The 230686-nt window shown below is 60.3% G+C and carries 218 protein-coding genes, 3 tRNA genes and 1 pseudogene (2 of these 222 running past the window's edge); 95 read left to right on the plus strand and 127 right to left on the minus strand.

Going from position 1 to position 230686, the window contains the following annotated elements; all coding sequences use genetic code 11:
• Positions 1-1599, minus strand: partial view of an oleate hydratase gene (locus GbCGDNIH6_RS09220; RefSeq protein WP_072563665.1) — the 5' portion only. The gene continues 378 nt to the left of window position 1, outside the view; only the first 1599 of its 1977 coding nucleotides appear in the window; the start codon lies at positions 1597-1599; the stop codon falls past the left edge of the window.
• Between the two features lie 274 nt (positions 1600-1873).
• On the opposite strand from GbCGDNIH6_RS09220, the gene moaB reads away from it, so the two are divergent.
• Positions 1874-2404 carry a molybdenum cofactor biosynthesis protein B gene (gene moaB / locus GbCGDNIH6_RS09225; RefSeq protein ID WP_072563666.1) on the plus strand — a complete coding sequence of 177 codons (531 nt, stop codon included), beginning with the start codon at positions 1874-1876 and terminating at the stop codon, positions 2402-2404.
• A 4-nt stretch (positions 2405-2408) separates the two neighbouring features.
• Here the strand turns inward: moaB and GbCGDNIH6_RS09230 are convergent, their stop codons facing one another.
• Positions 2409-3095: a DJ-1/PfpI family protein gene (locus GbCGDNIH6_RS09230; RefSeq protein ID WP_025287198.1), complete on the minus strand. Its 687-nt coding sequence runs from the start codon at positions 3093-3095 to the stop codon at positions 2409-2411.
• A complete protein-coding gene (locus tag GbCGDNIH6_RS09235; RefSeq protein ID WP_072563667.1) occupies positions 3092-4531 on the minus strand; it encodes a chloride channel protein in 1440 nt (479 codons plus the stop codon). Before GbCGDNIH6_RS09235 ends, GbCGDNIH6_RS09230 begins: the two co-directional genes overlap by 4 nt.
• A 111-nt stretch (positions 4532-4642) precedes the next feature.
• Between GbCGDNIH6_RS09235 and GbCGDNIH6_RS09240 the strand changes: the two genes are divergently transcribed.
• From GbCGDNIH6_RS09240 to GbCGDNIH6_RS09265, 7 genes and pseudogenes are all read left to right on the plus strand, one after another.
• Entirely contained in the window at positions 4643-5827 is a 1185-nt protein-coding gene (locus tag GbCGDNIH6_RS09240; RefSeq protein ID WP_025287200.1) for a PA0069 family radical SAM protein, read from the plus strand.
• A gap of 122 nt (positions 5828-5949) precedes the next feature.
• Positions 5950-6156 (plus strand): DUF1697 domain-containing protein, encoded by a 207-nt coding sequence (locus GbCGDNIH6_RS12595; protein WP_198355743.1) that lies wholly within the window; start codon positions 5950-5952, stop codon positions 6154-6156.
• A 12-nt stretch (positions 6157-6168) separates the two neighbouring features.
• Positions 6169-6468: a hypothetical protein gene (locus GbCGDNIH6_RS12600; protein ID WP_198355744.1), complete on the plus strand. Its 300-nt coding sequence runs from the start codon at positions 6169-6171 to the stop codon at positions 6466-6468.
• A 195-nt stretch (positions 6469-6663) separates the two neighbouring features.
• Positions 6664-7293: a ribonuclease HII gene (locus tag GbCGDNIH6_RS09250; RefSeq protein WP_025287201.1), complete on the plus strand. Its 630-nt coding sequence runs from the start codon at positions 6664-6666 to the stop codon at positions 7291-7293.
• A 70-nt stretch (positions 7294-7363) separates the two neighbouring features.
• Entirely contained in the window at positions 7364-8503 is a 1140-nt protein-coding gene (locus GbCGDNIH6_RS09255; RefSeq protein WP_025287202.1) for a site-specific DNA-methyltransferase, read from the plus strand.
• A 103-nt stretch (positions 8504-8606) separates the two neighbouring features.
• A complete protein-coding gene (locus tag GbCGDNIH6_RS09260; protein ID WP_025287203.1) occupies positions 8607-8990 on the plus strand; it encodes a hypothetical protein in 384 nt (127 codons plus the stop codon).
• Between the two features lie 175 nt (positions 8991-9165).
• Positions 9166-10485, plus strand: a pseudogene (locus GbCGDNIH6_RS09265) (peptide MFS transporter); the annotation flags it as partial.
• On the opposite strand, the gene GbCGDNIH6_RS09270 reads toward GbCGDNIH6_RS09265, so the two are convergent.
• Positions 10463-11617 carry an A/G-specific adenine glycosylase gene (locus tag GbCGDNIH6_RS09270; protein WP_408874866.1) on the minus strand — a complete coding sequence of 385 codons (1155 nt, stop codon included), beginning with the start codon at positions 11615-11617 and terminating at the stop codon, positions 10463-10465. The pseudogene GbCGDNIH6_RS09265 and the gene GbCGDNIH6_RS09270 sit on opposite strands and share 23 nt — an antisense overlap.
• Here GbCGDNIH6_RS09270 and GbCGDNIH6_RS09275 point away from each other — a divergent pair.
• From GbCGDNIH6_RS09275 to GbCGDNIH6_RS09285, 3 genes are all read left to right on the plus strand, one after another.
• Positions 11616-12167, plus strand: coding sequence for a DUF721 domain-containing protein (locus tag GbCGDNIH6_RS09275; RefSeq protein WP_081370177.1), 552 nt, complete (start codon positions 11616-11618; stop codon positions 12165-12167). The two genes, GbCGDNIH6_RS09270 and GbCGDNIH6_RS09275, sit on opposite strands and share 2 nt — an antisense overlap.
• Before the next feature lie 109 nt (positions 12168-12276).
• Positions 12277-12903, plus strand: coding sequence for a DsbA family protein (locus GbCGDNIH6_RS09280; RefSeq protein WP_072563670.1), 627 nt, complete (start codon positions 12277-12279; stop codon positions 12901-12903).
• Between the two features lie 12 nt (positions 12904-12915).
• On the plus strand, positions 12916-17487 hold the full coding sequence (locus GbCGDNIH6_RS09285; RefSeq protein ID WP_072563671.1) for an AAA family ATPase: 4572 nt from the start codon (positions 12916-12918) through the stop codon (positions 17485-17487).
• Between the two features lie 52 nt (positions 17488-17539).
• Here the strand turns inward: GbCGDNIH6_RS09285 and GbCGDNIH6_RS09290 are convergent, their stop codons facing one another.
• Entirely contained in the window at positions 17540-18100 is a 561-nt protein-coding gene (locus GbCGDNIH6_RS09290) for an ankyrin repeat domain-containing protein (RefSeq protein WP_232449783.1), read from the minus strand.
• A 267-nt stretch (positions 18101-18367) separates the two neighbouring features.
• Between GbCGDNIH6_RS09290 and GbCGDNIH6_RS12655 the strand changes: the two genes are divergently transcribed.
• The 6 genes from GbCGDNIH6_RS12655 (at position 18368) to GbCGDNIH6_RS09320 (ending at position 21600) form a co-directional block, all read left to right on the plus strand.
• Complete coding sequence (locus GbCGDNIH6_RS12655) at positions 18368-18691, plus strand: AtpZ/AtpI family protein (protein ID WP_408874867.1); 324 nt, start codon at positions 18368-18370, stop codon at positions 18689-18691.
• A gap of 16 nt (positions 18692-18707) precedes the next feature.
• Positions 18708-19463, plus strand: coding sequence for a F0F1 ATP synthase subunit A (locus GbCGDNIH6_RS09300; protein WP_011632567.1), 756 nt, complete (start codon positions 18708-18710; stop codon positions 19461-19463).
• Positions 19464-19516: 53 nt separating this feature from the next.
• Positions 19517-19741, plus strand: a complete 225-nt coding sequence (locus GbCGDNIH6_RS09305) for an ATP synthase subunit C family protein (protein ID WP_011632568.1) — start codon at positions 19517-19519, stop codon at positions 19739-19741.
• A 7-nt stretch (positions 19742-19748) separates the two neighbouring features.
• Positions 19749-20405, plus strand: coding sequence for a F0F1 ATP synthase subunit B family protein (locus GbCGDNIH6_RS09310; protein WP_072563672.1), 657 nt, complete (start codon positions 19749-19751; stop codon positions 20403-20405).
• Positions 20406-20420: 15 nt separating this feature from the next.
• Positions 20421-20936, plus strand: coding sequence for a F0F1 ATP synthase subunit B family protein (locus tag GbCGDNIH6_RS09315; RefSeq protein WP_072563673.1), 516 nt, complete (start codon positions 20421-20423; stop codon positions 20934-20936).
• Positions 20937-21075: 139 nt separating this feature from the next.
• Positions 21076-21600 (plus strand): hypothetical protein, encoded by a 525-nt coding sequence (locus GbCGDNIH6_RS09320; protein WP_072563674.1) that lies wholly within the window; start codon positions 21076-21078, stop codon positions 21598-21600.
• On the opposite strand, the gene GbCGDNIH6_RS09325 is transcribed toward GbCGDNIH6_RS09320, so the two are convergent.
• From GbCGDNIH6_RS09325 to GbCGDNIH6_RS09335, 3 genes are all read right to left on the minus strand, one after another.
• Entirely contained in the window at positions 21508-22353 is an 846-nt protein-coding gene (locus tag GbCGDNIH6_RS09325; RefSeq protein WP_072563675.1) for a DUF1194 domain-containing protein, read from the minus strand. The genes GbCGDNIH6_RS09320 and GbCGDNIH6_RS09325 overlap by 93 nt on opposite strands.
• Entirely contained in the window at positions 22350-23186 is an 837-nt protein-coding gene (locus GbCGDNIH6_RS09330) for a pentapeptide repeat-containing protein (protein WP_198355745.1), read from the minus strand. The genes GbCGDNIH6_RS09325 and GbCGDNIH6_RS09330 overlap by 4 nt, the downstream gene beginning before the upstream one ends.
• Positions 23187-23309: 123 nt before the next feature.
• Positions 23310-23621 (minus strand): hypothetical protein, encoded by a 312-nt coding sequence (locus GbCGDNIH6_RS09335; protein ID WP_125911037.1) that lies wholly within the window; start codon positions 23619-23621, stop codon positions 23310-23312.
• Positions 23622-24036: 415 nt separating this feature from the next.
• Between GbCGDNIH6_RS09335 and ispH the strand changes: the two genes are divergently transcribed.
• From ispH to rnhA, 3 genes are all read left to right on the plus strand, one after another.
• Positions 24037-25002 carry a 4-hydroxy-3-methylbut-2-enyl diphosphate reductase gene (gene ispH / locus GbCGDNIH6_RS09340; RefSeq protein ID WP_072563676.1) on the plus strand — a complete coding sequence of 322 codons (966 nt, stop codon included), beginning with the start codon at positions 24037-24039 and terminating at the stop codon, positions 25000-25002.
• Between the two features lie 103 nt (positions 25003-25105).
• The gene (locus GbCGDNIH6_RS09345) at positions 25106-26065 is read left to right on the plus strand and encodes a homoserine kinase (RefSeq protein WP_072563677.1); all 960 of its coding nucleotides are present in this window, start codon (positions 25106-25108) and stop codon (positions 26063-26065) included.
• Complete coding sequence (rnhA, locus tag GbCGDNIH6_RS09350; RefSeq protein WP_072563678.1) at positions 26055-26528, plus strand: ribonuclease HI; 474 nt, start codon at positions 26055-26057, stop codon at positions 26526-26528. Before GbCGDNIH6_RS09345 ends, rnhA begins: the two co-directional genes overlap by 11 nt.
• A gap of 9 nt (positions 26529-26537) precedes the next feature.
• Here the strand turns inward: rnhA and GbCGDNIH6_RS09355 are convergent, their stop codons facing one another.
• Positions 26538-27020, minus strand: a complete 483-nt coding sequence (locus GbCGDNIH6_RS09355) for a peroxiredoxin (RefSeq protein WP_072564500.1) — start codon at positions 27018-27020, stop codon at positions 26538-26540.
• Between the two features lie 226 nt (positions 27021-27246).
• Between GbCGDNIH6_RS09355 and GbCGDNIH6_RS09360 the strand changes: the two genes are divergently transcribed.
• Complete coding sequence (locus tag GbCGDNIH6_RS09360; RefSeq protein WP_095413409.1) at positions 27247-27861, plus strand: YqgE/AlgH family protein; 615 nt, start codon at positions 27247-27249, stop codon at positions 27859-27861.
• A gap of 47 nt (positions 27862-27908) precedes the next feature.
• Here GbCGDNIH6_RS09360 and GbCGDNIH6_RS09365 read toward each other — a convergent pair whose 3' ends face one another.
• A complete protein-coding gene (locus GbCGDNIH6_RS09365) occupies positions 27909-28775 on the minus strand; it encodes a TIGR01459 family HAD-type hydrolase (RefSeq protein WP_072563679.1) in 867 nt (288 codons plus the stop codon).
• The gene (locus tag GbCGDNIH6_RS09370) at positions 28772-29848 is read right to left on the minus strand and encodes a quinone-dependent dihydroorotate dehydrogenase (RefSeq protein ID WP_072563680.1); all 1077 of its coding nucleotides are present in this window, start codon (positions 29846-29848) and stop codon (positions 28772-28774) included. Before GbCGDNIH6_RS09370 ends, GbCGDNIH6_RS09365 begins: the two co-directional genes overlap by 4 nt.
• Before the next feature lie 155 nt (positions 29849-30003).
• Here GbCGDNIH6_RS09370 and GbCGDNIH6_RS09375 point away from each other — a divergent pair, with 155 nt between their 5' ends.
• The 11 genes from GbCGDNIH6_RS09375 (at position 30004) to eat (ending at position 40923) form a co-directional block, all read left to right on the plus strand.
• Complete coding sequence (locus tag GbCGDNIH6_RS09375; RefSeq protein WP_072563681.1) at positions 30004-30240, plus strand: hypothetical protein; 237 nt, start codon at positions 30004-30006, stop codon at positions 30238-30240.
• A gap of 99 nt (positions 30241-30339) precedes the next feature.
• Complete coding sequence (locus tag GbCGDNIH6_RS09380) at positions 30340-31005, plus strand: S24 family peptidase (RefSeq protein ID WP_072563682.1); 666 nt, start codon at positions 30340-30342, stop codon at positions 31003-31005.
• Positions 31006-31063: 58 nt separating this feature from the next.
• Entirely contained in the window at positions 31064-32032 is a 969-nt protein-coding gene (locus GbCGDNIH6_RS09385; RefSeq protein WP_072563683.1) for a glutathione S-transferase family protein, read from the plus strand.
• Positions 32029-33315, plus strand: coding sequence for a class I SAM-dependent methyltransferase (locus tag GbCGDNIH6_RS09390; protein ID WP_072563684.1), 1287 nt, complete (start codon positions 32029-32031; stop codon positions 33313-33315). The genes GbCGDNIH6_RS09385 and GbCGDNIH6_RS09390 overlap by 4 nt, the downstream gene beginning before the upstream one ends.
• Before the next feature lie 3 nt (positions 33316-33318).
• Positions 33319-34116 carry a mutator mutT family protein gene (locus GbCGDNIH6_RS09395; RefSeq protein WP_072563685.1) on the plus strand — a complete coding sequence of 266 codons (798 nt, stop codon included), beginning with the start codon at positions 33319-33321 and terminating at the stop codon, positions 34114-34116.
• 484 nt (positions 34117-34600) lie between these two features.
• Positions 34601-35209, plus strand: coding sequence for a septal ring lytic transglycosylase RlpA family protein (locus GbCGDNIH6_RS09400; RefSeq protein ID WP_198355746.1), 609 nt, complete (start codon positions 34601-34603; stop codon positions 35207-35209).
• Between the two features lie 69 nt (positions 35210-35278).
• Positions 35279-35707 carry a hypothetical protein gene (locus GbCGDNIH6_RS09405; RefSeq protein ID WP_157692407.1) on the plus strand — a complete coding sequence of 143 codons (429 nt, stop codon included), beginning with the start codon at positions 35279-35281 and terminating at the stop codon, positions 35705-35707.
• Positions 35708-36089: 382 nt separating this feature from the next.
• Positions 36090-37070, plus strand: a complete 981-nt coding sequence (panS, locus tag GbCGDNIH6_RS09410; protein ID WP_072563687.1) for a ketopantoate/pantoate/pantothenate transporter PanS — start codon at positions 36090-36092, stop codon at positions 37068-37070.
• A 138-nt stretch (positions 37071-37208) separates the two neighbouring features.
• On the plus strand, positions 37209-38609 hold the full coding sequence (locus GbCGDNIH6_RS09415; protein WP_072563688.1) for an ethanolamine ammonia-lyase subunit EutB: 1401 nt from the start codon (positions 37209-37211) through the stop codon (positions 38607-38609).
• The gene (gene eutC / locus GbCGDNIH6_RS09420; protein WP_072563689.1) at positions 38602-39402 is read left to right on the plus strand and encodes an ethanolamine ammonia-lyase subunit EutC; all 801 of its coding nucleotides are present in this window, start codon (positions 38602-38604) and stop codon (positions 39400-39402) included. The genes GbCGDNIH6_RS09415 and eutC overlap by 8 nt, the downstream gene beginning before the upstream one ends.
• Positions 39403-39543: 141 nt before the next feature.
• Complete coding sequence (gene eat, locus GbCGDNIH6_RS09425; RefSeq protein WP_072563690.1) at positions 39544-40923, plus strand: ethanolamine permease; 1380 nt, start codon at positions 39544-39546, stop codon at positions 40921-40923.
• A gap of 81 nt (positions 40924-41004) precedes the next feature.
• On the opposite strand, the gene GbCGDNIH6_RS09430 is transcribed toward eat, so the two are convergent.
• Positions 41005-41748, minus strand: a complete 744-nt coding sequence (locus GbCGDNIH6_RS09430) for a hypothetical protein (protein ID WP_157692408.1) — start codon at positions 41746-41748, stop codon at positions 41005-41007.
• A gap of 348 nt (positions 41749-42096) precedes the next feature.
• Here GbCGDNIH6_RS09430 and GbCGDNIH6_RS09435 point away from each other — a divergent pair, with 348 nt between their 5' ends.
• From GbCGDNIH6_RS09435 to GbCGDNIH6_RS09470, 8 genes are all read left to right on the plus strand, one after another.
• Positions 42097-43122, plus strand: a complete 1026-nt coding sequence (locus GbCGDNIH6_RS09435) for a sulfate ABC transporter substrate-binding protein (RefSeq protein ID WP_072563692.1) — start codon at positions 42097-42099, stop codon at positions 43120-43122.
• Between the two features lie 9 nt (positions 43123-43131).
• Positions 43132-44058 carry a sulfate ABC transporter permease subunit CysT gene (gene cysT / locus GbCGDNIH6_RS09440; RefSeq protein WP_072563693.1) on the plus strand — a complete coding sequence of 309 codons (927 nt, stop codon included), beginning with the start codon at positions 43132-43134 and terminating at the stop codon, positions 44056-44058.
• Positions 44055-44864: a sulfate ABC transporter permease gene (locus tag GbCGDNIH6_RS09445; protein ID WP_072563694.1), complete on the plus strand. Its 810-nt coding sequence runs from the start codon at positions 44055-44057 to the stop codon at positions 44862-44864. The genes cysT and GbCGDNIH6_RS09445 overlap by 4 nt, the downstream gene beginning before the upstream one ends.
• A 49-nt stretch (positions 44865-44913) precedes the next feature.
• Positions 44914-46011 (plus strand): sulfate/molybdate ABC transporter ATP-binding protein, encoded by a 1098-nt coding sequence (locus GbCGDNIH6_RS09450; RefSeq protein WP_072563695.1) that lies wholly within the window; start codon positions 44914-44916, stop codon positions 46009-46011.
• Between the two features lie 80 nt (positions 46012-46091).
• Positions 46092-46847 carry a response regulator transcription factor gene (locus tag GbCGDNIH6_RS09455; RefSeq protein WP_072563696.1) on the plus strand — a complete coding sequence of 252 codons (756 nt, stop codon included), beginning with the start codon at positions 46092-46094 and terminating at the stop codon, positions 46845-46847.
• A complete protein-coding gene (locus tag GbCGDNIH6_RS09460) occupies positions 46844-48277 on the plus strand; it encodes an ATP-binding protein (RefSeq protein WP_072563697.1) in 1434 nt (477 codons plus the stop codon). The genes GbCGDNIH6_RS09455 and GbCGDNIH6_RS09460 overlap by 4 nt, the downstream gene beginning before the upstream one ends.
• Positions 48278-48424: 147 nt before the next feature.
• Positions 48425-49126 carry a carbonic anhydrase gene (locus tag GbCGDNIH6_RS09465; RefSeq protein ID WP_072563698.1) on the plus strand — a complete coding sequence of 234 codons (702 nt, stop codon included), beginning with the start codon at positions 48425-48427 and terminating at the stop codon, positions 49124-49126.
• A gap of 283 nt (positions 49127-49409) precedes the next feature.
• Positions 49410-49919 carry a hypothetical protein gene (locus GbCGDNIH6_RS09470; protein WP_157692409.1) on the plus strand — a complete coding sequence of 170 codons (510 nt, stop codon included), beginning with the start codon at positions 49410-49412 and terminating at the stop codon, positions 49917-49919.
• Between the two features lie 161 nt (positions 49920-50080).
• Here the strand turns inward: GbCGDNIH6_RS09470 and GbCGDNIH6_RS09475 are convergent, their stop codons facing one another.
• A complete protein-coding gene (locus GbCGDNIH6_RS09475; RefSeq protein WP_072564503.1) occupies positions 50081-50611 on the minus strand; it encodes a hypothetical protein in 531 nt (176 codons plus the stop codon).
• A 365-nt stretch (positions 50612-50976) separates the two neighbouring features.
• Here GbCGDNIH6_RS09475 and GbCGDNIH6_RS09480 point away from each other — a divergent pair, with 365 nt between their 5' ends.
• Entirely contained in the window at positions 50977-51933 is a 957-nt protein-coding gene (locus tag GbCGDNIH6_RS09480) for a S1C family serine protease (protein WP_157692410.1), read from the plus strand.
• Positions 51934-51951: 18 nt separating this feature from the next.
• On the opposite strand, the gene GbCGDNIH6_RS09485 is transcribed toward GbCGDNIH6_RS09480, so the two are convergent.
• Both GbCGDNIH6_RS09485 and GbCGDNIH6_RS09490 read right to left on the minus strand, forming a co-directional pair.
• Complete coding sequence (locus GbCGDNIH6_RS09485) at positions 51952-52656, minus strand: response regulator transcription factor (protein WP_081370070.1); 705 nt, start codon at positions 52654-52656, stop codon at positions 51952-51954.
• 94 nt (positions 52657-52750) lie between these two features.
• Positions 52751-54328: a HAMP domain-containing protein gene (locus GbCGDNIH6_RS09490; RefSeq protein ID WP_072563702.1), complete on the minus strand. Its 1578-nt coding sequence runs from the start codon at positions 54326-54328 to the stop codon at positions 52751-52753.
• A 183-nt stretch (positions 54329-54511) separates the two neighbouring features.
• On the opposite strand from GbCGDNIH6_RS09490, the gene GbCGDNIH6_RS09495 reads away from it, so the two are divergent.
• Complete coding sequence (locus GbCGDNIH6_RS09495; RefSeq protein WP_072563703.1) at positions 54512-56917, plus strand: TonB-dependent receptor; 2406 nt, start codon at positions 54512-54514, stop codon at positions 56915-56917.
• Between the two features lie 71 nt (positions 56918-56988).
• Here the strand turns inward: GbCGDNIH6_RS09495 and GbCGDNIH6_RS09500 are convergent, their stop codons facing one another.
• Positions 56989-57426 carry a hypothetical protein gene (locus tag GbCGDNIH6_RS09500; protein ID WP_198355747.1) on the minus strand — a complete coding sequence of 146 codons (438 nt, stop codon included), beginning with the start codon at positions 57424-57426 and terminating at the stop codon, positions 56989-56991.
• Between the two features lie 195 nt (positions 57427-57621).
• On the opposite strand from GbCGDNIH6_RS09500, the gene GbCGDNIH6_RS09505 reads away from it, so the two are divergent.
• Positions 57622-57999 carry a c-type cytochrome gene (locus GbCGDNIH6_RS09505; protein ID WP_072564505.1) on the plus strand — a complete coding sequence of 126 codons (378 nt, stop codon included), beginning with the start codon at positions 57622-57624 and terminating at the stop codon, positions 57997-57999.
• On the opposite strand, the gene GbCGDNIH6_RS09510 is transcribed toward GbCGDNIH6_RS09505, so the two are convergent.
• From GbCGDNIH6_RS09510 to GbCGDNIH6_RS09520, 3 genes are all read right to left on the minus strand, one after another.
• Positions 57992-58795, minus strand: a complete 804-nt coding sequence (locus GbCGDNIH6_RS09510) for an ABC transporter ATP-binding protein (RefSeq protein ID WP_081370072.1) — start codon at positions 58793-58795, stop codon at positions 57992-57994. The two genes, GbCGDNIH6_RS09505 and GbCGDNIH6_RS09510, sit on opposite strands and share 8 nt — an antisense overlap.
• The gene (locus GbCGDNIH6_RS09515; RefSeq protein ID WP_072563705.1) at positions 58747-59454 is read right to left on the minus strand and encodes an ABC transporter permease; all 708 of its coding nucleotides are present in this window, start codon (positions 59452-59454) and stop codon (positions 58747-58749) included. Before GbCGDNIH6_RS09515 ends, GbCGDNIH6_RS09510 begins: the two co-directional genes overlap by 49 nt.
• Before the next feature lie 68 nt (positions 59455-59522).
• Entirely contained in the window at positions 59523-60554 is a 1032-nt protein-coding gene (locus GbCGDNIH6_RS09520; protein WP_157692411.1) for an ABC transporter substrate-binding protein, read from the minus strand.
• Between the two features lie 223 nt (positions 60555-60777).
• On the opposite strand from GbCGDNIH6_RS09520, the gene GbCGDNIH6_RS09525 reads away from it, so the two are divergent.
• The 5 genes from GbCGDNIH6_RS09525 to GbCGDNIH6_RS09545 are packed head-to-tail and all read left to right on the plus strand — an operon-like array spanning position 60778 to position 65252.
• A complete protein-coding gene (locus GbCGDNIH6_RS09525; RefSeq protein WP_232449787.1) occupies positions 60778-62025 on the plus strand; it encodes an ABC transporter substrate-binding protein in 1248 nt (415 codons plus the stop codon).
• Positions 62010-63002 carry a YVTN family beta-propeller repeat protein gene (locus GbCGDNIH6_RS09530; RefSeq protein ID WP_198355748.1) on the plus strand — a complete coding sequence of 331 codons (993 nt, stop codon included), beginning with the start codon at positions 62010-62012 and terminating at the stop codon, positions 63000-63002. The genes GbCGDNIH6_RS09525 and GbCGDNIH6_RS09530 overlap by 16 nt, the downstream gene beginning before the upstream one ends.
• The gene (locus GbCGDNIH6_RS09535) at positions 62978-63778 is read left to right on the plus strand and encodes an ABC transporter ATP-binding protein (RefSeq protein ID WP_072563708.1); all 801 of its coding nucleotides are present in this window, start codon (positions 62978-62980) and stop codon (positions 63776-63778) included. Before GbCGDNIH6_RS09530 ends, GbCGDNIH6_RS09535 begins: the two co-directional genes overlap by 25 nt.
• A complete protein-coding gene (locus GbCGDNIH6_RS09540) occupies positions 63775-64596 on the plus strand; it encodes an ABC transporter permease (RefSeq protein ID WP_072563709.1) in 822 nt (273 codons plus the stop codon). Before GbCGDNIH6_RS09535 ends, GbCGDNIH6_RS09540 begins: the two co-directional genes overlap by 4 nt.
• Before the next feature lie 14 nt (positions 64597-64610).
• Positions 64611-65252, plus strand: a complete 642-nt coding sequence (locus GbCGDNIH6_RS09545) for a hypothetical protein (RefSeq protein WP_072563710.1) — start codon at positions 64611-64613, stop codon at positions 65250-65252.
• Between the two features lie 17 nt (positions 65253-65269).
• On the opposite strand, the gene GbCGDNIH6_RS09550 is transcribed toward GbCGDNIH6_RS09545, so the two are convergent.
• The 4 genes from GbCGDNIH6_RS09550 to GbCGDNIH6_RS09565 all read right to left on the minus strand — a co-directional run bounded on the left by GbCGDNIH6_RS09550 (position 65270) and on the right by GbCGDNIH6_RS09565 (position 69221).
• The gene (locus tag GbCGDNIH6_RS09550) at positions 65270-65812 is read right to left on the minus strand and encodes a PQQ-dependent catabolism-associated CXXCW motif protein (RefSeq protein ID WP_198355749.1); all 543 of its coding nucleotides are present in this window, start codon (positions 65810-65812) and stop codon (positions 65270-65272) included.
• Between the two features lie 42 nt (positions 65813-65854).
• Positions 65855-66718, minus strand: coding sequence for a substrate-binding domain-containing protein (locus tag GbCGDNIH6_RS09555; protein ID WP_198355750.1), 864 nt, complete (start codon positions 66716-66718; stop codon positions 65855-65857).
• A 63-nt stretch (positions 66719-66781) separates the two neighbouring features.
• A complete protein-coding gene (locus GbCGDNIH6_RS09560) occupies positions 66782-67213 on the minus strand; it encodes a c-type cytochrome (protein ID WP_011632621.1) in 432 nt (143 codons plus the stop codon).
• A 205-nt stretch (positions 67214-67418) separates the two neighbouring features.
• Positions 67419-69221, minus strand: coding sequence for a methanol/ethanol family PQQ-dependent dehydrogenase (locus GbCGDNIH6_RS09565; protein WP_072563711.1), 1803 nt, complete (start codon positions 69219-69221; stop codon positions 67419-67421).
• A gap of 415 nt (positions 69222-69636) precedes the next feature.
• Here GbCGDNIH6_RS09565 and GbCGDNIH6_RS09570 point away from each other — a divergent pair, with 415 nt between their 5' ends.
• Positions 69637-70311 (plus strand): hypothetical protein, encoded by a 675-nt coding sequence (locus GbCGDNIH6_RS09570; protein WP_072563712.1) that lies wholly within the window; start codon positions 69637-69639, stop codon positions 70309-70311.
• A gap of 1 nt (position 70312) precedes the next feature.
• Complete coding sequence (locus GbCGDNIH6_RS09575) at positions 70313-70729, plus strand: hypothetical protein (protein ID WP_198355751.1); 417 nt, start codon at positions 70313-70315, stop codon at positions 70727-70729.
• 66 nt (positions 70730-70795) lie between these two features.
• On the opposite strand, the gene pqqE is transcribed toward GbCGDNIH6_RS09575, so the two are convergent.
• From pqqE to pqqA, 5 genes are all read right to left on the minus strand, one after another.
• Complete coding sequence (gene pqqE / locus GbCGDNIH6_RS09580) at positions 70796-71920, minus strand: pyrroloquinoline quinone biosynthesis protein PqqE (RefSeq protein WP_072563713.1); 1125 nt, start codon at positions 71918-71920, stop codon at positions 70796-70798.
• Positions 71917-72222 carry a pyrroloquinoline quinone biosynthesis peptide chaperone PqqD gene (gene pqqD / locus GbCGDNIH6_RS09585; RefSeq protein ID WP_072563714.1) on the minus strand — a complete coding sequence of 102 codons (306 nt, stop codon included), beginning with the start codon at positions 72220-72222 and terminating at the stop codon, positions 71917-71919. Before pqqD ends, pqqE begins: the two co-directional genes overlap by 4 nt.
• Positions 72223-72227: 5 nt before the next feature.
• Positions 72228-72995 (minus strand): pyrroloquinoline-quinone synthase PqqC, encoded by a 768-nt coding sequence (gene pqqC / locus GbCGDNIH6_RS09590; protein ID WP_072563715.1) that lies wholly within the window; start codon positions 72993-72995, stop codon positions 72228-72230.
• Complete coding sequence (gene pqqB / locus GbCGDNIH6_RS09595) at positions 72992-73924, minus strand: pyrroloquinoline quinone biosynthesis protein PqqB (protein ID WP_072563716.1); 933 nt, start codon at positions 73922-73924, stop codon at positions 72992-72994. Before pqqB ends, pqqC begins: the two co-directional genes overlap by 4 nt.
• A 125-nt stretch (positions 73925-74049) precedes the next feature.
• Entirely contained in the window at positions 74050-74235 is a 186-nt protein-coding gene (gene pqqA, locus GbCGDNIH6_RS12605) for a pyrroloquinoline quinone precursor peptide PqqA (protein WP_038515607.1), read from the minus strand.
• 50 nt (positions 74236-74285) lie between these two features.
• On the opposite strand from pqqA, the gene GbCGDNIH6_RS09605 reads away from it, so the two are divergent.
• Positions 74286-75203, plus strand: coding sequence for a LysR family transcriptional regulator (locus GbCGDNIH6_RS09605; RefSeq protein ID WP_025287262.1), 918 nt, complete (start codon positions 74286-74288; stop codon positions 75201-75203).
• A 63-nt stretch (positions 75204-75266) separates the two neighbouring features.
• On the opposite strand, the gene GbCGDNIH6_RS09610 is transcribed toward GbCGDNIH6_RS09605, so the two are convergent.
• The gene (locus GbCGDNIH6_RS09610) at positions 75267-75914 is read right to left on the minus strand and encodes a methyltransferase (protein WP_038515609.1); all 648 of its coding nucleotides are present in this window, start codon (positions 75912-75914) and stop codon (positions 75267-75269) included.
• Positions 75915-76211: 297 nt separating this feature from the next.
• Between GbCGDNIH6_RS09610 and GbCGDNIH6_RS09615 the strand changes: the two genes are divergently transcribed.
• From GbCGDNIH6_RS09615 to GbCGDNIH6_RS09640, 6 genes are read left to right on the plus strand one after another with little or no spacing between them, the layout of a single operon-like run.
• Positions 76212-76679, plus strand: coding sequence for a formate dehydrogenase subunit gamma (locus tag GbCGDNIH6_RS09615; RefSeq protein ID WP_072563717.1), 468 nt, complete (start codon positions 76212-76214; stop codon positions 76677-76679).
• Entirely contained in the window at positions 76676-78232 is a 1557-nt protein-coding gene (locus GbCGDNIH6_RS09620) for a formate dehydrogenase beta subunit (protein WP_072563718.1), read from the plus strand. The genes GbCGDNIH6_RS09615 and GbCGDNIH6_RS09620 overlap by 4 nt, the downstream gene beginning before the upstream one ends.
• A gap of 18 nt (positions 78233-78250) precedes the next feature.
• Positions 78251-81094 carry a formate dehydrogenase subunit alpha gene (gene fdhF / locus GbCGDNIH6_RS09625; protein WP_072563719.1) on the plus strand — a complete coding sequence of 948 codons (2844 nt, stop codon included), beginning with the start codon at positions 78251-78253 and terminating at the stop codon, positions 81092-81094.
• Between the two features lie 57 nt (positions 81095-81151).
• The gene (fdhD, locus tag GbCGDNIH6_RS09630; protein ID WP_072563720.1) at positions 81152-82021 is read left to right on the plus strand and encodes a formate dehydrogenase accessory sulfurtransferase FdhD; all 870 of its coding nucleotides are present in this window, start codon (positions 81152-81154) and stop codon (positions 82019-82021) included.
• A gap of 55 nt (positions 82022-82076) precedes the next feature.
• Positions 82077-82436, plus strand: coding sequence for a formate dehydrogenase subunit delta (locus tag GbCGDNIH6_RS09635; protein ID WP_072563721.1), 360 nt, complete (start codon positions 82077-82079; stop codon positions 82434-82436).
• Positions 82402-84054, plus strand: a complete 1653-nt coding sequence (locus GbCGDNIH6_RS09640; protein WP_072563722.1) for an OFA family MFS transporter — start codon at positions 82402-82404, stop codon at positions 84052-84054. The genes GbCGDNIH6_RS09635 and GbCGDNIH6_RS09640 overlap by 35 nt, the downstream gene beginning before the upstream one ends.
• A gap of 88 nt (positions 84055-84142) precedes the next feature.
• Here GbCGDNIH6_RS09640 and ilvD read toward each other — a convergent pair whose 3' ends face one another.
• Complete coding sequence (gene ilvD / locus GbCGDNIH6_RS09645) at positions 84143-85999, minus strand: dihydroxy-acid dehydratase (RefSeq protein ID WP_072563723.1); 1857 nt, start codon at positions 85997-85999, stop codon at positions 84143-84145.
• 98 nt (positions 86000-86097) lie between these two features.
• Between ilvD and GbCGDNIH6_RS09650 the strand changes: the two genes are divergently transcribed.
• Positions 86098-86997, plus strand: a complete 900-nt coding sequence (locus tag GbCGDNIH6_RS09650) for a LysR family transcriptional regulator (protein WP_072563724.1) — start codon at positions 86098-86100, stop codon at positions 86995-86997.
• On the opposite strand, the gene GbCGDNIH6_RS09655 is transcribed toward GbCGDNIH6_RS09650, so the two are convergent.
• The 6 genes from GbCGDNIH6_RS09655 to GbCGDNIH6_RS09680 all read right to left on the minus strand — a co-directional run bounded on the left by GbCGDNIH6_RS09655 (position 86975) and on the right by GbCGDNIH6_RS09680 (position 93291).
• On the minus strand, positions 86975-89113 hold the full coding sequence (locus tag GbCGDNIH6_RS09655; RefSeq protein ID WP_072563725.1) for a TonB-dependent siderophore receptor: 2139 nt from the start codon (positions 89111-89113) through the stop codon (positions 86975-86977). The genes GbCGDNIH6_RS09650 and GbCGDNIH6_RS09655 overlap by 23 nt on opposite strands.
• A gap of 256 nt (positions 89114-89369) precedes the next feature.
• Positions 89370-89444, minus strand: a tRNA-Met gene (locus GbCGDNIH6_RS09660).
• Entirely contained in the window at positions 89435-90577 is a 1143-nt protein-coding gene (gene mnmA, locus GbCGDNIH6_RS09665) for a tRNA 2-thiouridine(34) synthase MnmA (protein ID WP_072563726.1), read from the minus strand. Before mnmA ends, GbCGDNIH6_RS09660 begins: the two co-directional genes overlap by 10 nt.
• Positions 90578-90583: 6 nt before the next feature.
• Positions 90584-90913, minus strand: a complete 330-nt coding sequence (locus GbCGDNIH6_RS09670) for a ferredoxin family 2Fe-2S iron-sulfur cluster binding protein (protein WP_025318566.1) — start codon at positions 90911-90913, stop codon at positions 90584-90586.
• Positions 90914-90967: 54 nt separating this feature from the next.
• Positions 90968-92179 carry a cysteine desulfurase family protein gene (locus tag GbCGDNIH6_RS09675; RefSeq protein WP_072563727.1) on the minus strand — a complete coding sequence of 404 codons (1212 nt, stop codon included), beginning with the start codon at positions 92177-92179 and terminating at the stop codon, positions 90968-90970.
• Entirely contained in the window at positions 92179-93291 is a 1113-nt protein-coding gene (locus GbCGDNIH6_RS09680; protein ID WP_232450067.1) for a cysteine desulfurase family protein, read from the minus strand. The genes GbCGDNIH6_RS09675 and GbCGDNIH6_RS09680 overlap by 1 nt, the downstream gene beginning before the upstream one ends.
• Positions 93292-93817: 526 nt before the next feature.
• Here GbCGDNIH6_RS09680 and GbCGDNIH6_RS09685 point away from each other — a divergent pair.
• Positions 93818-94483: an alpha/beta hydrolase gene (locus tag GbCGDNIH6_RS09685; RefSeq protein ID WP_072563729.1), complete on the plus strand. Its 666-nt coding sequence runs from the start codon at positions 93818-93820 to the stop codon at positions 94481-94483.
• A gap of 34 nt (positions 94484-94517) precedes the next feature.
• Here GbCGDNIH6_RS09685 and GbCGDNIH6_RS09690 read toward each other — a convergent pair whose 3' ends face one another.
• Positions 94518-95672: an anhydro-N-acetylmuramic acid kinase gene (locus tag GbCGDNIH6_RS09690; RefSeq protein ID WP_081370075.1), complete on the minus strand. Its 1155-nt coding sequence runs from the start codon at positions 95670-95672 to the stop codon at positions 94518-94520.
• A 35-nt stretch (positions 95673-95707) separates the two neighbouring features.
• Between GbCGDNIH6_RS09690 and tyrS the strand changes: the two genes are divergently transcribed.
• Complete coding sequence (tyrS, locus tag GbCGDNIH6_RS09695; RefSeq protein WP_072563730.1) at positions 95708-96952, plus strand: tyrosine--tRNA ligase; 1245 nt, start codon at positions 95708-95710, stop codon at positions 96950-96952.
• A 49-nt stretch (positions 96953-97001) separates the two neighbouring features.
• Here tyrS and rocD read toward each other — a convergent pair whose 3' ends face one another.
• From rocD to GbCGDNIH6_RS09710, 3 genes are all read right to left on the minus strand, one after another.
• Positions 97002-98237 (minus strand): ornithine--oxo-acid transaminase, encoded by a 1236-nt coding sequence (gene rocD / locus GbCGDNIH6_RS09700; RefSeq protein ID WP_072563731.1) that lies wholly within the window; start codon positions 98235-98237, stop codon positions 97002-97004.
• A 110-nt stretch (positions 98238-98347) separates the two neighbouring features.
• Positions 98348-98899 (minus strand): nucleoside 2-deoxyribosyltransferase, encoded by a 552-nt coding sequence (locus GbCGDNIH6_RS09705; RefSeq protein WP_232449788.1) that lies wholly within the window; start codon positions 98897-98899, stop codon positions 98348-98350.
• Positions 98900-98951: 52 nt separating this feature from the next.
• The gene (locus GbCGDNIH6_RS09710) at positions 98952-102248 is read right to left on the minus strand and encodes a YhdP family protein (protein WP_198355752.1); all 3297 of its coding nucleotides are present in this window, start codon (positions 102246-102248) and stop codon (positions 98952-98954) included.
• Between the two features lie 44 nt (positions 102249-102292).
• On the opposite strand from GbCGDNIH6_RS09710, the gene GbCGDNIH6_RS09715 reads away from it, so the two are divergent.
• Both GbCGDNIH6_RS09715 and bcp read left to right on the plus strand, forming a co-directional pair.
• Positions 102293-105340, plus strand: a complete 3048-nt coding sequence (locus GbCGDNIH6_RS09715) for a bifunctional [glutamine synthetase] adenylyltransferase/[glutamine synthetase]-adenylyl-L-tyrosine phosphorylase (protein WP_232449792.1) — start codon at positions 102293-102295, stop codon at positions 105338-105340.
• A gap of 85 nt (positions 105341-105425) precedes the next feature.
• Positions 105426-105893, plus strand: coding sequence for a thioredoxin-dependent thiol peroxidase (gene bcp, locus GbCGDNIH6_RS09720; protein WP_072563734.1), 468 nt, complete (start codon positions 105426-105428; stop codon positions 105891-105893).
• On the opposite strand, the gene GbCGDNIH6_RS09725 is transcribed toward bcp, so the two are convergent.
• From GbCGDNIH6_RS09725 to aroQ, 8 genes are all read right to left on the minus strand, one after another.
• A complete protein-coding gene (locus GbCGDNIH6_RS09725; RefSeq protein WP_072563735.1) occupies positions 105859-107313 on the minus strand; it encodes an APC family permease in 1455 nt (484 codons plus the stop codon). The genes bcp and GbCGDNIH6_RS09725 overlap by 35 nt on opposite strands.
• Positions 107306-108202, minus strand: coding sequence for a protein-methionine-sulfoxide reductase heme-binding subunit MsrQ (locus tag GbCGDNIH6_RS09730; RefSeq protein WP_081370077.1), 897 nt, complete (start codon positions 108200-108202; stop codon positions 107306-107308). The genes GbCGDNIH6_RS09725 and GbCGDNIH6_RS09730 overlap by 8 nt, the downstream gene beginning before the upstream one ends.
• Entirely contained in the window at positions 108202-108834 is a 633-nt protein-coding gene (locus GbCGDNIH6_RS09735) for a hypothetical protein (RefSeq protein ID WP_072563736.1), read from the minus strand. Before GbCGDNIH6_RS09735 ends, GbCGDNIH6_RS09730 begins: the two co-directional genes overlap by 1 nt.
• Complete coding sequence (locus tag GbCGDNIH6_RS09740; RefSeq protein WP_157692412.1) at positions 108831-109541, minus strand: hypothetical protein; 711 nt, start codon at positions 109539-109541, stop codon at positions 108831-108833. Before GbCGDNIH6_RS09740 ends, GbCGDNIH6_RS09735 begins: the two co-directional genes overlap by 4 nt.
• Positions 109531-110211, minus strand: a complete 681-nt coding sequence (gene aat, locus GbCGDNIH6_RS09745; RefSeq protein WP_072563738.1) for a leucyl/phenylalanyl-tRNA--protein transferase — start codon at positions 110209-110211, stop codon at positions 109531-109533. Before aat ends, GbCGDNIH6_RS09740 begins: the two co-directional genes overlap by 11 nt.
• A 90-nt stretch (positions 110212-110301) precedes the next feature.
• A complete protein-coding gene (gene accC / locus GbCGDNIH6_RS09750; RefSeq protein ID WP_025318552.1) occupies positions 110302-111654 on the minus strand; it encodes an acetyl-CoA carboxylase biotin carboxylase subunit in 1353 nt (450 codons plus the stop codon).
• Between the two features lie 10 nt (positions 111655-111664).
• Positions 111665-112150, minus strand: a complete 486-nt coding sequence (gene accB / locus GbCGDNIH6_RS09755; protein WP_072563739.1) for an acetyl-CoA carboxylase biotin carboxyl carrier protein — start codon at positions 112148-112150, stop codon at positions 111665-111667.
• Positions 112147-112662, minus strand: a complete 516-nt coding sequence (gene aroQ, locus GbCGDNIH6_RS09760; RefSeq protein ID WP_072564513.1) for a type II 3-dehydroquinate dehydratase — start codon at positions 112660-112662, stop codon at positions 112147-112149. The genes accB and aroQ overlap by 4 nt, the downstream gene beginning before the upstream one ends.
• Positions 112663-112819: 157 nt before the next feature.
• Between aroQ and thiS the strand changes: the two genes are divergently transcribed.
• Together thiS and GbCGDNIH6_RS09770 are read left to right on the plus strand one after the other, a co-directional pair.
• The gene (gene thiS / locus GbCGDNIH6_RS09765) at positions 112820-113032 is read left to right on the plus strand and encodes a sulfur carrier protein ThiS (protein ID WP_025320088.1); all 213 of its coding nucleotides are present in this window, start codon (positions 112820-112822) and stop codon (positions 113030-113032) included.
• Positions 113033-113099: 67 nt separating this feature from the next.
• The gene (locus tag GbCGDNIH6_RS09770) at positions 113100-113933 is read left to right on the plus strand and encodes a thiazole synthase (protein ID WP_072563740.1); all 834 of its coding nucleotides are present in this window, start codon (positions 113100-113102) and stop codon (positions 113931-113933) included.
• Positions 113934-113970: 37 nt separating this feature from the next.
• On the opposite strand, the gene GbCGDNIH6_RS09775 is transcribed toward GbCGDNIH6_RS09770, so the two are convergent.
• The 4 genes from GbCGDNIH6_RS09775 to GbCGDNIH6_RS09790 form a co-directional block, all read right to left on the minus strand.
• Positions 113971-114225, minus strand: coding sequence for a DUF3297 family protein (locus GbCGDNIH6_RS09775; protein ID WP_072564514.1), 255 nt, complete (start codon positions 114223-114225; stop codon positions 113971-113973).
• Between the two features lie 110 nt (positions 114226-114335).
• Positions 114336-114629 carry a hypothetical protein gene (locus GbCGDNIH6_RS09780; protein WP_072563741.1) on the minus strand — a complete coding sequence of 98 codons (294 nt, stop codon included), beginning with the start codon at positions 114627-114629 and terminating at the stop codon, positions 114336-114338.
• A 140-nt stretch (positions 114630-114769) separates the two neighbouring features.
• Positions 114770-114846: transfer RNA gene (locus tag GbCGDNIH6_RS09785), tRNA-Arg, on the minus strand.
• Between the two features lie 76 nt (positions 114847-114922).
• Positions 114923-115909 carry an alpha/beta fold hydrolase gene (locus GbCGDNIH6_RS09790; RefSeq protein ID WP_157692413.1) on the minus strand — a complete coding sequence of 329 codons (987 nt, stop codon included), beginning with the start codon at positions 115907-115909 and terminating at the stop codon, positions 114923-114925.
• A 285-nt stretch (positions 115910-116194) separates the two neighbouring features.
• On the opposite strand from GbCGDNIH6_RS09790, the gene GbCGDNIH6_RS09800 reads away from it, so the two are divergent.
• The gene (locus GbCGDNIH6_RS09800) at positions 116195-116452 is read left to right on the plus strand and encodes a zinc-finger domain-containing protein (RefSeq protein ID WP_081370079.1); all 258 of its coding nucleotides are present in this window, start codon (positions 116195-116197) and stop codon (positions 116450-116452) included.
• A gap of 22 nt (positions 116453-116474) precedes the next feature.
• Positions 116475-119276: a DNA polymerase I gene (gene polA / locus GbCGDNIH6_RS09805; protein WP_072563744.1), complete on the plus strand. Its 2802-nt coding sequence runs from the start codon at positions 116475-116477 to the stop codon at positions 119274-119276.
• A 69-nt stretch (positions 119277-119345) separates the two neighbouring features.
• Here the strand turns inward: polA and GbCGDNIH6_RS09810 are convergent, their stop codons facing one another.
• The 3 genes from GbCGDNIH6_RS09810 to GbCGDNIH6_RS09820 all read right to left on the minus strand — a co-directional run bounded on the left by GbCGDNIH6_RS09810 (position 119346) and on the right by GbCGDNIH6_RS09820 (position 121858).
• Positions 119346-120041 carry a pirin family protein gene (locus GbCGDNIH6_RS09810; protein ID WP_072563745.1) on the minus strand — a complete coding sequence of 232 codons (696 nt, stop codon included), beginning with the start codon at positions 120039-120041 and terminating at the stop codon, positions 119346-119348.
• 183 nt (positions 120042-120224) lie between these two features.
• The gene (locus GbCGDNIH6_RS09815) at positions 120225-120812 is read right to left on the minus strand and encodes a DUF4412 domain-containing protein (protein WP_157692414.1); all 588 of its coding nucleotides are present in this window, start codon (positions 120810-120812) and stop codon (positions 120225-120227) included.
• Between the two features lie 92 nt (positions 120813-120904).
• A complete protein-coding gene (locus tag GbCGDNIH6_RS09820; RefSeq protein WP_095413411.1) occupies positions 120905-121858 on the minus strand; it encodes a LysR substrate-binding domain-containing protein in 954 nt (317 codons plus the stop codon).
• Between the two features lie 96 nt (positions 121859-121954).
• Here GbCGDNIH6_RS09820 and GbCGDNIH6_RS09825 point away from each other — a divergent pair, with 96 nt between their 5' ends.
• A complete protein-coding gene (locus GbCGDNIH6_RS09825; RefSeq protein ID WP_072564516.1) occupies positions 121955-123475 on the plus strand; it encodes a catalase in 1521 nt (506 codons plus the stop codon).
• A gap of 86 nt (positions 123476-123561) precedes the next feature.
• Here the strand turns inward: GbCGDNIH6_RS09825 and GbCGDNIH6_RS09830 are convergent, their stop codons facing one another.
• On the minus strand, positions 123562-124284 hold the full coding sequence (locus GbCGDNIH6_RS09830; protein WP_072563748.1) for a HugZ family pyridoxamine 5'-phosphate oxidase: 723 nt from the start codon (positions 124282-124284) through the stop codon (positions 123562-123564).
• 98 nt (positions 124285-124382) lie between these two features.
• Between GbCGDNIH6_RS09830 and GbCGDNIH6_RS09835 the strand changes: the two genes are divergently transcribed.
• A complete protein-coding gene (locus GbCGDNIH6_RS09835; protein WP_072564517.1) occupies positions 124383-125084 on the plus strand; it encodes a response regulator transcription factor in 702 nt (233 codons plus the stop codon).
• A gap of 83 nt (positions 125085-125167) precedes the next feature.
• The gene (locus GbCGDNIH6_RS09840) at positions 125168-126841 is read left to right on the plus strand and encodes a stimulus-sensing domain-containing protein (RefSeq protein ID WP_072564518.1); all 1674 of its coding nucleotides are present in this window, start codon (positions 125168-125170) and stop codon (positions 126839-126841) included.
• 20 nt (positions 126842-126861) lie between these two features.
• Here GbCGDNIH6_RS09840 and GbCGDNIH6_RS09845 read toward each other — a convergent pair whose 3' ends face one another.
• Entirely contained in the window at positions 126862-128133 is a 1272-nt protein-coding gene (locus GbCGDNIH6_RS09845) for an OpgC domain-containing protein (RefSeq protein WP_072563749.1), read from the minus strand.
• Positions 128134-128459: 326 nt separating this feature from the next.
• On the opposite strand from GbCGDNIH6_RS09845, the gene GbCGDNIH6_RS09850 reads away from it, so the two are divergent.
• Positions 128460-131066, plus strand: a complete 2607-nt coding sequence (locus GbCGDNIH6_RS09850; protein ID WP_232449793.1) for an MMPL family transporter — start codon at positions 128460-128462, stop codon at positions 131064-131066.
• Here GbCGDNIH6_RS09850 and mmuM read toward each other — a convergent pair.
• On the minus strand, positions 131057-131995 hold the full coding sequence (mmuM, locus tag GbCGDNIH6_RS09855) for a homocysteine S-methyltransferase (RefSeq protein WP_072563750.1): 939 nt from the start codon (positions 131993-131995) through the stop codon (positions 131057-131059). The two genes, GbCGDNIH6_RS09850 and mmuM, sit on opposite strands and share 10 nt — an antisense overlap.
• Before the next feature lie 33 nt (positions 131996-132028).
• Positions 132029-132979 carry a lysylphosphatidylglycerol synthase domain-containing protein gene (locus GbCGDNIH6_RS09860; RefSeq protein ID WP_269765625.1) on the minus strand — a complete coding sequence of 317 codons (951 nt, stop codon included), beginning with the start codon at positions 132977-132979 and terminating at the stop codon, positions 132029-132031.
• A 244-nt stretch (positions 132980-133223) separates the two neighbouring features.
• Between GbCGDNIH6_RS09860 and hpnA the strand changes: the two genes are divergently transcribed.
• Genes hpnA through hpnD form a run of 4 tightly spaced genes read left to right on the plus strand, consistent with a single transcriptional unit; the run spans position 133224 to position 137072 of the window.
• Positions 133224-134258: a hopanoid-associated sugar epimerase gene (hpnA, locus tag GbCGDNIH6_RS09865; RefSeq protein ID WP_072563751.1), complete on the plus strand. Its 1035-nt coding sequence runs from the start codon at positions 133224-133226 to the stop codon at positions 134256-134258.
• Positions 134255-135388 (plus strand): glycosyltransferase, encoded by a 1134-nt coding sequence (locus tag GbCGDNIH6_RS09870; protein ID WP_072563752.1) that lies wholly within the window; start codon positions 134255-134257, stop codon positions 135386-135388. Before hpnA ends, GbCGDNIH6_RS09870 begins: the two co-directional genes overlap by 4 nt.
• Complete coding sequence (gene hpnC, locus GbCGDNIH6_RS09875) at positions 135385-136227, plus strand: squalene synthase HpnC (protein WP_072563753.1); 843 nt, start codon at positions 135385-135387, stop codon at positions 136225-136227. Before GbCGDNIH6_RS09870 ends, hpnC begins: the two co-directional genes overlap by 4 nt.
• Complete coding sequence (gene hpnD, locus GbCGDNIH6_RS09880; RefSeq protein WP_072563754.1) at positions 136224-137072, plus strand: presqualene diphosphate synthase HpnD; 849 nt, start codon at positions 136224-136226, stop codon at positions 137070-137072. Before hpnC ends, hpnD begins: the two co-directional genes overlap by 4 nt.
• Here the strand turns inward: hpnD and GbCGDNIH6_RS09885 are convergent.
• Genes GbCGDNIH6_RS09885 through GbCGDNIH6_RS09900 form a run of 4 tightly spaced genes read right to left on the minus strand, consistent with a single transcriptional unit; the run spans position 137069 to position 141128 of the window.
• Positions 137069-137323: a hypothetical protein gene (locus GbCGDNIH6_RS09885; protein WP_011632682.1), complete on the minus strand. Its 255-nt coding sequence runs from the start codon at positions 137321-137323 to the stop codon at positions 137069-137071. The genes hpnD and GbCGDNIH6_RS09885 overlap by 4 nt on opposite strands.
• Before the next feature lie 57 nt (positions 137324-137380).
• A complete protein-coding gene (asnB, locus tag GbCGDNIH6_RS09890; RefSeq protein ID WP_072563755.1) occupies positions 137381-139138 on the minus strand; it encodes an asparagine synthase (glutamine-hydrolyzing) in 1758 nt (585 codons plus the stop codon).
• Positions 139138-140181 (minus strand): glycosyltransferase, encoded by a 1044-nt coding sequence (locus tag GbCGDNIH6_RS09895; protein WP_072564520.1) that lies wholly within the window; start codon positions 140179-140181, stop codon positions 139138-139140. The genes asnB and GbCGDNIH6_RS09895 overlap by 1 nt, the downstream gene beginning before the upstream one ends.
• Positions 140181-141128 carry a glycosyltransferase family 9 protein gene (locus GbCGDNIH6_RS09900; protein WP_081370083.1) on the minus strand — a complete coding sequence of 316 codons (948 nt, stop codon included), beginning with the start codon at positions 141126-141128 and terminating at the stop codon, positions 140181-140183. The genes GbCGDNIH6_RS09895 and GbCGDNIH6_RS09900 overlap by 1 nt, the downstream gene beginning before the upstream one ends.
• 94 nt (positions 141129-141222) lie before the next feature.
• Here GbCGDNIH6_RS09900 and ygfZ point away from each other — a divergent pair, with 94 nt between their 5' ends.
• Positions 141223-142053 (plus strand): CAF17-like 4Fe-4S cluster assembly/insertion protein YgfZ, encoded by an 831-nt coding sequence (gene ygfZ / locus GbCGDNIH6_RS09905; protein WP_072563756.1) that lies wholly within the window; start codon positions 141223-141225, stop codon positions 142051-142053.
• Here the strand turns inward: ygfZ and GbCGDNIH6_RS09910 are convergent.
• The 6 genes from GbCGDNIH6_RS09910 to GbCGDNIH6_RS09935 are packed head-to-tail and all read right to left on the minus strand — an operon-like array spanning position 142041 to position 149045.
• Positions 142041-143654: an ABC transporter ATP-binding protein gene (locus tag GbCGDNIH6_RS09910; RefSeq protein WP_025287313.1), complete on the minus strand. Its 1614-nt coding sequence runs from the start codon at positions 143652-143654 to the stop codon at positions 142041-142043. The two genes, ygfZ and GbCGDNIH6_RS09910, sit on opposite strands and share 13 nt — an antisense overlap.
• Complete coding sequence (locus GbCGDNIH6_RS09915; protein ID WP_232449795.1) at positions 143651-144736, minus strand: ABC transporter permease; 1086 nt, start codon at positions 144734-144736, stop codon at positions 143651-143653. Before GbCGDNIH6_RS09915 ends, GbCGDNIH6_RS09910 begins: the two co-directional genes overlap by 4 nt.
• A gap of 20 nt (positions 144737-144756) precedes the next feature.
• Positions 144757-145842, minus strand: coding sequence for a microcin C ABC transporter permease YejB (locus tag GbCGDNIH6_RS09920; protein WP_025287315.1), 1086 nt, complete (start codon positions 145840-145842; stop codon positions 144757-144759).
• 7 nt (positions 145843-145849) lie between these two features.
• The gene (locus tag GbCGDNIH6_RS09925) at positions 145850-147709 is read right to left on the minus strand and encodes an extracellular solute-binding protein (RefSeq protein WP_072563758.1); all 1860 of its coding nucleotides are present in this window, start codon (positions 147707-147709) and stop codon (positions 145850-145852) included.
• Positions 147710-147721: 12 nt separating this feature from the next.
• A complete protein-coding gene (locus GbCGDNIH6_RS09930) occupies positions 147722-148564 on the minus strand; it encodes an inositol monophosphatase family protein (protein ID WP_072563759.1) in 843 nt (280 codons plus the stop codon).
• Between the two features lie 7 nt (positions 148565-148571).
• Positions 148572-149045 (minus strand): c-type cytochrome, encoded by a 474-nt coding sequence (locus tag GbCGDNIH6_RS09935; RefSeq protein WP_157692416.1) that lies wholly within the window; start codon positions 149043-149045, stop codon positions 148572-148574.
• Positions 149046-149212: 167 nt separating this feature from the next.
• Here GbCGDNIH6_RS09935 and GbCGDNIH6_RS09940 point away from each other — a divergent pair, with 167 nt between their 5' ends.
• Complete coding sequence (locus GbCGDNIH6_RS09940) at positions 149213-149977, plus strand: 3-deoxy-manno-octulosonate cytidylyltransferase (RefSeq protein WP_072563761.1); 765 nt, start codon at positions 149213-149215, stop codon at positions 149975-149977.
• The gene (locus tag GbCGDNIH6_RS09945; protein WP_072563762.1) at positions 149974-150861 is read left to right on the plus strand and encodes a prephenate dehydratase; all 888 of its coding nucleotides are present in this window, start codon (positions 149974-149976) and stop codon (positions 150859-150861) included. Before GbCGDNIH6_RS09940 ends, GbCGDNIH6_RS09945 begins: the two co-directional genes overlap by 4 nt.
• An 8-nt stretch (positions 150862-150869) precedes the next feature.
• Here GbCGDNIH6_RS09945 and GbCGDNIH6_RS09950 read toward each other — a convergent pair whose 3' ends face one another.
• Together GbCGDNIH6_RS09950 and GbCGDNIH6_RS12660 are read right to left on the minus strand one after the other, a co-directional pair.
• Entirely contained in the window at positions 150870-151958 is a 1089-nt protein-coding gene (locus GbCGDNIH6_RS09950; protein WP_232449796.1) for an alpha/beta fold hydrolase, read from the minus strand.
• Entirely contained in the window at positions 151915-152454 is a 540-nt protein-coding gene (locus GbCGDNIH6_RS12660) for a hypothetical protein (protein ID WP_232449798.1), read from the minus strand. The genes GbCGDNIH6_RS09950 and GbCGDNIH6_RS12660 overlap by 44 nt, the downstream gene beginning before the upstream one ends.
• 207 nt (positions 152455-152661) lie before the next feature.
• Between GbCGDNIH6_RS12660 and phaR the strand changes: the two genes are divergently transcribed.
• Both phaR and GbCGDNIH6_RS09960 read left to right on the plus strand, forming a co-directional pair.
• Entirely contained in the window at positions 152662-153384 is a 723-nt protein-coding gene (gene phaR / locus GbCGDNIH6_RS09955) for a polyhydroxyalkanoate synthesis repressor PhaR (RefSeq protein WP_198355753.1), read from the plus strand.
• A gap of 201 nt (positions 153385-153585) precedes the next feature.
• The gene (locus GbCGDNIH6_RS09960; protein WP_081370085.1) at positions 153586-154140 is read left to right on the plus strand and encodes a helix-turn-helix domain-containing protein; all 555 of its coding nucleotides are present in this window, start codon (positions 153586-153588) and stop codon (positions 154138-154140) included.
• 133 nt (positions 154141-154273) lie between these two features.
• Here GbCGDNIH6_RS09960 and GbCGDNIH6_RS09965 read toward each other — a convergent pair whose 3' ends face one another.
• The gene (locus tag GbCGDNIH6_RS09965) at positions 154274-154768 is read right to left on the minus strand and encodes a L,D-transpeptidase family protein (protein WP_072564524.1); all 495 of its coding nucleotides are present in this window, start codon (positions 154766-154768) and stop codon (positions 154274-154276) included.
• 308 nt (positions 154769-155076) lie between these two features.
• Here GbCGDNIH6_RS09965 and GbCGDNIH6_RS09970 point away from each other — a divergent pair, with 308 nt between their 5' ends.
• A complete protein-coding gene (locus GbCGDNIH6_RS09970) occupies positions 155077-155769 on the plus strand; it encodes a response regulator transcription factor (protein ID WP_072563763.1) in 693 nt (230 codons plus the stop codon).
• Between the two features lie 55 nt (positions 155770-155824).
• On the opposite strand, the gene GbCGDNIH6_RS09975 is transcribed toward GbCGDNIH6_RS09970, so the two are convergent.
• The 4 genes from GbCGDNIH6_RS09975 to GbCGDNIH6_RS09990 form a co-directional block, all read right to left on the minus strand.
• Complete coding sequence (locus GbCGDNIH6_RS09975) at positions 155825-156652, minus strand: exodeoxyribonuclease III (RefSeq protein WP_072563764.1); 828 nt, start codon at positions 156650-156652, stop codon at positions 155825-155827.
• A 4-nt stretch (positions 156653-156656) separates the two neighbouring features.
• A complete protein-coding gene (locus GbCGDNIH6_RS09980) occupies positions 156657-157349 on the minus strand; it encodes a fumarylacetoacetate hydrolase family protein (RefSeq protein ID WP_072563765.1) in 693 nt (230 codons plus the stop codon).
• 70 nt (positions 157350-157419) lie between these two features.
• A complete protein-coding gene (locus tag GbCGDNIH6_RS09985; RefSeq protein ID WP_072563766.1) occupies positions 157420-158220 on the minus strand; it encodes a gamma-glutamyl-gamma-aminobutyrate hydrolase family protein in 801 nt (266 codons plus the stop codon).
• A 59-nt stretch (positions 158221-158279) separates the two neighbouring features.
• Complete coding sequence (locus GbCGDNIH6_RS09990) at positions 158280-159332, minus strand: NAD(P)/FAD-dependent oxidoreductase (protein ID WP_072564525.1); 1053 nt, start codon at positions 159330-159332, stop codon at positions 158280-158282.
• A gap of 144 nt (positions 159333-159476) precedes the next feature.
• Here GbCGDNIH6_RS09990 and tsaE point away from each other — a divergent pair, with 144 nt between their 5' ends.
• From tsaE to trxA, 6 genes are all read left to right on the plus strand, one after another.
• Positions 159477-159947: a tRNA (adenosine(37)-N6)-threonylcarbamoyltransferase complex ATPase subunit type 1 TsaE gene (gene tsaE / locus GbCGDNIH6_RS09995; protein ID WP_072563767.1), complete on the plus strand. Its 471-nt coding sequence runs from the start codon at positions 159477-159479 to the stop codon at positions 159945-159947.
• A complete protein-coding gene (locus GbCGDNIH6_RS10000) occupies positions 159944-161002 on the plus strand; it encodes an aminoglycoside phosphotransferase family protein (protein WP_081370087.1) in 1059 nt (352 codons plus the stop codon). Before tsaE ends, GbCGDNIH6_RS10000 begins: the two co-directional genes overlap by 4 nt.
• An 11-nt stretch (positions 161003-161013) precedes the next feature.
• Positions 161014-161760, plus strand: coding sequence for a nucleotidyltransferase family protein (locus tag GbCGDNIH6_RS10005; protein ID WP_072563768.1), 747 nt, complete (start codon positions 161014-161016; stop codon positions 161758-161760).
• A gap of 8 nt (positions 161761-161768) precedes the next feature.
• Positions 161769-164696 carry a double-strand break repair protein AddB gene (addB, locus tag GbCGDNIH6_RS10010; RefSeq protein WP_072563769.1) on the plus strand — a complete coding sequence of 976 codons (2928 nt, stop codon included), beginning with the start codon at positions 161769-161771 and terminating at the stop codon, positions 164694-164696.
• Positions 164693-168172, plus strand: a complete 3480-nt coding sequence (addA, locus tag GbCGDNIH6_RS10015; protein WP_072563770.1) for a double-strand break repair helicase AddA — start codon at positions 164693-164695, stop codon at positions 168170-168172. The genes addB and addA overlap by 4 nt, the downstream gene beginning before the upstream one ends.
• 104 nt (positions 168173-168276) lie before the next feature.
• Positions 168277-168603: a thioredoxin TrxA gene (trxA, locus tag GbCGDNIH6_RS10020; protein WP_072564527.1), complete on the plus strand. Its 327-nt coding sequence runs from the start codon at positions 168277-168279 to the stop codon at positions 168601-168603.
• A gap of 59 nt (positions 168604-168662) precedes the next feature.
• Here the strand turns inward: trxA and GbCGDNIH6_RS10025 are convergent, their stop codons facing one another.
• From GbCGDNIH6_RS10025 to aroA, 13 genes are all read right to left on the minus strand, one after another.
• The gene (locus GbCGDNIH6_RS10025) at positions 168663-169955 is read right to left on the minus strand and encodes a bifunctional folylpolyglutamate synthase/dihydrofolate synthase (RefSeq protein ID WP_072563771.1); all 1293 of its coding nucleotides are present in this window, start codon (positions 169953-169955) and stop codon (positions 168663-168665) included.
• 45 nt (positions 169956-170000) lie between these two features.
• The gene (accD, locus tag GbCGDNIH6_RS10030) at positions 170001-170918 is read right to left on the minus strand and encodes an acetyl-CoA carboxylase, carboxyltransferase subunit beta (protein WP_072563772.1); all 918 of its coding nucleotides are present in this window, start codon (positions 170916-170918) and stop codon (positions 170001-170003) included.
• Position 170919: 1 nt separating this feature from the next.
• Positions 170920-171756, minus strand: coding sequence for a tryptophan synthase subunit alpha (gene trpA / locus GbCGDNIH6_RS10035; protein ID WP_072563773.1), 837 nt, complete (start codon positions 171754-171756; stop codon positions 170920-170922).
• Positions 171753-172976 (minus strand): tryptophan synthase subunit beta, encoded by a 1224-nt coding sequence (gene trpB, locus GbCGDNIH6_RS10040; protein ID WP_011632715.1) that lies wholly within the window; start codon positions 172974-172976, stop codon positions 171753-171755. The genes trpA and trpB overlap by 4 nt, the downstream gene beginning before the upstream one ends.
• A 151-nt stretch (positions 172977-173127) precedes the next feature.
• The gene (locus GbCGDNIH6_RS10045) at positions 173128-174849 is read right to left on the minus strand and encodes an NAD-dependent malic enzyme (protein ID WP_072563774.1); all 1722 of its coding nucleotides are present in this window, start codon (positions 174847-174849) and stop codon (positions 173128-173130) included.
• A 44-nt stretch (positions 174850-174893) separates the two neighbouring features.
• The gene (locus GbCGDNIH6_RS10050; RefSeq protein WP_072563775.1) at positions 174894-175523 is read right to left on the minus strand and encodes a phosphoribosylanthranilate isomerase; all 630 of its coding nucleotides are present in this window, start codon (positions 175521-175523) and stop codon (positions 174894-174896) included.
• Positions 175524-175529: 6 nt separating this feature from the next.
• On the minus strand, positions 175530-176252 hold the full coding sequence (pyrF, locus tag GbCGDNIH6_RS10055) for an orotidine-5'-phosphate decarboxylase (protein ID WP_072563776.1): 723 nt from the start codon (positions 176250-176252) through the stop codon (positions 175530-175532).
• 56 nt (positions 176253-176308) lie between these two features.
• The gene (locus GbCGDNIH6_RS10060) at positions 176309-176644 is read right to left on the minus strand and encodes a LapA family protein (RefSeq protein ID WP_072563777.1); all 336 of its coding nucleotides are present in this window, start codon (positions 176642-176644) and stop codon (positions 176309-176311) included.
• A gap of 53 nt (positions 176645-176697) precedes the next feature.
• On the minus strand, positions 176698-177021 hold the full coding sequence (locus GbCGDNIH6_RS10065; protein ID WP_025287343.1) for an integration host factor subunit beta: 324 nt from the start codon (positions 177019-177021) through the stop codon (positions 176698-176700).
• A 65-nt stretch (positions 177022-177086) separates the two neighbouring features.
• The gene (gene sppA / locus GbCGDNIH6_RS10070) at positions 177087-178037 is read right to left on the minus strand and encodes a signal peptide peptidase SppA (RefSeq protein ID WP_072563778.1); all 951 of its coding nucleotides are present in this window, start codon (positions 178035-178037) and stop codon (positions 177087-177089) included.
• Positions 178038-178187: 150 nt separating this feature from the next.
• Positions 178188-179903, minus strand: coding sequence for a 30S ribosomal protein S1 (rpsA, locus tag GbCGDNIH6_RS10075; protein WP_025287345.1), 1716 nt, complete (start codon positions 179901-179903; stop codon positions 178188-178190).
• A 255-nt stretch (positions 179904-180158) separates the two neighbouring features.
• Positions 180159-180788 carry a (d)CMP kinase gene (gene cmk / locus GbCGDNIH6_RS10080; protein ID WP_072563779.1) on the minus strand — a complete coding sequence of 210 codons (630 nt, stop codon included), beginning with the start codon at positions 180786-180788 and terminating at the stop codon, positions 180159-180161.
• Positions 180779-182143 (minus strand): 3-phosphoshikimate 1-carboxyvinyltransferase, encoded by a 1365-nt coding sequence (gene aroA / locus GbCGDNIH6_RS10085; protein WP_072563780.1) that lies wholly within the window; start codon positions 182141-182143, stop codon positions 180779-180781. The genes cmk and aroA overlap by 10 nt, the downstream gene beginning before the upstream one ends.
• A gap of 122 nt (positions 182144-182265) precedes the next feature.
• Between aroA and GbCGDNIH6_RS10090 the strand changes: the two genes are divergently transcribed.
• Entirely contained in the window at positions 182266-182586 is a 321-nt protein-coding gene (locus tag GbCGDNIH6_RS10090; RefSeq protein ID WP_025287348.1) for a TIGR02300 family protein, read from the plus strand.
• Between the two features lie 80 nt (positions 182587-182666).
• Here the strand turns inward: GbCGDNIH6_RS10090 and GbCGDNIH6_RS10095 are convergent, their stop codons facing one another.
• Complete coding sequence (locus GbCGDNIH6_RS10095) at positions 182667-183185, minus strand: SRPBCC family protein (protein ID WP_072563781.1); 519 nt, start codon at positions 183183-183185, stop codon at positions 182667-182669.
• A 218-nt stretch (positions 183186-183403) separates the two neighbouring features.
• Here GbCGDNIH6_RS10095 and GbCGDNIH6_RS10100 point away from each other — a divergent pair, with 218 nt between their 5' ends.
• Positions 183404-183886, plus strand: coding sequence for a glycine zipper domain-containing protein (locus tag GbCGDNIH6_RS10100; RefSeq protein ID WP_072563782.1), 483 nt, complete (start codon positions 183404-183406; stop codon positions 183884-183886).
• Between the two features lie 50 nt (positions 183887-183936).
• On the opposite strand, the gene GbCGDNIH6_RS10105 is transcribed toward GbCGDNIH6_RS10100, so the two are convergent.
• The 8 genes from GbCGDNIH6_RS10105 to GbCGDNIH6_RS10140 all read right to left on the minus strand — a co-directional run bounded on the left by GbCGDNIH6_RS10105 (position 183937) and on the right by GbCGDNIH6_RS10140 (position 193329).
• Complete coding sequence (locus GbCGDNIH6_RS10105; protein WP_081370089.1) at positions 183937-184719, minus strand: copper resistance protein B; 783 nt, start codon at positions 184717-184719, stop codon at positions 183937-183939.
• On the minus strand, positions 184716-186746 hold the full coding sequence (locus tag GbCGDNIH6_RS10110; RefSeq protein ID WP_072563783.1) for a copper resistance system multicopper oxidase: 2031 nt from the start codon (positions 186744-186746) through the stop codon (positions 184716-184718). Before GbCGDNIH6_RS10110 ends, GbCGDNIH6_RS10105 begins: the two co-directional genes overlap by 4 nt.
• A 133-nt stretch (positions 186747-186879) precedes the next feature.
• A complete protein-coding gene (locus tag GbCGDNIH6_RS10115) occupies positions 186880-187251 on the minus strand; it encodes a hypothetical protein (protein ID WP_072563784.1) in 372 nt (123 codons plus the stop codon).
• Positions 187252-187337: 86 nt separating this feature from the next.
• Positions 187338-188042, minus strand: a complete 705-nt coding sequence (locus GbCGDNIH6_RS10120; protein ID WP_072563785.1) for a TetR/AcrR family transcriptional regulator — start codon at positions 188040-188042, stop codon at positions 187338-187340.
• Positions 188043-188310: 268 nt separating this feature from the next.
• Entirely contained in the window at positions 188311-190593 is a 2283-nt protein-coding gene (locus GbCGDNIH6_RS10125) for an RNA degradosome polyphosphate kinase (protein WP_072563786.1), read from the minus strand.
• Between the two features lie 10 nt (positions 190594-190603).
• Entirely contained in the window at positions 190604-191344 is a 741-nt protein-coding gene (locus GbCGDNIH6_RS10130; RefSeq protein ID WP_072563787.1) for a P-loop NTPase family protein, read from the minus strand.
• 46 nt (positions 191345-191390) lie between these two features.
• Positions 191391-192587, minus strand: coding sequence for an AI-2E family transporter (locus GbCGDNIH6_RS10135; RefSeq protein ID WP_232449800.1), 1197 nt, complete (start codon positions 192585-192587; stop codon positions 191391-191393).
• 127 nt (positions 192588-192714) lie between these two features.
• On the minus strand, positions 192715-193329 hold the full coding sequence (locus GbCGDNIH6_RS10140; RefSeq protein ID WP_081370090.1) for a CDP-alcohol phosphatidyltransferase family protein: 615 nt from the start codon (positions 193327-193329) through the stop codon (positions 192715-192717).
• Between the two features lie 169 nt (positions 193330-193498).
• On the opposite strand from GbCGDNIH6_RS10140, the gene purM reads away from it, so the two are divergent.
• From purM to GbCGDNIH6_RS12500, 3 genes are all read left to right on the plus strand, one after another.
• Complete coding sequence (gene purM / locus GbCGDNIH6_RS10145) at positions 193499-194542, plus strand: phosphoribosylformylglycinamidine cyclo-ligase (protein ID WP_072563788.1); 1044 nt, start codon at positions 193499-193501, stop codon at positions 194540-194542.
• Positions 194539-195162, plus strand: coding sequence for a phosphoribosylglycinamide formyltransferase (gene purN / locus GbCGDNIH6_RS10150; protein WP_072563789.1), 624 nt, complete (start codon positions 194539-194541; stop codon positions 195160-195162). The genes purM and purN overlap by 4 nt, the downstream gene beginning before the upstream one ends.
• A 117-nt stretch (positions 195163-195279) precedes the next feature.
• The gene (locus tag GbCGDNIH6_RS12500) at positions 195280-195441 is read left to right on the plus strand and encodes an aa3-type cytochrome c oxidase subunit IV (RefSeq protein ID WP_157692417.1); all 162 of its coding nucleotides are present in this window, start codon (positions 195280-195282) and stop codon (positions 195439-195441) included.
• Between the two features lie 129 nt (positions 195442-195570).
• Here the strand turns inward: GbCGDNIH6_RS12500 and ndk are convergent, their stop codons facing one another.
• Complete coding sequence (gene ndk, locus GbCGDNIH6_RS10155; protein ID WP_072564531.1) at positions 195571-195993, minus strand: nucleoside-diphosphate kinase; 423 nt, start codon at positions 195991-195993, stop codon at positions 195571-195573.
• Between the two features lie 194 nt (positions 195994-196187).
• Here ndk and GbCGDNIH6_RS10160 point away from each other — a divergent pair, with 194 nt between their 5' ends.
• Complete coding sequence (locus GbCGDNIH6_RS10160; protein ID WP_072563790.1) at positions 196188-198053, plus strand: ABC-F family ATP-binding cassette domain-containing protein; 1866 nt, start codon at positions 196188-196190, stop codon at positions 198051-198053.
• Positions 198054-198133: 80 nt separating this feature from the next.
• Here GbCGDNIH6_RS10160 and nusG read toward each other — a convergent pair whose 3' ends face one another.
• The 8 genes from nusG to GbCGDNIH6_RS10200 form a co-directional block, all read right to left on the minus strand.
• Positions 198134-198664: a transcription termination/antitermination protein NusG gene (gene nusG / locus GbCGDNIH6_RS10165; RefSeq protein WP_072563791.1), complete on the minus strand. Its 531-nt coding sequence runs from the start codon at positions 198662-198664 to the stop codon at positions 198134-198136.
• 10 nt (positions 198665-198674) lie between these two features.
• Positions 198675-198869: a preprotein translocase subunit SecE gene (gene secE, locus GbCGDNIH6_RS10170; RefSeq protein WP_072563792.1), complete on the minus strand. Its 195-nt coding sequence runs from the start codon at positions 198867-198869 to the stop codon at positions 198675-198677.
• A gap of 56 nt (positions 198870-198925) precedes the next feature.
• Positions 198926-199002 (minus strand) — tRNA-Trp (locus GbCGDNIH6_RS10175).
• A gap of 201 nt (positions 199003-199203) precedes the next feature.
• On the minus strand, positions 199204-201033 hold the full coding sequence (edd, locus tag GbCGDNIH6_RS10180; protein WP_072563793.1) for a phosphogluconate dehydratase: 1830 nt from the start codon (positions 201031-201033) through the stop codon (positions 199204-199206).
• A 3-nt stretch (positions 201034-201036) separates the two neighbouring features.
• A complete protein-coding gene (gene eda, locus GbCGDNIH6_RS10185; protein ID WP_072563794.1) occupies positions 201037-201696 on the minus strand; it encodes a bifunctional 4-hydroxy-2-oxoglutarate aldolase/2-dehydro-3-deoxy-phosphogluconate aldolase in 660 nt (219 codons plus the stop codon).
• A gap of 149 nt (positions 201697-201845) precedes the next feature.
• The gene (locus GbCGDNIH6_RS10190; RefSeq protein ID WP_081370091.1) at positions 201846-202622 is read right to left on the minus strand and encodes a M48 family metallopeptidase; all 777 of its coding nucleotides are present in this window, start codon (positions 202620-202622) and stop codon (positions 201846-201848) included.
• Entirely contained in the window at positions 202619-203119 is a 501-nt protein-coding gene (locus GbCGDNIH6_RS10195; RefSeq protein WP_072563795.1) for a YcgN family cysteine cluster protein, read from the minus strand. The genes GbCGDNIH6_RS10190 and GbCGDNIH6_RS10195 overlap by 4 nt, the downstream gene beginning before the upstream one ends.
• Positions 203120-203214: 95 nt before the next feature.
• Positions 203215-204030 (minus strand): YSC84-related protein, encoded by an 816-nt coding sequence (locus tag GbCGDNIH6_RS10200; protein WP_072563796.1) that lies wholly within the window; start codon positions 204028-204030, stop codon positions 203215-203217.
• A 275-nt stretch (positions 204031-204305) separates the two neighbouring features.
• On the opposite strand from GbCGDNIH6_RS10200, the gene GbCGDNIH6_RS10205 reads away from it, so the two are divergent.
• Entirely contained in the window at positions 204306-205376 is a 1071-nt protein-coding gene (locus GbCGDNIH6_RS10205; protein WP_157692418.1) for a bifunctional heptose 7-phosphate kinase/heptose 1-phosphate adenyltransferase, read from the plus strand.
• A gap of 12 nt (positions 205377-205388) precedes the next feature.
• Here the strand turns inward: GbCGDNIH6_RS10205 and GbCGDNIH6_RS10210 are convergent, their stop codons facing one another.
• The 11 genes from GbCGDNIH6_RS10210 to GbCGDNIH6_RS10255 all read right to left on the minus strand — a co-directional run bounded on the left by GbCGDNIH6_RS10210 (position 205389) and on the right by GbCGDNIH6_RS10255 (position 217264).
• Complete coding sequence (locus tag GbCGDNIH6_RS10210) at positions 205389-205862, minus strand: MmcB family DNA repair protein (protein ID WP_072563798.1); 474 nt, start codon at positions 205860-205862, stop codon at positions 205389-205391.
• A gap of 74 nt (positions 205863-205936) precedes the next feature.
• Positions 205937-206965, minus strand: coding sequence for an isocitrate/isopropylmalate dehydrogenase family protein (locus GbCGDNIH6_RS10215; protein WP_072563799.1), 1029 nt, complete (start codon positions 206963-206965; stop codon positions 205937-205939).
• Positions 206966-207040: 75 nt separating this feature from the next.
• On the minus strand, positions 207041-208546 hold the full coding sequence (mctP, locus tag GbCGDNIH6_RS10220) for a monocarboxylate uptake permease MctP (RefSeq protein ID WP_072563800.1): 1506 nt from the start codon (positions 208544-208546) through the stop codon (positions 207041-207043).
• A gap of 15 nt (positions 208547-208561) precedes the next feature.
• Entirely contained in the window at positions 208562-208810 is a 249-nt protein-coding gene (locus tag GbCGDNIH6_RS10225) for a DUF3311 domain-containing protein (RefSeq protein ID WP_232449802.1), read from the minus strand.
• Positions 208811-208813: 3 nt separating this feature from the next.
• A complete protein-coding gene (locus tag GbCGDNIH6_RS10230) occupies positions 208814-209677 on the minus strand; it encodes a rubrerythrin family protein (RefSeq protein WP_072563801.1) in 864 nt (287 codons plus the stop codon).
• A gap of 232 nt (positions 209678-209909) precedes the next feature.
• Complete coding sequence (gene atpC, locus GbCGDNIH6_RS10235) at positions 209910-210317, minus strand: ATP synthase F1 subunit epsilon (protein WP_072563802.1); 408 nt, start codon at positions 210315-210317, stop codon at positions 209910-209912.
• 4 nt (positions 210318-210321) lie between these two features.
• Positions 210322-211752: a F0F1 ATP synthase subunit beta gene (atpD, locus tag GbCGDNIH6_RS12275; protein ID WP_011632756.1), complete on the minus strand. Its 1431-nt coding sequence runs from the start codon at positions 211750-211752 to the stop codon at positions 210322-210324.
• A gap of 27 nt (positions 211753-211779) precedes the next feature.
• A complete protein-coding gene (locus GbCGDNIH6_RS12280) occupies positions 211780-212676 on the minus strand; it encodes a F0F1 ATP synthase subunit gamma (RefSeq protein WP_095413413.1) in 897 nt (298 codons plus the stop codon).
• A 19-nt stretch (positions 212677-212695) separates the two neighbouring features.
• On the minus strand, positions 212696-214231 hold the full coding sequence (atpA, locus tag GbCGDNIH6_RS10245) for a F0F1 ATP synthase subunit alpha (protein ID WP_072563803.1): 1536 nt from the start codon (positions 214229-214231) through the stop codon (positions 212696-212698).
• Positions 214231-214854: a F0F1 ATP synthase subunit delta gene (locus tag GbCGDNIH6_RS10250; protein ID WP_408606550.1), complete on the minus strand. Its 624-nt coding sequence runs from the start codon at positions 214852-214854 to the stop codon at positions 214231-214233. Before GbCGDNIH6_RS10250 ends, atpA begins: the two co-directional genes overlap by 1 nt.
• A gap of 214 nt (positions 214855-215068) precedes the next feature.
• Positions 215069-217264, minus strand: coding sequence for a primosomal protein N' (locus GbCGDNIH6_RS10255; protein WP_072563804.1), 2196 nt, complete (start codon positions 217262-217264; stop codon positions 215069-215071).
• A gap of 130 nt (positions 217265-217394) precedes the next feature.
• Here GbCGDNIH6_RS10255 and GbCGDNIH6_RS10260 point away from each other — a divergent pair, with 130 nt between their 5' ends.
• A complete protein-coding gene (locus GbCGDNIH6_RS10260) occupies positions 217395-218078 on the plus strand; it encodes a hypothetical protein (protein WP_025287377.1) in 684 nt (227 codons plus the stop codon).
• Positions 218075-218977, plus strand: coding sequence for a tyrosine recombinase XerC (locus tag GbCGDNIH6_RS10265; protein WP_025287378.1), 903 nt, complete (start codon positions 218075-218077; stop codon positions 218975-218977). Before GbCGDNIH6_RS10260 ends, GbCGDNIH6_RS10265 begins: the two co-directional genes overlap by 4 nt.
• Positions 218978-219009: 32 nt before the next feature.
• Here the strand turns inward: GbCGDNIH6_RS10265 and GbCGDNIH6_RS10270 are convergent, their stop codons facing one another.
• The 9 genes from GbCGDNIH6_RS10270 to mdh form a co-directional block, all read right to left on the minus strand.
• Complete coding sequence (locus tag GbCGDNIH6_RS10270; protein WP_072563805.1) at positions 219010-219801, minus strand: SIMPL domain-containing protein; 792 nt, start codon at positions 219799-219801, stop codon at positions 219010-219012.
• A gap of 54 nt (positions 219802-219855) precedes the next feature.
• Positions 219856-220602, minus strand: a complete 747-nt coding sequence (locus GbCGDNIH6_RS10275) for a pyridoxine 5'-phosphate synthase (RefSeq protein WP_072563806.1) — start codon at positions 220600-220602, stop codon at positions 219856-219858.
• A 55-nt stretch (positions 220603-220657) separates the two neighbouring features.
• Positions 220658-221617: a 4-hydroxythreonine-4-phosphate dehydrogenase PdxA gene (gene pdxA / locus GbCGDNIH6_RS10280; RefSeq protein WP_072563807.1), complete on the minus strand. Its 960-nt coding sequence runs from the start codon at positions 221615-221617 to the stop codon at positions 220658-220660.
• A 32-nt stretch (positions 221618-221649) separates the two neighbouring features.
• On the minus strand, positions 221650-223041 hold the full coding sequence (gene lpdA / locus GbCGDNIH6_RS10285) for a dihydrolipoyl dehydrogenase (protein WP_072563808.1): 1392 nt from the start codon (positions 223039-223041) through the stop codon (positions 221650-221652).
• A gap of 12 nt (positions 223042-223053) precedes the next feature.
• On the minus strand, positions 223054-224400 hold the full coding sequence (gene odhB / locus GbCGDNIH6_RS10290; RefSeq protein WP_072563809.1) for a 2-oxoglutarate dehydrogenase complex dihydrolipoyllysine-residue succinyltransferase: 1347 nt from the start codon (positions 224398-224400) through the stop codon (positions 223054-223056).
• Between the two features lie 176 nt (positions 224401-224576).
• On the minus strand, positions 224577-227468 hold the full coding sequence (locus tag GbCGDNIH6_RS10295; RefSeq protein WP_072563810.1) for a 2-oxoglutarate dehydrogenase E1 component: 2892 nt from the start codon (positions 227466-227468) through the stop codon (positions 224577-224579).
• Between the two features lie 163 nt (positions 227469-227631).
• Positions 227632-228507, minus strand: coding sequence for a succinate--CoA ligase subunit alpha (gene sucD / locus GbCGDNIH6_RS10300; RefSeq protein WP_072563811.1), 876 nt, complete (start codon positions 228505-228507; stop codon positions 227632-227634).
• A complete protein-coding gene (gene sucC, locus GbCGDNIH6_RS10305; RefSeq protein ID WP_072563812.1) occupies positions 228507-229703 on the minus strand; it encodes an ADP-forming succinate--CoA ligase subunit beta in 1197 nt (398 codons plus the stop codon). The genes sucD and sucC overlap by 1 nt, the downstream gene beginning before the upstream one ends.
• 137 nt (positions 229704-229840) lie before the next feature.
• Positions 229841-230686 carry the 3' portion of a malate dehydrogenase gene (mdh, locus tag GbCGDNIH6_RS10310; RefSeq protein WP_072563813.1) on the minus strand. The gene runs 108 nt beyond the window's last position, so only the last 846 of its 954 coding nucleotides appear in the window; the start codon falls outside the window, past its right edge; the stop codon is at positions 229841-229843.

Here is a 230686-nt window from a genome sequence, read left to right on the forward strand (position 1 = left end):
CACGAACTGACCCATCAGACCAAGATTGGTGCACCCTTTCGGCACCACACGCGGTCTGTCACCAGCGGCACGTGGCATGAACATGGATGTGATATAAGGCATCAGCGCCAGCCTGACCCTGGAATTGGCCGCGACAGCCTCGAACTGCTCATCACTGATGCCGAGATGATAGCACAGCTCCTGCAGAATTTCCCGACCGGTGCAGGCAGGCATCGGCTTTGCAACACGATTGCCATTTTTATCCATCAACAGCGCATAAGCCCACAAAACCAGTACATCGCCCGGCTGATCCGGAAAATGCGGCTGCCGATTACAAGTGAAGCTCAGTATCCAGTTCGAATCCGTAAAGGTGATAACACCACCCGTCACAGTCCTGCCGGAATAAGGGTCGTTGATTGATAATTCTTTCAGTCTATCAATCAGTGGTGATGGTTTGCAGGTAATCGTAGCCGATTCCCAGATGGATTTTCCGACATCACCGTAAAATTTCTCAGGCTTTCCAAAAACTGCGGACCGACGCGCCAGATTTTTCCACACCGCCCAGTCGCTTTCCTCACCAGGATCATTGGTGTCGCGTTCCAGCACCGGCGCATGATCCATGTCGCCGTACGTCGTGCCTTCTGTCATTGATCCGGTCAACGCAAACACGACATCTTTGGCACCGACAGGAAGAATGCCTTCCTTGCCATCGATTTTAGCCTTGATCGCAGTCACGGTGCGAGTGTCACCTTCCTCCGTCATCTCAAGATCATAGACGCGCGTCCTGAACTGCATTTTCACACCCCGCTTCGCGAGATGAGCAACCAGAGGACGAACAAAAGTATCGTATTGATTGTATTTCGGAAAAACGAGCGCCGACATATCACGCAACCCGTCGATCGCATCAAGGAAGCGGTGCATGTAAAGCTTCATTTCCAGCAGGCTATGCCAGTTTTGAAAAGCAAACATGGATCGCCAGAAAAACCAGAAATTAGTTTGCAGAAATGCCTCACTGAAATATTGCTCGATGGTCATGTCATCGAGATCCTCTTTCCGCTTCAACAGCAGACGAATGAGTTCCCATTGCTGCGATCTGGAGAGGCCGAACGTCGAGAAATCGCGGATCTGCCCTTGTTTGTGCATAAGCCGGGCCTTGGAATAATTCGGGTCGTTATCGTTGACGAGCCGATATTCATCCAGAACACTGTAGCCTTCAGGCAGCTCGAGCGCCTGCACGTCCTGAAACAGATCCCATACATTATCGTAGTTCCAGACCATCTCTCGGCCACCACGGATGATGTAGCCATCCTCTGCATTGCCCGCGCCATCCAGCGACCCACCCTCGATATCGAGCGCGTCGAGAATAGTGATGTCCTCCCCTTGCATTCCACCATCACGGATCAGGTAATAAGCCGCCGCAAGCCCGGCGATCCCATTGCCGATGATCCATGCCTTGCGCCCTTCCACCTGCTGCGCAGGGAAGGGCCGGTTGCGCATGTAAGCGCCCATCATGTCCGGCGGTGGAAGTGTATTTTCAGGGCGATTGTTCCAGTACCCCGCTGTCGCGTCATTCTCGACCGTGAAGGGAGAAGAATTGCTGTCCGTAGTGTCTTCAGTCATCAATCGTCTCCCAACAATAATCGGCACGTCACAACCGGTTGCGCGTCTACGGGATCGCACCGCGAAGCAAGACCGCCAGGCTTATCCGTCATCAAATGATTTTGGTACGCTATCGCACGCTCCTGTAACGGAGTGATGCACTTCGGGTTTCTGCGGAAAACTTACCTGACCACCTTATCAACCCGGCCTGTGCAGATATTGAATGCTGTCTTTCACAGCGACGGCAGACTGCTCTAAGAAAGCATCCTTCAGATGGATCAGGGGAGCTTGCGGCATGTCGCGCATTGATGAGACCAGAGCCTTCGTACCGGTCAACATCGCCATCCTGACGGTTTCCGATACCCGTACGCTGGCCAACGATACGTCCGGCGATGCGCTTGCCACGATGATCGGGGAAGCAGGCCACGCTGTGTTGATGCGGGAAATCATCAAGGATGATGCGGATGCGCTGGAGGCTGCTTTCCGCGGCTGGATCGCCACCCCCGCAATCGACGTAATCATTTCCTCCGGCGGCACCGGCGTCACCGGGCGCGATGTCACACCGGAAGCGCTCGACCGCGTGCTGGAAAAAAAGATCGAAGGGTTCGGCGAGTTATTCCGTATGCTGAGTTACCAGAAAATCGGCACCTCGACGATCCAGTCACGCGCGTTGGCGGGGGTTGCCAACGGGACCTATATCTTTGCGCTGCCCGGCAGCACCGGCGCGGTGAAAGATGCCTGGCAGGACATTCTGCGCTGGCAGCTGGATATCCGTCATCGACCCTGCAATTTCGTGGAATTGATGCCACGGCTGAAAGAACGCTGAGCCATCACTCTGTCAGTTTTTGTGCCGTGATACGGTCAATGATCTGCCGTCTTGCGGCACGTCCCTTTGTCAGCATCTCCTCCACCTCGGCGCGGATGGCAGGAGGCGCCTGTTCCGGACGCCCGGACTGGAATGGCGGTGCCGGCGCATATTCCATCTGAAGCTGAACGGACTGAGCCAATGCCTCCCCGCTCATGGCGGCGATGACACTGAGCGCAAGATCCAGCCCGGCTGTCACGCCACCGCCGGTCAGCAGCTTTCCATCCTGCACCACGCGCGCCTGCACCGGCTCCGCCCCGAAGGCGGTCAGAAAATCATGCGCCGCCCAGTAGGTGGTCGCTTTCTTCCCGCGCAGCAATCCTGCCGCCCCCAGCACCAGCGCACCCGTGCAGACAGAACAGATGAAGCGCGCCGTTTCCGCCTGTTTGACGAGCCAGGTCAGCACCTCCTGATCTTCCAGCAGGGCGTCGATCCCCCTGCCGCCCGGAATACAGATCACATCCAGTCGGGGCGCTTCGGAAAGCTTCGTGTCGGCCTCGATACGCATACCGCCTTCTGCCATGACCGGGCCGGTTTCTTTCCACAGCAGATGCACCTGCGCATCGGGGACATGCCGGAAGGCCTCCCACGGAGCCGTCAGGTCGAGCTGCGTGATCGCCGGAAACAACAACAACCCAATATGAATTGTCATTTACCTTCCTCCTGCACAGTCTCCCTGACCGGAGACGGGACAGGGATCGTCATGGCGAAGCGCCGCGCCAGCGCACCATACAGAGCGCGACGGCATACCAAGCGCGACACCGCAAACGCCATCATCGAAGTGGCCATCAGCGGTATCAGCATCGACTGATTATCCGCCATCTCCATCACGATGACCGCCGCCGTAATCGGGGCCTGCACCACCCCGGAAAAATACGCCACCATCCCCAGCAGCACCACCGATCCGGCGGCCAGCCCTGGTACCAGCCACGCTACCCATTCCCCAAGCCCGGCCCCAATGGCGAGGGAGGGCGCGAAAATCCCGCCCGGAATCCCGCTGAGATAGGATGCGGCCGAGGCCACCAGTTTCAACAGCGCGAATTTCAACCCTTCGGTATCGCCCGGAATGCCGGTCACCATATCACGCGCCTGCTCATATCCTGTACCGTATGTCTCGCCATGGGATAGCAGGCCGGTGATAGCCACGATCAGGCCGCACAATGCCGCAAACAGCACCGGATACTGCTTCACCAACCTCCCGAGCGCACCAGGAAAGCCCTTGGCGGCACGGATCAGTAAGGCGCTGAAAGAACCACCCAGCAGTCCTCCCAGTAACGCACAGATCACCATGGCCATCACTTCCGATGGTCCGAATTTCATTGTCGCATCGATATGGCCGAAATAACTGTAATTTCCGACCAGAGCGATCGTCACAACACCTGAAATCACCACGGCCGCCAGCGTATTGCCGGAGGTTCTGGCCTCATAGGAATGGCTCAATTCCTCGATTGCGAACACGATCCCGGCAAGCGGGGTGTTGAAAGCAGCGGCGATCCCGGCAGCGCCCCCTGCCAGCACGACGCTGCGTCGTAATTCCGGCGTCGGCAGATGCAGCAAGCGACCCAGCGCATGCATCACGGAGGCACCCACCTGCACGGTCGGCCCTTCCCTGCCGATCGAGGCACCACTGGCAAGCCCCAACAGGGTCAGCAGAATTTTACCGACAGCGATGCGCAGCGATAAAATCCTGTCGACCTGCCGCACATCCGCCAGATCGAGCGAGGCAATCACCTGCGGAATCCCGCTTCCCTGTGAACCGGGAAAGACATGCCGCGCCAGCAGAAACGAAACAACCAGCCCGGCTGGCGCCAGAATCAGAATGATCCAGGCACCATGGGCGATCACCACGCTGAAAACATCCTGCGCCCGGTCTGCCAATTTTGCGAACGCGATGGCGGTCAGCGAAACTGCCACGGCACCGCCCCAGAACACCATCCGCCGCACCCAAAGCCGTGTGGATATCATCGGCGACCGCCTGAGCCGCCGCGCCCGGGCCGAGCGTGTCATGCGGCGCACTGAATCAGACAGCGATGAAACACTGTCATGCTCCGTTCCATTCGAGCGCGGCGTATCCGATTGTTCATTCATTGTTCTGGACTCCCTGCTCGGACCGCATTAAGCTGCAAAAGAACATAAAGGGAACAAACGATGGGCCGCCAATCGTCATCCCCCCATTCAGACCATACCTGTGACGCCGCCATGCCATGTCCCTCTCATGCCCCGATGGAACTGCCGGAGGCAATGCCGTCTCTGGCCAGAAAAGGGCGTGGAGCCGTGTCAGAACCCGGTATCCGCTATGACCGTTACCAACCCGTTCCATGGGATGATGGCTGGGGCAGTCTGGAAGATGCCCCGGCCGCCCTGCCGACAACCCTGATCCGCGACAGCAGCCGCACCGCCATCAGTTGGAATGACAGTCCGGATATCGGTTTTGATCGTGCCATCAACCCGTATCGCGGCTGTGAACATGGCTGTATCTACTGCTTCGCGCGCCCCACCCATGCCTATCTCGGCTACTCGCCGGGGCTGGATTTCGAAACCAAGCTTCTGTTCAAGCCGGAGGTCGCCTCCCTGCTGAGCAAGGCGCTCAGTCGCCCTTCCTACGTGCCACGCCCCATCGCACTGGGCAGCAATACCGATCCTTATCAGCCGGTAGAACGCAGCCTGCGCCTGACCCGCTCGATCCTCGACGTACTAGAGCGGTTCGAACACCCCGTCACCATCGTTACCAAATCAGCCGGCGTGCTGCGAGATCGCGATATTCTGGCACGGCTGGCGGAGCGAAAACTGGTCAGGGTCTATCTCTCCGTGACGACACTGGACCCAACCCTGTCCCGCCTGATGGAACCTCGGGCGGCCAGCCCGTCCAGACGTATTCAGACCCTTGAAGCCTTGCAACAGGCGGGCATTCCGACCGGTGTGCTGGCAGCCCCCATGATTCCCGGCCTGAACGATGCAGAACTGGAAGCCATTCTGGAGCAAGCCGCCAAAGCCGGGGCCAGACAGGCAGGTTATATTCTGCTTCGCCTGCCGCAGGAGGTCGCCCCCATGTTCCGGGACTGGCTGGAGCATCACTTCCCTGCCAAAGCCCGTAAAGTCCTGAACCTGATCCGGGGCATGCGCGGCGGAAAGCTGAACAATGCGGAATTTCACAGCCGTTTCCGCGGAGATGGTCCCTATGCCGCTATACTGCGCAGCCGTTTTCAGCATGCGGTAAAGGCTTACAGGCTTAATACAGCCATGGAGCCGCTGGACGTGACCCGGTTCTCACATGCCGCACAAAGCCCCTCCGGAACGGATGAAGCAGTCTCTGATCCATCCCAGGTTATCAGGCAAAACACGAAACAAACCGACAGACAGGCGCGGCAACTTTCTTTATTCTAAAAGCAGCAAAAGGCTGTTGGACAATATCTGGCAGCCCGGGGATTCGGCTGTTTTGGAAAACATGCCTTTTTCAGAAAATCCAGCTGCGTCGCGGTTATGTCGGCAGTCATGAAACGCGGAGTGTGCAGTTGACCGGATATCTAGCCTTGCTTCACGCCGTGAATGTCGGCGGCACCGGCACACTGCCGATGAAGGCGCTGACGCAGATGTGCGAGACGATTGGATTCAAAAAAGTCAAAACCTATATCCCCAGCGGCAATGTCGTCTTTCAAAGCGAGAAGACAGAGCAGCAGGTGCGATCCCCCCTTGAAGATCAGCTCTCTGTTTAGGCTGACAAAAGCGTGGGGGTGATCGTACGGACCGCTGCCGAGATCGCCGACACACTGGCCCGCAACCCTTTTACAAATTCGCCTGGCAATCCTGTCATGGCGCTATTCGTCGATGGGGTGCTCCCAACCGTTCCACTCGATCACGTCACCGGGCTCAAGAATGAGCAGATGCAATTGGGAAAACGAGAGCTTTTCGTCCTCTACCCGGATGGGATGGCGCACACGCGCCTTCGCATATCCCACGCAAAATCGGGAACAGCGCGAAATATGAACACGGTTGCGAAGCTTGCGGAGATAGCGGCAGTCATGTGATCCGGCCGCATCCTCTCACCCCATCTTTTTCAACAGCACCGCATGTTTTTATGACGTCCGGGATTCCACGACGCGGAATCCGTCTGGTAAGGCAAAGATGCGACTCGGCGGTTCAACAGGATTTGAAGGCTCCGCCAGAGGCTTTGCATCTCCTGCCGCTGCCGCGTGCAGGGGGCTGACAGGGGGCGGATGCAGATGCCGGATGACAGGCTGGAAAGAGAAGCAGGCGGGCTTGTCGCAGGTGTCGATGAAGTCGGGCGCGGGCCTCTGGCCGGGCCGGTGGTCGCTGCCGCCGTGCTGCTGCCTGCCTCCGGTTTCCCGGCGCATCTGGCCGGGATCATCGATGATTCCAAGAAACTCGATGCTGCCGCACGGGATCGGGCTTTTGCGGCCCTGCTGGCTGAACCGGGAATCACGATCGGGATCGGCGCAGCCTCCGTCACTGAAATCGGCCGTTTGAATATTCTGCATGCCAGCATGCTGGCCATGCGGCGCGCCGTCGAACGTCTGCCGACGATCCCTGATGTGGCGCTGGTCGATGGCAACCGCGCACCAGCTCTGCCCTGCGCCGCCCACTGCGTGGTCGGAGGAGATGCAAAATGCCTCTCCATCGCCGCGGCCTCCATCATCGCGAAGGTAGTGCGGGACCGTGCCATGGCGCGGCTTGCCCTTCGCTATCCCGTCTATGGCTGGGAACGCAATGCGGGTTATCCAACCCCGGCCCATCGTGCCGGGCTGACAGAATTCGGCCCTACCCCGCATCATCGCACTGCATTCGGACTGGTTCGCCAGTTGCTCGCCATGCGGATGGAGGCCGTCGCATGACATTACATTTCATACCATCAGCATTGACGCCCTGCCGGGCGCGTCGGCACGATTGAGCGGGGTTTCTGGAATGCGACGTTTGAACACCGTCAGCGAACTGCCGATCGATCAGGTGCTGCTGGGCGACTGCGTGCAGGTGATGCAGATGCTGCCCACCGGCTCAGTGGACTGCATTTTTGCCGATCCGCCCTACAACCTGCAATTGCGGGGAGAATTACGGCGTCCTGATGAAAGCATCGTCGATGGTGTCGATGATGACTGGGACCGCTTTACCGATTACGCGGCCTATGATGCGTTCAGCCGGGCCTGGCTGACCGAATGCCGCCGCCTTCTGCGCAAGGATGGCACGATCTGGGTGATCGGCGCGTATCACAATATTTTCCGCCTCGGCACCATTCTGCAGGATCTCGGCTTCTGGATTCTGAACGATGTGGTGTGGAGAAAGGCCAACCCCATGCCGAATTTTCGGGGTCGCCGCTTCACCAATGCGCATGAGACCCTGATCTGGGCCGCGCGCGGGCAGGATAGCCGCCATCGCTTCAACTATCAGGCCATGAAAACCCTGAACGATGATGTCCAGATGCGCAGCGACTGGTTTCTGCCGCTCTGCACCGGCTCCGAGCGGATGCGTAACGATCACGGGCTGAAACTGCATCCGACCCAGAAACCGGAAAGCCTGTTGTATCGCGTGCTGCTGTCCAGCACGGCGCCCGGGGATGTCGTGCTGGACCCGTTCCTCGGAACCGGCACCTCTGCCGCCGTTGCGAAACGTCTGCAACGCAGCTTCATCGGCATTGAGCGCCACCCGGCCTATGCCGAGGCCGCCATCGGGCGCCTTCGCTCTGTCGAGCCGGCACCGCTGGATAATCTGAACATCATGCCCTCCCGCCGGGAGCAGAAACGGGTTCCGTTTGGCAGTCTGGTAGAGCAGGGATTGCTACCGATGGGCAGCATCCTGATGGACCGCCTGCGTCGGGTCTCGGCGCTTGTACAGGCGGATGGCTCCATCGCCAGCGGGGCGCATCGAGGCTCGATCCATCAGGTCGGAGCCGCCGTGCAGAATGCGCCGAGTTGCAATGGCTGGACCTTCTGGTTTTTCGAGCGCAGCGGAGAATGGGTGCCGATTGATGTGCTGCGTGATACCCAGCCGCCCCCTCCGGTCGAGGAGCAGGAGGATGCTCAGCCACAGGCGGCGCAGGAGCGCTCCTGACAGACCTTTGATCCGGCGGTCATGAAATCGTACGGATTCTGCCACAAAGATGTTACAATCCGGGCGTTCCCTGATCAGGCGTTAGTCTGAAAGGACGCTCGATATGAAAACCATGGTGCGGGCTTTTACCGCTCTTGCGGTGGCTGCCGCTCTCACAGGGCCGCTGCTGACACCTGCCACCGCCCATGCATGGTGGCGCGGCGGTCCGGGCTGGGGTCCTCCGGGACCGGGCTGGGGTGGGCCAGGCTGGGGTGGACCGGGTTGGTATGGCCCTCGCCATCACTGGCACGGCCCCGGCTGGGGTGGCGTCGCCGCCGGTGCGGTCGCCGGGCTTGCGTTGGGGGCCGTCATTGGCGGGATGGAGCGTCCGTACTATGCACCGCCTCCACCGGTCGTCTATGCGCCCCCTCCACCACCGGTGATCTATGCGCCGCCGCCGGTCATTTATGCACCTGCCCCGGTCTATCCGTTTTTTCCGGGCTATTAAGGCACGCGCAGACGGCTGACGAAGCAAGGCGCTGCTGGCAGTATGATTGTCTTGCCATGCCACAGACTGTCGTAGCGCCATCGTGAACACCCATCCGACACAGCCGGACAACCGGACCCGCGCCTTTATTGTCGTTCTGTCCATCGAGTTGTGGGAACGCTTTGGCTACTACGCCATGCAGGCGCTCCTGCTGCTGTTTCTGATACAGAAGCTCCATTTTTCCAGCCATGATGCGGTGCTTCTGGCCGGAGCTTTCGCCGCCAGCGTCTATGCGACACCGGTGCTGGGGGGATGGCTGGGGGATCGGGTCTTGGGGGCACGACGCTGCACTCTGAGTGGCGCCGTGATCCTGGCCGCGGGGTACAGCCTGCTGGGTCTGCCCACCGCATGGTCCGACCCTGTTCTTGACGAAACATCGCTGGTTTTTGCCGCATTGGGGATGATTTCCGTTGGCAATGGTCTGTTCAAGCCCAATGCCGCGGCGTTGGTGCGGGTCATTCACGAGGGTCAAGACCAGCGTCTGGATGCCGCTTTCACGCTGTACTACATGGCGGTGAATGTCGGCTCCTCTGTTTCAATGCTGCTGACGCCATGGGTGCAGCAACAGGCAGGCTGGCACAGCGCTTTTGCAGTCTCGTTTTTCGGCCTTGCTCTGGGAATCACCGGTTATGGCATGATGCGGTCATGGCTGGGCCGGACAGGAACCGGGAAGGACCACCATCCGGTTCCGTGCCTGCATCTCATGGCGGTGAGCGCTGGCTGTGCATCCCTGATCATCGGCATCGCGCTGCTCCTGCGTTCCGCATCGCTCGCGATGTGGTGCAACATGGCGGCCGCCCTTGGCGTGCTGATGCTCTGGAGCGTCTGCTATGGCCGCGCTGCACCACGGGAGCGACCGGGGCTGGCGATCATGTATGCGCTGGCCGGGCAATCATTGATGTTCTTCATATTCTATCAGCAGATGTCGACATCCCTGACGCTGTTTACCGTGCATGGCGTCTCTCCGGCGCTGCGCCTCGGCGGTTACACGCTGATGACATGGACACCGGCGCAGTTTCAGGCGCTCGACCCGATCTGGATCATGCTGCTTGGGCCGGTTCTGGCCAGTTTATACACGGCTCTGGCGCGGCGAGGCCGCGATGTCAGAATCGCAGCCAAATTCACGGCCGGTTTCATGAGCGTTGGCGCGGCATTTCTGATCTGGTGGGGTGCGGCCCGTATCGCCGTACCGGACGGGCTGGTCTCGCCATGGATCATGGTGGCCGGATATGGAGCACTGGCATTGGGGGAATTACTGATCGGCGGTCTCGGTCTGGCCATGGTCGCGCGCTATGTGCCGCAGCGGCTGAACAGCCTGATGATGGGCAGCTATCTGCTAACCATGGGTCTGTCGATGTATGCGGGCAGCGGAATCGCCAGCATCGCTACATCCTCTCTGTCGAGCCAGCCCGCACGGAACCCCTCCGTATTCATCAGCCTGTTTGGGGGTCTGTCCGTCGCGGCCTTCCTCGCCGCTTTGGTGTGCCTGGCGATGTCGCCATGGCTGCGGAGGCTGGACCGGAAACACCGGGCATTTGCCCTCCCCGACCCAGCGCCACACATTTCATCATGACGGAGGGCAGCGCCTCCTCATCCAGCAAGGCAACGGAGGCACTTTTCTCCTGCCGCGCCGGATCGGCACACAGATGCCTGACCTCCGCCGCATAGACGGTGAGATGGAGCGCGAAATGCGTGAACACATGCGTGGCCACACCGAGCTTGCTCCAAACGGTTTCCGCTTTGGGGGCATGGAATAAGGCATCCTCTTCCTGCCATACGGTGTCCTGCCAAGGTGTTCCCGGCAGTTCCATCATGCCGCCCAACAGGCCCCGCTCCGCCCGACGTCGCAACAACACATTGCCCTGCTCATCCGTCAGCCAGAAATGCACCCCGTATCGCTGCGGCCTGAGTTTTTTTGGGGCCTTGCGAGGAAGGGAGGCGGCAATGCCCTGCTTCCGTCCCTCGCAATACCGCATCCATGGGCAAAGCGCGCAGGCGGGATCGAGCGGCGTACAGATCGTCGCTCCTAGATCGAACAAAGCCTGTGCGAAATCGGAAGGCTGTTCCATCGCTGCCGGATCGGTCCCCAGCTGCGCCGCCTGCGCTGCAATCAACTGTCTGGATTGAGGCAGGGGCGCCTCAATGGCAAACAGACGGCTGGTGACACGCTCCACATTGCCATCGACCGGCACGGCGGGAATACCGAACGCGATCGCAGCCACCGCCGCTGAGGTATACACACCAATCCCCGGCAGGCTCCGCAGAGCCTCGATATCTTTCGGAAAAGCCCCCATCCCGGCAACCCTGCGCGCACAGGCCAGCAGATTGCGGGCCCGCGCGTAATAACCAAGCCCGGCCCAGGCGGCCATCACCGCCTCATCCGGGGCTACAGCCAGCGCCTGTACCGTAGGGAAGCGGGTGATGAAACGCTCGAAATAGGGTATGACGGCTGCAACGGTGGTTTGCTGGAGCATCACCTCACTGAGCCAGACGCGGTAAGGATCGGGGGTTTCCCCCGGCAGCGCACGCCATGGCAAGGAACGGCGATGCCGGGCATACCACTCCAGAAGCGCAGAGGCAGGCGGAATGGGCGATCGTTCCAAGGAAAAATCCGGGATCAAGGACGGTACGGATGCCGATATGCGGCAAGCTGATCCCTTGCGCCAGCCCCGCAGCGGCATGGCGCAGCCTTATTTTCAACGCGGCCCGCGTGCCGTCTCGGCCCTGCTGCCCGCCATTACCCGACCCGTGTTTCGTAAAAGCGCTCCGGGCCTCGCCACACTTCTATCCGAATGGACAACCATTGCCGGACCGGTTTTGTCCTCCACCGCGACCCCACGCAAGCTGGCCAATGGCACGCTGGTGCTGGGCTGCACCGGCCCGGCCGCGATGGAATTGCAACACAGTACGCCGCAACTGATCCAACGCATCAATTTCTTTCTGGGCAACAAGGTGGTCGAGCGCATCCGTCTGACACAGGAAGCCCCGCCAGCGGCGCCCGCAATTCGGAAAAAGCCGGCCCGGGCCGAAACACCTGCTATACGTGCCGCTGTGGAGCGTCGTCTCGCTGGTCTGCCGGAAGGTGGATTACGCGATGCGCTTGCGGCCCTGGGCACCGCCATGCTGAGCAAACGCTGACCCAGATAATGTCACGACTCGTCCCTCAACATCTCATGGGGTGACGGCGAGGCGCATTGGCGGCAAAACCCCCATTACTGGGTAAAAGAAGATATTGACGAGGAACATCATGTCCATCACCCGCCGCTCTTTCTGCACGGCCGCTCTGTTCTCCCTCCCGCTTATTCAGGCCGCCCGCGCCGAAGCCCCCGCCGCCAGTGGCGGAGATCTTTCGAGTTTCCTTTTAGAGCGCTCTATCGGCAAAGCCGATGCCAAGGTAACGGTGATGGAGTTCTTCTCCCTGACCTGCACCCACTGCGCGGCTTTCTCCCAGAACACCTTGCCGGAACTGATCAAGAAGCAGATCGATACCGGGCATCTTCGCATCGTGTTCCACGATTTCCCGCTGGATCAGGTTGCCCTCAGCGCTGCTATGGTCGCCCGCGCCCTGCCGCCGGAGCGTTATGAGCCGTTCATCTCTGCGCTGTTCGCCAGCCAGGATCGCTGGGCCTTCAACCGCGATGGCAATGTCACGGAGTCTCTGGCGCAGATGGCGCTGTTGGCTGGGTTGTCCCGCGCCAAATTCGATGCCGTCATCAATAATGAGGCTCTGAAACGCGCCATGCTGGAACGGCAGCAGCAGGACTCCATCAAATACAACATCAACAGCACACCGACCTTTGCCCTGACCAACGGGAAAACACAGTCCGGCGCGCTGTCCTACAGCGATTTCGTGTCCTTCGCCGGCCTGTCCTGAGTTTCAGCCCCCATGCCTGTCAGCTTCTCCCGCCTCCGCATTGCCGGTTTCAAAAGCTTCGCCGACCCGCAATCCATTGAGATCCTGCCGGGTCTGACAGGTGTTGTGGGTCCGAACGGATGCGGGAAATCCAATGTCGTGGAAGCACTGCGCTGGGCCATGGGGGAGAACTCGGCCCGTGCCCTGCGCGGCGGGGAGATGGACGATGTCATCTTTGCCGGGACCGCCCATCGCTCCAGCCGTAATCTGGCAGAGGTGGTGCTGTCGCTGGAAGATGTCGCCGGTCAGGCTCCGCCCCCTTTTGGGGAGGTGCCGGAACTGGAAATCAGCCGCCGGATCGAACGTGGCGGCGGCAGCACCTATCGCATCAACGGTCGCGAGGTCCGGGCCAGAGATGTACAGACCCTGTTTGCCGATCTGGCCAGCGGCGCCCGCTCCTCCGCGATGGTCAGTCAGGGGCGGGTCGGCAGCATCGTCAACGCCAAGCCGGAAGAGCGCAGAGCCATTCTGGAAGAAGCCGCCGGCATCACCGGCCTTCATGCCAGACGGCATGAGGCGGAGCTGAAGCTCCGGCAGGCCGAGACCAATCTGGAACGCGCCGAGGAACTACGCGGTCAGTTGCAGGACCAGCTCGGCGGTCTGCAAAAACAGGCACGACAGGCCAGCCGGTATCGCAATATCTCCGGCCTCGTCAGGCAGGCGGAGCTGGAATGGCTGGGCCTGCTGCAAGCGCGGGCCATGGCGGCGCTGGATCAGGCCTCCACGGCGCGTGATGAAGCCCGCGCTGCGCTCCGGCAAGCCGAAGAACAAGCAGAAGCCGCCACGATCGCAGCTTTCGAGGCGGATAAGGCACTCCCCGCTCTGCGCGAGGCCGAAGCCGTGGCCCGTACGGCCCTCGAGCGCCGCCGCATCGCCATGGAAGGGCAGATGCAGGCCGAAGAACAGGCTCGCAACGCACTCGATCAGGCGCAGGCGCGTCTGCATCAGGCGGAACAGGATCTGCATCACGGCGACACCAGCCTGAACGATGCGACTGTGGCACTCGAACGACTGGCCGCAGAAGAACAGGTGCTGCGTGATACTCTGATCGCTCTGCCTGCCCGACAGGAAGAGGCAGAGCGGGACGTCACCGCTCTGGAGGAAGAAGCAGGCCGGCTGGCGCAGGCTGCCGATCTCGCCACCGCCCGGGCCGCAGAGGGCATGGCCCAGGCCAGAAGCGCCGAGGCTGATCGCGCCGCCGCCGAACACCGTCTGCAGGTGGTGAATGCAGAGCATGCCCGTCTCTCCGCCGCGCTGACGGAGGCGCGTGCCAATCTGGTGAAAGAATCCGTCCTCACCACCGCGCAGGAGAGCGCCGCCGCGGCAAGGCTGGCTGTAGAAGAGGCTCGCCACGCTCTGCAGCAGGTGGAAGCCGCCCGTCCACCGCTGGCGGAACGCTACGAAGCCGCACGCCGCATACTGGCCGATGCACAGGCCCTGCGCAGCCAGGCGGATATGGCTCTGAAAGATGCAGGCAGCCGGGCCGAAAACATCGCCGCCCAGACCGAGGCTCTGGAACGCGATCACGCCACTGCTCAGAACCAACGGATTGAAGATAGCGCGCTGCAGGACGCCAGACAGACAGCCGAAGCTGCAGCCGCCGCGCTTGAAACGGCACGGATCAGACAGGAAGAAGCAGAAACTGCACTGACACAGGCGTCGGCACGCCATGCCGAAGCACAGCGTGCCATGGAAACCGCAAGCAGCGACCGGGAACGTGCCACCCTCGCCGCCGGACAGAGCACCCGCCGCGCTGCACAGATCGAAGAAGAACGTCAATCCGTTATGGAGGAACAGGCCAGAGCAGAAGCCTCCCTCCCGCCCATGGAGCACCGTATCGCGGCAGAAACAGCGCTGGCACAGGCTGAGCAGGCTCTGGCCATCAGCGAGCAGGCCCTGGCATCCGCCGAAACCTCCCGGATCGCTGCCCGCGCCGCACATGAGCAAGCGCGTGAGACCCATGCCACCGCCCAGGCCGATCTCGGGCGGTGGCAAGCAGAGGTTGATGGGCTTGCCGCCTTGCTGCGTCACGATGACACGGCCAAAGGGGGTTTTCAGCCCGTATCCGATCTTTTGCCTGTGCCGGAGGGGCTGGAACGCGCTGTCGGTGCCGCGCTGGGGGATGCGCTGGACAGCGCACTGGATGAAGCCGCCGATCGTTTCTGGCGCAGCCTGCCGGCAGCACCGGACCGGATGCAGCCTTTACCGGCCGGCACAGTGCCATTGTCCTCATTGATGGACCCGCCCGCCGCGCTACGCCTTGCCTGTGACTATATCGGTATCATCACCGATCCGGCGACGGGACCGTCGCTGCAATCCAGACTGCATCCCGGTCAATGCCTCGTTTCCCGCGACGGCGCGCTCTGGCGCTGGGACGGGCATTGCATGGCCGCCGGGGCACCCGGTGCCGCCGCCCTGCGTCTGACCCAGCGCAATCGCCTGCTGACAGCTCAGGATGCTCTGGCGCAGGCCAAACAGGCGGCTGAGGCAGCGTCCCAAGCCTATGCGCTTGCACAGCAGCAGGAAGCAGCCTCCATCAGCGCCGAACAGGCTGCCCGCAGCAACCGCCAGCAGACCGAGAAACAGGCTGCCGAAGCCCGTGCTGCCCATTCCACCATGGCGGCTGCCAGCGAGCATGTCGAAAGCCATCTGACCGCCCTCGCCAGCCGTCGCGCCCGTCTGGAAACAGAGTATCAGGAAGCGACACAGGCCGAGCAGGAAGCAGCCGCTTTGCTGGCTTCCCTTCCGCCGCTGGAACAGATGCGACAGCAGGCTCAGGCAGCGGCCGCGACCCTTCAACAGGCCCGGGAAGCACTGGACAATGCCGCGGCAAGGCGGCGCGATGCCGATCGCACCGTGCAGACTACACGGGAAGAAGCCGCCCGCCTGTCCGCACGGGCCATGGAGGCAGAAAGTCGTCTGGGTGCGCTGTCTCCCCAACTGGACCGGCTGCGCGCTGAGCGGGAGGCCGCTCAGGCTGCCTTGCAGGATGCCCGTCTTGCTGTTGAGTCCGGTCCGGACATTGCAACCCTGACGGCGGCAAGGGATGCTGCAAAGGCCGCGCTGGATCAGACACTGGCCGAAGAAAACCGTCTGCGTACTGCAAGGCAGGAAGCCGAAAGCGCCAGCGACCGCGCCACAGCCGCCCTCGCCGCACTGGAAGCGCGCGCCGCAGATACCAAAGCCAGCCTGGCTGCCATCCAGCCGCAGGCCGAACGGGCCGAAACGGACCGGCAGGAAGCCGAGGCCGCCCTGATCCTGCACCGCCAGCGGCGTGATGCTATGGACGATCCTGCCAGCCTTCAGGAAGCCGCGGAAGCCGCACGGCAGGCTTCAGCCACGGCTCAGAGCAGCCTTGCTGCCGCCCGCGTCAGGCTGGATATGGCAAGGAACGAGGCGGACAGGATTACGTCCCGTCAGGAAACGCTCCTCCGGGAACGTGCGGACTGGCAGATGCGGGCCGATACTGCCGCCCGCCATGTCGAGGAACTCCGTACGCGGCATCAGGCCCTGCTGACGGAAGCCAATACGCTGGCAGACCGTCCCGAACAGGCTGCACGGTTGATGCAAGATACGCGCAGCGCGCTGGAAGAAGCGGAAACAACCCACCAACAGGCCGCCGACAGGCTGCGTCAGGCAGAGAACGCACACAGGGAAGCAGGCGAGGCCAGACGGCAGGCCGATGCGGATTTCGCCACGGCGCGGGAGGCGATTCTGCGTCTGGACGGGCAATGCGCACAGGCTGAGACCGCCCACCACGCGGTGCAGGAGCGGATCGAGGAGCGGCTCGGCGTGGGAGCATCGCTGCCGTCAGACATAGCCATCCCCCCCGAACTGTCCGACATGGCGGAGGACAAGGCCCGCCGCAAGCTGGAACGGCTTTCGCGAGAACGGGAGGAGATGGGGCCGGTCAACCTGCGCGCCGAGATCGAGGCCCAAGATGTAGAAACCCGCATCGGCGGAATCGATCGGGAAAAAGAAGAACTCGGCACCGCCATCGCCAAGCTGCGCGGTTCGATCGGGCATCTGAACCGGGAGGGACGGGAACGCCTGAACGCCACCTTCACCAAAGTGAACACGCATTTTCAGGCCCTGTTCAACCGCATGTTCGAGGGCGGCAAGGCCTATCTCGCCATGGTCGGCGATGATGATCCCCTGAAAGCCGGGCTGGAGATTTATGCCCAGCCGCCGGGCAAGAAACTGGCCACACTGTCACTGCTGTCCGGCGGAGAGCAGGCACTGACAGCTCTGTCGCTGATTTTCGCAGTGTTCCGCTGCAACCCCGCCCCTGTCTGCGTGCTGGACGAGGTGGATGCGCCACTGGACGACGCCAATGTGGAGCGGTTCTGTATGCTGCTGGCCGATATGGTGCAGGAAACCGGCACGCGCTTTCTGGTCGTCACGCACCACCATCTGACCATGGCGCGGATGGACCGGCTGTATGGCGTCACAATGCAGGAGAGAGGTATCTCCCGCCTGCTGAGCGTCGATCTGCATCGCGCCGCCGCCATGGTCGAGGGAGAAGAAGCGGCAGCCGCAGAATAATCTCCGCAGCCTCCCCTTCTTCACTCATCTCACATCAGGAATGCCGGTCACATCAGGAATCCCGCCGTTCCAGTGCGGCAAGCATAGCCTGACCGCCCTGCGCCTTGGCGATACCACGCGCCGAAGTGCCTTCCGTATCTGTCAGATCAGGATCAGCGCCATGCGCCATCAGCAGGCGCACCATCATTTCACGCCCGAACATCACCGCGAACATCAGCGGGGTACGGCCGGCAGCATTGCGATGATCGACCGTGGCGCCTGCCTCCAGCAGCATGCGCGCCGCACCTTCGTCACCCTTGAACGCCACACCGGACAGGGCCGTATCGCCATTGGCATCCGCGGCATTCACTGCCGCACCACGCCGTAACAGCAAGGCTCCTGCCTCAATCTGCCCGTTGTAGGTGGCCAGAATCAGAGGCGGGAAACCTCGTGCATCCGGACGGTTGGGGTCCATACCGGAATCGAGAAATGCCTCGATCATATCGACACGGCCTTCCCGCACTGCGCCATAGAACAATGCTTCCAGCTGCTCCTGGGAAAGAGATGTATCCGTGTCCTTTTGATCAGGAATACGAATAGATGAAACGGGAAAGGGCGGCCGCAGCTGGGTCATGAAATACGGGTCCGAATTACGATCGTGAATGCTTATAAGGCACATTGAGAAAGAAAAGTGGATAAAAAGACCGTTCTGGTGATGCAATCGTCATCTAAACAGCCCATGCTTCTTGACACTCCCCCTACCCACCGGTAGCTAGCCGTCGCCTTCCGACAAGGCGACTTGTCGAGGATGGATATGAACGAGAACAGGCAGCCTGAGTCGCAGCCAGGTCAGGAAACGACTTCCGGGGGATCATCCCGGGGAACTTCCTTTCCGCAGCGACTGAATGCGGCACGAAACAGACAGGGCCTTGGGACAGACGGGCAGAACCCGACTTCCGTGCTTCAAGCCCCTGATGGCAGCCCTGGCCCTTCTGCCATGGGTATTGGCTTGCGAATCGGTGCTGACCTCGTGTCCGCACTGATTGTCGGGGTCGCCATCGGATATGCTCTGGATCGCTGGCTGGGTACGATGCCCCTGTTTCTGATTTTGTTCATCCTGATGGGAGGCGCGGCCGGTATTCTCAACGTATGGCGCACCCTGCGCCGTATGCCAGCCGGTCAAGGCCAAAGCGAAGCAGGTGACGCCACCCACGGGCGGCGGTAGGTGATGGAGCATTAAGGTGGCGGCAGAACCCACGATCGACGCGCTCGGCCAGTTCAGGCTGCATCACGGCCTTGGCCCGATTGGCGGGCTGGTGAATTTTACCCAATCCAATGAAATCATGGTTTTGGGCACCGCTATCGTCCTGGGAATCATCGCACTGGGCATGCGCCAGCGTGCCGTAGTGCCTGGGCGCCTGCAATCCCTGGTCGAAATATCCTATAATTTCATCATGGGCCTGTGCATCGAGCAGATCGGACATGAAGGGAAAAAGTTCTTTCCCTTCATCTTCACACTGTTCTTCTTCGTGCTGATGGGCAATCTGCTCGGCCTGTTCCCCTATTTCTTCACCTATACCAGCCATGTTGCCGTGACCGGCGGTCTGGCAGTTCTGGTGATCGTGCTGGTGACGGCGGTGGCCCTGCGCTATCACGGCCTGCACTTCTTCTCCTACTTCTTTCCTCCGGGCGCGCCGAAGGCGCTGGCACCCATCATCGTGCCGATTGAAATCATTTCCTATCTGTCTCGTCCGGTCAGCCTGTCCATCCGTCTGTTCGCCAACATGGTGGCCGGACATGTGATGTTCGAGGTGTTTGCCACGTTCATGTTTCTGTTGATCGGCGCTCTGGGTACGTTCGGCTATTTCGCCGCACTCCTGCCGATGACACTGAACGTGACCCTCGTTGGCTTCGAATTGCTGGTGGCGTTCCTTCAGGCTTATGTGTTCGCCATCCTCACCTGTATCTATCTGCACGACGCAGTGCATCTGCACTAAGAAGACGCGCAGATTGATCTCCGCCCCTTCATATCAAGCAAGGAACTGAACCCATGGACGTCGCAGCCGCCAAGGCCCTCGGTGCCGGTATCTCTGTTATCGCCCTCGCCGGCGTCGGCCTCGGCATCGGCAACATCTTCGCCTCTCTGATCGCCAGCGTCGCACGCAACCCGTCTTCCCGCGACCAGGTCTTCAGCATCGGCATTCTCGGCTTCGCCCTGACGGAAGCCGTGGCGCTGTTCGCGCTGCTGATCGCCTTCCTGATCCTGTTCGCCTGATCCAGTGATGACCCGGGGCGGGATCGTGACGACCGCGCGCGACGGCGCCCTTCGCGCCTGCCGCGCCGGGTACCGTCAAGTGTTGCTCGGGACTGTCGTAACAGTTCTGAGCACGCTGCCGGCTATCGCTTATGCAATGGACCCTGACAGTCCCGAGCATGAGGGGATGCCTCAGCTGAATTTTGCCAATCCGCTGACCACTAGTCAGGTGGTGTGGATGGCCCTTATCCTGCTTGCGTTCTATCTGCTGCTGTCCAAATGGGCCCTGCCCCAGGTCAGCCAGGTGGTGGACGACCGTAATGCCTCCATCATGGGCGATCTCGACTCCGCCCATCTGGCAAAGGCAGAAGCCAACGCCGCCGTGGAAGAGATGAACGACGCCATCCGGCGTGCCAATCTTGAAGGCCAGGCTGAAATCGAAAAAGCAGTCTCGGCCGCCAAGGCCAAGGCACAGCAGGAAGCCGCCGAGGCGCATGCGCGTCTGGAACGGCAGCTTGCCGATGCGGAAGCCCGCATTGCTTCCTCCCGCGATACCGCCATGGGCGCGTTGCGTGATGTTGCAACCGACACGACACAGGCCCTGATTGCCCGGCTGACCGGCCAGTTTCCCGCCCAGGATGCGGTGGAACAGGCTGTTGGTCAGGCGCTGGCCGCCCGCAGCTAATATCGGAGGATCGCCATGCAGGCTCATGAACTCAGCGGCGCTCCCTGGCACCATCCGGTTTTCTGGGTGGCCGTTGCCTTTGTTCTGTTCTTCGTGCTGTTCGGCCGGAAAATCTGGGGGGTCCTGACCTCCAAGCTTGACAGCTACGCTGACGAAGTGCGTCAGAACCTCGACGAAGCACGCAAGCTCCGTCGTGAGGCCGAGGCCATGCTGGAAGATGCCCGCCGCCGCAAGGAACAGGCTCTGGCCGAAGCAAAACGTTTGCTGGAATCCGCTCATGCGGAAGCAGCCCGGGCTGCCAAGGCGCTCAGTGACGATGCGGAAGCGAGCATCCGTCGCCGTGAGAAAATGGCCAATGACCGCATTGCCGCCGCCGAAAAGGCTGCCGTCGATGAAGTCCGCTTTGCCGCCGCCGACATTGCCAGCCGTGCCGCTAAGGACATTCTGGCACGTGAATTCGGCCCTTACGCCGATGCAGCGCTGATCGACTCCGCCATCAGCAAACTGCCGCAGGCTCTGCGCGCAGCCTGATTGCAGCGCGTTCTGAACAATATTGATGCTGGAAAAGGCCACCCTCATCGGTGGCTTTTTTCATGTCCGCAGGATAACCCCTAAACTCTGTTAAGCTCGGTTACTCGACAATGAACGCTGGCTGTGAACGATAGCCTACATGAAATGCACCAGAGTTCTTATCGCCCTGCTCCTGACAGTTTGCTGCGCGGGATGCGATACACTCAACCCTTTCGAAGGCCCCTATCATCCGCCGGGTGCGCCGCTCGCGGCTGAAGGTCCGGCCGATATAGCGATGCTACCTCCCATCAGCGGTGCCACACCCTCACAGGCTGCCACGGTGGCAGAAGCCGCCCTGCAGGCACTGGCGGCGCGTAATCTGTTGTCCGAAGCCAAGCCCGACTCGGCACGGCTGGTCATGCGGCTTACCGTGCTGCAATGGGATGTCACATCATCCGGTGGGCGGATCGCACTGGGCGTGTCTCTGTTCGACCGCGCAACCGGGAAAAAGCTTTATGAAGGACGTAGTACAGCCACCAACCTGGATGGTCCTGTTCTGCTCAATCCCGCCACACTGGCCGCCAATGAGGGCTTACTGGTGCAGGATGCGATGGGAAAACTGCTCAGCCAGCAGGCTTTCATGAAAGCCTGCGCCGAACCCCCGCACCATTTTCTGTTTTTCTAAAGCCGTCAGAGCCAATGATTCAGGCACAGGCAAAGCGCTGACTTCGCGGGTAAATTTCCGGCGGAAGGCATCGCCGAACTCCCGGAAACTTTCTGCAGGCACCAGAAAGCCTCCCGGCCCTCCGACGACATGGCTGGCATACCAGCCTTTCAGGGTCGTGGCCTCATCTCCCTCCAGAATAGGCAGACCGTTGATGGTCACGCCATCGCCAGCCAACATGTCCCGCATGGTGGGAACATCAGGGCTGCTGTTGCAATTGTCATGGCCATCGCCGGAAACATCAATCACGACGCGCTCCACCTGCGCCGGCATGGAGGGTAGGGTCTTGTCAGAAATCATCCGCAGGGCCTGCGCCATACAGGTGAAATCGCCTGGAACACGGGGCAGGATACGAATCCGGGCAGCCACTGCATTGGCATCCGCCTGACCGGTGATCAATGTCCATGGCACGGACAGAACGGGCCTGTCCGCCCATTCGACAACCGCCAGCAGCATAGAACGATGCCGCCCCGACAGCATCGCGGTCACAACGGCGGGGTCTTCCAGAGCGCGGGCGATGCCCTCCATTTGCAGGACGTAGCGGCTGGTATCCATTGAGCCGGAGACATCCACCGCCAGCACCAGAGCCAGGTCGGCCTTGGGTGTTGCAGCATCCACAGACGGGGAGTGAGATGAGGACAACAGAGCCATGACCGCCAACACCGCACACGTCATCACCGGCCGCAGCAGGCCGGGAGATAAAAATCGTCTCATGGATACGCTACAGTCCGGAATTGCGCTGGCAGTCCCTTTGCTGAATCAAGACCACGCGCACCATCAAAATGCGCCCCCTCCAGATGAGCGCCGGAAAAATCCGCGCCTGTCACATCCGCACCCGAAAAATCGGCCCCGGCCAGATGGGCATGGCGCAGGGAAGTATGAATCAGTCGGGCCCCCTGGAAATGGGTAAATTCCAGAATCACGCCGTCGAGATTGGCACGGCTCAGATCGGCCCCATCCATCCGACAGCCTGAAAGATCGGTTGGAAAAGCTCCGATCATACGATTATCGAGTTGAAACTGCGCTCCGACGAGCTTCGCCCCGCGCCAATCCCCTCGATTCAGCCGCCCGATCAGCCGCGCTCCTGACAGATCAGCCCCATCAAATCGGGGGCTTTCCGATGCCAGCGGATCCAGGGTGGAGAATGCGGCCAGCATAAACAGGCTGGCCCCGCGTAAATCGGCATGGCTGAAGCGGGTGCGGGTGATGACGCTGTGATCCAGCACGGCCCCACGCAGATCGGCACCGCTGAGATTGGAATCCGTCAGGTTCACACCATACAGATTGCTACCGGACAATTGGGCATGATGGAAATCCAGCCCTGACAGATCCAGCTCGAAAAGCACCCGGTTGTTCAGCTGTGCCGGATGGGCATCCGTGGCGCGCAGCAGCGCACGCACTATCTGCCGGACGGTTATGTCAGCCTGCAACGGGTCTCTGGAATTTTCAGGCAGGGAAGCGGCATGACAGGGCGGAGCAGACAGGAGCATCACACCCAGCGCCAGGCAGACATTCAGGCCATATCTTGATAATCGACTTCTGCCCATTGCCATTGTTCCGGTGGAAAGACGGCCAAGTCCGTCACCGACCCCAAAACCGGCGGGCCTGCCAATAGAAAAACCCGGCAGGAACAGCCTACCGGGTTTTTCGTGTTCTGATCCAGCGGCGTCTTACTTTGTAACGCCCGTGCTGGTGCCGGTGTCCGGAACGCCGGCAGCGGCCGGAGGCGTTGTACCAGCCGGAACATCGGCGACGCCCTTCTGGGCGGCCTGCAGGCTCTGCTGGTTCAGGCGATCAACTTCCGTTTCCTTGGCAGTGCCATACGTGCCGGCATGCTTGAAATCCTTGTGCGCATGGTGGGCGGCTGCCTTGGTATCACCATGCTTTGCAGCATCATGGGCTTGTGCAGGCAGACCCAGCATCGCCACACCGGCAGTCATGCCACCAGCAAAAATGAAAGCTTTCGTCAGACGATTCAGCATGGAAACCATCTCCTTGTAAGCAACCGGTCAGAGAATCCGACAGGAAGAGAACCCGATCCTACAGGCCGGGAACATTTTCAGCCCATCCATTCCCAAGGTGCAATTGGCTACATTGAGCGGGACAGGAACGATCGTATCGCATAACGCAACGATCCCCCTTCTGTTGCAAGAGAATCACTGAAAGATTACGAAAGCCATTCCTGATATGCTTGCGCCCGGATGATGCACCCAAAGCACATCCCCAAAGGGACGGATCTGGTGGCGCGACTGCAACGGTGACAAGATAAGTCGGTACGCAGACAAGGGATGTTCTCCACCCCGGTCAGGCGGAGTTGCGATGCAACGGCAGCTTCTCTATCTCTCGGTCTGCGGTCCGTGATGGGCTTGCGGCTTTTCCTTGGACTCATGCCGGTGAATGCTCATGACCGATAAACCCTCTCTGCGCATCCTGCTGGCTGGCCCGCGCGGCTTCTGCGCCGGTGTCGATCGCGCCATCCGCGTGGTGGAGGAAGCCCTGAAGCGCTATGGTGCGCCGGTTTATGTCCGTCATGAAATCGTCCATAACCGCTATGTGGTCGAAAGCCTTGAAAAGAAAGGCGCCATCTTCGTCGAGGAGCTGGAGGAAGTGCCGCCACATGCCCATGTGGTTTTCTCCGCCCATGGCGTCCCGAAATCCGTGCCCGCCGATGCCGAGGCGCGCGACCTGTCCTATCTTGATGCCACCTGCCCGCTGGTCAGCAAAGTGCATCGGGAAGCAGAGCGCCACTATGCCGGGGGCGGTCCCGATTCCCTGCATATCCTGATGATCGGCCATGCCGGACATCCGGAAGTGGTCGGCACCATGGGCCAGCTTCCCCCCGGCGCCATGACGCTGGTGCAGAATGCGGAAGAGGCTGAAGCTGTTCAGCCGCAGGATCCGCACAAGCTGGCCTTTATCACCCAGACGACCCTGTCCGTGGATGATACGGCCGAGATCGTCGCCGTGCTGCGCCGCCGCTTCCCGGATATCGAGGGGCCGAAGCGCGAGGATATCTGCTACGCCACCACCAACCGACAGGCTGCCGTCAAGGCAATTGCCGAGGATTCCGATCTGGTGCTGGTCATCGGCAGCCCCAACTCCTCCAACAGCCAGCGCCTGCGGGAGGTGGCGGAACGCGCCGGTGCGCCGCGCGCTATTCTGCTGCCCAATGCCAGCGCGCTGGACTGGACCGTATTGAACGACGTCAACTGCGTCGGGATCAGCGCCGGGGCCTCCGCTCCTGAACTGCTGGTTGACGAGCTACTGGACCGGCTGAGCGAACGCTATCATCTGGATATTGAGGAACGCCGCGTAACCCGTGAGGATGTGGTGTTCAAGCTGCCCGCGCCACTGTGCGACTGAACGACGCCTATTCCAGCCAACATTAAATTCTTCTCCTGAGGGTATGGCATGCCATACCCTGTACCCTTCTTATTTCTCTCCTGTTACAGGCCGCACCGCACCCATGGCCGTCTATACTGAAGTCACCGATGAGGCGCTGGCCGCGTTTCTGGCTGAATACGATATCGGCACTGCCGTGGCCTTTCGCGGAATCGCGGAAGGGGTAGAGAACAGCAATTACGTGCTGCGTACCACAGGCGGCGACTACATCCTGACGCTGTACGAAAAGCGGGTGGATCCGAACGATCTGCCATGGTTCCTGGGGCTGATGGAGCATCTTGCCGCACGCGGCATCACGTGCCCGCAGCCGGTGCGGGGCCGAGATGGGCAGGCTCTGCGCATGCTCTGTGGCCGTCACGCCGCCATAACCGGCTTCCTGCCTGGCGTTTGGCCGCGCAAGGTGCAGGGAGCACATTGTCATCCGGTCGGAGAGGTATTGGCGAAACTGCATGAAGCCGGAGCCGATTATACGCCGACTCGTCCCAATGCGCTGGGGCCTGAAGGCTGGCCTCCCCTTCTGGCCATCTGCCGCAGCCGTGCCGATGAAATCTCCCCCGGTCTGGGCGAGGAACTACAGAAGGCGCTGGACCGCGTGCTGGCGGCATGGCCGTCTGATCTGCTGACCGGTCATATCCATGCCGATCTGTTTCCCGACAATGTGTTTTTTCTGGATGACAGGCTTTCGGGCGTGATCGACTTTTATTTTGCCGCCACGGATGCTCTGGCATACGACATAGCCATTGCCCTGAACGCCTGGTGCTTCGAAAGCGATCATACCTACAATATCACCAAAGGCAGCGCCCTGCTACGTGGCTATAATGCCATCCGTACGCTGACGGAGGCAGAAAAAGCGGCTTTACCGGTGCTTTGTCAGGGAGCCGCGCTGCGTTTCGCACTGACGCGTCTGTTCGACTGGCTGAACACACCTCCGGGTGCCATGGTGACGCGCAAAGACCCGATGGATTACGTATATCGCCTGCGTTTCCATCTCTCTGCTCCCAATGCAGGTGCTTATGGCCTCTGACCAAACCACCATGGATACAATGCAGGGCGAGAGTAACATCGTCGAAATATGGACGGATGGGGGTTGCAAGCCCAATCCCGGTCCCGGTGGTTGGGCGGCGATCCTGCTCTATCGTGGCACCGAGAAGGAACTCTCCGGTTTCGACCCCGAGACCACTAATAACCGGATGGAGTTAACCGCCGCTGCCGCCGCGCTGGAGGCCCTGACCCGGCCCTGCAAGGTGGTGCTGAACACCGACAGCGAATATGTGCGCAACGGCATTACCCGCTGGAAAGATGGCTGGGTGCGTCGTAACTGGCGCAATGCATCGGGGGATCCCGTCGCCAACATGGATCTGTGGCGACGCCTGCTGGATGCCGCGGCCCGCCATGAGATCGACTGGCGCTGGGTCCGGGGGCATGCCGGCAACCCGATGAACGAACGTGCCGATCAACTGGCTACCAGGGCCCGTATGGAAGGCTGATCGCAGCGGCTACAGCATCGCCAGAATTTGCTCGGCCCGGCTGACATCGAAGCCACCCGGTGGTTCAATGGCCAGATGGGTGACAACCCCCTTCTCCACCACCATCGCAAAACGCTGGCTGCGCACGCCGAATCCCCGTGCCGTCAGGTCCAGCTCCAGCCCCAGCGCCCGGGTCAGCACGGCACTGCCATCGGCAAGCATCAGGATACGCTCCTCAACGCCCTGCTCTCTGGCCCATGCGCCCATCACGAACGGATCATTGACGGACAGGCAGGCAATGATATCGACGCCCTTCTGCTGAAAGGCTTCAAGGGCATTGAGATAACCGGGCAAGTGTTTCGCGCTGCATGTCGGCGTAAAAGCACCCGGCACGGCGAACAGAACCACTTTCTTATCCGCAAGCAGCGTTCCAGTCTCCACTTCCTTGGGACCGTCCGGCGTCGAGGCCATGACTTTGATGGCCGGAAAGACATCACCCGTTTTGATCGTCATGCCTGCTTTCAATCCCATGGTCATTGATCGATGCGACAAGAAATCCCGACGGCCCTTGGCCTGCCGAATCCCTGTTTTACGTCCGGTCTACAGAAGCGCAGAAGCAGCCTGTCTGCCAGCAAAATCGGCTCCAGCCCAGTTCGGGCAGACAGTCTGGGCTGATTGATGAATAGCATATCTTAACCTGTCGCTTGCAGGATCGGCCAAGATTGACAATCTATAGGGCATGAAAGACGAACAGCCCTCCCCTGATGACAACACCGCGCCATCCGTCGCGACAGCGGATACGCTTTCTTTGGCCGGACAGCTTCTGATCGCCATGCCCGGCATGGAGGATGAGCGCTTTACGCGGAGTGTGATCTATCTCTGCGCCCATTCCGGTGAGGGGGCGATGGGCATCATTATCAACCGCCCGGTCGATAAGCCGCGTTTTGATGATCTGCTCAGTCAGCTGGATACGCCACCTTCGCCGCCAATCCGCCGGATTGAGGTCATGGAAGGCGGTCCCATGGAAAGCGGACGTGGTTTTGTACTTCATACTGCTGATTGGTCGGGCGAAGGAACGTTGCCCGTTCAGAACGGCCTGTCGCTGACCGCCAGTCTGGATGTACTGAAAGCCATCGCCACAGGCGACGGGCCGAGTCATGGTTTTCTGGCACTGGGCTATGCCAGTTGGACCGCAGGACAGCTTGAGCGTGAATTGCAACAGAATGCATGGCTGTCCGCGCCAGCCAACCAGACGCTGATTTTCGAGACCGGTCCGGGGGACAGATGGAAAGGAGCCATGGCCCAGCTGAAAATTGATCCGAACCTGCTCTCTACCGAGGCCGGGCACGCCTGAAGTGCCGGGCGCGCCTGAAGTGATCATGGCGCAAAGCCAAAGCTCTTTTACCAGATGAAACGCGCCGTCATATAACGCGGGGCGTGCTCAGTCTGATTGAGGATTGAAACGGCACCCTCCTCCGGGCCATCGCTATGGGCGGCAACCTCCTGCCAATGGATGCCGCCCAGCACCCAGCACGCATCCAGCCCGACGGCACGGGCGCCTGCCATATCCGTGGCCAGCGAGTCCCCGATGGCCACGGCCTTTCCCCTCTCACAGTCAAGTGCAGCCATGACCGGCTCATAGACAGTCGCATCCGGCTTGCCGACGGAGCGCACGATTCCGCCAATCTCCGTATAGCGCCTGGCCAACGCACCGGCGCAGAGAATGGCGACGCCACCTTTGATGACTTTCATATCCGGATTGGCGCAGACCATCGGCAGCCCTGCCTCAAAACAGGCGGCAAGCTCGGCTTCGAACGGTTCGAGACTGGTTGGATCACGGTGATCATCCGGGCCGGTATTCAGACAGAATTCAGCCTGAGCGGGCGATGAGACCGGATCAAGCCCGCTGCCTTCCAAAAGGTTGCGATCCCGCTCCGGCCCCAGATGATAGACACGTCGGCCGAGAGCAGCGAAAAACGGATCATGCCGGGTCACAAGCAGGTCATGGGTGACCTCTCCGCTGGTCACGATCCCGTCATACAGATCATCCTTCACCCCCAGCATACGAAGTGCCGCGGCGGCAGAAGCGGCCCGCCGCGGAGCATTGGACAGCAGCACGATCCGCTTGCCGGCCTGCTTCAGGCGGCTCAATGCCTCCAGTGCTCCCGGATAAGGGGCCAGACCATCATGGATCACACCCCAGAGATCGACGATAAACCCCTGATAGCGCTCTGCCAGCGGCGCGATTCCGTCCAGATACAGCGTCACAGAACCATACCCTGCAAGGCTTTACCTCTGGCTGCGGCAATATCCCGATAGCCTCGTTCCTCCAGCAATGCCTGCGTTTCCTTCAGGATACGCGGCAACAGAGACGGCCCCTGCAAGGCAAAAGCGGAATAAAGCTGCACCATGGTCGCTCCATGCTCGATCTTGGCGAGCAGATCGGCACCACTGGCAACCCCCCCGCATCCCACCAGCGTCAGACGACCGGGGGCCAATTGTTCGCTCAGCAGCGCGGCACGGCCCAGCATTCTGGTCGAGGCTGCCAGCAAAGGTCTGCCGGATAAACCGCCCGCCTCCTCCGCATACGGGCTGCGCAACCCTTCGGGACGGGCAATCGTCGTATTGGAGATGATCAGACCATCAACCCCGGCCGCGATACAGCATCGCACCACCCCCTCCAGCCCTTCATCAGACAGGTCGGGCGCGATCTTGACCAGCAGAGGTGGCCTCTGCGGCACGGCACGGGTGATGGAGGCCAGAATAGCGGCCAGTTTTTCCTCTCCCTGCAGATCTCGCAAACCGGGCGTATTGGGGGAGGAAATATTGATGGTGATCGTATCGGCATAAGGGGCGACTGCTGCTGCCAGGTCGGCGTAATCAGTCTCCGGTTTGGCCCCTTCCTTGTTGATGCCGATATTCGCACCGATCGGCGCCGGATGGTGCTTCAATCGCTTCAGGCGGTCCAGAAAAACCGCAATCCCGTCATTGTTGAAACCCATCCGATTGATAACCGCCTGATCTTCGCACAGGCGAAATAAACGCGGGCGTGGATTGCCTGATTGCGGACGTGGGGTGACAGTCCCGGCCTCCACCCAGGCAAAACCCAGACGCAGCAGCGGCAGGACGGCACGGGCGTTTTTATCAAATCCTGCCGCCAGACCCAGTGGATGGGCAAAACGCTGGCCGAATGCGGACACAGCCAGCCGCGTATCATCCGGCATGCTCTGCCGCCCGGCCAGACCAAGCGACAGGACACTCAGCCCCCATTCATGGGCATGCTCCGCATCCATGCGACGCAATGCTGCAAATCCGGCCCGGCGGAGAAGATCAGTCAACATGATCCGCTTCTGCCGGAAAGCGGCCTGTCAGGAAAGAGGGACATGCGGCAACGTTGCCCGCCCAGCCAGAAGATCGTTTGCATCCCATGTCTGATGGGATGTTTTCATCATTCACACCCTTGCATTGAACAGCATAGAAGTGGCTATTCAGCGGCATGAGCAAGGCCTCTTCCTTTGTCTATGACGAACCCTATCTGGAAACCTGCTGCCGTTCCGCGCTCCACCGGCTGAGCCTGAGCGGAGCAGCGGGGCGACCGGACGGGCTGAAGGACGGGGCCTGTCTCCATCGCCTGCAGGCGATGGGCCTGGCCCAGCAGGAAAAAGATGGACAGTTTCGGATCACTCACGCAGGCGTCACCCGGCATAATAGTGAAGTGCTGAAACGACGCTGACTGTGATGCGTTCTGATTTTTATCAGTAACCGGATTTTCGAATTCTCTCTCCAGACCCAAATCTGGGGGAATATCCCTGTCCAGAGCAGGACTTCCTACATGAAACATGAGGATATCTGGCGCGCCATAGATACTCTGGCCGCCATCAAGGGCCTATCGACCTCCGGCCTCGCCAGACGGTCAGGGCTGGACGCGACAACGTTCAACCTGTCCAAACGGCAGATGCCGGATGGACGGCAACGCTGGCCGAGCACGGAAAGTATTTCCAAAATTCTTGTTGCGACCGGTGAATCGCTTAGTGCCTTCACGTCTCTGGTCAATGGCGCCGAGACCCTTTCCACAGACAGCGGACAGGATACCCACTATGGCAGGCGTATTCCGCTGTTCTCGCTGTCCGAATTACAGGACATTCCGATCAAGGGTGAAGGCCACACCTTTCCTTCCGCCCGGGATGAAACCAGCCTGCCAGATGTCGCAGACCGTGAAGCATATGGCATCGAAATCCACGATACCTCGCTGGCACCGCTTTTTCGAGAAGGGACTATCCTGATCGTCTCTCCCAATGCTCCGCTACGCCGAAGCGACAGGGTCATTGTTCGCCTGGCAGCCCATGACGGGAAACCACCCGAAACTGTGTTTGGTCATTTTTACAGACGCTCGGCACGCTGGATGGACATTTTTTCGCTGAGTGGCGACAAACCTGAGCGGAGTATTTCTTTAACTGCCTTGGTATGGATACACAGAATCGTGTGGGCCAGCCAATAGGAAATAGTTACAGAATGACACTCCTTCACGAGGGGTGTCTTGAACCAAAGGCTGGGTCATGGGTTTGCTGGTAGACGGGGTCTGGAAAACAGACTGGTATGATACAGCTTCTCATGATGGACGCTTCAAACGCGATGCATCATCTTTCAGAAACAGCATCGATCCGGCTGGCCCTTTTCCACCTGAAACGGGGCGTTATCATCTCTATGTTTCCCTTGCCTGCCCGTGGGCACACCGTACCCTGATCTACCGTGTGTTGAAGGGGTTGACGGAGGTTATTTCCGTTTCAGTTGTAAACTGGCTGATGGAAGATCACGGCTGGACTTTCGAGCAGGGCGAAGGAACCATACCGGATACTCTTTACGGTGCAGACTATCTGCACCAGATCTACACACGCGCGAAACCGGATTACTCAGGTCGGGTCACGGTGCCGGTGTTGTGGGACAAACAGCGCGAAACCATCGTGAACAACGAATCAGCGGAAATCATCAGATTTTTTGATGACGCCTTTGATTCGGTTGCAAAACACCAGGTTCATTTCTACCCCCCTGACTACAGGGATGACATTGATGCACTGAATGCGCGTATCTACGACACGGTCAATAATGGTGTTTACAAGGCTGGATTTGCCACGACCCAGCACGCCTATGAAGAAGCCGTATATCCGCTTTTCGCCACGCTGGACTGGCTGGAAGACCGCCTGTCCCGACAGAATTTTCTCTGTGGTAATCGGGTCACAGAAGCAGACTGGCGGCTGTTTACCACACTGATCCGTTTCGATTCCGTCTATGTTGGACATTTCAAATGTAATATTCGTCGCCTGAGCGACTATCCGGAGCTTCTGGATTATACGCGGGCGCTCTACCAAGTGCCGGGTATTGCCGATACGGTAAACTTCACCCACATCAAGCGGCATTATTACATGAGCCACCGAACCATTAACCCTGCCGGCATAGTACCGGTCGGGCCAGAGCTGCAACTGACGGTTCCAGCCCGGCGCGATGCGGCAGGAGCCATCAGACCGTGACAGTGACCGGGATCGGGGCAGGCCAGATCGACAGACTTGCCCTGAAAGACGCACTTGAAAACGCCATTCACGCAGCCCCGGAGGATAAAACCCTTCTCCGCCGCTATTTCGATGTACTGGGCGAGATTTCAGCAACCTATCAGGGGCCGCTGACGGTCCATCTGCCGGGCACTGCCCACGCAATTCGTATTCGGTGCGGAACGGATGACAGCGCCATTTGCCGGGGCATTTTCCTGGATGGCTGGTACGATCATGCCCTGCCCGCTTCACCGCGCCATATTCTGGATCTGGGCGCCCATGCAGGCTTCGCAGCGATCTATTTCGCGAATCGTTACCCGGATGCGCATATTCTCTGTGTCGAGGCGGATACAGCCCATTATCGCGCCCTGCTGATGAACACATTGCCTTACCCCAGGATTGCGCATCTACATGGCGCAGTTTCCGCAGCGTCCGGCTGGGCCAGCCCCATGGATATCGGCAGAGACCGTCAATCCCGCGATGGGTGGCAACGTTTCACGGTAGAGGGGGAGACTCTCTCGGTTGGTGGTCAGCCATCCGGGGGGAGACTGCGCGCCTATGGAGTCATGCAGATCCTGAATCAATTTGGATGGAAAAGCGCCGACACCATCAAATGCGCCCTGTCAGGAGATGAGGCCGCCTTGTTTTCCGCTTCCACCTCCCCATGGCTTGATTCAGTGACCGCCCTGCTGATTTCGCGCCGCAAGGCCGACGCACCCCTGGATGTTCTGAATGCCATGACAGATGCCGAACTCTTTGAACCCGTTCAGGGAGAGGGCGTCACGATGCTCCGACGGCTGGGGGCGGGACATTCTGACGCTCGTCTGGCTCCGGTCAGGCTGATTGAGGCCGGAACGCTTCGACCCGTCCTATGGGATGGCACGGAACCCGCTCTGTCGCAGAGCTGCTTTCTGGATGATCAGGCCGTTCTGATCCAGGCTGGTCCCATGGGAGCCACCCCGACCAGCCTGACAATCAGAGGCGATTTCAGCGGCCAAAGCCGGCTTGGCGGTATCATCGCATCGTCGGGAGATCCCAACAGCATAGCCCAGTTGTCCATGACCATCAGGCGCGTCAAGGATCAGGCCGTTCTGCTGGAAACCGAGTTGCGTCTGCCTGCCGGACAGCAAACTGCATGGAAGGTTACCACCCCTCTGATGCAAGGTCTGCACGACATCCGGTTTTCACTGGAGAATGCGGCGGATTCCTCTCCCGACCAGGCGGCCTGCATCAGGCTGAGCCATCTGATAGCGGATATAGCCTGACCTATGCCGGCCCGGTCCACACTGCCTCCTGCCCCACCTCATGCAGAGCGGGCAGCATGGCCGGTTTACCCCGTGGAACCAGAGATCAAGGCGCGTGTCACAAGCGCCATGCCCGCCCTTGCCGCCTCACTGGACCGGGAAGTCGACCGGATATGGCAATCAGCGCTTCAGCGCACCGGCGGCAGACTGTTCAATGGCCAGGTGTTCAGCGCCGATGATCTGACACCCACCCTGCTGACCGGGCATATGACGGAATTTCGCCGCATTGTCGCCCAGATGGAGCGCCCTGATCTCTATGAGGCCCTCCACGTCAGGCCCCTGGCTGTGTGCGCTTCCGTCCTGGCACGTCCGGAAGCAAGGCCCGAAGAAGGCGGCATCATCATCGGGCGACGGGCAGGTCATTCAGTCTATCAGGCTGGATACTGGCAGACACCCCCCGCCGGCAGTGTAGATGCGGGGGCCTTGCTGCCTGACGGCTGTCTGGATCTGCGTGGACAGTTGATGAAGGAGCTACAGGAGGAACTGGGTATCCCTCCGGCTGCCGTGACGGAGTGCGTTCCCTTGCTGATGATCGAGCATCCAGACAGCCATGTGCTGGATATAGGCCACCGCATGGTGGTCAATCTGACTGCATCCCAGGTGCAGGAAACCCATCGGTCTCTGGCTGATGATGAATATGACCCGGTCCTGATCCTGAAGCTGCCGGAACTGGAAGCCACCCTCCATGCTCTGGGCGGCGTTCTATCACCGCCATCCCGTGCCATCATGCAGGCCAGCCACTGGTTTGATGAAAAAATCTGAATTTTTTTGATCTGTCCAGAATATACGAGATTATATCTCGCAATAATAAGATCATCTCGGTAAAACACCAAAAATTTAGCCCTAAAATCCTAGGATTTTAGGTTTTTAGTCCTTTATTTTTTCTTTTCCCTGTTCCGTGACTTATCGCACCTATCCAGTCCTCACTGCGATGGCATCTTGGGAAGCAAATAAAACATCATCTTCAAATAAGAAAAAACAGTCGATAAATATTGATAAAAATATAGCCGCCACAAATCTGCCCTAATTCCTGCCATATTTCCAATGATGAGTCATTTGGACTGGACACGATGTCTCTGCGTCTGCTAGTCAGGCTCCACCACGATGAAGGGATAGATTATATCCCTACCCTCCGGTCAGGTTTTTATCCTGCCGAGCACCATTGTGCACGTCTGTGGCGTGCGCGTTCTTTGTGTTTGGCGTTTCGGTGCGGTGCGTTCCGGAGCGTCCCGATCAGGAGCAGGCGATGCGCCACCTACGTAAACGAGGCTTCCATGCCTTGTTAAGTTCAGCTTTGGTCTTTGGGACCACCAGTCAGGCTTTCGCGACCACCCATCGATCGGCCCATCACGCTTCCATGCGGCACATTTCCCACCACGTCAGCACACATCGTTCGATTTATGCTGCCGAAACCGTTACCGCCGATGATCTTAACAGTGGTGAACTGGGCAAGTTCAATACAGCCAACGGTTTTTCTGCTTCCGGTAGCATTCAGCCTTCTTCAACAGCCCAGACCCGTCATGCCATTTCTCTGCAAGGCACCATCGCCGGGCAGGATGTGCAACCCAAACCAATTGAGACCGGAGTTGCCTCCTGGTACGGCAAGAAATTCCGGGGCCGCGTTTCCGCCGATGGAACCGTTTTTGACGAACATAGTCTGACCGCGGCGCATCGCTGGCTGCCGCTCGGCTCCAAGGTACGCGTCACGCTGGCCGACAGCAGTCGCTACGTCGATGTCACCATTACTGATCGCCCTGGCACACGCAAACGTATTATCGACCTTTCCAAAGGTGCCGCCGCAGAACTGGGCATTATCAGCCAGGGCACAGCCAAAGTTACTTTAAGCCAGCTCTAAGCATCTACGATTCCTGTATCCATGCGGCCTTTCAGCCTGTTTATCCGTATACTTCACCGCTTTCAGGTCATGAGACCTTCTGTTTCGCTGGTTCTCCTTGCTCTCTCGGCCTGCGCAAGCACGGCGGGCGGAGGATATACCAAACGCCTGACCGGCCAAACCGTCCCGACGGGCCCCGGCCATGCAGGGGACCGCTGCGCCGCACCTTCCAGTGCAACGCTGGTCATTGATCGCTCATCCCGCCGCTTTACCTTTGCTCCGGCCGATGGCGCCCTGCGCCTGTCCGGTCTCGTCGGCGCAAACGGGTCCATTCAGGCAAGCACCAATACCCAACCGCCGGGCAAAGCGCCCTATATCGTGACGCTGCAGGGTGTGCTGGGAAAGGACAGCTTCAACGGGACCTATGAAACGCCGCTCTGTCTGTCTGCCGTCGCCCTGAAAACCAGTGACGGGCTTGGCATCATATTGGCTGCTCCAGACAATGCGCTGGGTCTCTGACAGGACATTTCCCTTGGGGCGGCGGCTCGACATTCAGCAGATGTCGTGACGAAAAGAGGGTTTAATGACCCAGAGGGCAACGCACAACAGGTCCGTAAGAACACTGTAAGCGCTGAAAAATATCCTTATGCAGCCCATCGGAACTAAATGGCGGGGCATGCCGCCCATAATAATGCTGCCATAAAGCACGCAGACGGCCACAACTGGCACATCCTATGCACACCCATGCATCCGTACAACCTGCATCCGTACAAAACGGACAGGATGCTGTTCGATTGCCAATTTCCCGAAATACCGCGCGTCAGGCAGCCTGCATGCGGTAATCCGTAAAACAGATTATTCTCTGATTTCATAATAAGACTATTTTCATTGAAGGGCCGCCATGAGCATCGTCCCGCTGAACTCTGCATCAGGATTACGGGTTTTTCCCGTCCTTGCGATCCTTGTTTCCGTCCTCGCCTGGTTCTGGCCGGAGCCTTTTGCCGTAGCCCTGCCCTGGATCAGCCCATTGCTCGCGCTGGTCATGCTGGCCATGGGGATTACGCTCACCCTTGATGATTTCCGCAGGCTGGCCACCCGCCCCGCCCCGGTTCTGGCAGGGCTTGGGCTGCATTACCTGATCATGCCGTTGGCCGCACTGGGGATTGCCCGGCTGCTGCACCTGCCGCCCGATCTGACAGCCGGTATGATCCTGACCGGCAGTGTCGCCAGCGGAACTGCCTCTACCGTCATGGTCTATCTGTCAGGCGGAGAAGTCGCTCTCTCCGTCACGATCAGCGCCTGCTCAACCCTTGTCGGGGTTGCCATGACGCCGCTGCTGACCTGGCTTTATACCTCCTCGACGATTCCGATTGATTATGGAGCGATGTTGCTCAGCATCGTGGAGATCGTGCTGTTGCCGGTCGGGCTTGGGCTGCTGCTGCGGCAGACAATGCCCGCCATGATCGCACGGGTGGAGCCGGGCCTGCCGATCCTGTGCATGGCCGCCGTGATCATCATTATCGGCGCAATCGTCTCTGCGGTTCCCGACAATACCTTGACCGAGGCCGCGCCGATGATTCTGGCGGTCGCGATGCACAATACCACCGGGCTGCTCGGCGGCTATTTCGGAGGCCGCCTGCTCGGTTTCAATGAAGCTGTCTGCCGGACGCTGGCGCTGGAAGTCGGCATGCAGAATTCCGGCCTCGCAGCGACCCTGGCGCGGCTTTATATTTCCTCCAGCGCCGCCATTCCGGGTGTTTTTTTCTCGATCTGGCACAATTTGTCCGGTTCGCTGCTGGCTGGATACTGGTCCCGCCATCCTGCCTCACTTTCAACCCGGCAAGAGCCTCCGGCACGGCACACGTCGTTTTCTGAAAGATGAATGTCGGTTTTTACATTGCATGGCCGCATCAATCCGGCAGACGATATGGTCTGGAAAAAGGTCTGCACCGTGGGAGGCATTCTCCCCTGAGCGGCATACAGCCCTCCATGACCAAAACGGCAGGGAAGGACATACACCGTGGCAAGCCATACCGCGACCGCAGGTGGGGAGCGGCATCGTTTCGATGACCTGACATCCGTTCTCGCCGCTGCCTCCCCCCTCCGCTCGGGGGATGAGCTGGCCGGGCTGGCTGCTTCAAGCGATGCGCAGCGTGTGGCGGCACGGTTTATTCTGGCTGATCTGCCGCTGCGCAGTTTTCTGAACGAAGTCGTCGTGCCGTATGAGACCGATGAAGTCACCCGCCTGATCATCGACACGCATGATGCAGCCGCCTTTGCCCCGATTGCGCATCTGACTGTGGGCGGATTTCGTGAATGGCTGCTTTCCCACGAAACCGATGAAGCTGCCCTGGCCGCTGTCGCCCCCGGTATCACACCGGAAATGGCTGCCGCCGTCTGTAAATTGATGCGCAATCAGGATCTGATCGCAGTGGCGCGTAAATGCCGTGTGATCGCCGGATTCCGTAATACGCTGGGGCTGGAGGGACGACTGGCGACAAGGCTACAACCCAATCATCCCACCGATGATCTGCGCGGTATCGCCGCTGCCACATTGGACGGACTGCTCTATGGCACTGGCGATGCGGTCATCGGCATCAACCCGGCCAGCGACAATGTGCCAAACTGCATTGCCCTGCTGGAAATGCTGGACGAACTGCGTCAACGCTACAGCATCCCCACCCAAAGCTGCGTGCTGACGCATGTTACCAATGCATTGGAGATCATGAAACGCGGTGCGCCGGTCGATCTGGTGTTCCAGTCCATCGCCGGGACCGAAGCCGCCAATCGCGGCTTCGGGATAGACCTTGCGATCCTGCGAGAATCTCATGATGCCGCCCTGTCCCTGAAACGCGGCACGGTCGGTCAGAACGTGATGTATTTCGAAACCGGACAGGGGGCTGCACTCTCTGCCGATGCGCATCACGGGCTGGATCAGCAGACGGTGGAAACCCGGGCCTATGCCGTGGCCCGCGCCTTCAACCCGCTGCTGGTCAATACCGTGGTCGGCTTTATCGGCCCCGAATATCTGTATGATGGCAAGCAGATCATCCGTGCCGGGCTGGAGGATCATTTTTGCGGTAAGCTGCTCGGTCTGCCGATGGGATGCGACGTTTGCTACACCAACCATGCCGAGGCCGATCAGGACGATATGGATACGCTGATGACCTTGCTGACCGTGGCGGGTGTCACCTTCCTGATCGCCGTGCCGGGTGCGGATGACGTGATGCTGAACTATCAGAGCCTCTCTTTTCATGACGCGCTGTATCTGCGCTCGGTTCTGGGCGTAAAGGCCGCACCGGAATTCGAGACATGGCTGGAACAGATGGATCTGAAAGACCGGAGCGGACGCATGCGCGCTCTGCCTCCGCAGGATGATCGCGTGCTGCGCCTGATTGCGGAGGCAGCCTCTCATGGTTGAAAAATCGTCCGGGAACCCGCCTGACCACACGACCACGCCTGCCATCGATCCATGGGCGAGACTGCGGGCCGCCACCAGCGCCAGAATTGGTCTGGGACGGGCGGGGGACGCCATGCGCACGCGGGATGTGCTGGATTTTCAGCTCGCCCATGCGCGCGCCAGGGATGCCGTGCATACACCGCTGGATACCGCAGCCCTTCAGGCGGCACTGGCCCCACGCGAAACTATTCTGGTGCAAGCCGATGTCGACAGCCGCAGCACCTATCTCCGCCGTCCCGATCTCGGGCGGCGTCTTTCACCCGACTGTACAAATGTGTTGCAGAAAGGGGATTGGGATGTGGTGTTCGTCATCGCCGATGGTCTTTCCTCCACCGCCGTGCAGGTGCATGCGGCCCCATTTCTGCAACAGGTGATCACGCTTCTGCCCGGATGGCGCATCGCCCCTGTCGTGATCGCCACGCAGGCACGGGTAGCGCTGGGGGATGATATTGGCGAGCGGATCGGCGCAAAGCTCTGCGCGCTCCTGGTCGGGGAGCGACCGGGCCTGACCGCCGCCGACAGTCTCGGTGTTTATCTGACCTATGATCCCAAACGGGGACGGCGCGATTCCGAACGCAACTGCATCTCCAACATTCATGGCGGTGGTCTGTCTTATGCGACCGCCGCGGACAAGCTCACCTGGTTGATGAGCGAGGCACGCAGCCGCAAGCTGACCGGTGTGGCACTGAAGGATGACCCCCTTCTGCCGGGAGCAGCCGTCCCAACCACCCTTTCCGCCGATCCGCCCGGCTGACGGTTTGCCTACCCGGATCAGAGTGCTCTCATCACTATGATCCGCAAAAACAGCGCAGAAAGCGCTCGTTTTAAAACGTCATCACGCCGACGATTTCAAACAGTTGCTTCATGAAACGTTCCACTTAAGAAAGAATCATCCATGGCTTCTCCCTCCTCTTCTCCCCCTCCCTCGGTCCCCACCCTCAACAAAAGCCTGAATGTTTTCCACTTGTGGGGCATTGCCGTCGGGCTGGTTATTTCCGGCGAGTATTTCGGCTGGAGCTATGGCTGGGCCGCTGCCGGGACGCTGGGCTTTTTGATCACCACGCTGGTGATCGCCACCATGTATACCGCCTTCATCTTCAGCTTTACCGAACTGACCACCGCCATTCCGCAGGCAGGCGGCCCGTTTGCTTACAGCTATCGCGCTTTCGGCCCGACGGGCGGGTTCATTGCCGGTTTTGCGACGCTGATTGAATTCCTGTTCGCCCCTCCGGCCATTTCACTGGCCATCGGTGCCTATTTGCATGTGCAGTTCCAGACGCTGGATCCAAAAATAGCTGCGCTCGGTGCCTATGCGGTGTTCATCGCGCTGAATGTGATTGGCGTCACCATTGCGGCAACCTTCGAGCTTGTGATCACCCTCCTCGCCATTGGCGAGTTGCTAGTGTTCATGGGTGTCGTCTCACCCGGTTTTTCATGGAGCAATTTCACCCATAATGGCTGGGCAGGAAGCGATCATTTTTCCAGCACCACGCTTGGCGGCATCTTTGCGGCAACGCCCTTCGCCATCTGGTTCTTTCTGGCCATTGAGGGCGTGGCTATGGCTGCCGAGGAAGCCAAAAATCCTCGCCGTACCATTCCCATCGCCTATATCGCCGGGATCGTGACGCTGGTCCTGCTGGCTTTCGGCGTCATGCTGTTCGCAGGTGCCAGCGGCGACTGGAGCAAGCTCAGCAATCTGAATGACCCTCTGCCGCAAGCCATGCGTTTCGTGGTCGGGGATCACAGCGGCTGGCTGCATATGCTGGTCTGGCTGGGTCTGTTCGGCCTGATTGCATCCTTCCACGGAATCATTATGGGGTATGCACGACAGATTTTCGCCCTGGCCCGCGCCGGGTTCCTGCCGCATTTTCTCGGCCGGGTCCATCCGCGCTTCCATACCCCTTATATTGCCACCATCGCCGGGGGTATCGTCGGCGTGGCCGCGATTTACAGCGATAATCTGATCGTGATTGCGGGTCAGTCGCTGACCACCACCATCGTGACCATGTCTGCTTTCGGTGCGCTGACCATGTATATTATGAGCATGGCCAGCCTGTTCCGCCTTCGTCGTACAGAACCGGATATGCCACGCAGCTATACGGCACCGCTCTATCCTGTCCTGCCCGCACTGGCTTTGGGGCTGGCAGTTCTGGCACTGGCCGTCATGATTTTCTACAATATCGAGATATTCATGATCTTCGCCGCGATCATGCTGTTCGCAACCGGGCTGTTCTTCGTCCTTGCCCGCCCGACCATAGCGGCAGCACTCCGCTAAGGCTATTCCGGTTACGATTCAGGCGGCGCATGATGCGCCGCCTGACAAAGTCTCATAGACCGGATCAAAAATATAAGAATCTCAGTCCTTGATCCACCATTTCACAGGCTGAGGCTCTTTTTCACGCTTGACCCGCTTTACATATGTTCTTGGCTGCCGTGTGCGAACAGGCGCATCTTCCAAAGAAGATGTCGTCGTCCGTTCAGACGGAACAGGACGCGGCTTTAGCGCCTGATCGCGCATGTCCTTCAAAGCAGCAACCGCTTCATCTCTTGCCTGTTCGGCGTGATAGAGACGCGTTTTCTGATTTTCAACCGTCTGCTGAGCCTCTTTCAGTGCCCGCAACAGACGATCAATTTCAGACCGTGCCTGTTCCAGCAGATTGGCCGCCGCCTGATCAGGCTCGGCACTGGCTGAACGCTCATCGGGAACAGGATCACGGCGCACACGATTGATTGTCTGCACCGGCACTTCCCCGTCGCGCACGAATCGTGTGCGCCTGGCCTGCTGGTGGGTGCCACCCTTTATCTGCTGTGCCGCAGGCCGCCATCCACGCGGTGCGGCACCAGGGCCCGTCGCGGCAGCATTGCGATCCTGGCTGCGCTCATGGCGGGTCTGCTGGCTGTCTATCGATGTGGACGCGAATGCCTCCGGCATGATTGCCGCACCCGCATCCCGTACGGGATGCGATCGAGCTGCATCACCTTCACCGATTCCCAGCGCCCGACGTGCGCGTGCTTCAGCCTCATCCAATGCGGAAGCGGAGAAGCTTTCTTCTTCTGTATCACTGGATAAAGCTGAGCCGGACTGAATCATAAAATGCATGTTTAATGAGAACTCTATACGCTTACAGATTTTCAAAGAACTGAATATGCCGCTTAATTAAGAAAAATATGCCCCTGTCTTTTCGATTACATAGCATATTTCAGCGTCATTCTTCTAGAAAGAATGAGCCATATTTTCATGGAATGCAACCTTTTATCCTTTAATACTTGTTTTATTCATAAGCGTGGCAATCCAACAAACCGACTTCAAAACAAGGTCTATAAAAATTCAACCAAAAAAAATTGTGAAAAAAATTTCACACAATCCATTGCCGGTATATTTAACACAAGATATAAGAGAATTACGCAATCAACGAACTAAAGTCGTAATTTAAGGATCGCTATCTCCATGAAAAGTATCGTACGTCTTTCTTTGACCGTTATGCTGGGACTGGGTGCGATCAGCACATGCATGCCCGCCAGAGCCCATGCAGAGGAAACAACCACGCTTCTTAATGTATCATACGATCCGACACGAGAGTTTTATAAAGACTTCAACCGCCTGTTCGAACAGAGATGGCATGCGGAAGGCCACCCGGTTATCAGCGTCAAGACATCGCATGGCGGTTCAGGGGCACAGGCGCGCTCGGTGCTGGATGGGGTGCAGGCGGATGTCGTGACACTGGCCCTGTCGATCGACATCGATGCTCTGGCTGCCCATGGTTTGTTGACAAAAGACTGGGCAAACCGTTTTCCGCATTTCTCAGCCCCCTATACCAGCACGATTATCCTGCTGGTCAGAAAGGGAAATCCCAAACAGATTCATGACTGGTCTGATCTGGTCAAACCCGGCGTTCAGGTGATCACCGCCAATCCCAAGACCGGTGGTGGCGCACGATGGAACTATCTGGCCGCTTATGGATGGGCTCTGCACCAGCCGGGCGGCAATGAACAGAAGGCCAGACAATTCATTACGGCATTGTACAAAAATGTACCTGTCCTTGATTCTGGTGCTCGCGGATCAACCAATACTTTTATCCAGCGCCATGTCGGCGATGTACTGATCGCTTGGGAAAATGAAGCCCTGCTGGCACAGCGTGACCTGGGCAAGGGAGAGTTTGAGATCGTCTATCCATCGGAATCCATTCTGGCGGAGCCGCCGGTTGCCGTCGTCGATTCCGTGGTTGACAGGCATCATACACGGGAAGCCGCCACAGCGTATCTGAACACGCTTTACACGCCTGAGGCACAGGAGCTGATCGCAAAACATTATTTCCGCCCGTCTGACCCTGCCGTTCTGGCCCGCTACAGCACGACATTCAAACCGCTCAAGCTGTTCGACATTCGTAGCCTGGGTGGCTGGGCCACCGTGCAAAAGATACATTTTGCCGAAGGGGGTGTGTTCGATAGTATTTACACCCCCGTGAAACAGTAAGATTGCCCGATGAGTCACCCTGAAAGCCTGACCATACCAGACCCGGTCCGGCCCGGCCTGAGCCTTAGCCGCACCATCTTCCGGTTTCCGGACAATCATGTCCTGCCTGGTTTCTGGCTGTCTTTCGGTGTGACCATGGGCTGGGTTTCTTCATTGGTGCTGTTACCTCTTCTGGCGCTGTTCGCAAAAGCATCCAGTGCCGGAGTGGGGCAGATGCTGCATGCCGTGCTGGCTACACGCGCTCTGGCCGCGCTGGAGCTCAGCTTTGGCGTGGCAGCTGTGGCCGCCCTCATTAACCTTCCGCTCGGCCTGTTGCTGGCATGGGTACTGGTGCGTATCCCTTTTCCCGGCCGCTCTGTGGCAGATGCGATTGTTGATCTGCCCTTTGCCCTGCCAACAGCTGTGGCCGGTATCACACTGGCCACGCTGTATGGCCCGTCCGGCTGGATCGGTGCGCCGCTGGCATCCATTGGTATCCAGATTGCCTTCACCCGTCTCGGCATTGTGCTGGCGCTGATTTTCATCGGCCTCCCTTTCGTGGTGCGCAGCGTCGCTCCCGTGCTCGCTGATTTTCCCGCCGAGCAGGAGGAAGCCGCTACCACCCTTGGCGCATCACCATGGCAGAGCTTCCGGCGGGTTATGCTGCCCGCCCTGTTGCCCGCTTTGCTCTCCGGCTTCGGACTGGCTTTCGCACGCGGGGTTGGCGAGTATGGCTCCGTGATTTTCATTTCGAGCAATATCCCGATGGTCAGTGAAATCGCACCGACCCTGATTGTTTCCCAATTACAGGAATTCCACTACGCATCGGCCTCCTGCATAGGACTGGTCATGCTGGCCGGTTCCGCCCTCAGCCTTGTGCTGGTTGCCGCACTGCAACGGCACTGGGCATCCCCTATCTCCCGCAAGCGCCGTCCTATCGCCGGATGGCAGACATGAACGGGAAAAAACGGCTCCGCGGTGGCAATCTCCTCTGCCTGCTGGCAGGATTACTGATCGTGATCGGCTTTCTGCTACTGCCGCTGATTGCGGTGTTTGCCGAAGCGTTGCGCGGGGGTGTTTATGTTGCACTCAATTCCCTGAGCGATCCAGATGCGCTCTCGGCCATCAGACTGACCTTGCTGGTGACTGCCATTACCGTGCCAATCAATACGTTGTGCGGGATCGCTGCCGCCTGGGCGCTGAGCAAATTCTCCTTTCCCGGCCAGAAGCTGCTCTCCATGTTGATCGACCTGCCGCTCAGCATCTCGCCGGTCGTGGCGGGTTTGGTGTGGATCCTGCTGTTCGGCACCCGCGGCTGGTGGGGGGAAACCCTTCAACAGCATGGTATCCACATCGCCTTCGCCACACCAGGTATCGTGCTGGCCACGCTGTTCGTCACCTTTCCCTACGTCACACGCACCATTCTGCCGCTGATGCAGTCACAGGGCACAGAGCAGGAGGAAGCCGCCGTGATGCTGGGGGCCGGGTTCGGCACCATCCTACGCCGTATCGTGGTACCGGATATCGGCTGGGCGCTGCTGTCCGGCGTGCTGCTCTGCACCACCCGGGCAATGGGGGAGTTCGGAGCGGTCTCCGTGATTTCCGGCCATATTCCAGGCATCTCTGAAACCATGCCCGTGCATATCCAGACCCTGTATGATGGCTATCAAAGTGCCGCCGCTTTCGCCATGGCGGCAGTGCTGGCGCTGTCTTCCATCGCTTTTCTGGCCTTGCGTCGTCTGATCTCGGTGGTCAACCGATGACCCTTATCCCCTTCCCCTTTCTGGCTGCCCAGTATGGAGACGCCGCGCCATGAGCATCGAACTGCGCCATATCAGCCTTGGTTTCGAGGGGGAGGCAGGAGTCCGCGACATCTCCCTGCCCATCGAAAGCGGCGAATTCCTCGCTCTGGTCGGCCCCTCCGGCGCGGGCAAGACGACATTGCTGCGCCTGATCGCCGGATTGTTGCAACCGCAGACCGGCCAGATCCTGATCAACGGGCGGGATGTGACGCATGCCCCCGCCAAGGAACGTAATATCGGCTTCGTCTTTCAGAACTACGCGTTGTTCCGACATATGAGCGTCGCCGACAATATCGCATTCGGCCTGACTGTTTTGCCACGCTCACGCCGCCCGTCGCGTGCCGCGATTGGCCGCCGGGTAGAGGAACTGCTTCATCTGGTGCAGGTGCCGGAACTGGCCGGGCGCATGCCGGATCAGCTTTCCGGGGGCCAGAAACAGCGCATCGCTCTTGCACGCGCCCTGGCGACCGAGCCGCAAACCCTGTTGCTGGATGAGCCTTTCGGCGCGCTGGACCCGCTGGTGCGCAAGGATATCCGCACATGGCTGAGGGGGCTGCATCGTCAGCTCGGGCTGACCAGCATCTTCGTCACGCATGATCAGGGGGAGGCCATGGAAATGGCCGATCGGGTCGCTGTGCTGCGGGCCGGACAGTTGCAGCAGATCGGCAGTCCCCAGCATCTGGAAGCGCATCCCGAGACCGCCTTCGTGCATCGTTTTCTGGGCGAGACAGTTACTTTCACCGCGGAAAGTCGCGGCAGCCATCTGTCACTGCCCGAACTGCCCCATCACCAGCCCCTTGCAACCGCCCTTCCGGATGGCAAGGCTTTGCTCTCTGTACGTCCCTATCATATCCGCTTGACCGAGGGTCAGCTGGCCCGGGTCGAGGATATTGTGCTGGCCGGACCATTCACAAGGGTTGTGCTGTCGCTTCAAGGGCGCATGGTCGACGTGCTTCTACCGCCAGGGGCAGATGCTCCGGAACGGGGCAGCATACACGGGCTGGATGTCAGCCTGGGCCATCATTTTCCTGACAACCACTCCGCAGACAGGCCGCATAACAGGACCGGGACAGCAAATTTATTACATAATTTTGCTGAAGCCGCCTGAATCGTCCCCTGCCCTATGGCGATAAATAAACGGAATGATAGTTTAATCGTTCTTTTTTAGTCATTCAGGGCAGCTTGTTCATGGTTGATCAGACGATACAGAATGCCATGACGGCAGAGAATGCCGGAGCGCCCTATATTCTCGTGGTCGAGGATGATCCCGGCATGCGCGTACTGATTATGCGCGTGCTGCGTGAAAACGGGTTCCGGACCAGCGCTGTGCGGGACGGGCGGGAGATGTGGCCTTCCATCGAACAGCTGATGCCCGATCTGATCCTGATGGATGTCATGTTGCCGGGCGGCAGTGGTTTCGACCTCTGCAAGGCACTGCGTCAGTCCAGTCAGGTGCCGATCATCATGGTCAGCGCACGGGGCGAGGAAATGGACCGCGTACTTGGGCTGGAACTTGGCGCGGATGATTATATTGCCAAACCGTTCGGTAAGCAGGAACTTCTGGCCCGCGTCCGCGCCGTCCTGCGACGCGGTCCGGTGAATGAGACAACGGTAAAAGGCAAAAGCGAGACAATAAGCTTCGCGGGCTGGCAGATCGACATGAAGCGCCGCGAACTGACCGACCCCAGCGGCGCCGTCGTCGATCTGTCCGGTGCGGAATATGATCTGCTGCTGAGCTTTCTGGAAAACGCACAACGCGTGATTGGACGGGACCGCCTGCTGGAACTGTCCCGCACCCGGCTGGGCGACGTTTCCGACCGCAGCATTGACGTGCTGGTCAGCCGGCTGCGCCGCAAGATCGGCAATCGCGTCGGCGAACGCCCTCTGATCCGCACCATTCGCGGCGTCGGCTATATGTTCGCCGCCGACGTTGAACGGGAATGAGGCGGTTTCATCTCTGGCCACGCGGACTGATCGGTCGTGTGACGCTGGTGCTGCTGCTGGCCACGCTGCTGGAATTTTTGGGCAGCACGATCGTCTATGAACAGACCGAGATCTATTACGCTGATGACCTTGCCGTTCAGCGTGTCGCCGAGCGTCTGGCGCTGAGCTATCGCGTGCTGATGGCGGCCGAGGAGGAAGAACGCCCGGCCCTTGCGAAACGCTTGTCCTCTCCCGACCTTCAGATCGGGTGGTTTGCCTCTGGTGCCGGCACATCTTCGACCACTCCGGTTCAGATCGGCACTCTCAGCCTGCCGGGGAATACCCTGTCCCTGCCCCCCACCTCTCCCCGGGATGCAGGGCTGCTGCGGATGCAGGGGCTGCTGATCAACAGTCAGGATCTGCTGGAAAATGTGGAGTTGCGTCTGAGCCGGGGCGGCCGCAACCTGATCGGCACCAGACGTGATCTGATCGGCACCATGCGTCTTCCGGGCCATGTCGACAAGGATGGACCCCGTGACAGCTCCATCGTGTTTTTCGCGACCGGCGTTCTGGGCAGGTTGCCGGGATTCTACGGTGGTCTGCTTTCTGCGGCAATTCTGGCCTGCTGCGTACTGGCCGCTGCCGCCATGCTGGTACGGACGCTGGGTCTACCCCTGCGGACACTGGCTCAGGCAGCAGATGCGATCGGCCATGGCCCCCCGGTCCAGATCAAGCCAAGCGGCCCGCGTGAGGTGCGGCAGGTGGCACAGGCCTTCAATGCCATGCAGACCCGTATCTCCCATCTCATCAATGACCGGACTCAGGCTCTGGCAGCGGTCTCGCACGATCTACGCACCCCCATCCAACGCCTGCGGCTGCGTGCCAGCTTTCTGGATGATACAGAGGCTCAGACCGCCATTGAGGACGATCTGGACGAGATGGAGGCCATGGTCTCCTCCGTGCTGGCTTTTTTGGCCGGGGATACGGATCCTGAAAAACGCCGCCCCGCCGATCTGGCCACCATGCTGGAAACGCTGGTGGATGATGCCAGTGATGCCGGACAGCTTGCCACTTATTCCGGGCCCGAACACTGTGTCCACACGGTACGCCCCGTAGCCATGAAGCGGGCCTTCGCCAATCTGATCGGCAATGCGCTGAAATATGCCAACCGGGCCGATGTGACCCTGTTCTCTACCGATCACAACGTACAGATCCTCATCGAGGATAACGGTCCCGGCATTCCGGAGGCGGAGCTGGAAAACGTGCTGGAGCCATTCCGCCGCATCGAGGTCTCCCGCAACCGCGACACGGGCGGTATGGGGCTGGGCCTTGCCATCGTAAGACAGATCGTGGAGCGGGAAGGCGGGACCATCACCCTGTCCAACCGCACAGGTGGCGGATTACAGGCCAAAATCGTGCTACCGCTGCATTCCCCCCAGACCAAAGATTAACAGACCGGCTGAAGCTTTTTTCAGGCAGCCATATTTTGTCACGGCGTTTTTGCAACTGCGAAAAATCCATGCGCCATAACATAGGGGCGGCCGGGTGGTCGCTTCCTCCTGCGGAGGATCGTTCAGGACAGTACAGGAGACCGTCCCATGGATACATTCATCAGCGGTATGGCCCGATTTCGTGGCGAGGTCTTTCCCCAGAACCGGGCCCTGTATGAAAAGCTTGCGCGTGAAGGCCAACAGCCGAAAGCGCTGATGATTTCCTGCGCCGACAGCCGCGTCATTCCTGAAATGATCGCCCAATGCGGCCCTGGGGAGCTGTTTGTTTCCCGCAATGTCGGCAACATCGTACCGCCTTATGTGGATGAATCCTCTCTCACCGGCGAAGTCGGCTCTGCGATCGAGTACGCTGTGGCCGTGCTGGGGGTCAGTGACATTGTCGTATGTGGCCATTCTGATTGCGGCGCAATGAAGGCCATCATGAACCCGTCCGCGCTGGAACCCCTGCCTCATGTCAAATCCTGGCTGCGTCACGGCTGCGGTGATCACCAGCGTCTGTGCGAGGGCCTGCCCTCCACAGAAACCGGCGGCGATCCGGTCCGTACCCTGGCCATGCGCAATGTCGCGTTGCAACTGAATAATCTGCGCAGCTACCCCGTCGTACGGGAAGCAGTCGCGGATGGTCGGCTAAGGCTTCATGGCTGGGTGTTCAACATCGAATCCGGCGGCGTCTATGCGCTGGATGGCGAGACCGGGCGCTATCACGAAGTCATGGATCACCGCCTGCCGGTCGCCATTCATGCCGCCAATGAGGATGCAGCCTCGATCATCCCGCTGGCCGCTGAATAAAGACGGCTCCCCCTTCCTTTCCTGCCCCCCGACAGGTTGGAGCGGTGCCGTTGACCCTGACCGCGAGAAAAGAATCCTCTTTTCTCGCGGTTTTTTTATGCAGCCCGGCGGCCTTCGTACAATCTGTCATCAAACGCGGCTATTTTTTTGAAAAACCGCACGGATTATGCCCGGACAGCCTTCCCCCTTACGGGATCAAACGATAAAGCATGCCACGGTGCGGCCGAATGGCAGTGTCACCGCACAGATCGGCACAAGCGCCACAATACGGCGGAGGATTTTGATGACTCTTCGTTATACCGGACCTGCAATCGCATGTATGGCGCTTGCCCTGTCGGCCTGTCAGAAGCCGCCGGAAGCCCCATCCAAACCTGCCTACATCTATGAAGCGGATACGGTCGGCGCAGCCCCGTCCTGCTCTGCACAGGACGTCACCCTGACCCCGGGCAAGGAAAGCGCCATCACCATGACCGTCCAGAATGACGGCGGCTGGTGCGCAGCCAAGGTCACGGAGCCTGATCGCTCCCCCTATACGGCCGGGCTGCTGATCGCCCGTCCGGCTCACGGCAAGGTCATTGTGCACAGTGTCGGCTATGACACCCGTACTGATTACACGCCCGATCCGGGCTATCAGGGCGCTGACAGCTATGCAGTCCAGCTTCTGCCAGGTGATGCCATTCTGCGCGTGAACGTGACCGTGACCCCTGGCAAGACTAATATCACACCCGCCGTCACCGCTCCGAAGCCTTCCAAGGCAACGGCCGCGCATAAGCGCAGCAGCAAAAAGCGCTGAACGACCCTGTTTCACACGCTGCCTTTCCTCCATGAGGGAAAGCAGCGTGTGAAACGTAAAGACACGAATGAAAAAACCGCCGGACAACAGCCCGACGGTTTTTTGAATGCCATCGCTCAGAGAGGAGAGCGGGAAACATTCCCGCGCCCCGCTTGATCAGCTCAGTGCTTCCTGCTGCGACGGGAAGAAGAAGGCGTGGATACGGCGGGCCCATCCTGCAACACCCGACATGCCGGTGCAGTGGCGGGGTAAGTATCCTTACCAGCTGCATAGCTGGCCAGCATGCTGTCTTTCGGCAGCGCCATCACTTCCGTAAACAGCGGCGTGCCAAGCACGCAGAAATCACTGCCTTCCTTGAGGGAGCTGGTAGACTGCCCGTTGGCAAGACCGGTGATGAAAATATCATGGACTTTCTGAGCGGACTTCCCGGCAGCCTTCTTAAACCAGGCGCTGACATCCTCATGCGCCGCGGCCAGAGCCGGGCGATAACGGGTCACAAAGCTGTTATACGCATCTTCGGTGTGGCAGGCCTTGGCGATCACCTGCAGTTCGCTCTGGAGGGCGACGGTATCGAAGGCCGCCTGCTCTGCCTGGCTGGAGCAACCTGAAGCGGCCACAGCCGGAACAGCCCCCCCCATCGCCGCGGCGGCAAGGCTTGCGGAAAACCAAAATCCGTAAAGGACGGCGCGCATGGATATCATCCCTTGCATCTGTTTACACCGGCTCAGGAGCCAGCGTGCGTATACTCCCGAGCCTCCTCCCTGCCTGATTCTTACGACCGGCAGGGTGAGTCATCGCGGCAAGTCTTCATCTCTGATCAAAAATGCCTTGAGGATCAGAGTTTAGCGAGGTTTTGATAAAGCGAAACCCGAAAGAATCAAGCCCGCAGCTTCGGGACAATCCCATCGTCATAAAAATATTTCCTGGCTCTGGCAGGCAGAGTGTGCAGGAGGGCTGGTGATTTTCAGTGCCACTGGCTACAGCGACAGTGGCGCAGGCGGATCGAAGGAGCAAACGGCAGGCAATGTCGGAAGACCGGTGGCAAATACCGCAAAACATGCAGCCTCATCCTTCGGATTACAGCTTCGATCTGGAGGCTGTCCTGCAAGGCATTGTCTTCCTGCGTTGTATTGGCCCGGATGGGTTTGATCCCGATGGCAGCGACGATCAGGGCGCACAGCGGACCGGGAGCGGTGTCGCGATCGAGGTCGGTTCCAGCCAGACAAAAATGGTCATCACCATGACCTATCTGGTGAACGATGCCGATGCGATCTGGATCACGACACAGGATGGCCAGGTCACGCCGGGCCATATCATCGCGCTGGATCATGAAAGCGGCTTTGCGTTGATCCGTCCGGCTGACGCATTGGCCTGCCCCGCCATCCAGATCGGCGATTCCTCCAGCGTCGCCAGCGAAAGCGGCGCGATTCTGGCAGCCTCCGGCGGCATCACCCATGCGATGGAAACGCGGATCATTGCCCGTCAGGAATTTGCCGGATACTGGGAATACCATATCCCCGATGCACTGCTGGTGACCCCACCGCATCCCGTCTGGGGTGGCTGCGCCCTGATCGGCACGGACGGTCGCCTGCTTGGCATTGCTGCCGTGGTGTTGCAGCAGGGTGATATCGGCGCAGGACAGCTCGACATCAACCTGATCATTCCGGTCTCTCACCTGCAGGCCATTCTGCCAGAGCTGCTGACCCATGGCAGAAGGCTGGCCAGTCGGCCATGGCTGGGCCTGCTGGCGGCTGAACAGGAAGCGGGAATCCTCATCAGCGACGTTGTTCCACACGGCCCGGCAGAAGCTGCCGGTCTGCGACAGGGCGACCAGATCATCGCCATCAATGGCAAGGAGCCGGGTGATCTGGCGACGCTGTGGCGGCTGCTATGGCAAAGCGGTGCGCCCCCCGTGGGGGTTGCCATCACCATCCTGCGGGATGGCCAGACCATGCATACGCAGGTTCAGGCCATTGACCGCTATCTGTATGACAAAACCCCCCGGATGCATTGACCTCATGGCCTTACTCCGTCAGGCCGGAACACTACCCTTGGCCCGTTCGACCGCATATTTAATCAGCGCCGCCGCGGAATTATAGCCCAGCTTGCTGCGGATCTGCAGCGCCGCATGCGCCGCCGTGCGGTAGCTGACGCCAAGGATCACAGCAATCTCGTTCAGGCTGCGTCCCTGACCGAGCAGATCGAATACCTCCCGCTCCCGCCGGGATAACGGGCGCAGGGGGTCATCCGGCTCCCGCAGCGTGTGCAGTGCGATTTTCTCGGCAACCCTCGGGCCGAGATGCATTCCACCTGCAAGCACCTTGTCCAGTGCCTCCAGCATGCTGAACGGATCGTCATTCTTGGTCAGATAGGCAGAGGCCCCCCCCTCCAGCGCGCGGGAGACGAAAGCGGGATCCTCATACATGCTGAACACGATGACTTTCAGGGAAGGCACGTCCGCCTTCATGGCGGCCAGAACCTCCAGCCCCGGCATGTCCGGCAGATTGAGGTCGAGCACGACGACCGCAGGGCTGTGCTCCCGGTTCAGACGCACTCCTTCAGCGCCTGTGCTGGCCTCGATCACCTCCACCCGCTCCTCGGCATGATCCTGAGCAGAACCGGCAACCATTTTGCGCGCAGGGGTATAATCCGTCAGCAAGCGTCGGCATCCGGCACGAACAATCGGATGATCCTCGATCAGCAGCACCTTCATCCTGTATTCCTTCCCCGCGTTCATACGGCATCCTTCAGACCGTCAGCGCCGTCACCGCCAGACCGGACAGCACCACCGAACTGCACCACCCGGACGGCACCGTCAGCGGGATACCCTCTTATAGATCGTGGATATTAGCCGATTGGCTAGGGGAAGCGACTCCCCCGTCCTTCGCCTGCCATGGAATTCCGGCAAAAATCACCGCACCGCCGTGCAGCCAGAGATCGTGACCATCATCCGGCTCATCCTCCCCCCATTCTTCGGGGGAAAGCCCGGCCTTTTGTGAGGCCATCATCATTTCCGCCAGCTTGCCCGCGGCACCGGGCTGGCCATTATCGCCGATATAAAGCTTTCCCCCCGCCGCGCGGACACGCTCCGTCATGCCCAGCAGACCGTAACCATAAGAAGGGACTCCCGAAAATCCGGTGCCATCATCGCGCACATAGACGCCCAGCCATGGAGGCTCTGTCTTGCCATCCTGCGCGGCTTCGGCTGGTTTTTCTCGGGGAGGCAGCCAGAAAAAACCAACCTCCACATGTCTGGCATCGGCGTGACGGGCAATGTTGGTCAGACATTCCTGCACCAGACGAAACAGGGTCAGAGCCAGATCCGTCTGTGTCTGCTCCAGCCCGGCACAGACCATGATATCCCATTGTGTTTGGGGAACGCGCCGCCGCCAGTCCTCCACCAGACGCTCCAGCGCATCGGGCAGGCCCATTTCCTCCAGCACCATCGGGCGCAGACGCTCCAGCATGGCCGCATTGATGTTCTGGATGGCATCGACCAGAGATCCGATCGACAAGACCCGCGACTCGATCTTCTCTACATCGCGGATCGATAAGCCATCCTGTCCCTCACGCTGCTGTTGATCCCTGCACCAACGGGTCAGGGAGGCCAGCTCGGCCCGGATTGCGAAAAAAGCCGGGCCGAACTCGTCATGCAGCTCATGCGCGACATCACGCCTCTCCGCTTCCTGCATGGAGATCAAACGGTCGATCAGATGATGGTTATCCTGCGTGATGCGTTGCAGCCGTGCGGCCAGGCTGTCGAAGCGAACCGCGATCGGCTGCAACTCCGCCACCGTCACCGGGCCGAGACGGGTGGCATATTCCCCCGCCTCCAAAGCCTCAAACCCCTCCGCCAGGCGCTTGAGCGGACGCAGCGACAGGGACGTGGCCAACATGATCAGCAGCACGATGGCAACCGAGATCGCGGCAAGCTCCACCGCGATCAGGCACAGCTCTCCCCAGACCTCCTTCATCTCGTCGAACGGATTGGCGATCATGATGATCTGGCCAATGATCGCGCCGTGATACAGCACCGGAAACGACCGGGCGACGATCGGCTGGGGCAGCAGATCGACAAACCAGTGCGGCACACGCGGGCGCTGCCCGACCAGCAAAGGGGGCATCCCCATCGCCATCATCTCGGGCGCAGGCAGCAGTAAAAGGTCCAGATGCCGGACACGCGGCAATTGTTGCGCCACCATCGTCAACGCATCCTGCTGCGTCGGCATGGCGCGGGCCGTCACCAGCACGGCCTCCACCAGCACACGCCCCAGGCGAAAACCTGACTCCATCTCATTGCGGATTCGATGATTGGCCCGGTGAAGGCTCAGCCCCAGAGAAACAATCAGACCAACCAGCAGGATAAAGGCCGGCAACAAGACCAGTCGCCCTTGTAAAGAGCGTGTCAAGCAAGGCCAGAATGGCATCCTGAAGAATACTTTTTGCATTTTATGCATATTTTATATCATATACAGCAAATATATATTCATTTTATGTGCCACAGCTTCCAACAAAATACTTTTAAAGGTCAAAATACCATAGACATTACCAAAAACTAATTTGTAGGACGCAACGAGTTAAAGGGGGTCACAATGAGAAAAAGAATTGTACTTGCCGCCGTTGCGCCTTTTCTTCCCGCCCTCGCCCAGGCACAGGGAACGGTGAAGAATGCCGCGAGCCAAGGTAATCAGGCAGCCGCTTCGTCTACCACTGAGAACAACACACCCAATTTCACGCTGCCTTCCTTGCAGGTGGTGGGAACGACCCCTCTTCAGGGATCAGGCCTGAACCGTGAGGAAGTACCCGCAGCCACTCAGGTTTATACCGGGCTTGATACCCAGAAAACCGGCCCGGCGGACCTGCTGCGTTCGCTGGAACAGCAGGGCACCGGTATTTCCTTCAATCAGGCGGTGGGCAATTCCCTTCAGCCCAATCTGATTTATCGCGGCTTTTCCGCTTCTCCGCTGGCCGGTGATCCGCAGGGCCTTGCGGTCTATGTCAACGGCACACGCTTCAACCAGTCCTTTGGCGATACGGTGAACTGGGATCTGATCCCCAGCATCGCCATTGATGAAACGCAGCTGGTCGGTGCCAATCCCGCTTTCGGCCTGAATGCGCTGGGCGGCGCCCTGTCCGTGCGCATGAAGGATGGCTTCAACTATCAGGGCGGTCAGGTTGAGGTATCGGGCGGTTCGTTCGGCAATATCACCCTGTCCGGACAATATGGCGTGAAGTCGAAAGACGGCACGATGTCGGCCTATATTGCCGCCAGCGGGATGAACGAGGATGGCTGGCGTGAGCATTCTCCCTCTCAGGCGCGTCAGGTTTACGGTGATATCGGTTGGCGCAGCGACCGTGCCGAAGCGCATGTCAACGTGACCTATGCCAATAATATCCTTGTCGGCAACGGCACAACTCCGGTTGAACTGCTGGCCGCAGACCGGAGTGCGGTGTTCACCTATCCCGACCAGACCCGGAACAAATATGTCCGCGTCGTCGGCAGCACCACGGTAACCGTGACCGATGAGTGGTCAGTGCAGGGGAATGTCTATTACAGCAATCTGTCCCAGCGCACCTTCAACGGCGATGCAGCCGAGGTCGAACCGTGCGATGACGACCCCACTCTGGTCTGTTCAGAGGATGGCCCCCCGCTTCAATCCCGTCGTGGCGGATATGTTCCGAATTTCGTACAGAACAGCCCGTATAACCAGCACGGCTTCGATTATGACGAGGGCGGCCCCTATGCCTTTCTGAACCGCACCGCGACCGATACCAACGGATTCGGAGCCTCGGCACAGGGTGTGAACACCGCCACGGTGTTCGGCCATAAGAATCATTTCGTGGCCGGTGTCAGCTATGATGGCGGGCGCAGCACCTTCACTGCCAACACTCTGATCGGTCCGCTGACCCTGGATCGCGGCTTTGGCGGCCCGAGCATCGAGGTTGATGACTCCACCGCCAATGTGCTGCCGGTACGGGTGAACACCAGCAACGACTATTACGGTGTTTTCTTCACGGATACGTTCGACATCACCGACAAACTGGCCGCCACCGTCTCCGGGCGTTTCAACTCCGCCCAGATCGCACTGAACGACCAGATCGGCACCAGCCTGAATGGCCAACACTCCTATAACCGCTTCAACCCGGCAGCCGGGCTGACCTGGAAGATCACGCGCTCCGTCTCCGCCTATGCCGGCTATGCCGAATCGAACCGCGCGCCGACCCCGGCGGAACTTTCCTGCGCCGATCCGACCGCCCCGTGCAGCCTGACCAACTTCTTCGTCGGTGATCCCCCCCTGAAGCAGGTTGTAGCCCATACCTGGGAAGCCGGGTTCCGTGGTCATCACAAGGTCGAGACCGCCACCGTTAACTGGCATACCGGCTATTTCCATACCGGCAGTGATGATGATCTGGCCTTCGTATCCAGCGAGACCTCCGGGCGCGCCTTTTTCCGGAACGTCGGCCCCACCACGCGGCAAGGCGTGGAAGCCTCGGTCAACCTGATTGCGGGCGCATGGTCGGTCTTTGCCAACTACTCTTTCACCGATGCCCGCTATGGCAGCAATTTCACGCTCAATTCCGAGGATAATCCTTACGCTGATGACGGGCTCGTCAATGTGCGCAAGGGCAATTACATCACCGGTATTCCCGCCCATGTGTTCAAGGTCGGGGTACAATGGGCCGTGACGCCCAAATGGGTCGTGGGTCTGATCGGGCGTGCCGCGAGCGGCCAGTATCTGATCGGCGATGAAGGCAACCAGAACCAGCGGACCGGCAATTACTTCGTGATGGATTTCAACACCGCCTACCAGATCACGAAGAACGTGCAGCTGTTCGGCATGGTGCGGAACCTGACCAACCAGAACTATGCCACCTTCGGCACCTTCTCCCCGGTTGGAGAAGTTCCGATGCTTCAGGCCCCCAACGCCACCAACACCAGAAGCCTCAGCCCGGGCGCTCCCATCGCCGGTTATGGCGGTGTGCGCGTTTCTTTCTGAAACGGCTTGATCCTGTACAATCATGAAGGGCGGTCTCCGGACCGCCCTTTTTTGATCTCTGCCCTACCGGCTCAAGGTGTGCAGTCCTTCAAATCGGCATCGCCGATTGAAAAAGCATAGGGGCCATCTTCCTTCGCCTCGACATCATGGACCACACAGCTGCGCCCGCGCTTCAGTTTCAGCTTCACGTCATAGCGGCCCGGCTGAATACCGAGGATTTTCAGGCGCTCGTCCGCCTCAACCTCTCCATCCTTATCGTTCTTGCACTGATCACTGCCCCATGCCGTCGTACCGACAGGGGCCATCTGAAGTTTCACGATGGTGTCGGAAGTCGTATTCCAGAACCTCATCGCCTTACCAGCAGCGAGCGCGCTGCCGCCAGCAGTGATGATCAGGCCGAAGCCGATCAGGCCGCCGAACCACAGCATTCGATATCCCCGACCCGAAGGCTTCGTGGCGGCAAGGGCGCTTGCCAGACGTGAGTCACCTGTTTCAACTGAGATCATCATGGACTTTTGTTCCTCCCTGAAACCCATCATGCTGCGGTCTGGAGCCGGTTGACAAAGATGCCATGCCGATGCCGCAAAATTGCCGCAAGAATGCCTCGACGAACGGCTATCGGAAAGGCCGTCAACAAGATAATGTCCCGGCGCGGCTCATTGGGGGCCGTGCCTTTCCGAACCACCTTGCAACGGGACGAAACGATGCAAAGCAAACTGGTTCCTGCTCTCGCTTTCTCCGCTTTTGCGCTGCTGGCCGCCGGCCAGGCGCACGCGGATGGCGATGCCGAAGCAGGTAAGACCCTCTTCAAGAAGTGCGGCTTCTGCCACTCCACCGAAGCCGGCAAAAACAAGGTTGGCCCCTCCCTGGCCGCCATCGTCGGTCGCAAGGCAGGTGTCGAGCCTGGCTTCAACTACTCCGATGCCCTGAAAAGCTCCGGCCTGACCTGGGACGAAGCCACTCTGAACAAGTGGGTTGAGAATCCGAAGGCCCTCGTGTCCGGCACGAAGATGATCTTTCCGGGTATCAAGGACGAGAAGGATCGCCAGAACCTGATCGCCTATCTGAAGACCCTCAAGTAATCAGGTCTTCCGGGGATTGGAGGTCTGCCGCAAGGTGGGCCTCCTCCTCTGCCGTCAGGCTGCGTTCTGACGGATTTGCACCGGGCAGATTAACCTGCCTGATCATGCTGGCAGGCTTGCCACCAAGCATCATGACCCGATTCGCAAGCCTTGCCGCGTCCAGCGCCTCATGCGTCACCATCACCGCGGCCATGGTGCCGGAGCGCCAGAAATGCCGCAGTAAACCCATGCTTCTACCGATGCTGTCTTTGTCCAGCGAGGCAAACGGCTCATCCAGCAGCAGAATATCTGGTTTCGACGCCAGCGCCCTGACCAAAGCAGCGCGCCGTGCCATCCCCAACGACACGCGACCCGGAAGGCTGTCAGCCACGTCCTTCAGTCCAAGTTCTGTGAACAGACGCTCTATCAGCGCCTCATCCGGGGCAGGCATCATCAACGCGACGTTCTGACGCAGCGTTTTCCACGGCAGCAATAAAGGTTCCTGAAACACCATGCCGATGCGCGGGAAGAGCCTGTTGCGGCGCTGACTGATGCTGTAACCCGCCCAACTGACCGCGCCGGAATACGCATCATCCAGTCCGGCCACAATACGCAACAGACTGGTTTTGCCACAGCCTGAGCGCCCCATGACGGCCAGCACATCCCCCCGCTGCAGATCAAACGCAATGTCCCTTAAAACAGGTGTTGCGCCATGATTTTTGGCCTCGATCCGCACATGCAGCAAGGTGGCAGCAGCGTGTGTCTGCTCTATCGCCATGAAGATACCCGCCGTTCCAGCACTTGCAGCACGCCCCATTCCAGCGCCTGCACCACCAGAATAAAGGCCAGCGTGTAGACCAGAATCCCGGTCACATCGAAAAGCTGGAAATACACCTGAAGCTGAAATCCGACCCCATTGCTACGCCCCAGCAGCTCCACCACCAGAACGATTTTCCAGATGATCGACAGGCCGGAACGGGCCGCCGCAAAAATATAGGGCGCCAATTGCGGCAGGACGGCGTGGCGCAGAATAGCAAGGCGGCTCATACGGAAGCTGCGCGCCATGTCCAACAGAGCCGGGTCCAACGCCCGCGCGCCTTCCCTCACCGTCACAGCCGTATTGGGCAACTTGTTCAGCGCTACAGCGATCACCGCCGCCCACTCCGTCAGCCCGAACCAGATATAGATCAGCACGATCAACACAACGGCAGGCAGGTTGAGCAGGGCGGTGAGCAGACTATCCATGATCGCATTGAGACGGGGCATCCTGCCCAAGGCCACGCCAATCGACGTCCCGACCACCAGTGCGAGCGTGAAAGACTCGGCCACCCGGCGCAGCGTAATCGCCAATGTTGGCAGCAAGGCCCCATGCATTGCCTGCTGCACCATGGCGGCGATGACAGTGCTGGCGGATGGCAGCAGGGGATCATGGGCCCAGACCGCCGCACCCTCCCAAATCGCCAGCAGCAACACCATCGACGCAACCCGCCAGCCGAAACCGATCTGGCCAGTCCGGGAAGCATCTCCGCGGGCAGAAAATGCGGTCAGAGCGTGACCTCCACCGGAAACAGCCCGGTCGGTATCCGAGTCGGCAGGCCGGAGGTCTCTGCACCGGGCAGGGCATGCAGGATCGTCAGCAGGCTCTGGGCCGCATCAATCTGCGCCTTGCCCCAGTGATGCGGAATACCAGCCCGGTATGCATCCCGCAGCAAGGTCAACTCACGATCATCTCCTGCACCGGTCAGGGGACGGATAGCCTGCCACTCCGTATCCGATGTCGCGAGGAGGGCCTGTGCCTGCGCAGCGGCCTTCAGAAATCTCCGCCCTGGCTGACCGGGGCCATTCGCCCAGGCGGAGCGAAACACATAGCCCACAAGAGGCATATCCACCGGCAGCCCCAGCCCCGCCAGAGCATCGCCAATATGCAGCAGAACACGCCCACCATGAGCCTCCCCCCGTGCCACGAAAGGCCAGTAGGTCAAGGCAGCGTCCAGTCTTCCGCGGCTCAACTGCTCGTTCAACAGCGGTGGGGCAGCAAAAAACGGGGCCAGGCTCTGCGGGTCATAGCCCAGCATGCGGGCGGCAAAAGCGCGGAAAATCAGCCAGCTTTTATCGATCGGGCCTCCAGCCACCCCTAATCTGGCCTGTTTCAGATCATCAATCCCATGCAGCCTGCTATCAGCCCGGACCAGAATACCCCCGGATTCGCTGGAGAAAGGGGAAAACAGCCAGTCTCCGCCCTGTTCTCGCTGTCGGGCCGCCCAGAGCCAATCCTGCACGGCAAGGTCGGCCGAGCCAGCCTGTAACGCCACCTGCGTGGCCTGTGATCCGGCCAGTGACAACTCTACCAATCGAAAGCCGGCATCACGATCCAGACCATGACGCCGGATGACATCCAGCAGCCAGGAAAGACTGCCGAAACGCAGGCTGGCGACCCTGATCTCCGGCATGGAAGGATCCGCCGCCCGCGCGACTCCCCTATAAAAGGCAAAGGACAGCCCAAGGCCGCCCGTCAGCACGCGGCGGCGGGACCAGAACGAGAGATTCTGTCTCCTGCCCGTTTCCAATAAGCTCACGGCGTTTTCCTCAAGCCTTGTGATCAAGGCATTTTGGGTTCCATCCGGCCCATATCGGCATAAATTGTCAATATTTCATGGATATTTTCACCATAAACGCATTTTTATCCCTGTTATCCATCGCCACATCAGCAGGCACATGAGATACAAGGTAAAAGCGTCTGCCAATGTTTCGGTCCCTTTATCCGGGGAAACCGTGTGGCTGGGGATGCGGAGGAAACATATGAGCTGGATCAAGCACGCGAGAAACGCGGCACCGGCACTGACCATACTGACCTGTCTGGCGGCGCTGCCGGCCGGAGAAATTCTGGCGCCCCGTGCAGCCATGGCACAGGACGCGGCTGCAACGCCGGAACAGACGATCCGTATCGTCTATCTGGAGCTGGATGAAACCCACCGATGGCCCTCTACATGGCTGGATCAGCCTCCCGCCGATGAAGGCGTTGAAGGCGCACGTCTGGCCCTGCGCGACAATGCGACCACGGGCCGCTTCCTGAACCAGAATTACGTGCTGGACGAGCAAATTCATCCAACGGCCGAGGCCGTTGTGCAGGCCTTCAAGGACAGGCTGAAAGCAGGCGACCGGAGTTTCGTGCTCAGTGTGCCGCCTGACCTGCTGCTGCATCTGGCAGATCTGCCGGAAGCGAAAGACGCTCTGCTGATCGATGCGAAATTGCCGGATGACCGGTTGCGTGGCGCGGATTGCCGCCACAACGTACTGCACACCATGCCCAGCCGCGCCATGCTGGCGGATGCGCTGATGCAGTATCTGACCGTCAAAAACTGGCACCACGTCATGCTGGTAAACGGCAAAACCCCGGATGACGCTTTATATGCCGAGGCCATGCGCCGATCGGCCAAAAAATTCCAGATCCGCATCGTCGCTGATCGCCCATGGACCTTCAATCCGGCGACGCAGCAGGCGGATACGGGACATTTCCAGATCAACACAGAGGTTTCCCGTCTGACTCAGGATGTCGATTACGACGTGCTGATCGTTGCCGATGAGGCAGGCAATTTCGGCGACAGCCTGTCCTACCGCACCAACACGCCCAGACCGGTGGCCGGAACGCAGGGGATGGTGCCGGAGGCATGGGCCAGACCGTTCGACGAATATGCCAGCACGCAGTTTCAAAGCCGTTTTCTGAAACTGGCCCATCGCTGGATGACCAGTCTGGATTACGGTGCATGGATGGCGGTGCGCAGCTTCGGTGAGGCCGCCACCCGCACCGGACAGTCCGATCCGACCAAACTGGCGGCCTATATACGTGGCGATTCCTTTGCCTTGGCCGCCTATAAAGGACCACCGCTCAATTTCAGGCCCTGGGACGGGCAGTTACGGCAGCCCGTGCTGCTGGCGGATGATCGTTCGCTGATCTCCATTTCGCCGCAGCCCGGATTTCTGCACCAGTTTTACGAAACAGATACGCTCGGCATCGACCGGCCGGAGAGCACATGTCACATGCAATGATCCGCCACCGCATGGCAGCCGCGATTGTCAGTGCTGCGCTGGCAATCCCGCTTTTCGCCACCAGCGCGATGGCGGGCAAAATTCTTGTCTCCAATGAAAAAGACAACACCATCACGGTGCTGGATCAGGACTCTCTTAAAATCATCAAGACCGTTCCGGTGGGTGCGCGCCCGCGCGGTATCGTGCTCTCGAAAGATGGAAAAAGCCTTTATATCTGCACATCCGATGCCGATCATATCGAGGTACTCGATCTCGCCAGTCTGACCGTCAACAAAACCCTGCCGAGCGGACCCGATCCGGAGCTGTTCGCCCTCAGCCCGGATGGAAAGACGCTTTATATTTCCAACGAAAACGACAACATGGTCTCCGTGCTGGATATCGGGCAAAGCAGGATTGTCGATGAAATTCCCACCGGCGTGGAGCCGGAAGGCATGGCGGTCAGCCCGGATGGAAAAACCATCGTCAACACCTCCGAAACCACCAGCATGGCGCATTTCATCGACGCCAAAAGCCACAAGTCGGTGGCCAATGTGCTGGTCGGCACCCGCCCGCGTTATGCGGAATACAACAAGGATGGTTCTCTGGTCTGGGTTTCTTCCGAAGTGGCAGGTCAGGTCGCCGTAATCGATACCAAGACACATAAAGTGATCAAGACCATCAGCTTCGCGATCCCCGGCGTACCGAAAGAAGCGATCCAGGCTGTTGGCATCGCCCTCAGCGATGATGGCAACACTGCCTTCATCTGCCTTGGCCCGGCCAATCGCGTGGCGGTGGTGGATGCCCATACCTACGACGTCAAAAAATATCTGCTGGTCGGGCAACGCGTCTGGCACGCTGCTTTTTCACCGGATCAGAAAACACTTTATACCGCTAACGGAATCAGCAACGACATGTCGGTGATCGACGTGCCCAGCCTCAAGGTTCTGAAATCGGTGCCGGTCGGGCAGCTACCATGGGGCGTGGTGGTGGCACCCTGATGCCGGCACCGTCAGCCTCTTCATCCGCCTCGCTGGCAGTCACCGGCCTCAGCCATGCTTTCGGACCACGCCGGGTGCTGGATGACGTCACATTCAGCATTCAGCCCGGTGATTTCTCCGTCCTGCTCGGACTGAACGGGGCCGGCAAGACCACATTATTCGGGCTGATCACAAGACTCTATCACAGCAAAAGCGGCCATATCGCCGTGCTGGGTCATGATATGCGCCGGGAACCAGGTCGCGCGCTTGCCCGTATGGGGGCTGTGTTTCAGCAATCCACGCTCGATCTCGATCTGACCGTATTGCAGAATTTGACCTACCATGCCGCCTTGCATGGAATGCCCTCCCGGGCAGCCCGCGAACGCGCCATGGAGGAACTTGGCCGGATCGGCCTTGCTGATCGTGCGGGGGATCGGGTGCGGCAGCTTTCCGGCGGACAGCGCAGACGTGTTGAGCTGGCACGGGCACTGGTGCATGCGCCTTCGCTGCTGCTGCTTGATGAACCAACCGTGGGGCTTGATATCGAAAGCCGCCGCTTCCTGCTTCAACATGTGCGCGGATTGTGCCGCGATCACGGTCTTGCCGTGTTGTGGGCCACCCATCTGATTGATGAAGCGGATGAGCAGGCCCGCATCATCGTGCTGCATCAAGGACAGGTGCTGGCACAGGGTGCGCGTGATACCATCCTGCGTGACGCCAATGCCGTCGATCTCGGTACCGCGTTTGATCGCCTGACGCGCAACGGTCAGAATACCAAGCGGGAAAAAGCCGCATGACGACAGCGTTTTTATCACCCGCCCAGTACGGGCGCTGCATGACGGGGATTGTCCGCCGGGAGGCTTTACGATGGGTACATCAACGCGGACGCTTTATCTCCGCCTTGGTGCGACCGCTGGTCTGGCTGGTCGTGTTTGCCGCGGGATTCCATTTCGTACTCGGCGTCTCGATCATTCCGCCTTACGAAACCTATGTTCCCTATGAGGTTTATATCGCACCAGGTCTGGTGGCGATGATCCAGTTATTCAACGGCATGCAATCCTCCCTTTCCATGGTCTATGACCGGGAGATGGGCAGCATGAAAACCCTGCTGATCAGTCCGTTCCCTCGCTGGTTCCTGCTGCTGTGCAAGCTGCTGGCAGGTGTGACGGTTTCTATTGTGCAGGCCTATATTTTTCTTGCCATTGCCTGGTTCTGGGACATCACGCCGCCTTTGACCGGCTATCTGGCTGTACTGCCTGCGCTGATCATGGCCGGCTTGATGCTGGGGGCGCTGGGGCTGGTTCTTTCCTCCTTTATCAAACAGCTCGAAAATTTTGCCGGTGTGATGAACTTCGTGATTTTTCCGATGTTTTTCACATCCTCTGCCCTTTATCCGCTGTGGCGGGTCAAGGATGCCAGCACCACATTGTGGTGGTTCTGCCAGATCAACCCTTTCACCCATGCGGTAGAGCTGATCCGCTTTGCCTTGTACGATAAGCTCGCCACGCAATCGGCGCTGATCGTCCTCGCCTATACCGTTTTGTTCATGGCAGCCGCCATTCTGGGCTACGATCCCGGTCGCGGGCTGATGGCCCGTCGTGCGGCGGCAGATTGAAAGTGTCGAACCTCATGCTTCGCAACACCGTCTTTCGTCTGACCTCTTTACTGCTGCTGACAACGGCGGCCACCACGCCGTCATGGGCCACGTCTTTCGACAAGGATCCTGACTGGCCGTGTCAGCAAAGGCTGGTGCCGCATGTCGCGGCAGCCACCTACTGGGCCGGAGAAGCGCCTGTTCCATCCGCCGAGGATGCACCACAGGACAAGGCCCGTGCCGCCGTGATTGCGGCCGTCTCCGACCGCTCCCTTCCGCTGTCGGATGGTCAGGCCAGGCTTGCGGCCTATGCCGATACCATTCCACAGGCAGAGCGTAGCAAGGTACTGGGAACCCTGTTCGCGGATATTACCGCTGCGGTCGATACGGAACGCGCATCGCTGATTTCCCGCATCAAGGAGCTGGGCCGTCACCAACGCGGAATTGCCAGACAGGTGGAGGCGGTCAATAGCAATCTATCCAAATTGCCGGAAGAGCCGCAGGGTGCCGATCTGGTTAAATCCAACGACCTGAATAGTGAGCGTGGGTTGCTGGTACGCAGTTATCAGGAAACCCAACATACCATGCGCTATGTCTGTGAAGCACCCGCTGATCTGGAAGGGCGGCTGGCAGCCTATGCCCGGACGTTACAAGCCAAAATCCAGCCCGCCCACTAAGCTATCCTGCGCGTACGTTACGGCTGCTCTGGCGGAAAGACTGGCTGGTTCGGCACAAGCCGGTAACCAGCTGCTTTCCACGCCTCAGTTCCTCCGGGGAACCATGCAACATGGGGATAGCCGTAGGACAGCGCACGCTTGGCCGCATTCCAGCTCATCCAGCAATTGGGCAGGCAATAGAAGACCAGCAGCTTACCCTTGTCGCCCATGGTGGCATTGGCAAGCTGATGCCGGAACCATGTATCAACGCCTGGCGGCAACGTTCCCAACCCGATATCGGCCAGCCACAGACTACCGGGAATATCGAGGCGCGGTGGAGGCATCCACGGCGTTTCGGGAGCACTTCCTTTCGGCTTGCGGGGAGCGACCATGGCATCAATCAGGACCACCCGGCCCCGCTCGATCACTGTATGCAGCGCATCCGCATCCAGCACGATGGCGCCTTTGAGTGTCGCGGGGGTCGGCGCCCGGAAATCCTGCATCCGGTAGCCATCAGGCTCTGGCGCAGAGGATGCAGCCGCCACCAGCAAGGATGCGATCAGCCCAGCCGCAAGCCGCATCGTTCTCATGCTTTCCTCCGCCATCTTTCTTGTGAGGCCGGCTCAATGCGCGGCAGATGCAGCTTTCGGGATGATCGGGTGATTTTGTTCATCCAGCAATGGTACATGATAGGCCATGAGAATATCGTCGATCGCAGGCTGGTTTTTGCGCAAGGCTGCATTCAGACGACGGCGCCACTCTGTTTCATTCGGACGCACACCCAGCGCAACACGATAATCAAGCCGCACCTTCCCATCCGACTGCAAAAAATCCATATGCAGCGGCAGCTTGCCCTCGGCGATGAAATAGCCGGCAAAAGGCCCCCAGATCAGGGCCACATCGATCTTGTGATCCAGCAGATCCTGCAACATCTGGCGCGGAGGCGACTCGACGCGTGTATCGACCTGTAAGGAATAGGCGGTGGCGCGATCGATCAGATGGGCATGCAACAGAAGATCGGAAGGTGGGGTCGCTGCGATCAGGCCAAACCGTTTACCTGCCAGAGAAGGATCGGTCACAGAAGTCGCGGTCAGATGATCCTCCTGCCGCGTCACGATCATATAGGCGGAGTGATAATAGGCGCTGGTGCTGTCCATCATGCCGTTACCGGGCACGACCCCGATCACAACATCACATTTTTCGGCGATCAGCGTGTTGCGGAGAAAACCAACGGTCTGTGGAAACCACGTGTAACTGACGGGGAGCGACAGGGTTTTCGCCAGCAATGTGGCGATCTTGTTTTCAAAACCGTCCCGCTTTTTATTGGAGAAAGGCATATCGGATGGATCCGCGCAGACGCGGAAAGCAGACCGGCTGACGAGATCGACATCATATTGGGCAAAAGCAGGCGCATGCGCCGCACAAAACGCCAGAAAGGTCGAGACGGCGGCCAGAAACCGCAACCGCCCAGTCATGACACGACGCATGGCACGCTCCAGAATCCTGATCCGGCGAAGCACGACGCCCCGCCGGAAAGGAAGAGGGATTGATCAGTCGTCGAAACGCTTCGGACGACCGCGGCCCAGCGCCCCGTCAGAACGGGCCTTCAAGTACATATAGATCGAATCGAGATTGTTGACGACGTCGGCAACTTCACCAAAAGCGGGCATCACGCTGTCGCTGGTGGTAGAAACGTTCTTTCGACCGTTAATGACGGTCTGGGTGAACGTGTCATAGCTCATGGTCTTGAGCGAGTTGGTCAGATTAGGGGCATAGGAGCTGCCGGAACCATCGGGACCATGGCAACGCAGGCAGTTATCGCCATAAAAATTGTAGCCATGAGCAATCGTCTTGTCGCCCTTGCCGTCTTTCACATGCTTCTTGTAGTCCGGCGCATCATCTGCATGGGCTGCGGAAATGGCACCGCCAGCGAAAGCCACGCTGAGCAGGACAGCGGCAAGGCGTGTTTTGATGTGTGGCATGGATCGTCTTTTCCTTCCTCAGTCAAAAGGCCGTTGCCAGGGGCGACATCGGCTTTGGGACAAATTCCGCGTTATCTGCATATTTGCCCCAGACTAATTCCGGCATCCGAGGCATTTTGGACACGATAGCAGGATAAAGAACCCCGGCGACACGTCAATGTCGCCGGGGCCAATAATCAGTCTGTCAGATGATAGCCGACATCGATCAGTTATCGATGCCGAACACCGTCAGCACGCCGCCAAGCTGCGTATAATTGGCGAGAGAGCGATAGGCACCCACTGCACCCAGACCTTCGGCGTCACCAGACAGGCCAGCGGCCATACCGATACCGGCCCAGCCACCAAGGCCGGACAGAACGGCGATATACTGCTTGCCCTTGTGCTCATAGGCATTGACGTTGCCGATGATACCGGACGGAGTCTTGTACTTGTAGAGCAGCTTGCCGGTCTTGGCATCGACTGCCTTCAGATAGCCTTCCAGCGTGCCGTAATAGACAACGCCACCAGCTGTGGAGAGCGCACCGGACCATACGGAGAACAGTTCCGGATCAGACCAGGCAATCCTGCCCTTGTTAACATCATAGGCAATGAAGTTGCCCAGATGGTTTTCACCCGGCGGCGGATACATATTGACGGTGGAACCGACGAAAGGCTGACCGGCGGTGTAGGACACCTTGAACGGCTCGTAATCCATGCAGATGTGGTTCGTCGGCACGTAGAACATGTGGTTCTGCGGATCGAACGAAGCAGGCTGCTGGTCCTTGACGCCGAGAGCGGCGGGGCAGATGCCCTTCGTGTTGTGGTCTTCGCCACCCGCTTCGGTGGAGTATTTCTTCACACGATCAGGCAGGCCGGTCTTCAGATTCACACCTGTGGCCCAGTTGACGATCGGATCGAACTTGTTCGCCTGGAGCAGCTCACCCGTCACGCGGTCGAGCACATAGGCGAAGCCGTTACGGTCGAAATGCACCAGCGCCTTGGTTTCCTTGCCGTTCACCTTGGTGTCGGCGAGGATCATTTCGTTGATGCCGTCATAGTCCCATTCGTCGTGCGGGGTCATCTGATAGACCCACTTTGCAACGCCGGTATCCGCATCACGAGCGAAAATGGTCATGGACCACTTGTTTTCACCAGGACGCTGCACCGGGTTCCAGGTGCTGGGGTTGCCGGACCCGTAATAGACCAGGTTCAGCTTCGGATCGTAGGAATACCAGCCCCAGGTCGCACCGCCACCCGTTTTCCACTGATCGCCCTGCCAGGTCTTGATGGAGCTGTCCTTGCCAACCGGCTTGCCGAGAGCGGTGGTCTTGTCATCGAACAGGATCTGGTCATCCGGCCCGGTGGAGAACGCCTTCCAGACCAGCTTGCCGTCTTTCAGGCTGTAAGCAGTCAGGCGGCCCTGCACACCGAATTCACCACCGGAGATACCAACAATCACCTTGTCCTTCACAATGAAGGGGGCGCTGGTGGAGGTTTCACCCTTCTTCGGATCGCCGTTTGTGACTTTCCAGACTTCCTTGCCGGTCTTGGCGTCGAGGGCGACAACCTTGGTGTCGGCCTGGGCCAGGATGATCTTGCCGTCGCCATAAGCAACGCCGCGATTCACGGTGTCACAGCACATCACCGGGATGACTTCCGGATCCTGCTTCGGCTCATACGACCAGATCACGCGACCATTGTCGTTCAGGTCGAGGGCGAACACCTTGTTCGGGAACGGCGTATGCACATACATGACATCGCCGATCACAAGCGGGCCGCCTTCATGGCCACGCAGAACACCGGTGGAGAAGCTCCACACCGGATGCAGCTTGCCGGCATTGGCCACGGTGATCTGCTTCAGCGCGCTGTAGCGCTGATTGGCGAAGTCACCGGCCTGCATGGACCAGTTGGCCGGGTTCTTGGACAGTTTCGCGAGATCTTCATTGGCACGCGCGCCATCAACCGCGGTCAGGCCGACAAAGGCTGACACGGCAACGGACATCGCAAGCAGTCGCTTGCTGGACTTCATAAAAATCCTCCCTGGGTTTGGCCGACCCCCACCAAAAACGCCCACCTTTCCGGCAGGTCTGGCATTGGCAGAAACCGGTCGAAGCCACCCCCGCCTGTGCTGGCGGATGTGGCGCGCGGGAGATTATCTCCCGCCGCCTTCCAACGACAAGAGGCAATATGGCATAAAATGCATAAAACGGGTTACATGATTGGAAAATACATCGTCACAACAGCGCATGATGTCCGGATATTCTGGACTCTCTGTCACTTTCCGGCGGCATCTGCTGTCATGATTCGTCACTTAAATTACGTTTTAGAGAAACGGGATGATCACTTTGCTCATTCCAGAACGTCGGAAGAATGATAGACTAAAACCGCGCACAACTATCATTATAAGCAAATAAACTGGCATTAAATGCCGTCAGGTTCAGGAAATGCTCCGTTACTCACTCTCTGCCTTGCTCTCCGCCATGTTGCTGACGGCTCCGGCCTTTGCCGCCGATCAGCCCGGCACCAAACCATCCACCAACCCGGCCGTCCATGCCGTGTTTGAATCACCGCATCTGGCCAATATCACCCAGCCGGAAACGCTGATCTATTCCTATCAGTACAAAGGTCCACAGCCTTTTACGGACACGGTGTCAGAGCAGATCATCAAGATCCATCCCGATGGAACCAAGTTGGTCGGATTTCACTTCCTGACTGGCGACCGCTTCATGTTCACACCATCGCTGGATGATTATCGCGGCAATCCGCTGGTGATGATCTTTCTGGAACATGATGTCATGGAGATGAAAAAATCCATCGGCATGGCCGCCGCCTATTTCCGTGCCCGCGTCAAGGAAGGCTTTTTCAAGGCTGCCGTCACGGATGCCACCTTCACCCATGACGGCAAGTCACTGCCTGCCAAACAGGTGGTCATGGAACCGTTCGCCACCGAAACCCGGTTGGAGAACGTGCCGTTCCTTCAGCACAAGAAATACACCATCATCCTGTGCGACCAGTTACCTGGCGGTATTGCGCAAATCAGCACGGAACAGCCCGGCGATTCGAAAAGCGGTATTCCGCCGATCAGCCAGATCCTCACGTTCAAAACGGTGAAACCCTGATATGGCTTATGCACGAAAAATCCTGCCTGGCTTACCGACACTCTCGATACGTTGGGCAATTCTGCTGACGGGCCTCCTGACATTACCGACGATGGCAATGGCTGATGAGGTCGCTGACGCCAATCAACCCCACAAACCACGCTATGATTACCCTACCTCAGCCCGCGCCGATTATGTGATCGGCTGTCTTGCCTCCAACGGGATGAAGCATGAATTTCTGGATAAATGCTCCTGCGGGATCGACACGATTGCCGATCAGATGAGCTACGATGACTACCAGCATGCGGAAACAGTCCTCAGCATGCTGCAAGGCGCGCTCGGTCAGCGGGCTGAGGAGTTTCGATCCACCGCCATACTGACGAAACTGGTGGACAGGCTGCGGCAGGCTCAAGCTGAAGCGAATCTACGCTGCCACTAAATCTGGTGCGAAAGGCCGGTCATGGAGGAAACATGCCTCTGTGGCCGGCGGATCATCAGCACCCCGCTATTCCGCAACGGGGGACAGAACCTCGTTCGGAACTGGTGCATTGCCGATCCGGCGATACACGTAATCCGGCGCCACATCACCACGGGCCGCAACGGCTTCTTCCATCACATGATGCGCAGGTGACAGAGCGCAGGCCGGATCGGTGATATCCATATCACCCGTCAGTGCAAAAGCCTGACAGCGACAACCGCCCCAGTCGATCTCCCGCCGGTCACAGGAACGACACGGTTCCGGCATCCAGTCCGTGCCACGATATTTCTGGAAGGCCGGTGCGCCGCTCCAGATATCCGCCAGCGACCATTCGCGCACGGACGGAAATTCCAGCCCGGTCAGAGTCTCTGCCGCATGACAGGGCAGAGCCTTGCCGGAGGGGGAAATATTGATGAAGCGCCGCGCCCAACCGCCCATGCAGGCTTTCGGGCGTTTCGCATAATAATCTGGCGTCACATAATCAATGACCATGACGCCTTTCAGCCGCTCCCGCGCTTCCTCCACGGTCGCGGTGGCGATTTCCAGTTGCTCCCGACTCGGCAGGAGTGCATCACGGTTGACCAGACCCCAGCCATAATACTGGACATTCGCGATCTCTGTGCGAGTCGCGCCCATTGCCTGCGCGGCTTCCAGCATACGCGGCAGATTTTCCATGTTCTGCCGATGAATCACGTAATTCAGGGTCAGCGGGAGGCCTGCTTCCTTGATCAGCCGGGCTGCTTTCAGCTTTTTCGACTGTGCACCGGCCAGACCGCCGATACGCTCGGCATTCTCGACATCCACATCCTGAAAACTAAGCTGGATATGATCGATACCGGCCTTCATCAGCCGCTCCATCATCGCCTCATCCAGCAGCACGCCGGAAGTGATGATATTCGTATACATCTGCCGCTCGACCGCTCTGGCGATCAACTCTGGCAGATCCTTCCGCACCATCGGCTCGCCACCGGAGAAGTGCATCTGCAGCACGCCCAGTTCGGCGGCCTCATCCATGAGGCGCAGCCACTCCTCGGTTTTCAACTCGATTCCGGCACGTTCCAGTTCCAGCGGGTTGGAGCAATATGGGCATTGCAGGGGGCAGCGATGCGTCAGCTCCGCAAGAAGCCCCATAGGAGGTTCGATGGTGCTCATAATCGGATGGCTCCCTTCGCCGACATATCTGCAAACATGGTGACGACATCGGCAGCGATCACCTCCCTGGGTGCCGCAAAACGGGATACCAGCTCATCGATGATTGCGCCGATCGTTTTCTGACCATCGACGAGCTTGAGAATTTCAGCCGCCACAGGGTCGGGCTGAAACAACCGCTCCGGGCCGAGGATGACCCATGCATCACGCACTTTGTCATGCCGGAACTTCATCCCCTGACCGAAACGCGGGACCGCATCTTCGTTCAAAACCTGGGGCAGAGCCTGATCCTGAGGGGCGGCCATGGTCTCTAGACCTCTGGCACGAAGGCGCCGGGCGGGATATTGCCGGGGGCCACATAGGAATAATACAGCGCATCCAGCTGCGACCAGAGCACATCACACTTGAACCGCAGGGCTGCAATCACGGCCTGCTGCTGTTCTGCTGTCCGGGCATGCTCCTTCACATAAGCCAGCGCAAAATCCACATCGCGTGGGGCCTGGGTCAGGCGCGGCTTGAAATAGGCCAGCGTTTCCTCCGACACCCAGTCATAATTTGCCAGCATGCCGGACACCCGTTCCCGGATAATGGTCGGCGAGAACATCTCTGTCAGAGAAGACGCAATCGCCTCGAGAATCGGCTTCTCACGGCAGAATGTCACATAGGCATCCACGGCGAAGCGGGTCGTGGGTAGCAAGCCCTCCCTGCTCTCGACATAGGCAGCATCCAGTCCGACTCCCTCGGCCAGTTTCAGCCAGCGGGCGATCCCGCCAGTGCCGGGTTCGGTACCGTCATGATCCACCAGACGCCGCCGCCACTCGCGCCGTAACTCGGCCGTCGGCAGACGCGACAACAGAGCCGCATCCTTGGCCGGGATACTGGCCTGATAATGGTACCGGTTAAGCGCCCAGGCCTGCACCTGCCCACGCGTCAGCGCACCGTCATGCAACAAGCGGTGAAACGGGTGGAGATTATGATAACGCTCGGCGCCGACAGCCCGAAGCGTGGCTTCCAGTTCGTCCGGCGTCATGACCCTGTTCGTTTCCTGCCCGGCTGTACGGTTATGAAGCTGTGTCATAATTCTATCTGCATCCCATCATGGGCGACGGTCCATCCCGCCGCGAGCGCTTCTGCGCGCTCCGCGCTGTCTTCCAGCAAGACGGGATTGGAGTTGTTGATATGAATCAGAATTTTCTGTCGTACACCCAGATCACGGAACGCAGCGATGGTGCCATCTTCTCCGCTGACGCTCATATGCCCCATGCGGCGACCGGTTTTGGGAACCAGTCCGGCACGGATCATCTCATCATCAGACCATAACGTGCCGTCGAAAAACACCGTGTCGGCATTGGCCAGACGCTGCCTCAGAGAATCGGTCATCATCGCGCAGGCGGGAATAAAACAGGCAGTACGTCGCCCGTCGGAAATAGCCGCCCCCACTGTCTGCTCCCCTTCCTCAACCGGCGCTGGGGCATTCATCAGCAGCCCTTCCTGCTCCAGATAGAGGGGGACTTTGCCGGGAACCGGGAAAAACTCGACAGTCAAGCCGGATGGCTCGCCGCCCGGCAGGGTCAAGGCAAACGGCCCGCTGGCCGGAATGGTCCGGCGCTCCACCACATCCCGCGCCAGAACCTCGAAAATAGGATTGTCATTGAGAATACCATGCACCCGACTGGTGGCATACACAGTAAAAGCCTGCCTCTCGCGCAGGGTCAGCAACCCCGCAAGGGCATCGACATCGCCATTGGTGAGCACAACACCTGCGATCGGGGTCGAACGGATAGCACCGCTCGGATGCAGCACCGTATTCGCCTCGATCTGCTGGCGGATATCGGGCGAAGCATTAAACAAAAACCAGAAAACGCCGTCCTGACTGACGGCAATGGACGCCTGCGTGCGCGGTGCCGCCTTGGGATCGCCCGCCCTGGCGCGACGACATCCGGCAGCGTTGGAGTTCCACTGAGGGAAGCCGCCACCTGCAGCCGACCCGAGAACGACGATTTTCATCGCACGGTCCGACCATGGTTAAAATGGAAACAACAGTGCTGCGGCGACCTGATGAGGCCGACGCAGCACTGTATCAGGACCATCCGGCCACGCTGAGAAGCGTCATCCCGGATGGTCGGGCACGATTACTCGGCGCAGGCGTAAGCGTTAATCTCGGCGCCCAGGGCGATTTCGGTCACAGACGGTGTGTTCCAAGCCATTTTTAAAATTCCTCCAGTATTTTGGTTTTTGGACAATTCCAACGATATAAGCGCGTTGCCCGGCCCGTCAATCGTCTGGATCAATTGGCCAATGGAAAGTTTTACCTTCATGATGGCCCTGCGGGCAGATTCGTGCCGGATAGAGAGTTGGAACAGAGTTCGTGATTGATAAGCTGGAGTATCTCCTGGCCCTGTCGCGGGAGCATCATTTTGGGCGTGCCGCTGAAACCTGCGGCGTCACACAACCCACCCTGTCAGCTGGCCTCAAACAACTTGAGGAGCAGCTTGGTGCTTTGCTGGTACAGCGTGGCGCACGGTTTATCGGCTTCACGCCGGAAGGTGAACGGGCGCTTGACTGGGCACGACGCATCACGACCGATACCAAGGCCATGCGTCAGGAGATCCAGGCTCTGAAATATGGGCTGAATGGCAATCTCCGGCTGGCCGTCATCCCGACCGCGATGCCGATTGTCTCAACCCTGACAACACCATTCCGAAACAGACATCCGGATGTCACCTTTACCATTGTTTCGAAATCATCCATTGCGACCCTGTCGCTGATCGAGAATTTCGAGGCGGATGCCGGTATTTCTTATCTGGACAACGAGCCATTGGGCCGGGTTCGTGCGATTCCGCTCTATCGGGAACATTACTGTTTGGTGACGGCCCCTCACGCACCGCTGGGCGACCGGGAGGAAGTGGCATGGCAGGACCTGTCCGGCCTGCCGCTCTGTCTGCTGACACCCGATATGCAAAATCGCCGCATTCTTGACCGAATGTTATCCTCGACCGGGGTCGAACCGAAAGTCAGTCTGGAATCCAATTCCATGATCGGTCTGTGGTCTCATGTCCGCACCGGGGCATGGGCCAGTATCATGCCGGCCCGGCTGGTCGATATTCTAGGCCTGAACCCCGAATTGCGGGCCATTCCGATTGTCGGCGGCCCCCCTTCTCCCACCGTGGGACTGGTCATTCCTCACCGTGATCCGCTGACCCCCCTGATCGCCGCGCTTTTCAAGGAAGCGGAAGCCATTGCAGCCCATCTTGAACAAGTAACCATCAATCAGGCTGGCCAATAAAATAAAGCCCTGCCTCAAGCGGAGGCAGGGCTACCTTATTATTCAGACCGGACCACGATTTATTCAGACCGGACCACGATCGGAATTGGTTTTTTTCGATATAACGCAGGTACGGCGGGCAAATTCTACCGTACTGACCGACCTGTAGTTCTCGTGAATAAAAAGATCGTGTTCCGGCTCATCATCAAACGCAAAGTCTGCTACCGTGCGGCGGGCAAGCAAAGAAAGATAATCAAACGCGCTGATCCGGGAATAGCCCTCCAGACGGCCGCCTTTCAAATGCACCCGGAAGCTCGTATCTAGATCCTCGACAACATAATAACCGCCTTTCAGCAAAATCGGGAACAAAATCTGAAACGCAGATATCTGATGATCCCAACGGTGAGAGCCATCATCCAGAACAAGAAGCGGTTTGCCAAATTCATTGATAATATCAAACAGGAAATCCACATTACTGGAGTCTCCAATTCGAACCGAAATGCCATTATCATTAAACCGCATACAATCTTGATTGATATCAATTCCTAAAATTGTTGCATTTTCAAAGTATTCCCTCCACATTGACAGGGATTGACCTTCATAGACACCAATTTCAAGGAATAAAAATTTCTCTTTTCTTAGATGATTGAATCTTCGGTCATAAAAATTCAAAAAATCATGATTCCTTGAAGATTTATCAGTACCATGCCTAAAGCCAATTGCATCGAGCATTTCAAAAATCCAAAATTTTATTTTGCAAGAAAGAACTTTCTCTATTTTAGAGCATATATTTTTTATTCATTCAATGTTATTGTTTTTAATTTAAAAAATAACCCGTTTTATGAATTAACAAAAAACTAAATTTTGAACAGCTCAATAAATGCGAACTATTCTCATTTGAATTGTTTTACCGCTTGGCCGATAGAATTGTTCTATCGCAGCATAACGACTCGCACCTTGATGGAAGAAGATGAAGGGCGCAGATAACAGGTTCCAGAGGAAACTGAATCAAGCGCGGTGAGCCAAATCATGGCCAAGGACGCTTTCAGCGCGGAACGCGCTGCAAGAATTATCGCTACCCATCGTGAGCAGGAAGGCGCCATGCTGCCTATCCTTCATGATCTACAGGCTGAATTCGGCTATGTGCCGGAAGAAGTCGTGCCCCTGCTTGCGGATGCGCTGAATGTGTCCCGGGCCGAAGTGCATGGTGTCATCAGCTTTTATCACGATTTCAAGAATCATCCCCCCGGTCGGCACGTCCTGAAACTGTGCCGTGCAGAAGCATGTCAGGCAATGGGCGCCAACGCCCTGGCTGATCATGTGCGCGAAAGGCTCCGCGTGGACTGGCATGAGACTACGGTCAATGGCGCCCTCACACTCGAACCGGTGTTCTGCCTCGGCCTGTGCGCCTGCGCACCCGCGGCAATGCTGGATAACGAGCTGCATGGCCGTCTCGATCAGGACCATGTCGATACGCTGCTGGAGAGCGTGGCATGACCATCAAGGTATATGTTTCCCGTGACGCAGCCGCCCTTGCGGTCGGCGCTGATGGGGTTGCCCGCAAGCTGGAGCAGCTGGCGCAGGAACGGTCGCTGGACATCGCCATCATACGCAACGGCTCCCGCGGGATGCTGTGGCTGGAAACGCTGGTCGAGGTGGAAACACCACAAGGTCGCGTCGCCTACGGTCCCGTGACCGCACGTGATCTGCCCGGTCTACTGGATGCCGGCATGCTGGAAGGCAAGCCGCACGCACTGCATCATGGCCTGACCGAGGAAATGCCATGGTTCAAGAAGCAGACCCGTCTGACTTTCGAACGCTGCGGCATCGTCGATCCCCGCTCGCTGAGCGATTATCAGGCGCATGGCGGCTACAAGGGTCTGGCGCGCGCGCTGACCATGACGCCGGAAGCGGTGGTCGAGGACGTGACCAAATCCGGCCTGCGCGGTCGTGGTGGCGCAGGCTTCCCCACCGGTATCAAGTGGAAAACGGTTCTGGGGGCGAAAGCCGCTCAGAAATACATCGTCTGCAATGCCGATGAAGGCGATAGCGGCACTTTTGCCGACCGCATGATCATGGAAGGCGATCCCTTCGTGCTGATTGAAGGCATGACCATCGCCGGTTATGCCGTGGGCGCGACAAAGGGCTATGTCTACACCCGCTCCGAATATCCGCATGCCATTGACGCGATGAACCGCGCCATTGTTGCCGCACGCGAAGCGGGCATGCTGGGCGATAATATTCTCGGTTCCGGCATCTCCTTCGACATGGAAGTGCGTCAGGGAGCCGGGGCCTATGTCTGTGGTGAGGAAACTGCACTGCTGGACAGTCTGGAAGGCAAGCGCGGCGTGGTGCGCGCCAAGCCACCTCTGCCCGCTCTGTCCGGTCTGTTCGGGCAGCCGACCGTCATCAACAACGTGATCTCCCTGACCTCCGTCCCGTGGATCATGACCCATGGCGGCGAGGCTTATGCCGCGTTTGGTCTTGGTCGTTCCCGCGGGACCATGCCGATCCAGATCGCCGGCAACGTAAAACAGGGCGGCCTGTTCGAGATCGCCTTCGGTATCACGCTGGGTGAGCTGGTCGATGAGATCGGGGGTGGCACACTGACGGGGCGTCCGGTGCGCGCGGTTCAGATCGGCGGTCCGTTGGGAGCCTATTTCCCACGCGCCCTGTTCGATACCCCGTTCGACTATGAAGCCTTCGCGGCGAAGGACGGGCTGATCGGCCATGGCGGCATTGTCATTTTCGACGATACTGTCGATATGGCTCACATGGCTCGCTTCGCCATGGAGTTCTGCGCCGAAGAAAGCTGCGGCAAATGCACGCCCTGTCGTATCGGCTCCACGCGCGGCGTTGAAACGCTGGACAAGCTGCTGCGCGGTGAACAGCACGAAAAAAACTATGCCGTGCTGGAAGATCTCTGCAACACGATGAAGTTTGGCTCCCTGTGCGCGCTGGGCGGCTTCACCCCCTATCCGGTGGTCAGCGCGATGACCCATTTCCCCGAGGATTTCGCTCCCCGCACCGTCCCGGTGGCAGCGGAATAAGCGAGAAGGAGACCTCCCATGTCGCTCGTGGAAGAAATCGACTATGGCACGCCAAAAGTTGTCAGTGAGAAAGCCGTCACCCTGACCATTGACGGCCGCCAGGTGACGGTGCCGGAAGGCACCTCCCTGATGCGCGCCGCCATGGATACCGGCATTACGGTGCCCAAGCTCTGCGCCTCCGACAATCTGAAGGCGTTCGGTTCCTGCCGCCTCTGTCTGGTGGAAATCGAGGGCCGTCCGGGCACCCCGGCTTCCTGCACCACACCGGCCATGGAAGGCATGGTGGTGCATACCCAGACCGACCGTCTGGCGCGCCTGCGCAAGGGCGTGATGGAGCTGTATATCTCCGACCATCCGCTGGACTGCCTCACCTGCTCCGCCAATGGCGATTGCGAGCTTCAGGATATGGCCGGTGCCGTCGGCTTGCGGGAAGTCCGCTATGGCTATGAGGGTGAAAACCACCTGCATGACAGCAAAGATGTCAGCAACCCGTATTTCCAGTACGATCCGTCCAAGTGCATCGTCTGTAATCGCTGCGTCCGTGCCTGTGAGGAAGTGCAGGGCACCTTCGCCCTGACCATTGAGGGCCGTGGCTTCGAAAGCCGCGTCTCCCCCGGTGCCGCGCATGATAATTTCTTTTCCTCGGAATGCGTTTCCTGCGGCGCCTGTGTGCAGGCCTGCCCAACCGCAACCCTGATGGAAAAATCCGTCATCGAAATCGGCCAGCCGGAACATTCCGAAGTCACCACCTGCGCCTATTGCGGTGTCGGGTGCAGCTTCAAGGCCGAAATGCGCGGCGAACAGATCGTGCGCATGGTTCCCTATAAGGACGGCAAGGCCAATCATGGCCATAGCTGCGTCAAGGGCCGCTTCGCCTACGGTTATGCATTGCACAAGGATCGTCAGCTTGAGCCGATGATCCGTGAAAAAATCACCGATCCGTGGCGTGTGGTAAGCTGGGATGAAGCCATCCAGTACACCGCGAAAGAATTCCGCCGGATTCAGGACAAATACGGCCGCTCCTCTATCGGCGGTATTACCTCCTCCCGCTGCACCAATGAAGAAACCTATCTGGTGCAGAAGCTGGTGCGTGCCGTGTTCGGCAATAACAATGTCGATACCTGCGCCCGCGTCTGCCACTCTCCTACCGGCTATGGGTTGAAGACGACCTACGGCACCTCCGCAGGCACGCAGGATTTCGACAGCGTCGAGGAAAGCGATGTCATTGTGGTGATCGGTGCCAATCCGGTCGATGCCCATCCCGTGTTCGGCAGCCAGATGAAGCGTCGTCTGCGTGATGGCGCAAAGCTGATCGTGATCGATCCGCGCAAGACCGATCTGGTGAAATCCCCGCATATCAAGGCCGATTTCCATCTGCCCCTGCGACCCGGCACCAATGTCGCCATCGTTTCCGCACTGGCCCATGTTGTTGTGACAGAAGGGCTGCTGGACGAAGCTTTCGTACGTGAACGCACGGATTGGGACTCCTTTCAGGATTGGGTGCAGTTCGTGACCCGCCCGGAAAACAGCCCGGAAGCGGTCGCCGCAATCTGTGGTGTCAGCGCCGAGGATATCCGTGGCGCTGCCCGTCTCTATGCAACCGGCGGGAATGCCGCGATCTATTACGGTCTGGGTGTGACCGAGCACAGCCAGGGCACGACGACAGTGATGGCCATTGCCAACCTCGCCATGGCGACCGGCAATCTGGGGCGTCGTGGTGTGGGTGTGAACCCGCTGCGTGGGCAGAACAATGTTCAGGGTTCGTGCGACATGGGGTCTTTTCCCCATGAATTCACCGATTATCGTCACGTTTCCAACGATGCCGCCCGCGCCCAGTTCGAAGCGCTGTGGGGTGTGTCGCTGGATGCCGAGCCGGGTTTACGCATTCCGAACATGATCGATGCCGCCGTCGATGGCACCTACAAAGGCATCTACATTCAGGGTGAGGACATTGTTCAGTCCGATCCCGATACCACCCATATGATTGCCGGTCTGAAGAACATGGAATGCGTCGTCGTTCAGGACCTGTTCCTGAATGAAACCGCCGACTATGCTCATGTGTTTCTGCCGGGCTGCTCCTTCCTTGAGAAGGACGGAACCTTCACCAATGCAGAGCGCCGCATCAATCGCGTGCGCAAGGTGATGTCGCCGAAAAATGGTTATGGTGACTGGGAAGTAACCCAGATGCTGGCCAAGGCCATGGGTTATCCCATGCACTACAACCACCCGTCCGAGATCATGGACGAGATTGCCGCTACCACCCCGAACTTTGCCCTTGTTTCTTACGCGAAACTCGATGAGGTCGGCTCTGTGCAGTGGCCGTGCAATGACGAACATCCGGATGGCATGCCGATCATGCATATCGGCCAGTTCAGCCGCGGCAAGGGTTATTTCGTCGTCACGGAATATATCGCGACCGACGAAAAGACCGGCCCGCTCTTTCCGCTTCTGCTCACCACCGGTCGTATTCTCAGCCAGTATAACGTGGGTGCGCAGACACGCCGCACTCACAACTCCATGTGGCATGAGGAAGACCGGCTGGATATCCATCCGAAAGATGCCGAGGATCGCGGCGTTCGTGACGGGGACTGGGTGAAACTGGAAAGCCGCTCCGGCGCAACATCGCTGCGGGCACGCATCACCGAAAAGGTACCGCCGGGCGTGGTCTACACCACGTTCCATCACCCGGCGAGCCAGGCCAATGTTGTAACCACCGATAACTCCGACTGGGCTACCAACTGCCCGGAATACAAGGTTACGGCCGTGCAGGTACAGCGCAGCAACGGCCCCACCGAGTGGCAGCGTGAATACGGCGATCACTCCACGCAGGCCCGCCGGATACTCCCGGCGGCTGCGGAATAAGGATGTTCAATCCCGCGCCTCTGTTTCACGAGGCGCGGGATTGATCCTGTTTTCCTTATGCGCACCAGCCATAAAGTCCGCCCTGACCGCTACACGACCGGCGCATCCGCCTATCAGCCTCACGAACGGTTTATCCCTGAGGAAACACCCGTCGCGCTCACCTATGGTCGCGCCACGCATGCGGTGATGATGGCGACGCCCGCCGATCTGGAAGATTTTGCGGTTGGTTTCAGTCTGGCGGAAGGACTGATCGACAGTGTCCACGACATTGAAAGTCTGGAAATTGTGGAGGTGACGCATGGCGTCGAACTCCGCATGGATCTGACGCAGACCCGTGATGCAGCCTTCATTGCCCGCCGACGACACGTAACCGGCGCCACCGGTTGCGGCCTATGTGGCATGGAAAGTCTTGACGAGGCCGCGAAATCTCCACCGCGCGTCTCTGCCAATCTGGTCATTGATGCTGAAACCATCGGCACGGCAATGGAGGCCCTCTCCCCCGTGCAGACGCTGAATCTGCGTACCCATGCGGTTCATGCAGCGGCTTTCTGGCAACCCGGACAGGGTTTGCTGGCCATCCGGGAAGATGTCGGTCGGCATAACGCGCTTGATAAGCTGGCCGGCTTTCTGGCCCGCAGCGGTATCCCTGCCTCCTCCGGGCTTGTGCTGCTGACCAGTCGCGTTTCTGTAGAGATGGTGCAGAAAGCGGCCCATATGGGGGCTGGCATCATCGTCGCTGTCTCTGCTCCCACCACTCTGGCCATCCGTACTGCGGAAGCCGCCAATATCACGCTTGCAGCCGTCGCGCGGCGCGACGGATTCGAGCTGTTCACCCATCCATGGCGTATCCCCTGCCATGATGCGGATACAAACAGCGACGTGGCCAGCAACGTCACCTGGCTGCATCCGGGATCAACACCCCCGTAAACGGTGTGCCTGACCTCTGCCTGATCGACCCAACCATCACAAGGGAAATTGTCCCGTGACCGCAACCAATGACCGCCTCGTGACAATGGCCAATCAGATTGCCGGGTTTTTCTCCCACCGGCCGGAACAAACAGCCGTCTCCGGCATTGCCGAGCACATTGTGCTGTACTGGGAACCGCGTATGCGGCGCGCCTTCGACGCCATTATAGAATCACACAACCCGGCCCTAAGCCCTCTGGCGCAAAAAGCTGGAGAGTATTTAATGTCCCATGATGTGAAACCGTCCGACCACGATCCTCTCGCGGGAATGCAGCCACGTGCGGTGACGGGATCCGATCCAAAAGAAGATCCAAACACACCTCCGGGGGGATTCGATACAGATGAGCAGCACGGAGATAGCCGCGCCTCAAGCTGATCCAGGTATTCTGGACCGGGCGCGCATCATCGCTCAGCCTGGTTTCAATCGCTGGCTGGTGCCACCCGCGGCGCTGGCCATTCACCTTTGCATCGGCATGGCCTACGGCCTGTCGGTGTTCTGGCTGCCGATGCAGAAAATCATCGGCACGGCCTGCCCCGCTTCCATGGGCGAACTGGCTCAGTTGACTACGACAGACTGTGACTGGTCTGAAGGCTCGCTGGTCACCGCCTTCAAGCTCGGCATTGTTTTTCTCGGTATTTCCGCCGCCATCTGGGGCGGCTGGCTTGAACGGGTCGGCCCGCGCCGTGCAGGCGTCGTGGCCGCCTTGTGCTGGTCAGGAGGCTGGCTGATCTCCGCATTGGGGATTTATCAGCACCAACTCTGGCTGATCTGGCTGGGCCTCGGCGTCATCGGCGGGATCGGGCTGGGAATTGGTTATATCTCTCCGGTTTCGACCTTGATCAAATGGTTCCCCGACCGCCGCGGCATGGCGACCGGCATGGCCATCATGGGATTTGGCGGAGGAGCCGTCGTCGGCAGTCCGCTGGCATTGATGCTGCTACAGCATTTCCGCGTGGTCGATCCGGCCACCCATGTCATCATACAACATGGCCTGTGGCAGACCTTCACCGTTATGGGGCTGATTTATCTGGTGTTCATGCTGGGGGGTGCCTTCGCCTATCGCATTCCGCCGGATGGATGGAGGCCGGATGGATTTAACGGCGCCACAGCCACTAAACGGATGATCGCACAGGGTCACGTGCATCTTGGCCGTGCCTGGAAAACACCGCAATTCTGGCTGCTCTGGGCAGTGCTGATGCTTAATGTGAGTGCCGGGATCGCGGTGCTGTCCATCGCCTCCCCCATGTTGCAGCGTATTTTCGGGGGCGCCTTGATCGATCAGCCGGGTGTGACGCTCGCCAACCTGTCGCTTGCTCAGAAAACGGCGGTTGCAGGGGTAGCCGGTGGTTTCGTCAGCCTGCTGTCCCTGTTCAATATCGGGGGCCGTTTTTTCTGGGCAACCATTTCCGACAAGATCGGGCGCAAGCTGACCTATACGATTTTCTTCATCCTCGGTGCAGTGCTCTACACGCTGACCCCCGTCGCCGCCCATGCCGGACACAAGGCGCTGTTCGTGCTGGCGTTCTGCCTCATCCTGTCCATGTATGGTGGTGGTTTCTCGACGATCCCTGCTTACCTGGCTGATATTTTCGGAACGCGATTCGTAGGTGCCATCCATGGTCGCTTGCTGACAGCATGGTCAACAGCAGGCGTCGTCGGGCCTACTCTGGTGACGGTGCTACCCGCCATGTTCGGGTCATCCGATCCGGTGCATCTGTATGACACCACTTTTCACATTCTTGCCGGGTTGCTGATCCTCGGCCTGATTGCAAACTGGCTGGTGCGTCCTCTTCCGGCCTACGCATTCATGTCAGAGGCAGAATTGGTCAGCCTTCAGGCTGACGGCACCGCAGGACATTACGCCACCGGTTCCTTCGGGATCGGTGGCGGTGGATTTTCTGCCGCGTTGATCCTGCCATGGCTGATTGTTGGTCTGCCGATTGCCTGGGGTATCTGGAAGACCATTATCAAGGCAGCGCCTTTGTTCAATTGACCATCGGATCAACTGAACAGGATATCCCGATAAAGCGCTCCTCCCCTTTCCGCAGTGAGATGGAAAAGGGAGGAGACCGCGTTTCAGATCAGCGTTTACGTTCAACTTGCGACACGTCACGCACTGCGCCACGGGCCGCATTGGTGGTCATGGCCGCATAGGCCCGCAGGGCAGGCGAGACCTTGCGCTGGCGTTCGGCGGGCTTCCATGCCGCCTCTCCCTTTGCTTCCATCGCGGCGTGACGTGCGGCCAGCACCTCATACGGCAATTCGATGCTGATAATGCGGTTCGGAATATCGATCAGAACCGGATCGCCGGTTTCCACCAAAGCGATCAGCCCCCCTTCCGCCGCTTCCGGCGAGACATGCCCGATCGACAGGCCGGACGTACCGCCTGAAAAACGGCCATCCGTCACCAGCGCGCAGAGCTTGCCCAGACCTTTGGATTTCAGATAGCTGGTCGGATACAGCATCTCCTGCATACCGGGACCACCTTTCGGGCCTTCGTAGCGGATCACCACCACATCACCGGCTACGACCTGACCGCCGAGAATGCCGGATACCGCCGCATCCTGACTTTCATACACCCGGGCCGTGCCACGGAATGTCAGAATGGATTCATCCACCCCGGCGGTTTTGACGATACAGCCTTCTGGGGCGAGGTTGCCGAACAGCACCGCCAGACCACCATCATGCGAGAACGGATGCTCAGCGGAACGGATCACACCCTTCTGGCGATCCTCATCCACGCTGTCCCACCGTGCAGACTGGCTGAACGCGACCTGTGTCGGCACGCCACCCGGTGCGGCGCGGAAGAAGGTGCGGACTTCGTCGCTGCTGGTACGGCCGATATCCCAGCGTTCCAACGCATCTTTCAGCGTCGGCGCATGCACGGTCGGGCGGGAGGCATCAAGCAGACCGGCACGCTCCAGCTCACCCAGAATAGCCATAATGCCACCGGCCCGATGCACGTCTTCCATATGCACATCGGATTTGGCAGGCGCGACCTTACACAGGCAGGGCACCCGGCGCGACAGACGGTCGATATCGGCCATGGTGAAGTCCACGCCTGCTTCCTGAGCCGCCGCGAGCAGATGCAGCACCGTGTTGGTGGAGCCGCCCATGGCGATATCGAGGCTCATCGCATTCTCGAAGGCCGCATGGGTGGCAATGCCGCGCGGTGTGGCAGAGACATCATCCTGCTCGTACCACCGCCGGGCGAGATCGACGATCAGATGCCCGGCCTCCCGGAACAGCTTTTCCCGGTCGGCATGGGTCGCGAGCACGGAACCGTTGCCCGGCAGGGACAGGCCGAGCGCCTCGGTCAGGCAGTTCATGGAATTGGCGGTGAACATACCGGAGCATGACCCGCAGGTCGGGCAGGCCGAGCGCTCGACGGCCTGAACTTCTTCATCCGTGTAGGATTCATCCGCCGCCACGACCATGGCATCGACCAGATCGAGCGCGCGTGTTTTCCCTTTCACCACGGTCTTTCCGGCCTCCATCGGACCACCGGAGACGAACACCGCCGGGATGTTCAGCCGCATGGCGGCCATCAGCATGCCGGGCGTGATCTTGTCGCAGTTGGAGATGCACACCATCGCATCGGCACAATGGGCGTTCACCATATATTCGACACTGTCGGCAATCAGCTCACGGCTCGGGAGAGAGTAGAGCATGCCGTCATGCCCCATCGCGATCCCGTCATCGACCGCAATGGTGTTGAATTCCTTGGCGACGCCGCCGGCAGCCTCGATTTCCCGCGCCACCAGCTGGCCCAGATCCTTCAAATGCACGTGGCCAGGCACGAACTGGGTGAAGCTGTTGACGACCGCGATAATGGGCTTGCCGAAATCACCATCCTTCATGCCGGTCGCGCGCCAGAGTCCGCGTGCGCCCGCCATATTGCGGCCATGGGTGGTGGTCCGGGATCGATACTGTGGCATGGTTCGAACCTTGGAAATGTTCTGCCCCTCATACGCCGTTTTCCAGAGTAGGAAAAATCTATTATTCTGCTTCTATTCAGTCGCTGGAGATATCACTGATGGAAGCAAGACAACTCCGGCATTTTCTGACGGTCGCGGAAACGCTGCATTTCGGACGGGCAGCCGAGCGGCTGAACATGACACAACCACCGTTGAGCCAGTCCATTCTGGCGCTGGAGCGACAATTGGAAGCGGCGCTTTTCATCCGCTCCCGCCGCAGCGTGGCGTTAAGCCCGTTCGGCCAGCAATGGCTGCCGCATGTCCGCGCCGCGCTGGCCTCGCTGGAAGCACTTCCCGGCATCGCCCGCCGCCTGAGGGACGGGGAAGCAGGGCGGTTGGAATTGTCTTTCGTCAGTACGGCGGATTACAGCATTCTGCCATCCCTGGTTCGCCGGTATGCAGCGCTGTACCCGGATGTAGAGATCGTCCTCACCGAGGCCACCAGTGACGTCCAGATCGACGCCCTGCTGCATGGGCGCGGTCATGCAGGGATCGTCATCCATCCGGATCGCAGTACATTACCGGGCGCGCTGGCGTATCACCCCCTGACGCGGGAAAAACTGATCGCGGCCGTACCGGATAACAGTCCCGACCTTTCGCCACATGCCATCATGCGGTCGGCGCTGATCATCTTTCCCCGTCACTCCGCACCGGCTTTCTACGATCTGGTCACGCACTACCACGCTACACATGGCGGAGGAGCCGCCATCGCTCAGGAGGCGATCCAGATGCAGACGATCATCAGCCTCGTCTCGGCAGGGATGGGGATCGCACTCGTGCCCGCATCCCTGCGCCACCTTGCCCGGACAGGTGTGCGCTATGTCGATCTGGAGGAGGATGCGCCGATCCTGGAAACCGGCATGATCTGGCGCCGTGATGATACAGCGCCCATCCTGTCACGTCTCCTGGAAGTCGCGCAGGATATATCGGGGCAGATTACCAGCGATAACCAAGCGTAGCGAACACGGCCCGGCCCGTCGCGTAGTAGCAGCTCGTCATCCGCACACAGCCGGCCACGATACGGCGATCCGCCAGATTGGTTGCATTGACCTGCAACCGCCAGCGATCCATTTCCACCCGTGCCGTCAGATCGAACTGCACGGAACTCGGAACATTGAACGTGTTCGGCACAGCCCCCGATGTCTCGCCATTATAGCGGACGCCACTGCCCAGCGCGAAATTCCAGCGTTCAGAGACCGGAAATTCCTTTTCCATATACAGGCTCGCCATATGGCTCGGCACGAAAACGGGGCGTGATCCAGTCGCTCCTTTTTCGGTGCTGCTGGTGATCAGTGGTTCTTGATAGGTCAGGGCGGCGATCATCCGCAGGGTTGGGGTCAGATTGCCTGTCGCTTCCGCTTCAGCACCGCGCGTGCGGATTTCTCCTGTCTGGATCGAGAAATTAACGTTGTTCGGATCAGGCGTCAGAACATTCTGCTGGGTCAGATCGAATGCATCGACTGTGAACATGATGTCGCGATGCACCGGCTTGTATTTGATGCCGACCTCTACCTGATCACCGGTGGTCGGCACATAACTGTTGCCAACCCGGTCCACCCCCGTCTGTGGCTGGAACGAAGTGGCATAGGTCACATAAGGCGACATACCATTATCGGCCGCATACAGCAGTCCGGCGCGATAGCTGAAATGCGTCGGATCGCTGTTCTGCGTGGAGCGGGTTTTATTGTTGGTCAGACTGTCCGAGACAAAATCTTCACGCCCTGTCAGCGTCAGACGCCAGTGCTGCCAGGCGAGCTGATCCTGCACGTAGACACCCGTCTGAATCTGGGTCTCGTTGGTGTTGATCGTCGAGGCATAGGCCGGAGCCGTCACACTGCGATAGACGGGAGCATAAAGATCCAGCGAGGGTCCCGTTCCCTGCCCACGGCGTGTGGAGATAAACTGCGTCGTGATATTCACACCCGTCAGCAGATCATGCGTGACAGGACCGGTCGCAAAATGCACTTCTGACTGATTATCGACGGCCAACGTGTTGAACATGTTCAACTGCTGCTGCGCCTGCCGGGTAATACTGCGCTGATTGGCGGCAAGGCCGGTGGTGGTCACCGTGCGATAGTTCAGATCCTCATGCATGAAACGAAGATTCTGCCGCAGGGTCCAGCGATCCGTCACATGATGCTCGGCCAGATACCCCACCGAAACTTCGCGCTTGGAATAGACGTCGTAATTCGGATCGCCGGTATTCAGACTTTGCCGGATATAGCCGTAGCGACTTGGAAACACCGTACCGATGGCAGGTAGAAACTGGGCCGCCGATCCGGCATCAATCTGCATATAGCTGGACAAAAACGTCACCGTCGTTTTTTCGCCAGCCCATTTCACTGACGGCGCAACATAGATCCGGTTGTTCAGCACATTATCGACAAACGTATCCGATTTGCGCATCAGCCCGTTCAGCCGCCACAGCCATGAACCATCATCAGTCAGTTTGCCACCCAGATCGGCAGCCCCCTGAATACGGTTGAAAGAACCACCCTGCACCTGCACTTCGTTGGTATGATCAAGGCGAGGCTGTTTGCTGACTGCATTGATAATACCGCCAAGCTGACCGGAACCATACAAGGCTGCATTAGCCCCACGCAGCACGTCGATCCGTTCCAGCCCGTACGGTTCCAGATCGAAAGTCTGCGATGCACTGGCCAGCGGCAGTTTCAGACCATCCAGATAGGTATCAGGTGTAAAGCCGCGGATCGTGCCGCCGAAACCACGCGGATCGTCCCGGCCACCGACATCCGTAACACCGGCCGTATAACGCATTGCCTCGGCAATGCTGCGGATGTTCAGATCTTCCAGCCTGTCACGGGTGATGACCGTTACATTCTGTGATGTCTGCATCAGGGGTGTATCAGTTTTCGTGGCCGCAATACTTTTCCGGGCCAGGAATCCCTTGACGGGTCCCAACGCCGTTTCCTGCTGTCCCGATACATTCAACTGCGGCAGTGCCCCTGCCTCCTGCGCATGCGCCGAATGCCATGGAAACCCCACCGCAAGGCAAAAAGCCCCGGATACATAACCGGCTTTGCGTATCCTGATGCGCCGAGGCAGCCTTTTCATGTCATCATTCCCGAATGGATCGGGTGTCTCATAGTGATAATGCGAAATATTCTCAATAACTTATTTTGATTACGCATCAATGTGTCTGCAACATGGCAATATCACTGCCTGTCTTTGCCAGCATCCCCTTGGAAAACAGATGGACTTTGTCAGCCATCAGGACGCTACAAGCGCAGCAATACCGGAAATAACAAAGGAAAAGAAAGGTTGGCTGGTCTATCACCGCAGAAACACGGCAAGACCATGCATGTAAGCCTGGTAGCGGTGGACGGATTTGAACCGCCGACCAAGGGATTATGATTCCCCTGCTCTACCACTGAGCTACACCGCCAGGTTGGGGGCCGCTGATACCGCCGTACCGGCCGGTACGTCAATCACCTGAGAGACAGATTTACGAATAAATCCACCCCCCAGAACCCGGTCTCCGTCATAGAACACACAGGCCTGTCCAGGCGCAGGCAAGGCCTCGGTTTCCAGTATGACCTCAACACCGCCCTCGATTACCCGGACCGTTGCCGGATGCGGCGTTTCCCGCGCCCTCAGCTTGACCATGCAGGCAATGGGGGCGCAGGAAATGGGTGCAACTGGCGGGGTCATCAGCCAGTTGACTTCAGAAAGCACGATACGCCGCTGGGCCGTGCCGGCAGGGCCCACCACAACGCGACGGCTGCCGGCATCCAGCGACACCACCACATGGCGCACTCCATCGATCATCGCCGCATTGCCGAGGCGTTTTGCCTGACCAATCGTATAGCGTCCGACGCCTTCATGCTGCCCTACCACATGACCATCCCGGTCCACGATCTGCCCCGGCTCCAGCGCATCGGGGCGGAAGCGGGCCACAACATCGGCATAGGTACCAGCGGGAACGAAGCAGATATCCTGACTGTCAGGCTTACGTGCCACAGCCAGCCCCAACCGCTCGGCATGGGCGCGCACGTCATCCTTGCTTTCCATACCCCCCAGCGGAAACAGGCTGACATCCAGCTGGTCCCGTGTGGTAGCGAACAGAAACCAGCTCTGGTCGCGGGAAAGATCGACCGCGCGATGCAGTTCCGCTCCGTCCGGCCCCTCAATACGCCGCACGTAATGGCCGGTCGCCAGACGCTCCGCCCCCAGATCACGCATCAGGGCGGTCAGATCGGCAAATTTGACCGTCTGGTTGCAGCGGATGCAAGGAACCGGTGTTTCCCCTGCGGCATAGGCATCAGCAAAGTCGGCCATCACAGCATTGCGGAAGCGTTCTTCCGCATCAATCACGTAATGCGGGAAGCCAAGCCGGTCAGCAACCCGCCTGGCATCGTAAATATCCTGCCCGGCGCAGCAGGCTCCCTTCCGCTTCGCCGCCGCTCCGTGATCATAGAGTTGCAGCGTCACGCCGATCACCTCGTGTCCCGCTTCCTGCAACAATCCGGCGACGACGGAGCTGTCGACTCCGCCAGACATGGCAACCAGGACACGCATCGGTGATCAGCCCCCAGCGTTACGGCTGCCGGATGGCAGGCGCACGACCAAGCCGTCCAGAGCCTCGGTCATCACCAGCTGGCAGCCGAGGCGGGAAGTCTTCTGGAGGCCGAATGCAAGATCAAGCATGTCTTCCTCATCCTCGGTCGGCTGTTCCAGGCGGTCGAACCATTCCGGATCAACGATCACATGGCAGGTCGAGCAGGCCAGCGATCCTTCGCATGCGCCTTCAATATCCACGCCATGCTTATGGGCGATCTCCAGCACCGACAAACCGGCGGGGGCATCAACTTCCCGGTGCGTGCCATCCTGTTCGACGAAAGTCATCTTGGGCATTGCGTCTCGTTTCCGCATTCTTGTCGCGCCCGGCACAGGCCGGGCGGCTGGGTCTCAGGTGACGTCCCGGCACAAAGGAAGGGAGGGAGCATCCCGCCACACCCGTGCCAGCGCGGCAACCGCGCGATCCACATCCGCGGCGGAGGTATAGCGTCCGATGCCAAGGCGCAAGCTTCGTGCCGCCTGCGCTCCGCTCACCCCCATTGCACGAAGCACATAGGAAGGCTCAACCTCCGCCGATGTACAGGCAGAGCCTGTGGACATCGCCAGCCATGGCAGGGCGGCCATGAGCTGCTGTGCCGTCCTTTCTCCTGCCCTATCAGCAGGAAAAGCCACGTTCAGATTGCCCGCCACCCGCTGTCCGAGGGAGCCATTGACGCTCACCCCCGGCAGAGCCTCCCGCAGACGGGACAGCAGACGATCTCTCAGCCCGGCGATGCGCACAGCTTCGGCCTCCCCTTCCTGACGGGCAATGGCGCAGGCCGCGCCGAACCCTACGATCAGCGGTGCGGGCAACGTGCCGGAGCGCAAGCCGCGCTCCTGGCCGCCACCAGAAAAAAGCGGCTCCAGCCGTGTGCGTGGACGGCGACGCACATACAGCGCACCAATCCCTTTCGGGCCATACATTTTATGGGCGCTCAGCGACATCAGATCGACCCGCGCCTCACCATTGCCGACCGAAAGCGGAATTTTCCCGGCTGCCTGGGCTGCATCAGTATGAAACAGCGCCCCCCGCTCATGCGCCAGACGGGCCAAGGTGGGGATGTCCTGAATCACCCCCGTCTCATTATTGACCGTCATAATGCTGACCAGCAGCGCAGGCAAAGTCAGGGCCTCCCGCAGGGCCTGCGGGTCCAGCGACCCGTCAGCCCCGACCGGCAGGATTACAGGCTCGAACCCTTCCCGCGCCAGATCATGCACGGATTCCAGAACACATTTATGCTCGGTGGCCACGGTAATGATGCGCCGTGGTAAGGACGGCGCATGATGCAGGGCAAAGCGGGCCGCGCCCTTGATCGCCAGATTATTGGCCTCGGTCGCGCCGGAGGTGAACACGATCTCCCTCCCCTCCGCACCGATCAGCGCCGCCACACTATCCCGCGCCTGCTCTACCAGGGCGGCAACCTGCTGGCCGGGCTCATGAGCAGTGCTGTGCGGATTGGCGGACATCTCCGTCCATAAGGGCGCCATTGCCTGCACCACACGCGGATCGCAGGGCGTTGTCGCCTGATAATCGAAATAAAGGGGCGTCTCTGGCAAACTCATCACTGCGCCGATATGGGATGAGACATAGAGAAAGGAAAGGGCGCAGAAGACGGCTCTGTCCTCAACCGGGAGGCCATGGTGGCATAGGCATCCATAAAGCGTTGCACATCCGCCTCCGTCACATTCCATGGCAACGAGACACGGATTGCCTCCCCCGCCTGCTGTCCAAACCCCATCGCCGCCAGCACATGACTGCGCGCTACCTTGCCAGAACTGCATGCCGATCCGGCCGAAACCTGAATACCGGCCAGATCAAGCGCCATCACCTGACGCTGCGCCGCTACACCGGGCAGGATCAGACATGAGGTGTTGGGCAAACGCCCCAGCCTTGCGCCTCCACCTGCCACCACCGCGCCGGCCTTAGTGGCCGCCTGTTCCAGCCTGTCTCTCCATTCAATCAGCCGGGCAAACGTTCCTCTTTGCTCATCTGTCTGCATGGCCGCACGGGCCGCGGCGGCGAAGGCGCTGATCGCCGGTAAGGCCGGACTGCCACCGCGCCAGCCTCTCTCCTGACCTCCGCCTTTCATCAGCGGCCTGACATCCCGATGAGCCGCATCACGCAGCAGCAGCGCCCCCACCCCCGGAACACCTCCCAGCTTATGCGCGGACAAAGCCATACTGTCCGCATCCAGCGTCCTCATCGACACCGTCATCCGGCCAGCCGCCTGCGCCGCATCCACATGCAGAAGGGCTCCATACTGGCGGCAGAGCGCGGCAACCTCCGCCATCGGCTGGATAACGCCCGTCTCGTTATTGGCCAGCATCAGGCACACCAGAGCCTGGCCGCCCTGCGCCAGACGTGCGTCCAGATCATGCAGATCGGTCACACCTTCGCGATCAACACCAATCAGTTCCGCATCCGGGCGGCAAGACAGCAACGCAGGATGCTCCGTCGCACCAAGAAGCAAACGGCGCCCCTCCCCCAGTACATGCACGGCAAGACTGTCCGCCTCCGTACCGCCGGAGGTGAAAATCACCTCATCCGGCCCTGCTCCATAGAGCATCGCCAGAGTTTCACGAGCCGTTTCCTGCCGGTCCCTCGCCCGACGCCCGGCGCGATGCAGCGAGGATGGATTGCCCGGTTCCCGAACGACCTCCTGCAATGCCGCCATTGCCTCCGGGCGCACCGGCTCAGAAGCATTCGCATCCAGATAAACTGACAGAGGTGCCACGAATCTCGATTTCCTTTTGCGGTCTGCCAGAACTGCAAATAAGCCATCAGGCCGCCATACAGGACGGGGAGGCCACAATTTAATGGCGTATTCCTGCGCTTTTTGTTAGCAAAAGTGACTGCTGATACAATATGATGGTCAAACAGGGCTGCTGCTTGCAGCAGAATAATAGAATAGCAAAAGGAAAAAGGGACGGTACAGTGGCCGCAGAAACGCTCGCCGTTACCGGGTTCGCAGGACATTCTGGTCCTTCACGTCCGCTTCCGGTTCAGACATCCGCACCGCTACAGAACCAGATATCCCGATCGGATTTTAAACATATCAGGTCATCCCCCGATACGTGACGGCAGCGTCATGTGGCTGGCCTTAAATATCCAGTAAAAATACGTCCGGAGCAACCGGATAACGATGGCTTCGGCGCGTGCCCGTTGCACGCAGTCGATCAGAGAACGGAATTGAACTGCTCATGCCTGAGGTGATGTTTGCCGGCCCCGATGGCCGGCTCGAAGGTCGTTACCACCACTGTAAGGAAGCGGGCGCGCCGCTCGCTCTGATACTTCATCCTCACCCGCTGCACGGGGGAACGATGAATAACCGAATCACCTATACCATGTACCAGTCGTTTCAGCGGCTGGGCTTTTCCGTGATGCGTTTTAATTTCCGCGGTGTCGGTCGCAGCCAGGGCCGTTATGATGGCGGGATTGGTGAAATCGGTGATGCCGCCGGGGCGCTGGACTGGATGCAGTCCGTTAACCCCAATCATGGTGGGCTGTGGATCGCGGGCTACTCTTTCGGGGCTTTCATCGGCATGCAGTTGCTGATGCGCCGCCCGGAAATCTCTGGTTGGGTCAGTGTCGCGCCGCCTGCCAATCATTATGATTTCGGCTTCCTTGCCCCCTGCCCCTGCGGCGGTCTGATGCTGCATGGCGATGCGGACGAGCTGGTGCCCGAACCCGCCGTGCGTAAGCTGGTGGACAAGCTGAACACTCAGAAAAATGTCGAGGTCGATTATCGCGTGTTCAAGGGTGCGGATCATATCTTCGCTTCCCATGCCGAAAAAGTCTCCGAAGCGGTCGAAGAGTATGTCGGTCGCTCCATCGGCGCACGCCCCATGGCGCTGGCAGCTGACTGATTAAAATCCTGCTCCGCGGTCAGACTGGGCTGGTTCAGAGTGGTCTGACCGCGGATATACTGACCAGCCTGCCTCCGCTGGTTGGCGTTTTCACACCGGTGGTCGCCGGTTCACTTAACGGCAACCCACGGATGCTTCGTACCGCCAGATAGCCGAAGCACTGCGCTTCCAGCGCATCCCCATCCCAGCCGAGTACCTCGCCTGGATAGACCGGTGCATCGAGCCAATCCTGCAAGGCCTCCATGATCGCCGGATTGCGACGCCCGCCCCCCACGATGATCCAACCGCCCGGCTCCCGGCCCGGCCAGCGCAGGGCTGCAATGGATGCCGCGGTAAAGGCCGTCAGTGTTGCCGCGCCATCTCCGGCGGAAAGATCATGCACACCGCTTTCCGTCAGGCTGTGCGAGAAATCCAGCCGATCCAGTGATTTCGGTGGAGGCTGGCGGAAAAACGGAGCCGCCAACAGCCGCGCCAGCACGGCCTGATCCACGCGCCCCGACCGCGCCAAGGCTCCATCACGGTCGCATTCCTGCCCGGTATGAAGGGTGGCCCAGTCATTCAGCGGGCCATTGCCCGGTCCGGCATCCGAGGCCGAGATCGTGCCATCCCGCCCGATCAAGGTGACATTGCTCACGCCACCGATATTCAGTACCGCGATATAATCGGCCCCATGCCATGCCGCCTCCGGCAGGGCCTCTGCCAGCGCACGATGAAACAGCGGCACCAACGGCGCACCTTGCCCGCCTGCCTGCATATCCGCCGAGCGGAAATCATAGACCACATCAATCCCGGTCAGCCGGGCCAGCAAGGCGGCATCACCAATTTGCCAGGTCCAACCCTCCTGCGGACGATGCAGGAGGGTCTGACCATGAAACCCGAGAAGATTTGCACGCACGCCCAGTGCCTTCACGGCATCGACATGGCATTCCGTCAGGCGGCGCTCGACATCATGCAGGAAAGGATCGTACGCCCCCTTCACAAGACCAGGCGCAATATCCAGCAAACGCCGCAGATCAGCCCGTAACCCCGGATCATAAGGAAGGGTCACTGCGGGACCATATCCGGTGATGCTCACCCCGTCTGTCTCGATCACCGCCGCATCAACCCCGTCGAGAGACGTCCCGCTCATCAGGCCGATGGCGCGGAGAGGAGGAGACATATTCTGCGGCTGCGTTGCATCAGCGGCCATTCACCAGCGCCTTTTCCCGTGCTAACCCGCGCATCATGTCACGCAGCGCATTTCTTCGCGAGGCCGAGGCCCGCGGTTTCCTGTTCCAGTGCACCGATCAGGAGGCTCTGGACAACGCCCTCAGCAACGGCACGGTCAACGCCTATACAGGCTTCGACTGCACCGCTGACAGTCTGCATGTCGGGCATATGATGCAGATCATGCTGCTGCGCCTGTTGCAGCGGCACGGGCATCGACCCGTCGTTCTGCTGGGCGGCGGCACCACACGGATCGGCGATCCTTCCTTCCGCGAGGAAGCCCGTCAGCTTCTGACCGATGCGCAGATTGCCGCGAATATGGATGGTATCCGCGCCAATATTGAGCCATTTCTGACTTTCGGCACCGGCCCCACCGATGCCACGCTGGTGAATAATGCCGAATGGCTGGACACGCTCGGCTATATCGAGATCCTGCGGGAGGTGGGTGTTCATTTCAGCATCAACCGCATGCTATCCTTCGACAGCGTCCGAACCCGGCTGGAGCGCGAACAGGGATTGACCTTTCTGGAGTTCAACTACTCCATCCTGCAAAGCTATGATTTCCGCGAGCTCAACCGTCGCCTTGGCGTGACGCTGCAATTCGGTGGCTCCGATCAGTGGAGCAACATCATCTCCGGCGTCGATCTGGTTCGCCGCACCGATGGAAAGCAGGTTTTCGGCTTCACTGCGCCACTGGTCACCACCGCATCAGGGGCAAAAATGGGCAAGACGGCGAAAGGCGCGGTCTGGCTGACGGCGGAAAAGCTCAGCCCATATGATTACTGGCAGTTCTGGCGCAATACGGAAGATGCCGATGTCGGTCGCTTTCTGCGCCTGTTCACCGAACTGCCGCTGGACGAGATCGACCGCCTCGCCGCCCTGCAAGGTGCGGAGATCAACGAGGCCAAGAAAATCCTCGCCACGGAAGCAACCGCGATCCTGCATGGGCGGGAGTCAGCAGAGGCCGCCGCGGAAACCGCCCGCCGCGCCTTTGAGCAGGGCGAAGCCGCCGACACGCTGCCGAGCGTCGACATTGCAGCCACCGAGCTGGCGGAGGGGCTGCCGATCCTCCGCGCCCTGACGGTTGCAGGTCTGGCGCAATCCAATGGCGAGGCCCGCCGCCTGATTCGTGGTGGTGGCGCGCGCGTGAATAATGAGACCGTCACGGATGAAATGCTGAAACTCTCCCCCGCCGATCTTCAGGATGGGGCCATCAAGCTTTCAGCCGGGCGCAAACAACATCGCCTGCTGAAGCCGGTCTGAACAACGACTGATCCGGTCAGGCGGATACAGGCCTGACCGGATTGAAAGCCTATCCAGCCAGAACGGCGTGGAAATGATCCAGCGCCCAGTCCGCCTGATCCCGCGTCAGGACCAGCGGCGGAGCGATACGGATCGTGTGGTCATGCGTTTCCTTGCAGAGCAGGCCGCGTGTCTGCAACTGCTCACAGATGCGGCGCGCGCCGCCTGCATCGGGGTGCAGCTCCACCGCCAGCATCAGGCCACGCCCGCGCACCTCCCTGATGATCGCACCACCGATGGCACGCAAACCATTCAACAGATGCGCGCCGATCACAGCGGCATTCTCGATCATGCCTTCCTCGGTCAGCACCCGGAGCGCCGCACGAGCCACCGCGCAAGCCAGCGGATTACCGCCAAACGTGCTGCCATGCTCGCCGGGACGCAGAACGTCCAGTACTTCATCAGTCGAAAGCACCGCTGAAACGGGATAGAAACCACCCGACAGCGCCTTGCCCAGCAAGGTTACATCCGCTTCGATACCTTCATGTTCCTCGGCCAATAATTTGCCTGTGCGGCCGAGGCCGGTCTGAATCTCATCCAGAATCATCAGCACGCGATAGCGGGTACACAGGGCGCGGGCAGCCCGCAGATACCCATCCGGCGGAATGATCACCCCGGCCTCTCCCTGAATCGGCTCGGCCATGAAGGCGACCGTGTTGGGGCCGATCGCTGCTTCCAGCGCGGCGATATCGCCATACGGGACGACACGGAAACCCGGTGTGAAAGGGCCGAATTCGCGCCGTGCCATTTCATCGGTGCTGAAACTGACAATAGAGGTGGTGCGGCCATGGAAATTCTCGGCACAGACGATGATCTCCGCCTGCCCATCCGGCACACCCTTGATCTGATAGCCCCATTTGCGGGCTACCTTGATGGCGCTTTCCACTGCCTCGGCCCCGGAATTCATCGGCAGCACCCGGTGGGAGCGTGTCAGCGTGCACAGCTCCTCATAAAACGGAGCCAACTGGTCATTGCCGAAAGCACGGGAAGTCAGAGTCAGAACCGAAGCCTGAGCCGTCATCGCCTCCAGAATTTTCGGGTGGCAATGGCCCTGATTGACAGCGGAATACGCAGAGAGACAGTCCAGATAACGCTTACCCTCCACATCCCAGACCCAGACGCCCTCGCCACGGCTCAACACCACTGGCAGCGGCTTATAATTGCGCGCGCCATAGATGGCTTCCCTGGCGAGAAAATCCTGATTGGTCCCTGTGGAGCTGGCGGTGCCCGCCAGAATGTCGCTCATCTGTGGTGATCCCTGTTTTACAGTGCGGTTATACGGAGCAACCGCACGTCAAGGGGACGCTTCATAATCCCCCCTCCCGCAAAAGCCGACCAAAAAATACGCTGACCTGCTCAGACAGGAGCCATGCCATGTTGTGCTGCCACCAGCGCCACACAATGTTCGAAAATATCGAGACTGGCGAAATCACGGCTCTGTCCATCCTCCGGCAGCACCAGAGCGATACCCTGCTCTTCCAGCAGACCCGGTATCATCAGATTATCTGGCAGACTGAAATCCTCTACCTCCATCCCCGCTACAGGATCAGGACAGCGGGTGATATGAGCGTAGCTGCGGGATGCAAAGGGCACCACATCGTTGCTGTAACCGTAAACAGGCCGTCCTTTACCCCCGAACCAGCCCAGTTCCACCAGCGTCCCTGCATCCGCCGAAGCGCCGCGAAACGGGGTCAGATTAGCGATTACCATGTCGCAGGCCTCCATCATCACCAGATTGGCCCGAAAAATCCGTTCCCATGGTGGCAGCTTCACTGTACCACTCTCGGCAACCGGCGCGCGGGCATGCAACCCGTAATGCTCACAGATGGCGATCTTACGGGCTGCGCGCTCCGGCGCATCCGGCATGAAGACATCAGGGCCGGCAAGATAGGCAATCGGTCGGCGCAACAGAAATACTCCGTGATCAGGCAAACTTATAAAAGGAAGTTTGAGCCATCCATCATTGCGGTCGTCTGAAATAGTCGAAAATCCCGCGCAAAAAACCGGGGGTCAGAGTCGCAAGAGGGTTCAGGCTGACCTGTGGATCCTGCAAGCTGCCGCTCAGGGCATAGGTTGCCGCAAACACGCCGCCGCCTTTTTCAGGACTGAACAATTTTCCTACCAGCGGCAAATGGCCGGGCAGCGTGTTGAACATATAAGCCGGCACAATTGTACCTTCCAGCGCCAGCGTCTGGCCGGACAGGTCAATACGCCCTTTCATCGTCCCTCCCAGCGAAATGGTGTAGGCACGGGCATCATTGAAAATCAGCTCGTCATCGGTCAGGCTGAACGGCGCAATCAGATCATTTACCGGCAAGCCGGGACCACTCAGTGCATCGACCAGCCCGTATAGTGTCATCGCCTGCAATACCTTTGCAGCGGCGGGTGCGCCACGCACACTGAACTGGTGCAGTTTTGCGGTACCACTGAGCCGGTGATCCGGGCTGGTATCGTCAAAGCGGCCATGCAGGGTCAGGCGGCCATTGATAATCTCATCCGTCAGATCGAGCGTACTCAGCAAAGCTCCCGCATCAGTCGCCTGTGCATCCAGCACTCTTCCTCTGCCATCAGGAATGATAACAAAAGAAAACAGGCCACCTGCCGTATCTCGCCCCGTCACCGTGACATTGCGATAGAGCGTGCCGTCATTGACGATGGCAATGTTCATGCCGAGCACTGCTCCCTGATCCACGGCGATCAGCCGATCGAGCTTTCCGCTGATCTGAAAAGGCTGGCCTGGTTTCTGATCCTGCACCTGATCGCTGCGTCGATAGGAGGATTTGCGCAATCCCTGACGCTTCAATGGATGACTGAGATCGATCACGCCACCTGTAAGACGGCCCTGAATGGGTGCGCCCGCCCTGTCCGGAAACAGGATGGAGCCGGCAAGATGACTGTCACCCACCTGCACCGTATCGAACTGAAGCAGTGTCCCGCCCCCAGCCGCACCAGCCGCACTGCCTGAAAGAGACAAATTCGGGGCAGACACCTGAAGATTCCGCACGACGGACAGATGATCGCCCTGAAGAGTAATGGAGGCACTGGCATTGCCTGGCTGCCCTGCGCTTTTCTGCCAGCCAAGCCGATCGATCACGGCAGATAGATCAGTCAGATCGGCCGCCAGATCGACCGTTGCCTTTCCGCTGCGATGACGGTTGTAGGCAGCCTCGATATCGGTGGCACCCGACAGATTGATCTTGCCACTTTTTATCCCCAGGCGCTCCAGATCGGCCATCGCTGCATGCGCCTGAATGGTCACCTTCTCCAACACCTGCTGCGGCGGTCCATGACGGAAATCCATGCCTGCCCTGATCCGGGCAGGGATATTCGCCACCACGCAATGCCCGGTCAATGACAGACCGTTCTCCGAAACGTCATAGTTAAAATCACCCTCTTCCAGATCTCGCCCGGCCAATACATCATGCAGAACCAAAGCACTGATGCGCCCGTCGGAGGCTATGGCGACATCCTCCATGGCGACTTTTTTTCTCAACGGCAGCGCCACGTTGAGAATGCCGGAGAATTGTCCCTCCGGCTGCCCCAGATCCATCGGATGATCACTGAGCAGATGCAGTCTCGGATGCAAGAGAAGCTTCTCAAGTCCTGGAACGCTGCCTGAAAGATCACCCTGAATGACGGATTGCTGATCTTTCTCCGACAATCCAGCGATCTCCATCACTGCATGCCTGACCGCGATCCCATATTCGGGCACACGACCGCCTCCGGCCTCGATGGTCAGCCGGTGCGGGTCAACCACCCTTACCGTGCCATTCATTCCCTGAATGGGCGGTACTGGACGCAACCAGTGAATGGAAGCATTCCGTATCGTCAGAAGACCATCGATCCCATCCAGCGCGGGATGGCGAAAATTCTCACTGACTGAAGCCATCAAGGTGAGCGTGCCGGATTCAATCCGGCCCACCTTCATATTCTGGGTGATCCATTCATGCGCACCATGCGCAAAACGGGAAGGCCACAGGGATGGCAGCCCGTCCAGCGGCAGAACCCCGACATCCAGATGGAACTGCGCATGGCGGCGACCTTCCGAGACCGGCTCCAGACTACCACTGCCTCTGAAAACCGGTGCGGCGCCCGCATCCCCTTCCAGTCCCAGTGTCAGAGAAGACAGAAGAGTGCGCCCGGTGATCATGTCGGCATCGAGACGGGCGGCCAAAACCCGTATCTTCACCATCTGATTGTCTATCGTTACGGTGCCGGGCTGGCTCTGGACATCAAGGCTCGCCCTTTTGAAAGCAAGATCAGAACCAATCAGCGCGGTTGCACGCAGACCAACCGGAACTTCAGCTGCAGCCAGCATTTTTGCCTGCGAAGACAGGTCAGCCAGAGCAGAAACGGGAATCATCCCGGCCTCGAACACGATCCCCAGCCCGTTTCGATCCGATCCGTTTTGTACCAGCGTCGCGTCACCGACCCTCAACGATAAGGGGGTCGAAGCACCTCCCGCCTTCAGTCTGGCCTGAACCGATCCATCCAGCGGTGGCGAAGAATCACCCACCTTGTTTCTCTCGACCGATAAGGCAGGTCCACGGTGGAACGAGGCTTCTACTTCCTCCAGACGCCACGGCGCCGCCGAAATTTCCGTGCGGCCCGCCACCTTCAGCCGATGAACATCGAGATGATCGGGGAGTAGCGCCCAGCTCCGGCGCTCCCATGTTCTGAACGCCTCCAGATGGTGCCGAGGGTCGAAATCATCAGGCGATGGAGCATAGACCGTCCCTTCGCGAGAAAGCGGCAGTGCTATAGCGGTATCCTCGATCAGCACCGTCTGCACACGCGGCTGGCGGGACAGCAGCAGGCCGGGTATCACCCCGACTCGAATCAGCCCGATCCGGGCCAGATCAGGCGAAATCTCCGGCTGGCGCAAATCCCGGATGGTCGTACCACGCAATTGCACGTCCAGTATGGCATCGGGACCGTGTTTCCAGCCATCCCATGTCATCACCAGATATGGAATATCAATGCGAAAAGGCGCAAACCTTCCCGGCAGACGCACAACCAGCCCTTGCCCTCCGGCTTTGCTGACCGCCGCCCCGCCGGGCAGATCGGTGCCGGTCCGGGCCAACCCCTGTAAACCGCGCCCGAGAATATCGGTCAGATCGAGTGGGCCATGCGACAGGCGCACCCCCAGCACCACGAAGCCGACCGAAACCAGCACAGCGGCCCCGATGGCGATCTGCAATGCCAGACGGATAACCCTGCCGAGCAGCCATCCGGCTTGACCACTCCACTGCCTCACGCGAAGGCTTCCAGTCCGCCAGCGCATGCGTAAGGAACCGGCACGTGACCGACAGCCTGCCTCCCACGAGGATCGACACGCCCTTGACCATGGGACAGGCATCGGGTGGCCTGCTGGAGGCATGTTGGCCTGCCCCCGCCAATCATCATGCCGCAGAGCGGTTGCTGGAACAGTTTGCTGCGCTGGGGGAAGCCGAGGCTCAGGCGCTTATACATCCCGTCTTCCGTGACATGTTGAGGGCGGTGGGAGGGAACAGCCCCTATTTGTCCGAACTGGCCCTGAAAGAATCTGCCCTGTTGCTGGAGACTGTGGCGATCGGTCCCGGACCCAGTCTGGACCAGATTTTCTCCCATCTCGCCGCTGTACCGGCCACGACGTCCCGTCAGCCTCTGGCTGCGGCACTGAGGACGGCCAAACGGCAGGCGGCGCTGATCATTGCGCTGGGCGATACGGGAGGATTGTTCACCCTTGAACAAGTCACCTCCGCCCTCTCCACCCTTGCAGAGAGCACGTTGCGCAAGGCCGTGGCACATCTGCTGAACAAAGAGGCTGCTGCCGGTCGCATTCATCTTCCAGACCCGTCGGAGGCTGCTGCCGGCAGCGGTTTCACCGTGCTCGGCATGGGCAAGCTCGGTGCGCGGGAATTGAACTATTCCAGTGATATCGACCTCATTCTTCTTTACGATCCTGCTTCCCAGGCCGGATCTCAGGCCGAGTCGCGGGATGAGTTGGGCGCCCTGTTTACACGGATTGCCCGGAATATCGTCGCCCTGATGGAAAGTCGCAATGAAGGCGGCGCAGCCGGGGGATACGTGTTCCGCACAGATCTGCGTCTGCGCCCCGACCCCGGCGCCACGGCCCCTGCCATCTCCCTGCCCGCCGCCCTCAGCTATTACGAAAGTATGGGCCAGAACTGGGAACGGGCCGCCATGTCCAAGGCACGCCCTGTCGCGGGTGACCTCGCACTGGGTCAGATGTTTCTGGATGCCATCCGGCCCTTCATCTGGCGTCGCTATCTGGATTTCGCTGCCATAGCCGACGTCCATGCCATGAAACGCCGTATCGATACCCATCGCGGCAACGGGCGCGGCACGACCCCCACCTCTCTGTTGGACCGACTGGCCGGGTTCAATCTGAAGCTCGGCCAGGGCGGTATCCGCGAGATCGAGTTTCTGGTGCAAACCCTCGAACTGGTATGGGGGGGCCGCGATCCGGAACTGCGTGAGCCACGCACCCTGATCGCCCTGCGCCTGCTGGTCGATCGTCAACACCTGGTCCCCGATGTCGCAAGGGAACTGGCGGAGGCCTACCGCTTTCTGCGCATGGCCGAGCACCGGGTCCAGATGGTCAATGATCGTCAGACCCATTCCCTGCCCGCGCCCGGACCCTATATGGCCGAGCAGATGCAGGCCATCGCCCTGTTCCTCGGCTTTCCCGATACGGACACCTTTGGTGCGACCTTGCTGCATCATGTAGATCGGGTACGCGCCCATTACCGTATGCTGTTCGAGAGCGTACCGGACGGGCCTGATCAGGCCAATCAACTCGATTTCAGCGGTGACGGCGAACCGGCAGCCACGATCGAGGCTTTGCAAGCCATGGGATATGCAAAGCCGCCCCAGGTGGTCGAAATCGTCCGTGCCTGGCATAGCGGGCGGCTGCGCGCCTTGCGCTCGGAACGGGCGAGGCAGCTTCTGACTGCCCTGCTGCCCAGCCTGTTGGAAACATTCGCCCACCAGAGCCAGCCCGATGCCGTGTTGACCCGTTTCGATAAATTGTTGGCACAACTTCCCGCAGGCATACAGATTCTCTCGCTGTTCCAGCGCAATCCTGCGCTGCTGGAGCGGGTGGCACGGGTATTGGGGGCTGCCCCTTTTCTCTCCGATCATCTGGCCAGTGTACCAGGCGCATTGGAGGGGCTGATCATCCCCGGGGAAACGCCTCACCAGGCTGTCCGGCAGATTGTGGATGCGCTCAGTGACTGCCGCGATCTGGAGGAAGTCATCCGAGCCCTGCGCGAAACCGCGCGGCAGGAGGATTTCCGTATTTCCGTCGCCACTATGACCGGAGATATGGATGTGGATGAAGCCGGAATCGTCCGCACCGCAATGGCGGACGGCGTCATCAACGCCCTGCTGCCTCATGTGATGGAGGACCACGTGTCCCGCCATGGCATCATCCCGAATGGCGGGATCGCCGTGGTTGCCCTCGGCAAGGCGGGCGGACGGGAGATGATGGCCGGCTCCGATCTCGATCTGATGATGATCTATGATCATCCGGAAGATATCGGCGAAAGTCAGCCCGGCGACAATCCGGGCACGCGCCCATTGCCACCCAGCGCCTACTACACACGGGCGGCACAGAGCTTTATTGCCAAACTGACCGCACAGGGACCGGGCGGCCCCGCTTTCGCGGTAGATATGCGCCTGCGCCCTTCCGGTAATCAGGGACCGGTGGCTGTGTCCCTCTCCTCCTTCCAGCGTTACCATCGGGAAAGCGCGTGGACCTGGGAACGGATGGCCCTGACCCGCGCCCGTGTCATTGCCGGCCCTGAAGCCCTGTGCCAGCGGGTGAGGGAGGCAATCGAAACCGCACTGAACCGGCCTGTCCCCGCCGAGACGATCCGTGCCGATGCCGCCACAATGCGCGCGAGGATCATGCGGGAACATCCCAATCCCGGCCCGTGGGATATCCGTACCCGGTCCGGTGGACAGCAGGAGGTAGAGTTCATCGTTCAGGTTCTGCAGTTGATTCACGGTCCGGCCAACCCATCGGTGCGTGCCACCTCAACGCGTGACGCTGTCCGACAGCTGCATCAGGCCGGTTTTCTGTCGGCAGAAGATATGGAACTGTTGATCCACGCCGACCATCTGGGTCGCGGTGTTCAAGGTCTGCTGCGGATCACGCTGGGCCGGACGGCGCGGGCCAGACTGCCTGCAGCATCGGCCGAGGCGCTGGTGGACGCTCTGGCCGAGCCGGGAGTCACCGATGAAGATACACTGAGGGATCGTCTCGATGACATCAGCCAGCGGGTGCGGGGGGCGTTCATCCACCATATCGGCGATATTCCTGTGCCCGAGCAGAGTCGATGACTAAAGAGAATGACTTTTCCGATCCCGGTACCCTGTGCCATGCAGGCGCATGACAGTCGAACACTCTGACAGGGAGATTCCCGCCATGAGCACTCTTGCCGAAGGTGATACCGCCCCGGACTTCACCCTGCCCGCCAGCCGGGGCCGCACGGCCAGCCTTTCCTCACTGCGGGGCAAACCGGTCGTGGTCTACTTCTATCCCAAGGCCGATACATCGGGTTGCACCAAGGAAGCCTGCGCCTTTCAGGAGGCCCTGCCCGCGCTGGGGAAGAGCGGCCTGACCGTCATCGGCATATCGCGTGACAAGATGAAGGCCATCGATGCCTTCGCCGATAAATATGCGCTCGATTTCCCGCTGGCCTCCGATGAGAACGGCACGGTTTCAGAAGCGTACGGAACGTGGATCGAAAAATCCATGTATGGACGCAGCTATATGGGTCTGGATCGCGCCACTTTCCTGATCGACGCGGAGGGACGCATCGCCCGCATCTGGCGCAAGGTGAAAGTCACCGGCCATGTCAAACAGGTGACGGCGGCAGTGGCAGAACTTTGACCGGTCTCGCCAACACCGAATGGTGCATGGCGTAGGTAAGGTAGAACACCAGCGCCACCGCGATCCAGCCCGCAAAGAAAGCCAGTGTGACAGATGGCAGCAGCACGATCAGATAGAGACAGCACACCACGCTGAGCAGTGGCACCCATGGATAGAATGGCACACGATAACAGCAGGGCAGATCGCCATAGCGACGCCGCAGGACGATCAGCCCTGCCGAGACGGTCAGAAATGCGATCAGCGTTCCCATGCTGGTCAAATTGGCAAGCATATCGAGTGGAAAAAGCGCTGCCAGAGCCGCAACCGCCGCTGCCACGATCCATGTATTGGCCAGTGGGGCATGGCTGCCCGGATCGACATGATGAAACACCGGCGGCATCAGACCATCACGGCTCATCACGAACAGAATGCGGGTCTGGCCATATATCGTTACCAGCGTCACGCTGAAAATCGACACCAGGGCACCGATGCATAACAGCATGGAAGGCCAAACGGAGCCGGTCACCTGCTCCAGTATCACGGCCAGTCCGGCCTCCTGACCGGCAAAACGTGTCCATGGTTGCGCGCCGATCGCCGCCACAGCGACCACCATGTAGACAAGCGAGACGATGCCTAGACACAACAGGATAGCGCGCGGCACCGTACGACCCGGATCTTTCACCTCCTCGGCCGCGGTGCAGATCGTATCGATGCCGACATAGGAGAAAAACACTGTCGCGGCAGCACTGCCGACACCGCTGAGACCCAAAGGCATGAACGGGGTCAGATGCCGCACATGAAAGGCAGAGAGTGCGATCACCGCAAACAGCAGCAGAACCAGCAACTTCATGCCCACCAGAACGGCGTTGACCGTGCTGGATTCCGCAACGCCCCGTGACAGCAAACCCGCACAGAGTATGACCAGCACAAGCGCGGGCAGGTTGATATAGCCTCCACTGCCCGGTGCTGCGGTAATCGCATGCGGCAATGTCAGGCCAATTGTGTCGCCCAGAAGCTGGTTCAGATACTGCGCCCAGCCCACCGCAATGGCGGAGGCCGCAACGCCATATTCCAGCAGCAGACAGGCCCCGACCAGAAAAGCCGCGACCTCTCCCATCGTCACATAGGTGTAGGAGTAGGAGGAACCGGCCTCTGGTATGGTGGAGGCAACTTCCGCATAGCAAAGCGCCGTCAGCGCCGCTGTCAGCCCTGCGATCACGAAGGCCAATATGGTCCCCGGCCCGGCTTTCGGCACTGCCGTCGCCAAGGCAACGAAAATTCCGGTGCCGATGGTCGCCCCAACGCCAATCATCGCCAGACGCCAAAGGCCGATCGTGCGCGACAGCCTCTCCTTGCCGGTGGAGAAGGATACCTCACCCCCCGCAAGGGCAATATTCCGACATCTCATGGCAGCCTGAAGCCAGGACGCTTTGTCAGCCATTCCTTTCTGCCGCCTTCCACTGTTGCCGTGAGACGAACCAGCGGCGGTATGACACGGCAGCTATCATCATGCAGGCGAGTACTGCCACTTCCCAAGCCGGACGCGGGCCAAGCGTGATCATCATGCGCCATGCCGTCGCCAGATCGGGCGGCCAGTTTGCGCCCAGTACAAGCTGCCAGTTCAAACCACGCACCAGCCCATACCATGCGGCTTCAAGCAGGGCCGTAGCCGGAATGGCCGCCAGAGACAGGAGAATAGCGGCCCCCCATCCCCGGTGCTGGCGAGGCCATAAACGCCATGCCATGAGCGCACAAAATATCCCGCTCCAGACAGCCTCCTGCGAGATATCGATCTTGGCCTGAATAAAGCCATGCATCAGCGCCAGTATGACCAGCACATACACGGCACGATGCAATTTTTTCCACCGCCGTCCCAGCCTGCGCATCCATGAATCCGTGGATGTCACCGCCAGCACGACAAGCCCGCACAGCGCCACAAACCCGATAAGCAGGTAAAAATGGCTGCCAATTTCGGAGCATATCAGCCAGAGGCGTCCATTCTCATACGCTCCATACAGCGCCAGATGCAGCAGCGCATAACACGCCGTTCCCACCCCGATCATGCGCCGCACGATCAACAGGCGGGGCCATGACAGAGCCTCCCGCAAGGGGGTGATCGCCAGCGAGACCAGCAGGAAGCGGATCGTCCACCGCCCCGTCTCATGCAGAGCCGCCTTCAACGGCTCGGCCCCTAATTCCTGATAAAGGCCGTTCTTCAGCAGATGGGCCGCCGGATACAGCAGGAACAGCAAAACCATCAGGCGCAGTAAAGAAAAACGCCCCGCACGGTCATGCCATGGCACCCACCCTTGTCGGGGCATGCGTTCCATCACGGAGCCGCCTTCAGCGCCTCCGGGGTGGTGTGCGCATAGGAAGCAGGGATTTTGAATAAATCGGCGTCAAGCTTCTCCGTCGAGACAGAAACCGCCTGTGCCACGATTTGCTCCCCTATCCGCACCTGTAACAACATGCCATCACTGGTCATGCACATGGCGGCAGGTGCCGTCTTCGGTGTTGCCGTCTTGCCATCCGCTGTGACGACCCACTCCGTGCAGGGCAGGCCGTCGACGATGCGCGATCCAGCTTTTTCATACTGCATATCAGGCGTGGCGGGGCCAGAGAGAGGCTCGACTTCCGGCATTTTCGACTTGCCAACCACCTGCGGCCTTGGGTCGGACGCCTCGATATCCAGCACACCGTGGCGAAGCGGATCGACCAGCGCGATATGCATATCGGCCCGATTGATCAACATATAAAGCCCGCCCTGCGGCGGATCGATCCGCTGTATCTGGCGGGAGGCCAGCCAGCGCACACGCTCTGTCGTCATGGCCCCGTCATGCTGTATGCGATAGGTGATGTCGGTATCATGTGCGCATTGCAGCACTGGCTGCTCACCCGCCTGCGCGCAGGCTGCCAGCAGGCCAAGCGCCACAAACAGCGCCAGAAAAGTGCCGTATTTCATCGCCCGATCAAATTCCTCATTGTCTTCATGGCGCCACCCATCTGCAACGCCCCCTGTCCATTCCCGGAGAGCAGACCCTGCACCATACCCGGCGGCAAATCCATTTTCTGATACCCGTCCGGAATCCTGAATAAGGCCTGCGGCTGCGGGGCATATTTCACACTGGTTGCATGCAGGCTGCCGGTGCGACCCTCTGTATCTGTTCCCTCGCCGCTGAGCAGGATACCATCATCGCTGAGGCAGATCGTCCCTTGTCCTTGCCGGGATGTGACATGCCAGAGGGTGCAGGCAATGCCTGCAATCCGGCTGGTCCCGGTGCGGGTGAAATTCTCGGTCGGGGAAAGCACCAGCGCACTGACCGGCGTGCCAGAAATGGCACTGGTGACGTAGATATTGATCTGGTTCAGAACCAGGGTCGCACGATCGTGCCGCGGATCAAGCAGTAAAAAGCCGGGCTGCCGGTCAGCCTCAACCCGCGCTTCTCCAACTGTGCTCGAATAGAACAGCCTGCCCTGACGGGGCCGCCCGGTTTCACCGGCTTTCGCACCAGTCAGGGTATAAACCACGGACACATCTTTCTGCGGCACCAGATGGGCGGGCTGATCGGCAAAGGCGGCGTGACTGGAGAATGGCACACCAGCCAGCAGTGCCATTACACATAGACGCTGCGCCCTCATCCGATGCCGCGGCATGATGTCATGGGCCATGATCATTCCTTTCCTTGCCTGCCAATTCCCTGAACGCATGAACAAGCAAAGCGTGTGGCGGAGTCGCGATCCAGTCTGCCCGGATATCCACGCAAGCCGCCAGTCGCTGCCTATATGCTTCCCGGGAGACTTCCATGGCACCAAACTGTGTCAGATGCGTGGTGACAAACTGCGTGTCCAGCAGCCGGAACCCGCCCAGCCGCAAACGGGCCACCAGATGTGTCAACGCGACCTTCGATGCATCACGCACCGTGCTGAACATGCTTTCACCGAAGAACACAGCGCCCAGCACCACACCATACAGGCCACCCACCAGCTTTCCGTCCTGCCATGCCTCGACAGAATGTGCATGACCAATTCGATGAAGGTCGATGAAAAGCCGCTTGATTTCAGCGTTGATCCAACTATCCATCCGCCCCCGGCGTGGTGCCGCACAGGCATGGATCACGGCAGGAAAGTCACTGTCGATCCGAACCTCGAACCGCTCGGCCATGACAGTGCGCAACAAACGGCGCGGGAGATGAAACCCGTCCAGTGGCAGAATGCCGCGCTCTTCCGGATCAAGCCAGTAAAGACGCGCACCCTCCCGGGTTTCGGCCATGGGGAACAGACCTGCACGATAGGCCTGTAATATCAGCTCCGGAGTGATCTCGAAGGCGCGTCGCGACATGCCTTCCTATCCTTCCGCTTTACCATTCGGCAGGCCCGGCGGCAGGCCCGGCGGCAGGACAGTCTGGAAAGACCATCCTCCCGCTCCAGATCAAGCCGCAGGAATCTGCCCCGCTACAAATTTCTCCAGCCAGTGAATGGTGTATTCACCGGCCTGAAATTCCGGATCAGCCAGAACGCGCTGATGTAATTCAGCCGTCGTGCTGATCCCCACCACGGCCATTTCCTCCAGCGCCCGGCTCATGCGCGCAATGGCTTCAGGACGGGTGGGAGCATGAACAATCAGCTTGGCAACCATGCTGTCATAGTAAGGCGGCACCACATAGCCGCTGTACAGCGCGCTATCCACACGCACGCCCAAGCCACCCGGCGCATGAAATGCCTCGATCCGGCCCGGTGTCGGCATAAAGGTCAATGGATCTTCCGCATTGATGCGGCACTCGATTGCATGACCCTGGAAACGAATATCCGACTGCTCATAGCCGAGAGGCTCCCCGGCCGCGATCCGAATCTGCTCCCGCACCAGGTCGATGCCGGTGATGGCTTCCGTCACCGGATGCTCGACCTGCAAGCGAGTGTTCATCTCGATGAAAGCGAATTGTCCGTCCTGATATAAAAATTCCAGCGTGCCCGCATTGCGGTAGCCGAGCTTGCGCAGGCCGGAGGTCACGACCTCGCCAATCCGGTCACGTTCTTCCGCCGTCAGGGCGGGAGAACCAGCTTCTTCCAGCAGTTTCTGATGCCGGCGCTGAAGAGAGCAGTCACGCTCACCCAGATGGACCACATTGCCGTGCGAATCGGCCAGAACCTGCAATTCGATATGGCGCGGTTTATCGAGGTATTTTTCGATATAGACGGCATCATTGCCAAAAGCGGCTGCGGCTTCAGTACGGGCCAAACGCCATGCTTCAGCCAGTTCGCTCTCATCATGCGCGACTTTCATGCCACGCCCGCCGCCACCTGCCGCCGCCTTGATCAGAACCGGATATTTCACCCGATCCGCCACGGCACGGGCTTCCTCCATATCCGACACGACGCCTGCCGAACCCGGCACCAGCGGCACGTTGAGCGAGGCCATAGCATGCTTGGCCTCGATCTTGTCGCCCATCATACGGATATGGGACGGGCTGGGGCCTATGAAGGTCAGGCCATGCGCCTCGACCATTTCGGCAAAGTCCGCGTTTTCCGACAGGAAGCCATAGCCGGGATGAATCGCATCGGCGCCGGTGATGGTCGCCGCCCCGAGAATGGCCGCCGTGTTGAGATAGCTGTCACGAGCAGCGGGCGGGCCGATACAGACACTCTCATCCGCCAGACGGACATGCATCGCATCGGCATCCGCGGTGGAATGCACGGCGACGGTCGGAATGCCAAGTTCACGGCAGGCGCGTTGGATTCTCAGCGCGATTTCACCACGATTGGCGATCAGGATTTTGTGGAACATCCCGCCCCGGTCACTCAATGATCACAAGCGGCTCGCCATACTCGACCGGCGCACCATTGCCGACGAGAATTTTCGAGACCGTGCCCGCTTTCGCGGCCTTGATCTGATTGAAAGTTTTCATCGCCTCAATCAGCAACAGGGTTTGCCCGGCCGTCACCGGCTGACCCACAGAGATGAAAGAAGGCGCGCCCGGTTCCGGGCACAGATAGGCAATACCGACCATGGGGCTGAGCACCGCACCGGGATGTTTCGCATCATCCACGGCAGAGACAGCCTCCTGCGCCACAGGGGCCGCCTGCACCTGCGGGGCCGGTGCCGCTGCTACCGCCGGAGCCGCCAGGGCAGGGGCACCACCGATATAGGTAACGGGGGCTGGGGTCCGCGCAACACGGATACGGCTTTCGTTATCGATGATCTCGATTTCCGTCAGGCCTGTATCCGCAAGAATTGTCGCCAGGGTGCGGATGGCCTCCGCGTCGAACAGAACGCGGCTCATGCGCCCTCTTCTCCTTCATAAGGGTGAAAAGCTTGATCCCGATCAGAATGATCATCGGGCAGATCGGTCTGTTCGTCCAGCAGGTCCGCCATGGCGCGCAACGCCAGGGCATATCCGCGCACGCCGAGACCACAGATAATGCCGTCAGCCGCCTGGCTGACGTAAGACCGGCGGCGGAAAGTCTCGCGCCGGTGAATATTGCTGATATGCACCTCGACCACCGGCAGATCCACCGCAAGCAGCGCATCCATCAGGGCCACAGAAGTATGGGTATAGCCAGCCGGATTGATCACGATGCCAGCGGCACGGCCGCGGCATTCCTGCACCCAGGAAATCAGCTCACCCTCGCCATTGGTCTGCCTGAAATTAACGGCAAGCCCAAGCTCCTCTGCCGTTTCGGCGCACAGCGCCTCGACATCATCAAGCGTCACGGAGCCATACATCTCCGGCTGACGCACGCCGAGCATATTCAGATTCGGGCCGTTCAGGACGGCAATCAAAGGTCTGGTCATCAGCCGGGCGTTAGCATGCGCAGACGAGAACGTCCAATCCGTTTCCCATTCTGTTTCACGAAACCATCCTTTCAGTGGTTCCGGCTTGCGCAGCGTGAGGCCTCTCCCCATAGTCCATGACATGTCCGCCCCGAGCACATCCCTTTCCGAAATGCCTATGACGGATGGCGCTTTCATCACCGTCAATGGCCTGTCGCATGCCCTTTCCCGCCCAACCACTGTTGCGGCATTGCTGGAAGACATCGGGCTGGACCGCGTCAAAATCGCTGTAGAGCGCAATGAAAGCATCGTACCGCGCTCGCTCTATGAACAGACCCTGCTGGATGATGGCGACGTGCTGGAAATCGTTCATTTCATCGGCGGCGGCTAAGCCGGACAGGCTGATTTGCGCGGCCTTATGATCGGGCGCGTCACTTAACACGGAATCAGGACATATCATGACGACGGTTTCACCGACACACGGCTCCGGCTTTGCCGCATCAGGTGTGGAGGCTGAGAACAATGATCGCTGGAGCGTAGCCGGGCGACGCTTCACATCCCGCCTGATCGTCGGCACTGGTCGCTACAAGGATCTGCCGGAAACTGCCGCCGCCATCGCCGCATCGGGGGCCGAGATCGTCACCGTCGCCGTCAGACGCGTGAACCTGTCCGATCCCTCCGCGCCGATGCTTCAGGATTACGTCAGCCCGCGCGACTATACCTATCTGCCCAACACCGCAGGCTGCCACACGGCAAAAGACGCGGTGAGAACCCTGCGTCTGGCCCGCGAGGCAGGCGGATGGAATCTGGTCAAACTTGAAGTGCTGGGACCACCCCCTCACCTCTATCCCGATATGGCCGCAACCATGGAAGCCGCGGCCGCCCTGATTGAGGACGGATTCGAGGTCATGGTCTATTGTGCCGATGATCCCGTCGCCGCGAAACGGCTGGAGGAAATGGGCTGTGTGGCGATCATGCCGCTTGGTGCACCGATCGGCTCCGGGCTGGGATTACAGAATCCGGCCATGCTGTCCCTCATCATCGAACAGGCGAAAGTGCCCGTGCTGGTGGATGCGGGAATCGGCACCGCCAGCGATGCCGCTGTGGCCATGCAGATCGGCTGTGATGCGGTTTTGCTGAACAGCGCCATTGCTCATGCCGGGAATCCGGTGCTGATGGCGCAGGCGATGAAACATGCCGTACAGGCGGGGCGTCTGGCGCATCTGGCCGGACGCATGCCACGTCGGATGGGGGCGGACCCGTCCTCACCCCTGACCGGGCTGATTTCCTGAACGGTAGAAACCAGCCGGACCATCTGTGAAAAGACCGTTATTCGGCCTCTGCCTCCGTCTCACGGATGTAAGGCTCCACCTTGCCTTGCAGCTTGATGGTCATCGGATGGCCCTTGCGGTCCAGAGCCTTGCCGACGATCACACGCACCCAGCCTTCGCTGACACAGTATTCATCGACATTGTTTTTTTCTTCGCCGTTGAATCGGATGCCGACACCGCGTTCCAGCAAAGGGGCGTTGAAATAGGGACTTTCCGGATTGGTGGACAGCCGGTCGGGAAGGGTATCGGTCATGGGAGGCAGCTCCATCGTCATAGATCAATCCGCCTCATAGCGGATTGATCCACGTCCCCACAAATGATGCCCCAGCGCTCACCATCGCGGCCTGACACTCACGACTCTGATCAGTGCAGCCCGTAATAAGTGGGGTGGCCATGAAATTGCCCCATATGCAGATGTTTGAGGCAGTCTTTGTAATCTGCATGACTCAATGCCTTGACATCGCAATGGTCAGACTCCGGAGACACTGTATTGGCAGCCGCGGAATCCGGAGCAGCAGAAGGCGTGGGCGTAACCACATTGGCCACCGGCGCTTTCTCCGGAGGCGGAGGTGTCGAAACAGCGGAACTTTCCTTGGGCACAGGGGCTGAGCAGGCAGCCAGAATCAATGCCAGAACGATGGAAACAGGATAGCGCACGCTTCATTCTCCCTTTGCGCCTGTTTGCGCCCCCAAACGTTACGGTAACGCTTCAGTATTGGGAAGGTTCGCATCTGCGGCTAGCAAACACCCCTGCGCCACAATGGCGGCAAGGTTATTCTGGCCGAATAAAAGGAAAATGGCGGACCCGGCGCGATTCGAACGCGCGACCTTCGCCTTCGGAGGGCGACACTCTATCCAGCTGAGCTACGGGTCCAGCGCGCCCTGAATACCCTGCGCGGACGTCGAAGACAACCTTCTCTCAACCCCTTATGCCGCAAAACCCGGAAATGTCATCTGCCTTGCGCCGCACGCAACCACCCTATTGCCTCATGGTCTGCTCCTGACGGCAGTGGCCTGTCGCTTCTTCCACCGGCAATGGCCATCATCCATGCGATGACATCCTGGATGGGAAGGTCTCGCCGCTGATCACGGAACAGCAGGTGATAACCATCCGCGTAATAGGCAAAGCACACATCCCGCTTATCTTCACCCTCTTCCCTTGGCCCCACCCGTGGTGCCAGAGCCGCCCAAGCGGTACGCATGGCGCGGTTCGGCACCAGTTCGTCATGGGCGCCATATAGAAACAGGGCCGGCCCCTTTACATACCGTGCCGATTCCAGCGCCTGATCCATCAGATCGACCACACCGCCAATCACATCGACGCGCGTTTTATGAAGGGTCAACGGATCATGCCCCAGCCGGAGCAGGGCGGTTCTGTTATCGCTTGCCTTGACCCGCACCGGGCCGGGACCAAGCCGTGCCCCAGGAATCGTATGCAGCGCCAACCAGAGCGTGCTGCGCAGGGCGATATTCATTTTTCTACGCCCCCACACAGCCGGAGCAGAGAGAATATAGCCGTCAACCGCCGGAGCATCAGGCAGCGTTGCAGTCAGCATCAGCACCGCGCCCCCCATGCTTTCGCCCATCGCAAAAATCCGGCTGTGCGGATAACGCTGACGCAGCTGACGCAGCATGGCGGCGGCATCCTGCGCCATAGCCTCCCCGCCCGACCAGTAACCACGGGATGGCGATGCACCGAAGCCGCGCTGATCCGGCGCGATCACGGCAATACCCGCTGCCGCCAGAACAGGGGCGGGATACTCCCATGCATCACGGGAATCGTTCATTCCGTGCAGGGCCAGCACCACTGCCCATGGGCCATCCTTGGGTATGTCGGTCGGCATCCATGCGCGATATGGCAATGCTGTTTCATCTGCCAGCCTGAACAGACCGGACGGAGGAACCAAAGCATTCAACCGGGGAAAAGGCACCTGCATAACCGCTTTACCCGGTTCACTGACCCCCGTCATAGAAACCGAAACCCGTGGAACCCCCGGGAGCATGAGTCGGGATGCACAGGCGCAGGGAAGCAGCGACACCCCTATCACCAACCAGCGCAATATACGGGGAAAAGAAGTCAATGGACGGCCTCGGATCGGAAATAATCAGATGAACAGGCTCCAGAGAAACGGAGACGGTTGAACGAACCGTCCGCATGGCTATCATCCCGACAATGCCTCTGCCAGATGCCCGGCAAGGCGAGGCTCTACGGAGGATGCACCATGACCACACCGCCCATCGATTATGCCTCCGTCTCTGCGGAGCGGGGGGAACCAACCCCCGTGGCTCCCGCCGGGTTGAATGCTCCATCCAGCGAGACCATTCTGGTCGACAGCCGTGTCGTTTCCTGCGATGGCGGAAATGCGCCGCTGGGGCACCCTCGCGTGTGGCTGCGGATCGTCGGGCAACGGGTTATGTGCCCTTATTGTTCCCGCCTCTATGTGCTGACGGCCGATGCCCCTGCCGTAGCGGCCCACTGACGCCTGATCTGACCATTTTTCCGTGAGCACCTCCCCGACGCCGGATGCAGCGCTTCCGGACAGCACCCATTTGATCCTGATCGATGGATCTGGATTCATTTTCCGCGCCTTCCACGCCTTGCCGCCGATGACCAGACCGGATGGCACGCCGGTCAATGCCGTCTTCGGCTTTACCAACATGCTGGCGCGGTTTCTGAAAGATCACGTTGGCACGCATCTGGCGGTGATTTTCGATGCCGGGCGAACCACTTTCCGCAATCGGCTCTATCCGGCCTACAAGGCGCATCGTCCGGAGCCACCGCCGGAGCTGCTCCCGCAATTCGCGCTGATCCGGGAGGCCACCGCCGCCTTCGGCGTCCCTGCGATCGAACTGGCCGACTGGGAAGCGGATGACCTGATCGCCTCCTATGCCCGTGCTGCGGTCACACGGGGCGGGCGTGTCACTATCGTCTCCTCCGACAAGGATCTGATGCAGTTGATCCAGCCGGGTGTGGAGATGCAGGATCCCATCAAACAAAAAACCATCGGCCCCGCCGAGGTGATGGAAAAATTCGGCGTTACGCCAGAGAAAATGATCGACGTGCAGGCCCTGATGGGGGACAGCGTCGATAACGTCCCCGGCGTTCCCGGGATTGGCCCCAAAACCGCTGCCCAGCTCATCAATGACTATGGCGATCTCGAGGGTGTTCTCGCATCACTGGAAACAATGAAGCCCAGCAAGCGCCGGGACAATCTCGTTGCCCATGCCGAGGATGCGCGGATTTCCCGTCAACTGGTGGCACTGAGTCAGGATGCCCCGCTACCAGTGCCGATCACCGATCTGAGTGTTCGTCAGCCGGATGCTGCCGTTCTGCAGGACTGGCTGAATGCGCAAGGGTTCCGCAGCACCGCGGCAAGGCTCGGGCTTGAGACAAGCGGCAGCACTTCCCCCTCCTCTCCCGCTGCCAGCAGAACTGCGGCCGCCCCCCCTGCGGCAGCAGCCACCCTTCCTCCTTCCTCCGCGCCCTTCGGCCCTTATCAAACCGTCACGACCGTCGAAGCGCTGGAACCATGGCTGGCGGAAGCGCGGAAAGCCGGCTTGTTTGCTATGGACACCGAAACCGACGGGCTGGATGCACAACAATGCAGACTCGTTGGCATTTCGCTCGCAGTTGCACCGGGGAAAGCCTGCTATATCCCGCTCGATCACCAGACCACGCTGGATCAGCCGGTCCGCCAGCCGGCCATTACGGAAATTGCCGCTGCGCTCAACCCGGTTCTGGCCGATCCGGCTGTTCTGAAAATCTTTCAGAACGGCAAGTTCGATCTCGCCGTGCTGCGCCGCCATCAAATGCCGGTCATCGCCCCGATCGACGACACCATGCTGATTTCCTATGCTCAGGAAGCTGGTGCGCACGGGCATGGCATGGACGAGCTTTCCGTCCTCCATCTAGGACACAGCCCGATTTCCTATGATCAGGTGACCGGCACCGGGCGCAATCGTCTGCCCTTCCCGCAAGTTCCCATCGACAAGGCCACCGCGTATGCCGCCGAGGATGCCGATGTCACGCTGCGTCTGTGGCATGTGCTGCGGCCCCGCCTGCGCGAGACTAAATCCCTGACCATCTATGAGCAGATGGAGCGGCCGTTAGTGCCGGTGCTCTGCGCCATGGAAGCAGTCGGCATTCGGGTCGATGAAGCCGAGTTACGGCGTATGTCGGCAGATTTCGCCCTGCGCATGGCAGACATGGAAACGGAAATTCATCAGTTGGCAGGCCGCCCGTTCAACCTCGCCAGCCCGAAACAGCTGGGAGAGGTGCTGTTCGACGAAATCGGCCTAACCGGCAGCAAGCGATCCAAAACCGGCGCATGGGGCACGGATGCGGCCACGTTGCAGGCGATTGCGGATGAAAGCGGCCATGCCTTGCCCGCCCGTATCCTGGATTGGCGCCAACTGGCCAAGCTGAAATCCACCTATGCCGATGCGCTGGTGGAGGATGTCAATCCACGGACCGGTCGGGTTCATACCTCGTTCCAGATGGCGATCACCACCACGGGGCGTCTGTCCTCCAACGAGCCGAATTTGCAAAATATCCCGATCCGCACCGAGGAAGGCAGCCGCATCCGGCGAGCTTTCATCGCCGATCCCGGCCATGTGCTGATCAGCGCCGATTACAGCCAGATCGAACTGCGTCTGCTGGCGCATGTCGCCGATATTCCGCAGTTGAAGGACAGCTTCGCCAACGGTGAGGACATTCATGCCCGCACCGCGAGCGAAGTGTTCGGCGTGCCGATGCAGGGCATGGATTCCCTGACCCGCAGACGGGCGAAGGCGATCAATTTCGGCATTATTTACGGCATCAGCGCCTTTGGTCTGGCACGGTCGCTGGCCATTTCTCCGGGCGAGGCGCGTCAGTATATCGATGCTTATTTCGCCCGCTATCCGGGCATCCGGGACTACATGGAGCGAACCAAGGAAGAAGCGCGAATCAACGGTTTCGTGGTCACGCCCTTCGGACGCCGCTGCTGGGTGCCGGGCATCGCCGACCGCAACCCGGCAAGGCGCGGTTATGCGGAACGGCAGGCGATCAATGCCCCGCTTCAGGGTGGCGCCGCGGATATCATCAAACGCGCCATGGTCCGGCTGCCTGCCGTGCTGGCTGACAACAGTTTTCAAACCCGCATGTTGCTTCAGGTGCATGACGAATTGCTGTTCGAGGCCCAGGAGGCCGAAGCCGAAGCTGTCGCCCGTCTGGTCACCACGACCATGCAGGATGCCGCCCGGATTTCAGTGCCGCTGGTGGTGGAAACCGGGATCGGGAGCAACTGGGGCGAGGCTCACTGATATCACGCCGGTCAGGCATATCCCTGCCTGACCGGAGCCTACACCCGCGTCTTGCAGATTACCGGAGCCTTATTCGGAATCGACCAGCACAAGCTCGGCCTGTTCGAGTCCGGTAATCTCCAGCCGTTCCTCCTGCGTGATCGCCAGACCATCACGGGCATCGACTTGCACGCCGTTCACACTGATCCGGCCGGTTGCTGGCACCAGATACAGATGCCGCTCCGGATCGGCATCCAGCATCAGGGTCTGTCCGGCCCCTACCGTTGCCGCCAGCACACGCGCATTGGCCCGGATCGGCAAGGCGTCATCTCCCGCTATGCCGCTGGCGAGGATCGTAAACCGGCCTTCCCGCTGCTCCCTTGGAAACGGGCGCTGTCCCCATGAGGGCGTGCCGCCTTCCGTGGCAGGCTCGATCCATATCTGGAACAGCCGGGTCCTGCCGCTCTCCCGATTATGCTCGGCGTGACGGATCCCCGAGCCAGCGGACATGACCTGCACATCCCCGGCTTCGGTCCTTCCATGATTCCCCAGCGAATCACGATGCGTGATCGCCCCCTCCCGCACATAGGTAATGATTTCCATATTAGCGTGAGGATGCATGGGGAAACCGGAATCCGCTGCAATCTCGTCATCGTTCCAGACGCGCAGCGCACCCCAGCCCATCCGGGCCGGCTCATAGTAATGTGCGAACGAAAAATGATGCGTTGCGTTCAGCCAGCCATGATTGGCGTGGCCCAGCCCGGCAAATGGCCTTTTCTCGATCATGGTCCTGCTCCTCTATCAGGGGGAGAGCTTTACAGCCTCCGTGATGGAGCAGAGATGAGGCATGAGGTTGCCTGGGAAAAGAGCAGGATCAGAACGACACTGTTTCTGTTTTGACACCAGCAGGCTGCGATGCTCTCGCAGCCTGTCGGCACAATGATGGCTGGCCTGGATGACGGACCTGAATTACTGACCTGGCTGGCGCATCATCCTGTACTCTTTGGGCACATCGAAATAGGCCGGGGTAATATTGCTGTAGGATACTTTCACAGCCATCAGACTAGCCCCGTTCTGTGCGCGTTCATGCGCATTCAGCAGCACGCCATCCGCAGTCAGGCAGACGATGCTGCCCTGTGCGTTCGGCTCAGTCACATCGTAAACTGTACAGGGCTGGCCTGCGATCACCTCGGTTCCGGTCTTGTTGAAGCGGGCATTTTTAGGCGGTTCGAAAGTCATGCTCTGCGCCGCGCCCGGAGGCAGCGGCATGACAGATTTCTGTCCGTCGATGACCATCACTCCATTGCCAGCCTTCCGGTCGATAATGATGTAATCTTTCGAATTCGGCGTCTCGATCCGAAGCTTTCCGGCAGATGCCAGCACCGTCACCATAGCCTGATGCCGGGAGCCATCAGGATCCACCGTATCATACAGCACCTGCACGTTTTTCGAGGGAATGACGAGCGGTGCGGTCTCTGCCGCCAGACAGGACCCCCCCGCCATGAAGGACGCCAGCACACCGGCCATAGCCGTCCATTTCAGTCCTGACGTCATCATATCATCCAATCCACCTGTTATCCCACCCTACGGCTTGTCCCATGTAGACGGATACCAGGGAAGGTCACCCACCATCATGACGCAGAAAGGGTTTATTTCAAGCGGTCCGGCATGACAGGCAGCGCACCCTCGGGAACATTGTCCCGCAGCAACCCGGCAAGACGCCCGTAGCCGTCGCCGCGAGGATCAGACCCACGCCAGATCAGGCAGATCCGGCGGGCAGCGGAATCCGTCAGAGGAGACAGGGATAGCAGACCGTGCAAATCCTCCCGTCCCCGTGCGGCGAGGGCAGGCAGCAGGGAATATCCCTCCCCGGCCGCTATCATATGCCGCAGCATTTCCAGACTACATGCAAACCGCTGTTTCTGCGTATGCGCGGTTCTGCTTCCCTGTCGGGCACAGAGCGACAATGCCTGATCACGCAGACAATGCCCTTCCTCCAGCAGTAACAGCCCATCAACCGGCAATTCGTCCAGATTGACATCGCGCCGGAATGCCAGCGGATGACCGGTCGGGCACGCCAGCATGAAGGGTTCATCCAGAATCGGCTCGGCTACAATTCCGTCCATCGGGCTGAGCCACGCCAGCAACCCGATATCGAGTTTTCCAACGCGTAAAGCATCCAGCAGATCACCCGTTTTCAGTTCCTCAATCTGGAGCGACAGGCCCGGTAGACGGCCCAGCACACTCCGCAGCACGGATGGCAGATAGTACGGTCCCAAAGTCGGGATCACACCAAGCCGCAGCGTACCGGTCAGGCTGCCCTGTTGTGACTGCGCCATTTCCAGCAACAGCCGCGCCTGCTGCAAAATGCCGCGCGCCTGGGAGAGAATCGCTTCCCCCTGCTCCGTGGGGCGGACCTGACGATTGCCACGATCGAACAAGGTGACACCAAGCAGATCCTCAAGTTTTCTGACCTGTTCGCTCAAGGCGGGCTGACTGACGCCGCATTGCTCGGCGGCACGCCCAAAATGCCGCAACTCGCTGACAGCGACAGCATATTCCAGATCGCGCAGCGACAACCCAGCCAGGTTCATAGGGAGCACCGAAACATCATTAAGGAAAGAACGATTTTCCTTATACCCGAACCCGTGGCAGGGTCACGCCGAAGCCTTAGACCTCGCGGATTGGAAATTGCAGCCATGCCCGATACTTCATACCCCTTTCCCTCCTCCGGCTCCTCCGGCAGCCCCGTTCTGACCACCACGGCAGGCGCGCCGGTTGCAGATAATCAGAACAGCGTTACGGCGGGTGCTCGCGGTCCAATTCTGTTGCAGGATTATCAGCTGATCGAAAAACTCGCGCACCAGAATCGCGAACGTATTCCGGAACGCGTCGTGCATGCAAAAGGCTCAGGCGCTTTCGGTACTTTTACCGTCACGGCGGATATTTCACGTTATACACGCGCCAGCATTTTCTCACGCATTGGCAAATCCACTGATGTGCTGCTGCGTTTTTCCACTGTTGCCGGTGAGCGTGGGGCTGCGGATGCAGAGCGCGATGTACGCGGATTTGCGCTGAAATTCTATACCGATGAAGGCAACTGGGATCTGGTCGGCAATAACACGCCGGTGTTTTTCATCCGCGACCCGATGAAATTCCCCGATTTTATCCGCACGCAGAAGCGTCATCCACGCACCAATCTACGCTCTCCCACCGCGATGTGGGATTTCTGGTCGCTCAGCCCTGAAAGCCTGCATCAGGTAGCGATCCTTTTCAGCGATCGGGGACTGCCGCAAGGCTATCGTTTCATGAACGGTTATGGCAGCCATACCTACAGCTTCTGGAACGATGCCGGCGAGCGTTTCTGGGTGAAGTTCCACTTCAAATCCCTGCAAGGTATCCGCACCTGGACCAATGAAGAAGCCAATGAGGTCATTGCCCAGGATCGGGAAAGCGCCCAGCGCGACCTGTACGAAGCGATTGAACAAGGCGATTTCCCGCGCTGGCGCGTCTGCGTGCAGATCATGCCGGAGGCAGAGGCCAACAGGACGCCATACAATCCCTTCGACCTGACGAAAGTCTGGCCGCATGCCGATTACCCGCTGATCGATGTCGGCGTGCTGGAGCTGAATCGCAATCCCGCGCATTATTTCGCGGAGATCGAGCAGGCTTCGTTCTCACCGTCCAATATCGTGCCCGGCATCGGTTTCTCCCCTGACAAGGTGTTGCAGGGGCGTCTGTTCGCCTATGCCGATGCTCATCGCTACCGTGTCGGCACCCACTACGAAGCCTTGCCCGTGAATGCCCCGAAATGCCCGGTTCATCACTATCACGCGGATGGTGCCATGCGCTTCGACGCGCCGCAGGGAACCGATGCGTATTACGAGCCGAACTCCTTCAACGGTCCGGTGCAGGATCGCACGGCTCAGGAACCGCCGCTGCGTATTTCGGGCGATGCCGACCGCTATAATCATCGGGATGGTAACGACGACTACACTCAGCCTGCCGCGCTGTTCCGCATGTTCACGGCTGAACAGAAGGAGCGCTTCTACCGCAACATCGCTGGCGCCATGCAGGGTGTTCCCGGCTTCATCATCGCCCGTCAGCTGGAGCATTTCCGCCGCGCCGATCCGGAATGGGCGGATGGTGTAAAGCGGGCGTTGGGTGATGCGTATCAGGAACCGGAGTCTGCTCCAACCAATGCCGAGGCGCGCGCCTGAACAGCTTTATTTTTCCAGCTCCCCGGGACAGGCAGCAATGCCTGTCCTCACCTCCACCGCGTCTGTCTCTGACAGGCGCGGTTTTTTTATGCGCGGGCCAGACGGACCAGTTCCTGCCGGACACCCGATGCGTCGCTTACCGGCGCTGACCAGTGCATCCGCAACACCGGTTCGGACATGGGGTCATCAGGCGCCAGATCGCAGCCATCGCAATCCACCGCCACCATGCGCCAGCTTGCAGCCTTGCCACCCCCACCCTGCGCAATCCGCGCCAGCGCATCAGCATGATCCGCATTACAATGCGTGATGATCTCCGCCTCCACCGTAACCAGTGCCGTGACCGAGGCTTCGTCAGGACACAGCACAGAGCCTGGCAGGCGGGTAGCTCTTGCAAAGCCGCCCACCAGCATGGCTCCCAGCGGCTTTAACCTCACCAACGAAAAATCACTGAATCCAGCATAGGGCGCGGCATAGGGATGCACGGCCAGAAAACGCTGCCGCAGCGCCGGATCATCCACCCGCTCCGCCAATCCTGTGACGGTGACACGCGGTGCGGTCTGTGGATTGACGGTCTCTGCCTTCCCACTGACCATCAGGGCCGCCCGTTTCTCCATCCGCAAATGCCGCATATGCTCCGACAGGCCGGACAAAAGCAGCAGGATCGACAGATCAGCCGCGCAGGCATGGGTGACAAGCGCTGCATAAGGCTGCCCATCCTGGACGGTGGCCAGTGTCGCATGCCGGATAGAGCGCAGCAGGCAACGCACCTGCCACGCAACCTGTTTCATGTCATGCGTATCCAGTGCCATAATCGATTCTTCCTGCCATGCCGCTCTCAGCGGACCGCATTCGTTTACAGTCGTTCAAAGCCCACGAAACGGGCAAAGCCCACGAAACGGGATCCACCATGACACAGACCATCGCCCTCGTGGATGATGACCGCAATATCCTCACCTCTGTCTCCATGACGCTGGAGGCGGAAGGATTTCAGGTCCGCACCTATACCGACGGAGAAAGCGCGTTGCAGGGCCTGACGACCCGGCCCGTGGATCTGGCGGTGCTGGACATCAAGATGCCTCGCATGGACGGGATGGAGCTGCTGCAACGTCTGCGCGCCCGTACTGCTTTGCCGGTTATCTTCCTGACCAGCAAGGACGAGGAGGTCGATCAGTTGATGGGCCTGCGGCTGGGGGCGGATGATTACATCACCAAACCCTTCAGCCAGCGCCTGCTGATCGAGCGTATCCGCGCTCTGCTGCGCCGGAATGAGGCCAGCCGTGCAGACGGGCAAGGCACGACAGGAGGAGGACTGCTGACCCGTGGCGATCTGACCCTTGATGAGAGCAAGCACCAGTGCCTGTGGCATGGCAAAGATATTCAGCTGACGGTCACGGAATTCCTGCTGGTCAAGGCGCTGGCCGCCCGTCCCGGCGTGGTCAAATCCCGTGACCAGCTAATCGACGCTGCCTATGGCGAAAACATCTATGTCGATGATCGCACCATCGACAGCCATGTCAAACGGGTCCGCAAGAAATTCCGCTCTGTGGATGATGATTTCAACCAGATCGAAACTCTCTACGGCATCGGCTATCGCTATAAGGAGCAATAATTTCACCGGACTATGCCGTTTTTCCATCCGGGAAACGCATTCCGGCCACGTACGCGCCGCAATTTCATGTCATGGCGGGCCTCATGACGCATAACCGTCCCCCTTCCGCAACGAACCGGCGCTATCGACTGATCTCACCGCTGCTGCGGCGCATTCTGGTGGTCAATGTCATGCCGCTGGTGCTGCTGGTGGCGGCATTGCTGTATCTGGATCAGTACCAGAACGGGCTGCTGAGCGCCGAGGTGCTCACCTTGCGGGAACAGGCGAGGATTTTTGCCGGTGCGCTTGGTGAAGTCGCCATTGATCCGCCGGGCAAGACGCCGCCGCATCTCTCCGCCGGGATTGCCCGGCCACTCTTGCGCCGGCTGACCGAGCCGACCCCCAATGCCCGTGCCCGTCTTTACGGGCCTGATGGCAGTCTGGTGGCCGACAGTCAGGCCATGCGGCACGATCCGGGCGAGGATATCGGCACAGAGCCTGTCGCCAACCCGCATGAGCGGAGCATGCTGACCGATATCGTCAGCACTTTTTACGACTGGGTGCAGACCCACTTCCCGCATGCCAGCCGCTCCCCCATTATGAACACGGATCGGGATGAGGCGCTTGAAACCAGACCGCGCTGGCAGTCCGACACAGGCAAGGACCAATCCGCTGCCTTTACTTCGACCGATTCAGCGCTGGAAATGCCGGCCTATATCCGCCGCACAGCAGATTCCCGGTTGCTGGTCACGGTGGCGGAACCGGTTCAGCACGATAATCACACCATCGGCATCATTCAGGTGACACGGGAAGCGCGCGAAGTCGATGCCAGCCTGTTTGCGATCCGTGTCTCCATTCTGGCTCTGTTCGGGCTGGCGCTGGGGCTGACGGTGATCATGTCCGGCTATCTGGCACGGACCATCGCCCGCCCCATGCGGAGCCTTGCAGTTGCGGCCGGACAGATGCGGGAAGAACGGGTACGCGGGAGCTATCTGCCACCTGCCCTGCTGCGGCGCGGCGATGAAATCGGGGAGCTCGCAGCAGCTCTCTCTGACAGCGCCGTCGCTTTATGGGCCCGTATGGACGCGATCGAGCGTTTCGCCGCCGATGTGGCACATGAGATCAAAAATCCGCTTTCCTCCATCAACAGCGCCATTGAGACGCTGCGACGGGTCGAGGATCCGGCTCAGCACAAACGGCTGATGAGCATCATCGCGCAGGATGTAGGGCGGCTGGACCGCCTGATCACCGATATTTCCGATGCCAGCCGCGTCGACGCCGAACTGTCACGCCAGCCAACGGAGGAGGTGGATGTGGCTCCCATTCTCTCTACCCTTGCAGACATTCACGAAGCGACGCGGGATGAGGAGGATGGCGACCCTGTTCTGACCGTTCATATCTCCGATCAGCCGCTGGTGGTACGCGCGGTGGAAACGCGGCTGGTGCAGGTTCTGCATAATCTGATCGGCAATGCGGTCTCATTCAGCCCGCCCAATGGGGTGATCATGCTTTCCGCAGGGCGTAACGGGCCGTTCATCCAGATCACAGTCGAGGATGAGGGGCCGGGTATTCCCGACTCAAAACTGGAACACATCTTTGACCGCTTTTACTCCGAACGGCCTGAGCGGGAGCAGTTCGGCAAGCATTCCGGGCTCGGCCTGTCGATCAGCCGCCAGATTATCGAAGCCCTGTCAGGAGAGATCAGCGCCGATAATCGCCGTGATACGGAAGGCAAAATCATCGGCGCCCGGTTCATCATCAAGCTGCCCGGTACCTGAACCGGGCAGAAGCAGTTCCATCACGGACGGATAACGCTCTGTGCCGAACCCTGCGGCAGCCCTTGATCCATTTGTTGCTCGCGGCCCGGCTCCTGAGCCGAAATAGCCACCGGCTTTTTCCAGGGGGTGGAATGATACCATGCAATGATCCGGACCAGCAGTGCCAGCACAGCCATGGCCATGACATTCACCACAATCTGGCGGATGCTCCAAGGCGACACGCCATCCAGAGCCGCGGTCCCAAGCTGCGCCAATACAACCGTGCACAGAAAAACCGGCAATGAATAGGTTCCGGCTGTGATGAACGGCCGAGCCCAGCTGCGGTGAAGAAAGGCCGGACGCTTTCCGACAATGCTTACCACCAGCCATGCGACAGCCAGAAAATGCAGATAGATCAGGGGCGGCAGCACGGTCTTGTTAGTATGCGCCGTCACCCATTCGGCGATGGCCGCGCCCGTCTCCCCAGCATGGCTCAACAGACCGGTGCGGGCGACGAAACCGAAAACAATCAGGCCAACGGCACCGATGCGGAACAGGCCCATGCCCTTGTCACGGAAAACCGGCGGCACCGAAACCCACCCGGCTGTCAGCGCATAACCGGTGAAGAAAACCAGTTGCCAGCTGAAGGGATCGAAGAACCAGTGACGCTTCGTGCTGGGATCGGCGGGCAAATTCCAGCCCAACAGCAGGGCGCCTGCCCACAGCAGAACCGATGCCACGACAGGCAGCCGCCGATCCAGCTTCGCCAGCAGGACCGCAACCGGCACCATCGCCATGATCACGACATAAACCGGCAGCACATCCAGATAGCCCGGCACGTAGCTCAGCATCACGATGCCTCGGAATGCCTGCACCGGATCGTCATACAGATGATACAGTTCGAACAGCTCAACAAAATTATAGTGACGATGGCCGGTCACATGGGCCAGCAAACCGGGCAGAGCCGCCACCGCCATCACCAACCCGAGTTGGGCCGCATAAATCTGCCAGAGCCGCAGCGACACACGCGCCGTTCCCAGCGCCCATCCTGCCCGGCGATAAACACTGCCAAAAGCGTAGGCACAAGAGGCACCCGAGACAAAAAAGAAAATACAGGCCGCATCGCTGAAACCGAAACTGGCAGGCATCAGATGGGAGAAGCTGTTGTTCCGGATATGGTCGATCAGGATGATGAACAGGGATAAGCCCCGAAAAAAATCAATCCGCAGATCGCGCTCCTTGCGGACACGCACAGTCTGTACGGCCGGATTGGCCGAGCCGGGAACCGTTCCTTGACAAAGGGGATCGCTCATAACCGCGCCAGATCCTTTCCTCTTTCTACCGTCTGCCGTAGACGGCAGAAAGATCAGCCGATCAAACCAGACCAGACAATGCCTGATCTGACAACATGGCTGATCCAACGAGAATAACCATTGAACACTAACCCATGCGAACGGTTCGCACAGCAAAAAGAATTTGACCAAACGTAACAGACCATCCCATTGCCCTGCGCCGGCCCATTGCCCTGCGCCGGGATGCCTACCCCTCGCCACCGCCATGGGGTAACCCGGACAATTCCCGCATGGGATCGCTACATCCCCAAGGGACAAAAGACGCTTAGATGAGGGAGCCTGCCGGAATGGGTCTCAAGATCATGGGGTCGACCGCCCTGCTGACCGAAGCCACGCGCCTCTGCCGCCGCCGCGCGCTGTGGGTGGTACTGGCAGCCATGGCGCTGGCGGGACTCAGCCTGACCCATGCCGCCCATCATCTGGGGGTCAGCACCAATACGGATGAGCTGTTTGCCTCCTCACTTCCATGGCGGCAACGTCAGATCGCCTACGAGAAGAATTTTCCACAGAATCAGGATCTGCTGGTCGCTGTGGTCGATGGCTCCATTCCGGAGGAAGCCGAAGCCACAGCCGATGCGCTTACAAAGGCACTGTCTGAAGACAAGGAGCATTTTCTTTCTGTCCAGCAGCCAGGAGCGCTACCTTATTTCCAGAAAGAGGGGCTGCTGTTTCTCGACCAGAAAAGCCTGTCCAGCCTGCTGGACCAGACGATCGACGCGCAGCCTTTTCTGGGGCAGCTGACGGCAGATCCCAGCGCACGCGGCCTGTTCGCGGCGCTTTCCCTCGTTGCCATGGGCGTCTCCCGCGGGGAGGCCAACCTCCAGCCCTTCATGCCGGCACTGCAAGGCTTCGACAATGCGCTGCGACAGGCAGCAGAGGGGCATCCGAAACCGCTTTCATGGGAGAACCTGCTGGCCGGTCCACTGGCGCAGCAGGCAGGACAATACCGCTTCGTGCTGGCCCAGCCGCGGCTGGATTACGACGCGCTGGAACCCGGCGGTGCTGCAACCGCCGTGCTGAGACACATCGCCGCCGGGCTGGAATTCGTCCGCACCGGCCATGCCCATGTGCGCATCACCGGCCCTGTCGCGCTGGCGGACGAAGAATTCTCCACCGTGGCCCATGGCATGGTGGAAGGCACTCTCATCAGCATCGCCCTGATTACGCTTTGGCTGTTTCTGGCCCTGCGCAGCTGGCGGCTGATCCTGCCGGTGCTGGCCACCTTGATGCTCGGTCTGACGCTGACGATCGGGTTTGCCTCAGTGGCGGTTGGCACCCTGAATCTCGTCTCGGTCGCATTTGCAATCCTGTTCGTGGGGATCGCCGTCGATTTCGCCATTCAATACTGTGTGCGCTTCCGCGAGGTGAGGCACGAAATCGCCGATCCGGCCATTTCCCTGCCGGAAACCACACGCCGGGTCGGCGGACAGATTTTGGTGGCCGCCGCCGCAACAGCCGCAGGGTTTCTGGCTTTTGTTCCGACCAGCTTCGAAGGAGTAGCCGAGCTCGGGCTGATCGCCGGGATTGGTATGCTGATTGCCTTCCTGTGTACTATGACTTTCCTGCCGGCCATGCTGAGCCTGTTCCGCCCACGGGCAGAAGGACGGGAAATCGGCTTTGCCGTTGGAATTCCTCTCGACCGCACCCTGCTGCGCTGGCGGCGGCCTGTTCTGCTGGTCTTTGCCCTGATCGCCGCTTCCGGGATCGCCCTGCTGTCGCGGCTGACATTCGATTCCGATCCCTTGCACACCAAAAATCCGAATACGGAGGCCATGCGGACGCTCTACGGCATGATGGGCGATCCGATGACCAACCCCTATTCCGCCGATATTCTGGTGGCGAACCGGGAACAGGCTGGGGTGCTCGCCAAAAAGCTTGAAAAACTGCCGACCGTCGCCGAGGTTCTGACACTCTCCTCTTTCGTGCCCGACAATCAGGATGAAAAGCTGGCTCTGGTCGCGGATGCCGCCAGTCTGCTGGGGCCGACCCTGACCCCTCATACCCCCCCCTCCTCCGTGACGCCCGAACAGATCAGGCTGGCGATCAGTGCGGCGCTGGGGCAGATCCGCCCGGCTTTGGCCAAACTGCCCGCCAATCATCCTCTGGCCGGGATCGCAGCAGCGCTCGACCGGCTGTCTCATGCTTCCGACGAGACACTTCTGGCCGCCAATGCGGCCCTCGTGCGGTTTCTGCCGATGCAGCTTGAGCGTCTGCGTACGGCCCTGAGCGCCGAGAAAGTCACCGTCCAGGATATTCCTCCCACCTTGGCGAAAGACTGGCAGCTTCCTGACGGACGGGTGCGGGTCCAGGCCATGACCAGCCCCAAAGCCTCCGACAGCGCCGGGCTACACCGTTTCGCCGCCGAAGTTCTGGCCGTTGCCCCCGATGCCAGCGGCTCCGCCATCGTGATCGTGGAAACGGCGCAAACCATCGTGACCGCGTTCCGTCATGCCGCAATGGGAGCCATCGCCGCCATCATGGTGATCCTTGCGCTCGCGTTGCGTCGGGTGCTGGATGCCGCACTGGTGATGTCGGCGCTTCTGCTCTCCGCGCTGATGACAGTCGTAGTGATCAGCCTGCTGCCCATGGCGCTGAATTTCGCCAATATTATCGCCCTGCCGCTGCTGCTGGGCGTCGGCGTCTCGTTCAACATCTATTTCGTGATGAACTGGCGGGCGGGGGTGAGCGGTTTTCTGGCGACCGCAACAGCCCGGGCTGTGATTTTCTCTGCCCTGACCACCGCGACCGCCTTCGGATCACTGGCATTGTCGGAGCATCCGGGCACGGCCAGCATGGGCAATCTGCTGATGATCAGTCTCGGCTGCACATTGGTTGCCTCGCTGATCTATATCCCGGCGCTGCTTTCCGGGCTGCGAAGGCAGGGTCAGGCCTGAGCGCGGATCAGACGACGCAAAGCACGTATATCATCCGGGCGGGTGCGGCAGCATCCGCCGATGATCCGTGCTCCGAGACGGAGCCAGCTTCTCGCCTGTTCTGCCCAGTCACCGGGTCGCCTGTGTCCCCAGCAACGGGTCACTGGATCAAACGACTCCCCGGCATTGGGGTAGACGATCACAGGCAGGCCACCACGGCGCAAACAGCGGATCAAGGCAGGCACGAGCGCCGGATCGGTACAATTGATCCCGATGGCAGCCACGGAAAGACAGGATGCCACAGCCTGCACGCAGAGGCTCAAGGGGGTTCCATCGGCGATATGGGCCGCATCCCGCACGGAAAAGCTGATCCATCCCGGCAGGCTCAATGCCTGAAGCAAATCCGCAAACGCCAGCGCCTCCTCTAAATGCGGCACGGTTTCACAAGCGATGAGATCGGCGCCTCCAACTGCCAGCGCACGCATGCGGGGAGCGTGGAACGCCAGATACTGTGAGCGCGACAGGGTATAGCGTCCGGTATATTCCGAGCCATCGGCCTGACACGCCCCGTACGGCCCCAGCGAGCCAGCCACCAGCGGACGAATCCGGTTTCGGCGCTGCACCGCCGGCAGACCGGCCCAGACGTCATCCCGGACCGAACAGGCCAGTCGCGCCGCATCGGCCAGGACTGCCATGGCCCGACGCCGCGACAATCCTCTGCGCTGCAATCCCGGCAGACTTAGCTGATAGCTGGCGGTTTCGATACAATCCGCTCCGGCCTCCAGATAGGCCCGATGTACCGCCGCAATCGCCGCCGGATTATCCAGCAGCAGGCGACCGGACCAGAGCGGATCATCCAGATCATACCCGGCATGCTCAAGCTCCGTCGCCAATGCCCCATCCAGAATCAGTGGGCGGGCACGCCGGAAGAGAGAAGAGACCAATGCCATCACATCCTCCCATCGTCGGCGACACGCAGACTGTCAGCGGTGCAAGGCCCTCGCTTCCGTCATTTGCCATCCCAATAGAATCGGCACACCAATCAGAAGATCCCGCGCCCGCCGCACCAGAGAAATGCCAATGGCAATATCCGGTGGCACACCGAACACGCTGCCGAGCGCGACATAGGCAGCTTCCTGCACCCCCAGCAGTCCCGGCACCATAAAAGCCCCAGCCACCAGACCGTGCATCATGCCCTCCACCGCCAACGCGTCGATAAAAGGCAATTGCACACCCAACATATGCGCCGTGAGCCAGGTTGCAACGCCAGACCCCATCCACGCCAGAAAATGCCAGCCTATCCCCCTCAGCAAGGCAGGCAGATTGGCCGAGAGCTGGGTCAGTTCCATCTCCAGGCAGTCAATACCATCGCCCAGGGCAGGAGCAGCCACTTTGGCCGCCAAGGCCCGCATCATTGGGCCGACACCATAGCGCTGAACCCACACCGCGCCCCACCCTGCCAGACCAGCCACTACGACCCCGGCCACTGCCGGGATCAGCAAAGTGCCGGATGACGTACTGGCCAGCAGGATCGCCAGCCCGAGCAAGGCGAAAATCAGCTGAGCCAGAAATTCGCAGGTGACATCCACAATGGTCGAAGCGGCCGCGACCGGCCAACGCAGCCCCCAAAGCGTCGCCGCGCGTGCGCCGAGCACCAGACCCCCGATTTGTGAAAATGGCAGACAGGTACTGGCGGAATCCCTCACCATCCTGCACCAGACCGGCAGCCAGAATGAGATATTCCCCGGCAATATCTGCCGCCATGCGCGCCCCAGCAGCAGGAAAATCGGCACCTGCCACAGGCACAGCAGGCCCAGCCCTTTCCAGCCGATACGGAGCGTGGCATCCAGCACTTGGTCTAACCCGAACCAGCCGATCAGGCCTGTCGCCAAGGCAAGACCCAGCAGGGCCGCCAAAATCGAAATCCGTCGCAAACGCTCCGCCCGCCCAAACCAGCCCGCCAGACCAGTCTGCGGGAAAAAAGAATGGCGCCCGTGCTACACGAAAGAACAGTGAAACTCTACACCCCGCAGGACGGTGCAGATATTCCCCAGCGAGGGCAAGGCAGCATAATTTTGCCCCAATCGCAGGTCGGCTGTAGAAGGGCATCCGCACGCCAGCTGCTCAGCGTGTTCACCCTTTCAGCGGTAAGGATCACAACCGGATGGGCAGACAGGGATGACCAGTCCAGGACGGGCTTTCGTAACCGGAGCAACCGGCTTTGTCGGTTCCGCCGTCGCGCGCGCATTGCTGCAGCGCGGATGGAAGGTCAGGCTGCTGACCCGTCGCAGCTCCGACACGCAAAACCTGGCCGGTCTCGCCGCGGACATTGTGGAGGGCGATCTGCTGCAGCCCGAAACCATCACACCCCATTTGCACGGCTGTCAGGCCCTGTTTCATGTCGCCGCGGATTACCGAATCTGGGTGCCGGATCCGGTCGCCATGATGCGCGCCAATGTCGATGGCACTGTCGCTCTGCTGCGTGCCGCGCAGGAAGCAGGGATTGAGCGAATCGTCTATTGCAGCTCCGTGGCGGCGCTGGGTCTGATCGGTGACGGCACCCCCTCCACCGAGGATACGCCGAACAGCGAGGCCAAGACTGTCGGCATCTATAAGAAATCAAAATATCGGGCCGAACAGGCTGTTCTGCGGCTCGTGGCGGAAGAAGGGGTGCGGGCAGTGATCGTCAATCCCTCCACACCGATCGGGCCGCGTGACGTGAAGCCGACACCGACCGGGCGGATGATCCGGGATGCGGCGCTGGGTAAAATGCCTGCCTATCTCGATACCGGTCTGAACGTCGTGCATGTGGATGACGTCGCGGAGGGACATCTTCTCGCCATGGAGCATGGCGTGCCGGGCGAACGCTATATTCTGGGCGGCACCGACATGCATCTTGCTGATATTCTGGCCATGGTGGCGCGGGAGACAGGGCGCAAACCGCCGCGCATCCGACTGAACGAAACCGCGCTGTGGCCGATGGCGATGGCCAGCGAAACACTGGCACGTCTCACAGGGATCGAACCGCTGGTCACGCGGGATCATCTGCGCATGGCCCGCAAGAAGATGTTTTTCTCCTCCGCCAAGGCCAGCACCGCTTTCGGCTGGTCGCCCCGCCCGGCAGAGGAGGCGATTCGTGATGCCGTTGCGTGGTTCCGTCAGAACGATCCCGCTTTCATCAGACAGCGGACCGTCAAAGGAACCGGCGCATGATCTGGCTGGCCGCCCTGAGCGCGATGATCTGGGTCTATCTGCTGTTTTTTCACGGACAATTCTGGCAGGCCGGGCCGATCCTGCCCCTTTCCCCTCGTGTATCCGCCACATCCGTCACGGTGGTCATCCCGGCGCGGGATGAGGCGGAGAGCATCGCACGCTGCCTGCGCTCCCTCGCTTTGCAGGATCACCGGGCGCTGCATGTCATTATGGTCGACGATGCCAGCAGTGACGGCACTGGCGACATCGCCCGCGCCATTGCCGCCGAGACTTTCCCCAACCGTCTGCCCGGCTGGCTTCAGGTAATCGCGGGCAAACCGCGCCCCGCCGGCTGGAGCGGAAAACTCTGGGCAGTCCATCAGGGTGTTGCCGCCGCACGGGATGATATTCTGCTGCTGACCGATGCGGATATCGAGCATGCACCGGGCCATATCGCCTCCCTGCTTGCTCAGGCGGAGAGCAAAGACCTCGATATGACCAGCGAAATGGTGGCGCTGAACGTGGAAAGCTGGCCGGAACGGGCGCTGGTGCCTGCCTTCGTGTTCTTTTTCCAGATGCTGTACCCTTTCGCACGGGTGAATGATCCGCTCAGCGCAACAGCGGCGGCGGCAGGAGGAACGGTCATGATCCGCCGCCGGGCGCTGAAACGGATTGGCGGGATCGAAAGCCTGCACGGTGCCTTGATCGACGATGTGACCCTGGCGGGCAGGGTCAAAACCGGTGGCCCGATCTGGTTGGGTCATTCCGCGCTGGCTCGCTCCATCCGCCCCTATCCGCACCCGGCCGATATATGGCGGATGATCGCGCGCACCGCGTTCGTGCAGTTAAGATTCTCTTGGACCATGCTGGTGCTGACAGTGCTCGGTATGCTGATCGTCTGGATCGCCCCCCCTGCCTTGGCCATGTTCGGCCATGGAGTGGCGCGCTGGCTCGGGCTTGCCGCCTGGCTCGGGGCCATGGCGAGCTATCTGCCGACCCTGAAACGCTTTGGCCTCAGCCCGCTCTGGGCGCTGGCATTGCCTGTGATCGCGGGTTTTTATACTGCCGCCACGATCGGCTCGGCCATCGACCACGCGACCGGACGCGGGGTCCGCTGGAAAAGCCGCGCCTATACGGAGCATACCGCATGAGCGCTTCCCTGACCGAAAACAGGCCGGTCGAGACATGGTCCGGCAAAGATCAGGGGGACGAGAATTTCCCCGTCAGCCGCATCGTGCGCCGCAAATGGCGACCGCATGTGAACGCCTATTATGCTTTCGCCCGCAATGCCGATGATATTGCCGATCATCCTGATCTGTCAGCCAATGAGAAAATCAGCCGGCTGGACCTGATGGAAGCCGTTTTGCTCGGCCATGCCGATCACGGTTCCCCCACCGCCAGCCGCCTGCGCGACAGCCTTTCCGAAACCGGGATCGATCGGGCGCACGCCACCGATCTGCTGGTGGCCTTTCGCCGCGATGCCGTCAAACATCGCTATGACAGCTGGGACGAACTGATTGATTACTGTCGTTACTCGGCCATGCCGGTTGGCCGCTATATGCTCGATCTGCACGGCGAATCCCGCCAGACATATCCGTCTTCCGATGCGCTATGCGCCTCCCTTCAGGTGCTGAATCATCTGCAGGATTGCGGAAAGGATCTGGCCTCTCTGGACCGCTGCTACCTGCCTGCCGACATTCTGGATGCCCATGGCGCCCGCATTGCCGATCTGCGCCGCTCCAGTTGCTCCCCCCTCTTGCGGCAGGTGCTGGATGATCTGCTCAATCGCACCGAACGGCTGAATGTCAAGGCGGCGCCTCTCCCTGGATTGACCACAGACCGCTGGCTGCGGGTAAACGTTGCCATGATCCACCGCTTGGCTGAACGCCTGACGCAGCGGCTGCGGCATGGCGACCCGCTGGCGCGACGTGTGAAGCTGCGTGGCATCGACATCGCTTTGAGCCTGTTTCAAGGATTGCGCGCCCTATGACCGCCTTGAGTGCCGATGCCGCCGATCTCGCCCGTGTCGAGGCCCTGACCCGTGCCTCCGGCACCTCGTTCTATCAGGGGATGAAGGTGCTGCCTGCGGATCGCCGTCTGGCAATGTATGCGATTTATGCGTTCTGCCGCATTGTGGACGATATCGCCGATGAGCCCGCCCCGATCGAGGAAAAACGCGTCGGGCTGAATAAATGGCGCACCCGCATCGCCGCACTGTATCGCGGAGAAGCGGATGATCCCGTCACCCGCGTGCTGTTACCGGCGATCCGCACCTTCCGACTACGGCAGGATGATTTCCTCGCCGTGATCGACGGGATGCAGACCGATGCCGAAACGCAGGTCGTGGCCCCTGGCTGGGCAGAGCTTGATCTGTATTGCGATCAGGTGGCCTCTGCGGTCGGGCGGCTGTCTGTCAGGGCTTTTGGCGATGAATCAGAAGACGCGGACAAGGTTGCCCATCATCTTGGCCGCGCCCTGCAATTGACCAATATCCTGCGCGATCTTCAGGAAGATGCCGCACGCGGGCGGCTTTATTTGCCACGCGAATGGCTGGTGGAAGCCGGTGTTCCCCTCGATGCGAGAGCCGCCATGGTCTCCCCGGCACTGGAGGGTGTTTGCCGCCGGGTCGTGCAGATTGCAAGGGCCCATTACGCTGATGCTTTCGCGTTCATGGCACAATGCGACCAGCGTGCCATGCGTCCCGCCCGGCTCATGGCTGCGACGTATCGCGCCATCCTGAACCGGCTGGAACAGGCCGGATGGACTCCTCCCCGCCGGGTCAGCCTCCCCGCATGGGAAAAACTCTGGGTTCTTCTGCGGCATGGGCTGGGTTAGCGTCTCGATCTGAGCCGAGCGGCCACGAAAGCCACAACCGCCACAATCAACAGAAGGCCACCCGCCATGACGATCCAGTCATGGGCGGGAAGATCAGTCCCTGGAATCCATACCCAGCCAAACACCAACCCCCAGATTGCCAGGACTGCCACAATACCAACCGGCAGAACCACCGCGAGATGAGACAAGGCACTCCCGGTCGTGGGAGTACCAGTCGTGCCTTCATTATCCGCCCGCCTGTTTGCAGCCATGACCGTTCTCTCCCGCTTGTGATACGGCTAACGCGGGGAAGCGGCGTTCGGATGCAGTCAGTCGGCGAGAACCGAAAAGACATCCCCGTCCATCGGCTTCGCTTCAATATGAGCGCGGTGCCACAGCGCGTAGAACAGCAGGATCCAGGCGGCGAATCCCTCCCGACGGCCATGCGCATGGCGGAACAGACTGACCACGCGATCAGGGCGGGCGATGGCCTGAATACATCTCTGCCGTGCCACCAGCGGCCCAAGCTCATGTCCCCGCGCAGCGATCCAGGCGGCAACCGGCACGGTAAAGCCCTGCTTGGCTGCAAAAGGTCTTGCCTGAGGGCTGTGCCGCTCCAGCCAGCGACGGAGAATGTATTTCCCTTTGCCATCCTGAACCTTCAACCGGTCCGGTAAACGGAAAGCCGCTTCGGCAACGCCGGGGTCGAGCAGCGGGGTGCGTCCCTCCACCCCATGCGCCATCAGACAGCGATCCAGCTTCAACAACAGGTCATGCGGCAGCCAGTCTGTCGTGTCGGTTTCCTGTGCCGCGGCAAGGCGTGAGCGCAACGGAGAAACCCGGCTTTCAGCAGCCGCAATCCCGTCCCGCCAGCCGGGCGGAATGGCATGCAGCACATCCAGACCATCGAAATGCCCTTTCGATCGCATGACCCGCCCGCCACGCCACCATGGGCGCATCGCGCTGCGATACCGTCCATAGCCGCCGAACAACTCGTCTCCTCCCTCACCGGAGAGGACAACCTTCACGTCCTCCCTTGCCCGGCGCGCAAGAAACCAGGTGGGGATGATCGCATAGTCCGCCGCGGGATCATCCATGCAGGCCACGATCTCCGGCAGATGGCGCCAGACCATTGATTCCGTTACCGTCACGGTGCGGTGCCGTGCGCCTGCCGCCGCTGCCAATGCAGCGGCATATTCACGCTCATCAGCGGCGCCGGGCACGTCAAATCCGGCCGTGAAGGCCAAGACCGGGCTGTCATTCAGCCGTGCCATCAGGCTCAGCACCGTGGCGCTGTCGATGCCTCCCGACAGAAACATGCCATATGGCACATCCGCACGCTGATGCAGCGCTACGCTTTCTTCCAGGGCTGCATCCAGACGCGCCAGCGCCTCTTCCTCCCCGATTTCCTCGGCGGGGCCTTCGGGCAGGGCGCTGATGCGGCGGCGATCCAGAATTTGTCCATCGCGGCAGATCAGCGTCTCGCCCGGGAGCACGCGCTGAATGCCCGGAAAAATCGTATCTGCCCCGGTGGTGAACTGAAGCTGAAGCAGCTCGTTACGCTGGGCCTCGGCGACATCGCGTTTGACCAGACCGGCATCAAGCAGGGCCGAAGGCTGGGAGGCAAAGGCCACTCCCCCTGCCAGCCGGGCCACGTAAAGCGGCTTGATCCCGAACGGATCGCGGCTCAAAGTGACTGTACGCGCTGCCCGCTCATGGATCGCGATGGCATACATGCCGCGCAGTCTGACAGTGTAATCAGGCCCCTCCCGCAGCCAGAGATGCAAGGGTGGCTCGCAGTCGCTGCCGGTCGAGAACGACACGTCCGGCATCGCTTCCCGCAGCGCAAGATCGTTATAAATCTCGCCATTCGCCACCAGGGCCGAGGAACCGGCGAAAATCGGCTGATCGCCCCCTTCCGGATCGACGATGGCCAGACGGGTATGCACCATCGCCACCCGGCCGATCTGGGTATGGCCACTGCCATCAGGCCCACGATGGTGCAAGGCGGTCGCCAGATCGCCCAACAGGGAAGGATCAGGCGCCGCCTGCCCGGAAGCCATGATAACGCCCGCAATACCGCACATCAGTGTCCTGCCTTTTCCGGAGCCGCGTGGCGCTGCAACCAGTCCAGCCAGCGCGCCAGCACCGGCGCCTCCGCATAATCCCGCTCAAACCGGCGGCGCCCTGACGCAGCCAGACGATGGGCGAGCGCCGAATCCTCCAGCACGGTGGCAATGGTGGATGCCAGCGCATCGGCATCATCGATTGGAGAAAGCAGCCCATCCTCGCCCGTCTGGATCAGCTCGCGCGGACCGTCAGCAGCGGTTGCGACAACCGGGCAGGTTGCCGACCATCCCTCGATCACCACATTCCCGAGCGGCTCATGGCGGGAGGGACAGACCAGCATGTCGGCCATGGCCAGCAATGCGCCCGTATCGCTGCGCCAGCCGGGCATGTGCAGCCGATCCTCGACCCCCATTTTGCGGGCCAGATCGGTCAGGGCCTCCCGCTCCGGCCCCTCCCCGGCGATCAGGGCGTGGACCCCGGGCAGATGGCGCAGGGCACAGATCAAGGTATCAAATCCCTTGTTTTTATGCAGCCTGCCTAAAGCCAGCACCAGAGGAACATGGGGAGGAATCTTCATTTCCGCCCGGTCAGCAGCCGGGATACGGCTGAAGTCATTGGCGAAATTCGGCAGGTAATGCACTCGATCCTCCGGCCAGCCCTGCTGCACCATCCAGCGGGTCAGGCCCACCGTGTTGCCGATCAAATGCTGACAGCGACGATAATAACCCAGGTCATAGTAACCACCCAGCCGCCCTGCCAGCGCCCAGTCACCGGATGGGGCAAAGCGCGCAGCGCGGCTCATCCACGCAATAGCGATCTGCGGCGCAAAGGCGCGTAGCTGGCTGCGCAGCCTCAATCCGGTGCGGACGTCGAACACACCGCCAAACGCCATCTGTACCGGCTTCAGCCCTGCCTTCATCAAACGGGTAGCCCGCGCCGGTTCCGTGCGGATGCAGGGCAGAACCTGCACACCAGAGCGATGCAGGGCGATACTCAGACGTTCGAAAAACAGTTCCGCACCGCCCTGAGGCGCGCCTGCCATGATCTGGGCCACACGCATCATGCACTCTCCCGCATCACGACACCTGCCATACCCGGTCTGAGCCATCCGGGCTGACGAAGCAGTTCCTCTGCCGCAGTGACGACTTTATCCACTGTCAGAGCCTCCATCGGCGCTTCCCCTGGAGGACCATCGGCCATGACAGCAGCGGCATGACGGCCGGCAGGGGCATATTCGGCGGCAGGAGTCGGGCCGAACAGGCCCAGAGTGGGGATGCCAGACGCTGCCGAGAGATGCATCAGACCGGAATCATTACCAACAAACAGCGCACAACGCGACAGACAGGCGGCCGCTTCAGGCAGGCTCACAGCACCGGCGAGATCAATCGCGTCCGGAATTGCCGCCAGAACCGGACGGGCAAGCGTCCGTTCCTTCTCCCCCGGCCCAGCCAGCACAGCGATCCGCAATGCCGGCTGCCCGGCCCGCATCCTGTCGGCCAGCGCCACGAAGCGTTCAGCAGGCCAGAGTTTGCCATCCCAGTTGGCTGTCGGCCCCAGCGCCAGCACCGGGCTACCTTGCGGGATCAGCATGGTGGCGCGCGCTTCATCCTCCGGTCCGAACCAGACCACCGGCGCAATCGGCGTCCTGATCCCCAATGCTCCGGCCAGATGAATCAGCCTGTGTCCAGGACGGCGACCGCCACGCATGATGAAACGCCGCCGCGCCGGGATCGTCAGGGAGAGCGCCGAGCCACGCAGATCAACCACCATATCCCACCAGCGCGGCGCAACCTGCCGCCACAACGCGAACCAATGTCCATTCCGCGGACGCTTTTCCACGATGATGGTGGCATCCCGGCGCGGCATGCGCAAAAACACACCCTCGGCCGCAGGGCCGCAGGCGATGGTGAAACGGGCTTCCGGGAAAGCTCGGCCGAGATGATCAAGCAACGCGGTAGAAAGCACGGCATCGCCGATTCGCGTCGCCGTGACGAAAAGAATACGCATGGCCTTCTTTTAGCACCGGATCAGACAGGCTCGACCATATCCGCATAAAAAATGCTCTCTTGCCCTGCCTCGCACAGCACGCCACATCTGCCGCATGACACAGGAAAACGCCTGCTCCGCCCTGCTGCCCCATCGCGCCGTTCTGGCCGTGACCGGGGAAGATCGTGTGACATTCCTTCAGGGACTGGTCTCGAACGATGTGACTCTGACCGCGCCCGGACAGGCCATCTGGGCGGCCATGCTGACGCCGCAGGGCAAATGGATCGCCGATTTCTTCATCTTCTCCGATGGACAACGCCTGTTGCTGGATGTCGAGGCCATACAGGCTGCCATGTTGGTGCAGAAGCTCAGCCGGTTCCGTCTACGGGCACGGGTGGCGATCAGTGCAGAATCTGATCTGCACGTTCATGCCGGATGGGGCAGCGCACCCATCCCTGCCGGTTCCGTCTGCGTCGCCCCTGACCCGAGGCTGCCTGATGCTGGCTGGCGTGCCCTGGCCGGGGCCGGAATTCTGCCGGAGGGGGATGCCGCCGCCTATGACGCGCATCGTCTGTCACTGGGCCTGCCGGATGGCAGCGCCGATCTGGAAGCAGATAAAACCGTGCTGCTGGAAGCCGGGTTTGATGAGCTGAACGGCATTTCCTGGACCAAAGGCTGCTATATGGGACAGGAACTGACGGCCCGCACCCGCTATCGCGGCCTGCTGAAACGCAGGCTGGTGCCCGTCACGGGCCATGCCCCTCTGCCCCCCCGAGAAACCCCGCTGATGCAGGATGGCAAGGAGGTCGGGACGATGCGATCCTCCCGCGGGAATACCGGCCTGGCGATCCTGCGGCTCGAAGCGCTGCATGCGCCCGTTCAGGCTGGGGAGCAGAGTCTGACCCCCACCCCCGCGCCCTGGATGAGACTGGCTCAGCCGGACTGAACCTGAAAAGCCGCCGCAATCAGGCTGCGCGTGTAAGGATCGGCGGGACGCTCGAAAATCGCCGCCGTTTCCCCTTCCTCCACCACGGCTCCGCGTCTCAGAACCGCAACCCGATGCGCAAGGGCGCGCACAACACGCAAATCATGGCTGATAAACAGATATCCCATGCCGTAGCGAGCCTGTAATCCACGCAGTAGGGTGACGATCTGCGCCTGCACGGACATATCCAGAGCACTGGTCGGCTCATCCAGCACGATGAAGCGCGGCTGCAACACCAACGCACGGGCAATGGCGATACGCTGGCGCTGGCCGCCACTGAATTCATGCGGATAGCGTTCCGCCGCGTCTTGCGGCAGGCCGACCTCTTCCAGCGCCCGCGCAACCCGTGCTTCCCGCTCTGTGCGTTTCTGATGGGGTTCATGCACAGCCAGACCTTCACCGATGATCTCCCGCACACTCATCCGGGGGGAGAGGCTGCCGAACGGATCCTGAAACACAATCTGCATATCGCGCCGCAACGGGCGCAGGCTGCGTTCGCCCAACCCCTGCAAATCACGCCCGGCAAAGCGGATCACCCCTTCCGAAGGTTGCAGGCGCAGCAGAGCCTGGCCAATGGTCGATTTGCCCGACCCGGATTCTCCGACCAGCCCCAGCGTTTCACCTTCCCGCACCGTCAGTGTCACGTCATCTACCGCCCTGACATGCCCGGTCACACGCCGCAACAGACCGCCACGGATCGGAAAATACACTTTCAGATTGCGCGCCGATGCCAGTTCCGGCGGTGATCCCGGCAAGGGAGAGGCCGTCCCCGATGGCTCCGCATCCAGCAGCATCCTGGTGTAGGGATGCGCAGGGGCGGAGAATACATCCTTCACCGCTCCCTGCTCGACGATCTCTCCATGCCGCATGACACAGACACGGTCGGCGTGGCGGCGCACAACGGTGAGGTCATGGGTGATCAGCAGCAGGCCCAGCTGACGGGCTCGTTTCTGCTCCGCCAGCAGGTCGAGGATCTGGGCCTGAATCGTGACATCCAGCGCGGTGGTCGGCTCATCGGCAATCAGCAGAGCCGGATCGTTGGCCAGCGCCATCGCAATCATGACACGCTGGCGTTGCCCCCCTGAAAGCTGATGCGGAAAAGCATGCAGGCGCGTTTCCGCATCCGCGAAACCAGCCTGACGCAGCAGATATGCGACCGCCGCCTTATCCGGCTTGCGGCCATGCAGCGCCAGAGCCTCGCCCACTTGTCGCCCGATCCGGTGAAGCGGGTTCAGGCTCGTCATCGGCTCCTGAAAGATCATCCCGGCCACGCCACCGCGCATCTGCCGCAATACTGCCGGGGCGGCTCCGATCATCGGCACGCCATCCAGCGCGATCCGGCCGGAGCACTGCGCCCCATCCGGCAGAAGTTGCAGAATCGACAATGCGGTCAGCGACTTGCCGGAGCCGGACTCTCCTACCAGCGCCAGCGTCTCGCCACGCCGGACAGAAAAAGAGACGCGCTTGACCACCTCCCTTGCCGCAAACCGCACCGACAGATCGGCAATCTCCAGCAGGGTCTGTGCGGCGGTACCAGGACGCGGATCGTGTGACGGTCTCATTCCGTCTCCTCCATGCGGGCCGCCTCCTCCATGCGGGATGCGGATAAGGGAGGCGCCGGCAAGGCACCGATATGCTTGCGCGGATCAAAAGCATCCCGCACCGCCTCACCCATGAACACAAGCAGGGTCAGGATCGTGCCAAGCACGAAAAACGCCGTCAGACCAAGCCAGGGCGCGCTGACATTGTTTTTACCCTGCAACACCAGCTCCCCCAGCGAGGGCGACCCTGGCGGCATGCCGAACCCCAGAAAATCCAGACTGGCCAACACCGTGACGGAGCCGGACAGCGTGAAAGGCAGAAAGGTCAGCACGGCCACCATCGCATTGGGCAGGATATGGCGCGCCATGATCCACGCATCGGACACACCCAGCGCCCGCGCGGCGCGCACATAATCCAGCGCCCGTCCGCGCAGGAACTCCGCCCGCACCACACCGGTCAGTGCCATCCAGCTGAACAGCAAAAGGAACAACAGCAATATCCAGAAACCCGGCTCGATGATGCTGCCCAGAATGATCAGCAGATAAAGCTGCGGCATCCCCGACCAGATTTCGATGAAACGCTGAAATGTCAGATCGACCAGACCGCCATAATATCCCTGCACGGCGCCTGCCGCGATGCCGACAAAACTGGAAACCGCCGTCAGAGCAAAGCCGAACAGAACCGACAGACGAAACCCGTAAATCACGTTCGCCAGCACATCCCGCGCACGATCATCGGTGCCCAGCCAGTTACGGCGATCCGGTGGGGTCGGCGCAGAGGTCTTCAGATCCTTGATCGTGGTATCATATCGAAACGGAATCAGCGGCCAGATGGCCCAGCCTTTTGCATTGATGGCCCGCATGACCTCCGGATCGGTGTAATCGGCTTCGGTCGGCAGAAAATCGGACCCGAAGGTGTCCTCATTCAGATTTTGCAACACCGGCACATACCAACGCCCGTCGAAACGCAGCAGCAAGGGGCGATCATTGGCGACGAACTCGGCGAACAGGCAGATCGTGAACAGGACGGCAAAAATCCATGTCGACCAGTACCCCCGCCGGTTGGCACGAAACGCCATCCAGCGGCGCTGCGCCTGCGTCATTGGCACTTCGCCGTTTTGCATCAGGAACGGCCCTCGAAATCGATGCGAGGATCGACCGCGGTGTACATCAGGTCGCCCACAATCTGCATCAGCAACCCGATCAGCGTGAAGATATACAGCGTCCCGAACATCACCGGATAATCACGGCGGATAGCCGCATCGAAGCCGAGCAGGCCCAGCCCGTCCAGCGAGAACACGATCTCGATCAGCAAGGCGGAGGAAAACAGGATGCTCACAAACGCCGCTGGAAAACCGGAGACAATCAGCAGCATCGCATTCCGAAAAACATGTCCGTACAAGACGCGATTTTCACTGGCCCCCTTTGCGCGGGCGGTCAGGACATACTGTTTCCTGATTTCCTCGATAAAGCAGTTCCGCGTCAGCAGGGTCAAGCTGGCAAAACCGCCCACCACCAGCGCGATTGTCGGTAAAACCATATGCCAGCCATAATCGAGCACACGGCTGACAAAACTCCAGTTTTCCGCCCCTTCACTGGTGAGACCACGCAGCGGAAACCACTGCACGAACGAGCCGCCTGCAAACAGCACCGCCAGCAACACGGCAAACAGAAAACCGGGAATTGCGTATCCGATCAGCACAACCATGGAGGTTACCACGTCGAAACGGGTTCCCTCACGCGTGGCCTTGGCGATCCCGAGCGGGATCGACACCAGATAGACCAGCAATGTGGACCATAACCCAAGCGAGATACTGACCGGCAAACGTGTCATCACCAGATGCAGCACGCTCTGCCCACGGAAAAAACTCTGCCCGAAATCGAATTGCAGATAGCCTTTCAGCATCAGCCAGAAGCGCGTCAAAGGCGGTTTGTCGAAACCGAACATGCCTTTGATATCCTGCAACAAATGTGGATCAAGCCCGGCATCGCCGCGATAACGGCCGGCAAGGCTTGTTGATTGTGCAACCTCCGCACCACCGCCGGTCAGCCGGCCCATCGCGCCACCACCAGCATGGCCTTTCAGTTCGGCGATCACCTGTTCCACCGGTCCGCCAGGCGCGAACTGCACGACGGCGAAATTGATGGCGATAATACCGAACAGCGTCGGCAGAACCAGCAACAGACGCCGCAGGATATAGCCGGTCATGCGTCGATCAGCCTTTTGTGGGGGACACAGCCCACCATGAATCCAGCGCAAATCCACTGCGCACCGGTTTGTCGACATGCGCGAAGCGGTTCCAGTATGCGACGTTCATGGTCGCCGCCGTCCAATTCGGCATGATATACCAACCCCACAGCAACACCCGATCCAACGCACGGCAGGCCGTAACCTGGCTGGCACGATCCGGGGCGGTGATGACTTTGGCGACCAGCGCATCCACCACCGGGCTGGAGACACCCATCAGATTGTTGCTGCCCTTTTCCTTCGCACTGGCACTGCTCCAGAAACCGATCTGCTCGTTGCCTGGACTGTCGGATTCAGGGAACTGCATCAACGCCATGTCGAAGTTGAACTCTTCCTGCAAATGCTGCGCCTGCGCCGGGTCCACACTGCGAATACGCGCGTCGATCCCGAGTTTGGCGAGAGACTGCGTATACGGCAGCAGTACCCGCTCGAAAGGCGGATTATCCAGCAGAATCTCGAAAGACAATTGCTGCCCGCTGGCATCGACCAGCTTGCCTTCCTTGACCGTCCATCCAGCCTCTTTCAACAAGGTAAGGCAGTGGCGCAGGACATCACGATTATTGCCGGAGCCATCCGTGACCGGAAGCGTATATGGCTCTGTGAACAGACGCGGCGGAAGCTGAGTCCGGAACGGTTCCAGCAGAGCCAGCTCCTCCTTCGACGGCAGTCCGGAGGACGCACATTCCGTGAAAGTGTAATAGGATTTCAGCCGCTGATAACGGCCATAAAACAGATTTTTGTTCGCCCACTCGAAATCGAAGGCACAGACGATGGCCTCGCGGACACGCGGGTCACTGAACTTGCTCAGGCGCGTATTCATCCCGAACCCGACCATGCCGAATGGCAGGTTCCAGGGCAGTTGTTCCCGCTTGATCCGACCTTCCTTCACCGCCGGAAAATCATAGCCGGTAGCCCATTGGCGGGCGATATTCTCGACCCTGATATCTACCTGTCCGGCCTTGAATGCCTCGAACGCAATAGTCGGATCACGGAAAAATTCCGTGCGCATACGGTCGAAATTATAAAGTCCCCGCCCTGTCGGCAGGTTGGCGGCCCACCAGTCCTTCACCCGCTCCATCGTCAGGCTGCGGCCGAAATCCACTTTCCCGACCTGATACGGTCCGGAGCCGAGCGGCGGCTCCGTCAGGGGTTGGGTAAAGTCGCGCTTTTCCCACCAATGTTTCGGCAATACCGAAAGCTGTCCGATGATCAGCGGCAACTCGCGATTCTGATCCGTGCGGAAATGAAACACCACACGGTGGGGACCCTGTGCTTCCGCTTTCTCGACATCGGCATAGTAGGCACGCTGTTGCGGACGCCCATGCTTCATCAGCGTCTCAAACGTCCAGGCCACGTCTTCCGCTGTCAGCTTATGTCCGTCATGGAAACGCGCCTCCGGCCTCAGCTCGAACGCGACCGAGCGACGATCCGCCGCGATCTCGATCACCTGTGCGAGGTGGGCATAGCCGGTTTCAGGCTCGTCCGCCGTGCTGACCAGCAACGTATCCCACACCGCACCGACCGGCCCGGCAACGCCGCGCAGGATGAACGGATTGAGACTGTCGAAACTGCCTGTTTCCGCCTGCACAATCTCCCCGCCCTTGGGAGCATCGGGATTGGCATAGGGGAAATTTTTGAAATCCGCCGGCAGTTGCGGCGCTCCTACCGTGGTCACGGCATGAGTGCGCACCACGCCCGGCGGCAGGTCGCGCAGAAACTGCGCCCCCGCCCGGCGCATGGTGCCGGGCATCAGAAACAGGGCCGGAGAGATGGCTCCGGCAGTCAGGCCAGTGGTCAGGCCAGTGGTCAATAAACTGCGGCGGCGCATGGCATCGGTTCCTTATTTCGTACGCATGCCGGAAGAAGATTCGGACAGAGTGGCAACGGCCTGCGGCAGCAGAGCCGGATCGCCCACCGCCAGCGTACGGCCCGAGCCGTGCTCGGAGAGAGGTTCGCCGGACCAGCATGTCATGCGTCCGCCCGCCCCCTCCACCACCGGCAACAGGGCAGCCCAGTCCCAGATTTTCAGATCCGCCTCGGCCACGATGTCGATCTGCCCCAGTGCCAGCAGCCCATACGCATAACAATCGCCGCCCCAGCTCACCCGGCGGGCATGGCGGGCGAAAGATTGCCAGCGGGGCAGGTCATCGCCGAACATCTCCGGGCTGGTGGCGGAAAGCTCCGCATCTTCCAGCCGGGCGCAGGGTCTGATGCCGACTTGCCCCCCGAAAGGACCGGTAAAACATGTGGGATGCACGACATCCTCCGAGGTCAGGGCGCGTTCGCCGACCCAGCGTTCTCCGGTAACAGGCTGGTCAATCAGGCCCAGCACGGGTTCGCCGCGCCACATCAGCCCGATCAGCGTGCCGAAAGTCGGGCGACCGGTGATAAAGGCGCGGGTGCCGTCGATGGGATCAAGCACCCAGCGGAAATCGGCCTCTGCACGTTCCAGCCCGTATTCCTCGCCCAGAATGCCGTGATCGGGAAAAGCATCGGTAATCAGCCGCCGCATCACCTCCTCCGCCTTGCGGTCGGCGATGGTGACCGGGGACTGGTCGGTTTTCAGCGCAGCATCCAGCCGGGTACGAAACAGCGGCCTGATCACGGAGGCCGCTTTATCGGCGGCACCCTCGGCAACGGCAATCAGACGGTCACGCAGAGAACGGTCGAGGGGAGAACTCATCGGGCACTCACGGTTGCCCGGACTGCCGTGCGGAAGCCGGTGGCAGGCCGGAAATGACGCGCAGATAGGCTATGATGTCAGCTCTTTCCCGATCATCCTTGACCCCGGCAAAAGACATTCGGGTGCCGGGAGCAAAAGCGGACGGCCGGAAAAGCCAAGCATTGAGGGAGTCCGTATCCCATTGTCCGTGCATCTCTTTCAAGGCATGGGAATAGTGAAAACCGGGAACCGACGCACGTTCCCGCCCTGTCACGCCGCGCAAGGGCGGCGCCACGGTGCGGGCATCGGGCGATCCTGTCAAAGCGTGGCAACGGTGACAATGCCGTTCGGCGGCCACCTCGCCCTTCGCCGGATCAGCGCTGGCCATCAGCAAGGCGATCGAGGGCACCGGAACCGGGGTTTCATCCCCCCACATGCCCGGCAACAACCGCCATCCGGCGAGCCCAAGCGCCGCCACGCCGAACGCCACTGCCCAGATCATGACCGGTTTCATACCTGCCCCACCTCGTACAAACCCGTTCTTCCCCCCAACGGGTCATTCCCAGCGCCCCGCTTCTGGCTTAAAGGCCTGCTTTCTGTCTAACACGGATAATCGCATCGTCGCAGGCCATCTGGTCATGATCATGGCGACGCGTCAGGATCGACCGCATGACCCCTCTCATCGTCATTCCCAGCCGCATGGGATCGAGCCGCCTGCCCGGCAAACCTCTCGCCGATCTCAACGGGCGCCCGATGATCCTGCATGTGCTGGACCGGGCGATGGAGGCCGGAATCGGGCCGGTGGCCGTCGCCTGCGCAGAGGAAGAAATTGCCGCCGTCGTGCGTGCCGCAGGTGGAACCGCCATCATGACCGATCCGGACCTGCCCGCCGGGACCGACCGTGTGCATGCCGCACTGGGCGCGCTCGATCCGGAGATGCGATATAATGCGGTGGTCAATCTTCAGGGCGATCTGCCCACCATCCCGCCGGATATGATCAGCGCCGTGCTGAAGCCTCTGCGCAGCCCGACTTTTGACATCGCCACGCTGGTGGCGGAAATCACCACTGAGGAAGAGCGGACCTCCCCCGCCGTGGTCAAGGCCGTCTGCGCTTTTCCTGATCCGTCCGGCACCGTCGCTCCGGCGCTGTATTTCTCCCGTGCGGCGGTACCATCAGGGCCGGGGCCACTCTGGCATCATATCGGCATTTATGCCTATCGGCGTACCGCGCTGGACCGGTTTGTCTGCCTGCCTGAAAGCCCGCTGGAAAAACGCGAGAAGCTGGAACAGCTGCGTGCGCTGGAGGCCGGCATGCGAATTGGCTGCGCCCGCGTCGCGCACGCGCCCTTTGGCGTCGATACGCCGGACGATCTGGAACGCGCCCGCGCAGTGCTCCGTAACTGGTCATCCTCCGTCACGGAGCCTTCGGCATGAATCCTTTCCCCCCTGCACCACCCCCCGCGTCCTATCGCGGTCCAATCGCGTTTCAAGGGCAACCGGGCGCCTATTCCGACCTCGCCTGCCGTGCCGCCTATCCGCATCTGAAAACCCTGCCCTGCCCGACTTTCGAAGCCGTCATCGAGGCCGTACGCGAAGGACAGGCCGATCTGGCCATGCTGCCTTGCGAGAACACATTGGCCGGGCGGGTGCCGGATATTCACTCCCTATTGCCTGCCAGCGGGCTGTTCATCGTCGGCGAGCATTTCCAGCGCGTGGAGCATGCCCTGCTGGCCCCGCATGGCGCGACGCTGGAAACGCTGAAGCGAGCCCGATCCCACGCCGTAGCACTGGGTCAGGTCCGTAACATCCTGCGCGATCTGGGGCTTGAAGCCGTCGTGGAAGCCGATACCGCAGGCGCTGCAAAGCTGGTTGCCGAACTGGGGGGTACCGAGGATGCCGCCATCGCCTCCCCCCTCGCCGCCGAAATTTACGGCCTGAATATCCTGCGCCGGAATGTCGAGGATGCAGCCCATAATACCACCCGCTTTTACGTCGTCTCCACCGCCGCCGCTCCGCCCGAGCCGGAACGCGCCGATACAATGACCACCTTTGTCTTTCGCGTGCGCAACATCCCGGCCGCGCTCTACAAGGCACTGGGAGGGTTCGCTACCAACGGCATCAATCTGATCAAGCTGGAAAGCTATATGCTGGACGGTGCCTTCACCGCCACACAGTTCCTGTGCGACGTGATCGGTCATCCCGAACAGCCGCCGCTCCGCCGGGCGCTTGAAGAACTTCGTTTTTTCAGCCGGGAAGTGAAAATCCTCGGCGTCTATCCCTCCGCCCCCCAGCGCGGGATCACTGAACCAGCCGAGTAGGCCTGAACTCAGACAGTTCCCAGCCAACGCAGCAAAGGCTGCCACAGCACAGACTCTGCCGAGCGGCCCGCCGTCATGCCAATATGGCCTGCCTCCATCCGGTGCAGCAACGCACCAGGGATGAGCTGTGCCAGCTTCAGCGCGCTGGCGGGCGGCACGATCCGGTCCCGCGACGGAACGGCCACAAAAGCCGGGCAGTGCAATGCGGCGGGATCAACGATATGCCCATCCACTCTCCACCCGCCTTGTGCCGGCAGATTGTCGCAATACCAGCCATTCACCACCTCCTGAGCCACCGGAGCCGCGAGGGAGATCCCGTCATTGAGCCAGTCCTCCAGCGCCACGAAATGGTCGGCACGCGGATGGTCCTGCGGCAGGCGACCAAAAGCACGGTATTTATCCGCAACCGCAAACGGCTCAATCAACGCAAACATAATCTGGAGAATATCCACCGGCAGGCAGCCGTACTGTTTCAACACCCCGCCCAGAACCGGCTGCAACGCAGCACTCAGACGCTGGTGCTCCGGCCCGGCCGCATGGAAATCCCAAGGAGTGGCCAACAGGGCAAGCGCCCGCACCGCCTCCGGACGGCGCAGAGACGCGGCGAGAGCCAACAGGCCCCCCATACAATATCCAGCCATGACCAGAGTCTGATCGGTGAGATCGGTAATAGCCTGCACGGCGCGATCCAGACGGCCCGCAATATAGTCGGTCAGACCGAAATGCTGTTCAGTTCCCCCCGGGCCGCCCCATTCCAGCAGAAAAACGCGATACCCGGCCTGAGCCAGCCGATCCATCAGGGAATAACCCGGTGCCAGATCGAGTACATAGCCGCGATTGATCAAGCTGGGGACCAGCAAAACAGGTGGTAAATGGCCGGAACCCGGCGCAGGGTGCCGCAGAACCGTGCTTCCCCCCTCCCGCCAGACCACCTGCCGCGGCGGAGCATGGCGATAATAAGGATGACGGCGATATGCCGCCACGCCCGCAATCAGGGCCGCATCACGCTGAAGGGCTTCGGTCCAGACCGCCTGCTCCAACAGCGGGGAGGGTTCAGCTTTTACCTTCGCTTTCCCGTGATGAGGCCTTTCTGCCACGAGGTTTTGCAGCAGCTTCTCCGTTATCTCCGCCGCATGCGGCGTTTTCCAGGCGGGCCAGCCGCTTTTCCAGCTCTGCAACCCTGCCAAGGAGAAACCGGAGCGCATCATCGCGAGGGTCAGATGCAGGCCGAGCGGGCGGGGGCCGCTGCGGTGCATGGGACGCGGCTGCTCCGGCCTGTCCGCCGGATCGGGACTGTTGTGATCCACTTTTTTCTCCGCCCGCCTGTCCCGGCTCCTGCTGATAGCCACGCTCCTGCGAGGCTTTCAGAGCAGCCTGCATGGTTTCCATCGACTGCGCTGCCAGCGTCGACCAGTTCTGCGCCAGAGCCTGCCACGCAGACAAAGAGTCCGGATCGCTGGCACGCGCCGATAATTCGCTCTGCCACAGATCGACCCAGTCACGGGCAAAATCAGCGGTGGATGTCGAATCGGACGTCGTCCCGGATCCGCTTCCTTCCGTCGACGGTCCTGCCCCCGTGTCGTTTCCCGCCATGAATCACCCATTTCTTCCAATGAGGAAAGATCGTGCTTGCCACAATGTGACAGATGCGAGAATACCGGCCAGCGATGCTTCTTGTTTCGCTCAGGATTTAAAACCGGTCATCACGGCTCCTCCCGGCTGCGCTATAAGCACAGCATATAGTTCTGGCCCCGCTGACGCCCTCCCGGTAACGTCGATGCAGGCCCCGCAGAGCAGAGTATGTCCATGCCCAACCCGCGTCCCGCTTCTTCCCGTGCTGCTGGACGCCCGTCCAGGTCCGTCAAAAACGCCTCTATCAATCACGTGGCGAATGGAGAAGCAGCACCGGAACAGGGTGATGCCCAGGATGATTCCCATGGGGCCCCGCCACCCGTCATTATCAAAAAATACGCCAACCGCCGCCTCTATAATACCGAGACATCCTGTTACATCACGCTCGAAAATCTGGCCGACATGGTCCGCACGGGGCGCGAATTCTCCGTCTTCGATGCCAAAAGCGGCGAAGACATCACAAGAAGCGTTCTGACCCAGATTATCGTCGACGAAGAAAACAAGGGGCGGGCCATGCTGCCCACTACCTTCCTTCGGCAGTTGATCGGGTTTTACGGGGATAGCCTGCAATCCATTGTTCCCCGCTATCTTGAGGAAGCCATGAGCACCTTCGCCCATCAGCAACAGCAGATGCGCAGTGCGGTACAACACACTATGGGCAGCTTTTTCCCGTTCGCTTCCAGCAGTACTTTGGAAGAAGTCAGCCGTCAGAATATGGCCATGATTGAAAAAGCCATGAGTCTTTTCAATCCATTCTATAAAGGACCGGAGACTCCAGTCTCGGAAAAACAGGAAGAGCGTTTCTCTGCCGATCAGGAGATCATTCAACTAAAAGAAGAAATAAAATCTCTCAAAGATCAACTAAAGAAAGCACAAAGCAATTTTGAATAACGATTATAAGGTGGCTACCTTTATTTAATGACAAAATTCACAAGAACGTGATTGTATTAATGGAGGACACTTATCAATTTATTGTCTTTGTTACACTTGCTATGATCGATCTGGTTGCAAGCCATACCATCTGAACTCTTCTCTGAACCCCTCCCCGATATTGAAGGGTCAAATCCGGTAGTGTCCGACAGGAATTGAAACATGCAGTCTTCTACTAATCATATCGCACAGGATGCAGAACACCTGCCCCAGCCGAACGCGGCATATCCTGTTGCTGATGAAGAAAGCATTCTTGCTGCAACCTCACGAACCACTTCAGGCGGCCGCGCCGCAGCCAGGGCCAGTGATGCAGACAGGCATGTGGGCAATCGCATCAGGGAGCGCAGGGTCATGCTTGGGCTGTCCCAGCAGCAGCTGGCCCAGATGATTGGCGTGACCTATCAGCAAGCCCATAAATATGAGCGCGGGCTGAACCGTATTTCAGCGGGCCGACTTTATCAGATATCGCACGTGCTGAATGTGCCGATTTCCTGGTTTTTTGATGGTTTTTCTACTGAAAGCAGAACAGCCGATCTGACGACGCGGCAGCGCATGTGCCTCGAACTGGCACGCAACTTCGCAGCGATCGACAACGAGAAGCATCAGGAAGCCCTCAGCCAGATGGCACGGGCGCTGGCCGCACAGTCTGTGGCCAATAAAATGGTACAGGATGGTTACGCCACGGCTCTGGAAGAATCACGCGAAGAAGTTGCCTGACGGCTTAGATGCTCTGGCAAGGTCGGGTGGAGAGTCAAAAACGACCCACCCGCTCTGACCATCTTCCCATCGCTTGTGATAGCCACATCTTTGCGTCACAGAAGCAGGTTAATTTTCTCATCTAATCCAGCCCTCAGGCAGGCAACACCCTGAATGATGTTATTCCGTCCTTGAGCAGACGGATAACATCCGGGGCCGCAAGAGCAAGGCACCCCGCCGTAGGCTGATAGTCCCGCTCTGCGATATGCAGAAAAATGGCAGAGCCTCTGCCTTTTTCCACCGGTTGATCATTCCATCCCAACACACCGATAATATCGTAGAGATCATCCTGACGCCATAATTCTTCATGACTGGCTGAAAATGGTCGGGTTATCCGGCAATTATATTGTGGATGCGCCGGATCATCACACCAACCATCAGACGGGGCGATTGGCTCCAGCGGGCAGGCACAAACCGGTATTGCCAGACGATCAGCCCTGTAAAACACCCGACGGAGAGGAAGTGTGCCGACCGGGGTAGCTCCGTCCCCTTCCTGCTTGCAGGTCGTAACGCCCGCTCGCCCCAACGCAACTCGAAGAACGGTATTCCGATACATCAGCCGTCCATCCGGACTTATGATCGCTTCCATATAGTTTGCCGTATTCTTTTCCATTTAAACCAATGTGCCATTCAAAAAAACAATGATTACAAAAATTGTCAGCTTCTTTGAAAGATGATATTCTTGCTCAGTTACAATTGAAAAATACAACTGAAAATTTAATTTTTTCTTTCCTATATCAATGCATGAAAAACCCCTTCACAACATTTCTGTGACCAAAAAACATCTATCATAATGTCTATGGTTTTGACTTTCATCATTACGATGACATTTTGACTTTACCTGCTATCCGTAACATACCACTCTCTACAGGCCTGCCTCGATTGGAGACAACCCGTATGACACACACACGCCCTATCCTGGTCGTTGATGACGATACAATGCTACGGGAAACCCTGTCTGATCAGCTGTCGGTCGACGGGGAGTTCGTCGCTATCCCGGCCATCAACGGAAAAGAGGCAGAAGATTTTCTCAGCGATAACATCTCTCGCTTTGATGCCATTATTCTGGATGTCGGCCTGCCGGATGGGGACGGGCGGGATCTGTGCGTGCGCTGGCGGCGCATGGGCGTCAAGGTGCCGATTATCATCCTGACTGGTTCCGACGAAGAACACGATGTCGTACGCGGGCTTGAGGCAGGGGCGAATGATTATATCGCCAAGCCTTTCCGCATGGCCGAATTGCTGGCCCGCGTCCGCAACCAGCTGCGCAGCTACGAAAACAGCGAGGATGCAGAATTCAAAATCGGTCCCTACATCTTCAAGCCCGCCGCAAAACTGCTGGAAACCGAACAGAACAAGCGCATTCGACTGACCGAGAAAGAAGCCTCCATTCTGAAATTTCTCTACCGTGCCGGAACCAAGGCCGTAGCGCGGGAGGTGCTGTTGAATGAAGTATGGGGCTACAATGCCGCCGTCACCACCCATACTCTGGAGACCCACATCTATCGCCTGCGGCAAAAAATCGAGCAGGATCCTTCCAGCGCTCAACTCCTTACCACTGAAGGAGGGGGATACCGGCTGCTTCCCTGAAGCGACCCTCCCCGAGGGTTGGCTTCGAGGATTGGCCTACGTAATGGTAAGGGACTTACAGCGACAAGGTCACGCTGACGGGTACATGATCGGAAGTACGCTCCCAATCTCGGGCCTCTTTCAAGGTTGTATGGCCTTGCAGTGAAGACACCAGATCAGGGCTGACCCAGACATGATCCAGCCTCCGCCCCCGATCAGACGCACGCCAGTCCCGGTTGCGGTATGACCACCACGTATAATGCTTGCGGTCCGACGGCACGAAATGGCGTATTGCATCGACGAAGCCGGTTTCCAGCCATTGTCCCATCCGGGTGGTCTCCGGCGGCGTATGGCTTACCACATTCAGCAGCTGCTTGTGGCTCCAGACATCATGCTCCAGCGGAGCGATATTGAGGTCGCCGACAAGCATGGTGCGGGTAAAAGGAGACTGCGCCGCAAAATAGGCCGTGGCTTCCTCCACGAAAGCCAGCTTATGCGCGAATTTCGGGTTGATAGCCGGGTCGGGCTCATCCCCGCCTGCAGGGACATAGAAATTATGCAGCGCTACAGGCCCTGACGGCACTGCCAGCGACACCGCCATATGACGGCAGTCGCCTTTGGCGCACCAGTCCGGAGCCGCCTCATCCACTGTGAAAGGAATCCGGGAGAGAATGGCAACCCCGTTATATCCTTTCATCCCGCGATAGGCGACATGGGCATAACCGTGATGTTCCGCCGCCCGACCAGGGAACAGATCTGCCGGAAACAAGGGGTCAGGCACCTTGGTTTCCTGAAGGCACAGCACATCGGGATCAAGCTCGGCCAGCACTTTCTCCAGCAAGGGCAGACGCAGGCGCAGGGAATTGATGTTCCAGGTCGCGACACGCACACGCATGAGTGCCATTTCCTCAGACGATGCGATTGCGCAGGGGGATCAGGCCAGACACGGATGCATTCAGGACATCCCCGCGCGACAAGGCAGAAACCCCATCCGGTGTACCGGTCATGATCAAATCACCGGCCGCAAGGGTGACCAGTCGCGACAGGGCCGAGAGAATTTCACTGACTGACCAGATCATGTCACTCAGCCGGCCGCGCTGACGCTCGGTGCCATTGACCGTCAGCACGATATCCCCATCCGACTCTCTATTGGGCAATCTGCCACCCATTGCCGGCGTGATCGGTCCGATGGGGGCGGAGTGGTCGAACCCCTTCGCCATATCCCACGGACGCCCCGCATCACGCGCCGCGAACTGAAGATCGCGCCGCGTCAGATCCAGCCCGACCGCATAGCCGAACACATGGGACAGCGCAGCCTGGACCGGAATATCGTGTCCGCCGGAATGCAGCGCCACAACCAGCTCAACCTCGTGATGCAGCAGGGCGGTCGCAGGCGGGTAAGGAATATCTGCATCCCCTGGCACCACCGCATCGGCCGGTTTGGAGAAGAAAAATGGCGGCTCGCGCGCCGGATCGCTCCCCATTTCACGCGCATGAGCAGCATAGTTCCTGCCGACACAGAACACTCTGCGGACGGGAAAACCTCTTCCATCCGTCACGGGCACGATTACGGGAGTCGGGGGAGAAAAAACGCTCTGCATCCATCCTGCTTATCAAAACCCGCCAGAAACACCAGCGCTGTCCCCAGCACACTCCCCATGCAGACGGACTTTATTCAGCCGCACTGGCCAGTCCGCCCGGACGGATGGCTGCCTCCCCGGTGATCCCCCGATGGCGAGCCTCCACCGCCGCACCAAAATCCTCGAAAATACGATGCGACAATGTATCGGTCAGATAATCGAATTCAGGATGCCATTGCACGCCCACCACAAACCCCGGGCAATCAACCGCCCGGACAGCCTCGATCACACCATCAGGCGCATGCGCATCAGCACGCAGAGGAGGAGCCAGCCGGTTGATGCCCTGATTATGCAGAGAGTTCACTGCAAAAGAGGCCGAGTCAGACAGGCGGTGCAGCCAGCCATCGGTCACGGCGGTGACCATATGCGCCTTGCCATTGCGCAGAGAGGATTGCGGTACGATCGGAGTGGAATGATCCAGATAACCCGGCATATCCTGCAAAACCTGATGCAGGCTGCCGCCCAGAGCGACATTCAGTTCCTGAAACCCGCGGCAGATAGCCAGAATCGGCACGCCGCAGGCCACAGCGGCCCGGATCAATGGCAATGTCACCGCATCACGCCGCACATCTTCCGGCGTTCCCTCCGCATGCGGTGCACCGCCATATTGATCGGGATGCACGTTGGATCGGCTACCGGTAAGAATAACGCCATCCAGCCGACTCAGCAGGGTGGAGAGATCGGCGCGGTCTCCATTCGCCGGGATCAGCACCGGCACAGCCCTGATGACATCATCGGTCACCTGCACATACGTATCCGACGCAGCATGGTTAGGCGTCGAAAAAGCCCCGAACGGCTTCGTGCAACAGGAAATGCCAATAAGCGGTTTCATGATCCCTTCACACTTAGGCGATCATTGCGGCAAAATGAAGGAATACATGCCATGTCGGGTCAGCCCGGGACACCGGTGCTGGTCGAATATTCAAAATGCAGTGCCTGATCGGGATGCACGATCGGATGGATGGCATGCGCCGCCATCGCGGCTTCGCTAAATCCCTGTAGAATCAATTTCAGCTTGCCCGGATAGGTGGCAACATCCCCGATGGCGAAAATACCTGGCACATTGGTCTCGCAACGTGACGGATCGATCGTGATGTGATGACGCTCCAGCGCCAGCCCCCACTCCGCGATTGGCCCCAGCTCCATCGACAGACCGAAGAAAGGCAACAGGCAGTCAGCTTCCAGACGCCGTATCTCGCCATCGAGCGTCGCAACTTCAACGACGGACAACACACCCTCTGCACCCTGAAGACCATGCAGTTGATAGGGGACCACCAGCTCTACCTCCCCCGCCGCCGCACCTTGCTCCAGTTGCGCAAGCGATTCCGGGGCGGCACGGAATTTGGCGCGCCGGTGCACCACGAAAATCCGCGCTGCAATCCCGCGTAAGGCCAGCGCCCAGTCCACAGCGCTATCACCGCCCCCCGCGATAACCACGGAGCGCCCCCGAAAATCCTCCCGACGACGCACATAATATTGGACCGCACCGGAAGCCTCGAATGCTTCCAGCCCATCCAGCGGCGGACGGTTCGGTCCGAATGCACCCGCGCCTGCCGCGAGCACCACGGCACGTGCACGCACCGTATCGCCGGCACTGGTCGTCAGGGTGAAATCGCCCTGTGTTCCGGTCAGTGTCTCCACCCGGCGGGACAGCAGGCGCGGCACGTCGAAAGGGGCAATCTGCCGTTCCAGCGCCGTGATCAGATCGCCACCAGAAATCGCCGGATGGGCGGGAATGTCATAGATCGGCTTTTCTGGATACAGGGCCGCGCACTGGCCACCGACCTCCTGCAACGCATCGATCAGCACGGCACGTAACCGCAGCATACCCAGTTCGAAAGCAGCAAATAATCCGGCTGGTCCCGCGCCGATAATAGCAACATCGGTGTCGATTGTACGGGGCTGAGTCGAAGAAGCAGGCGGGGCCAGGTCAATCTGTGTCATGGGCGGGACCATAAGACGACCACGAAAATGCGACAATTGCCTATTCTGACTCCCGATGCCCACATTCCCAAAAAGCGCGGCGCCGGTTACATGCAAGGTGATCCGGGCCTGTTGCATTGCTCCGGATGAGGCATAGTAAGACGCATGTTCCTGACAACCTCTTCTTCATCGAACATGCTGGTACTGACCGATCAGGAAGCGACGGAAGCTCTGGGCCGCCAGATCGCCGATACGCTGCATGCCGGTGATGTCATCCTGCTGGAAGGCTCTCTCGGCGCCGGAAAAAGCACGTTGGTCCGTGCCTTGCTGCGCCATATGGCGGTCGATCCGGCAATGGAAGTGCCAAGCCCCACCTATACGCTGGTGCAAAGCTACGATACGCCACGTGGAGCCGTGGCCCATCTGGATCTATGGCGCCTGGACGGCCCTGATGCGCTGCATGAATTGGGATGGGACGCCTTGCTGAAAGACATTGTCATCGTCGAATGGCCTGACCGGTTGGAAGATTTGCGTCCGCCGCAGGCACTGACCATCAGGCTGGAAACCGTGCCCGACAACGATGGCGCGCGCCATGCCCATCTGTCCGGTTGGCCTGCTGAGCGCCTGCCCCGATGAGCACCCCATCCGCCGCCACAACGATGCGCGAGGATGCCATCGCCCGTTTTCTGGACGAGCATAGGTGTACGGATTTTCAGCGAACGCTACTGGCGGGGGATGCAAGCTTCCGCCGGTACTGGCGGCTGCATGACCAAGCAGGCGCTACGCTGGTGCTGATGGATGCGCCACCTCCCCACGAAGCCGTGGAGCCATTTCTACGCATTGCCTCTGCCATGGAAGGCGCGGGTCTGTCCGTTCCTCATATCGAGGCCGCCAATGTCGAGGCCGGGTTGGTCCTGCTGGAAGATCTGGGCGATGCGCTCTATCGCACCCTGCTGGATGACAGCAACGCGGATGCGTTCGGAGAAGCCGCCACCAGCGCGCTGACCGTGCTGCACCGTATGGCCATGCCACCGGATCCGCTGCGCTGGGATGGCGCAGCCATGCGGGATGCAACCAGTGACACGTTTCTGGGCTGGTGGTGGCCCGCCACGTTCGGAGAAGCGCCTTCCGCCCGCGTCACCGCCGCGTTGCATGCTGCTCTGGATGAAACGCTGTCTATTTTGGCCGTCTCTCCTCCCGTTCCGGTGCATCGCGATTTCGAGGGCGGCAACCTGCTCTGGCTGCCACAACGGGATGGCTTCCGCCGCACCGGCATCATCGATTTTCAGGATCTGGGGGCCGGGCATGGCGCCTATGATCTGGTCTCCCTGACTCAGGATGCACGCCGGGAGATGCCGGATGGTTTCGCGGAACAGCAGATCGCACGTTATGCCACAGCACTTGGCCTGAGCCTCGACCGGACCGGACCGGACTCTCTGCCCGCAGCCTGTGCGGTCTGCGCGGCGCAGCGCCATATGCGGCATGCCGGGCTATGGGTTCGGCTGGCACAACGCGATGGCAAGACCGGTTATCTGACGCATGGACCACGCTCCTGGCGTCGGCTGCTGCATGCTATGACACATCCGGCCAATCAGGCGCTGATGGATTTCTTCAACGATCACGTGCCGGCCTCCCGGCGCGGTAACCCGGCGCTTCCGCTGCCGGAACAGACAGGCTCGGCCAAGGATTAAAGACCAGAATTATGACGATACGACACGCAATGCTGCTGGCGGCTGGCCTTGGCACCCGCATGCGCCCCCTGACAGACACCACCGCCAAGCCGCTGGTGCCGCTGGCCGGACGGACCTTGCTGGACCACGCGCTTGATCGCCTGTTCGAGGCCGGAGTGGAGCATGTGGTGGTCAACGCCCATTGGAAAGGCGATCTGGTCGCAGCCCATATCGCTGCCCGTCATGACCCGCGCATCGTCGTCCGGGCGGAGGAAACCCTGCTCGACACGGGCGGAGCCATCGTCGCCGCACTGAAAGACGGGCTGCTGGATCAGGCCGAGCCGTTCTACGTCGTCAATGGCGATGCGTTCTGGCTCAACGGCCCCATCCCGATGCTCGACCGGCTGGCTGAAGCCTGGACGCAATGGGGTGGCGCTGACGCGATGGACGCGCTGCTGCTGGTGCATCGCACATTCCAGATTTCAGCCGAGGTGGGCGCGGGCGATTTCGTGCTGGACCCGCTGGGCCATGTCCGCCGTCGCAAGGAAATGGAAATCGTCCCCTACCTGTTCGCAGGGGTGCAACTCGCATCGGCCCGCCTGTTCGCCGATGCGCCGCAGGGACCGTTCAGCACCAACCTGCTGTGGGACCGCGCCATCGAGGCGGAAAGACTGCGCGCCATGGTGCATGACGGGTTGTGGTTCCACCTGTCCACTCCGGAAGATCTGGATGTTGCGGAGCAGAAACTCTACGCGGCGGAAACCGGCGAAACGCGTTAGGCAGCACCATGCGCATCACCTCGATCCCGCCGGACTGGCCGTTTCTCGACACTGTCGCGGCTGCCTGGCTGGGTGAGGGTGAGCAGAGGCCGCTTGATACGGCTGATGGCATCATCCTGCTGCCGACACGGCGTGCTGCCCGGGCGCTGGCCGATGCGTTTCTGCGTATCTCCAACGGTCGCCCGTTGCTATTGCCACGTATCACGGCCCTCGGCGCGCTTGACGAAACACCGCTGGCCCTGCATGGCGCATTGGATTTGCCGCCCGCCGTGGACATGCCCCGCCGTCTGGCGGAGCTGACACGGCTGATTCTGGCATTACCAGACCCGGCCCTGTCGGCGGATAGTGCATGGATGCTGGCCAGAGAACTGGCCAAACTCCTGGATGAAGCTGCCCGTGCCGGGATTGATCTGGCAACCGTCCTGCCTGATGCCGTCGATCCATCCTTCGCAGCGCACTGGCAGACGACACTGACCTTTCTTCAGATCGTCACCCGTGCCTGGCCGGACTGGCTGACGGAGGAAGGGCTGACCGATCCGGCGGAACGGCACGCCGCCCTGCTGCGGATTCAGGCGACGCACTGGCAGGATCATCCGCCTGCGACACGTCTCTGGGCGGCGGGGATTTCCGGCGCGGCTCCGGCCGAGGCGATGCTGCTGAAAACCATCGCCAGACTGAAGCAGGGCATGGTGATTCTGCCCGGACTCGACATGACCATGGCGGAGGAAGCATGGAGCATGCTGGAGGCCTCTCACCCACAGGCAGGTATGCGCGACCTGCTGGCCATGATGGATGCAAGGCGGGATGATGTAGTACCATGGGGATTGACACCCCAGCCTTCCCGCTCTGCTAACCGCTCCCGTCTGCTGCATCAGGCGCTGCTTCCTGCCGAAGCCCTGATGCTCTGGCGCGAAACCACTCCGCCTTCCTCCGAATCCTTGTTCCGTCTGGAAGCTGAGGATGAACAGCAGGAGGCCGTCGCCATCGCGCTGATCCTGCGGGATGTGCTGGAGACACCGGGACGGCGGGCCGCGCTGATCACGCCGGATCGCGGGCTGGCGGTGAGAGTGTCAACCGAGTTGGCCCGTTTCGGCGTCATCGCCGATGACAGCGCTGGCGAACCGCTTGCCGAAACACCCCCTGCCCTCTTCCTGCGCCTGCTGGCGGAAGCGGTGCGGAGCGGTTTCTCTCCGGTCTCGTTGCTATCCCTGCTGAAGCATCCCATGACAGCGCTGGGCATGGACCGTCTGATGACGCTGCATGCGGCCCGCGGGCTGGAGCAGCACGCCCTGCGCGGCCCGCGTCCTCCGCCGGGCCTGTCCGGGCTGCGTGCGGTCTTCGAAACCGGAGAAACGGAAGCCGCCGCTCTGATCGACCGGCTGGAACAGGCGCTGCATCCCCTGACCGACCTCGTGGCACAGGAAAGGCTTGCGCCCCATGCCTACCTGCGCGCCTTGCTGAGCGCCGGAGAAGCCGTGGCCGCCAGCGATACTCAATCCGGCGCCGAGCGTTTGTGGGCATTGGAGGAAGGGGAGGCGCTGGCCATACTGCTGGCGGAGACGCTGCCCGCCCTGACGGTGCTGCCGCCGCAACCGCCCGATACGCTGCCGGGCCTGTTTGACGCAGTCATGGAAGGCATCGCCGTCCGCAGCCGCCGTGCCCTGCGCCGCTTCGGCGAGAACGGTGCGGAACATCCGCGGCTGTTTATCTGGGGCCTGCTGGAAGCACAGCTTCAGCATGTGGATGTCGCCGTGCTGGGCGGTCTGAGCGAGGGGGTATGGCCCCCCGCCACGGATCCCGGCCCATGGATGAGCCGCCCGATGCGCCGTCGGGTCGGGCTGCCGAGCGCCGAGCAGATCATCGGTCAGGCAGCTCATGATTTCGTGCAGGCGGCATGCAGCGCCTCCATGGCGATCCTGTCCTGCCCCGCCCGGCGGGAAGGGGCGCCTGTCGTCACAGCACGCTGGCTGGCACGGATCGACGCGCTGCTGAAGGGACATGGGAAACATCTGCCGACCCACCCCGCCACCGCCTGGGCCAGAATTCTGGATCAACCGGAACGGCCCACCCCGGTCAGGCCGCCTCGCCCCTGCCCGCCCCGCAGATCACGTCCTCGCAGCCTGAGTGTGACGGAAATAGGGCGCTGGCTGACCGACCCTTATCGACTTTATGCGGAGCGTATCCTGAAGCTGAAACCGCTTGATCCGCTGGAACAGGATACTGATGCCGCCGATTTCGGCATGATCGTGCATGATGGCATGCAGTGTTTTCTGGAAGATGCCGCCCGGCAATGGCCCGGTGACCTGCTGGCCGCCCTGCGCACGGCATTCCGGGTCGCGCTGGACCGCCACAATCCTCGTCCGGCCCTGCGAAGCTGGTGGCTGCCGCGTCTCGACCGGATCGCCGCCTGGGTGGCAACCCAGGAGCAGCGAGAGACGAAAATCCATACCGAAACCTCAGGCGTTTGGCATTTGCCGGCTTTCCCGGGCGGCCCCTTCACGCTGAAAGGCCGGGCCGACCGGATCGAGATCAGGCAGGATGGCAGTATCCGTCTGCTCGATTACAAAACCGGCACGGTTCCCTCTGCCCCGGCGATCCTGAGCGGCGAGGCTCCACAACTGCCGCTGGAAGCCGCGATGATGAAGGCAGGGGCCTTCCCTGATGTACCGGCGCACTATCCGTCCGAACTGGTGTACTGGCGGCTCAGTGGCGGCCGTGTCGCCGGCGAGGAAATCATTCTCGGCAGGAAAGCCCCCGCCACATGGGCCGAGGAACAGGCGCAACTGGCGGCCGAGAAGCTGCGCGATCTGGTCATGCGCTATGACGATCCGGATTTTCCCTATCTGGCACAACCTTTTGCCCCCGGCCATGGGCCAATGGATGCCTATGCGCATCTGGCCCGTGTGCCGGAATGGGCGGAGGGTGACGACTCATGAGCGCCGCGTTTTCTCCCCGCGATGAAGCGGAACGCAATCAGCGCGATGCCTCCGACCCCATCGTTTCTGCTTTTGTCAGTGCCTCTGCCGGGTCGGGCAAAACCAAGCTGCTGACAGACCGGCTGCTGCGCCTGATGCTCTCCGGCGCCCATCCGGGGCGGATTCAGTGCCTCACCTTCACCAAGGCCGGGGCGGCGGAAATGGCGATCCGTCTGCGATCAAGACTGGGCGCATGGGTGACGATGAGCGATGCGGCGCTGGATCAGGCGCTGACTGCGCTGGCCGTCACGCCGGACGATACAGCCAGGCTGAGGGCGCGCGCCCTGTTTGCGCAGGTGCTGGATCTGCCCGGCGGCATGCGGATCGAGACGATCCATGCTTTCTGCCAGTCTCTGCTGCGGCGCTTTCCGCTGGAAGCCGCACTGAGTCCTCATTTCAAGATGATCGAGCCGGCTGAGCAGGAAGTCACCCGTCAGGAAGCTCAGGAGACGATGCTGGCAGCGACGGTGGATCATGCCTCCCTGTCCCTGCTCTCCGGCCAGATCAGCCTTCAGACATTCGGCATGCTCTCCGCCGGATTGCATATCGAACCGGACCGCCTGAACCGGCTGGCCCCATCTCTGGCGGGATTGGAAGCCGCCCAACGCCGGGCGCTGGGCGTGCCGGGCCATCAGGGGGAAGAAGCCTTGCTGGCCGCCGCCGTCGAGTGGCCCGCCATCGGCAAAATCCGTGAGGCAGCGCGGGATGCGTTCGAAAACGGATCGAACACCGTGCGGGAAAGGGCATGCCAGATGCTCGCGTGGCTGTCCCTGTCGCCTGCCGAACGTCAGGCACGCTGGGAAGAATGGGCCAGCCTGTTCCTGACCGCCAAAGGGGAACCGTCCAGCCCGAAAACCCTGTTCAACGAAAACAAGGCCAATCGGGGCACCAGCGCCGATACCTCCCGGGAGACTCTGGTTGATGAGTCGCACCGGATCGTCTCAATCCGTCAGACCTTGCATGCGATCAGGCTTGCCTCCCTCTCCGCTGCCCTGACCCGGCTGGCGATCCCGGTGGCCGAAGCCTACGCAAAGGACAAGGCACGGCGCGGGCTGGTTGATTTCTCCGATCTGATCGGGCGCACCAGCGCGTTGCTGAGAGAACCCGGCGCTGCCTGGGTGCTGTACAAGCTGGATGGCGGCATCGACCATCTGCTGCTGGATGAAGTGCAGGATACCGCTCCGGAACAGTGGGAGATTGCCGGAACCCTGACGGCGGAGTTTTTTGCCGGCCTTGATGATCGCGCCGAACAGGGGAAACCCCGGACTGTCTTTGCTGTGGGCGATCCGAAACAGTCGATCTACTCGTTTCAGGGGGCCGACCCGCATGCTTTCCGGCACTGGCGCGGCATCATGGCGCAACGTGTGCGGCAGGTTGGGTACGAATGGCGCGACCGGCCCCTGACGGTTTCCTTCCGCTCCACCGCCCCGGTGCTGGCCCTGACCGATGCGGTATTCGCCGATCCGCTGGCCCGTCAGGGCGTCATCGAACCAGAAGAAAACCTGCGCCACCTGCCTGACCGCGCCGAGGATGCAGGCACAGTAGAAATCTGGGAGCCAGTGCAGACCCCGGAAACCCCAACCCGCCCCGCATGGCAGCCTGCCGAGGAATACGGCACCCATACCACCGCCGCCAGTCTGCTGGCGGGACGGCTCGCGGACTGGATCGCCAGCCAGATCGGCCAGACCCTGCAGAGTGAAAACCGTCCGATCCATGCGGGAGATTATCTGATCCTGCTGCGCCGGCGCAAACCTTTCGCCCCTCTGCTGGAACGGGCACTGAAGCTGAAGGGCGTGCCGGTGGCGGGGCTGGACCGGCTGCCCCTGACCAGCCAGCCTGCCGTGGCCGATCTGCTGGCCCTGTGCGACACGCTGCTGCTGCCTGATGACGATATGGCGCTGGCCTGTCTGCTCACCAGCCCGCTGGGTGGCCTGAGCGACGACTCGCTGATGGCACTGGCGCTGGGCCGCCAGGACACATTGTGGGATACGCTGAGAAAACGCCGGAAAGAACGCACGGCGTGGGATCAGGCCGCCAGTTTTCTCGAAGACATGCTTGGGCAGGTGGATTACACCACGCCCCATGCCCTGCTCAGTGCAGCACTGGTCCGGCATCGCGGGCGGGCGCGCCTGTTCGCGCGTCTGGGCGCAGAAGCGGCCGAGCCGATCGACGAGCTGCTGAACGCCGCGATGCGCTATGCGCAGCTTCATCCACCCTCATTACAGGGCTTCGTCCACTGGCTGCGCCGCTCCGCGCCGGAGGTCAAACGCGAAATGTCATCAGGCAGCCAGGCCGTCCGTATCATGACGGTGCATGGCTCCAAGGGCCTGGAAGCCCCCATCGTCATCCTGCCTGATACTGTCTCCACCCCTCGTACGGAGAACAGCATTCTCTGGACGGAGGACCCGGAAACCGGCCTGTCGGTGCCGCTGTGGAAGCCCAATCAGGATTTCCAGTGCGACCGCTTCGCCATACTGGAGGCAAAGGAACAGACCGCACGACAGGAGGAATACAATCGACTTCTCTACGTCGCGCTGACCCGTGCCAGAGACCGGGTGCTGGTGTGCGGCTGGCTGGGGAAGGAGAACAGGCCGCCCCCGGATGAAAGCTGGTACGCCGCCATCCGGCGCGGGATGGAACGCCTGCCGGACGCCGAAACCGTCGGGACAGATCATGGCGAGGTAATCCGCCTGACCTCCCCGCAACAGCGTGCCGCACAGCAGGCACGCACCGACATCTCTACCTCCGTTCAAGCCCCACCCGCATGGATGGGGCAGGCTCCTGACTGGCAGCCTGCCCCCCGTCCTGCGGAGCCTGTGCGCCCCGAGCCGCTCGCACCAAGCCGCCCCGACAATACCGATCTCGGCCCCGTACCGGCCGCCGACTCACCGCTGATCGCCGACCGACGCGCGCGATTCCGGCGCGGACAGGTGATTCATCAACTGCTGCAACATCTGCCGCTGTTGCCTGCCAAGGAACGTGAGGCCGCCATGAAGCGGTTCCTCTTACAGACCCTGCCTTCGGAAGCCGATCATGTGGCAAAGCAGATCGGCGCTATTCTCGATCATCCCCGCCTTGCAGCATTGTTCGGCGCTGACGGGCGGGGTGAAGTGCCGCTGACGGGGGTGATCGGCCCGGCTGACAAACCACAGGTGATTGGTGGCATCGTGGACCGGCTGGCCGTGTTGCCGGAGCGTATCCTGATCGCGGATTACAAGACGAACCGGCGCCCCCCTGTGAGCATCCCAGAGACACCGGTGCTGTATCTGCGGCAGATGGCAGCCTACCGGGCGGTACTGTCTTCAATCTATCCAGACAGGGATGTTCTATGCGCATTGATATGGACGGAAACCGGTCGGATCGACACACTGCCATCAGAGTTGCTGGACCCGCATGCACCCGGCGTCGCTATGCCTGCGTTTGATCAAAAGACTTGATCAAACCGGGTGCCTGCCCCACTTGCCTGCTTAGATGCCCATCAACAAACAGGATCCCGTCTGACAAGGATGCCACGGGATCAATGATCGAAAAGAGACTGCCCATGAGCGAGCATACGAAACCCGTCACGGATGCCACCTTCGAAACCGATGTGCTGGGTGCATCCGGGCCGGTGCTGGTGGATTTCTGGGCCGAGTGGTGCGGCCCGTGCCGTATGATCGCTCCGGCATTGGAAGAAGTCGCCGCAGAGAATACCGGCAAGTTGACAGTCGCCAAGGTGAATATCGACGAAAACCCGGACAGCCCCAATCGCTATGGCGTCACCGGCATTCCGACCCTGATTCTGTTCAAGGACGGTCAACCGATCGCCAAGCAGGTCGGCGCCCTGCCGAAAAGCGCGCTGAAGCAGTGGGTCAGCGGGAATATCTGATCCGTATCGACAGAGGGCCGGGCGTTCAGCCCGGCCCGGTTCGTATGAGCCTGTGGAAATCAGGCCAGACCCTGATCCAGCTTCAGGATTTCACCCGCCAGATACAGGCTGCCGCAAATCAGGATGCGGCCCGGGACACTACCCGCCTCTGCCTGCTTCAGGATAGCGGCCATAGCCTCCCGCACAGTCGGACCGGGAATCGCCTTGCCGCCCGAAGCGCGGACAATTGCCTCCACCGGCAGCGCCAGATACTGACCCGGCTCGGCAATGGCCCAGACGGTGTCGGCCTCCGGCAGGACCGAGGCCAGAAACTGCCCGGCATCTTTCGCCTGTTTCATACCGACAATGACATGGGCCGGACGATCTTTCCAGCCGCGCAGATGACCCGCCAGCATCACGCCCGCCCCCGGATTATGGCCGCCATCCAGCCATAACTCCCAGCCATCCGGTAAATCCTTTGCCAACAGACCGGTCAGACGCTGCATCCGCGCAGGCCATTCCGCCCGTGCCAACCCTTCCGCCAGCCATGACAACGGGATAGCGGTTTTTGCCGCCGCCCGCATCGCCGCAACGGCAATCCCGGCATTGTCTAACTGGTGCTCACCTGGCAGCGCGGGGAGCGGCAGATCAACCGCGCCATCCGCATCACTATAGCGCAAGCCGTTCCCATGCCGCGCGATATGCCAGTCACGATCCCGGGCCAACAGAGAAACACCCTGTTTCGCAGCCTCCCGATCCAGCACTTCCAGCACTTCCGGCTGTTGCAGGCCAGTCACGCCTGGGGCACCGGATTTAAGAATCCCGGCTTTCTCCGCTGCAATGCCCCTGATGTCGTCGCCCAGATATTCACGATGGTCGATGGAAATCGAGGCAATTGCACTGACCACCGGCGTCACGACATTGGTGGCATCGAAGCGGCCGCCAAGCCCGACCTCCACCACACACAGATCCGCCGGAACGCGGCTGAACAACAGCAGAGCGACCGCCGTGATGACCTCGAAAACGGTGATTGGAGCCCCGGCATTGACGCGCTCCACCTCCTCCAGAGCCTCGACCAGAACCGGCTCGGAAACAAGTTCTCCGGCCAGACGGATACGCTCGTTGAACTGGACGAGATGGGGAGAAATATAGACATGCACACGCTGCCCCGCCGCCTCGGCCAGTGCACGGAGGAAAGCGCAGGTGCTGCCTTTGCCATTGGTCCCGGCGACATGCACGACCGGCGGCAGCGACCGCTCCGGATGACCCAGCTTCTCCAGCAGGGCTTCAAGCCGACCCAGCGACAGGTCGATCATCTTCGGGTGCAAACCGTGCAGCCGCTCGATCACCGCTTCGGTGCGACCTTTGCTCATGCCTTCGGCCTCAATGGAATGAATTGCTGGCGACAGACGGCCTGATCAGGCATCCGCCGTGCGGGCAGGCTGCTTCGCCTCTGTGAGGGAGGCTGCGCTTTCCACCTTTGGCAGGGTCACCCCCTCCGTCAGCAAGGCGATCACACGCGACAGGGTCGCGCGCATATCCGCCCGGCGCACCACCATATCGACGATCCCGTGTTCCAGCAGGAATTCAGCACGCTGGAAGCCTTCCGGCAGTTTTTCACGGGTCGTATCCTCAATCACGCGCGCACCTGCGAAGCCGATCAAGGCTTTCGGCTCGGCAATCTGGATGTCACCGAGCATGGCAAAGCTGGCGGTCACACCGCCGGTGGTGGGATCGGTCAGTACGACAATGAACGGCAGCCCGGCTTCCTTCACCATGCGCGTGGCAATGGTGGTGCGGGGCATCTGCATCAGGCTGATTGCCGCTTCCTGCATACGGGCGCCGCCTGACGCGGTGAAAATAATGAACGGCGCTTTCTGCAACACCGCCAGCTGAGCGGCTGCCACAATGCCCTCGCCGACGGCCGCACCCATGGAGCCACCCATGAACTCGAACGCCATGGCCGCGACGACTGCTTTCTGACCCTCAATCGTGCCATGGGCCACAACGATGGCGTCATCGAGATGCGTCTTTTCCCGCGCATCACGCAAACGATCCGTATAGCGTTTGGAATCACGGAAACGCAGAGGATCCTGCGGCGCTTTCGGCAGTTCGATCCGTGTATAACCCTCATCCAGCGTCCATTTCAGACGCTCCAGCGCGGTACCGCGCATGTGATGGTCGCAATGGGTGCAGACGCGCTGATTCTTTTCCAGATCTCTGGCAAAGATCATCTGCTGACAGGCAGGGCACTGTACCCAGAGATTGTCCGGCACATCCCTGCGCCCCAGCAGGGTGCGGATTTTCGGACGCACATATTCGGTCAACCAGCTCATGTCAGGCTCCTCGGGGGGAGAGGCGGGCGCTGCGCACAGCCTCGGCCAGTTGGCGGACCTGATCCAGCACCGCAGGCACGGTGCGATCAGTGGCGCGCCCATCATCCAATGTTGCAGCCAGCGTATCGATCAGCGCGGAGGCAACGATGGCGGCATCTCCCTGCCGCACGGCCTCCGCGGCCTGCGCCGGATTGCGGATACCAAAACCGATCGCAACCGGCAGGTCTGTCACGCGCCGCAAACGCGGCATATTCTGCGCCAGCTGCTCCGCACTCGCGGTGACAGTGCCGGTGATGCCGGTGATGCTGACGTAATAGACGAAACCGGACGAGCCGTTCAGCACATGCGGCAGACGTGCATCATCCGTGGTCGGCGCAACCAGCCTGATCACATCCAGCCCGTTCGCAGTGGCGAAAGGCAGCACCAGATCAGCTTCCTCGGTCGGCAGATCGACGATGATCAGCCCATCCACCCCGACCGCGGCGGCATCGACGCAGAACCGCTCATGGCCGTAAGTTTCAATCGGGTTAAGATACCCCATCAGAATGATCGGCGTATCCTGATCCTGCTGCCGAAAGGTCTCGACCATCGCCAGAGTTTTGGCGAGCGTGGCACCGGCCTCCAGCGCACGCCGTCCGGCGCGCTGGATGGTCGGACCATCCGCCATCGGGTCGGTGAACGGCACACCGATCTCGATCAGATCGGCGCCCGCCGCTGGCAGGCCACGCAACAATGTTTGGCTGGTTTCAGCATCAGGGTCACCCGCCTCGATAAACGGGATCAGTGCACCGCGTCCGTCACGCTTCAGCGCCGCGAAACGCGTCTGGATACGGCTCACAGCTTGACCCCCAGATGCTCGGCAACGGTGAAGATATCCTTATCCCCCCGGCCCGACAGATTGACCACAATGGTTTTGTCCTTCCCCAGAGTCGGGGCGAGCTTGCGGACATACGCCAAAGCATGACTCGGTTCCAGCGCAGGAATAATGCCTTCCGTGCGGGTCAGAAGCTGGAACGCACCCAGCGCCTCCTGATCGGTTGCGGAGACATATTCGACACGGCCGGTTTCGTGCAGCCATGCATGCTCCGGCCCGATGCCCGGATAATCGAGGCCCGCGGAAATCGAATGGCCTTCCAGAATTTGCCCTTCCGCATCCTGTAACAGATAGGTTCGGTTCCCGTGCAGCACGCCGGGGCGACCACCTGTCAGGCTGGCGGCATGTTCACCGGTTTCAACGCCGTGTCCTCCGGCCTCGACCCCGATCAGCCGCACGGATGGATCGTCCAGGAACGGATGAAACAAGCCCATCGCGTTGGAGCCGCCGCCGATACAGGCCGTCGCCACATCCGGCAGGCGTCCGGTCTCCGCCAGCATCTGGGCGCGGGTTTCCTCACCGATGATGTTCTGGAAATCACGCACCATCGCCGGATACGGATGCGGCCCGGCGACCGTGCCGATCAGGTAATACGTATCCGACACATTGGCGACCCAGTCGCGCAAAGCCTCGTTCATTGCATCCTTGAGCGTCGCGGCACCGGAGGTTACCGCCTTGACCTCCGCCCCCAGCAGACGCATGCGGAACACGTTGGGCTTCTGCCGTTCAACATCGACCGCGCCCATATAGATGGTGCAGGGCAGGCCGAACAGCGCACAGACCGTCGCCGTCGCCACCCCATGCTGGCCGGCCCCTGTCTCGGCGATGATACGGGTCTTGCCCATACGACGGGCGATCAGGATCTGGCCAAGGCAGTTATTCACCTTGTGGCTGCCGGTATGGTTCAGCTCTTCCCGCTTCAGCCATACCTGCGCACCGCCCAACTCCTCCGTCAGGCGTTTCGCGAACCAGAGCGGGCTGGGACGGCCCACGTAATTTTTCAGCAGCAGATCGAGTTCCGCGTTGAACGCCGCATCATTCCGCGCCGCCCGCCATGCCTTTTCCACCTCAAGGATCAGAGGCATCAGCGTTTCCGCCACAAAGCGGCCGCCAAACGGACCGAACCGCCCATGATCGTCCGGACCGGAGCGATAGGAGTTCGGAAGGGAACTGGCTATGGACACGATGGCTATACTCGCCGGCTGGGATGCATTTCAGAGCCGCGCCATATTGTCATACAACACGGAGTAATCTGCTGCTCTTAAAGCAGAACGGCGCTCACGCAAATCAGGAGATCGCTCCTGAAGACGCTTTATGGCCGTTTTATGATCCATTTCAACGCTTCGGCTCAACCCGGCGATAGGTGGGATATCGCGGCTCCCACATCAGGTCATCCACTCTGTCACGCAGGGTTTCTTCATCGCATGGCTCGGCCTGACCATCCCGCATGGCGCACAGCCCGACCGCGACGGCCACATGCCGGGACACGTCGCGCATTTTGGCCAGATGCGGCAATAAGGGCAGAACCGGATCGGTGCGGGCCGGAGACATCTCCGCCAATGCCCGGGCTGCCGCAAGGAACATGGCATCCGTCACATGCTCGGCGCGAGAGGCAATGGCACCAAGCCCGACGCCGGGGAAAATATAGGAGTTATTGGTCTGGTCGATCATAATGGTGCGACCATTGAGCTGCACCGGATCGAACGGGCTCCCCGTGCCGATAATCGCCTGCCCATCCGTCCAGGCCAACAGATCGGCTGGTGTCGCCTCCGCATTGGCCGTCGGATTGGAGAGGGGGAAAATCACCGGGCGGGCAACATGCTGCGCCATTTCCCGAATCGCGGCCTCGGTAAACAGGCCGGGCTGGCCGGACACACCGATCAATGTGGTCGGATGCGCGTTGCGGATTACCGCTTCCAGCCCCGGTTTTTCCCGATCATCCCAATGGCTCAGCACATCGGCGGAAACGGCGAATTCCTGCTGGAAAGCGGCCAGGTCATTATCACCTTCCCGCAGCAAGCCGTCGCGATCCACCAGGAAGAAGCGGCGATGGGCTTCGTGCTCCGGCACCCCTTCCTCGATCATCGCCTGACGCAGCATCCGCGCAATACCGACACCTGCGGAGCCGGCACCGACCACGACGATACGCTGGTCTTTCATCGGTACACCGGCCACAGAGGCCGCCGCCATCAAGGTGCCGACCGTCACGGAGGCCGTACCCTGAATGTCGTCGTTGAAGGTGCAAAGCTGGTCACGATATTTCGTCAGCAGCCGCCCTGCATTGGGACGGGCGAAATCCTCCCATTGCAGCAGAACATGCGGCCAGCGCCGCTGCACTGCGCCCACGAAAGTATCAATGAACGAATCATACGCCTCGCCCCGGATACGCTCATGCCGCCAGCCGATATACAGCGGATCGTCATGACGTTCCTTGTTATCCGTACCGGTATCCAGCAGGATCGGCAGCGTCGCCCAGGGCGGAATCCCCCCGCAGGCAGTGTAGAGCGCCAGCTTCCCGATCGGGATACCCATGCCTCCCGCGCCTTGATCGCCAAGCCCGAGAATACGCTCGCCATCACTGACCACAATCACCTGTACATGATCGAAACGCGGATGGGACAGAATCTCGTCGATCTGATCCTGATGCGGCGGTGACAGAAACAGTCCGCGTGGCTTGCGGAACAGGCGGGAGAAATTCTGACATCCCAGCCCGACGGTCGGCGTATAGACGACCGGCATCATTTCTTCGAGGTTACGTGACAACAGCGCGTAAAACAGCGTTTCGTTGGTATCCTGCAAATCACGCAGAAAAATATAGCGGTTGATCGGGGATTTAAGCTCCCTGAAGGCTGTCAGACGGCGGTTGACCTGTTCATCCAGATTACCGACATGCGGCGGCAGCAGGCCATGCAGATGGAAGGCAGTGCGCTCCTCCTCGGAAAACGCCATTCCCTTGTTCAGCAACGGATCGGAAAGAAGCTCATATCCGGTGCGGGAAACCTCCACCACATGCTCGCCAGCGGCATTGGGAAGTTCCGTTCCTGGTGTCGTACCCATCTGATCCGTCCGTTCAATGGCCGACCCCTGCGCGGGTTGCCGGCTCAGGCGTTACGCACTGCCGAGAGGAAGGAGCGGATCAGCGCCGGATCCTTGCGTCCACGTGACTGTTCCACTCCTGATGAAACGTCGACAATAGGCGCACCTGTGCGGCGCACCGCCTCAGCGACCGTATCCGGGGTCAACCCACCCGCGAGTATCCACGCGAAGGATGGCGCAAAATCCGCAAGGATCGACCAGTCGAAAGCCTGTCCGTTTCCACCCGGCAGAGCAGCGTCGGGCCTCGGCTTAGCATCCAGCAGCAGGGCATCCACACCCCCGGAATCGCGTGGCAGATCATCCGCTGCCGCAATTCCCACAGACCGCCAGACGGGTAAAGCAAGCTGTTCTCGCAACTGGAGGGCACGCGCCACAGGGACATCATGAAGCTGGATGATATCCAGTGGCAGCTCACGCAGGACGGCCTCAATCTCTCCATCACGCGGATTAACGAACAACCCCACTTTCCGCAGCGGCTGGGCAATGGGGGCCGCGAGGGAAGCCGCCTCCTGCGCCGTCACAGCCCGTGGAGAGGGCGGAAAGAACACGAATCCAAGATAGTCCGCGCCCCCCGCGATGGAAGCCGCAACCGACGCTGCGCTGTTCAATCCGCAGATTTTGACCTGAGCAACCATGATCCTTCAAAGCCCCGCAATATCTGCCGCAATGGAAGAGGCAGCCGCCGCCGGATCGGCCGCCTGCGTAATGGGACGCCCGACCACGATATAATCCGCCCCGGCCTCAATGGCGGCACGCGGAGTCATGGTGCGGGACTGATCACCCGCTTCGCTCCACACCGGGCGGATACCGGGTACGACCAGTAGAGGCTCTGGCCCCAGTTCCGCCCTTAGCAGGGCGGCTTCATGCGCGCTGCATACCAGCCCGTCAGCCCCCGCCGCTACAGCCAGCTTTGCCAGTCTGAGAACCTGCTGCGCCGGGTCTTCCGCAAAACCGATCGCAGAAATAGCCTCCGCATCCAGACTGGTCAGAATGGTAACAGCCAGAATCCTGGTCCGGTCCGCCGCATCGCCTGTCGCATTCCGCGCCGCGGCAACCATTGCCGAGCCTCCACCCGCATGCACGGTCAGCAAAGCGGGCTTCAGCGGCAGGACCGAACGCACCCCGGCCGCGACCGTGTTGGGAATATCATGCAGCTTCAGATCCAGAAAAATCGGCCCCTCAAACCCCGTCATGCCCTGTGGACCATTGGCCAGGTAATATTCCAACCCCAGCTTGCTCATCCCGCTATACGGGGTGAAAGCCTGATTCCATGCGCGTGCGGTGGCGGGGTCCGGCGTATCGAGGGAAACAATGACACGCCGCAAGGGAAGGGAGCCAGCGGACGCGATACGATCAGGCGACATGACGTGACTGTCTTTATGAAATAAAATGGGCTGCCCGTATCACAGGACAGGACAGGTTACTGAATAGTAGGCAAAGGGGCGCTGGCTGTGACAGGGGTGGAGAGAACGGCCTCCTGACGGCGCAGGGTCTCGCGCAGGGTTTCAAGCTGATCCTCCAGCGCCTTGACCTGAGCTTCCGCCCGACGGGCACGGCGACTCTGTCCCAGTGCAGAGAACCAGGTCAGCAAGCCACCGGCAATAAAAGCGATCGCCATCGCACTGAGCACGGCAATGGAAAACGGCAGATCAGCCCCGTAATCGGTCGGCCACAGCCCGATATGAACCGTGGTGGTGTTCGAGAGCGTGAACAGCACCAGCAGGATCAGAAACGGCAAGGCAATCAACAGACGCATCAGTTTTTTCCCGTCACGCGATGACTCTCGCGAAAGTCAGAAGCAGGATGCTCTCAGCCTCCGGAAACGGCGTCGGCAGACCCGCCATTCTTGCGGGTACCGTTATTGACCCGCTCCCGCAGTTCTTTTCCGGCCTTGAAGAAAGGGACAACTTTTTCATCGACGGAAACGGTTTCTCCGGTGCGCGGGTTGCGCCCCACCCGGGCATCCCGTCGTTTGATCGTAAAAGCGCCGAAACCACGCAGCTCCACCCTTGCACCACGGGCAAGAGCATTGGAAATCTCATCAAAAATCGTGGAGACAATGGTTTCCACATCGCGCTCCGTCAGATGCGGATTATCGGCCTTCAGACTCGCGATCAATTCCGATTTGGTCATGTCAGCTTTCCCCTGCCCGGTTGGAGATACCGAATCCCGCCAGCAGGTCCGGACCGATCACCGCATTAAAGCCGAGGCTGCCAGAGCGCCCAGGCTCCGTCAATGCTAACACCTTGAGATAACTTACTTTCTACAAAATTTTCCAGACTGCCCAGCCATCCGCCAAACCAGTGCTTATACAGATCGGCCTGCTCATGGAGCGGCCTGACCGGCAGGTCTTCCGGAACATGGCGTTCTTTCGCCAGCCAGACCCGCGCGTCATGCTCACCGCCAATCTGATCGACCAGCCCAAGCGCCAGCGCCTGCCGTCCGGTGTAAGGTCGGCCATCCGCCAATGCGCGCACATGCTCCGGCGTCATATGCCGCCCCTGAGCAACCATGGTCACGAACTGGTCGTACATATCGTTGACGATCCCCTGAAGCATCTGCCTCCCTTCCGGGGAGAGCGGCGCGGTCAGGCTAGGCTGATCTTTCATCGGGCCGGAGACGATGGTGTTGGACCCGACCCCCAGTTTTCCAAGCAGGCCGGACAGTTCGGCTGATTGCATCAGCACACCGATGGAACCCGTCAACGTTGCCTGACGCGCGAAAATCCGTGCCGATGGCGCCGCGATCATATAACCGGCGGAGGCCGCAACACTCTCCATGGTCGTCACCAGCGGCTTGCGCGCTGCCAGCCGCGCCAGCGCATCGTGCAGGGCCTCACCCCCCGCGACGGTGCCACCGGGACTGTTGATCTCCAGCATCACCGCCTTTACCGAAGAATCATCTGCCGCATGGCTGATCGCCTCCAGCAAGGGACGGTCATAGGTGATTATACCGCTGATCCTGATCCTGGTGATATGCGGCCCCGATCCTACCTCATGGAATGCTCTCACCAGCGCCAGACCCCCCAGCACCAGCAGGCCAATCGTCACGAGCCTCCATAGCAGCAAACGCCGCTTCAGATGATGGCGGTCTATCAGCCAGTCCTGATCGGGGGCCGCAGGCGGGCGGGAAGCAAGGTCAGATGTCATAACCGCCAAAATGGCGAAATCATCGCGCCAGCAAAAGGGGAGTACAGTCGTTTTCAGATAACAAAAAAGCCGGAGGTGTAACCCCCGGCTTTCAAGTTGCGTCCTGACCTGTAAAGGTCAGGACGATGTATCCATCATGGCCGAAGCCAATCAGGCGTCGGTCTGAAGGTTCCGGCGACGGATCGCGGCACCCAGAATATCGCCCAGGGACGCACCGCTGTCGGAGGAGCCGAACTCGGCGATCGCCGCCTTGTCTTCCTCGACTTCCTTGCCCTTGATGGTGAGCTGCAGCTTGCGGGCGGCGCGGTCAACCGCGGTCACCTTCGCATCCACCTTTTCACCAACCGCGAAACGGTCAGGGCGCTGGTCGGCCTTGTCACGGGACAGTTCCGCACGACGGATGAAGCCGGACAGAACGTCACCCACCTTCACTTCGATGCCGTTGGCCTGCACAGCCGTCACCACGCAGGTGACGACATCACCGCGATGGACCGCATCCAGCTGACCGGCAGCGGGATCTTCATGCATCTGCTTGATGCCGAGGGAGATACGCTCTTTCTCCACATCCACATCCAGCACGCGGGCACGCACAACCTGACCCTTCTCGTAGGCGGCCATAGCGGTTTCGCTCTGATCGTCCCAGGAGATGTCGGACATGTGGACCATGCCGTCGATATCTGCGGTGATGCCGATGAACAGACCGAATTCGGTGATGTTCCGGATCTCGCCTTCCAACTCGGACCCGACCGGGTGCTCTTCCAGGAACTGCTCCCACGGGTTGCCCTGCACCTGTTTCAGACCCAGGGAGATACGGCGCTTGGAGCTGTCCACATCCAGCACGACCACGTCGACTTCCTGAGATGTCGCGACGATCTTGCCCGGATGGACGTTCTTCTTCGTCCAGGACATTTCGCTGACATGCACCAGGCCTTCGACGCCCGGTTCCAGTTCCACAAATGCGCCGTAATCGGTGATATTGGTCACGCGGCCGCTGTATTTCGCGCCCGGCGGATACTTCGCCGCCACACCTTCCCACGGATCGGCCTCGAGCTGCTTCATGCCCAGGCTGATACGCTGCGTGTCGGAATTGAAGCGGATCACCTGCACCTTCACGGTCTGGCCGATCTGCAGGGCCTCGCTGGGGTGATTGATGCGCTTCCAGGCGATGTCCGTGACATGCAGCAGGCCATCAACGCCGCCCAGATCCACGAACGCGCCGTAATCGGTGATGTTCTTCACCACGCCATCCAGAATCATGCCTTCCTTCAGGCCCTGGATCAACTCGCTGCGCTGTTCGGCCCGAGTCTCTTCCAGCACCGCACGGCGGCTGACCACGATGTTACCGCGCGCGCGGTCCATCTTCAGAATCTGGAAAGGCTGCGGCGTGCCCATCAGCGGACCGACATCGCGCACAGGGCGGATATCGACCTGGCTGCCCGGCAGGAACGCGACCGCGCCGCCGAGATCAACGGTGAAGCCACCCTTCACGCGACCATAGATCGTGCCCTGAACGCGCTGGGCGCTTTCAAAAGCCTTTTCCAGAGTGGTCCATGCTTCCTCGCGGCGAGCCTTCTCGCGCGACAGGACGATGGAACCGTCACGGTCCTCGTAACGCTCGACATACAACTCGACGACATCGCCGGGCTTCACATCGGGCTTCTGACCCGGAGGGCCGAATTCTTTCAGAGCGACGCGGCCTTCAGACTTCAGGCCCACATCGACGATCACGAATTCGGGGTCGATGCGCAGCACGCGGCCGCTGACGACGGAGCCATCAAAGCCGCTGTCACGGCCCAGGGTCTCGTCGAGCAGGGCGGCGAAATCCTCGTCACCCTGTTGTTGGATAGCAGTGGCGGAAGATGCCATGTGGGAAAACTATGTCCTTGAACTGACAGCCCGGAGGCTATCAAGGAAGGCGCTACACCACCGGGCGCGGGTTACGCGCCGGGGATCACGGCTTGCCGGACCTTGCACCACGCGATCATCGCGCGTCCCGGTTTCCGCGGCGGGACAGGTCGGGCCATGGCGGAAATCAGCCGGCAAAAACGCCCACTGATGCCCGTAAGTCAAGGAAATTCCGCCTCCGCTGCCCCGCCTGCCGTGCAGGGGAGACAGCCGGTTTTATCGCGGCCATTTCCGACGGACGATCTGCTCCGCCCGTTGAAACGCCTCATCGGCGTCCAGATGGGTGGTGTCGAGCACCTCCGCATCCTCTGCCGGACGCAAGGGTGCGACGTCCCGGGCCGCATCCCGTTCGTCCCTGGCCTGCATCTCGGCCCGCAGCGCCTGTTCTTCCACCGCTACGCCCCGGTTGCGCAACTCCAGCAGGCGACGTTGCAGGCGCGCTTCGGCGCTGGCGGTGACGAACAGCTTGACCGGCGCATCCGGGCACACGACCGTGCCGATATCGCGCCCGTCCAGCACCGCCCCTTCCCGTGCCGCGAAATCACGCTGGAAATCCAGCAGCGCGGCCCGTACAGCCGGATCGGCAGCAACCAGACTGGCCGCACGGTCTACCTCCGGCACCCTCAGATCGCCGCGCTGCACTGTCTCCGGCACCAGAACCGATACTGCCCGCGCCGCATCGGCAGGGCTGCCCGGATCACCGCCCGCATCCAGCACCAGCCGCCCCACGGCACGATAGAGCAGACCTGTATCCAGATGCGGCAGCCCGAAAGCCGATGCCAGCCGGCGCGCCAGCGTGCCCTTGCCTGCCGCGGCCGGTCCATCGACCGCGATGATCAGGCGCATGAGAAATCCGCCCCCAGCCCGGTCATCAGCATGGCGAAACCGGGGAAAGACGTGTCGATGAAGGCTGCGTCATCCGCCGTCACCGGCGCCTGCGTGGTCAGGCCCAGCACCAGCGCCGACATGGCCAGCCGATGATCCATATGCGTGGTGACAAGCCCGCCCCCCGGCGGCGGACCACCGCAGCCGATGACGATCAGATCATCGCCCTCAATCTCAACCTGCACACCATTCACCGACAGCAGCGCCGCCGTTGCCGCCAGCCGGTCACTCTCCTTGACCCGCAACTCTGCCAGACCGCGCATGCGCGTGGTGCCGGAGGCCACCGCCGCCGCAACCGAGAGAATGGGGAATTCGTCGATCATGCTCGGCGCACGCTCCGGCGGCACCGCCACACCATGCAGGGCGGACGCCCGGACGGTGATGTCGCCGACCGGCTCCCCCCCCTCGATCCGGCGATTGGCGATGGTCAGCGCAGCACCCATCTCCACCAGCGTATCGAACAGCCCGGTGCGCAGCGGATTGAGGCCTACCCCGGCCAGAGTGATTTCCGACCCCGGCACCAGCAAGGCCGCCACCAGCGGAAAAGCCGCCGAGGATGGATCGGCAGGCACCACGATATCGGCAGCCCGCAATTCCGGTTGCCCCTGCAAGCGAACGATGCGGCCTGCACCATCCCCGGTCGGCTCCACCTGCACATTCGCCCCGAAATGGCGCAGCATATTTTCGCTGTGATCACGGGTGGCGTGCGGTTCTTCCACCACTGTCTCCCCGCGTGCATTCAGACCGGCCAGCAGAATCGCCGATTTCACCTGGGCAGAGGCGACCGGCAGGCGATAATGCAGTGGCAGAGCCTCCCCCGTGCCATGCACCGCCATCGGCAACCTGCCGCCGGAGCGGGTGTGAAAACCGGCGCCGCAAGCCGCAAGCGGATCAGTCACCCGGCGCATGGGGCGTTTGCGCAGGCTGGCATCGCCCGTCATCACCGCAAACAGATCATGGCTGGCCAGCACACCTGTCAGCAATCGCGCCGCCGTGCCCGAATTGCCCATGTCCAGTACATCCGCAGGCTCCGTCAGGCCGCCAATGCCGCGACCGGCGACGCGCCACGAACCGGGCGCATCCCGCACCACCTCGGCCCCCAACGCCCGCATAGCGGCGGCGGTGCGCAGCACATCCTCCCCCTCCAGCAGGCCGGATATACGCGTCTCTCCGACCGCCAGCGCACCGATCATCAATGCACGATGGCTGATGGATTTATCCCCGGGAACATGGACCGGATGATCAGCCCGCAACCCGGCGGCAGGACGGCGGCTGATGACGGGGCGAGAGGCCCCTTCGCTGTGATTTTCGCTCATCCATGCGCGATAGCATGACAGAACGGTTTGACAGAAGGGCGAAGCGGTGGCATGGGGCGCGCCCTGTCCTGCGCGTCAGCCGAATTTTTATCCCTCCCCACGATCACGAGGCCGCATTTCCCATGGTAAAACCCGAACTTGGCACCAAGCGGGTCTGCGTTTCATGCGGAACCCGTTTCTACGATCTGCTGAAATCCCCCGCCATCTGCCCGAAATGCGGCGCGGAACAGCCGCTGGACCAGCCCCGCCCCCGCCGCGTGCCGGGTGTGCTGCTGGATGACAAACCCAAGAAGATCGGGGTTGTTGACGATGCCGATACAGATGCCGTCGATGCCGACGACACTGATGAGGATGTGCTGGAGGATACCTCCGATCTCGAAGACGGCGACGATGACACCATCGAGGTGGAAGTCGAGACCGACGGCAACGACGACGAGCACTGATCAGCGCCCGATCTGATAAACTCAGCATGAAAAAAGGGGGGCCTTCCGGCCCCCTTTTTGATAAGCTGACTGTCAAAATATCAACCTTCTGCCTTCTGCTTCAGTGCAGTGAGGCCCGCATCATACACCCCGGTCACGGCTGTGATCGCATCCTCGTCTCCTTGTCCAGCGGGCGGCGTGTCGAGCGGCGACAGACGGGTGAAAAATCCCTGCCATACGATTCGCGCCCCAGCCCCGACCGCCTCAACCGTGATGGTCGAACGGTAGTCACCCGCAGGCACGATCTGCGTATTTTCCGCATCCGGTGTGAATTTGTAGCTGTAGCTGCGGGCAGCCGAATCATAGTCCGTCAACTCTTCCGTGATCCTGGGGCCGCCGAGATCCAGCACCCGGATCGAACCGGGAGTATTACCCCGGTCGGCACTGCTGGACTTCACCAGCGGGAGCCAGGTGATATCTCCGAATTCCGAGATGATGGCCCACACCGCGTCCGCCGGAGCGGCAATGTCGATCTTTTTCGTGAGCGTAAGTGGCTTTGGCCCGGTCTGGTCCCCCTCCCCTGCAGGGGCATAGACGGCGCCTGGGAACAGTTCTTTCATTGACTCTGTCCTGTCTGGTTGTCCCTCGCCGGAAGACACCGCTCCGGCGCGCTGCGTAGCAGGCCATTGATCACCGTCGAAGACAATATCGCGCCGCTCCCTATATCTGCCGAACCGGAGCGGTCTCTGTTTTTCTGCCATCAGGATGCCGTAATAGGGCGCATATGCGTTAAAATGGAACGGAAGCCACGGCTTCGCCAAAATGAGGAGAGGATAGAATGTCCCGCCAGCCGCTCTTGCTATCCCTGGCCCTGCTCGCTGTCACTGCGCTATGCGCCTGTACCGTCTCTCCGCCGGAAGGACCAAGTATTGCCGCCCTCCCCGGCAAAGGGAAAACGCTGGAGCAGTTCCAGAATGACGATATGACATGCCGCTATTACGCCTCTCAGCGGAACGGCTTTGTCTCCCCACAAAAAGGCGCCGCCAACAGCGCCGTCGGCACGGCCGCCATTGGCACGGCCCTGGGAGCAGCGACCGGTGCATTGATTGGAGTGGCCGCAGGCAATGCCGGTATGGGGGCTGCGATCGGCGCAGGAGCAGGCCTTGCAGGAGGGGGGCTGCTCGGCAGTTCGAATGCGCGGCAATCCTCAACCTCGCTACAGCAGAATTACGACATGAATTACGGGCAATGCATGATTGCCCGCGGTAATACCTTCCCGCCCCAGCCGAGGATGCAGATGGCCCCCGCCTATGCTTATTGAACACGATCAGGGGAAATACAGGGGGGCCATTCAGATCAGCCCCCTTACGATCAGAACCAGAGACGCAGACCAAACAGGAACCGCATGCTGTCCGCAGCCTGTCCCTGCTGCTGGAATGTTCCGGTGCGCCCGAAGGCCCCCTGATACACCATCCCCAGATATGGGGCGAAGGTCCGGGCAAATTCGTATCGGAGCCTGACCCCAGCCTCCAGATTCGACACCCCGGCCCCCAGCCCCCGTGCGGGGTCGGATTGACCATACCAGTTCGTCTCCAGACGCGGCTGGAGGATCAGCCGGTTGGTGAGCAGAAGATCGTAGGACGCCTCCACCCGCGCCGCGACTCGGCCATCTGTCCCCAGATAGGCGGTAGCCTCCAGATCGAAGAAATACAGGGTCAGTCCCTGCACCCCGAAAGCCGCCCATTGGCGCGTCGGTCCATTATCAAGGTCGATCCGCCATCCGGCCTGCCAGTCGAAATAGGTCGAGAACGGGCGATCATACAGCACCTCATGCCGCGCATCCTGAAAACCGCCCCCTTGGCCGACCGTGCCTTCCGATTTCAGCCAGAGCTTGTTCTCATCCGTACCGAGCCATGCCTCTCCCTCATAGGTAAAAACCTGATTCGTACCGGCCATACGATGTTCAGCCTGCTCCAGCAGGGCATGGAGATAAACCTGATCATCCATCGCCGGCATCGGCCCGCCCGGCAGGTAGACGGGGCCGTCTCTACCTGTGGCCTGCATTTCCATCCCCGCCCCCAAGGCCGTTCCACCTGTCAGCAGAATCAGCGACAGCAACAGCACCGCATGAGGGATACGCCTCAGGCAGTTCATGACACCACCACGGTGCGGAACATGCCCAGTTCCATGTGATAGAGCAGATGGCAATGAAACGCCCACAGGCCCGGCGTATCGGCATCAACACAGGTGGTCAGCCTCTCACCCGGCTTGACCAGAATGGTGTGTTTGAAGGGACGATCCGCGCCGGTTCCGTTCTCCAGTTCGCTCCATAGACCATGGAGGTGGATCGGATGCTCCATCATCGTATCGTTGATCAGGATGAAGCGGACACGCTCCCCCAGCCGCAGACGAATCGAAGGCGCGTGAGAAAATTTCTGGCCGTTAAAGCCCCAGATATAGCGCTCCATATTGCCAGTCAGATGCAACTGGATCTCCCGATCCGGCTCCCGTCCCGGAGGGGCCGGTCGCGCGGCTCTCAGATCGGTGTAGCGCAGGACGCGGCGTCCGTTATCGTCCAGCCCGCTGCCTGCCTCATGGAGTCGCGGTACCGGCATAGGGGCAAGACTGCCAACCCCCAGTTCTCCGACCTGGGGTGTCCGGTATACCGTTACGGGCACAGGATGCGGCCCGGTCTGTGTCAAGGGAGCCGGAAGAGAGGGTGCGGTATTCCCGGGTACGCTGACCGGCGCGGCATGGTCTCCATGCAGGGTGCCATGATGGACGGAATCCCCATGATGCATCGGCATGTGATGCATGGGCATATCCGGCATATCCATGCCGTCCATCTCTTCCATCCCCTCCATGCTGTGCGCATGATGATGGGCCGGAGCAGAAGATGCGGGAGAGGACACGGCCTCTGGCGGCGGATGAGCCATACCGTCCGTGCCGGAATTATTCTCCGTACCATGGGCCGCCATGCCATGGTGCTCCATGCCTGCGCCCATATCCCCCATGTCCATAGTGTTCATGTCCATGTCGCCCATGCCCATATCCTTCATGGTGCGCAGCGGGCGGGGATCCATTGGCGGCACCAACCCGTCCATATCGGGATGCGGTGCGAGGGTGCCACGCGCATAGCCTGTCCGGTCCTGACTCTGCGCGAAAATCGTGTAGGCCGCGTTACCGGGCTGGATCAGCACATCATAGGTCTCGGCCACGCCGATGCGGAACTCATCGACCATAACCGGACGTACCGCGTTGCCGTCCGCCTCCACCACGGTCATGACCAGGCCCGGAATCCGGATGTCGAAATTGGTCATTGAGGCAGCATTGATGAAGCGCAGACGCACCCGTTCACCCGGCCTGAACAGCCCGTGCCAATGGTCATCCACACCCCGGCCATTGAGCAGATACGCATAGGCATTGCCGCTGACATCCGAAATATCCGTCGGCCCCATCCGCATCTTTCCCCAGGCGAGCCGATCCGATACAGCCTGATGCAAGCCATTCTGGCGTGCATCGGCGATAAAGGTGCCCAGCGTGCGCTGACGGAAATTATAGGCATCGCTCTGGAATTTCAGCGTGCTGACAATGGTCTCAGGGGCCAGATCAGACCAGTCATTCAACATGATGACATAGTCGCGGTCATAATCCGGCGCCTCGTCATGCGGCGCGATCACCAACGCGCCATACAGGCCGGTCGCCTCCTGAAAGCCGGAATGACCATGGTACCAGTACGTGCCGGACTGCTTCAGCGGAAAGCGATACGTAAACGTCTCTCCCGCCGGAATCCCCCTGAAGCTCAGCCCAGGCACACCATCCATGGAGGCAGGGACTCGCAGACCATGCCAGTGAATGGAGGTCGGCTCATCCAGCGTATTGGTGACGGCGATGGCAACCTCATCCCCCTCCCGCATGCGCAGCACCGGCCCCGGCAGAGAAGCATTCACCAATGTCGCCGACGCACGTCTTCCGCCACGGCGAACGGAATAGCGCGCTACGTTCAGGGCAAAGCAGCTGCCACGCAGCTCCGGCATACCCTCGGCAGTTGCTTCCGGCGCAGGCGCAGGCTCAGGGCCGGCACATCCCCCTGCCGCCGCTGTCAGCAGCGCAGCGCCGCAGCCACGCAGCACGCGCCGACGATCCGGCCGAATGAGGCCAGAACTTTCAGTTTTCCTCATGATCTTATGGTCGCTCTGTCAGGAGACAGGCCCGCATGATGCAGGCACGTCAAAACCACTTACACAGACCAGCCGGTTTATTCCGCCAGATGCAGCGGATCAGACAGGCCTCGCCCGAACGGTCAGCCCGCTTTCAAGCGGGTATAAAGCGGCCTGAGCGAGGTGGAAAAGGTTCCGGTGTAGGGGATGCTCCATACCCATGATACGGAATGGAAGCCACGAAACGAACCAGCCGGACGCGCACTGAAGCCGCCAGCCCCGGCGCATCCGGCACCATGGCCCCCATACAACATACCACACCATCACAGGATGATGCGGCAGGATGGCCATGACAGGGTGCAGGATGCTGCCCGATCATCAACGGTGTCGCCATAACGTCATCGTCACCCGCAGCAGCATCCGCCATCGACACATTCATGACATGGGCGGCCTCCATCGCCCGCACCTGCAATGGCAGGCTACAGGCGATCAACACCGTCAGCAGAAATGTCAGAACACATCGCATAGCGGGGAATATTGTAACCGCCCTTGCTCAAGCACGCAATCAAATGGGATCGTGCTCTTATAGATCCTGAGAACTATGCTCAGGGCTCAATGGACCAGCTCCATCTGGCTCTTCAGATACTGGTGGACGGAGGGCGATGCATAAGGAAGATAAAGCGCCCTGACCTGATAGATGCCCCACTCCATATCCCTCAGCGGAAGTACCTTGCTGCTGCGGTGCATGATCAGAAAGGACATCCAGTAAGACATGATGATGCAGACATTGGCAGCCAGCGCCTCCAGCTCAGCGTCTTCAATAATCAGATAACCCACCTGACGCATATGCTGCAGAACATGCATGGCGACCTGCTCTCCTTCACGGTTCATGGTCCTGAGCCTTAGGGCCAGATCCGGAATCTGGTTCAGGATGACAGGGCCATCCCGAAACAGAAACCGGAATCGCCAGATCAGCCAGAACCATGATCTCAAATAGTCACTATACAGCTCGATCGGATGAAGCGTGTTCGAGTTTGGCCGCGCATCAATTTTATCCGGGCTGGTCGAGACAAGTCGCGTCATATGATGATGGAAAATGTCATATAACGTTGTTACCAGAATTTGCTTTGTATGAAAGTGATAGTATAAATTTCCTTCATTAATATTGCAGACTGCAGCAAGATGAGATGTCGTCATTGCATCGACACCTTCTATATTCAAAATATCCAACGCAGTTTTCAGAATTTTTAACTTTGTTTTTCCCTTGACTACGGCTTGCGTCATCATTTCCAAGCCGTTCCAGGAGAAATTATTCATAAAACTAATATCTCCCGGCAATGCATGGACGCTGATGAAACCCCATTCGCAGTACAGTTGCGGGGCCAAAAGGATCGTAAAAACAGATAATCACAATCCCGTTCTCATGTATTTAACGCACCCAAAAACAGACAAAGTAGATCTTTTTCCACTTATCATAAAAACAAAAAAGGCAAACCTGCATTTTCATGCAGATTTGCCAAAATTTTCTATAAAATTGTTTTTACTAAAGCGTGGTTTTATTTTCAACCAGAACGCGAATTTTTGATCAGTCCTCGCTGACCCTGTCCGGACGGCGGCTGGCCACCAGCGGCCCCAGCATCGGCCCATGAAGCGCTGATCCCCGACCGGAGAGGGATGGGTTGGTCATGAAATAATGATGAGCTGACACAGGTTTACGTCCCGCCACGGTTTTGGCAGGCACCCGGTGCCATGCCCCTGAAGGCTTCAGCTCCCATGACTGGGCTGTGTCCTTCAGATTGATGACCATGATCTGATCCAGCACCTGTGCGTGCACAGTCGGGTTATAAATCGGCACCAGCGTTTCCACGCGCCAGTCCATATTGCGGGCCATCCAGTCGGCACTGCTGATGAACACTTTGGCATGACGGCTAGGCACAGCATGGCCGTTCCCGAATACGCAGATGCGGCTGTGTTCCAGGAAACGTCCCACAATCGACTTGACGCGAATATTCTCGGACAGTCCCGGCACACCGGGCCGCAGGCAGCAGATACCGCGGATCACCGCCATGATCTTCACGCCTGCATTGCTGGCCTCGTAAAGTTTGTCGATCAGCACGGAATCAACCAGGCTGTTCATTTTCAGCCAGATCGTACCGGGTCGTCCGCCCTGCACATGGTCGATCTCGTCCTGAATCAATTCCATCAGCGTATCGCGGGTGGTCAGCGGGCTGAACGCCAAAGCCTCCATCTTCGCAGGGCGGGCATAACCGGTCATGTAGTTGAACAGCCGGGCCGCATCACGCGTCATAGCCGGGTCGCTGGTGAAGAAGCTGAGATCCGTATAAATCCGCGCCGTGATCGGATGATAATTCCCGGTGCCGAAATGCGCATAGCTGCGCATGGAATTGCCTTCCCGCCGCACGACGAGGCTGAGCTTGGCATGGGTCTTGAGTTCAGCAAATCCGAACACGACCTGCACACCGGCCGCCTCCATGGTCCGGGCGAGACGGATATTCGCCTCCTCATCGAAGCGCGCGCGCAGCTCGACCATCGCGGTCACCGATTTACCGCCTTCTGCGGCCTCAATCAGCGCCTTGACGATCGGGCTGTCGCGGCTGGTGCGGTATAACGTCTGCTTGATCGCGACCGTGGCCGGATCGCTGGCAGCCTGCCGCAGAAACTGAACCACCACGTCGAAGCTCTCAAACGGATGATGGACGATAATGTCCTTGGCCCGGATCGCAGCGAAACAGTCTCCGCCGAAATCGCGGATACGCTCTGGAAAACGCGGCGTATAAGGCGGGAACAGCAAATCGGTCCGATCATCCACGATCAACTGCCGGACATCGGACACCGCCAGAATACCGTCGAGCACCGATGCCTCGTCCGGGGAGACATCGAGTTCATCGATCACCATTTCTCGCAGCGGTAACGGCGTCTCCCCGCTCAGGGTCAGGTCAATGACCACGCCCCGGCGGCGGCGTTTCAGTGCACTCTCGTAGGAGCGCACCAGGTCCTCGGCCTCTTCTTCAAACTCCACATCGGTATCGCGGATCAGCCGGAACATGCCCTGCCCATCCACATGGAACCCCGGGAACAGGCGGTCGAGGAACAAGGTCAGCAGGTCTTCCAGCATCAGGAAGCGGATACGGGGATCGGGTTTTTCCTCCCCCCTGCCATCAGCCGCAGCAGAGCGCGCCGGCAGCCGAATGAAACGGTCTGTCTGGGTCGGCAGGGGAATCAGGCCACGCATGCCCTGGCCGTCCGCATCCCGCACCAGATGCAGGACCATGACCAGACCCATATTCGGAATGAACGGGAACGGATGCGCCGGATCAACCGCAAGCGGCGTCAGAACAGGGAAAACCCGCTCCATGAACCAGTTGGCCAGAAACCGCATATCGGCTTCGTCGAACAGGGTTTCCGCCATCGCTGCCGCGGCATTGCCATGGGAAGGCAGTTTCAGGACATCGATCCCGGCCTCCCCCAGCAAATTCCGCAGCGTGTTCCAGCAAGCCTGCTGATCATTGAACAATTGCCGGGACCGTGTACGAATCTCCGCCAGTTGCTGGGAGGGGGAGCGTCCATCCGGCGACAGCTCCGCCAGACCAGCTTTTGCCTGCCCGATCAGGCCGGCAACGCGGACCGAGAAGAACTCGTCGATATTGGAAGCGCTGATGGACAGAAAGCGCACGCGCTCCAGCAGGGGATGCAGGGGATTATCGGCTTCCTCCAGCACACGCTGGTTGAAATCCAGCCATGACAGCTCCCGGTTGATGAAACGGTCGGGACTGTCCGGCACGATCGATGCCACCTCCGGCTCTGGTTGAGTGGCAATGCGGGGGGAAAGATCAGGGTGCGCATCCATGGCCGCCGTTTTAGAGGAGCGCCGGGGGATTCGATAAGATTTCGTCTGCGTCTGACGCGAAACTGTCACGGCAAGCCTCATCACCATCCGATTCACACAGTCCGCTCAGGATGCGCGCCGCCAGTATTTTTGTCACCCTGCCTCCCTCCGCCAGTGCGGCACGGTCGAGCCTCGCGGCCACTTCCCGCACAGCCCAGGCGGTGCGCGGCAGCCGCAACAGCAGCCAGGATTGCAGGCTGGGCGGCACGCTCAACTGACGCTCCGTCAGCAGACGCTCCAGCAGTGCCCTGAGCAATGCGTCATCGGGGGGCAGAATTCCAACCGATGACGTGGCCCGCAGGCGAGAGACAAGATCAGGCAACGTCACGCGCCAGCGCGCCGGAGGCAGTCGGGACGCCAGCAATATCGGCACGCCAGCCTCGGCAGCGGCATTGATCAGATGCAGCAAGGCGGCTTCATCCGGGGTCGCATCCGCATCGTCAATCGCAACCGGCGCCAAAGGTGCCCGGGGCAATCCACGCAGGGAAGGGCCGGGCCGTCGCTCCGCCCCATGTAAATCGGCCCAGATACTAAGCAAATGGGTCTTGCCGGTACCCTCATCACCGAACAGGCCAAGCCTTGCCTGCGGCCACTCTGCCGTGCGGGCCAGCCAGGCCCGCGCCGCCCGATTGGAGGGAGCCTCCAGAAAATTCCAGGGCCGATAGGCAGGCTCGTAAGCAAAGGGGAGGCCGAGCTGCAAGGCGGCACTCATGGTGCAACCCCCACCGTCATGGCCCTGGTCGGGATCAACGAGCGCATTATGTCCCCGGCGGCTCCAGATAGAGGGGACTGGCCAGATAGCGCCGCAGCCAGAAACGCGACAGCACACCGATGACGGCCGCCATGGGAACCGCAAGCAAGACACCCAGAAAGCCGAACGCCGCCCCACCCGCGAACAGGGCGAAAATCACCCACACGGCATGCAACTCGACCCTGTCACCCAGAAAACGGGGGTAAATCACATAATTTTCCAAAATCTGACCGGCGAGGAAGACGCCTGCCACCAGAGCCACCCGGTTCCAGTCGTGGAACTGCGCCATGGCAAGCGCAAAGGATCCCGCGCCCCCCAATACCGTCCCGACATAGGGGATAAAGGAAAGGATTCCGGTGGCAAGCCCCAGCAGCAGGCCAAGATCAAGCCCCACGAAAGACAGTCCCACCGCATAGAACACACCGAGCATCAGGCAGCACAGGGCCTGCCCACGCAGCCATGCTGACAGGATACGGTTGATCTCCCGCGCCTGCGCCCTCACCACCCCCGCATAACGGCGGGGGAGCCATAAATCCACACGCGCCACGGCCTTGGGCCAGTCACGCAGAAGATAAAACGCCACGACCGGCGTCACCACCAGAACGGTCAATACGTTGAACAGCGCGAAACCACCGCCGATCACCCGGCTCAGCGCCCGTCCGAATACAGTGAGCAGGCTTCCGGCCTGCACTGACACCACATCCTGAAGTTTCGCATCGACAAAACCCGGTCCCAGCCTCTCCTGGACCCTGCCGAGCCAGTCGATGGCGATATCGCGCACCAGCGCGACATAGGCAGGCAGACGAGACAGCAGAATGCCGAGCTGGGCCACAATCAGCGGATAAAGCAACAGGGCGAACAGCAACCCAAGCAGGATCATGGCCGCGATCAGCAGACCCGCCGCCACGCCACGCGGCAATCCCAGCCGTTCCAACCGTCCCGCCAGAGGATCAAGAAAATAGGCGATCCCCCCGGCCATCACGAAAGGCAGAAGAATCGAAGCAAACAGATGCAGGGTCAGCCATACAGCAAACAGCACACCGCCGATCAGGGCCACACGCTGCACGCGCGTGGCTCCGTGCCGGGCGGGCGGTGAAGGATCAGCACGCAGGGGAGTGACCGGCACAGAAACCTCCTCTGTCACCCTATGGAGTGAAGTCATATCCTCCACCGTCGCCGTGGCCTCGCCGGAATCACCTGTCATCCAGCCTATGCTCCATGGTTGCCAGAACACGGCCACAGGATCGTTGCCTCAGGGATGATCCAACGATCCCCTTCATTCGGTGTCTGCTTATGGCAGCATAGCTGCTTTCAACACCGGACACATGCGGTCAACGCGGATGGCAGGCCATCCAGACATACGCCGCCCCACTTGCCAGCGTACTGAGCGCAACCAGAACCACCAGAACGGTATTTGTGGCCAACACCAGACTCGCCTCCGGCGGGGCAAAGGCCGCTGTTGCCAGCAGAAAAGCGACAAGAATGATCTGTAAGGTCGTATTCAGTTTGGAAATATAAAGCGGGCTGATTGCGACGTCCTGCCCGATTGTGGTCAGCACCACGATGCCACCAAGGATCAGGATATCGCGGAACACAACGAGAATGGCCAGCCAGTCCGGCAGCAAGCCTACAATGGACAGCATCACATACATACCGACCAGCAAAGCCTTGTCCGCCACCGGATCAAGCGCCGCCCCGACCACGGTCGGGCCGCGACGGCGGGCCAGCCAGCCATCAATCGCATCAGACAGGCCGGCTGCCACGAACAGCCAGAATGCCGCTGCGAAATCATGCCGCAGCACCAGCCACACCGCGAACGGCACGGCACAGAGCCGCCCGAAGGTGATGATGTTGGGCAGGGTAAACAGGGCATGATCCGGGGGCGGAAGCATATTACCGCCATGGCCTGGGGTATGCTGATCGGGGGGGAAACTGCCTTCAGGCATGGAAAACGATCAGCAAAAGAAAATGCCCTCATCACACCGCATGGCTCCGAGCCATACGTCACCGTTGCGCACGCCACGCGGCTATGGTTTCTGTCCACTCGCACCAAACGTCCCGACGCAGTCCGCGATCTTCCCGCGTTGCGCGGGAAGCCGCCCGAGAGGACAAGCCATGAGCAGCATGACATACCGGGATGCAGGCGTCGACATCGACGCTGGCGACGCCCTGGTCGAAGCCATCAAGCCGCTGGCCCGCGCCACCAGCCGTTCCGGCGTGATGGGCGGACTGGGCGGCTTCGGAGCACTCTTCGACCTGAAAGCCGCCGGATTCAAGGATCCGGTTCTGGTCAGCACGACGGATGGGGTCGGCACCAAGCTGCGGGTCGCCATAGAGGCGGGGCGTCACGAGACCGTCGGCATCGATCTGGTGGCCATGTGCGTGAACGATCTGGTGGTGCAGGGGGCAGAGCCGCTGTTCTTCCTTGATTATTTCGCAACCGGCAAATTGTCGGTGGAAGCGGCACGGACCGTTCTCGCCGGAATCGCAGAAGGCTGCCGTCAGGCGGGCAGTGCGCTGGTCGGCGGCGAGACTGCGGAAATGCCGGGCATGTATGCCGATGGCGATTACGATCTGGCCGGCTTCTCGGTCGGCGCGGCAGAGCGGGAGGCACTGCTGCCCGCAGGCGTTGCCGCCGGTGATACCGTGCTCGGTCTGGCCAGCAGCGGGGTCCATTCCAATGGTTATTCTCTGGTGCGGCGGGTTGTGGAAGCCTCCGGGCTGGCTTGGGACGCGCCCTGCCCCTTTGTCGAAGGCAAAACGCTGGCAGAGGCTCTGCTGACCCCGACCCGAATCTATGTCTCCTCCGTGCTGGCCCTGCATCGCGCGGGCCTGCTGAAAGCCGCCGCCCATATCACGGGCGGCGGTCTGCCGGGCAATGTGCATCGGGTTCTGCCGGACGGCCTGCATGCAGTCATCAACACCGCCGCATGGCCCCGCCCACCGGTGTTCAACTGGCTGGCCACGCAAGGCAATGTCGCGGATAATGAAATGCTCCGCGTTTTCAATTGCGGCATCGGCATGATCGTCGTCACATCCGATCCGGATGCTGCCACCGCCCTGCTGAGCGAAGCGGGCGAAACCGTCTATCGCCTCGGCCGTATCGATACGAAGGAAGGCGCGGCCTCCACCCCCGACCTGCTCATCATTCCAGAATGACGCGGATCGCGATTTTTATCAGCGGCCGGGGCAGTAACATGCGCTCCCTGGTCTCTGCTGCCCGCGCGCCCGGTTTTCCGGGACAGGTGGCGTTGGTCCTGTCCAACGATCCTGCCGCCGCCGGGCTGGACTTCGCCCGTCAAGCCGGGATCGAGGCGCTGTGCGTCGATCACCACCCCTTCGGCAAGGACCGGCAGGCGCATGAACAGGCCATCGACGAAGCCCTGCGCGCCCGGGGAATCGAACTGATCTGTCTGGCCGGTTATATGCGCCTTTTGACGCCCTGTCTGGTGGAACGCTGGCAGGGGAAGATGCTGAACATCCATCCCAGCCTGTTGCCCGCTTTCACCGGCCTGCACACGCATCGCCGCGCACTGGAAACAGGGGTCAAGCTGCATGGCTGTACCGTGCATCTGGTCACGCAGATCATGGATGAGGGGCCCATCCTGGCACAGGCCGCCGTACCGGTACTGCCGAACGATACCGAGGAAACTTTGGCAGACCGGGTCCTGGCTCAGGAACACGTTTTGTATCCCATGGCCCTGCGGAACTGGCTGGAACAGGACGGGAAAGCCGCGCCTGCGGATGCCGCGCTGCTCAATCCCGTGCCGTCAGCCTGACTTCACTCTTGCAGTCAGGCTCTTGCAGTCAGGCAACAGCAATTCTAGAAACACGACCAGTCATAGCCGATAAAACAAAACTGGCCCTCCAAAGGCCAGCCTTGCAAGGGGGACGTCATGTCGCAGCCTTCAGCCACTTATGCCCGTGCGCCGATCACCAGCGTCGACGACCTGCTGGCCGACCGCAAGCGCGTCTATGCGCATTTCGTGACGGGTGCCAAGGTCGGGATCGCTGCGGTCGCCCTCATTCTGGCGCTGATGGGCATCTTCCTCACCTGAGCGTTTGTCAGGGATTCATCCCATCAAAAAGGCCGGTTCCGCCTTCTGGGCGGACCGGCCTTTTTTAGTTTCCCCGTCCATTCCCCCCCGGCACCAAAGCGCAGGGCGGGAACATGCGGCGAAGCGTGATCAGGCGACGATTTCGCTGCGTGCGAAGAAATAGGCGATCTCGATCGCCGCGTTCTCGGCACTGTCGGAACCATGCACGGAGTTGGCCTCGATGCTCTCGGCGAACTGGGCGCGAATGGTGCCGGCATCGGCTTTCTTCGGATCGGTGGCACCCATCAGCTCGCGGTTGCGGGCCACGGCGTTCTCGCCTTCCAGCACCTGCACCACAACCGGGCCGGAGATCATGAAGCTGACCAGATCGTTGAAGAACGGACGCTCACGATGCACGCCATAGAACGCCTCCGCCTGGGCCTGGGACAGCTGAACGCGCTTCTGGGCGACGATGCGCAGGCCGTTCTCCTCAAACACCGCATTGATGCGGCCGGTCAGGTTCCGACGGGTCGCGTCGGGCTTAATGATGGAAAACGTACGCTCGATCGCCATGATGATCTGCCCCTGGGTCAGATAGAACAAGAAGATGAAATCCGGCCAAACCACCGGGCTTTCCTGACGCGGGCCATAGCCGCAAGCCGCAAGCCTTGCAACCCGTGCCCCGGCAACCCTCCTCCGCCAGCCATACCCCCCTATGACGGGGTATGACTTGCCCTCGGCCCCGCCTGACCGGATAAGCGCATCCTATGAGCCTTCTGATCATCGACTCCCTCACCCTTCGTATGGGCGGCCGCGTCCTGTTCGATCATGCCAGCCTGACCGTGGAAGCCGGGAGGCGCATCGGGCTGGTCGGCCGGAACGGAGCCGGCAAATCCACCCTGCTGCGGACCATTGCCGGTGATCTGACACCGGATGGCGGCAGCATCCGCCTGTCCTCCCGCGCCAGAATGGGAGTGGTGTCGCAGGAAGCACCGGACGGTCCCGTCGGGCTGGTGGAGACCGTGCTGGCATCGGATACCGAGCGCACGAAATTACTGACGGAATCCGAAACCGCCCCACCGGAGCGGCTGGCCGATATCCATGATCGTCTGCTGGCCATCGGCGCGGAGTCCGCCCCGGCCCGCGCCGCTGCCATTCTGGCCGGGCTGGGCTTCGATGCGGAGGCACAGTCTCGCCCTGTTTCCTCCTTTTCCGGCGGCTGGCGGATGCGCGTGGCGCTGGCCTCCGCGCTGTTTTTGCAACCCGACCTGCTGCTGCTGGACGAGCCGACCAATCATCTGGATCTGGAAGCGACCCTGTGGCTGGAAAACTGGTTGCTGAAATTCTCCGGCGCGGCGCTGATCGTCTCCCATGATCGCGGGCTGCTGGACCGGGCGGTGCATGCCATCGCCCATCTCGATCGTGGTGGCCTCTCCCTGACCCCCGGCGGCTATAGCGAGTTCGTCCGCATCCGCACGGAGCAGATGGAGCAACAGGCCCGCGCCGCCGAAAGAATCGCCGCCCAACGCGCCCATATGCAGGCTTTCGTCGACCGGTTCCGCGCACAGGCCACCAAGGCAAGGCAGGCGCAATCCCGGCTCAAGGCGCTGGAAAAACTGCCGCAGATCGAAAGCGTGATCGAGGAAACGCCGATCCGCTTCGATTTTCCGGAGCCCGCCCGTCTCGCCCCTCCCATTCTGACGCTGGAGCGTGTCTGCGCCGGCTATGGCGACAAGCGTATTCTGAACGGTATCAATCTGCGCGTAGATATGGATGACCGTATTGCGTTGCTGGGGGCCAACGGCAACGGCAAATCCACCCTCGCCAAGCTGCTGGCCATGCGTCTGGCTCCCCTGGAAGGCGAGGTCAAACACAGCGCCAAACTCCGCGTCGGTTATTTCGCCCAGCATCAGGCGGAGGAGCTGGTCCTGTCCGACACGCCGGTCGATCACATGGCACGCGCCCTGCCCCGCGCCCTGCCGCCTCAACTGCGGGCGCATCTGGCCCGATTCGGTCTGGATGCGGATCGCGCCGAAACACAAGTCGGCAAACTGTCAGGCGGCGAGAAGGCACGCCTGCTCCTGGCTCTGGCCACCCGCGACGCACCGCAGATGCTGATTCTGGACGAACCCACCAACCATCTGGATATCGACGCCCGTGACGCCCTGACCAGAGCACTGGCGGATTTTCAGGGCGCGGTGCTGCTGATCACCCATGATCCCGATCTGGTGGAGATGATTGCCGACCGGCTCTGGCTGGTGGCCGACGGAACCGTCAAACAGTTCGACGGATCAATGGATGATTACCGCACCTATCTGGCCGAGCGCGCCCGTCCGGTGGTGAAGGCGGAGGCTTCCTCCCGTAAGGAGGAGCGGCGTGAACGGGCCGAGGCCCGCGCCGCCAATGCACCACTGCGCAAAAAGGCCAAAGATGCAGAGGCGCTGATCGCAAAACTGACCACGGAACGCATGAAAATAGAGGAAAAACTGGCTGATCCGGCGATCTATGCCGAGTCGCGCGTGGCGGAAGTCACCGCCGCGAATGCCCGCCTGGCCGCGATCGCCAAAGAGATCGACTCTGCCGAAGCCATCTGGATGGACGCAGAGGAAGCATTGGCCGCCGCAGAAGGCTGAAACAAACGCAGAGGCTGAAACAAAAGGCGGCCTTCCTTCCGGAAAGCCGCCCCTTCAGACCCTTTTTACCACCGGGCGGATCAGATCTTCTCGACCTGCCCGTATTCCAGCTCCACCGGTGTCGAGCGACCGAAGATGGAGACGCTGACCTTCACGCGGCCCTTTTCCTCGTCCACTTCCTCGACCACGCCGTTGAAGCTGGTGAAGGGACCATCGGCCACGCGAATCTGCTCGCCGACCTCGAACAGCACGGCGGGACGGGGACGTTCCACCCCTTCCTGAGCCTGACGCAGAATGCGATCGGCCTCGGCCTCCGAAATCGGGGAGGGGCGGGTTCTGCTGCCGAGGAAGCCCGTGACACGCGGCGTATCGCGCACCAGATGCCAAGTGTCGTCGGTCAGCTCCATCTTCACCAGCACATAGCCGGGGAAGAATTTGCGCTCGGCATTGACCTTCTGGCCACGGCGAAGCTCGACCACTTCCTCCGACGGGACCAGAATTTCGTCGAAATGATCGATCAGGCCGTTCTGGACGGCTGTTTCCCGGATCTGCTGGGCGATCTTCTTTTCAAAACCGGAATAGACGTGGACCACGTACCAACGCTTGGCCATCGGAAACCTCTCAACCCCCGCTCGCGAACATCAGACTGATACCGAGTCCGGCAAGCTGATCGATCACGAAAAAAAACGCCGCCGCCAGGGTCGCCATTGCGAACACCAGACCGGTCGTCACCAGCGTCTCCTTGCGGGAGGGCCATGTGACCTTCGACACCTCGCTGCGCACATCGCGCAGGAATTTCGCCGGACTGGTCGCCACGCTTGGTTTGCTCCTCAGGAACGCCGCAGAATTACGGGTCAATACCATGCTGCTGCTGGCAGGGGTGGAGGGTCTCGAACCCCCAGCCTCCGGTTTTGGAGACCGGCGCTCTAGCCAATTGAGCTACACCCCTGCATCGCATGCAGGCACCACATGTGGCGACCGGACAGGTCCGGCCACCCCGTGCGGGGCAGACGCGCTAGACACAATGACAGCGCCCTTCTGTCAAGGGCCTAGTTGATAAAACAGCCGTCTTTATCCGCCGCAAAGTGCGTCATCTGCACGGATTGACACCGAAACCGCGCCACCAGCGCAACCCGGCCATCCCGTGGTTTCACGTCAGGACCGTACAGGCGCCCTCATCCGCACGGCTGACCAGACTTCGAAAATTGCCGAACAACTCTCTTCCAGTGCCGTACGCGCTGGTGGACAGATCATCCCGCACCGGCTCCCGCGCCATGAACGTCACGGGGTCTTCCAGCACCTCCAACCGGCCATGCACGGCATCCAGCCGCAGGCGGTCACCATCACGGATCAAAGCGATCGGGCCCTCCGCAGCCGCTTCAGGAGTGACATGGATCGCGGCGGGCACTTTGCCAGATGCGCCCGACAGCCGACCATCCGTCACCAGTGCCACGCGATGACCTCGATCCTGCAACACGCCCAAGGCAGGCATCAGCTTATGCAGTTCCGGCATGCCATTGGCGCGCGGCCCCTGAAACCGCACCACCACGATGACATCCCGATCCAGGGCCCCATTTTTGAACGCCTGCTGCATGGCTTCCTGCGTGTGGAACACCATGGCGGGTGCCTCAATCACGTAACGCTCCGGATGTACCGCCGAGGTCTTGATCACCGCTCGACCCAACGGTCCTTCTAGCACGCGCAGGCCGCCCGTCTGCGCGAACGGCTCCTCCACCCCACGCAGCACGGCGGAATCGCCGCTGACCTGCGGGCCATCCTGCCATGTGACCGTGCCGGTCTCCGGATTCAGCCATGGCTCCGCCACGTAGTGCCGCAGGCCCCGACCCCAGACCGTCTCCACATCTTCATGCAGCAAGCCGCCCCGCAACAGGGTGGAGATCAGGAACGCCATGCCACCTGCCGCGTGGAAATGGTTCACATCAGCCTGTCCGTTCGGATAAACACGGCACAAAAGCGGCACGATTTCAGCCAGATCGGACAAATCATCCCACGTGAGGATAATGCCCGCCGCCCGCGCCATCGCCAGCAGATGAATCGTGTGATTGGTAGAGCCGCCTGTTGCATGCAACCCGACGATTCCGTTGACGAACACACGCTCATCCAGCATCCGCCCGAGCGGTGTCCAGTTGTCGCCATCAGCCGTCAGGGCCAGCGCCCGTGTTACAGCCTCACGCGTCAGCCCGTCCCGCAGCTTCGTGCCGGGATTGACGAAGGACGCACCAGGCAAATGCAGCCCCATGATCTCCATCAACATCTGGTTGGTATTGGCCGTGCCATAAAAAGTGCAGGTGCCGGGACCGTGATACGACTCACTCTCCGAGACCAGCAGCGCATCACGCCCCACCTTGCCCTCAGCATAAAGCTGCCGCACGCGGGCCTTTTCACTGTTGGGAAGCCCCGTGGTCATCGGACCTGCCGGAATGAACACTACCGGCAGATGACCGAAAGACAACGCCCCGATCAGCAGGCCCGGCACGATCTTGTCGCACACCCCCAGACACACCGCCGCATCGAAGGTCTGGTGCGACAGTGCAATTGCCGTGGAAAGCGCGATCACGTCGCGGGAAAACAGGGATAACTCCATCCCGTCCTCCCCCTGCGTCACGCCATCACACATGGCCGGAACGCCACCCGCCACCTGAGCGGTGGCCCCGGCCGCCCGTGCGGCCTCTCGGATCAAATCCGGATAGGTCTCGTAAGGCTGATGCGCCGACAGCATGTCGTTATACGCCGTCACGATACCGAGATTAGGCGCCTGCCCCTGCGTCATCACCTGCTTGTCGGTATGGGTGCAGGCCGCATAGGCATGAGCCAGATTGGCACAGCCCATCTTGTGGCGAGGCCGTTTCCGCGCCGCATCGACAAGACGGTCCAGATAGGCCCGACGTGTCTCACGGCTCCGTTCGACAATGCGCGCCGTGATCTCCAGCAGACGCGGATGCGGGGTGCCAATCTCCATATTTTATACTCCCTGCCCGCCCGGGTTTCTCAATGCATTGACACGGGCCGCACTGCGTGACGCTTTCGCGGTAATCGCATCCCACGCACCAGCTTCGATCTCCGCCGGCGTGGCCAGCCATGAACCACCGATGGCCACCACATTGGGCAGCGACAGCCATGCCTCGATTCCGTCCTCGGAAATGCCCCCCGTGGGGCAGAAACGTGCATCGGGGAACGGACCACCCAACGCCTTGAGCGTCGCCATCCCGCCCGGCTCGGCAGGAAACAGCTTGGCAGCGCTGAAGCCGCGCTCGATACAGGCCATCAGCTCCGACGCGGTGCGGATACCGGGGACAAAGGGGAGGTCGGTCCCCGCCGCCGCATCCAGCAGAACCGGCGTCGCACCGGGGCTGAACGCAAAGCGCAACCCCAGTTTAAGGGCGGTTTCCAGCTCGGCAGGGGTGGTGACGGTGCCGAGACCAACCACCGCCTCCGGCACTTCCTGCGCGATCACACGGGCGGCATCGAGGCCCGCTTTCGTTCGCAAGGTGACCTCCAGCATCCTGATCCCACCCGCCACCAGCGCACGGGCCAGCGGAACCGCATCCGCCACACTTCCAATCATCAGAACCGGAATAATCCCGGCTGTCTGCATCAGGGATGCAGGTGTTTCCTGTGTCATCTTTTCTTCCCCTCAAGAAATACCCATCCCGGAGTACCGCTGCCCGCGGCTGGCGGACCATCCCCGGTACAGGCCATGCAAGGATCATGCTGCCCCCGCACGCATCCCCCATTTCCCTCTCCTGGCGCCTCCGCCTGATCCTGACGGAATCATCCCGCGCCGACCCGCATCAGCCTGCCCCCCTCCTGCCGCAACCAGACCGTCGCCTGTGCACGATAGGGGGTCAGTTGTACACAAAGCGCCCAGAAATCAGCGCTGTGATTCATATGTTTCAGATGTGCGGTCTCATGGCCCGCCACATAATCCTGAACATAGGGGGGTGCCATGATCAGCCGCCAGCTATAAGCAATGCTGCCATCCGGCGCACAACTACCCCACCGCGACACCGTGTCCTTGATGGAAACACGACGCGGCTTCAACCCGACAGAAGCCGCCTTGGCCAGCGTCAAAGTCGAGAAACGCTGCTGTGCCTCCCGCCGCAGCCAATCCTGCACACGACGCTTCAGAAACGCGGGATCACCGCTGACATGCAGCGTTTCTCCCTCCAGTCGCACCACGCCACGCGCCTGCCCATCATGGCAGATGACCACCTCCCTGCCATCGAACGGTATTGTCGCCCCGTTCTGAAACAAAAGAGGCGGCGGCAGCATCGCCAGTTTTTCTTCCACCCACTCCGCATGGCGATAGAGCAGTTCCAAACCGGCCTTACGCCCGACCCGGCCCGGCAGGGTCAGCACCGCATGGCCGCGCCGTGCATCAATACGCAGACTGATCCGCCGCGCCCGCACATTGCGGCGCCATAAGACAGGCACAGGCAAGCCACCCGGCAGAGTTTCCGTCACGATAATGGCCGCAGACGAAGCATCCAACCGTTCCGGCGCCACCACCGGGCCAGCCGGTTTCGTCCGAAACAGAGGCAGCCTCATGACTCATCGGCCGTCTTGCCTGCCGCCTCCTGCCGGGGGCGGCGTGGACGGGGAAAACGACCGGGCCAGGAGACGATGTAATCCTCCAGCGGCCCGGCCACCCGCTCATCAATCGCTCGACCACGTACTGAAATGCCTGCCTGATGCACCGTCTCCGGATCGCCGGAGACCAAAGGATGCCACCAGGGCAGATCCTTGCCGTTCAGCACAATCCGATAGGCACAACTCGGAGGCAGCCAGTCGATTTCCTCGACCAGAGCGGGGGTCAGACTGATGCAGTCCGGCACCTTGCGAAATCGGGTGGCATAGCTGGTGCAACGGCAGCTTTGTGTATCCAGCAGACGGCAGGATACGTTGGTGAAAGCCAGTTCCTCCGTATCCTCATCACGGAGTTTATGCAGGCAGCAGCGCCCGCAACCGTCACACAGGCTTTCCCATTCCTCACGGGTCAGCTCGGTCAGGCGTTTGGTTTTCCAGAAGGGAGGGGCCTCAGTCATAAAACCAGTGATAAAGCCTTCCAGCCCGCACCGGTAGCCAAAAGAAGCTGATCTCCGCTATCGGCCCCGTACACCCTCCTGGGCATGCTTTTTTATCAGCGCGGCGGCGGCAGGGTCTGCTGCTGAACCGGTGCCAGTCTGGTAGGGCCGCCCGTCACCGGGGCAGGCGCATAGGCTGGCTCCTGCGTCTGGGTCGGCTGCCCGGCCGCAACAGGCGCGGCAACTGCCTGACCCGGCGTGCCATAGCGCGCAAGGATGGTGCGCAGCGGGTCAGCTCCGGGATTATTGACCTGCATCTGGATTACAATCTGCCGGGCGGCCAGAGCCTGTCCGTAATAGGCGCGGTTGGCATCCGTATCGGTGGTCAGGAAAGTCCCGTTCAGCGCGACGCTTCCGAACAGACCACGGGATTTGGAGAACCCGATAATGTCCGCCCGCAATGCGGCAGTCACATCACCCTCCACCCCTGCTCCGAACGTCGCCACGGACAGGGAGGCATCGCCGCCGAACTTGAACTGTTTGTCCATGATTGCACTCAGGGCCTTGTCATTCATGATCATGAGCATGATCTGACTGTCCTGAATCCCGATCTGAAGCCCGAAGCTGACGCTGGACATCGAAAAGAAAGCCGGGGCAGACCATGATCCAGCCCCATCACGCGCGGACAGGATGCAGCTTGCACCGGCCCCGCCGAAAATAAAAGCCGCCCGGAAGGATTGCGGGCAGATCATCACCGCCCGCGCCCTTTTCAGTGTATTGATGCGATCACTGGAATGAGCCGGCCCCAGCATGTCCTGCACCGTCAATGTCGCACGATCGACAATCGCCTGCTGCTCGGACTGCGCGTGCGCTTCAGCGGACAAACCAAGGGAAGCCATAGCCAGAACCCCCGCAAGCACATAGCATAACATCAAGCAATCTCCGCATCTTAAGAGACGAAATTGCAGCAGTTTCGCATCTTTTTGGCAAGGTTGGGCCGAATCTCCGCCCCCTCCCTGCATTTTTCAACCTTCCCCGTCATTGGAGATGGTAAAACCATACATGGCCGAAAGGGACAGGGGTTCGTTTAAAATATGATGCTATCGCGTGCAGTAATAATTCCAAGAGCGAGGAATCTGTTTTAATCTGGCTGCAATGAACCTTTTATTCTCCGTCGGGCGGCACGTTGTTGCCGATGCAGGCAACCATGCCAGACAGTATCCCCATGCCTGATCCGCAGCGGTCCTTTCTGCGACGCGCGCACGCTGCCATGCGGGACGACTGGTCCGGCAGCAACGGTTCTACCCCCGCTGTTCCGACCCTGCCCGGACTGCCGAAATTCCATCAGGCCAGCCTGTTGGTTGTCGGCGATGTCATGATGGATGAATACATCAGTGGACCGGTGCGGGATGGCTTGCAGGAACCGTCCCTGCGCGTACTGCGCGCTGATGAGGAAATGGCCGTTCCGGGAGGAGCCGGCACTGTGCTGCGCTGCCTGACCGCGCTGGGGACCGCTGTCGCCTTTGTGTCGCTGGTGGGTGATGACCAGACGGGCTCTGACCTCACCGGGCTGGTCGGCAGCCAACCCGGTGTAGAGCCGTGGCTGCTGGTTGAGGGCGGCCGCATCACAACCCGCAAAACCCGCTATATGGCGGATGGTCAGCAAATTCTGCGCGTTGATCGTGAAATCCGCGAGGATATTCAGGATCGGCTGAGTGACAGGCTTCTACGGATTGCCCGCGATGCCATGGCCGCAACCTCCATTACAGTGCTGGCCGATTACGGGAACGGCCTGCTGTCCGGTCCGGTGATTTCCGGTATTTCGCTGGCTGCCCGCGCGGCGGGCCGTCCGCTGGTGGTTGCCCCCAGCCTTGGCCGCTCTGTGCTGTTTGCCGGGGCTGATATTATCGTCCCCGGCAGACGCGAATTATCGCACGCCACCGGGCTGGCCTGCGAAACGCCCGAGCAGGTCGAAATTGCCGCGGCCGAATTGCGGGCACGGTTCGGGCATCGCGCCGTTATGGCCCTGCGACAGGATGGCGGCCTGACTTTGGCAGATGAATCCGGAACCCGGACCCTTGCCACCATTGCGGGGGAAAAAGCCCGCCTGTCAGGCGTGACAGAAGCCGTCGTGGCAACCGTCAGTGCGGCGCTGGCCGCTGGCTGCGCCATCGAACGCGCAGCGGAACTGGGCAATATCGCCGCCGGTCTGACTGCCACACGCCTCCGTCCCACCACCGTGCCACAACCTGCCGAGTTGGCCGCCGCCATAGCCTGACGCGGAACCCCGCTATTCCACCAGATGGGCCGCCATGAGAGAGGAGCGCAAATCAGGGTCCAGTGCTGCTGCCAGTCTGCCAGCAGCCAGACGCGCATAGGTCAATGTCAGACTGCGACGCCGGGCCGGCACCATGGCCCTGCTTTCCTGTGCAGGGCGGATGATCTCCGCACCATGGCTGTCAGCCACGATGATCCCGACATCATCCGGCAGCAAAGAAAGCGGAAAATCGAGATCGACCGCAAAAAACAGGGCATCCGCATAAGCGTCATACTCTCGCCACTTGCGATCCATCATGAAATCGCGGCTGCCGGACTTGATTTCAATACAGACAAAGCTGCCGTCACCGCGCAGGGCGAGAAGATCGGCCCGGCGGCCATTGGGCAATGGAACCTCATGCAGGGCGGCCCAGCCCATCATGGCGCAAAGACGCCCCAACTGACGACGAATATGCGCGGCCCGTAAAGGAAAGCTTAACTCCACCATGGCAAAATATCCCCCTTCCCTGATGGAGAGAAGAGGGTTTTTCTTTTGCTCCTCACAGCGAGGGATCGCCTGCCTTACCCGATGCGGCTGATCAGAGCCTGTGTCAGTTCCCTGGTTTTGGCGGTTCCCCCCAGATCAGGGGTACGGATGCCATCCTCCAGTGTCGTGATACGGATGGCATTACGCAATCTGGTTGCCAGATCAGTCCTGCCGACATGGTCCAGCATCATGGCCGCCGCCAGCATCAGCGCTAACGGATTGGCGATTCCTTTACCGGCGATGTCGGGGGCCGAGCCATGGACAGCTTCGAAAATCGCGGCCTGCTTGCCGATATTTCCGCCCGGGGCAAGACCAAGCCCACCGATCAGCCCGGCAATCAGATCAGACAGAATATCGCCGAACAGATTGGTCGTGACGATGACATCAAAGCGACCGGGGTCGAGTACCAACTGCATCGCACAAGCATCGACGATTCTTTCCTCGAAAGCGATACGGCCCTCATATTCCTTGGCGATTTCCTTGCCCGCCTCCAGAAAGATACCGGTCAGAGCCTTCAGGATATTCGCCTTATGAACCAGCGTGACCTTCTTACGGCCATTCTGCATCGCGTATTCAAAGGCGTAGCGAATAATCCGGTGACAACCGGTGCGGGTATTGAAGCCAGCACACATCGCCACGGCATGAGGGTCGTCACCGATCGGCATATAATGCTCGAACGCGGCATAGAAACCGTCGAGATTCTCACGGATCAGGGTGATATCGACATTCTCGAACCGTCCACCCGGGATCAGGGTCAGCGCAGGGCGAACATTGGCGAACAGTTCGAATTCCTTGCGGAGCTGCACGTTGACCGAGCGGTATCCACCACCGGTGGGTGTCGTCAAAGGTCCTTTAAGCGCCAGCTTGTTATGATGAATACTCTGAATCGTTTCACGGGGCAGCGGATCACCCACCCTGGCGATAGCCGCCATACCGGCATATTGAGAGTCCCATTCAAACGGAGAGCCGAGAGCGTCCAGCACGCTGACGACAGACTCGACAATCTCGGGACCAATGCCATCGCCCGGAATGAGGGTGGCCGGGATTTTGGTACTCTGGCTCATTCGCCTGCTCTCCTGCACGTCCGTGACGAGCGATTGTACCAGAAGGCATGCAAAGGGGAATGACCGGGAGGTAATCTAGACCGTCTCTTCCTCCAACACGCTCAAATCCTGCGTATTCTCGAGCCCTTTCAAGGCGAAGATTGCGGAAAACAGGGTCGATATCGCAATATTCAAAATCAACGCATAGACCGCCGCATAGCCCGGAATCGTCCAGCCACCTAGATGTAATCCGTATGTGGTGCCCTTGAAGCCGGTTTCCGCCACCATCCATGTGCCTGATACGATTCCCACAGCCCATCCGGCCAGCAAAGGCCAGGAGCGGAAGAAACGACTGTAGAGCCCCAGAAAGATCGGGGGTGCCGTCTGAATGATCCAGACCCCACCCAGCAGCTGCAACTGGATCGCGTACTCTTTCGGCATGAAAATGATGAACACCAGCGCGCCGAGCTTCACCAGCATGGAAACGAATTTCGCGATCCCTGCTTCCTCAGCATCGGTGCAATTGGGGCGCAGAAATTCCCGCCAGATATTGCGCGTGAAAATGGCCGCCGTCGCGATGGACATGATCGCCGCCGGCACCAACGCCCCAATGGCAATGGCCGCAAACGCCACGCCAACAAACCAGGAGGGAAAGGATGCCTTGAACAGCTCCGGCACCGAAAGCTGAGGCGAAACAGTCAGTCCGACGGCAATCGCCATGAAACCAAGTAAAGCCAGCAGCGCCAGCGTAAAGGAATAGGCCGGCAGGATTGCCGCATTACGCCGGATAGCATCCGGACTGCTGGCACTGAGCACCCCGGTCAGAGAGTGCGGATACAGAAACAAAGCGATCGCTGAACCTAGCGCCAGAGTGGCATAAACACTCCAGTCTCCCAGAGAGCCCGGTCCCGGCGTCGCCAGCAGCAGTTTCTGCGACGGGATATGCGCGAAAATCTGCCCGAACCCACCCAGATGCATCGGCACGATAATCGCGGCCGCAAAGACTGTGATGTAGATCAGCAGATCCTTTACCACTGCAATCATCGCTGGGGCACGCAGACCCGATGTATATGTGAAAGCAGCCAGAATCAAAAAAGCAATGATCAGTGGCATATCGCCCCACAGCCCTGTGCCGTGAAAACCAAGCGCACCGATCACGACCTCCATACCGACAAGCTGAAGCGCGATATAAGGCATGGTGGCCAACAAGCCGGTTATCGCGACCGCCAGAGACAGCCATCGATTACCGAAACGTCCCCGCACAAAATCAGCAGCGGTGGTGTAGCCCTGTCGGTGCGCCACCGTCCAAAGCCGTGGGAATACCAGATAAAGGATCGGATAGATCAGAATAGTGTAGGGAATGGCGAAAAACCCCATCGCGCCTTTGCCATACATGAAGGCCGGGACTGCAATGAAAGTATAGGCCGTATAGAGATCACCCCCCAGTAGGAACCAGGTTACAAAGGTTCCAAAACGCCTTCCCCCCAGGCTCCATTCATGGAGTTGATTGAGATCCCCCGCCCGCCAGCGGGCCGCGGCAAATCCCAGCAATGTCACGAATATGAACAGGCCTATGAAAATGCCTGTCGCAACCCAATCCATCTTACGGCATCTTTCTCAGTGATCAGTCTTATGATCAGCGACGCGCTCGGCACGATAAACAATGGCAGCCAGAATGGCTGTGATGAACACCCAAGCCGTCTGATACCAGTAAAAAAACGGCACCCCACCAAGGGATGGCTCGATCCGGTTGTAAAACGGAACCGCCAGGATGGCGACAAACGGCAACAGAAACAGAAGACGAACAGGCCGCGCACGATGCCGCACAGGCTTGCTCGACGGAGTGAGGGCAGAGGGCATGGCCATTGTTCAGGCAGCCTTTGCCACGCTTTGCATCTGCACGCCCGCGTCCTTGCCAACAGGCTGCCGGAGGAAATGCTTGCGGCGACGCTGCATCAAGGCCCATGCCAGTTTGGTCGACAAGGTGGACAACCGCCCATGTGGCATCAGCCCCACTGACTTGAATACCATTCCGGTGGCCCGCTGAATGTGATGATAACGATAATAGCCCATCGCCTGGCTCATATAAGCAGCAATACAGCGCTCATGACTATAAGGAGTGTTCTCGGCCTCGTTTCCGCAGTGATAAGCGAAGGCCAGTTCATCATCCTCGCTCTCACCGATGCGCCCGGCGGCAATGCGCAGGCGGTTCAGAAAGCCTATCTTCTCCCGCTCCAGATAACGCCGCATATGGTCGTAGAACAACTTGAAATGGCGATATTCGTCAGCTGCAATCAGCTTACAGATATGCTTCAGAACCGGTTCCTCTGTCGCATCGCCGAGCGCAGTGTAATAGGAGGAGGTTCCCGTCTCCACCATGCATCGGGCGATCAGCTCACCGGTGCGGGAACCACGGATTGAGGCATTTGCGCTGAGATCAATCTGGTAGCCAGCCTTATAGCGGGCGAAGGCAGCCTCATAATTCCAATCCGGGTCGGCCAGGCTGGCCCATTTTCCCAGCGCATCCCCGTGCTGCACCTCTTCCACCGCCCAGCGATCCGCCGCTCCGGAAAAGTCCGGATCATCCCGGAACACACCGTTCAGATACATAGCGTAGTCAGTTCCATTGCGCTCGACCATTGCCGCGGCCTTGACCAGCGGCACAATCGCCGGATCAACCAGAGCCGGGTCGAAATCCGACCAGGGCACGTCTTCAATACGCCAATGCTTCATGGAGATATCCGCTTAACCAGCTTTGCCGTCAGTGTTTCTTCAACAACGCGCAGCAGACCGAAATTATAGTCGCCCCTACCCGGTGCAATGGCCATTCGGCAAATACGATCATGACCTGTGGCATGAAGGCCGCACCACCGGCGGGACACCACAGCATAAAAAGACAAGAAAGCCCCGGCCAAATGGCCGAGGCTTTCTAAACGCCCTGTGTGCAAACACCAAGGCTGGTCGTTCAGTGTCTGGCAGCCTCAACCATGGCACGCGCCGCCTGTATGGACTCCATGGCTACATCCAAGGCCGTGATATCAAGCTTATCGACCGTTGCATAAGCCGCTTCCGCATCCGCCAAACGCTTTTCGGCCTCAGCGGCTGAAATCTCAGCGACCGGCAGCGCCTGATCGGCCAAAACCGTGCAGCGTTCTGGCGTGATCTCCGCGAACCCGCCCGCGACATAAAGCCGGTCGGTCACCTGACCATTCTGGTAAAGGCGGATGGTGCCGCCCTGAAGCAGCACGATCATCGGGGCATGGCCGGGCAGTACGCCCAGCTCACCCTCCGCAGCCGGGATCACGACCATGTCCACGGATCTGGACAGGAGACGCTTTTCCGGGCTGACGATTTCAAGGCTGGTCTGGGCCATGGGATCAGGCCTTCGCCTTCAGCGCCTCGGCCTTCTTGCGGGCATCCTCGATGGTGCCAACCATCAGGAACGCCGCTTCCGGCAGATCGTCATGCTTGCCTTCGACGATTTCCTTGAAGGAGCGGACCGTATCTTCGATGCTCACGAACACGCCGGGGGAACCCGTGAAGACTTCCGCCACATGGAAGGGCTGGGACATAAAGCGCTCGATCTTACGGGCACGGGCCACGGTGAGCTTGTCTTCTTCAGACAGTTCATCCATGCCCAGAATGGCGATGATGTCCTGCAGCGACTTGTAGGTCTGCAGAATACGCTGCACATCGCGCGCCACTTTGTAGTGTTCCTCACCCACGATACGCGGATCGAGGGAGCGGGAGGTGGAGTCCAGAGGATCGACCGCCGGGTAAATGCCCTTTTCGGAGATCGCGCGGTTCAGCACGGTCGTCGCGTCAAGATGGGCGAAGGAAGTCGCAGGCGCCGGGTCGGTCAGGTCGTCGGCGGGAACGTAAATGGCCTGCACCGAGGTGATGGACCCCTTCTTGGTAGAGGTGATGCGTTCCTGCAGCGCGCCCATATCGGTCGCCAGGGTCGGCTGATAACCCACGGCGGAAGGAATACGACCCAGCAGCGCGGACACTTCGGCGCCGGCCTGCGTGAAGCGGAAGATGTTGTCCACGAAGAACAGCACGTCCTGGCCTTCTTCATCACGGAAATATTCCGCGATGGACAGACCGGACAGCGCCACGCGCGCACGGGCACCCGGCGGCTCGTTCATCTGGCCATAGACCAGGGCCACCTTGGAGCCTTCGGTGGTGTTTTCACCGAGCTTGATGACGCCCGCATCAATCATTTCGTGATACAGGTCATTGCCTTCACGGGTGCGTTCACCCACCCCGGCAAAGACCGACACGCCACCATGCGCCTTGGCGATATTATTGATCAGTTCCTGGATCAGCACGGTCTTGCCGACGCCTGCACCACCGAACAGACCGATCTTGCCGCCTTTCAGATAAGGGGCGAGCAGATCGACCACCTTGATGCCCGTAACGAGGATCTCGGCAGAGGCTGCCTGCTCTTCGAAAGACGGGGCTTCACGGTGGATGGAGTAGGTCTTTTTGGCATCGACCGGACCACGCTCGTCAATCGGCTCGCCGATGACGTTCAGGATACGGCCAAGCGTGCCGGGGCCCACCGGCACCGTGATCGGACGCCCAAGGTCTTCGACTTCGGCGCCACGCACCAGACCATCGGTGCTGTCCATGGCGATGGCACGGACTGTGCGCTCGCCAAGTTCCTGTGCGACTTCAAGAATCAGGGTGCGATCACCGATCCGGGTCTGCAGCGCATTCTGGATGAAAGGCAGTTCGCCATCGAACTGCACGTCAACCACGGCGCCCAGAATCTGGGTGACCCGCCCGACATTGTTGCTTGCCATCTGCGGCTCTCCTCTTTCGCGGATCGGCTACAGCGCTTCGGCGCCGGAGATGATCTCGATCAGTTCACGTGTAATATTGGCTTGGCGCGTGCGGTTATAGGTCAGCGACAGGCGCTTGATCATGTCACCGGCATTACGGGTGGCATTATCCATCGCTGTCATCCGCGCCGCATGTTCACCCGCAGCGCTTTCCAGAATCGCACGATAGATCTGAATGGCCAAATTCTGCGGCAGCAGCTTGGCCAGCAGGGTTTCTTCGTCCGGCTCGAACTCATACACCGCCTTGGCACCGTGGCTGGATGCACCTGCATCAGCCTGAGCCGCCTGCGGTACCTGCGCCGGAATAAGCTGTGTTTCGCCGGGAGTCTGGCTGATCACGGAGTTGAAGTGATTATAGACCAGCGTGCAGACATCGAATTCACCCGCATCCAACCGCGCCGTAATCTGCTGAGAGAGTGCCAGCGCATCCGCAAAAGCGAGCACCTTCTTCCCCGCCAGCGAGGTTTCCGGCAGCAGACGGGTTTCCAGATCGCGACGCAAATAGTCACGCGCCTTGCGGCCGACGGTAAGAATTTTCACCGTCTTGCCTTCGGATTCCAGCCTGTTGGCCAGCGTGCGAGCAGCCCGGCCCACATTGGTGTTGAACGCACCGGCCAGACCACGGTCAGCAGAAATGACCACCAGCAGGTGGACCTTGTCCTGACCGGTTCCAACCAGAATGCGTGGGGCAGAAGGGCTGCCCGCCACGTTATCGGCCAGCGCCGCCAGCATGCGCTGCATCAGCTCGGCATAGGGGCGCGCGGCCTCTGCTGCCTGCTGAGCACGTCGCAGCTTGGACGCGGCCACCATTTTCATGGCGCTGGTGATCTTTTGCGTCGATTTGACGCTGGTGATCCGTCCCCGAAGCGCCTTCAGGCTCGCCATGTCCTGGGCTTCCCTTCGATCAGACGGTGAAGTTTTTGACGAAGCCTTCGAGGAAGCTGCGCAGCTTCGCCTCGGTTTCGCTCTTGACTTCACGGTCGTTGCGGATGGCGTCCAGAATGTCCTTCTGCGCACCACGCAGCTCAGCCACCAGACGGCGCTCAAACTCCACGACCTTGTCGGTCGGAATGGTGTCGAGATAGCCCTTCACACCGGCGAAGATCACGGCGACCTGCAATTCCACCGGATACGGTGTGAATTGCGGCTGCTTCAGCAGCTCGGTCAGACGGGCGCCACGGGCCAGAAGCTTCTGGGTGGAGGCATCAAGATCGGAAGCAAACTGGGCGAACGCCGCCATTTCGCGATACTGGGCCAGTTCCAGCTTGATGGAGCCGGCAACCTGCTTCATCGCCTTGATCTGGGCCGAAGACCCGACGCGGGAGACGGACAGACCGACATTCACCGCCGGGCGGATGCCCTTGAAGAACAGTTCGGTCTCAAGGAAGATCTGACCGTCGGTGATGGAGATCACGTTGGTCGGGATGTAGGCGGACACGTCACCGGCCTGTGTCTCGATCACCGGCAGGGCCGTCAGAGAACCCGCGCCATGCGCATCGTTCATCTTCGCGGCACGTTCCAGCAGACGTGAATGCAGGTAGAACACGTCACCCGGATAGGCTTCACGTCCCGGCGGACGACGCAGCAGCAGGGACATCTGGCGATACGCGACAGCCTGCTTGGACAGATCGTCATAAGCGATCACGGCATGCATCGCGTTGTCGCGGAAGAATTCACCCATGGCGCAGCCGGTATACGGGGCCAGGAACTGCATCGGAGCCGGATCGGAAGCGGTGGCGGCGACGACGATGGAGTATTCCATCGCGCCCTGCTCTTCCAGTGTGCGCACGATCTGCGCGACGGTGGAACGCTTCTGACCAACCGCAACATAGATGCAGTAGAGCTTCTTGCTCTCATCCGTGCCTTGGTTGATCGGCTTCTGATTGATAAAGGTGTCGAGAATGACGGTGGTCTTGCCGGTCTGGCGGTCACCGATCACCAGTTCGCGCTGGCCACGTCCGATGGGGATAAGCGCGTCAACCGACTTCAGGCCGGTCTGCATCGGCTCATGCACCGATTTGCGGGGAATGATGCCCGGGGCCTTCACCTCGACGCGGGTGCGGGTCACATCCGTCAGCGGACCCTTACCGTCGATGGGATTGCCCAGCGCGTCAACCACGCGGCCCAGCAGACCACGACCGACCGGCACGTCCACGATTTCGCGGGTACGGGCGACGGTGTCGCCTTCGCGGATCTGGCGGTCATCGCCGAAGATCACGACGCCGACATTGTCATTTTCCAGGTTCAGGGCCATGCCCTTCAACCCGGCGGAGGGGAATTCCACCAGCTCACCGGCCATCACGTTCTGCAGGCCATAGACGCGGGCGATACCATCGCCGACGCTCAGCACCTGGCCCGCTTCGGCCACATTCGCTTCGCTATCGAAGGAAGCAATCTGAGATTTAAGGATTTCCGAGATCTCGGCAGGACGGATGTCCATCAGGCGGCTCCCTTCATGGCGTACTGCAGGCGCTGCAGCCGGGATTTCAGGCTTGTGTCATACAGGCGCGTACCGATCCGCACGACCAGACCACCCAGAAGGCTGGGGTCCACGTGCTTTTCGATGCGCACATTGCCGTAACCGGCTTCGATCAGGCTGGCGCGGAGCTGATGCTCCTGCACCTCGGTCAGTTCATGGGCCGATTCGACCACGGCCACGGCCTCACCACGCTTCTCTGCCACCAGCACCGCGAAGGCACTGATGATGGAGCGCAGTGAGCCGAGGCGGCGGTTATTGGCCACCGTACCGACAAAATTGCGTTCGATGCGGGTAAAACCCTGCCGGTCGAGCACGGCCAGAACGGCATCCCGAGCACGGTTGACATCGACAAGAGGACTGCCGAGCAGGCTGCGCAGATCGGCGCTTTCGTCGATCAGCCGCCCAAGGGCCTCGATCCGGGCGATAACGCCATCCAGATCGCCGCTGTCCCCGGCATAAGAATAAAGTGCGGAGGCATAACGCTTCGCCAAGCCGGACACAGCGGTGCCGGACACATGCTTCGCTTCCCGCTGCGGGGTGCCGGTTACGGCCGCGCCGCTTTCATTTGCGCCATTCGAGGCCACGGTCTCGCTTTCTCGCTGGTGTTCCTCTGGAACCGGACCCAACCTCCCGGCTCCGGCGGTGGCCGTCTAGCATGCAGATAACACCCGTGCAACAGACATGACCGGAATGATCGTGCTCTGAATGACGGTTTTACGACCGAAAAATGCCCTGCCATGCCCTAAATTTTGTCACCGCACCCGGGCCAAAAAGAAAAAAGTCAGTCTTTATAACCCGTTACAGAAACGACACGGGATCGACATCAATTTCAATGCGTGCTCCGCGGGGCACAGTCATTTCCTGAAGCCAACGGCGCAGGATAGGTTGGACCGCAATAGTCCGACGGGTCCGCAGCAGCAGACGGCGACGATGACGCCCGCGCAGCACGGCAAGCGGCGCCGGAGCTGGCCCCAGTACCCATATCCCGTCACCATTCGGTGCATTGCGCGCAATGTCCAGCGCGAGCCGGTCGGCTGTGGCCGCATCGTCGGCACTGACGATCAGGGCCGCCAGCCTGCCATGGGGTGGCCAGTACCCTACGCGCCGAATCTCCGATTCTCCCTCCATGAACGCTGCGAAATCATTGTTGAGAAGCGCCTGAATGGCCGGATGATCCGGATTCCAGCTTTGCAGAAAAACATGCCCGGGCGCCTCTGCCCGTCCGGCCCGACCGGCGACCTGATGCAGCAACTGGACGGTGCGTTCCGAGGCACGCAGATCACCGCCCCCAAGCCCGAGATCGGCATCCACCACACCGACACAGGTCAGATAGGGAAAATTCCAACCTTTCGCGACAATCTGCGTACCGATCAGCAGATCAACCTCCCGCGCCACCACCCGTCCGGCTGCCTTGGCCGCTGCGGCTGGCCCAGGCAAAGTGTCACTGGCCATAACCAGCACCCTTGCCTCCGGAAATAACGTGGCGGCTTCCTCAGTGATTCGTTCCACACCGGGACCGATTGCGGTCAGAGCATGTTCCGCGCCGCAGGATGGGCAGGATAGAGGCACCGGCTCCTCATGCCCGCAATGATGACAGATGAGCTGACGGCGCAGACGGTGTTCCACCAGCCATGCCGTGCAATGCGGGCACTGCATCCGCGTACCGCAGGCCCGGCAGAGAGTCAGGGGGGCGTAACCGCGCCGGTTCAGAAACAGCATGGCCTGCTCCCCCCGCGCAAACGCCTGCCTGATCGCCGTCACCAGTGGAGGGGACAGGAAATGATTGCGCTCCGGCGGATGGGAGCGCAGATCGATTGCCGTGACCGAAGGCAGCCGCGCCACCCCATGCCGCGCCCGCAGGCTCAGGCGGCGATAGCGCCCCGACTCGACATTCGCCAGAGTCTCCAGACTCGGCGTTGCCGAGACCAGCAGAGAGGCAGCCTGCTCGAACCGCGCCCGCACCACCGCCATGTCCCGCGCATGATAGATGATTCCATCCTCCTGCTTGAAAGCGGTCTCATGCTCCTCATCCACCACCACCAGCCCCAGATCGGAGAAGGGCAGAAACAGTGCGGAGCGCGCCCCGACCACCACCTTCGCCTCTCCGCATGCCACTGCCCGCCAGCACTGACGGCGCGTCAGGCTGCTGAGATCGGAATGCCAGATGGCAGGCTCCACACCGAAACGGCGACGGAAACGGTCCAGCCACTGGGTGGAAAGCGCTATTTCCGGCAGCAGAATCAGGGTCTGGCGACCGCAGGTGAGAGCCTCGGCAATGGCTTCCAGATAAACCTCGGTCTTGCCGGAGCCGGTCACTCCCTCCAGCAACGTCACCGAGAAAGCATGCGCCCTGACCGCTTCCCGCAAAGACTCCGCAACCTCGGTCTGATCCGCCGATAGATCGGGCACTGTGAAGGCAGGGTCAGGCATATTATAGCGGGTCGGCCGGGCCATCGGCACCTGTTCCAGCAAACCCAGAGAGACCATGCTCCTCAGCACGGCACTGCTGATCTCCGGCAAGTGCTCCCGCACGGTCTGGGACGTCATGGGCGCGCCATCCGCAAGCAAGGCCATCACCTGCCGTCTCGCCTCGGTCAGCCTGATCCCCTCCGGCGGGGAGGCTGCCCGTTGCAACCCTGTGACGGCCCGTTCCGGATGCAGCGCGTTGACCCTCAGCGCCATCGCCATCACCTCACCGGGGGGAGACAGCGTATAGCCTGCGACCCAATCAATGAAACGACGCAGGGGGGCAGGCAAAGGCGGCGCGTCCAGCACCGCCAGCAATGGCTTCAGGCGATGATCAGGAACATGCCTGGCAGTGCCAGCGGTTGCCTCATCCCAGACAACGCCCACTTCTTCCCGCCGATTCAGCGGCACCAACACGATATCACCCGGCTGCGGCGCCAGATCCGGCGGGACCGCATAATCAAACGGGCCCGGAAATGGATAGGGCAACATGACCTGTAAACGTCTCTTCCGGTCGGCACTGCTCATCCTGCACCATCGCACGGCGTGACAACGCTGAATATATTGGTGTTATCTGTTTGCAGAGACAGTTTATCGGCTGATAGCGCATACTGAGGGATGGCAGAGCCATCCGATCCTCCTTTCGTAGCGAAAGCCAATGGATTCTGATCGCATCGATGCTTTTCTTCGTGCTCATCCCGACTGGCTGGCGGCGCGCCCGGACCTGTACGCCAGCCTGTCACCGCCACGACGGGTGCATGGGGATACGCTCGCCGATCACATGCAGGCGCGTATTGATGCCGAGCGTGTCCGTTGTGAGGTCGCCTGCAATGCAGCCCGCGATATCCTTCAAGCAAGCCGTGCCTCTGCCTGTCTGACAACACGTATCCAACGCTCGGTACTGGCTCTGCTGCGAGCATCCGATGCCATGGACTGTATTCTTCAGGAACTGCCCAGCCTGCTGGGGATTGAATATACCCACCTGTATTATCCGACTTTTTCCACCCTTCTGACTCCCATGGTCTGCGAACGGGCAGGGGTTGAGCCAATGACCCGCTCCGCCATGAGTGCCCTGCTGGGGGATAAGGATGTCCATATCCGCAGCCTGACAATCCCCGACCTGGCGCTGCATCAGGAGACAGCCCCCCTGATCCGACAGGATGCGCTGCTGCTTCTGCCTCGCACATCATCAGCATCCCCCTGGCTGATGGTACTGGCGGCGCGGAACAGGGAGGACCTGACCGCCCCCAATGCTCGTCAGGCGCTACGCTTTCTTGCTGAGGCCACTGCCGCCGCTTTGGATCGGGATAGTGCCGTTCAGACGGATCAGCATTGGCAATGATGGCAGAGCAGGCCAGACACGACTGGATCGACTGGCTGCGGGATGAAAAGCGCGCAGCCTCCCTCACCTGCCGCGCCTACGGTGATGATGTCGCCGCATTTTTGGGCTTTCTGGCGACGCATCAAGGAGCCGAGCCAGATATGGCAATGCTTGGTCGGCTGGAGCTGTCTGATTTCCGGGCCTGGCTGGCTGCAGAGGCCGCTAACGGAGCCGGAAACGCGACCAGAGCACGGCATCTGGCCTCCATCCGCAGTTTTTTCCACTTTCTGCGCCAGCGCCACGCCCTTGAGAACAGCGCACTGCCCCTGCTGCGCACTCCGAAAGCCAAACCTCCTTTACCTCGGGCGCTTGATCAGGCCCAGGCATTGGCGGCAGCCCGTGACATCGGGGAGGCCAGCGACACCCCGTTCACACAGGCGCGGGATACCGCGCTGTTCGCCCTTCTCTATGGCTGCGGCTTACGTCTGGGCGAGGCGCTGGGCCTGAGGGTGGGGGACAGCCAACGCGACACACTCCGCATTGTTGGAAAAGGCGGCCGAGAGCGAATGGTGCCGGTGATCCCCGCCGTCCGAACATCCCTGTCCGACTGGCTGCGGTTTCATCCTGTCCCGGAAGCCTCCGCTCCGCTTTTTGTCGGTGTACGGGGCGCACGGCTCAATCCAGGCGTTGCGCAGAGAACGCTGCGGCTATTCCGCACCCTGTATAACCTGCCGGAGCACGCGACCCCGCATGCCCTGCGGCACAGCTTTGCAACACATCTTCTGGCGGCCGGGGCAGATTTACGTGCCATTCAGGATCTGCTGGGCCACGCCAGCCTGTCCACTACTCAGCGCTACACCCAAGTGGATCAGGCCCAGCTACTGGCCGTCTGGCAGAAAGCGCATCCGCGGGCCGGATAAGCCTTCTTCAGGAACTCTGACTGCTATTCTGATCAGTCATCATCCTGTTTGCTGCCTTCTTTGCTGCCTTCACCCGATTTATCATGCGGATCGACAAGGGCAAACGAAGCGGACACAGCCAGCACCTTGCGCAGTTCAGTCACCGGAACATGGGCCGTAGCATCCGGAGCCGTTGCCATAGCCCGCATCATGGGCATGGGCGCATGGGAGGGAGTGCTGATGAGGTGATCACTGATCATCAGCGGCGCCCCGATCGTCATACCGACACCAGAAGCCATTGCTGCCGCCCGTTCCTTTGCATCAGCAGCCGCCTTGGGCAGACATTCCATGATCGCGGCCTGCCATGTCGTGTCGGAAATGCCGGGATCAATTGCCCCGACCTCATCAATCCCGTTTTTAGCGGCCAAAGGAGCAACCTCCGCCAGACGGGCGATACTCGTGGTCACAATATGCAGCGCACCCTGCGCACGGTAATCACGCAAAATGCGCTTGCCGTGATCATAATCATATTCCGGCGCAACAGAGACCCCGCCGCCACTGAGTTTTACATCCGGCAGATTCAAGGCCTTCACGGCCTCCAGAAACGCATTGAACCGCTTGGTCGCATCCCCCAACACGGCATTCACATCACTGCCGGAGGCAGCAACAGTCACGGAGGTCGAGGCCTGATCAGGCGTCATCACCATGGTACAGCGCCCGGTCGCCATCACCTGCGGCGGCTTTTTATCCGCCAGAGCGGGCTGGGCCGCCAGAACAACAGGAAGCAATGCCGCAACAGGGTACAGATGTGCTCTCTTGCGTAGAAAAGACGTCAAAGTCGTCATATCAACTTGCTCCTTCCTGAAAAACAACCAAAGCACTGACCTGCTCGCGATTACTCATGCAGCAATGGCACGATCCATCGCCAGACGCATATCACGGATGGCCTGCCCCAGACCGACAAACACGGCTTCAGCAATCAGAGAGTGACCGATATTCAACTCCTTCACCCCCGGAAGTTGTGCGACCGGCGTGACATTGGCGACCGTCAGGCCGTGACCGGCATGACATTCGAGCCCGAGATCACGCGCCATTGATGCAGCTTGCTGTAAACGTGACAGCTCATGGGATGCATCTGCCTCCAACGCATAAGCCCCGGTATGCAGTTCCACAACCGGCGCACCCAGCGCCACCGCAGCACGAAGCTGCCGCGGATCCGGATCAATGAACAGTGACACACGGATGCCGGCCTCACGCAACGCAGCGATTTTCGGCATCAACGAGACGATGTGACCGGCTGCATCCAGTCCGCCTTCTGTCGTCACTTCCTCACGCCGCTCCGGCACCAGACAGCAGGCATGGGGACGCAGGTGACGGGCAATGCCGACCATCTCCTCCGTCGCAGCCATTTCCAGATTGAGCGGAGCACGGATCGCCGCCATCACCTGTGTCAGATCGGCATCACGGATATGACGGCGATCTTCCCGCAGATGCATGGTGATCCCGTCTGCCCCGGCCTCCAGTGCCAACAGTGCGGCACGGACCGGGTCTGGCTCTGTACCGCCGCGCGCGTTACGGATCGTGGCCACGTGATCGATATTGACGCCAAGGCGCAAAGAATGGGAGCCAGGGGCTGTATCGGGCATCGCGTGTTCTCTCCGTAACGATCAGCCGGGATGAAGCAGCGTTTATAACATCCTGCTACGAACCCGTCGCCATCTCCGCCGCCAGATGCAGAGCAGCCATCAGGCTGTCTGCCTCGGCGATGCCACGCCCGGCAATATCGAATGCCGTGCCGTGATCCGGCGAGGTACGAATGATCGGCAGGCCCAGCGTGACATTCACCCCATGGCGCATATCCAGCGTCTTGAGCGGAATCAGGGCCTGATCGTGATACATGCAGAGAGCCGCATCATAATTCTGGCGCGCAGTATCGGTGAACATCGTATCCGGCGGATAAGGCCCGAGGATTGTATGGCCTTCCTGGCGCAGACACTCCATGGCAGGCGCAATGATCGTCTGCTCTTCTTCGCCCATCGCCCCGCCTTCTCCCGCATGAGGATTAAGACCGGCTATCGCCAGACGGGGGTAGGTCAGGCCAAAACGGCTCTTGAGATCATCAATGGTAATCCGGGCGGTCTGCACGATCAGATCGGTCGTCAGCATGTCCAGCGCCCGCCGCAGCGAAACATGCACAGTGACAGGAACCACGCGCAGCAGAGGGGATGCCAGCATCATCACCGGCGTGCCTCCGGTCAGTGCGCCCAGAAACTCGGTATGACCGGGAAAAGCAAAACCGCTGCCATACAGCACCGCCTTGCTGATCGGATTCGTGACCACGGCCGCCGCCTGCCCGGCCTGCACATGCTGTACCGCCTGCTCAATAGAGGCAATCACTGCCGGAGCATTGGCCTGATCAGGATGTCCCGACACGACAGAGGCAGAAAGCGATAATGGCAGAACCGGCAATGCATAGGCAAAACAGCCTGCCGCATCAGCGGGTTTTTCAATCACGTGCAGATTCTGCATGCCAAACAAAGCGGGATCGCTGATCACATAGAAAACAGGGCCGGTCTGACGCAGGCGCTGCCATGCCGTCTGCGTAATCTCCGGGCCGATCCCGGCCGGGTCTCCCATCGTCAGCGCAAGCGGCAGGAGCATTTTGTGACTCTTTATGATCTGATCAGAAAAAATCAGATATGAATAGCACGACCATCAACCGCCAGAGCCGCTTCCTTAACCGCTTCACTCAGGCTGGGATGAGCATGGCAGATACGGGCGACATCTTCACTGCTGGCGCCGAACTCCATGGCTGTTGCCAGCTCGGCGATCAGCGTGCCGGCATCAGGCCCCAGAATATGCGCACCCAAGAGACGATCCGTTCTGGCATCAGCGAGGATTTTGACAAACCCGTCCGTATCGCCCATCGCGCGGGCACGACCATTCGCGGTGAAGGGAAATTTACCGACTTTATAGTCAATTCCTGCGGCTTTCAGCTCTTCCTCGGTCCTGCCAAGCGAGGCCACTTCCGGCCATGTATAAACAACGGCAGGAATCACATCGTAATTGACATGCCCGGCCTGTCCGGCAAGCATTTCCGCCAGCGCCACACCTTCATCCTCGGCCTTGTGCGCCAGCATTGGTCCGGCAATGGCATCGCCGATGGCGTAGAGACCATCAATATTGGTGGCAAAATGCGCATCCGTCCGTACCCGGCCACGCTCATCACACGCGACGCCGATTTCATCCAGCCCCAGCCCGTCCAGATAAGGCCGACGCCCGATCGCCACCAGCACGATATCGGCATGCAGCGTATCCGCTTCACCCCCCTTGGCCGGTTCCAGTGACAGGGTCACGCCACCCTCATCCACCTGCGCACCGGTCACTTTGGTGCCGAGGCGGAAGGCCAGACCCTGCTTTTCCAGAATCCGCTGGAAGGCTTTGGCAACTTCCTGATCCATACCCGGCACGATGCGGTCGAGATACTCGATCACCGTGACCTCAGCCCCCAGCCTGCGCCAGACGCTGCCGAGTTCAAGACCGATCACACCACCGCCAATCACCACCAGATGCTTCGGCACCGATGGCAAGGCCAGCGCGCCGGTCGAGGTAACAATCCTCACCTCATCCACCGGAACCCCAGGCAGTGGCACGCTCTCACTGCCGGTGGCGATCACGATATGGCGGCCCTCATAGCTCTGGCCGCCGACCTCGACCTTGCCAGGCGCGCTGATACGGGCGGCCCCTTTCAGCCAGGTGACCCCGTTCTTGCGGAACAGGAACTCGATGCCCTTCACATTGGCGGAGACAACTTCTGCCTTCCGTGCCTGCATCCGATCCAGATCAAGGGCGACGTCTTTCGCCTGAATGCCATGCTCCGCGAACTGATGCAGCAGGGCATGATAATTCTCGCTCGACTGCAACAGCGCCTTGGACGGAATACAGCCGATATTCAGACATGTACCGCCCAGCGTCTCGCGCTTTTCAACACAGGCCACTTTCAGCCCAAGCTGCGCCGCACGCACCGCACAGACATAGCCACCCGGACCAGCGCCGATGACGATCAGATCGAATGCATCGCTCATGTCACAACAATCCTACAGACCCAGCAGCAGACGGCGTGGATCCTCAATCCCTTCCTTGACCCGGACGAGGAAGCTGACCGCCTCCTTGCCATCAACGATCCGGTGATCATAGGACAGCGCCAGATACATCATCGGCCGGATCTCGATTTTTCCATCGACGACCACAGGGCGCTCCTGAATCTTGTGCATGCCGAGAATACCGGATTGAGGCGGATTCAGAATCGGCGTGGACATCAGGGAGCCATACACGCCCCCGTTCGTGATGCTGAACGTACCGCCGGTCAGCTCGTCCAGTTTCAACGCCCCATCCCGGGCACGCTTGCCGAAATCGGCAACACGCTGCTCAATCTGAGCGAAATCCAGACGATCCGCATCCCGCAGCACCGGCACAACGAGACCGTTGGAGCCGCCTACCGCAATGCCCATATGAACAAAGTTCTTGTAGACGACCTCATCACCGTCAATCTCCGCGTTGACGGCCGGAAATTCCTTCAGCGCGCTGACACAGGCACGCACGAAGAAAGACATGAAGCCCAGCCGCACACCGGAATGCTTCTTCTCGAAAAGATCCTTGTATTCCTTGCGCAGCGCGATCACCGCCGACATATCCACCTCATTGAAGGTGGTCAGCATTGCCGCCGTGTTCTGCGCTTCCTTCAGCCGCTGAGCGATCGTGCGGCGCAGGCGTGTCATTTTCACCCGCTCCTCACGCGCCGCATCCTCGGCCACCACCGGGGCATGCCGGGCTGAAACCGGAGCGGACGGTGCCGCCGTTGCAGGACGGCTGAGGAAATCCAGCACATCTCCCTTGGTGATACGTCCATCCTTGCCGCTGCCAGAACCCAGCGCAGAGGCATCGACACGGTTTTCCGTCAACATCTTCTGCGCCGCAGGCAAGGGAGCAGGGCCGTTTTCACGGATGCTGGGATCGCTGACCGCAGGCGGGTGCGCAGCAATATCAGCGGGGGGCGTCGCCGGGCGAGAAACGGGGCCGGACGGGCGTGGCGGCGGATTGATACCGCTTTTCGGATTGGCCGCAGCCTCCGTCTTCGCCGGTTCTTCCTGTGCTGGAGCGGGAACAGACGGTGCCGGGCGGGAGGCAGCACCCCCCACCGCATCCCCCTCTGCACCCAGCTCACCCAACACGGCACCCACCGATACCTCCTCCCCCTCTGCCGCGAACTGGGCCGACAGCACACCAGCGGCAGGCGCATTCACCTCGACCGTGACCTTGTCGGTTTCCAGCTCCACAACCGCTTCATCGGCGGCCACGGCGTCTCCGGCTTTTTTCAGCCATTTTGCGACAACCGCTGTGGTGACGCTTTCGCCAAGAGAAGGAACCTTGATATCCGTCGGCATGCCTGTCTGATCCTTGTCAAAAACGGGTGCGGCAGCATCGCCCCCAAGGGGCGCGTTAAGGGGCGCGTTGCAGGACGCGTGTCGGTTAATCCGGATAGCCGATCACATCATAGGAAAAAAGCGGCAGCGCCGATGACGGATAAAGTTTTTTACCCGTCATCAGGCTTTCATCATCGTCAGGAGATCAGCCCCAGCGCCTCACGCACCAGCCTGTCCTGCTGAGCCTGATGCACCTTGGCGAGTCCGGTCGCAGGGCTGGCGGCCTCGGCCCGTCCAACATAAGAGGGACGGGTCGCCTTGCCACCCAGGGTGGTCAACACGGCCTCGATCTTGCGATCGACAAAAGTCCAGGCACCGTTATTGGCGGCTTCTTCCTGACACCAGATCACGTCCGCATTGCTGTAGCGACTCATGACGCGGGAGAGACTGTTTTTAGGGAATGGATAAAGCTGCTCCAGACGGATGATGGCAATGTCGTCAATCCCGGCTTCACGACGCTGGGCCAGCAGATCGTAATAGACTTTGCCAGAGCACATCACCACACGGCGCATTTTCTCCGGCGCGACCAGCGTATCGATTTCAGGAATCACAGTCTGGAACGCCGTATCGCCGGTCATCTCCGACAGGCTGGAGACCGCCAGCTTATGCCGCAGAAGTGATTTCGGCGTCATGATCACCAGCGGCTTGCGGAAATTCCGCTTCAACTGGCGGCGTAGAGCGTGGAAGTAATTCGCCGGGGTCGTCAGATTACACACCGCCATGTTCCGCTCTGCACAGAGCTGAAGATAACGCTCCAGACGGGCCGAGGAATGTTCCGGTCCCTGCCCTTCCATACCATGCGGCAACAACAGGGTGAGACCCGACATGCGCAGCCATTTCGTCTCGCCACTGGCCAGGAACTGATCGATGATGACCTGCGCACCGTTGGCGAAATCACCAAACTGCGCTTCCCACAACACCAGCGTGCGTGGATCGGCAAGGGTATAGCCATATTCGAAGCCCAGCACGCCGGCTTCCGAAAGCAGCGAATTATAGATCTCGATCCGTGCCTGCTGCGGGGCGATATTGTTCAGCGGCACATATTCGTTCTGGTTTTCCTGATCGATCAAAACGGCGTGACGATGGCTGAACGTGCCACGCTGGCAGTCCTCGCCTGAAAGACGAACCCGGTGCCCTTCCAGCAGCAAGGACCCAAAGGCGAGTGCCTCCCCGGTGGCCCAGTCGATCCCCTCGCCGCTCTCGATCATTTTCTGTTTTGCTTCGAGTTGACGGGCAATTTTCGGATTGACTGCAAAGCCTTCAGGGATATGGCTCAACGCATCGCCGACCAGTTCCAGGGTTTCATGCGGCAGGGCGGTTGCTTCATCAACGCGATCATCTTTCGCGACATCCTGCTGCATGCCGGCCCAGTGGCCTTCCAGCCAGTCCGCCTTGTTGGGCACATAGGATTTCGCGGTGCTGAAAGCCTGTTCCAGAGTATCGTTAAAAGAATCCCACATCCGACGACCTTCATCGGCAGAAACGACACCCCGCTCCGCCAGGGCTTCCGCATACAGAGTACGGGTGGTTTTGCGGGCGCGGATGGCATTATACATCAGCGGCTGTGTGAAGGCAGGCTCGTCGGTTTCGTTATGCCCGTGGCGGCGATAACAGACGATATCCAGCACGGTATCGACACCGAATTCCATCCGGAAATCCGTGACCATACGGGCACAGAAAGCAACCGCCTCCGGATCATCTGCATTGACGTGCAGTATCGGTGACTGAATGGCTTTCGCTACATCGGTACAATAAAGTCCGGAATAGGCATGCGCCGGGACAGTGGTAAATCCAATCTGGTTATTGACCACCACATGCACCGTGCCACCCGTACGGTAGCCTATGAGCTGGCTCATCGCCAAAGTCTCATAGACCAGTCCCTGACCGGCAAAGGCGGCATCGCCATGCATCAGGATGCCCATCACCGAACGCCGCTGCCTGGTATCCCCCGCCATATCCTGCCGGGCACGCACCTTGCCGACGACTACCGGATCAACGGCTTCCAGATGGGAGGGGTTGGGCTGCAAGGACAGATGAACCGTGTGACCAGCGCTCTCGATATCGGCAGACGTCCCGAGATGATATTTCACATCTCCAGATCCCTGTACGTCGTCAGGTTTCGAGGCTGCGCCTGCAAATTCGCTGAACACCTGCGTGTAAGGTTTGCGCACAATGTTGACGAGCGTATTCAACCGGCCGCGATGCGGCATCCCGATCGCGATTTCATTCACACCCTGGGCAGCGGCATTGGCAATGATCGCATGCAGGGCGGGAATCATTGACTCACCACCTTCCAGACCAAACCGCTTGGTGCCGACATATTTTTTCTGACAGAAGACCTCAAAACCCTCCGCTTCCGTCAATTGCTGCAACAGAGTGCGGCGATCCTGATCGGTAATGGTGCGGCGCCAGTATCCTCCCTCCATCCTGCGCTGGATCCAGCTTTTCTGGCGCGGATCCTGAATATGCATGAACTCGACGCCAATCGGGCCGCAATAGGAGCGGCGCAGGGTGTCGACAATTTCCCGCACGGTCGCAGTTTCACGCCCCAGCAGGCCGTCGATGAAGACCGGGTGATCAAGATCGGTTTCGGTAAAACCATAGCTGCGTGGATCGAGTTCCGGGTGAGGAGCAGGAACCTGTAACCCCAGCGGATCAAGTCTCGCCTCCAGATGGCCGCGCACACGATAGGCGCGGATCATCATCAGGGCGCGTATACTGTCCAGCGTGGCAGCCCGCACGCTGTCGCGCGGAGATTCTTCCGTAATCGTGCTGGTGGATGCTTCCGTTACAGACTCTGCCGCAACACTGCCTTCATAGACCGAGGCAACCTTGTGTGGGCGAGGCGCCCATGAAGCACCCTCCGTCTCGGCCAGAACAGCCCGTTCCTCATCACCCAGGGCTTCGAACAGGCGTGCAAAGCTTGCATCAACAGAACCGGGATCAGAGGCCCATCGCGCATACATATCCGCAATGAAAGCTGCATTTGCGCCGCTGAAGGCAGAAGCCAACACATCCACGCCAGCCATGGATCACTCTTTCCATTTCAACAAACCGATCCCCCTGATCGGCTTATGACTCAATCAATTTATATGATGACATTTATCCGGCGTCGTTCAGGCGCAGAGAAAGGACAGCATTGTCCAATACGCATGCGGCGCGGTGATGGATCACTGCGCCGCAAAAAAATCCCTATCGCTTCAAGGCTTTCAGCATTGTCCCCCCCAGGGTTGAGGGACTTTGCGCTATATGCACGCCTGCCGCGCGCAAGGCGTTATACTTTGCCTCCGCCGTATCCCGGCCGCCGCTGATCACCGCCCCGGCATGACCCATGCGTCGACCAGGGGGAGCACTACTGCCGGCGATAAAGCCGACCACCGGCTTATCCGCACCACTGGCGATCAGATACTCGGCCGCGTGAATTTCGCTCTGACCGCCGATTTCACCGATCATGACGATGGCATCGGTCTCCGGGTCTTTGAGGAACATCTCCAGCACCTCGATAAAATCCGTTCCCTTGACCGGATCACCGCCAATACCGACACAGGTGCTCTGACCCAGCCCCGCCGCCGTTGTCTGCGCCACCGCCTCATAGGTCAACGTCCCGGAACGGCTGACGATGCCGATGCGACCACGCTTGTGGATATGGCCCGGCATGATGCCGATCTTACATGCTCCCGGCGTAATAACACCCGGGCAGTTGGGGCCGATCAGCCGCGTATGCGTGCCCTCCAGTGCACGGCGCACGCGCACCATATCCAGCACCGGAATACCCTCGGTAATGCAGACGACCAGAGGCATGCCCGCATCAATGGCCTCCAGAATGGCATCCGCCGCATGCGGTGGCGGCACATAGATCACCGAGGCATCAGCCCCGGTACGCTCCCGCGCCTCCATCACCGTGTCGAACACCGGCAGATCGAGATGGCGGGAGCCGCCTTTGCCCGGCGTCACCCCCCCCACGACCTGAGTGCCGTAGGCAATGGCCTGTTCCGTGTGAAACGTGCCCTGCGCACCGGTCAGCCCCTGCACCAGCAGGCGTGTATGCGATCCAATGAGAATGGACATCAGCCTGCCTCCGCCACAGCCGCGACAATCTTGCGTGCGGCATCGTCCAGATCATCCGCCGCCACAATCGAGAGGCCGGACTGGTTCAGGATTGCCCTTCCCTGCTCGACATTGGTGCCTTCCAGACGCACCACCAGCGGTACGGACAGGCTGACCTCTCGCGCCGCGGCGACCACGCCTTCCGCAATCACGTCGCAACGCATGATGCCGCCGAAAATATTGATCAGGATGCCTTCGACATTCGGATCGGCCAGAATGATCTTGAAGGCCGCCGCCACACGCTCCTTGGTCGCTCCGCCGCCGACATCAAGGAAATTCGCGGGCTTTGCGCCGTACAGCCGGATGATATCCATCGTCGCCATGGCCAGACCGGCTCCATTGACCATGCAGCCGATCGTGCCATCCAGCGCGATGTAGCTCAGCTTGTGGCGTGCGGCTTCCAGCTCTTTCGGGTCTTCCTCTGCCGGATCGCGCAGGCGTTCCAGTTCCGGGTGGCGATAGAGGGCGTTGTCGTCGAAAATCACCTTGGCATCCAGCGCCAGCATTTCCCCGCTTTTGGTGACGACCAGCGGGTTGATTTCAACCACTGCGCAGTCGAGCGCGATATAGGCCTTGTAAAGCGCCTTCACCAGCCGACCGAACGAGGCCAGTTGCACCCCGCTCAAGCCCAGCCGGAACGCAATCCGCCTTGCATGAAATTCGGACAGACCCATCGCGGGATCGACCGTTACCCGCACGATCCGCTCCGGTCGCGAGGCGGCAACCTCCTCGATATCCATGCCGCCCTCGGCTGAAGCGACGATGGTGACGCGGGATGTATCGCGGTCGACCAGCAAGGAGAGGTACAGCTCCCGCTCGATCTCGCAACCTGCCTCGATATAGACACGATGGACGCGCCGCCCGGCAGCGCCGGTCTGCTTCGTCACCAGAATCTGGCCGAGCATCGCTGCCGCATGCTCGCCCGCTTCCTCGACCGAGGCAGCCACGCGCACCCCGCCGCGCCCGGACTGGCTGTGCAGAAAATGCCCAGCCCCGCGCCCGCCCGCATGGATCTGTGCCTTGACCACATAGCGTGGTCCCGGCAGCCGCCGTGCTGCTTCTCTTGCCTCGTCCGGGGTCCAGGCCACATGGCCTTCCAGCACCGGGATGCCAAACTCCTTCAGGAGTTCCTTGGCCTGGTATTCATGAATGTTCACAGATGCAGCTGCCTATCCGGAAAACAGGAACGGCCCCATCCGGATTCAATCCGGAGGAGGGCCGTCTTTCATAACAGGAGGATAACATGCTTGCCGCATGTCATTGCCTTCCGGCAATGCGGATTGCGAAACCCTGATCAGCCGATCAGTTTCCGGGAGGCTGCAATCAGCTCCTTCACTGAATCACAGGATTTGTCGAAGGCAGCCTGCTCCTGTTCATTCAGGGAAATTTCAACCACACGCTCCACCCCGCCAGCGCCGATGACCACGGGCACGCCGACATACAGACCGTCAATGCCATACTGGCCGGATAGATGCGCGGCGCAGGGCATCACCCGCTTCTTGTCCTTCAGATAGGCTTCCGTCATCGCGATGGCAGAGGCCGCAGGCGCATAGAAAGCACTGCCTTTTTCCAGCAGCTTGACGATCTCGCCGCCACCATTGGCCGTGCGGCTGACGATGGCGTCGATTTTTTCCTGCGTGGTCCATCCCATGCGGATCAGATCCGGCACTGGAATACCAGCAACGGTAGAGTAACGAATCAGCGGTACCATCGTATCGCCATGGCCGCCAAGCACGAAGGCCGTCACATCCTCGACCGAAACATTGAATTCATGCGCCAGGAACAGACGGAAACGGGCGCTGTCGAGGACACCAGCCATACCCACCACCTTGTGCGGGGGCAGGCCGCTCTTCTGCTGCATCACCCAGACCATCGCATCGAGTGGATTGGTGATGACAATCACGAACGCATCGGGGGCATGCGTCCGGATACCCTCGGCCACCTGAGCAATCACTTCCGCATTTTTTGCGACCAGATCGTCGCGGGACATGCCCGGCATACGCGGGAAACCAGCGGTTACAATCACGACATCAGCCCCGGCAATCGCGGCATACTCGGAGCCGCCAACCATGGTGCTGTCAAATCCGTCCACCGGGGCGGACTGCATGATGTCCAACGCCTTTCCGGCGGCGACACCACC

Origin of the sequence: Granulibacter bethesdensis (assembly GCF_001889525.1) — a bacterium.
Taxonomy (GTDB): Bacteria; Pseudomonadota; Alphaproteobacteria; order Acetobacterales; family Acetobacteraceae; genus Granulibacter; species Granulibacter bethesdensis_C.

Coding starts and splice junctions, on each gene's coding strand:
- moaB (WP_072563666.1), top strand. CDS start 1,874: ATGTCGCGCATTGATGAGACCAGAGCCTTCGTACCGGTCAACATCGCC.
- GbCGDNIH6_RS09230 (WP_025287198.1), bottom strand. CDS start 3,095: ATGACAATTCATATTGGGTTGTTGTTGTTTCCGGCGATCACGCAGCTC.
- GbCGDNIH6_RS09235 (WP_072563667.1), bottom strand. CDS start 4,531: ATGAATGAACAATCGGATACGCCGCGCTCGAATGGAACGGAGCATGAC.
- GbCGDNIH6_RS09240 (WP_025287200.1), top strand. CDS start 4,643: ATGCCATGTCCCTCTCATGCCCCGATGGAACTGCCGGAGGCAATGCCG.
- GbCGDNIH6_RS09250 (WP_025287201.1), top strand. CDS start 6,664: ATGCCGGATGACAGGCTGGAAAGAGAAGCAGGCGGGCTTGTCGCAGGT.
- GbCGDNIH6_RS09255 (WP_025287202.1), top strand. CDS start 7,364: ATGCGACGTTTGAACACCGTCAGCGAACTGCCGATCGATCAGGTGCTG.
- GbCGDNIH6_RS09260 (WP_025287203.1), top strand. CDS start 8,607: ATGAAAACCATGGTGCGGGCTTTTACCGCTCTTGCGGTGGCTGCCGCT.
- GbCGDNIH6_RS09275 (WP_081370177.1), top strand. CDS start 11,616: ATGGGCGATCGTTCCAAGGAAAAATCCGGGATCAAGGACGGTACGGAT.
- GbCGDNIH6_RS09280 (WP_072563670.1), top strand. CDS start 12,277: ATGTCCATCACCCGCCGCTCTTTCTGCACGGCCGCTCTGTTCTCCCTC.
- GbCGDNIH6_RS09285 (WP_072563671.1), top strand. CDS start 12,916: ATGCCTGTCAGCTTCTCCCGCCTCCGCATTGCCGGTTTCAAAAGCTTC.
- GbCGDNIH6_RS09290 (WP_232449783.1), bottom strand. CDS start 18,100: ATGACCCAGCTGCGGCCGCCCTTTCCCGTTTCATCTATTCGTATTCCT.
- GbCGDNIH6_RS09305 (WP_011632568.1), top strand. CDS start 19,517: ATGGACGTCGCAGCCGCCAAGGCCCTCGGTGCCGGTATCTCTGTTATC.
- GbCGDNIH6_RS09310 (WP_072563672.1), top strand. CDS start 19,749: ATGACCCGGGGCGGGATCGTGACGACCGCGCGCGACGGCGCCCTTCGC.
- GbCGDNIH6_RS09315 (WP_072563673.1), top strand. CDS start 20,421: ATGCAGGCTCATGAACTCAGCGGCGCTCCCTGGCACCATCCGGTTTTC.
- GbCGDNIH6_RS09320 (WP_072563674.1), top strand. CDS start 21,076: ATGAAATGCACCAGAGTTCTTATCGCCCTGCTCCTGACAGTTTGCTGC.
- GbCGDNIH6_RS09325 (WP_072563675.1), bottom strand. CDS start 22,353: ATGAGACGATTTTTATCTCCCGGCCTGCTGCGGCCGGTGATGACGTGT.
- GbCGDNIH6_RS09330 (WP_198355745.1), bottom strand. CDS start 23,186: ATGGGCAGAAGTCGATTATCAAGATATGGCCTGAATGTCTGCCTGGCG.
- GbCGDNIH6_RS09335 (WP_125911037.1), bottom strand. CDS start 23,621: ATGCTGAATCGTCTGACGAAAGCTTTCATTTTTGCTGGTGGCATGACT.
- ispH (WP_072563676.1), top strand. CDS start 24,037: ATGCTCATGACCGATAAACCCTCTCTGCGCATCCTGCTGGCTGGCCCG.
- GbCGDNIH6_RS09345 (WP_072563677.1), top strand. CDS start 25,106: ATGGCCGTCTATACTGAAGTCACCGATGAGGCGCTGGCCGCGTTTCTG.
- rnhA (WP_072563678.1), top strand. CDS start 26,055: ATGGCCTCTGACCAAACCACCATGGATACAATGCAGGGCGAGAGTAAC.
- GbCGDNIH6_RS09355 (WP_072564500.1), bottom strand. CDS start 27,020: ATGACGATCAAAACGGGTGATGTCTTTCCGGCCATCAAAGTCATGGCC.
- GbCGDNIH6_RS09360 (WP_095413409.1), top strand. CDS start 27,247: ATGAAAGACGAACAGCCCTCCCCTGATGACAACACCGCGCCATCCGTC.
- GbCGDNIH6_RS09370 (WP_072563680.1), bottom strand. CDS start 29,848: ATGTTGACTGATCTTCTCCGCCGGGCCGGATTTGCAGCATTGCGTCGC.
- GbCGDNIH6_RS09375 (WP_072563681.1), top strand. CDS start 30,004: ATGAGCAAGGCCTCTTCCTTTGTCTATGACGAACCCTATCTGGAAACC.
- GbCGDNIH6_RS09380 (WP_072563682.1), top strand. CDS start 30,340: ATGAAACATGAGGATATCTGGCGCGCCATAGATACTCTGGCCGCCATC.
- GbCGDNIH6_RS09385 (WP_072563683.1), top strand. CDS start 31,064: ATGGGTTTGCTGGTAGACGGGGTCTGGAAAACAGACTGGTATGATACA.
- GbCGDNIH6_RS09395 (WP_072563685.1), top strand. CDS start 33,319: ATGCCGGCCCGGTCCACACTGCCTCCTGCCCCACCTCATGCAGAGCGG.
- GbCGDNIH6_RS09400 (WP_198355746.1), top strand. CDS start 34,601: ATGCGCCACCTACGTAAACGAGGCTTCCATGCCTTGTTAAGTTCAGCT.
- GbCGDNIH6_RS09405 (WP_157692407.1), top strand. CDS start 35,279: ATGAGACCTTCTGTTTCGCTGGTTCTCCTTGCTCTCTCGGCCTGCGCA.
- panS (WP_072563687.1), top strand. CDS start 36,090: ATGAGCATCGTCCCGCTGAACTCTGCATCAGGATTACGGGTTTTTCCC.
- eutC (WP_072563689.1), top strand. CDS start 38,602: ATGGTTGAAAAATCGTCCGGGAACCCGCCTGACCACACGACCACGCCT.
- eat (WP_072563690.1), top strand. CDS start 39,544: ATGGCTTCTCCCTCCTCTTCTCCCCCTCCCTCGGTCCCCACCCTCAAC.
- GbCGDNIH6_RS09430 (WP_157692408.1), bottom strand. CDS start 41,748: ATGCATTTTATGATTCAGTCCGGCTCAGCTTTATCCAGTGATACAGAA.
- GbCGDNIH6_RS09435 (WP_072563692.1), top strand. CDS start 42,097: ATGAAAAGTATCGTACGTCTTTCTTTGACCGTTATGCTGGGACTGGGT.
- cysT (WP_072563693.1), top strand. CDS start 43,132: ATGAGTCACCCTGAAAGCCTGACCATACCAGACCCGGTCCGGCCCGGC.
- GbCGDNIH6_RS09445 (WP_072563694.1), top strand. CDS start 44,055: ATGAACGGGAAAAAACGGCTCCGCGGTGGCAATCTCCTCTGCCTGCTG.
- GbCGDNIH6_RS09450 (WP_072563695.1), top strand. CDS start 44,914: ATGAGCATCGAACTGCGCCATATCAGCCTTGGTTTCGAGGGGGAGGCA.
- GbCGDNIH6_RS09455 (WP_072563696.1), top strand. CDS start 46,092: ATGGTTGATCAGACGATACAGAATGCCATGACGGCAGAGAATGCCGGA.
- GbCGDNIH6_RS09460 (WP_072563697.1), top strand. CDS start 46,844: ATGAGGCGGTTTCATCTCTGGCCACGCGGACTGATCGGTCGTGTGACG.
- GbCGDNIH6_RS09465 (WP_072563698.1), top strand. CDS start 48,425: ATGGATACATTCATCAGCGGTATGGCCCGATTTCGTGGCGAGGTCTTT.
- GbCGDNIH6_RS09470 (WP_157692409.1), top strand. CDS start 49,410: ATGACTCTTCGTTATACCGGACCTGCAATCGCATGTATGGCGCTTGCC.
- GbCGDNIH6_RS09475 (WP_072564503.1), bottom strand. CDS start 50,611: ATGCGCGCCGTCCTTTACGGATTTTGGTTTTCCGCAAGCCTTGCCGCC.
- GbCGDNIH6_RS09480 (WP_157692410.1), top strand. CDS start 50,977: ATGCAGCCTCATCCTTCGGATTACAGCTTCGATCTGGAGGCTGTCCTG.
- GbCGDNIH6_RS09485 (WP_081370070.1), bottom strand. CDS start 52,656: ATGAACGCGGGGAAGGAATACAGGATGAAGGTGCTGCTGATCGAGGAT.
- GbCGDNIH6_RS09495 (WP_072563703.1), top strand. CDS start 54,512: ATGAGAAAAAGAATTGTACTTGCCGCCGTTGCGCCTTTTCTTCCCGCC.
- GbCGDNIH6_RS09500 (WP_198355747.1), bottom strand. CDS start 57,426: ATGATGATCTCAGTTGAAACAGGTGACTCACGTCTGGCAAGCGCCCTT.
- GbCGDNIH6_RS09505 (WP_072564505.1), top strand. CDS start 57,622: ATGCAAAGCAAACTGGTTCCTGCTCTCGCTTTCTCCGCTTTTGCGCTG.
- GbCGDNIH6_RS09510 (WP_081370072.1), bottom strand. CDS start 58,795: ATGGGGCGTGCTGCAAGTGCTGGAACGGCGGGTATCTTCATGGCGATA.
- GbCGDNIH6_RS09515 (WP_072563705.1), bottom strand. CDS start 59,454: ATGGTGTTGCTGCTGGCGATTTGGGAGGGTGCGGCGGTCTGGGCCCAT.
- GbCGDNIH6_RS09525 (WP_232449787.1), top strand. CDS start 60,778: ATGAGCTGGATCAAGCACGCGAGAAACGCGGCACCGGCACTGACCATA.
- GbCGDNIH6_RS09530 (WP_198355748.1), top strand. CDS start 62,010: ATGTCACATGCAATGATCCGCCACCGCATGGCAGCCGCGATTGTCAGT.
- GbCGDNIH6_RS09535 (WP_072563708.1), top strand. CDS start 62,978: ATGGGGCGTGGTGGTGGCACCCTGATGCCGGCACCGTCAGCCTCTTCA.
- GbCGDNIH6_RS09540 (WP_072563709.1), top strand. CDS start 63,775: ATGACGACAGCGTTTTTATCACCCGCCCAGTACGGGCGCTGCATGACG.
- GbCGDNIH6_RS09545 (WP_072563710.1), top strand. CDS start 64,611: ATGCTTCGCAACACCGTCTTTCGTCTGACCTCTTTACTGCTGCTGACA.
- GbCGDNIH6_RS09550 (WP_198355749.1), bottom strand. CDS start 65,812: ATGCGGCTTGCGGCTGGGCTGATCGCATCCTTGCTGGTGGCGGCTGCA.
- GbCGDNIH6_RS09555 (WP_198355750.1), bottom strand. CDS start 66,718: ATGCGTCGTGTCATGACTGGGCGGTTGCGGTTTCTGGCCGCCGTCTCG.
- GbCGDNIH6_RS09560 (WP_011632621.1), bottom strand. CDS start 67,213: ATGCCACACATCAAAACACGCCTTGCCGCTGTCCTGCTCAGCGTGGCT.
- GbCGDNIH6_RS09565 (WP_072563711.1), bottom strand. CDS start 69,221: ATGAAGTCCAGCAAGCGACTGCTTGCGATGTCCGTTGCCGTGTCAGCC.
- GbCGDNIH6_RS09570 (WP_072563712.1), top strand. CDS start 69,637: ATGCTCCGTTACTCACTCTCTGCCTTGCTCTCCGCCATGTTGCTGACG.
- GbCGDNIH6_RS09575 (WP_198355751.1), top strand. CDS start 70,313: ATGGCTTATGCACGAAAAATCCTGCCTGGCTTACCGACACTCTCGATA.
- pqqE (WP_072563713.1), bottom strand. CDS start 71,920: ATGAGCACCATCGAACCTCCTATGGGGCTTCTTGCGGAGCTGACGCAT.
- pqqD (WP_072563714.1), bottom strand. CDS start 72,222: ATGGCCGCCCCTCAGGATCAGGCTCTGCCCCAGGTTTTGAACGAAGAT.
- pqqC (WP_072563715.1), bottom strand. CDS start 72,995: ATGACACAGCTTCATAACCGTACAGCCGGGCAGGAAACGAACAGGGTC.
- pqqB (WP_072563716.1), bottom strand. CDS start 73,924: ATGAAAATCGTCGTTCTCGGGTCGGCTGCAGGTGGCGGCTTCCCTCAG.
- pqqA (WP_038515607.1), bottom strand. CDS start 74,235: ATGAAGGTAAAACTTTCCATTGGCCAATTGATCCAGACGATTGACGGG.
- GbCGDNIH6_RS09610 (WP_038515609.1), bottom strand. CDS start 75,914: ATGCTCGATGCAATTGGCTTTAGGCATGGTACTGATAAATCTTCAAGG.
- GbCGDNIH6_RS09615 (WP_072563717.1), top strand. CDS start 76,212: ATGGCCAAGGACGCTTTCAGCGCGGAACGCGCTGCAAGAATTATCGCT.
- GbCGDNIH6_RS09620 (WP_072563718.1), top strand. CDS start 76,676: ATGACCATCAAGGTATATGTTTCCCGTGACGCAGCCGCCCTTGCGGTC.
- fdhF (WP_072563719.1), top strand. CDS start 78,251: ATGTCGCTCGTGGAAGAAATCGACTATGGCACGCCAAAAGTTGTCAGT.
- fdhD (WP_072563720.1), top strand. CDS start 81,152: ATGCGCACCAGCCATAAAGTCCGCCCTGACCGCTACACGACCGGCGCA.
- GbCGDNIH6_RS09640 (WP_072563722.1), top strand. CDS start 82,402: ATGAGCAGCACGGAGATAGCCGCGCCTCAAGCTGATCCAGGTATTCTG.
- ilvD (WP_072563723.1), bottom strand. CDS start 85,999: ATGCCACAGTATCGATCCCGGACCACCACCCATGGCCGCAATATGGCG.
- GbCGDNIH6_RS09650 (WP_072563724.1), top strand. CDS start 86,098: ATGGAAGCAAGACAACTCCGGCATTTTCTGACGGTCGCGGAAACGCTG.
- GbCGDNIH6_RS09655 (WP_072563725.1), bottom strand. CDS start 89,113: ATGAAAAGGCTGCCTCGGCGCATCAGGATACGCAAAGCCGGTTATGTA.
- mnmA (WP_072563726.1), bottom strand. CDS start 90,577: ATGCGTGTCCTGGTTGCCATGTCTGGCGGAGTCGACAGCTCCGTCGTC.
- GbCGDNIH6_RS09670 (WP_025318566.1), bottom strand. CDS start 90,913: ATGCCCAAGATGACTTTCGTCGAACAGGATGGCACGCACCGGGAAGTT.
- GbCGDNIH6_RS09675 (WP_072563727.1), bottom strand. CDS start 92,179: ATGAGTTTGCCAGAGACGCCCCTTTATTTCGATTATCAGGCGACAACG.
- GbCGDNIH6_RS09680 (WP_232450067.1), bottom strand. CDS start 93,291: ATGGCGGCATTGCAGGAGGTCGTTCGGGAACCGGGCAATCCATCCTCG.
- GbCGDNIH6_RS09685 (WP_072563729.1), top strand. CDS start 93,818: ATGCCTGAGGTGATGTTTGCCGGCCCCGATGGCCGGCTCGAAGGTCGT.
- GbCGDNIH6_RS09690 (WP_081370075.1), bottom strand. CDS start 95,672: ATGGCCGCTGATGCAACGCAGCCGCAGAATATGTCTCCTCCTCTCCGC.
- tyrS (WP_072563730.1), top strand. CDS start 95,708: ATGTCACGCAGCGCATTTCTTCGCGAGGCCGAGGCCCGCGGTTTCCTG.
- rocD (WP_072563731.1), bottom strand. CDS start 98,237: ATGAGCGACATTCTGGCGGGCACCGCCAGCTCCACAGGGACCAATCAG.
- bcp (WP_072563734.1), top strand. CDS start 105,426: ATGAGCACTCTTGCCGAAGGTGATACCGCCCCGGACTTCACCCTGCCC.
- GbCGDNIH6_RS09725 (WP_072563735.1), bottom strand. CDS start 107,313: ATGGCTGACAAAGCGTCCTGGCTTCAGGCTGCCATGAGATGTCGGAAT.
- GbCGDNIH6_RS09730 (WP_081370077.1), bottom strand. CDS start 108,202: ATGGAACGCATGCCCCGACAAGGGTGGGTGCCATGGCATGACCGTGCG.
- GbCGDNIH6_RS09735 (WP_072563736.1), bottom strand. CDS start 108,834: ATGAAATACGGCACTTTTCTGGCGCTGTTTGTGGCGCTTGGCCTGCTG.
- GbCGDNIH6_RS09740 (WP_157692412.1), bottom strand. CDS start 109,541: ATGGCCCATGACATCATGCCGCGGCATCGGATGAGGGCGCAGCGTCTA.
- aat (WP_072563738.1), bottom strand. CDS start 110,211: ATGTCGCGACGCGCCTTCGAGATCACTCCGGAGCTGATATTACAGGCC.
- accC (WP_025318552.1), bottom strand. CDS start 111,654: ATGTTCCACAAAATCCTGATCGCCAATCGTGGTGAAATCGCGCTGAGA.
- accB (WP_072563739.1), bottom strand. CDS start 112,150: ATGAGCCGCGTTCTGTTCGACGCGGAGGCCATCCGCACCCTGGCGACA.
- aroQ (WP_072564513.1), bottom strand. CDS start 112,662: ATGACCAGACCTTTGATTGCCGTCCTGAACGGCCCGAATCTGAATATG.
- thiS (WP_025320088.1), top strand. CDS start 112,820: ATGACGGATGGCGCTTTCATCACCGTCAATGGCCTGTCGCATGCCCTT.
- GbCGDNIH6_RS09770 (WP_072563740.1), top strand. CDS start 113,100: ATGACGACGGTTTCACCGACACACGGCTCCGGCTTTGCCGCATCAGGT.
- GbCGDNIH6_RS09775 (WP_072564514.1), bottom strand. CDS start 114,225: ATGACCGATACCCTTCCCGACCGGCTGTCCACCAATCCGGAAAGTCCC.
- GbCGDNIH6_RS09790 (WP_157692413.1), bottom strand. CDS start 115,909: ATGCAGGTGCCTTTTCCCCGGTTGAATGCTTTGGTTCCTCCGTCCGGT.
- GbCGDNIH6_RS09800 (WP_081370079.1), top strand. CDS start 116,195: ATGACCACACCGCCCATCGATTATGCCTCCGTCTCTGCGGAGCGGGGG.
- GbCGDNIH6_RS09810 (WP_072563745.1), bottom strand. CDS start 120,041: ATGATCGAGAAAAGGCCATTTGCCGGGCTGGGCCACGCCAATCATGGC.
- GbCGDNIH6_RS09815 (WP_157692414.1), bottom strand. CDS start 120,812: ATGATGACGTCAGGACTGAAATGGACGGCTATGGCCGGTGTGCTGGCG.
- GbCGDNIH6_RS09825 (WP_072564516.1), top strand. CDS start 121,955: ATGCCCGATACTTCATACCCCTTTCCCTCCTCCGGCTCCTCCGGCAGC.
- GbCGDNIH6_RS09830 (WP_072563748.1), bottom strand. CDS start 124,284: ATGGCACTGGATACGCATGACATGAAACAGGTTGCGTGGCAGGTGCGT.
- GbCGDNIH6_RS09835 (WP_072564517.1), top strand. CDS start 124,383: ATGACACAGACCATCGCCCTCGTGGATGATGACCGCAATATCCTCACC.
- GbCGDNIH6_RS09840 (WP_072564518.1), top strand. CDS start 125,168: ATGACGCATAACCGTCCCCCTTCCGCAACGAACCGGCGCTATCGACTG.
- GbCGDNIH6_RS09845 (WP_072563749.1), bottom strand. CDS start 128,133: ATGAGCGATCCCCTTTGTCAAGGAACGGTTCCCGGCTCGGCCAATCCG.
- GbCGDNIH6_RS09850 (WP_232449793.1), top strand. CDS start 128,460: ATGGGTCTCAAGATCATGGGGTCGACCGCCCTGCTGACCGAAGCCACG.
- mmuM (WP_072563750.1), bottom strand. CDS start 131,995: ATGGCATTGGTCTCTTCTCTCTTCCGGCGTGCCCGCCCACTGATTCTG.
- hpnA (WP_072563751.1), top strand. CDS start 133,224: ATGACCAGTCCAGGACGGGCTTTCGTAACCGGAGCAACCGGCTTTGTC.
- GbCGDNIH6_RS09870 (WP_072563752.1), top strand. CDS start 134,255: ATGATCTGGCTGGCCGCCCTGAGCGCGATGATCTGGGTCTATCTGCTG.
- hpnC (WP_072563753.1), top strand. CDS start 135,385: ATGAGCGCTTCCCTGACCGAAAACAGGCCGGTCGAGACATGGTCCGGC.
- hpnD (WP_072563754.1), top strand. CDS start 136,224: ATGACCGCCTTGAGTGCCGATGCCGCCGATCTCGCCCGTGTCGAGGCC.
- GbCGDNIH6_RS09885 (WP_011632682.1), bottom strand. CDS start 137,323: ATGGCTGCAAACAGGCGGGCGGATAATGAAGGCACGACTGGTACTCCC.
- asnB (WP_072563755.1), bottom strand. CDS start 139,138: ATGTGCGGTATTGCGGGCGTTATCATGGCTTCCGGGCAGGCGGCGCCT.
- GbCGDNIH6_RS09895 (WP_072564520.1), bottom strand. CDS start 140,181: ATGCGTGTGGCCCAGATCATGGCAGGCGCGCCTCAGGGCGGTGCGGAA.
- GbCGDNIH6_RS09900 (WP_081370083.1), bottom strand. CDS start 141,128: ATGCGTATTCTTTTCGTCACGGCGACGCGAATCGGCGATGCCGTGCTT.
- ygfZ (WP_072563756.1), top strand. CDS start 141,223: ATGACACAGGAAAACGCCTGCTCCGCCCTGCTGCCCCATCGCGCCGTT.
- GbCGDNIH6_RS09910 (WP_025287313.1), bottom strand. CDS start 143,654: ATGAGACCGTCACACGATCCGCGTCCTGGTACCGCCGCACAGACCCTG.
- GbCGDNIH6_RS09915 (WP_232449795.1), bottom strand. CDS start 144,736: ATGACGCAGGCGCAGCGCCGCTGGATGGCGTTTCGTGCCAACCGGCGG.
- GbCGDNIH6_RS09920 (WP_025287315.1), bottom strand. CDS start 145,842: ATGACCGGCTATATCCTGCGGCGTCTGTTGCTGGTTCTGCCGACGCTG.
- GbCGDNIH6_RS09925 (WP_072563758.1), bottom strand. CDS start 147,709: ATGCGCCGCCGCAGTTTATTGACCACTGGCCTGACCACTGGCCTGACT.
- GbCGDNIH6_RS09930 (WP_072563759.1), bottom strand. CDS start 148,564: ATGAGTTCTCCCCTCGACCGTTCTCTGCGTGACCGTCTGATTGCCGTT.
- GbCGDNIH6_RS09935 (WP_157692416.1), bottom strand. CDS start 149,045: ATGATCTGGGCAGTGGCGTTCGGCGTGGCGGCGCTTGGGCTCGCCGGA.
- GbCGDNIH6_RS09940 (WP_072563761.1), top strand. CDS start 149,213: ATGACCCCTCTCATCGTCATTCCCAGCCGCATGGGATCGAGCCGCCTG.
- GbCGDNIH6_RS09945 (WP_072563762.1), top strand. CDS start 149,974: ATGAATCCTTTCCCCCCTGCACCACCCCCCGCGTCCTATCGCGGTCCA.
- GbCGDNIH6_RS12660 (WP_232449798.1), bottom strand. CDS start 152,454: ATGGCGGGAAACGACACGGGGGCAGGACCGTCGACGGAAGGAAGCGGA.
- phaR (WP_198355753.1), top strand. CDS start 152,662: ATGTCCATGCCCAACCCGCGTCCCGCTTCTTCCCGTGCTGCTGGACGC.
- GbCGDNIH6_RS09960 (WP_081370085.1), top strand. CDS start 153,586: ATGCAGTCTTCTACTAATCATATCGCACAGGATGCAGAACACCTGCCC.
- GbCGDNIH6_RS09965 (WP_072564524.1), bottom strand. CDS start 154,768: ATGGAAGCGATCATAAGTCCGGATGGACGGCTGATGTATCGGAATACC.
- GbCGDNIH6_RS09970 (WP_072563763.1), top strand. CDS start 155,077: ATGACACACACACGCCCTATCCTGGTCGTTGATGACGATACAATGCTA.
- GbCGDNIH6_RS09975 (WP_072563764.1), bottom strand. CDS start 156,652: ATGGCACTCATGCGTGTGCGTGTCGCGACCTGGAACATCAATTCCCTG.
- GbCGDNIH6_RS09980 (WP_072563765.1), bottom strand. CDS start 157,349: ATGCAGAGCGTTTTTTCTCCCCCGACTCCCGTAATCGTGCCCGTGACG.
- GbCGDNIH6_RS09985 (WP_072563766.1), bottom strand. CDS start 158,220: ATGAAACCGCTTATTGGCATTTCCTGTTGCACGAAGCCGTTCGGGGCT.
- GbCGDNIH6_RS09990 (WP_072564525.1), bottom strand. CDS start 159,332: ATGACACAGATTGACCTGGCCCCGCCTGCTTCTTCGACTCAGCCCCGT.
- tsaE (WP_072563767.1), top strand. CDS start 159,477: ATGTTCCTGACAACCTCTTCTTCATCGAACATGCTGGTACTGACCGAT.
- GbCGDNIH6_RS10000 (WP_081370087.1), top strand. CDS start 159,944: ATGAGCACCCCATCCGCCGCCACAACGATGCGCGAGGATGCCATCGCC.
- GbCGDNIH6_RS10005 (WP_072563768.1), top strand. CDS start 161,014: ATGACGATACGACACGCAATGCTGCTGGCGGCTGGCCTTGGCACCCGC.
- addB (WP_072563769.1), top strand. CDS start 161,769: ATGCGCATCACCTCGATCCCGCCGGACTGGCCGTTTCTCGACACTGTC.
- addA (WP_072563770.1), top strand. CDS start 164,693: ATGAGCGCCGCGTTTTCTCCCCGCGATGAAGCGGAACGCAATCAGCGC.
- trxA (WP_072564527.1), top strand. CDS start 168,277: ATGAGCGAGCATACGAAACCCGTCACGGATGCCACCTTCGAAACCGAT.
- GbCGDNIH6_RS10025 (WP_072563771.1), bottom strand. CDS start 169,955: ATGAGCAAAGGTCGCACCGAAGCGGTGATCGAGCGGCTGCACGGTTTG.
- accD (WP_072563772.1), bottom strand. CDS start 170,918: ATGAGCTGGTTGACCGAATATGTGCGTCCGAAAATCCGCACCCTGCTG.
- GbCGDNIH6_RS10045 (WP_072563774.1), bottom strand. CDS start 174,849: ATGGGTACGACACCAGGAACGGAACTTCCCAATGCCGCTGGCGAGCAT.
- GbCGDNIH6_RS10050 (WP_072563775.1), bottom strand. CDS start 175,523: ATGGTTGCTCAGGTCAAAATCTGCGGATTGAACAGCGCAGCGTCGGTT.
- pyrF (WP_072563776.1), bottom strand. CDS start 176,252: ATGTCGCCTGATCGTATCGCGTCCGCTGGCTCCCTTCCCTTGCGGCGT.
- GbCGDNIH6_RS10060 (WP_072563777.1), bottom strand. CDS start 176,644: ATGCGTCTGTTGATTGCCTTGCCGTTTCTGATCCTGCTGGTGCTGTTC.
- GbCGDNIH6_RS10065 (WP_025287343.1), bottom strand. CDS start 177,021: ATGACCAAATCGGAATTGATCGCGAGTCTGAAGGCCGATAATCCGCAT.
- sppA (WP_072563778.1), bottom strand. CDS start 178,037: ATGACATCTGACCTTGCTTCCCGCCCGCCTGCGGCCCCCGATCAGGAC.
- rpsA (WP_025287345.1), bottom strand. CDS start 179,903: ATGGCATCTTCCGCCACTGCTATCCAACAACAGGGTGACGAGGATTTC.
- cmk (WP_072563779.1), bottom strand. CDS start 180,788: ATGCGCCTGATCATCGCGGTCGATGGACCGGCCGCGGCAGGCAAGGGC.
- aroA (WP_072563780.1), bottom strand. CDS start 182,143: ATGAGCGAAAATCACAGCGAAGGGGCCTCTCGCCCCGTCATCAGCCGC.
- GbCGDNIH6_RS10090 (WP_025287348.1), top strand. CDS start 182,266: ATGGTAAAACCCGAACTTGGCACCAAGCGGGTCTGCGTTTCATGCGGA.
- GbCGDNIH6_RS10095 (WP_072563781.1), bottom strand. CDS start 183,185: ATGAAAGAACTGTTCCCAGGCGCCGTCTATGCCCCTGCAGGGGAGGGG.
- GbCGDNIH6_RS10100 (WP_072563782.1), top strand. CDS start 183,404: ATGTCCCGCCAGCCGCTCTTGCTATCCCTGGCCCTGCTCGCTGTCACT.
- GbCGDNIH6_RS10105 (WP_081370089.1), bottom strand. CDS start 184,719: ATGAACTGCCTGAGGCGTATCCCTCATGCGGTGCTGTTGCTGTCGCTG.
- GbCGDNIH6_RS10110 (WP_072563783.1), bottom strand. CDS start 186,746: ATGAGGAAAACTGAAAGTTCTGGCCTCATTCGGCCGGATCGTCGGCGC.
- GbCGDNIH6_RS10115 (WP_072563784.1), bottom strand. CDS start 187,251: ATGCGATGTGTTCTGACATTTCTGCTGACGGTGTTGATCGCCTGTAGC.
- GbCGDNIH6_RS10120 (WP_072563785.1), bottom strand. CDS start 188,042: ATGAATAATTTCTCCTGGAACGGCTTGGAAATGATGACGCAAGCCGTA.
- GbCGDNIH6_RS10125 (WP_072563786.1), bottom strand. CDS start 190,593: ATGGATGCGCACCCTGATCTTTCCCCCCGCATTGCCACTCAACCAGAG.
- GbCGDNIH6_RS10130 (WP_072563787.1), bottom strand. CDS start 191,344: ATGAGTGCCGCCTTGCAGCTCGGCCTCCCCTTTGCTTACGAGCCTGCC.
- GbCGDNIH6_RS10135 (WP_232449800.1), bottom strand. CDS start 192,587: ATGACAGGTGATTCCGGCGAGGCCACGGCGACGGTGGAGGATATGACT.
- GbCGDNIH6_RS10140 (WP_081370090.1), bottom strand. CDS start 193,329: ATGCCTGAAGGCAGTTTCCCCCCCGATCAGCATACCCCAGGCCATGGC.
- purM (WP_072563788.1), top strand. CDS start 193,499: ATGAGCAGCATGACATACCGGGATGCAGGCGTCGACATCGACGCTGGC.
- purN (WP_072563789.1), top strand. CDS start 194,539: ATGACGCGGATCGCGATTTTTATCAGCGGCCGGGGCAGTAACATGCGC.
- GbCGDNIH6_RS12500 (WP_157692417.1), top strand. CDS start 195,280: ATGTCGCAGCCTTCAGCCACTTATGCCCGTGCGCCGATCACCAGCGTC.
- ndk (WP_072564531.1), bottom strand. CDS start 195,993: ATGGCGATCGAGCGTACGTTTTCCATCATTAAGCCCGACGCGACCCGT.
- GbCGDNIH6_RS10160 (WP_072563790.1), top strand. CDS start 196,188: ATGAGCCTTCTGATCATCGACTCCCTCACCCTTCGTATGGGCGGCCGC.
- nusG (WP_072563791.1), bottom strand. CDS start 198,664: ATGGCCAAGCGTTGGTACGTGGTCCACGTCTATTCCGGTTTTGAAAAG.
- edd (WP_072563793.1), bottom strand. CDS start 201,033: ATGGAGATTGGCACCCCGCATCCGCGTCTGCTGGAGATCACGGCGCGC.
- eda (WP_072563794.1), bottom strand. CDS start 201,696: ATGACACAGGAAACACCTGCATCCCTGATGCAGACAGCCGGGATTATT.
- GbCGDNIH6_RS10190 (WP_081370091.1), bottom strand. CDS start 202,622: ATGAGGCTGCCTCTGTTTCGGACGAAACCGGCTGGCCCGGTGGTGGCG.
- GbCGDNIH6_RS10195 (WP_072563795.1), bottom strand. CDS start 203,119: ATGACTGAGGCCCCTCCCTTCTGGAAAACCAAACGCCTGACCGAGCTG.
- GbCGDNIH6_RS10200 (WP_072563796.1), bottom strand. CDS start 204,030: ATGTTATGCTATGTGCTTGCGGGGGTTCTGGCTATGGCTTCCCTTGGT.
- GbCGDNIH6_RS10205 (WP_157692418.1), top strand. CDS start 204,306: ATGCCAGACAGTATCCCCATGCCTGATCCGCAGCGGTCCTTTCTGCGA.
- GbCGDNIH6_RS10210 (WP_072563798.1), bottom strand. CDS start 205,862: ATGGTGGAGTTAAGCTTTCCTTTACGGGCCGCGCATATTCGTCGTCAG.
- GbCGDNIH6_RS10215 (WP_072563799.1), bottom strand. CDS start 206,965: ATGAGCCAGAGTACCAAAATCCCGGCCACCCTCATTCCGGGCGATGGC.
- mctP (WP_072563800.1), bottom strand. CDS start 208,546: ATGGATTGGGTTGCGACAGGCATTTTCATAGGCCTGTTCATATTCGTG.
- GbCGDNIH6_RS10225 (WP_232449802.1), bottom strand. CDS start 208,810: ATGGCCATGCCCTCTGCCCTCACTCCGTCGAGCAAGCCTGTGCGGCAT.
- GbCGDNIH6_RS10230 (WP_072563801.1), bottom strand. CDS start 209,677: ATGAAGCATTGGCGTATTGAAGACGTGCCCTGGTCGGATTTCGACCCG.
- atpC (WP_072563802.1), bottom strand. CDS start 210,317: ATGGCCCAGACCAGCCTTGAAATCGTCAGCCCGGAAAAGCGTCTCCTG.
- atpD (WP_011632756.1), bottom strand. CDS start 211,752: ATGGCAAGCAACAATGTCGGGCGGGTCACCCAGATTCTGGGCGCCGTG.
- GbCGDNIH6_RS12280 (WP_095413413.1), bottom strand. CDS start 212,676: ATGGCGAGCCTGAAGGCGCTTCGGGGACGGATCACCAGCGTCAAATCG.
- atpA (WP_072563803.1), bottom strand. CDS start 214,231: ATGGACATCCGTCCTGCCGAGATCTCGGAAATCCTTAAATCTCAGATT.
- GbCGDNIH6_RS10255 (WP_072563804.1), bottom strand. CDS start 217,264: ATGAGCAGTGCCGACCGGAAGAGACGTTTACAGGTCATGTTGCCCTAT.
- GbCGDNIH6_RS10260 (WP_025287377.1), top strand. CDS start 217,395: ATGGATTCTGATCGCATCGATGCTTTTCTTCGTGCTCATCCCGACTGG.
- GbCGDNIH6_RS10265 (WP_025287378.1), top strand. CDS start 218,075: ATGATGGCAGAGCAGGCCAGACACGACTGGATCGACTGGCTGCGGGAT.
- GbCGDNIH6_RS10270 (WP_072563805.1), bottom strand. CDS start 219,801: ATGACGACTTTGACGTCTTTTCTACGCAAGAGAGCACATCTGTACCCT.
- GbCGDNIH6_RS10275 (WP_072563806.1), bottom strand. CDS start 220,602: ATGCCCGATACAGCCCCTGGCTCCCATTCTTTGCGCCTTGGCGTCAAT.
- pdxA (WP_072563807.1), bottom strand. CDS start 221,617: ATGCTCCTGCCGCTTGCGCTGACGATGGGAGACCCGGCCGGGATCGGC.
- lpdA (WP_072563808.1), bottom strand. CDS start 223,041: ATGAGCGATGCATTCGATCTGATCGTCATCGGCGCTGGTCCGGGTGGC.
- odhB (WP_072563809.1), bottom strand. CDS start 224,400: ATGCCGACGGATATCAAGGTTCCTTCTCTTGGCGAAAGCGTCACCACA.
- GbCGDNIH6_RS10295 (WP_072563810.1), bottom strand. CDS start 227,468: ATGGCTGGCGTGGATGTGTTGGCTTCTGCCTTCAGCGGCGCAAATGCA.
- sucD (WP_072563811.1), bottom strand. CDS start 228,507: ATGTCCATTCTCATTGGATCGCATACACGCCTGCTGGTGCAGGGGCTG.